Here is a 230,686-nt window from a genome sequence, read left to right as displayed (position 1 = left end):
CTATGTCGTTCGCCGCAACGCCGCCTGCCGAGCTGAACGATCCGCCGATATAGATATCGTTGCCATTTACAAGTATGGAAGCGACACCGGTGCCGCTTACGCCGCGGTCCGGGCTTGTCGTATCGAGCGCCGACCATGTGTTAGTGGTCAAGTTATATGCTGCTATGCCGTTGGCGACGACATGGCCGGCATTGCCAAACATGCCACCGACATAGAGCGTGTCTCCGTTCACCGCAGCTATATAAGCTAATCCACCGACTCCGGCAACGGTGAACGACGGATCCCAGTTTTTATCGTTGGGATCGGACGCGGCCTGTATGAATCGTGGTGCGCCATCCTTTCCTGTAACCATCGTGTATCCATGGGCATCGAAGCTCCCTTGTGTCGCAGAAGCTCTTATGCTTCCGTCGGGATTTAGAATGGATTGGATGGAACGGGAAGTCGGAGATCCCAAGGGTGGTGATTGTGCGGATGCTGCCGTCGCGAAAAGTAACAGTGTGAAAGCAGCAAATACAAAGTAGAAACGGTTCGAACAAACGCACCGTGTTTCGGTATGGTTGTTCATTTTGCCCTCCTTTTTGTTTTATTTACGTGCTTATTGAGTTTGCCCCTCTTTCTGCTCTACTGTCAAGTTCTCTCTTCGGCTCCAATTTGGTTGACCACCATGATAAATGCAAACGGCGAGCTTGCTCAACTCAGTTCGTCGTGAGTTTACTCACAAACTCTAATAAGTCGTCCGGTTGTCATTCAGTCCGGCGCGTCGGACACATTGTTTGAACCTGTGCTTGAGTGTACCTATCGGACTGGCATCGCCAACTCCCTTTTATCCAACCGCAGCGAGATTCCTAAATTTGAATTCACCAAAGAGGAAGCCGCCTGATCTGGATCGAACCAACCCTGTATTTTGAACACTGCAATTGGAAGAATTTACCTGTAGTCCTTCCGATCTTTCCAAAGCCATCTCGCACCATATGTCTAAATGAACATAAATCAATGAATTATGTCCGCGTTATCCTCACACTAAGGACTATTTATTCGTGGCATTGTTTTCGCAGTGAAAGGAATTGGAGAGCAAAGGTTCGCATTACATTACAAATGTTGGAAATGGAGGTGTCTCTACTGTGGAAACAATACTTGTAGTCGAAGACAACGAAGAAATTGCAGCACTTTTAAAGTTCAAGCTGACGCATTCGGGGTACCAGGTCGTTCAAGCGGAAAATGGGAAGGCGGGCCTGGAGGTGGCCAAACGCAGCCGGCCGGATTTGATAATACTCGATGTAATGATGCCTATTATGAACGGTCTGGAGATGATGAAAGCTTTAAAAAGTGACGAAGCTCTTAAAGCAATTCCGGTGATAATACTTACGGCACTGTCGAACGAGTCGGAAATAGTCGAAGGTCTCGATCTCGGTGCGGATGATTACATCACCAAGCCCTTCAGGGTACAGGAATTTGCTGCTCGAGTAGGCGCGGTACTCGCGAGATGCCAAATATCTAATCACTCACAGCCTTGAAAAGGCGTAACGAATAATCTCCCTCACCCCGGCTCATTCCCGGGCAGGCTCAATCCTCTCCCATCAAGGGAGAGGTACTATTTATACCCCATGGCACAAGTGTACTGAGGGGCCGGCTATCGGCTCGTGCGGCCATAGGCAAACGCAAGTATAGGAACGGGAGTCTGGTTATTCCTCCACGCTGCATTTCCGTTCTGCGTTTAGATCAAAACTTCTGTATTGTTTGGCCCAGCGCATCACGAATCGTCTGGGAAAGGTTGCTTGCATTGAGAGCTTGCAGCTGCGACTTGATACTGCTCTTGAGTTCTTTGCTGCTGTTTGCGGAGAATGCCCCGATAACATAAAGGCATAACCCCTGCGCAGATTCGGAGCTTGACTGTTGAAACGCCTGGATAACGTACTTGGTGCTCCTCGCATCCTGGAGATTATGGAGCAGCGTCGCCATGTAGTTGCTCTGCAGCTGGTCGCCCGTGCGAATCAAATCTGCCGCCTTTTCGTAGAATGGATCCGCGAAAATCTTGCGGTATAGTGGAGAAGCAGAGAACAAAGCTAACGAATCGAAATCCGACAGCGCGAGCGCGTAGAGTCCGGCATTCGAAACCCGTCCGCCGAGGAGAGCATTTCTTAGACTGTCCGCAACAATCTTCATTACGTCAGATCCGCCATTTGTCAACAGCTGCCGGATTTGAAGCTGCACACGAGCATATTTCGGTTCCGTCAATCTCTCAAGAAGAATTCCGACCGAATCAGGTCTGACTGAGCTCTGCTGTACGCGGCCATACCAAGCCGGGGGGAATAACAGATTTCCCGAAAACATATTCATAGACGAGAGCTGTGTACCTGATGTATCGAGGTAGTCGATTTTTACTTTCACAGTCGCCGGGATTTCGGTCAATGCCAGCTTAACCTCGTTCCCTGTACGGTGATTCAAGAGTGTCCGCGGAGTCGTTCTTATGGCCCCTTTTTCAAGAAAGCCATCCATGAGCGTGAAGGTACGCTGTTGATCCATATCCTGCCGGGGTACTTTCAGGATCCAGTGAAATTCACATTCGGTTGGTACCATGGGATTGGGAAAATCTTTAGTAACAAAAAGCGACTGACCGGATAATGAATACTGGCCTACGGTATCGACCACTACATTCCCGCCGGATCCTGTCAGAACACCCTCTATCTCGATATCCGCCGACCAAACCGAGTCCCAAATTTCCGGGGCGAATAGCTTAACCGATCCGACAAGGAAATACAGGACGAAGACCACGAAGACTCCTACCTGAACCGGTCGCGGCATCCTTATAAAATATTTGTCTATGAAATTGGCGATCCAATTGAATGGTGGCGGAAGCGAGCTCGCGGGCCCCGCGTCGCTCTGTGAGTCCGAATTTCTTTTCGTTCTCTCCGTGTCAGACATGATTCATCCTCCTTCTTTTTTTAAACCGCACCCATGCTATCCTCGAAATTATTGCGGCCGCACGGAAATGTACCATGTCTCGTCCGTAATATCAATAATTATTTAACAGGATATTTGTCGTCCTGCGGAGTTCCTCATCCCGAAGTGATCCCATCAGGACAACGACAGCCATGGTTCCGGTGCAGGCTCGAAACAGCACTTGATTCTCCAAAGAACCTCCTGTTGATTATTTGCTGAAAATATCTTAGCGTTTTAGACAGGATTCGTTTAATCAAAAAGGGAGAGCGTAAGAGTATGAAATTTCCGGCAGCAGCGATTTTGTTAAGCCTCATTCTGCCGGCAGCATCGCTGTGCCAGGATGTGGTGAAGACCGGCGACGAAGTGTTTGTTGAAGACGACCTTCCGACAATAGTAGGAAAGAAGGTCGGCATCATCACCAATCAGAGCGGCGTGCTGCAGGATGGAAGAGACATCATCGACGTGCTGGCATCGGTGGCCGACTCCGTCGTTGTCTTTTCTCCCGAACATGGGTTGAGCGGAAACGCATCTGCTGGTGCGCCGGTGAATAACGGAGTGAGAGCCGGCGTACGTGTGTATTCCCTGTATGGTGAGACGCTCAAGCCGACACCCGAAATGCTGAAAGGGATCGATCTCCTGCTCTACGACATCCAGGATGTCGGTGCAAGGTTCTATACATATATCAGCACTCTCGATCTGACTCTCGAAGCCGCGGCAGAGAACCATATCAGGTATATCGTGCTCGATAGGCCAGATATGATCCGGTCGGACCTCATCGATGGGCCTGTGCTGGAAGATTCGCTGCGATCATTCGTCGGCATACAACCGATCCCGAGCGTTTACGCCATGACGGCAGGCGAGCTTGCGTCAATGTTCAACGGCGAGCACATGTTGAAAAACGGCGTGCAGGCGGACCTGAGAGTCATCAGGATGCAGAATTATCGGAGGAGGATGTGGTACGATGAGACCGGACTGAAGTGGATCACGCCATCACCGAACTTACCTGACATGAATTCAATAGAGGTCTATCCGGGAGATGTGGTGATCGAGGGAACGAACCTTTCGGAAGGACGCGGCACAGATCATCCTTTTACATCCGTAGGTGCGCCTTTCATAAATTCCCAGACGCTTGCCGATCTCCTCAACGGTCAGGGTCTTGCGGGCGTCGAATTCGAGCCGACAGATTTCACACCGCAATCGCGTCCATCGGCTGCCAATCCGAAGTACAACCGGCTGCTGTGCCATGGCGTCGAAATAGACGTGACCGACAGAGACGTTCTGAGACCGGCAGAGATGGGAGTGACGCTTGTGTGGGCAATCAACAAATTGTATCCGGACGAGTTGAAGTTCAACGATGCGGATTTCGACAGGCTCTGTGGAACAAAAGATGTTCGGCTTGGTATCCTTGCGGGAAAAACACCGGAGGAGATCTTCGAGGGGTGGTCTAAAGGGCTGAAGAGGTTTCAGGATACAAGGGAAAAGTATTTGCTGTATTGAGCGGCAAAAAGTCCTATCCCAAAGGCACCGGTCTTTTAATGAAGTTTACGGCATCTTAATCCGATAGGCCGCTCGCGAAGGGGGACGCTTTCACAATGAGCGAAGTTGTCAGACTCCTCGTCACCGTGGATTCCATTTCGACAATCACGGAAGTGCGCTCCTATTTCACCAAAGAGACATCGTATTTTATTTTTTGACTCATCGGAATAGACATCCCGTTTTCTCCAGCCGTCGACATGGTAAAGTTTTGAGTCGATGCGCCGACACTTTTCATCACTTTTCCTCCGGCGCAGTCAAATAGAAAGCTGCCCGTGATCGTTCCGGTGCCCTCAGCCGAAACATAGTTTGCTTGAATAATGAGCGATCCGGTCATGGTATACTTTCCTGTAAACTCGATTCTTGCACACGAGACGCCGCCGACATCTTCCATCTCCGTCAATTTGTAATGTATCTTTCCTGCGATTACAATGCTTCCATCCTCGCCGGTTCCCGGGGCGCCGGTGGTGTCGGATTTATCCTCTGTCCATGTCGCACCTACGTCGGCGCTTGTGGACGGCAGCCGGAAGAAGAATCCCCCGATGTTATTCAAGCTTGCCGCCGACGATTTGGCAAATTGTGTGTCAGCCCACTCGCTGGAAAGCTCTTCGCCGTTGGGAAGGAGCCGTGTCCTGACGACCTTTCCAATGGTGATCGATGGGACCTTCTCTGTCTTTCCACCCGGCAGCGTAATCTTATTCTCCGCAGTATCGACAGTCACCGAAAAGACTAATACACTATCGGCCTTTGCGCTGGTCATGCTGAGAGTCTGAGATGAAACTAGTGTAACTTTGATCTTCTGGCCGTTCACGGTTTGGACAGTCTCCATGCTGCTGTGATATCTATAATGGACCGGAGTCGGACCGGTAGATTTGTACTCCAGCTTGTGTGCCCCACCGACCGCCATCAAGAATGCGGCCGAAAAAACAACTCCCACGAATTTCATTTTTCCTCCATTATTCGATTGTGTTTTATGGATTTACCGAGTCGAAGTCTTTTCCGCAATTCACGTTTCCAGTCCACCCGTCCGTGTCATCCCTTTGGATCTGAGCACCTTGAACCTTATCAAGATAGCAATCATTCCAAACATTGGCAAGTATGAAGGGATCTGCGCGAATTAAATGGAACTACACATGATATCAGATGTTTACATTCGTGAATGTGAAGATGAAAAACATAACGGTACGCACTGCAGATGAGGATTTATGTCCCGGATGTTGTGACGAGTCGAATATTATCCTTCGTGAGTTACGATACACATTTTGACTGAAACCTTCCTGAAAATTAAGTTTGAAAGAGATATGACACAAGATCTGTTGAGCAAAGTAGTATTAATAACCGGCTCTACTGCCGGCCTGGGTATGTTGACAGCGCAACATATAGCGTCCCGGGGAGCCACAGTTCTCCTGCACGGTCGAAACCGGCAGAAAGGAAAAGAAGTGTTGTCGGCAATCAAAGAGTCAACGGGGTCTAAGAAGCTCGAATATTACAATGCAGATTTATCATCTCTTGATGAAGTAAATGCCATGGCAGAAAGTGTCCTCGCAGAACACAAAGAACTCCATCTTCTCGTGAATAATGCCGGCATCGGCGGCGGACCCCGAGGTACCGGGAACAGGGAGCTGAGCCGTAACGGCTATGAGTTGAGATTTGCAGTGAACTATCTTTCGCATTTTCTTCTGACACACCGCCTGTTGCCGCTCATCAAGGCAAGCGCTCCTTCTCGAATCATCAACGTGTCTTCGATCGGACAGCATAATATAGATTTCGGCGACGTCATGCTCGCAAAAAGCTACGAGAGCTTTCGTGCCTACAGGCAGAGCAAGCTGGCACAAATAATGTTCACGATTGATCTGTCGGAGGAGCTTAAGGGAACGGGAGTCGTAGTGAATTGCCTGCATCCGGCGACTCTAATGAACACCAATATGGTTTACGAATTTTTCGGAAGCACAATGAGCTCGGTCGAAGACGGGGCCGAAGCGCTTGAATATGTCGCACTCTCGGAAGAAACCGGGAAAGTCACAGGTACATATTTCGACGGGAAAAGGAAATCCAGAGCGCTTGATCAGGCATACGATCCCGATGCGCGCAGGCAGCTCAAAGAGTTGAGCGAAAAGCTTTGCGGGATTTCGACCGAGACCGCTCGCTGACGCTGCCGTTGACGGCCTATCTCACGAATGCCGCAGCCACTCCGCCGTCGACATTCAGGACATTGCCTGTCGACTTGTCCAACAGTCCACATACGAAAGCGAAACAGGCATTAGCGATATCTTCCGGATTGATGATTTCGTTCAAGAGAGTTCTCTTCGCATAGAATGAGGGCAGCTCTTTCACCTTCACGCCATAAGCTTTAGCGCGTCCTTCGGCCCATGCCCCGCTCCAGATTTTGCTGTCCGTGATCACCGCGTCCGGATTCACGATGTTTACTCTAATCCTGTCTTTGCCAAGCTCGGCTGCGTTGAGCCGGCTGAGATGAAGTTGCGCTGCTTTGGCAGATCCGTATGCCGCGTTATTCGGTCCGCTGACAAGCGCGTTCTTGCTGACGATATTCAGGACGTCGCCGCCGAAGTTCTGCTTGCGCATGACTTCCACACCCTTTTGTGTCACAAGAAATTGCCCCTTCACCATCACGTCGTACTGGATGTCCCAATCCTTCTCCGTGTGCCCTTCCAATGGCTTTGAAATGGAAAGACCAGCACAGTTCACGACTATGTCTACTCCGCCAAACGCTAACGACGCCTCATCGAACAGTTCTTGTACGTCGGATGAATTAGTAACATCGACCGTATCGGCGATGAACACGTCTCTTCCATATTTCTTCGAGAACTCAGCCTTTGCACCTTCGAGTCTTTGTTTGTCGTTGTCGCAGATGATCACGCACGCGCTCTCTTTCACAAACTTCTCGGCGATCGCCTTTCCAATTCCGCCCGCGCTCCCGGTTATCAATGCTACCCTGCCGGATAATGGTTTAGGTTTCGGCCGTCGTGCAAGTTTAGCTTCCTCCAACAGCCAGTATTCGATGTTGAACGCTTCCTGTCTCTTGAGTGCGACGTAGTCTGAGATTGCCTCGGCACCTCTCATCACGTTAATCGCATTAACGTAGAACTCGGCTGCGACTCTTGCCGTCTGCTTGTCCTTTGCGAATGTGAACATACCGACGCCGGGCTGTAATATCACTACAGGATTAGGATCACGCATGGCAGGGCTGTCGGGATGCTTGCATTTGCCGTAATATTCCGAATACATTTTTCTGTAAGCCTCGAACTGAGGAGCAATCCTTTCTTTTGCCTCCCCGACATCCCTCATTGTCCGGTCGGTTTTCAATTTGAGGACCAGAGGTCTGATCTTCGTGCGCAGAAAATGGTCAGGGCAGCTCGTGCCCATCTCCGCCAGTCTATCGAGATTTTTCGAATTGACAAACTCAAGCACCGCTTCTTCATCCGTGAAGTGGCCGACCATCTTAGTCTGCGAAGAACAATAGCCTCTCAGAATCGGCGACAGCCATGCGGCACTCCTCAACCGCTCCTCTCTGGCAAGCGACTTAACTTTCACTCCACCGAACACTGAGCGTTGCTTGCGGACTTTTTCATTTATGTACTCGGCGCATTTTTCAATGACATCCAGAGTATTCACATAGCATGAATATGAAGTGTCGCCCCAGGTAAATAGGCCGTGCGAGGCGAGGATGAGCCCGCGGCTTCCGGAATGTTCATCTACAAATTTTTTGAGCTTCAGAGCCAAATCGAAGCCGGGACGCTGCCATTCTATCCAGCCTACCATGCCGCCGAACAAATCCGTGATAATCTTTTTCCCGTCCTTCGAGGCGGCGATCGCGATGGCTGCGTCGGGATGCATGTGATCGATGTGTTTGAAAGGAAGAAAACCATGGAGCGGCGTATCGATCGACGGGGCCTTCGAGTTGAGATCGAATATGCAATGGTTGAAGAGCTCAACCATTTCATCTTCATGTTTGATGCCCCGATAGATATTCTGCAAATTCCTGAGCCGATCGACATAGAGCGCAGCCAGGCCGCTCTTAGTCATGGTTCCAAGGTCTCCGCCCGATCCTTTCACCCACATGACTTCCACATCTTTTCCCATCAGCGGATCCTTGCCGACGGCTTTGCATGAGGTGTTTCCGCCGCCGTAGTTTGTGATCCTGAGGTCCGTCCCCAGGAGGTTTGAGCGGTAGACCAATAAGGCCACTTCGTCTCCGCTGAGCTCGGACGCTTTCGCTTCGCTCCATAAATAACTTACGTTTTTAAAACTGTTCTGATTTAGTGCCATGATGTTTACCTGTTATTCATTCAGAAACTGAACGGGATTCTTTCATACACCTCACCCCACTTCTCCGATTGTTGAGGAAAGTATTTCTTCAATGGGAACGATTTGCCGCCAATTTTCCTGCCTTCTTCAAGTGAATTGACCTTTCCGCTTGACATCGCCTGTACCAGTATATTCCCGAGCGCCGTCGCCTCGACGGGTCCAGCGACCACAGGAATATCGGTGGAATCCGCGGTGAATTGGTTTAACATCTCGTTTTGACATCCGCCGCCGACGATATGCAGTTTTTCAACAGGACGGCTCGTGATCTGTCTTATCTTTTTCAACGCCGATCTGTAGCTGAAAGCCAGACTCTCAAATATACATCGGACAATTTCGCCTTTTGTTTCAGGACACGGTTGATTTGTCTTCTTGCAGAAGTCAACGATCGCCACCTGCATGTTCGGAGGATTCAAGAACGAATTGTCGCTCGGATTCACAAGACACTTGAACTCCTTCGTATCACGCGCCATCGCTGCAAGTTCATCATAGCTATATTGGTCGCCTTTCTTCTCCCAGCTCCTTCTCACTTCCTGCAGCAGCCACAAGCCCATGATGTTTTGCAAAAAAGTTATTTTCCCTCCGACTCCGCCTTCGTTTGTGAAATTACTCGAGCGAGAGAGTTCGTTGATGATCGGCTGTTCCGCTTCGATGCCGATGAGCGACCAGGTGCCGGAGCTGAGATATGCCCAATGTCCTTCGATAGCCGGTACGGCCGCAATCGCACTCGCGGTATCATGGCTCCCGACCGCGACAACGTTGATTCTTCTTTTCATACCCGACTCTTTCATAATTGAGGGCAGCGGCGTGCCAATTACCGTTCCTGGCTGGACGACCTGAGCCATGATATCTATTGGCAAATCGAGTTTAGAAAAGATTTCTTTGTCCCATTCCTTCGAGCTCGCACTCAGCATCTGGGAAGTGGAGGCAATGGTGTATTCGGAAAATTTGTTCCCCGTCAGAAAATAATTCATCAGGTCCGGCATGAAGAGGAGTTTGTCGAATCCGTCGACCCTCCCGCCGGACTGCTGCTTCACACTATACAGCTGATAAAGTGAATTAATCTGCATGAGCTGGATGCCCGTTCTTGCGTAGATTTCTTCCCCCGAAATTCTCTCGAAAACTTTTTCCATCATTCCATTTGTTCGTGAATCCCTGTAAGTAAATGGAGAGTCGACTGCGCCATCTTCCCTTTTCACGAGTCCGAAATCCACTCCCCAGGTATCGATGCCTAGAGACTCGATGTCCTCGTGTCCTTTTTGCACCGCAAGCCGGAGCGACTTCTTAATTTCTTTGAACAAGGCGACGGCATCCCAATGGAGATGACCCGAAACAACTATGGGGATATTAGGAAACCTGTGGATTTCTTCGAGATGGATGTTTCGGTCATTCAAAACTCCGACGAAAGCTCTTCCGCTTTCAGCGCCGAGATCTACAGCGAGAAACTTCGAGACAGACATGGAGCTAGCCGGCTCTGTCCTTGTTTCCCCGCAAAGTACACATGGCAGACACGATTCCTTCAATGCTTTGCAGGAATATTCTTCGAATCAGTTTCATCAGCCTTTCCCGTAGAGCGGTCCGAAATTTTTGCACGCTCTGAAATCGGCACCTTCCAAGTCTTGCGTCCCGAAGCCACTCCACGCACTCGGCCTGTAAATTCTTTCGTGAGAAACGTTGTGCATGTTCACCGGGATACGAAGCATCGAGGCCAGCGTTATGAGCTTATGACCGATGTGTCCATAGCTTATCGCACCATGGTTGGCTCCCCAGTTTGCCATGACCGAGTAAACGTCGGTGAACGCCCCTTTCCCGGTCAGTATCGGAGCAAACCATGTCGTGGGCCAGGTCGGATTCGTTCTACGGTCGAGTTTTCTATGGACGGCGGCGGGGAGATCAATCGTGAATCCTTCGGCGATCTGAAGGACGGGGCCCAGTCCCTTTATAAGGTTTACTCGACTCATTGTAACGGGCATTTCGCCTTCGGTCAGAAACTGCGAAGAGAAGCCGCCTCCTCTGAAATATTCCCTGACAGCAGGACACCATTTCGTTGCCTCGAGACAAGCAACAACATCTTCTGAAGTGATCTCCCAGAAAGGTTTCATCACAGGTTTCCCTTTCAAGCGCTGTCTGCCGGTTGCATCGAGCGAAGTTGAGCCTGAGTTGATGAGATGCAGTATCCCGTTTGCTGCTCTCCCCTTCAATGATTTTCCCGTCACTCGTTTTACGGACGCAGGACTCCAGTAAGTCCGGACATCGGAGAATATCTGCGCAGTGTCGGCGAGAAGATGCCCGAAGAGCATAGCTGTACCGTTCAGGCTGTCGTTCTCAGTTGCCATCACGAACGGCTCGCGAATCCCGTTCCAATCGAACGATGAGTTCAGTATCGCTTCGAGAAAATCTCCGTTCGGGAAATGGTCGGTCCATTGACGTTGTCCCTGAAACCCGGCGACTATCGCGTTGTGACCCATCGACTCTTCCTTAAAGCCAAGCTGCGCAAGCTTCTCGTTGCCGACCATCAAATCCTTGGCTATGATGGCCATCTTTACCACAGTTTCCCATTCATTATCTTTTCTTTGGCGCGAAGCACGGTCCTTCTCCAGGTTGACATCTTCACCTTCTTTGCAGTATGACTTTGTCCACTCTAAAGCTTTTCTGTATTCATCCCGATCGAATATTCCTTCGTCAATTCTCCTTACGAGCTCGGACATATCCACCGATTCGTTTCTCATACCGAGATAGTCGGCAAAAAAATCAGGACTGACTACGGAACCCACGATGCCCATCGACGTTCCACCGATTGAGAGATATGACTTGCCTCTCATCTCAGCGACGGCGAGTCCGGATTTGGCGAATCGCATAAGCTTCTCTTTGACATCGTCCGGAATTCGAGAGTCCGACATGTCCTGAACGTCTTTGCCATAAATGCCAAATGTCGGCAATCCTTTTTGCGAATATCCCGCGAGGGCTGCAGCAAGATATACGGCCCCGGGCCGCTCGGTCCCGTTGAATCCCCAGACAGCCTTAGGAACCAATGGATCGGAATCCATCACCTCAGTTCCATAGCACCAGCACGGAGTTAGGGTAAGCGAAACTCCGACTCCCTCACGCGCGAACTTCTCGGCAGCTTCTGCCGCCTCGGCTGCACCTCCGATCGTCTGATCGGCAATCACGCACTCAACGGGCAATCCGTTCGAATGACGGAGACTCTCCGTCAAGAATTTTGCCGCATTCTTTGCCATTTGCATCGTCTGATTCTCAAGAGACTCGCGAACGCCTTTTCTTCTTCCGTCTATCACTGGACGAATACCTATTTTCGGCATGCTTCCCCGAAGGCGCTTTACGGGTATGTTCATTTTTATAATCTGTTTACTCATTAGATATTCCTCCTATACTTTGTCGTCCACGAGCTTCTGCATTTACTCCAGACTTAAATCTTTTCGTGCGCCGAATTTTTCCCGAAGCGGAATCAGCTTTTCGACCTGCTCAGGCGTAAGTGTATTCACATTTCCGAGGAGATGCGCGATGAATTGAATCTTCGCGAGGTGCTCCAAAGTCTCCATTTTATCGTAAGCATCCATGACGCTGTTGCCTACGGTAATCGCTCCGTGATTAGCTAAAAGAAAAGCATCATGGTCTTTTAATTTTTTATGAATCTGGTCGTAGAGATCGCTGTGACCCGGTGTGCCATAATCGACGATCGGAACAACTCCAAGTCTGATAATTACTTCCGGCAAAATCATCTTGTCGAGCGGAACTCCCGCAACTGCGAAGCCGGTCGCGTACGGCGGATGAGCATGACACACACTGTTGACGTCGCGTCTATCTCTGTAAATCTTTACGTGGAAGTCGCACTCCGATGATGGCTTCCTCTTCCCGGTGATCAGTTTACCTGTCATGTCGATTATGCTGAGGTCGCTCGTCTTCATAGAGCCTTTGCGCATCCTTGTTGGAGTTATCAGCACTCGATTCTTGTTGATGCGTGCGCTGATATTCCCGTCATTCGCGGCAATGTAGCCGCGTTCGTACAGTTTTATTCCGATCTCTGTGATTTCTTTTCTAAGCCGATCAACGTTCTCTTTCAAAATGTAATTCCTTTATTCATTTTATATTCTGAATTCAAGAATCCTTACAGATCACGGTAGCTGACTGCAAGGAGTCACTTTCAATTCTCTTGACCCGCACATTTCTCAAGTTTCTGTTCCTTTGTTCGTCCTGAAAGGCCAGTACTTGATAGCATAAATCAATCCCAGAACCAGCAGTAATGCCCCCCACCAGATATCCGAATGGAGGTCTGACAGCGCCACTTGATGTGCCAGCGGAACAAGCCAGTAATATATCCCTGATGCGACAATCAATATTCCGTAGACGGTCAACAGTGCTCCAATAAAAAACCAGATTTCTATTCGTCTTAGTTCTTTCATCGCATCCACCTCACCAGAAAATAATATTGACGCCAATAAGGACGCACAAAACGACAGCAGCCCAGAACTTCGGATGCCTGTACCATGGAGATGGACCCTCGTTTGGAATCTTCGTCATACCGTAGACGAGGTCCTTCAATTCTTCGTCAGACTTGGGTCTAGTGAACACGCTCACCAATACTGTCACTCCCATGCACACGAGAAGCGACCATAGAGCACTGTACATGTTGACGGCCATATCCTGTGCCAGCGGAGACAGAGCGATGTATTGCACATGCACCGGATTGAGTTGAGTAGGATCGAAGTGCCCCGGAAAGACGTGAACGTAAATAAACTCGCAGATTGAAGTCAGGATCCCTGCGAGGAATCCCCAGAATCCCGCGGCAGACGTAGCCCGTTTCCACAACATGCCGAGTATGACGACGCCAAATAGAGGAATTATAAAAAACATGACGAGTACTTGCAGATAAACCAGGATGTTGCTGAAAAGCTTTGCGGCGTACGCAGTAAGGATCGCGATGAACACCCCGATAATTGAAGACCAGCGTCCCATGCTGACGTAATGGGCATCAGTTGCATTTCTATTGATTAGCGGCCGGTAGACATCATAAGTCCATACTGTCGAAAACGCGCTCACGTTTCCTGCCATGCCGGACATAAATCCTGCTACCATCGCGGTGATCCCGAGACCGAGAAGACCCGGCCCGAGGTAACGCGCCATCATGAGCGGGAGTACTTCATTGTAGCTGTGACCGCCCGTCGTCTGGGCAACGCTTTCCGGCACCAAGACGATTCCCGATTTCTTTGTCAGAACGGCAAGTCCCAGTAATCCGGGAATTGTTACGATCAAGGGGACCATCATTTTCAAAGCAGCTCCGATGATTGTCCCGTTCTGTGCCGCTTTCAGGCTCTTCGCAGCCATGACGCGCTGCACTTGAAGAAAATCGGTACACCAGTATCCGAACGACACGGCGAGGCCTAATCCGAACACCATCCCTGTCCAATGCATTCCCATCGGATTGTTTGCCGCGGAACCGAGGTTTGCCCATAAGCTGGTGAAGTTTTCTCCGGGATGCTGCGCATTGATGGCCTCCATCATCTTGCTCCAGCCACCGGCTTCGATCAATCCAAGTATGGGAATCAGCAGCGTACCGAGCCAGATAAGAAAGAACTGCATGACTTCATTGAAAACGGCTGAGAGCAGCCCGCCCAATGCAACATAGACAGCAACGGTGATCGATGATACCCAGATGCAGACATCAAAGTTCCACCCCAGCAACATCTGCATGATCTTCGCCATCGCAAACATGTTGACACCACAGACGAGAACGGTCATGAAGGTGAAAGAGATTCCTGCAAGAGAGCGGCTTGCCTCTCCATAGCGCAGCTTCAAGTACCCCGGCACAGAATGAGTTCTTGATATGTAATAGAAGGGCATCATCACGATAGCAAGGAACAGAATCGCCGGAATTGCTCCGATCAGATATGCATGTGCGCCTAACATACCATACTGGTACGACATGGCGGACCAGCCCATAGTCTCGAGCGAACTGAGGTTCGCCGAAATAAAACTGAGACCGGCAACCCATGCGGTTATCTTACGGCCAGCCATGAAGAATTCTTCGCCCGTACTGGTGTATTTCCTCAGATAAAACCCGATTAGAAGCACGACCACGAAATAGAGGATGATGATAATCCAATCGACCGGCGCCATAGACAACAATCGCGGAGCGTTGCTGCCTAAAGTCCCCGCAAACGCTGATGTATTCAGAAAGGTTAACGCAAGAATACTAAGTACAAGTCGCTTCAAGTGTCGCATTCATCATCCTTTCCGGCAATTGAACATTTCATTTTGGGTTCGCGCGGAAGTCACTCATAATTCAGACGATTCGCAGAAATAAAAAAACAAACCTCTCTTTTCTTTCGATCTCATCGAACAAAAGCAGATCGTATGCAAGATTAATAACTGTCCATGCGCTAAACACTCGAGTAAGAAATTAAATTACCCTTCCTGAATTATCAAGTGTTAACGTTAACTTCGCAGGTTCTGCGTCCTCCGGCAGTAGCGACCTTCGTCTGACGGGAATTTGCTCTTTCCAATTTAACTCGTTGCCTACCGACTTCACAACCGGTCCAACTCTGCAGGCAATTCTTAATTCCATATGAAGCAATCTCCAAATTTGTACAAAAGACTCCCTTCGGAGTGACACATTGTGATCCCGTCAAAAGTAAATTGTATTTTCCTCGTCCGAAGCATATATTTTTGCCGATGCAAATCCGTGTTTTTCTATTTGTTCCATGTTACATCGACCAGTTCTTCCCAAACGTCGCCGAGAGCACTCTCAGGATTCTGAAACATCTTGGTTGCGAGGTAATTTTTCCCGAGGATCAGACATGCTGCGGTCAACCTGCATACAATTCCGGTTACTTCGAGGAAGCCCGGCTGATGGCGATGCACGAAGTGAACGCATTCCTGCGATTCAAATCCTCTATTGAAGGTAAGAACATTGAATTTGACGTCCAGCGTGACTACATCGTCGGTCCATCAGGATCCTGCGTTGCAATGATGCGCAACTTCTATCCGGCTTTGCTTTCTGACGACTCTCAGTTTGCGGACACAATAGGAAAGTTTACATCTAGAACATTCGAGTTCACCGAGTTCATAAACAGAGTCATCAAAGTGGACAACTTCAGGGGCCGTATGAACGCAGTAGTATCGTACCACGATTCATGTCACAGCCTGCGAGAGCTTGGGCTAAGAGAGGAAGCGCGAAATATTCTGAAGAGAATAGATGGACTGAAATTAGTCGAGCTCCCTTACAGCGACGTCTGCTGCGGATTCGGCGGGACGTTCGCAGTGAAGTTTCCCGAGATATCGACCGCTATGGCTGATGAGAAGCTGAAACACCTCGATTCGACGCGCGCCGATATCCTCGTATCGGGCGACATGAGCTGTCTGATGCACTTACAAGGTCGTGCCAAACGCATTGGGATGAGCCAGCGTTTCGCGCACATATCCGAGATAATGTCAGAAAGTATAAAATGAGCCGCACAGCACAAGAGAAGAAGAGGGCGGAATAATTGCCGATGGCGCTCGGGTCTAAACATTTCAAAGAATTGTACAAAAGAGAATTTGAGAATGATCAGCTTCGAGGTAATTTAAAGAAGGCAACTATTCAAGCGGTCGATAAACGTGAGGAGTCGTTCGCGGAGGTCGACTTTCCGTTCCTGCAAGATCAAGCGAAAAAGATTAAACAAGAATCCATCTCTCACCTGAACGAGTACTTGTCCCGGTTCGATGACATGGCACAGAGGAACGGATGCAAGTTGTTTTATGCTCAATCCCCGGACGAGGCAAAGGATTATGTACTTGAGGTTGCAAGAAAATTCGATGCAAAGACGATCGTCAAGTCAAAATCGATGGTGACGGAGGAAATCGAGCTGGTTCCATTTCTCGGAGAGCATGGCATCGATGCCGTGGAGACCGACCTCGGCGAATATATCGTGCAACTCGCCCACGAGAAGCCGTCTCACATAACGACACCTGCAATCCATAAGTCGCGAAGAGAAATTGCTGAGCTGTTCCATGAGAAGATCGGCTCGGAACTAAACAGTGATCCAAAATTTCTGACGGCCGAGGCACGAAAAGTTCTTCGTGAAAAATTCCTCGGCGCGGAAGTGGGGATTTCAGGTGCAAACTTTCTAATCGCGGAGACAGGCGACGTTGTCGTTGTTGAAAACGAAGGCAACGCACGCCTTTCAACATCTTCGGTGAAGGCGCATGTCGTCGTAACCGGCATTGAGAAGGTCATCCCGAAATTTTCCGATTTGAGAATCTTCATGAGAGTTCTCGGCCGTAGCAGCACGGGACAAAAGCTCACAAGCTACATATCGATCATCCGGGGACCAAGGACAAAAACAGAAAAAGACGGACCTGAAGAGGTTCACATCGTTCTATTAGATAATGGAAGAAGCGGTTTGCTGGGCACGGAATATCAGGATGTCCTCCATTGTATCAGGTGCGGTGCTTGTTTAAATGTCTGTCCGATATATCGCAATATCGGCGGCCATGCTTATGGCTCAGTTTATCCCGGCCCGATCGGCTCTCTCGTCACGCCGTTGTTCTATGGTTTGGAAACTGCTCGCGACCTTCCATTTGCATCTACGCTCTGCGGCAATTGCGCGGAAGTCTGCCCGGTCGGCATTGAGATACACCACCATCTTCTTTCGCTCCGGCACGAAATGATACTGGCAAAGAAGCCGTGGATGGAGAGACTGATTTTCAGGAATTTCAGGAAGGTGATGCTCAGACCGAGGCGCTATGAATTCATGGGAAAAGTCGTCCGCCTTTTTTCTATGGCGAACTTCCTTAAACCCTTCATGAAAAAGTGGACTGCATATCGGGAGATTCCGGAGCGTCCACCTTCATCTTTCAGAGAAATCTATAGAAATAATAAGTAGGCCATGAAAGATAGTCGGGAAAAGATTTTTGCCGCGATAAGACACGGACTCAGGGAGTCAAAAAAGTTTGTTGCAATAAGAAATGATCGGTCCCCTTTAAAGAGAATATTGAATGGTGGCTTCGCATCTCTTTTTGAAAAATTTAACTCAGAGTTGAAGAGCCTCGGCGGCGAAGCGGTAGTTTTCGACGATGAAAAGGACGCTTCGAAATTTATTTCAGGCCACGCCGGAGAACGTCTCTTTGTGTATGACGAGGCTCTATCGGGTCACGAACACCTTATCGATGAAGTGAGTGTACCGGTCAGTATGTCATCAAATTTCAATTTCGGCTACGATAAACGGGACGCTGCCGTGTTTGATTCGGCATTATCGTCATGCATTGCATGTATCGCGGAAACGGGAACGGTCGTCACCTCAAATAACATGAGACTTCCCGCTGCCCTTGCAACGAAATTGTTCGTCATTGCCGAATCACGTTCGTTGATTCCGTCTCTCGACGATTTGTTCAAGGATGAATACAAAGATTTCAAAGGGAGCAATTTGTTTTTAATCAGCGGACCGAGTCGAACTGCAGACATTGAGAAGGAACTCGTCACAGGCGTTCACGGCCCCAAAGAAGTGTACGTAATCTTCATTAACAAAAATGAGTGAAATAAAATGCGCGGACATCATAGAGAGCGACGGGGCGTTTTCCACTCTCACATTTTGGATAGTCACTACTGAGGTCTTAGTTTAGGCAGAGAAGTGAGCCATATCCATTCTGCAGATAATTAATTCGAATTCCGGAGACGCAGTTTTTACTTTTTGATACATCGAAGCGTCGCAAACACGAAAGAAAAATTCATGAGTAAACACATCATAGGATTAATTCTAATATTTGTTGCTGCCTCTTCGCCACCCACGGAGGCCCAGGATTTCTCAGGTGCGGCGAGCGTAGGCATCGAGTATTATGACGCCCCGTCCCTGTCTCAGTATTTTTCGGCTACGACGGGAAATCAAACCCCAGGCACATATACCACTTCCGTTCAATTGGAGGCCGCGGTCGAATATTTCGTTGCGACTGATTGGGCATTGGGAATTGAGTATGCTTATCTCACCAACCAATCCAACGGCAATGGCCTGCAGATCGGTTATTCCTACTCCCTTCCGACAATTACAGTAAGAAGAGTCGTGACCGGAGATAACTACTATCTCAGGTTCGGCGGCGGGATAGGCTACCATTTTTCATCTTTGGGCCAGGATGTTCTTGCTTATGGAAGCACAACAAACTATTCTTCGAGCGGACTCGGTCTTAAGTTTGATGCGGCGCTGGACTCAAAGTTAGGAGAAAATCTCTACGCGAGAGTTGATGCTGATGCGCGCGCCGAATTTACCGGGATTCTTAAGACGAAAGACGGAACCCCGCTAAGAATAGCTGTCACTTCAGCCGAGGTTAACTCAGATTTTTCCGGTGTTGGAATCGCGCTCGGTTTAGTATATTACTTTTGACTGAATACGAATTGTGAGGAGATATTGTGAATCACAGCATCACGAGCATAATATTGGGAATAATCGAAGGCATTACGGAATTCTTGCCGATCTCCAGCACCGGTCATCTGCTTATCGCAGAGAAACTGGGTTTAGGACATCGCTCGGATTTATTCAACGTCGTCATTCAAGCGGGAGCTATTCTCGCAATAACGATGGTATACTGGAAGCGGTTATGGTCGCTCGCAACGGGATTCTCCCGGCCGGAGAACCGCGATTATGCCTTCAAGCTTCTCGGCGCATTTGTGATTACAGGTATACTCGGTCTTATCGTCTCCAAGATGGGTTTCGAATTGCCAACCGCAATCACGCCGGTTGCGTGGGCCCTCCTGATCGGGGGAATATGGATCATCTTCGCAGAGTGGATCGCCGCCGGGAAGGCAGATACGGTCGCGATAACATGGAACGTCGCGGTCGCCGTGGGTGTGGGACAGATAGTTGCTGCAATTTTCCCCGGTGCTTCGCGCTCCGGAGTAACAATCTTTGCAGCGATGCTTCTCGGCACAAGCAATCGGGCCGCGGCGACGGAGTTCACATTTCTTGTCGGCATCCCTACTATGTACGCTGCAAGCGGCAAGTTTTTGTGGGATGCTTATAGACACGGCGGCGGAGAGAATTGGAGCGATCTCGGAATCGCATTTGTCGTCTCAACAATCACAGCCTTCCTCGTCGTGAGGTGGCTGTTACGTTACATTAAATCCCATCGCTTCACGATTTTCGCAGTCTATCGAATCGCTCTCGGGCTACTATTGCTTATGTTCTTTAGAGGACAGCCATGATGGAAGCGCTCACGCACGAGAGCTCCACAAAGAAAAAGTTTTTTGCTCGGACTTTTTTAATAATACATAAGACGCTGTGAGGCAGACATGAAATCGGTTTTCCTACCATTTCTTATTTCACTTCTCATTGTCGGTTGCAGCACGAAAGGACAAAATGTGATACTAGAAACGAACTACGGTATAATCGAAATAAAGCTTTACGATGACGACGCGCCGGTTCACAGCGAAAACTTTCGCAAGCTTGTCGTCCAGGGATTCTACGACAGCCTTCAATTCCATCGCATCGTTCCGGGTTTTGTGATCCAGGGTGGTGATCCAAACACGAGGACGCAGAACAAGCTTAAATACGGCGAGGGCGGACCCGGATACACTCTTCCTGCAGAGATTGGGAAACCACATTTAAGAAGCTCAGTTGGAATGGCACGCGAAGGAGATCAAGTGAACCCGCAGCGCAGATCCAGCGGAAGCCAGTTTTACATCTGCATACAAAATATCCCGCATTTGGACGGGCAATATACCGTGTTCGGAGAAGTCGTGAAAGGAATGAACGTCGTCGACGGCATCTCTGTTCAACCGCGCGACGGGCAAGATGTGCCATTAAAGCCGGTTTATATTCTGAAAGCCTATCTTGAAAAATAAGCTTCAAACAGCAAGTTACACGGTCCAAAGAAGCTCCAAATTTCCAAGACAAGACTTCAAAAGGGAAGGCAATGAATTCGAGCTCGAATACCGGAACCTGGAATCTGAAATTTGTTTCGACCTAAGTATTTGGAACTTTGGGCCTGTCTATGAGTGACTTCAAGAAATTTGCTGCTGCGGTAACAAGGAAAAAATTCGAGAAGATCTACTTCATCCATGGCGATGAAGATTATTTCGTCTCCAAGGCTTCCGACCTCCTGATCGAGAATGCCGTCGAACCGGGCGAGCGGTCTTTCAATCTGGATATCTTCGATGGAACAGAGACGACATCCGAAGCGATTCTTTCATCGATGCTCAGCTTCCCTTTTGTGGGAGCGCGCAGGCTTACGCTCATCAGAAGATTTGATAAGATGGATAAGAAATATCGTCTTGACGTGGCCGACCACATCCTGGATTTGCCCGATACGAATATTCTCTGTATCATCGCGGGCGAAATAAAACTATCGGAGGAACCGTACAAAAAACTTTCTGCCGTCGCCGAGACACTTACATTCAACAGACTTAAGGGCGCCGATCTTTCTGAATTCGTATCGGAGACAGCTGCATCTCTTGGCAAGGAGCTGAGCGCCGGAGCCGTCGAACTGCTGATAGATTTCACCGGAGATTCAGTCGGTGATTTGTCGGCAGAATTGGAGAAGCTCAACCTTTATGTCGGCGACAAAAAGAATGTTGACATAGATGATATCACTGCCGCAGTTGGAAAGTCGAGAACATTCAACTTCTTCGAGCTTCAGCGTGCGATCGGACAGCGTAATTCAAAACGAGCTCAGGAAATCGCTTCGAAGATGCTTGAGAACGGAGAGAAGCCCGTTTATATAAACTTCATGCTCTCGCGCTATTTCTTGAATCTTCTTCAAATGAAGCATCTCGCCGCCAAGGGAATAAATTCGAAGGATATCTCGACGGACGTTTTCGGGAAATGGAATCCATTTATTAACGAGTACACGTCGGCAGCAAAAATCTTTTCGATAAAGGAAATCAAAGATGCCCTGGCATCACTCCTCGATGTCGACATGAGACTGAAGACCGGCGGCTACAGCGATGTGGATGCCATGGTGGTAGTGATATCAGAAATAACAGGCAAAGCGGCATCTTCTAAAGTTTGAAGATTCAATTAGTGGTGGTTAGGTTCAAACAGAAAGTGCGTTTTTGGAGCAGAGATTCAACAGTCGTAAAAACAATCCGGATAAAAAAATGAAGAAAAATCGTTTTCTCTTTCTCGCTATCATCGGCCTGCTTGTCAGCAGCGTGCCGGCTCAAACCCCTTTTCCTTTACCGGAACGGGTCATCAATCTCGATTTCAATAAAGTAAAAGGACGTTTCAATACGATGTTTAAAGAATGCGTCGGTGCCGGCCGAGCTAATGAAGGATTAAGGGCCGACTGGCAGCAGCAATTGGCTTATGTGCACAACGAATGCGGCTTCAAATATATCCGCATGCACGGACTGTTGACCGACGATATGGGTGTCTATAAGGAAGATTCAAAAGGAAATCCCGGATATAATTTCCAGTACATCGACGCTCTCTATGATTATCTCCTGAGCATCGGGATGAAGCCTTTTGTAGAATTGAGCTTCATGCCGGCAGATCTCGCCAGTGGAAGTCAAACATGCTTCTGGTGGAAAGGAAATGTTACTCCTCCTAAGGATTATCAAAAATGGGCGGATCTCATCCGCAATCTCGTCCTTCACTTCACGGAACGTTATGGCACGGATGAAGTCAAGACATGGTACTTCGAAGTGTGGAACGAACCGAATCTAAACTATTTCTGGGCCGGAAGTCAAGAAGAATATTTCAAGCTGTATAAGTTTACCGCCGAAGCAATAAAGAGTATTAATAAAGAGTATCGGGTCGGAGGGCCCGCGACTGCCGGAGCTGCATGGGTACCCGATATGATTAACTTCTGCAGCACAAACGGCATTCCACTGGATTTTATCAGCACGCATTCATACGGAGTGAAGCAAGGGTATGTAGATGAATCCGGAAACACTGGCACGATACTGGATAAAAATCCATGGAGCGTCAGCGGAGATATTGTGAATTCACGCAAGCAGATTTCGAATTCTGCGATGCCCAATCTAGAGCTTCACTACACCGAATGGAACTCCTCCTATACTCCCGCCGACCCGATTCATGACAGTTATCATCAGGCGGCGTATGTGCTTGATAAAATCAAGCAGGTAGGAAACGCACCTAATTCGATGTCATACTGGACTTTCACGGATATATTTGAAGAAGCGGGACCGAGGTTAACACCATTTCATGGCGGCTTCGGATTGCTGAATTATCAGGCCATCAACAAACCTGCCTTCTACTCATTCGCTTTCTTGAACAAACTTGGCGAGATGGAATTGCAGAATGGAGACAGTTCCTCGTGGGCATGTAAAAGCTCGAACGGCAATATCCAGGTACTCTTCTGGGATTTCACGAACACACATCCCGGAGATTCAGTGAACAATCAGGCGTATTATGTCCGCGATCTGCCGGCGAAACTGAAAGGGAAAGTGCAGGTTAACATTTCAGGGATACCCGAAGGGAATTACCTCCTCGAGATATATAAAGTCGGTTATAAAGTGAACGATCCGTATTCTACTTATCTTGCGATGAACAGGCCAAAGCAGCTTACAAAGGAACAGGTCGAAATCATAAAAAAACTCAACGATGGTTCCGCCGTATCCAAAGAAATCATAAGGGTAAATTCTACCGGAACATTTTCAAAAGAATTAGAGATCCGTGAGAACGATGTCTACTTATTCAATCTCATTAAGTCATAAGTCGGGTTAAAGCAGGATCGGGAAAAGATCCATTGCACAGATGACATAATCTTACGGCGTCGTTCCATTTCTAAGAGAGTTTCGGGGCACGGGCTGATTCCGCAATACAAGCACGAAAAAGGCTCTCGTCTTTGAATATTGCCCGCCTTGATCCATGTTGCACTCACGTGAAACTACTTTCCTATTACCTTTTCATTTTTTTCCGCGTTCCTCTGAAGTATTGCCAGCGTCAGCCTGCTGACGCATGTTAATTGTGCCGACTCGTTTTCAATTTTTATTTCCCAGACCTGCGTCCTGCTTCCGATGTGAAGCGGTCGAGCCGTACCTGTGACATATCCGTGTCTGACGCTTCGTATATGGTTTGCATTGATTTCCAGGCCGACACAGAATTCCTTCTCATGATCCAGGGTTATCATCCCCGCGACACTGCCGAGCGTTTCTGCGAGCGCCGCCGATGCACCGCCATGCAGAATGCCGTATGTCTGGACTGTCCTGCTGTCGACAGGCATCTTCCCCTTTATGTAATCGCCTCCGATTTCTGTTATCTCGATTCCGATTCTCTCGGCCATGGTGCCTTTGCTGAGGCTATTTATGAACTCAGGTGTTATGTTTTTGAATAGATTCGCCATGCTTCTTTCTAGAATTTTAGTGGTCAGATCTTTTTCATTTACCGACATTGCCCCCGCTTATGAAAATTGCGAAGGACGCATGACCTTCTCCTGCGAAGAGAGGGATCGCTGTTCGTTCCCTTTTTAGTGAACGGTATGCTCCTCGGTGCTTGCGTGCACGAATGAAGTACATATCGATTTTATCTTTCGATCCATGACTTAAGTCCGATCGAAAACTTCGGAGCCGAAATAAGCCAGCCGTTGTCATAAGGTGCTGCGTCGAGAAATTTAGCGGCGCTCAGACCATCGGGAGAAACAATTCCTCTCGCAACCTTCCAGGTGCTGTCAGTTTCCAGAGTGTCGTCCCCGATTTGCCCAAAGATGTTGCAGCCGGCGGAACCGTTGCGATCATAGTTTATCGCCTGTACCATGATAGTATTCGCTCCGATATGCAGATAGCTCGAAATGTCGAACACTCTCACTCGTTCTTTCTCGACGTCCCATGTCAATGTCCTTCTCGCCCGCACCTCTCCGGCATTAACGCCGTTGATGAAGAGTTTGCAATATGTGTCGCCGATTAACTGAATCGTATCGATATCAGGAACTTTCGAAAGATCGATCGTCTTCACGAATGTCGCCGAATCGATCTTGAACAAACCATTCGAGTAAGGACGGCTGCCCGGATAATAAATGAATTTTGACGCCAGCACTTGATTGAACGTAGAATCGCCGGATAGAATTGCCCCGGCACCAGCGGTCAACTCCTTCATCTGATCGTCAAACCTCCATTCGATGAGTTGGAGCATTGGATGCCGGTTCGTTCTCAAATACAAAGCCGCATAATCTTTCTTCAACCTTGACAGCGATGCAAGAAGCGAATCGGTAATAGAGGATACTTTTTCCTTTTTGTCTCGGGGTGCCATGGTGCTGTCGGTGGCAATACTCTGAATCTCCGTGACGGCCGAGACTTTGTCTGCCCAGTACTTGTTGATCCTTGCAGCAAGCTCGTATAAATCCAGCATGTCTTTATTCGCCCCGACATTCTTTCTCGCATCCTTTATGAGCGACAACACCTCAGGCATGCAAGACTCAATGCTCGCCGCTCTCACCGGCGTGTTCCAGTCAAACTTATCAATAAACGGCGCTCGCCAGAACTCGTACCAGGATATTTGATTGCTCGTGGAGCTTAGGAGTTCATAAATTATCCGGGGCAGGTCCGATTCAGTTCTGAAGTACCGTCGGAAAAAACTGTTTTCAAAATTGGCGGGCGAGGAGGTTTCAGGATTCCAGGCACACTCCGCACTCCACGCATAACCGGGATAGTTCAGTTCACGAAGTTCGGCCGCACCGTTATCGTTCCAGGTTGAAACGATAACTCCCGCCGCACCGGCTTCGTATCCATCACGCGTGAAGTACTCGATGTTCGCGTAGCTATTATAAAAGTTGGGGAACGGTCCGGTGAAATTCCAAAGCGCGGGCGAAACAATGAAGCTGAAACCAGGATTTTTTAATTTCTCAATGCTCGGATAATCGAACGACGCCCCGTATTCCCAATCCACTATTGTGATGTCTCTGGGAATTTCCGAAAGGATGGCGGGGTTTTTCAAAACAATATCTCCGTACATCAGTACCTCTTTGCCCAGCGACTTCAGCACATCATAGATCTTCCTGTAATACTGCGCATGCGCCTGATCTATTCCGACGGAGTCTACCAAGCCCTTGCTGGCACCGAGTCCGACGTCAAAACTTTCGTCAGCCGCCATGTTGAAGTATTTGCTTGAGAACGCAGGAGCGATCTCCGACAACAAATTTTTCATAAACAAATATGTCGAATCGTTCGCGATGTTTACAGACATGGCCCCGGGAAATTCCGCATACTTCTCAAATTCCGGCTTTTGCAGGACATCCTCCATGTGTCCGAGAGTCTCAAAGATGGGTATCATCTCAACATGGTACAGCCTTGCGAACGAATCGAGTTGCGCGACCTCCTGTGCAGTGAGAGGCGCACGGCCTCTGCTGAATTCCGGATAAACTTTGAATTCAAAAACGTTCTCTATGTAAGGCATGTAGACGTTCATCTTGTACATTGCAAGAAAGCGGATGATCTTCTTGAAATTCGCTATGGTTGAAACCTGGCCGCGGCTGATATCGTCGCTTATTCCCCGCATCTTCATTGACGGGTAATCGGCGATCGTTATCTTCGGGAAGCTATACCCTTCCGTTTCTTTTTGCGCAAGTTGGAGAAGAGTCGCTACGGCGTAGAAGACTCCCGTCTTTTTATTCGCGAAGATCTGGATATGATTGTCGCCCGAAGAAAGAACATATCCATCTTCGGAATTTAGTACGCTGTCCCGGGCAGCGGCGGGAATACGGCGGTCCGTTCCATCAAGCATGGTTTTGGACTTGAGCTCGCCTGGGTTAATGAGATGAGCGTAGACAACAAGTGCGCGGTCTGTCTTCTCCTGGCGTAACAAATCATTGCCGAAATAATTCTTTAGTTCGATCAAAGATGCGCTGTCGCTCGCCGGACCATCGAAGGAAACCGAAATTTTTCCGAATTTAACGGCATTGCCACTCTCATCGACGAATTTCGGCGTGGGCAGGACGTGAACTTCGGCAGAAAGCATTTGCGGCAAGAGGGATATAAATAAAATGCCGGCAACGACAAAGTTTTTCATTCCTTATAATTCCATAAATGAGCTTTTGAAAGTAAGCCGGAACGGTTTTCAGAGTAATCGACTATTTCAAATCCAGTACTTCCCTTGCAATAACAAGGTGTTGAATTTCCGAGGTGCCTTCGTAAATTTCAGTTATCTTTGCATCGCGGAGATATCGCTCGACAGGAAAATCCTTGATGTATCCATAACCGCCATGGATTTGAATCGCCTCCAGGGCGCATTCGACAGCGACCTTGGACGCAGACAATTTCGCCATAGCGGCTTCCTTCGTAAAACTTTCCCCCCCATCTTTCTTCAAAGCCGCGTTCAAAACCAAAAGCTGGGCGGCTTCAATGTTCGTGTGCATGTCTGCAAGTTTAAACTGAATCGCCTGGAGCTCGTAAAGAAGTTTGTCGAAAACTTTTCTCTCCTTGACATATTTGACCGATGCATCGAGCGCCGCCATTGCGATACCGACTGCCTGCGCGGCAATGCCGATCCTGCCGCCGTCGAGGGTCATCATCGCAAACCTGAACCCGAAACCTTCTTCGCCGACCCGGTTCTCGACGGGAACTCTGCAGTCCTGGAATGTAATCTGCGCTGTGTCAGAGCTCCTTATTCCCAGCTTTCGTTCTTTCTTCGAAATACTTACTCCCGGAAATTTCTTTTCGACGATGAAGGTGCTGATGCCGTGGGCGCCTTTTGTTTTATCCGTCGCCGCCATTACCAAAAGTGTGTCCGCATTTACGCCATTTGTTATAAAATTCTTCGTACCGTTAAGCACATAGAAGTCTCCTTCGCGCCTCGCGGTCGTATGCTGGTTAGCAGCGTCGCTCCCCGCTTCAGGCTCCGAAAGACAGAAGGCTCCGAGGATTTTGCCGGACGCAAGCGGCGTAAGGTATTTCTTTTTCTGATTTTCGCTTCCGAACTTTTCCATTCCCCAGCAAACGAGGGAGTTGTTTACGCTCATTATCACTCCGGCAGAAGCATCCGCCCGGCTGATTTCTTCCAGCGCCAAAACATAGCCGACGGTGTCGAGACCAGCGCCGCCATGTTCAGTCGAGACCATCATACCCATGAAGCCAAGTTCACCCATCTTCTTTACTTGTTCAAACGGAAATTCCTCCTTCTCATCGCGCTCTGCCGCCCCGCCTGCCAGTTCCCTATCCGCAAAATCTCTGGCGGCTTCTTTGATTTGAAGCTGCTCCTCAGTCAGATCAAAATCAATCATTCAACTTGCCCGAAAGGAGATACGACACCGGTTAGTTTTGCGCTGGTTTCTGCTCGTAGGTATAAAACCCCTTTCCGCTCTTCCTCCCCAGATATCCGGCAGCTACCATTTTCTTCAGCAACGGACATGGTCTGTATTTTGGATCGCCCGTTCCGTGAAACAAAACGTTCATGATATCCAGACATACGTCTAATCCGATGAGGTCTGCGAGTGCCAGCGGCCCCATCGGGTGATTCATTCCGAGTTTCATTATTGTGTCGACCGCCTCCGCTGTGGCGACGCTTTCCATTACACAATAGATCCCCTCGTTTATCATCGGCATGAGAATACGGTTCGAAACGAAGCCCGGATAGTCATTAACCTCCACGGGTACCTTTTCTAATTTGTAGGAAAGATTTCTGGTTGTCTCGAAGGTCTCGTTTGATGTAGTTAGTCCCTTGATGATTTCGATAAGTTTCATGACGGGCACCGGATTAAAAAAATGCATGCCGATAACTTTGTCGGGTTTCAACGTTGCGGATGCAAGATCTGTGATCGAAATCGACGAGGTATTGCTCGCGAGGACAGTCTCCGGCTTGCAAACATCGCTGAGCGTATGAAACAAATCTTTTTTCACCTTGATGTTTTCCGTTGCCGCTTCAATTACAAAATCCATGTCGCGCGCACCGATTTCGAGGGAGGTCGACGGAGTAATCTTACTTAACGCTTCATCTTTCTGATTTACGGAAATCAGCCCTTTTGCAACCTGCCTATCCATATTGAGGCGTATGTAGTTCATCCCTCTTTCAACCGCATCACGTCTAACATCAATCAAGTTGACGTTGAATTTGCACAGTGCTAAAATATGGGCAATCCCGTTGCCCATTGTTCCCGCACCAACCACCCCTACGTTACATACTTCCATTCTTCACCTTTCAATTATGATTCCTGCCGCTTCTCCTCCTCCGATGCAGATCGCGGCAAGACCTTTGTGAGAGTCTTTTCTCCGCATCGCGTAAATAAGTGTCGTTAATATTCTCGTCCCGCTCGCGCCGATTGGGTGCCCAAGCGCTACCGCACCGCCATGAATATTTACCCTGTCAATATCCAGATCGAGCGTTTGTTTTGCCGCCAGCAAAACAACGGCAAAGGCTTCATTGATCTCAAATAAATCTATGTCTTCTTTTTTCAGACCGGATTTCTTCAGTAGTTTTTGGATGACGGAAACGGGCGCCGTAGTAAACTGCTCAGGCGCCTGTGCGTGCGAAGCCTGTGACACGATCCTTGCGAGCGGCTCGATCAGCAATTCGCGCGCAGTTTCCTCGGCCATAAGAACGACGGCCGCCGCACCGTCGTTGAGTTTGCTTGCGTTGGCAGCAGTCACGGTCCCGTCCTTCTCGAACGCCGGCTTCAGTTGTACCATCTTGTCGAATTTTACCCTGCGTGGTTCTTCATCCTCCTCGACGAAGCCACCGTCCTTTGTATCAACAGGCACGGGGACGATTTCGTTCTTGAAATATCCATTGTCCATCGCCTTCAATGCTCGGCGATAACTCAATGCGGCAAATTCGTCCTGCGCGCCGCGTGGAATGTTGCATTCACGCGCGCATAATTCTGCCGCGTTGCCCATATGAAAATTGTTGTAAACGTCCCACAATCCGTCCTTCACCATGGAATCAACTATCTTTCCGTCGCCCATTTTGTACCCCGTTCTCGCTTTTTCAAGCAAATAGGGTGCATTGGACATGCTCTCCATTCCGCCGGCTACAACGATGTCGGCTTCTCCGGCCATTATCGTCAACGCACCGAGCATCACGGATTTCAGCCCGGATCCGCAGACTTTGTTTATCGTGGTGCATGGAACAGAATTTGGAATTCCCGCAAAAATTGCCGCCTGTCTCGCAGGTGCTTGCCCGACCCCCGCAGCTAAGGCACAGCCCATGAAAACCTCATCCACTTGTTTTGGAGAAATTCCCGCACGGCTGACGGCATCTCTGATTACAATCGATCCTAACCGTGGTGCAGTAACCCCGCTCAAAGTCCCCTGAAACGATCCAATCGGAGTTCGACAGGCGCTGGCTATGACGACCTGTCTCATAGGGACCTCCCTTTTAGCTGTTCATTGCCTTTAAAAATTCTTTGTTGCTTTTTGTTCCGCGCATTTTGTCCAGCAAGAATTCCATTGCGTCGATGGGAGAATAATCGCTGAGTATCTTTCTCAGAACCCAAATCCTATTGAGTTCATCGGGTGAAAGAAGAAGCTCTTCATGCCTGGTCGAGCTCTTGTTGACATCAATAGCAGGAAACACCCTCTTGTCGGAGAGCTCACGAGTCAAAACCACCTCCATGTTACCTGTTCCCTTGAACTCTTCAAATATTACTTCATCCATTCTGCTTCCGGTTTCGATCAATGCCGTTCCGATAATGGTCAGGCTGCCACCCTCTTCGATATTTCTGGCGGCGCCGAAAAATCGTTTCGGTTTGATGAGCGCGTTCGAATCTATGCCGCCGGAAAGGATCTTTCCGCTGTGAGGGACAGTTGCGTTATAGGCCCTTGCCAGACGAGTAATGCTGTCCAACAGAATTACAACATCGTTCTTTGCTTCGACCAGTCTTCGCGCTTTCTCGAGAACCATTTCGGCTACCTGGGTATGACGCTGAGGTTCCTCGTCAAACGTGGAGCTTACGACCTCCGCGTTAACAGACCGTTCCATGTCGGTAACTTCTTCGGGACGTTCATCGATGAGGAGGACGATCAAGCGGACATCGGGGTGATTTCTCGTGATGCTGTTCGCGATTTTTTGCAGGAAGATGGTTTTCCCTGCCTTAGGCGGAGACACAATCATACCACGCTGTCCCGCCCCGATCGGTGCGAGAAGATCTATGATTCTCATCGAATATTCGCCCGGAGCACTCTCAAGGTGCAGCTTCTTGTTCGGATAAAGCGGCGTCAAGTTGTCGAACATGATTCGCTCGCGGACATACTCGGGATCGCGGAAGTTTACTCGTTCGACCCGAAGCAGCGCAAAGAATTTCTCACCTTCCTTCGGCGGGCGAATTTGTCCGCTCACCGTATCCCCGGTCATCAGGCCGAACTTTTTTATCTGCGAAGGCGAAACATAGATATCATCAGGCGAAGGAAGGTAGTTATATTTCGGAGATCGCAAGAATCCATATCCGTCGCCGTGAACGTCTAAGACGCCGGCGCTGACGGAGATACCGGGAAATTCCGGCGCCGCTTCACTCTTAGGCGCCTCTTTTGCCACGATGGTGCTTTGTTTCTCCATTATCTTGAAGATGACCTCTTCCTTTCTTAATCCGCTGTACCCAGGGATATCCAGATCCCTTGCTAGTTTCTGCAACTGAGCTACTTTCATTCCCTGCAACTCTGCAAGATCTACACTCATTGAAAACTACCTCCTAAAGGTTTTGTTACAAATTATCATTTGAAGAAATTTCCCGACAGACTAAAGCCACGATCCTACTCGTGATTTATCTCTTTTAAATCCATTGTTCGGCTGGAATTCCCCAATGGGGTCACTCTGACAAAAAGAACGGAATAAATAAATCCATTTCCAATATAAAACTCACGCCTGTCCCGACGTCAGGCACTGAATATTTAAGCTCGTCTTTTCAATCAACGGCAAGATTTCACCTCCCAAGTAATGGGAACCCGTCACTAATAGAAATCCATCATTATTGATTTGAGTTAAGGCGGCTCTTAATGCTTCCGAGGAATTATCAAAAATCTGCGATTGTAATTTAATATCTTCAGACAACTTCTTCAACTCTGAAACGGTTAAAGAACGCGAAGTCCGAAGCTGTGTTAAGATAACGCTCCCAAACCTTTGTTGCAACAAGCTCAGCATAGATTTTACGTCTTTGTCCTTCATTGCGGCAAACAGGAGTATCCCCTTCTTTCCGCCGAGAGGGCCGAGGCTGTCCATGAGCGAGCGAACTCCGTCGGGGTTGTGTGCTACATCAAGAATCACCAGAGGATCATTGCTGATGATCTCGAGCCTTCCTCTGTGACCCGTATTGTCAGATATAAACTCAAACCCTTCGTAGACCTTTTCCCTGTTTATGGTAATTCCGTGCTGCCTCATAACCTGGAGTGCCGTCAGTGCCGTCAGAGCATTTTGAACTTGATGCTCACCGCTCAACCCGATTTTCAGGCCGGGATAGTGGTTCCCCAAAACTTCAACATCAATAGTTGAGCTATGTAGATCCATGGTGGGATTTTCGTATTGAGCAACTTCATCAACGAAGAACAATTCGGAACTGTTTTTTCCTGCTATTGAATAAAACACTTCTTTAACTGAATCCGTTCCGACATTTACGATCGCAGGCCTGTCCTGTTTGATTATACCCGCCTTTTCACGGGCAATCTTTTCTAAGGTATCGCCCAGGATCTGTGTATGATCGAGACCAATATTTGTTATGATAGAAACCAAGGGATCGACGATATTAGTTGAGTCTAGTCTCCCGCCAAGTCCCGTTTCTATTACGGCGTAGTCGACGCGATTATCGGCAAAATACTTGAACATCATTGCGGTGGATGCTTCAAAAAAGGTCGCACGCGTGTTAATAATTTCCGGCTCAAAATACTCTACAAGTCCAGCAATGTCTGGATCAGAAATTTGCGTGCCGTCGATCCTGATCCGCTCAGAGAAATCGACAATATGCGGCGAGGTGTATAACCCGACTTTATATTTCATCGATGTCAAAACGCTTGCGATTGCCGCGCAGGTGCTTCCTTTGCCATTAGTTCCGGCCACGTGTACCACCTTAAGTCTCTTGTCAGGATCTCCGGCGAACTCCATCAGCCTCCTGATGTTTTGCAGGTCCATTTTCATACCGAACTTTTCAAGATCGAAAAGGAATTTTATGGTACCTTCTGTTGTCAAAATCGCTCCTTGGTATTTAACATCTATTCTGGTCATCGAGTTCAAGAAACATTTGACAGGAAACACTCGAACAATGGGAAGTATCCCAGGATAAATTTGATTCCGCACATCTTTGTCTGCTCGGTATTTCCAGGCACAAGGCTGTCGTCCCAATCCTAATAAAACCCACCGTTGGACTAAATGGCCCTCAAATGCGGGGCATCGCTTATGTTGACGCTCAAGCTCCCGACGAGTTCGGTGATCGTGGATATCTTCATGGCTGAAAGGTAAGATTCTATCTCGTTCAGAAATTCATCGGTGACGTCGGGTTTCGTGAACAAAACGGTTCCCACCTCGACCGCCGCCGCACCTGCCAGGAGATATTCGATCACATCCTGCCAAACGAAAATTCCGCCGCTTGCAATTATCGGAATCTTGACCGCGTTATAAACGTGAAACACTTTTGCCAGCGTCAACGGTTTTATAGCGGGACCGGAATAGCCGCCGGTGACGGTGTGAATTTTCGGTGCCCGTTTGTAAATGTCGATGGCCATTCCGACGTAAGTATTCGCAACCGTAACCGCGTCTGCTCCTTCGGCTTCAGATGCCTCTGCAAAGTCACTGATCCGGGTAACGTTCGGCGTAAGCTTGACAATCATGGTTCGCGGAAAAACTTTTCTGACTTGTTTTACTATTGACGCTAAAATCCTTCGGTCGGTTCCAAATTCGATTCCACCCTCCTTAACATTCGGACACGACAAATTCAGCTCAAGTCCCTTTATGTCATCAAAAACCGAAAGCTGCTCGGCAAGCGAAACGTAGTCTTCCACTCTCTTGGCGGCAATGTTTGCAATTATCACCGCACCCGACTTCCGCAGCCTCGGCAGCTTCTCCCCGATGAATTTTTCAATCCCGATGTTTGCAAGGCCGATAGAGTTTATCATACCCGATGGGACCTCGGTGATGCGCTGAGGTTCGTTACCGATCTTCGGTCTTAGAGTCAACGATTTTGTGACAACCGCCCCGAGCGTAGATATGTCAAAATATTGATTGAGCTCGTCGCCGTACCCACAGGTACCGGAAGCTGTCATCAATGGATTTTTCAGCTCCAGATTTCCTATCTTTACTTTAAGAGCAGGTTTCATCTAAAAATCATTCCAGCTCAATTTCCTTAGCATTGAAAACCGGTCCGTCTTTGCACGCGAGAAAATAACCCCGGCCGTCATAGATTTTTACAGGACATCCCTGGCAGAATCCCATTCCGCAAGCCATCGGTGTTTCAACAGAGATGTATACGGGGAGATCACCATCGAAATCACGCTGTAAAGCAGCAAGCATCGGTGTTGGCCCGCATCCAAAAATTTTGTCGGGTCTTTCTTCCTCGAAATGCTCCCTGAGGAGATTTATCACTGTACCATGATATCCTTTTGATCCATCGTCGGTCGCATGATGAATCTTATGATTCTTAAAAGCAACCAGATGACGTTTTGTCCTCGCACCATAGAAAACCGTCATTTTGGCGCCGGACCGCTTTGCCGACCTGCAGAGTATAGGGACTAGTGCAGCGCCGGACCCTCCGAGAACGACGTAGACTCTTTCTCCTTTTGATAACTTTGGGAAACCATTTCCCAAAGGACCGTTTATTGTCACTGCATCCCCCTTCCTGAGTTTGGAGAGTCGCCTCGTTCCCTTTCCGACAGCGGAATAAAATAGAGATAAGTTTTTCCCTTGAACATCACTGACGGAAAAGGCCCTTGCAAGAAGTGGATCGAAACAACCGGGAAAAGAGACCATCACAAATTGCCCCGCTTTTACTAATCGAGCAATTACAGGTGAATGAAACTTTGTAATGAAAACCTCCTCGGCAACCTCATGATTATTAACGACTGTTGCTGTTTCGATTGCACGGACTTCATGCTCCGGCCGGACAGGTCCGGTCAAGATCTGTTTAGACAAATTTGTCTTTCAAGCTCCCTTCATTTACCGATCTGTCTTCGACGCAATGCGACCGAATCCGTCACCGGTTTCGATGGACGAACCGCTTCGAGAGAATCAGGCTTTGGGAACTGACCCGCATCCATCGTGCGTCCCCTTTGATTTGTCGAGTCCTCCGAAGCGGTCTTCAAGTGTGGCCGGGTTAGAGCGCTTTCTTTTGCCGAATCACTCGCGATTGACTTGGAAACATTGGCGATGGAATCCTCAACATGTTTACGCGCCAGAGCACTGTCACGCTGTGCCTGCTCATATCCTGCAATTGTCGGATTCACATTAGCACTATAGTCGCTTACGGGATATTGGGTCGCAAGCTTTTTGTAATAAACGAATGCAGAATCCGAGACGTTGAGATCATTTTCGTAGATCCACCCAATCGCGTAAAGAATCTGCGGGGCGAGAGAAGACTTCTTTCCTTTCAACAATCCCTTCAAGACGGCGACGGCCGAATCATGAAAATTTCCATTTTCTAAATTCATGGCACGGTCGTAACCTGCTTGCGATGAGTCCTCAAAAACTGTCTGCTCCATTCCAAGAAGGGATCTCGCCGAAACCGTATATCCGGATTCCGGGAGTTCATTTATCAGCTTGATCAGGTAATTCTTAGCATTTGCGGTGTCACCCGATGAAAAATAGTATTCACCGAGCGTATACAATGCCGACGGATAAACTTTTGATTTTGAAAATTGCGAAACAATTGCCAGGTAATGGCTGATTGCTGAATCGGAAAACTGGAGCCTGAACAAGAAGAAACCTCCCAGGACCTGCTGAGCCAGAGCCGCATGTTCATACAAAGTATCTATCTCGTCCTGCGAATGCTTGATCGTCGAGTCGTTCCTTGATGCGGCACTCAACGCCCGCTGGTACATGCTGTCCGCAAGATGGAGTTTGTAGGCATCCACCGAATATTCCTGCAAAGTGGTGGACATTTGTCGTGACCTTTCGGAAATTACCGGGACTGCAACGTGAGATGCGGCTTTCTGGTAATACTTCAAAGCATTCTGGTAATCACCGACTTTGTAGAGATACATGTTTGCCAATCTAAATGCACTTCGGGTAGCGGCTTCACTTGCCGAATAAGCCGTATCGATTCTCTGAAACTCCGAGAACGCTGAGGAAACCTCTCCAGAATCGTAAAGGGCTTCCGTCCGTTGATATTCGATCAAAGGAAAGTATTGAAAATATTTGTCGTCGCTTCTGAGATATTTAAGGTCACTCAGAGAAGAGTAGAATTGTTTGTTGCGTCTTTCGGCGCGTGCCAGGAAGTACCTGGAATAAAACCGGAGTCTTATATCTCGCGCATCACCCCATGCGGCTTCATATTCGCGTCGCGCGTCTTTAAGATTTCCGAGACTCTCAAAGAGGTCCCCTGCTTTACAGGAATAGACCGCAGCTTCGTCGTTCTTCGAAAATGCGGCGGCGGTGTCCAGATATGCTGCCGCTGTTACCGTGTCCGTCTGCATCAAAAAATATTCGGCAAGATCGCCCGCAGTTCCGGCGGCGACATCGGAATTGTCTTGTTTTTCGGCTTGTACCAAGGCCTTCAGGAGGTCGTCATATCCATCTCGGTAATTTCGATTTTTCACTTCGATCTCGCCGTAGTACATCTGCGCCTCGCAAAACCTTCTGCTGTCCGGATACTTTGATTGTTCTTCTATGAATTTTCTGCCCGCTCGGATATTATCGGCCTCATAATAATAGCCTATTCCGATCATGAAGAGGCAGTCTTCGGTGTAGCCGGAGTTCGGATAAAACTGGAGCACCTTTGATGCCTTTTCGATTGCGATGTCAAAATCCTGTTTCGCATTCGAGCTGATGACAAATGGAGTTGTCTGCTGACCCGACAGTAGACTGATATTGTATTCTTTGAGAGAGCTTTTTACATCGAGCATGGCTTCGTCGAAGGCGTGTTCGCCGTTATAATAAGTGTTGAAATAGGCGGTGAAGTCCTGCCATTCGTCTTTTACGGGGGTCCACAGGAAACAGCCACTGTACGCTGTTGCACAGGCGGCAATAAGAAAAACAAGGAATTTAAATTTTGTTTGCACTGAGCTTACAGGGTAAAATAGTCTCTTGCCAAAGTCAAAATCAAGGCTGGTATTGCGGATACTGCTGTGTTTTTCCTCAATCAGTGAAAAACGTCGTCTGTTCTAGGATTGCGATTCTATCCACATTGAGTTAACTTACATTAAACCAACCACAAGAATAAGACGAATCATGTACTCTTTGTTTGATGGTCTAAAAGATGCTGAAGTCAAGGAACTATTAACATCAGCGAGCGAAGAAAAAATGGACGCCGGACTGACCGTCATCAAAGAAGGTGAAATCGTTCAATCGCTGTACGTACTGAAATCCGGCAGCGTTCAGGTAGCAAAACTCATCGATGAAAAAGAGGAAATGATTTGCGTACTCGGTAACGGCGACTTCTTCGGCGAAAGCTCAGTTGCCGATGGAAAGAATGAGCTTCGTGCGAGCGCTTCCGTGACCGCTGCAGAAAGTTCGGTTGTTCTCCAATTCAGTAAGAAAACTTTTCTATCGCTGATGCAAAGATTCCCAAGAATAACATGGAACATGGCCAGAGCGTTGTCCGACAGGCTTTCAGCATCCAACAACACTCTGAAAAAGCAAATAGAATCTCACCATCAAATCTCCAAAAAGGAAATCACGAAACTAAACGCTCTCATCGAAGCGACCCAGACTGTAAACTCGTCGCTCGAGCTTGATAAAGTGTTGCAGATGATACTCGATGAGGCAATTCGAATAACGGAAGCCGAGCGCGGCACGATATACCTCGTAGATGAAAATGCCAAGGAGATATGGTCGAAGATTTTGGTCGGCGGAGAACTAAGTGAAGTTCGCCAGCCGATCGGAAAAGGCATCTCGGGGTATGTCGCCGAAACCGGAGAATCCGTAAGCATCAAAGATGCTTATAACGATCTGCGATTCAACCCCGAATTTGACAGACGCACAGGGTTCAAGACAACAAACATGCTGTGCGTTCCTATGCGGAACAGGGATAACAAGATCATCGGCGTCTTCCAGCTTCTCAACAAGCGGGGCGAAGAATTTGACACCGACGATGAAAGATTTTTGAAGGCTTTTTCTATTCACGCCTCCATTGCAATTGAGAATTCACGTCTTGCCTCGGAAATGGTGAAAGCCGAACGTCTGTCAGCCGTCGGAAAAATGGCAGGTTCGGTAATCCACGATATAAAAAACCCGATGTCGGCGATTAAGCTCTACGCACAAGTCCTTAAGAAAAAAGCACATGACGAAGAGTCGGCAAATCTCGTGGACGAGATAACAACTCAGATAGACCGGCTCGTCAAGATGGCACAGGAGGTGCTCGATTTTTCGCGGGGCGTCTCTCAAATGAACATACAGCGCGTGAAGTTCAACGACTTTCTCAAGGGGGTACTATGGTTTTTGAAAAGTGATTTCGAATATAGAAAAATCAATCTGGTGAACGAAAGCTCTTATGCCGGCGACATCGAGATCGATCCCGATAAAATGACGCGCGTCATCTTGAATATTGCCGGCAATGCAGCTGACGCGATGCCCGACGGCGGAAGTTTCTCGGTGCGCTCTCGCTCAGATGCAGATTGCCTCGTAATCGAATTGCAGGACACGGGCAGCGGAATGCCGGAAGAAATTCGAAAGACAATATTTGAACCCTTCGTCACGTACGGAAAAAAGCACGGGACAGGACTGGGAATGGCGATCGTCAAAAAAATTATCGACGACCATCACGGAGAGATCAAGATAGAAAGTCGGATCGGCATTGGAACGAAGATGACCATCAGGCTTCCATTGATCCAGCCGAATTGAAGATGAGAGTAGAGATCGACGGAAAGATACTCGAGGCAATTCAGGGAGATATAACCGATTATGAAGGGGACGCGGTCGTGAATGCCGCCAACAACTATTTCTGGATGGGAGGCGGCGTCGCTGGGGCGATCAAACAGAAAGGTGGAGCTGTCATAGAGCAGGAAGCGATGCGACAGGGTCCGAAACCTGTCGGACGAGCGGTGATGACGGGTGCCGGTGCGTTGAATGCAAAATACGTGATTCATGCAGCGGTCATGGGACAGGATTTGCAGACCGACTCCTCCAAGATCGCATCTGCAACCAGGTCAGCATTAGAACTTGCCGAGTCGAACGGAATCATATCGTTAGCCTTTCCCGCCCTGGGAACAGGTGTCGGAGGTTTTCCGCTTTCCGAGGCCGCAAAAATAATGACTAAAGAAGCTGCTGTTTTTCTTATGAAGGCAAAACATCTGGAGGCGATCACTTTCGTTTTGTACGACCATGAAGCTTACGAAAGTTTCTCAAATGAAATTCAGGACCTGTCTCGAAGGGATCCAGGCAAAGAGAAGTGAATCGCTGCTCCGACCATATCGCGCACTACGAAGCCGATGCTGAACTTTTCGACTATTTTAACAACCTCGATGAAACAGGCCGTGCGTACGAAGTAATCTTCAGGAAGTTCATTAAAAGGCTCGCAGGAAAAACAAACAGCATACTAGACGTAGGAAGCGGGAGCGGATGGACAGGAGAGATTGCTCACGAACAAATTTTCTTCGTAGACCTTTCTCATAAGAATCTGCAGGTCTTGAGGCCAAATTCAAGCGGCGCAGTTTTGGCGGACGCCTGCCTCCTTCCGTTCAAAACGGGAAGCTTGAGTCTGGTGATAGCGTCCGAGATCATGGAACACCTCAACTCACCCGGATCCGCCGCAGAGGAAATATGGAGAGTCCTGGGAAAAGGAGGTAAGGCAATCGTATCCACCCCCTACAGAGAAAGGCTACGCTACACGCTTTGCATTCACTGCAACCAGGCTACGCCGGTCAATGCCCACCTTCACACGTTTGATAGAAAGACATTGCTTTCATTCTTCCCCGACGTTGAGAAAAGATCCTACCTTTTCGGAAGCAAACTTCTTGTGCTTCTGCGGGCACCCCGCTTGTTTTACAAGCTACCGCTCTGGATATGGAGATCAATCGACTACCCTCTGACAAAATTCCTCGATAAATCGGATCACATCGTCGTGGTCCTGGAAAAGTAGATTACTCCAGCAACAGTTTCGAGTACATTCGAGTCATCTCTTCCGCGTCCGCTTTTGCTTTTGGATAATAAATGGCGCCATACTTTTCCACCATCGGCCTTAGCGTGTTGTACGGATCTGCCGTACAAAAAACGGTGGGCGACCCCATGTTAGGCCCCGCTTTTCTCATGAGCTGCAGAATAGCGATCCCCGGCAAATGTCCCGGCTTTAGATCATCCATGAATTCGTTGTCAAGTATGATCAGGTCGTAAACATTTGTGCTAAGACATCTTCTCGTCTCAAGACTGTCCGCTGCCTCGTCGATTTTGAATTCCGACTTCAGAGCTTTCGCAACTTCATCCAAGATCAACTTTTGAACGTTGCGCTGCGAATCGTCATCATCGGCGATTAGGATCGAATACTTTGCCATTTTAGCCTAACACTTTCAATATAATTCCACCTGCTACCACATCTTCATCTTCGTAAAGTACTACACTTTGCCCGGGTGTCATTGCCCTCCGAGGATTTGTGAATTCAACTGTAATTTCGTCATTGTCAGTCTGTTTTGCAATGCAATCGGCTCCGTTATCTTTATATCTGATTTTCCCGTTATATATTTTCCCGTCGCTCAATGCCGGGTATTTCACAAAATTTATGTGATTGGCGACGAGTCTTCTTGCAAACAGTCTCTCGTCAATATCCACTTCGATTGTGTTGGTTTTCGCATCGATATTCCTGACGTACAATGCTTCACTGTGACTAATGCCGAGTCCCTTTCTCTGCCCGATCGTGTAAAAAGGATACCCATGATGTTTCCCGATCGGCTTCCCTTCGAAAAGAATTTCGCCGTTGGAGATACGGGTTTCTAATCCCGGAACCACTTCCTTCAGAAATCGCATGTAGTTGTTATCTGAGACGAAGCATATTTCATAGCTCTCGGGTTTGTTATAACTTGCCAATCCGTACTTCAATGCGAGTTCGCGAACCTGAGGTTTGGTGAGCCCGGCCAGCGGAAAAATTGTTTTGCTCAAGTTGTCCTGGCTAATTCCGTAGAGGGCATAGGATTGGTCTTTCGCAGCATCGCTGCCTTTCGATATGACGAATCTACGTGCGCCTTTATCAAATCGAACTTTTGCATAATGGCCGGTGCAAATGTAGTCGGCGCAGAGGCTGGTTGCTTTCTCGATAAGATACGCCCATTTGATTTTTTGATTGCAGACGACGCAAGGGTTCGGGGTTCTCCCGGAAAGATATTCTTCGACAAAGCCGTCGATAACTTCCTTTCTAAACCTCTCGCTGAAATCGAAAACATAATGAGGGAAACCAAATTTCTCCGCGATGCTCCTTGCCATATTGATTCCGTCAATCGAGCAGCAGGTGGAATCGCTGTTTCCTCCCACATCCTCATAGTTATACGTTTTGATCGTCACGCCTATGACGTCGTATCCTTGTTCCATCATGAGAACCGCGGCAAGTGAAGAGTCTACTCCTCCACTCATGGCTGCGATAACGCGGGGCTTGTTGACCTTGCTCTCCATAATAGAAATAATTTAAAGAAAATACTTGGGTTATGAAAGAGTGATTGATATCGCCGTCACATCGAATGACAGAAAAGGGGGTATATCCTGAAGCATTTCACAGTTACGAACTATGCTTGAGTATCTGTCTAAACGAGATAAACTCGTAAATCCCTATTCGTCAGGAAGACCCCAGACGGCACAGCCAAGAACTTCACGGTACTTCCACCCTGCTCTGATCACCGATCATGAAGCGCTGCACGCGCGGTTTGCCGTCAGCCCTGACGATCTCCACACCGTTTCCGAGAAGACTCCCCTCGATGCGCATGCCGGCATCCAAAATCTTGCACTCCTTCAGAACTATGCTATACTCCACTTCGCTGTTCTTTACCTGGGAGCGCGCTCCTACAGAGGTAAAAGGACCGATATAACTATTTTCAATAACGGCATTTTCGCCAATGATTACAGGTCCTCGAATTTTGCTCCCTGAAATCTTGCATCCTTTCTGCAAAATCACTCTTCCGGCGATGTCGCTGTGTGAGTCTACTTCTACGCCCGCTTCGATAGACGGCTCGCTGTTCTCAAGTACAAGTCTGTTGGCTTCGAGGAGATCGGCCGGCTTACCCGTGTCCTTCCACCATCCTGTTATCTCAGCGTACCCGACCTTGTAACCATGGTCGATTAAATATTGATGTGCATCCGATATTTCTAATTCCCCGCGCGCACTCGGCTTTATTTTATTCACGGCATCGAAAATGTGCCGATCATAAATATAAATTCCTGCCACGGCATAACTGCTCTTCGGACGCTTCGGCTTCTCTTCGACTCTCACGATCATTCTATTTTTTATCTGCGGAACTCCGAACCTTTCTGGGTCTTTGACTTTCGCAAGGGTGAGAAAGCAATTCGCCTTGCTCTTCTCAAATTCTTCAAGGTATCGCTTCACTCCGCCCACCACCATGTTGTCGCCGAGATAGAAAATGAAATTGTCGGTACCGATGAAGTCTCGAGAGATTTTCACGACGTGAGCAAGTCCAAGAGGTGCTTCCTGGGGAATGTAGGTTATCCTGGCTCCCCATTTCGAACCATCGCCGATGGCACGAGGGACCTCGCTGCTGTCCGCATTCGTGACGATCCCGATCTCGGTTATTCCTGCCGACAACGCCGCTTCTATGGCGTAATGCAGTATCGGTTTGTTCGCAATTGGAATGAGGTGTTTATTCTGTGTGTGAGTTATCGGTCGAAGCCGCGTTCCTCTTCCTCCACTTGCGATCAATGCTTTGAATTTCACTTTTTCCTCCTCTGAGAGAGCCCCGGCTACCGGGACAAAATATCTTTTATTTTTTTCAAGCGAGATTTCCTGTCATGCCCGTCTCTAAGAAGCGAGTCAATTCCGAGCAGCGACCATGACTTATAAAACTGCAACAGCGTTTTCTTGCTTTCAAGCGCCTTTATGTGATCCGAGATCACTTCGATATCCGCCCGCGCCAACGGACCTGTCAGAGACTTCATCCCTTCGTTTTCGGATAAATTACTGACCGTTGATGACAGCAGCGCTGTCATCAACGCCTTCGCGTCCCGGGGATGGATAAAACCGGATACGAGTTCTTCCGCGCTCCTAATGGCAACGACGGTCGAGTTGGAAGCAATCGCACTAGCAATATGGAGCAGCATTCTTTGTCTTTCGTTCTTTAGTATGATTAACTTTGAGTTTAACAACCCTGCAATCCGTCGTGCAACTGATTGAGCTTTCTTATCACCGAAAAAATCATAATAGATTTCACTTGCCGACCGCGGTTGATACCGATTTGCAAATGCCGCAATCGGGTGAAGCGCGCCGACCGATGCACCACGGCCCCTGAGCGGCTGAAGGAGCCCAACGCTTTTGACACCGCTCGTGTGGAGCACAACTTTTGATTTCCAGGAGATATTATTTACAGCCAAGAGTCCGTCAACCACATTCTCGATCTCATCGTCCTGTACGGCTATAAACAGAATTTCAAAATCGTCGGCCAGAGACGATGCACGTTCTACGATGTCTGCAGCAGGAAATACTGAGCTTAATTTCCTGCGTTGCGATTCACTCCTGTCTTTTGGGAGAATGTGCCTGCATTCCCACCCCTTTCCCTCAAGCGCCATTGCCAAACTGGACCCCACCCTTCCTGGTCCGACCAAGGAAAAAGGACGTAGCGGTCTTATCATGAGATAATCGCTGATAAGTATCCGACGACTGCCGACTTATCACCGGATGTATCGCCTGAATTGCAGTGGTTCAAAAGTGAAACTTTATTCAGCCCTAGATTCTTTGAAGCGTACAAGGAGGAGGCGATCGGTCCACCGCCGCACGCCTCACATCTGCGATTCTCGATATCGCTTAATAAAATTTCCGGGTCCAGGCTCATTATATCATTTATGCATACTTTATCCATGTCGTTAGCCGTATCATAGTCATAGTAGTGAGACAAATCGGAGCTAGCTACAATCAAGACGTCGGAGCCAGACGCAATATTGCCCAGCGCTCCGCCTACCACCCTGCAATATTCACGCTTCTGGTCGCCCATCACGATTGGAAGGAGTTCGAAATCTCCGAGGGTCGATTGAAGAAATGGCAACTGTACTTCTATGGCGTGCTCTGCTCCATGTCCAAGCGTAGATTTAACCGCAACATCGCCTGCAAGTCCCAGAAATTTTTCCCTGGTTTCACAATTTATTTTTATCTCACCCAGAGGGGTCGAATAAGCTTTACCAGAAAAGACAGATACGCCGTCAAAATATTCATGGTGACTTGGAGAAATAATAGCTACAGTGGCGAACTGATTTCTATGCAAAAGAGAATATGCATGCGCCGCTGTATATCCGCTATACAAATACCCCGCGTGTGGTGAAATGATTCCCGAAATTCTCTTAGGAACGTCGCCCGTAATGTTTTCCCTTGCCTCACCAAGTAATTTCTTAACCGTTTTTGCCAGGCTATCCTTCCCGACAGGATAGAATAACCCCGCAACGGCGGGCGGGCGTACTGACTCATTTTCGTTCTGCAAAATTATCCTCTGAAGGAATTCCCAATTCCTTTTCGCCGAAGATCTCGGCGGAAAAAATATACAGCCTCGCATCCGGACTCTTGTAATCTTCCGTGTCCAGTCCGGCTTTTACGCATGTATATTCCAAGAATTCTTCCCTGTTCCAATTGTTTTCGGTTGCCACCTGAGGTAACAGTAAGCCGCGGTGAATTCCCCTCTCGATGATAAGACCATGGCGTCCGATCTCAATTTCCTCTATGGTGCTGAGTTTTTTCAAAGGAGAGAGTATGGAAATTTCTATCCGTAAATCCTTCAATTCATCTTCTCGAACCGATTCGAATCGCGGGTCACACGTAGCGGCTCTCACCGCCATTTTCGATACGATCTGGTATAACGGGAACTCAGGCTCAATTAAGCCGATACAACCTCGCAGCTCGCCGTTCTTCTTAATCGTAACAAAAACGCCCGCTGCCCTTGCCAAATTCTGATCAGCTGGTTTGATCGGAGAATAGACTTTTCTTTTCACCGCCGCTTCTATGGAGCCGCGCGCGACACGAAGAAGATATGATTTCTCTTCGCTTGTCAGAGCATATCCCATCTCAGAACAGTTTGGATTTACTTCCATACTCCAGGGATCCTTGCTTTGCACTTTCTGCATGAACCGTCAATCAGATTATTCCTCAACACTCTGAATCCGCTTCGTTCCACGAGCAGCTCTCCACATCTGTGGCAGTTGGTATTTTCAAGGTTTTCAACCATGCCGGGCAAATTGCCGGCATATACAAAATATAGTCCCGTTTCTTTTCCAATTCTTGCGGCGTTCATCAGCATCTTTGCATCGGTGCTTTCCCTATCCAGCATCTTGTAGTCCTGATGAAACGCCGTGATGTGCCATGGAATCTCCGGAGAGACCGACGCAATAAATTTAGCTATGCCTTTCAATTCCTCTATGCCGTCATTGAATCCCGGCACCAACAGCGTCACGATTTCCACCCAGAGTCCTTTTTCTTTCAGAAGATGGATGGCATTTAGAACCACTTCCAATCTTCCGCCAAGCTGCCTGTACCTTTTATCGTCAAATCCTTTCAAGTCGACTTTATACAGATCTACATAAGGAGTTATGTAATCTATCACTTCCGGCGTCGCGTTGCCGTTGGATACGTATGCGCCGCGAATCCCGTAGGGCTTGGCCAGCTTGAAGATCTCTGCGGCCCATTCACTCGTGATGAGCGGCTCATTGTATGTTGAAACCAAGACCGGAGATTTATAGAGCAATGCGAGCTCGACTATTTTTTCAGGTTCGATTACTTCCGGCTGTGCGGCGGCGGACGGATCTCGGATCGCCTGGCTCGTAATCCAATTCTGACAATAAGAACAATGGTAATCACATCCCAGCATTCCGAAGCTTACCGCGCTTCTCCCGGGGAATGCATGGAAGAACGGTTTCTTCTCAATAGGGTCGAGCTGAATCCCGGCAGCATATCCCCGCGGCACAAAAAGTTTTCCGTCTTTATTAAACCGCACCTTGCAAATCCCGTCGCGTCCGGGTTTGATCTTGCACCGATGGCCGCACGCGTAACACAAAACCCAATCATTCTCAAGTTTGGTGTAAAGCTCACCCTCGGCGGTGTGGTCCTGCAAAACGCTTTTAAGAGTTAAAGTCTCAGCCATAGCTTTCTCTCAACGAGTTGTCCGTGCCCCTGGATCGAAAAATCCATGGGGAATTATCAACCGACTCACAGAAGTTTACGCTTTAAAATGGAGAAAGTCAACCTGTGGACATCGCTTATCTCGAGGAACTTCTGATTTACTTGATTAACTTCATTCCGTTTCCCAATTTCATTTGACGATTGAAAAGGAGGAGGATAGGTTATGAAACGATACGACTGGAGCAGATTTGTGTTAAGGATCCCGATCAATTCTGAGGTGCGAGAAATCTACGACTCGTGGACGACCCAAACCGATCTCGAACGGTGGTTTCTAAGAAGGGCGGCGTTTTCAAAGCCAGACAAATCACCGAGACCTCCCAATGATCACATCAAAAAAGGCGATACTTACGAATGGTTGTGGCATGGCTATGACGATGGAACTGTCGAAAGAGGAACAATTCTGGAGGCAGACGGTAAAGACTCTCTGAGGTTTGTGTTCGGCAAAGCTGGAATAGTCAGTGTAAAGATAAAAACTGAATCCGGATATACTCTTGTAGAACTTCAGCAGGAAGATATTCCTGCCGATGAAGAATCAAAAATAAGTTTTCATCTCGGCTGTACGAAAGGATGGGCATTTTATCTTGCAAATCTGAAATCCGTACTTGAAGGCGGCGTCGATTTGAGAAACAGGAATATAAATTTGAAAAACGTAATTTCTTCCTGAACTAAACTTATGCTTACATGGCATTTGACAAATTCGACAACCTGATAAGAAATTAATTGTGGCCCGCCCGATAAGGTATGTGCATACAAATTTAGTGGCAAGAGATTGGAAGTCGCTCGCCCAGTTTTACATAGATGTCTTTGGATGCACACTTAAACCCCCCGAACGAGATCTGAAGGGAAAATGGCTGGTCGACGCAACATCACTTCACGATGCCCGTATCCGAGGAATTCACCTCCAACTTCCCGGTTATGGAGAGGATGGACCCACTTCAGAAATTTTCCAATACTCCAGCATGACCAGGGGTGTGGCACACAAAATTAATCGGCCTGGTTTTGGCCACATAGCTTTCGCTGTCGGAAATGTTCAGCAAATGCTCGAAAAGGTTATCCGTAATGGAGGAGGTAAAGTCGGAGATCGAGTCTCTACAGAAATCAAAGGTGCAGGTAAAATAGAGTTCGTCTATGCCAGCGATCCGGAAGGAAATATCGTAGAGTTGCAGAAGTGGGAGTGAGTAAGGGAATGACTGGAGTTGGGACTGTGCCTTTATTCGAGAACTGACAGTGTGTGCTACCTTCTTCTTCGGATCTCTATGAGTTGACCGGCGTTCCCTGATGAAACCTCAGCCGCCACCCTTTCGGAGTTCTAATCCAAATTGAGCTCCTGTTCCCCATCTCCAGCTTATTTCCGATCACTTCAGTGATGTAAGTTACCAACACAACATCTTCAGTAATCGGATGGATTCTAAAATCTTTCAGCGGGAGCTTCGCATTGATTTTCTGTGCGGGCGCAGCGAGCGTATCCTCTCTCTTGTAGACGCGACCTGAACGCCCAAACTCGAAGAAGTCCGGCGACAATACACGTTCCATATAGTCCCTGTCGAATCGCGTTTCGGAGCGCCACATCGATTCTTCAAGTTCCTTGACCGCCTCAAAATCTTCTCTGCTGATCTGCATTCTTGCCTCTCTTGAAATCAGAGCACTTCTTAAGATGTCTTAATTCATTTTTCCGGATAAAGCACAACCTTCACATAATTATCCATGCTGAAATACTCCTTCGCCGCCGACTGAATGGCACCTTCCGTAAGCCCGTCGATAAGTTTAGGATAGTTCAGAATCACCTCTGGATCTTCGTTGTCAAGATAGCACCCGTACAATCTCGACATCCAATAACCGTTTTGTTTCAAATTTACTTCGAGGGAGCGGCGCTCCAACTCCTTTTCCTTCTGGATGTAAACCGAATCCGGTCCTTTGAGTTTCAGGCTGTCTATTTGAATCAGCACCTGCTTCACAAGCTCATCCACGCGGTCGGGACTGCATCCCCATGAAATCGTGATGCTGTATTCCGGTTTCGGGATGGAATGTGAATTGCCGTTTACTCTAACTCCGTAAGTCGCACCTTTATCTTCCCTCAGTACCTCGCGGAGCCTGATGTTGAGGATGCCCATCATAGCTTCAAAATCGTACCGGTTTTGTTGCGACCACACAAATGGTCCGGTGAATGTGAGATTGACCAGGCTCTTTGGCTCGACACCTTTTCGCACTTCCTTGGCTATGACACCTTTGGGTGGTTCCATCCCTATGTCCTTCCACTTTTCACCACGGTTCAAAGAGGGTAAAGAAGCAAGATACTGCTCAGCGAAGGGCTTTAAGCTGTCAACCTGGAACGATCCTACAAAGAAGAAAGTGGAACTGCTGAAGTCCGCAAACCGTGACTTGTAAATGGAGAGAGCTTCGTCCAACCTGACTTCATCCAGCAAGCCTGTCGTTATGGGACGTCCTCTAAAATGATAATTTGACATCGTCACTCGGATCGTGTCATTGAACACCGCCTGCGGGTTAGCACTCACATTCTGCAAAGACTCTTTCCATCGCGTCATGTAGGCCGAGAACGCAGCCGTGTCCCTTCTTGGTGAAGTCGAGTAGAGATATACAAGTTGGAACAATGTCTCAATATCTTTCGGCGATGAATTACCTCGGAGACCTTCGTAGATTTCAGAGATCATCGGGCTGACAGATACGACTTTGCCCGCCAGTTTCTTGTTGAGTGTAACGGCATCAAAATCTCCGATCCCGGCTTGAGCGATAATGCCGGTGGCGGCAATTGCTGAAAGGTAATCGCTGTCATCGACGAGCGACGAGCCGCCGGGAGCGTAAGAAGAGAAAAGAATCTCATCGTTCTTGAAATCGGTGGGCTTCAACACAACTCTTGCCCCATTTGAAAGTCTCCATTCAGTGATCCCAATCGAAGGTATCTTTTTCTCTGCGACAATTTTTCCAGGAACCGGCAGCTTTGCAATCAGCGGCTCGGAGCTCACACGATCAACGTACGGCTCGAGTTTCAAGGCTCCCGCCGCACTTACAACAGCCAGCACTTCATTCTCCGACGGAAGTCTGACACTGTCTTTCTCAGGTGCCGCGACGAGAATGGTTGAATTACCGGGCCTCATTCTTTCTGATGCAAGATCGTTTACTTCCTCTGCCGTAATACCAGGCAGTAATTGTTTGTACAGAGCGAGCTCTGCTGCGATTCCCGGAATCGGTTCATCATTTATGAAATTCCGCTGGTACTCGTTAACATACCGGCTCGATTCTGTTTTGTCGCGCTCATCGTATGCTTTCTGCATCCATCTCAAACTTTCATTCTTTTGACGCTCGAGCTCAGAAGAGGTGAAACCGTATTCCCTCACTCGATTGGCTTCAACCATGACAGCCTGAAGTCCCCTTACGATCGTCGTGTCCGCGACACCCGCACCCAAACTATAAGCTTGTCTGTCCGCGAGGAATCTCCCGTCGCCACCATAGGCATAGATGAAAGCCGGGTTCGGCTTAAGAACAATTTCACTGAGGCGCGCATTGAACATCCGATCATAGAGACCACTTATGATGTCATTGCGATAGTCGGATACGGTCCGGCTCCCGTGAGCATTTCGCAGAAACGTTACGCTAATTGAAGTCCGGGACAATTCTTTATCCGTGGCAATCGAGACCAGAGTATCCTTGTGATCTGGGATGGAATATTTTGCTCGCTCCCGCTCATTCGGCGGGTTCTTCAGGCTTGAGAAATGGTCTTTAATAAGTTGTTCGATCTCACCCTTGTTGAAATCTCCGACAGCGATCACTGCCATCAGATCCGGTCTATACCAGTCACGATAAAAACGTCGGATGGCATCGTGTGGACACGAGTCTATGATCCCTATCTTTCCGATCGGAATCCGCTCGGCATAACGGGACTTGTAGAATAAATACGGACACTGCTGTCTGAAGATGCGCTCATCGGCGCCTCTTCCGAGCCGCCATTCTTCCCTGACTACACCGCGCTCTTTTTCAATATCCGAATCATTGAATGTTACGGCATGAGCCCATTCTTCCAGTATCTGGAATCCGGTTTTCATGACAGCCGGCGAGTCCGTCGGCACCTGAAGGATGTACCATGTCTCGTCAAAGTCTGTGTAGGCGTTTACTTCTGGCCCAAACCTGATACCTGACTTTTCCAGGAAATTCGCCAGCTCGTGTTTCGGAAAACTCTTCGTGCCATGGAATGCCATGTGTTCCACGAAATGCGCGAGCCCTTGCTGGTCGTCGTCTTCAAGGACCGACCCGGCTTTCACGACAAGCCGCAGGTCGGCGCGTTTTTCAGGCTTCCTGTTTTCCTTGATGTAATAAGTCAGACCGTTATCCAGTTTGCCGATGGTGGCGCTTGAATCAGTCGCAAGTGACTGGTCTAGCTTGAATATTTGCTGGGCTTGAGTTTGCGTAACAACAACTGAGAGCAGAAATGACAACCCATATACGAAAGAACGAAGCATCTTCATGTGGATAGACTCCTTAAACTAACATCGATTGCGTGAAGCAAAACAAAGTGAACATCTTCTATTTAAGACTGGCATAAGTGAGACTGAAAGCATAAGCTTTATAGACCTGCCCTGAGCTTGTCACTGAGTAGTCATCCTCGGCCACCATTCCTACACCTATAGATAGATAATAATCTTCTACCGGTTTTGAACTATAAAATAGGCGATACATGTAACAATTATAAGTACCTAGCGGAACGCTCACCGAGGTGTCCGTCGATTGAACAGACACCGAATCCGAATAGCAATTCCAACTCTCGCCAGCACTCCCCGGATATTTGAGAAAAAGAGCCTGGGAACCGTTCGACATTATCCAAAATCCGTTAGATCTTTCCGTGTAGAAGAAATTCCCCGTGTCCCCTGAAAGGCGATACCACGTCTCGCCGGCGACGACGGTGTCTGATGTAATTGAAAGCGAAAGTGTTCCTCCCCCATTAACGATTCCTGCAGTATCATAGGATGCCACTTGATAATCCCAGAGGTCACCCGTTTTAAGCGGCCAAATTTGTTGATCGCTTGACGCACCAACCAGATTACTCTTCTTGCAGGATGAAAGCATGAATATTGCAGAGCCAAGCAACAAAAGAAATAAAACTAATTTCGTTTTGCCTCCTTTCAGTAATTGCTACAGAAAACTGTATTTAGAAAGTTAAGTCGTTCTTGAAGCACACTCAGAAATCATTTTCAGATTAATTTAGATCGATTGGTTAGAAGAAACAATTATCCTTTCTCAGGTATTTGAATTCCTCAAATGCTATCTTGTCTCCGATTCGTTATGAACGATTGACAATTAAAAGAAAATTCTACCATGTGCAAAAGAATTACCACAGCATCCATCTTCCTTATTGTCTCATCGACGATAATCGGATGTGCATCCTTAAATATCCCGATGCGGCGCAACGTTCTCAATTACCCCGTGAACCTCCGGGAGTTAGATTCAGGCTGGGTATGTATGAATATCGGGGACCTGAAATCGACCGGAGAAGAATTGTCCACTCCATCTTATCCTTTGTCCGGATGGATGCGTGCTACAGTGCCTGGAACTGTCCTGACGACACTATTGAACGACAGCTTGATCCCTGATCCATATTATGGGATGAACAATAAGAAGATACCAGACATCTACGACGCCGGGCGCAAATATTATACCTACTGGTTTGCAAACAATTTCCACGAGCAACCGCCTGTCGACAACCAACGGGTCTGGCTCCATTTCCGAGGCATCAATTACGGGTGTGACATCTACCTGAACGGCCATAGACTGAACAAGCAAACACATTACGGAATGTTCCTGCGACAGACTTATGACATCACCTCCTTCATCCCGCAGGACGGAGACAACCGGCTTGCCGTCTTGGTTTTTCCTCCCGATCCTGTCGGCAACCCAAATGGCGGACAGGGCGGCGATGGAACAATCGCACGAAATGTGTCGAGCCAGTACACTGCTGGCTGGGATTGGATCCAGCCCATCCACGACCGGAACACGGGAATCTGGGACAAGGTGATTATTGAAAGAACATTTTCAATTCGTCAGCAGAATCCGCATGTCGTCACTGTGGTTCCCGGCAAGAGATTTCCTGAAGCGCCACAAGCACCAGTGATCATCAAGGCAAGCGCGGAGATTTACAATCCGACAGATAAGGAGGTTCATGGTGCACTTGAATATATTCTCGATAGCGTTGTCGTAAAGAAGGAAGTGGTCCTTCAACCGGATACAACAACAATGGTGCAATTACCGGATTACACAATGAAGAATCCGAAGCTATGGTGGCCAAACGGCTACGGCAGGCAAGCTTTGTATAGATTCGATTTTCAATTCCTGAATGATGACAATCAAATACTTGACGAGAAGATTATTACGACAGGCATCCGTGAAATACAGACACAATGGAACGACCACACACGCAGCCGTCAGGTGCTTGTAAACGGACAGAAGATATTCATAAAAGGCGGCGACTGGATTACGTCGGATGCCATGCTCCGCTTCTCGCCCGAACGGTACGATGCCGAACTCCGCTTTCACCGAGACATGAATCTCAACCTGATCCGCGTGTGGGGTGGAGGTATTACTGAGCGGCCGGAGTTCTACGACGCGTGCGACAAATATGGAATACTCGTCTTTCAGGATTTCTGGATGTCAGGCGACTGCAACGGCAAGTGGACCGATCCGAAGAAAAAAGAAGATCAGTGGACCAGGCGTAATTATCCCGACGACCACCTGCTCTTCCTGGAATCCGTCGCCGACCAGGTCAAAATGATCCGCAACCATCCCTCTCTCGCTTTCTACTGTGGCGGGAACGAAATTGCTCCACCCGAAGATATCCTTGCTTCAATCCAAGATTCCCTGCTGCCAGAATTGGACACTACGCGTTATTTCTTCGAGTATTCAAATGTCGATAGCATGTCGTACAACTTTATCGGCCGCACGGGAGACGGACCATATTGGCTTGAGCCTGTGAGGTTCTTCTGGGAAAACCGTTTCTTCCCCTTCAACTCTGAAATTGGATCTGTAGGGATGGGAGATTACGAATCGCTGGAGCGTTTCATACCACAACAGGACATGACCCTTCCAGGCCCGGCCTGGAAAAACATGGATTCAGTGTGGGGGTACCACGAACCAGGTTGGTACGGCAGCTTCATCGATGCCTACGGAAAACCGATGGACGTCAAAGACTATGCCGACAAGGCGCAACTTGTCAACTACGACGAGTATCGTGGGTTGATCGAAGGTCACCTGGCGCACATGTGGGACTGGTATACCGGCGTCATCATCTGGAAAACTCAGAATCCATGGACGGCCCTGCGCGGTCAAATGTACGATCACTATCTCGATCCGAACGGAGGTCTATATGGTTTGCACCACGCAGGCGAACCTCTCCACGTCATGTATAACCCGATAGACGGAATGACGACGGTTGTGAACGAGACTTTTCGTCCGTACCACGATATCATGCTGCAGGCAACCGCATACGATATCGCGGGCAAAGATTCGCTCGTCATGCAAGTGCTCATCCAAATGAGTCCGACTTCCGTTCAGAGAATCGAGCCTGTCAAGAAGATATTGGACACCCTGTTTACAGCTCACGGAGGTTTCCTCTCATTGCGTTTGCTCGACACTGACCGCAAAATGTTAAGCGACAATTTTTACTGGCTTCCCGATTCCACAGGCAATTACACCGGATTGCAGCAAATGCCGAAGGCAAATGTGTCGGTGACGGCAAGAGTAATAAGCCCGCTGAAGATTGAAGTTACAATCTCCGATCCCGCAGGTGGACCCGTCGCATTTTTCAATCGTATCTCGCTGGTTCACTCCTCAACAAAAAAACGTATTCTGCCCGTGTTTTACAGCGACAATTATATCTCGATATTACCCGGCGAAGCAAAGACAATCTTCATCGATACGAAATCTGATGAGACAATGAATGGTGTCGTTTCAATCAAGGGTTGGAATGTCGAGCAGGGATATTACATCGTAAGTTCGAAATAATCCCCAGTCTCGACTTACTTCTGCTCGGTCTTCACAAAATCGTTCAGATTGTATCCTTGAGTTTTCAGAATTTCAAATGCCGCCCTCATGTCTTCCGGTGAAAGTACCGGGGTCCGACTTAACACCCAGCCGTATTTCCGCGAAGGAGTTCCAACAACAGCATAATTGTAATTGTCGTCGAGCCCGATGATCCAGTAATCTCCCCAGAATAACTGGATGCCGAGAATTCTGACGAAGCTCACTTCCAACTTTGCATTCGTCGTGGTGTCGACAACCCGCGCAATTCCCTTCGCCTCATCTGCGGAACCATCGTTTTTGGTACACCTGTTTATTACTTCGATCTTTCCGTCATCGCGGAGCGCGTAGCTCGCTGCCGTGTTGCAGGAACATTGCTTCTGAAAAGAGTTGGGTATTTTTGCTATTTCGTACCACGTCCCAATGTATCTTTTGAGGTCGACGTGCTTGACGGTCGTCACCTCTGCAGGTGGAGTTTGGCTATCGGCGCCGCTACTCGAAAGCATCAGCAATATTCCAGCAAAACAAATCGAAACAATTCCTTGAGTTTCCATGATTGCCCTTCTATCAAATTTCCGACTCTCACAGGAGTAGATTAGTCAACGTCATGGAACGATGCAAGGGCGTTCGCAACATGGTGGCGAAGTCACCACGTTTCCTATCATTGACCGACATCCCCATCCTCGCAGGCTTCACCTCCGTTCAAGCTACTTTAAATGTCGTTTCCCCTTGATATCTCATCGTACGAATACTATCTGACAGTTGTATTTCTCTTTTGCAGCATTTAGATTACGTGCAGTCATATGCAACTGTTTGAATCTCCAATCAAACTGAACGGAGGCTGTGTCATGAAGTTCTATTTCATTCTAAAATCTTCTAGGGCTCTCAAGTTATCATGCCTATTAATCGTTTTCCTTTTGCTCTCGGGCTGCACCAAAAATTCCAACCCCACAGGAGATCAAGGGAGTCTTTCCGATTCCTCGATAAAGCCGAAAGTCATATTTACACTTCCGGCCGATAAGAGCGTCGGCCCCTTCGACATTTACAATCCAGGGTCAGGATCGAGCAGACCTTCGTTCGTCTTGCAGTTTAACAAGCTTATGAGCACGTACTCGCTAAAAGTGGGAGCGATAACATGCAAAGGCTTTGACAGACCGGTCGTAGTAATACTTCACTTGACCTCTATCCCTGTCATATACGATAAGGCGCAATCTGCTAACCGTACAGGCACTACCGAAAGCGTGGACACACAGCATCGTTCGAACAAACCGGAAAGTTATGACGACGTACTGGAATTCGACATTTTCGACTCCTTAACCTATGAGACCGGCTACGGCGGCGTTCAAATGCGGTATGCTGTCGGCAAGACTTACACCGTTACTATCGATACCTCACTTGAAGACATCAACGGGAACCATCTTCAGACTTCTTATACATTCTCTTTTACGCCTGAACCTAATTTCCGCGTGATATATTCATTTCCGGCAGCAGGTCAGACGAACGTCAATATCCTAAACGGACAGTACATGGAAGTAATGTTCAACAGCCCACTCCAGGCGAGCGCTCTATCCCAGATCACTATCACGCCGACTTTGAAGGGCAAATGGAGCTTTTACAACGGCGACTCCACTGTTGCCTCTTTCTCCTCTATTGACGCAATGAAGTACAATACGGCATACTCCATAGCCATTCCAGCGGGAGTCGGTGACAATTACGGACATCAATTGGTAAGTAATTATTCATCAGGTTTCACGACTACGCCGTTTCAGGTGCAGTCCGTGAGCCCAACGGACGGCAGCACTAACGTATCTTCGACCACTGAGGTTTATTTCTCCATGACGGGCGGAATCGACACGAGCACGATTCGCTCTGCATTCACGATCAGCCCAAGTACGACGGGTACGCTGTATTACTCCGGCAATGGTCCTACAGATTTTTATTTCATGCCGGCCCCGGGTTTCGCCTTTAATACAAAATATACCCTGACGCTGTCGACCGCATTAAGAGCGACCGACGGAACGTATCTCTCCGCTCCTTTCAGTGCCTCATTCACGACGCAGGCATTTCAAGTGACATCAACTTCTCCGAGCGACGGGTCTATCAACGTCCCTTCTTCCCAGAATATCTATGTTTATTTAAACGGTCCAATCGATACGTCAACCGTTAGATCCGCGTTCAGCATCAGTCCGAACATAGCGGGGTATTTTACAGACTACTACGGCTCCGACTATTTTGAGTTCACTCCGTATAATGGATTTAGCATGGGGACGAACTACACCGTTTCCATCTCGACGGCATTGAAGGCATTAAATGCAACCCCGCTCCCATCGGATTACACATTTTCCTTTTCTACTCAGCCGTTCCAGATAACAAGCTGCAGCCCGTCAAATGGGACATCGGACTGGCCGCTGAATTATTCTCCAATATCCGTCTATTTTAATACCCTCATCGACACGGCGAGTGCACGAGCTGCTTTTAGCATAAATCCAAATACCTCAGGATATTTTAGTTTTTACAATTATTCCGGCTCACCTGAGTTTACATTCACCCCGAATAATGGGTTTAAGCTGGGCACCACTTACAGTGTGGTGATCTCGACTGCGATGAAATCTCTGGGCGGAGGTAATCTTTCTTCTCCTTACACTTTTTCATTCTCTACCGTCCCATTTCGTGTTTCGATTTCTCCTACAGACGGCAGCACCGGAGTAAGCAGGGGGACTTCCATCGAAGTTTACTGCGACGCCCAATATGATACATCAACCGTGCGCTCGGCTTTCAGTATCAGTCCAAGCGTCAGCGGCTCACTCCAGTTTTTCGGTAACTCCAACTATAGCCCATATTTCTCTTTTTACCCGACGAACTCTACCAGCTTCTCTGCCAATACGAAATACACGGTAACTATCTCGACAACGTTAAAGGCGTATGATGGAACACCCCTGCCTCAGACTTATACTTCAACCTTCACAACGGGGTCTTATTGAGTAAGGCGATCTCTTAAATTTCGACTACTTCGGTTCTCCGGAATTCGATCCGAGCTTCTTTAACGCCATGCCTGTAAGCCGGCATATCCTCCAGTCATCGAGGCAGACAGCCCCCATCTTTTCATAAAATTCTATCACCGGTTTATTCCAGTCGAGCACAGCCCATTCGAGTCTTCCACATTTTCTTTCGACGGCAACGCGCGAGAGATACGTTAACAATGCCTTGCCTACTCCCTTCTTGCGAAACTCCGGCAATACAAAAAGATCCTCCAAATAAATTCCGGGCTGTCCGAGAAATGTGGAGTAATTATGAAAGAAGAGCGCGAAGCCGGCAGGCTCATCCCCGTAACGTGCGATGACGACTTCAGCAAACTTCTTTGGTCCGAAGAGCGTCTCCCGCAATGCATCTTCAGTTGCGACGACCTGGCCGAGCAGACGCTCGTATTCAGCAAGTCCCTTTATGAAAGAAAGAATCAAAGGGACATCTCTTTCGGCAGCCGGCACGATGTTTATGGTCGGGTCGATCATAATCTTATTTTATTTGAAATATAAGCGATCTCGTCCGATTGTCATTAAGATGTAGATTTGTATTTTGAACTCCCGTTAGATATTATTTTGGATCATTAAAGGAAAAAAGACATGGCAAAAACGAGAGCCGATTGGTTTGAATATTTTATGGCAATAGCCGAGCAGGTGTCAACGCGCAGCACATGCGACCGCAGACATGTCGGCGCCGTCATCGTGCGCGACAAGGTAATACTTTCAACAGGATATAACGGGAGTCTCCGCGGCGCACCGCATTGCGATGACGTCGGACACGACATGGACAACGGGCATTGCGTTCGCACCGTCCATGCAGAAGCCAACGCCGTCGCGCAGGCGGCGAAAAACGGCGTGAATATCAACAACTCGGAGATCTACGTCACCGCGTCGCCCTGCCTGAACTGTTTCAAACTAATCGCGAACTCGGGTATCAACTCAATCTATTATAAAGAATTCTACCGCGACGAGAGGATAAAGAAATATGCGGAAGAAGCAGGCGTGGAACTGATTTACATGGGGACCGAAACACCCGCCGGAACATAACGGGACCAGCCTGCTTCAATGAGAGAAACGACGAAGAAATAGAAAACTTTATCCTGCGGCCGCCTCAAGGCGTGCAATCGCGGAAATTTTCTCCCTCATCAGCCTTCTCTCCGTTTCTGACCCGGTCAGCCTTTCTGCAATTTCAAATTCCTCACGGGCGTCCCCCTTCCTGTCCAGGCGACAATAGATTTCTCCCAACAGGCTGTGGTAAATGTGGTAAGTCTCAATTTTTTTCTTGTCCCGGATGTTCACTAACAACCTCAATGCTTCTGCGGCTCCATGAACCTGCATCGTCGCGACAGCTTTATTCAATTCCAGAACCGGCGACGACGAAACACGGCAGAGCCATTCGTACAGCTCTAGTATCCTTGCCCAGTTCGTCCTGTCAAAACTCTCCGCAGTGCAATGTTCGAACGCGATCGCGGCTTCGAGATGGTACTTGCTCACCGAATCTCCATACGCCGCTTTGTTCATAAATTCGTTCCCCGCCGCGATCAATTCAAAATCCCATTTGCTTCTGTCCTGGTCCGGCAGCAAGATTATTTCTCCCTCGGGTGTAAGGCGGCTGTCGTTGCGCGACGACTGGAAACACATCAATGCCATCAGCGCAAAAGTTTCCGGCTGTGACGTGAGAGGATTCTCGGTAAGCATCTTGCAAAGTAGTATCGCCTCTTCCATCAGGTCTTTCCGTATCAACTCTTCGGAGTCAGTCGAGTTATATCCTTCATTGAACAGGAGATAGATCGAGTTCAGCACTCCATCTATTCTGCTTTTCAGTTTATTCGGCAGAGGGACGGCAAATTCAATCTTGTGCGACCGGAAAAATTCTTTCGTCCGGTATAATCTTTTAGAAATCGTGTCCTCGGAAGTCAGGAATGCCCTGGCGATTTCGGCCGTGCTGAATCCGCAAAGCACTTTCAGAATAAGTGTGATCTGATTTTCCTCCGGGATTGCAGGATGGCAGCAAACAAACATCATGCGAAGCATATCGTCTTTCACAATCTCTTCCTGTCCCGCCTCGTCGATCATTCCCGGTAATAACGAGTCCGCATCAGGAAGACTGGATTCCTCCTCTGTCTCCAACCTGACCGAATGGTTGTTTCGTCTTAATACATCGATCGCTTTGTTTCGCGCGGCTTGATACAACCACGCGGATGGATTGTTCGGTATTCCATTTACCGGCCAGAGCTGAGTTGCCTGCAGAAGAGCATCTTGCACAACGTCTTCAACTATTTCGAGATTTTCTGTCCCGAAAGTCCGCGTCAGCACGGAAACCATCTTCCCCGATTCATGGCGGAAAAGGTGATCGACAAGCTTATCGACGTTGTTGTCTTCCATCGCCAGCCCCCTTTTAGTAAACCTTGATCTCTCTTACCTCGACACTGCCATCCTGGTCGAGGATAGGGCATCCTTTCGCGACCTCGAGAGCCTCGTCAATGTTTCGTGCTTTGACAGTGCAGAAACTCCCGACGACTTCTTTCCCTTCGGCAAATGGCCCATCGTGCACTTGCTTGCTCTTTCCTTTGACTACTTTTCCAGATTGGACCAAACGATTGCCTGGAGTAAGTCTTCCTTCCTTCAGAAGATTTTCAGTCCATGTCTGCCATTTCATCGCCTCTTTCTGAAATTCTTCACGCGAAGCGGTTTTGTAATCGAATCCATCTTTGAACCTGAAAAGGAACATGAAATCTTTCATGTCTAATTTGTCCTCTTACTAATTGTTTAATCCCTTTCGATCGAGAATTTGCCGCATATATTTTTCAACTTTGTAGAATGTTCAAGTGTTTGCCCCTCTTTGTTAAACATTTTTTTCTACTTTCCTTTAATGTGCCCATCACCTTACGCCTGTTCGAGGTGAACCATGTTACCGTCAGGGTCCTTGAAATTAAACCACTTTATGCCTGACCCTGGACCGTGCAAGTCGTCACCGATTTCGCTGACTTTGACTCCTTTGGCGCTGAGATCCTTGTGGGCCGCAGCAATGTCTGAAGTCGCGAACCACAGCGTCATCGCGCCGGGCTTCGCATTTCCGTGAAAGGTGGTTAGGGTTATGGCAACTCCGTCTTCGGGGAGAGCAAGGGATACCCACCAGTGGTCATCATCCTGGCGGTAGTCTGTCGTGACCTTCAAACCAAGTTTGTCCGCATAAAAGGCTTTTGCCTTCGGCATGTCGCTGACAGCCACGGCAAGCATCATGAGTTTATTGACTAATTGCATATATTGTTCTCCTTTACTGTCTTAATCGTTTATTCATTTTATCGCTCGCGCTTTTTGATCTGTTCACCGCCACGGCATCGAGAATGAGTCCCTTCAGCGCTTCCTCATCCACCGTGTCACCTTCGTGAAAGTCGATGGCACGGACCGTTTTGCTTTCCAGACGAGTATTGAAAAGCTTCTTCGGATCCTTCACCTGAGCACCTTTGGGAAATGTCAATCTCACGGCGTTCTTGAGCGTGTCTGCTACGCATATTATTCCGTCATGAGACCAAACAGGTATACCAGAAGGTTTGGATGGTTTTTTCCACTTCACCTCTTCTACGATGGCAGAGTCTGCCTTTTTGATCAAAGCCCGCAGCTGCGACAGCTTCTTCCCCCGCCAGTCACCCGGCTCTTTGATTATAGCATCTATCTGTTGAGATGCAGACTTCTCTTTCGTGGAAAGACTAGTACTTGTTTTCACATCGAGCCTACTGCTTTCTTCACGAGCGCGGCGATCTTTGCCTCTTCGGTAGCGGTCAACTTGATCATTGCAAAGGAGGTCGTCCACATATTGCCTTCGTCAAGTTTAGCATCGGGTAGAAAGCCGAACGTTGCATATCTCGCGTTAAACTTACTTGCAGCTTGAAAGAAGCAAATGACTTTTCCGTCCGCGTTGGCATAGGCGGGCATCCCATACCAGGTTTTCGCCGAAAGAACCGGCGCGCTTTCTTTGATGATTGCGTGGATGCGTTTTGCCAAGATATGATCCGACCCCTTCATCTCGGCGATCTTCTCAAGCACGGCTTTTTCCGCCTCTTCCTTGCTCGCAGCCGCCTTTCTTTCTTTGAGGGTCTCCTTCATGACCGCAATTTCTTCAGACGATAATCCCTCGTAGGCCTTGCCGCTTGCAATGGTGCGTTTGGCTGACTTTTGTGCTTTCTTTTCTGGGCTCATAGAAATCTCCTCATAATAACTCAAAGCTCTCAACGCCGAGATGGAGTTGTACTCCCGAAGTGATGCCGTTCAGGATTGGAACCCCTTCACGGCGCAGTTGTGATTCCTTGCGGACATTCGGACTTTCAAAATCAACCCACCGCCTTCTTCACGAGCGAGGCGATCCGAGCCTCGTCTTCGGAGATCAACTCGGGCAGAGCGTAGGCGACAGGCCACATTGAACCCTGGTCCAAGCTCGCTGAGTCGTTGAAGCCGAACATCGCGTACCTTTCTTTGAACTTCTGCCGGTCGCGGAAGTAGCAGATGATCTTTCCGTCCCCGTTGGTGTAAGCGGGCATTCCGTACCATGTTTTCGCAGATAGGCCGCTGGCTTTGATGATTGCATGGAGTCGCTTCGCCATGGTACGGTCGGGTTCCTTCATCTTTCCAATCGCCGTGAGTGCGGCGCTCTCCCCTTCCTCCCTATCCTTATTCGCGCGCGCTTCCGCTTTGAGCTCTTTGGCACGAGCCTTCATTGCGGCTCGTTCCTCGTCAGAAAATCCCTTGGACTTCTTTTTTGTTGACTTCAGCTTTTCATTACTGGGGGTCATGTAAATCTCCTCATATGATTTAATGTTTCAAATTACGTATATGCCCGCAAAGTGGCACCTACGCTCGTGCAAATCACTTCACGCCCAAAATCGATCCAATCGCTATGCTCATGAGCAGGCTTTGTGTCAGTTGGCCAGTGTTGCTCAATCGTGGCGGGTCGACGGCTGCGCCGGCATTCTACGCTGGCGCGAGAGGCAGAACCACGCCTTGGGCGACTCACCTCGCGTGTGGAAAGCGTCGGCGCGGAGTTCGACGATCTCCAGCACCGGCTCGATTGCCGCCACCACCTCAAGAGCACTGCGTCGGCGCGGGCCCACTTCGCGCGCCGGGCCTTCAGTGCTTCCGATGAGACTCAGCCACATTCCTTCCGGCTTAAGCAGACCGGCTACGTGCGCGGCGAAGCGAGTGCGATCTTCGGCTTCGTCGAAGGTGTGGAAGCAGCCGCGGTCGAAAACGAAATCAAACTGTCCCTGCGGCGGCGCGGCGAGAAAGTCCATGGTCTCGAACCGACATCCCATCGTCCTGCCCTGTTTGGCGCGTGCCTTATCCACGGCAAGCGGCGCCACGTCTATGCCGAGGACATCGAACCTGCGTCCTGCCAGCCACAGGGCGTTGGTCCCCGTTCCACATCCTACCTCGAGCGTTAGCCCGGGTCTGACACGCCCGGACTCTACAAACGACGTCAAGAGTGGATCCGGCTTGCCGGTGTCCCATGGCACAAAGTCTTGAGCGTAACTGTCGTTCCAATCGGGGTGGTGCGTATGCCGCGGGTTTCCTTTTCGTTGACGTAAGGAGACTGCGGTGCCGCCGGAGTAATCAATGCGTCGTGTCATTTTGTGCCATGTATGTTGCCGTTATCGAATCCATTTTTGTAATTTCCCTGACCTCGACGATGCCTCCAATCTCAAGTACTGGGCATCCATTAGCTATCTGAATTGCGCCTTCGTATGTATATGCTTTACAGATAAGATAACCACCGACAATTTCTTTGCCTTCCATGAACGGTCCATCCGTCACCGCCTTGTTCTTTCCTGCAACCTTTTTCCCACCTTGAGTCAGCGGTTGTGCAATTACAAAGTTTTCTTTCGACTCCAAATCCTTCATCCATTTTTTCCACTTTTCCATGTGACTTAAAAACTCCTTCGGAGACTGCTGAACGATTCTGTCGTATCCGCCTCTAAACAACAAAAGGTATTCTTTCATCTTTTCCTCACAATTCTCCTATCATGGCTGACTATCTCTTTCTATTGTTCCTGGACGCTTTCGCCCTCTTATTGAATTCGAGCGCGAGGCCTATCCAATAGTCGAAGTCTCTCTTACTTTTTATCGCATCTTCATCGACGTAAACGAATCCCCTATACTCACGCCCTTTCATAATGACGGGACTACATCCACTCCTTCTAAGCACTGACTCATAAACTGACGGATCTATACGGCACATTATCTTATTGTCGCCAGCGCTCACGCACATCTTGCCGTTAACCATGAAGGTGACTCCGCGAAACATTCTCTTCTCTTCAACTTTTCTCACGTGTGCCAGCGCTTCTCTAACACGCATAGTAAGCTCTTCATTACATGCCACGGTTACTCCCGTTAATCAGCCATGAACATTTTGAAATCCTCGGTATCGAAAAATATTGTTGAGGCGGCGATCTTGTCGCCGTCGATCTTCAAGATTTCAACAACGTCCTTGGTCGAAGTGTTCCCCTTTGGTGACATAAGATCGTACGCGACCACCACGCAAGCCTTGTCTCCATCAATGATCATCTCTTTCACATTTGAATCGGTGACGGCACGAAGAAACCTGCCGGTAATTTCCACGTAGCTCGATTTGTCCTTTGTCGTCTGCTTCCCCATGGTGAACAGCATATCATCGGAGATTACTGACTCCCACCCGTTTTTCTTCTTGACGCCGTCGTAATACCTCGTGACGGTTTTTCTGGTCGATGCCTTGCTCATCCTCCTAAGTCCTCCTTTAATTTCATTGTACTCATACTATTCATAGTGTTGCCTAATTCGCCTTTTGCCGTAGGAAATAGGACCCCAAGCGTACGGCTTCGCGGGCGAAGTGCCCATGAAATGAGCATGATGACGGCGATAAGAAGTATCGTGGTTGCCCAATGGCTTACGATCTTCGCTCTCATCTGTCCGCCTTTTTCTTTTTTGAGATGTCACAAAGCATGTCTGAATGTATGTTCAGGCCGATGTTGGTCAGGTTGTAGAGATGCTCGCTTGCGACGAGCCACATGATTTCGCAGATCTCTCGTTCCGAATAATATTTTGCCATACGAGCAAAGAGTTCCGGATCGGCATTCTTGTTCTTTGTCAGCTCGGTCACGTAATCCAGCGTAGCTCGCTCCGCGTCGGTGAAGAGCGAGCTCGTCTTGTATTCGTCCAGGGCGTCGAACTTCTCTATGTTCATCGATTTCTGAATCATGTAATATCGGCTGATGTCCATGCAGAAAAGGCAGACGTTGATTCTTGCCACTTGTTGGCGTATAAGCATAGCGGTCTCTTCAGGCAGGGCCAGCTTCTTGTCCAACTTCGATACCTTTCCATAGAACATCCCAAACGCAATAGGCAATCGGACGGAACCTACGCTGAGTGGTGTCATGACTTTACCAAATTGTTTCCGAGTGAAGTAATACACCATCTTCATGAGTATATTCTTAGGCTTCTCCACTGGAAGGAGAAACGGTTCATCCGCGCTAACGGTGTTTACTTTCTTTAGATAACTATTTGCTATTTGCGTATTCATAATGTCACCTCTGATATTTTGTTACTAACCTTGACTGGTTTGTCTAGTTAACCATTGTTTCTCTGACTTCGACGCTTCCGCCGAGATCAAAAATCGGACAGCCTCTCGCGAGCTCAACAGCATCATCAAGACTTTTGGCTTTAATCATCTGGTATCCGCCGATGACTTCTTTTCCTTCGGAATACGGACCGTCAATGGCTTCCTTTTTTGCGCTGGTGAGCACCCTGCCTCCGGGCGTCAGGCGCTGACCGGTGACAAGCCTTTTCTCCTTTTCGAGCCCGCCAAGCCATCTCTGCCATTTCATCATCTGATTTTGAAGTTGTTCAGGTGATACTGACTTGAGGTCAATTCCGCTTCTAAATAGCAACAAATAATCCTTCATCTTGTTTCCTCTTTTCTCTAATTCAATCTTAAACGCCTGCGGCTCCAATTACGAGTTTTTGTGGAAGGCGCTCCGTATATTTTCCGAACTCTACCATAACAACGAATGGACTCAGGAAATTTGGACGTGTAAATTCAAAAACTTTTTGCCTGCCGTACATAGAAATCTCATTGTCCAACACAATAAATAGTAGAGCTGCATAATTTCGGTTCAAATCTGGAGAAATTTAGAGAGATGAATATATAGAGGACGATTCTCCGCTGGAGACGTGAGTTATGTATGGAAATTGACAAGCTGACGGTGGGGAACCTTTAGAGAACATCGCCCCCATTCCCTCTCCCGTGAAGGAGAGGGACGCAGAGTGAGCTAGGTTTTCTTGCTTAATCCATTGAAGGCTTTGGATTCTTCCCCTTCATCATCATCTTCTTGTTCATCATGGTCGAATCCTTTTTCGAAGATTTCATCTTCATGTTCTTTGAAGACTTCTTCATCTTCATTCTCTTCATCGATGATTTCTTCATGCTCTTGTTCATCATCGAAGTATCCGATTTTGTCATTGCAGGTTTCATTTGCTTCATCTCCTGCGCGAGCGTTGTCCCGGTCATCATGACCAACACTGCCAGAATGAACGCGCCTATCTTTTTCATTTTGTATCTCCTCTTTTGTTTTTATTCGGTAAAATTCATTTCGTAGTATCCGGCACGAATATCAATGCGGCCGAGTTTATGCAGTAACGCTTTCCTGTCGGTGGTGGACCATCATCGAACACGTGACCGAGATGACTTCCACTCTTGTCTAACACTTCAATTCGCGGTTCTCCGGGAAGGCTGTAATCCCACCGAAGAACAACAGCGTCCGGTTTGATAGGTGCCCAGAAGCTCGGCCATCCCGTGCCGGAATTAAACTTCTGATTTGAGTTGAACACGGGTTCGCGCGTCGCACCACTGAGATAGATTCCTTTGCCAAACTCGTGATCCAGAGCTCCCGTGAAGGGAGCCTCCGTGCCGGCTTCTCTCAAAATGTAGTACTGCACAGGAGTAAGGATCTTCTTCCATTGCGAATCTGTCTTGAACTTCGTGCTGTCGAAGGATCCCGAAAGGATTCTTCCGTTACCCGAAACCGGACCTGACTCAGAGGTGTGTGGATGACGGTACAGCATTATTCCAAGTACTCCAAGAACCACAACCAGTGATGCAAACGGCAACTTCTTTTTCATATTTTCTCTCCTCATTTTCACCCAAATGTAAATGCGAATGCTTCGATTCCCGGCGTCTCGAACCGGAGATGGAGGACATGATGGCCCGCCTTTCCTCTAAGGTTTATCAAGTTGTAGAGTCTGTCGGCGTCTACCGTTACTTCTCCATCATTAGTATCTGCGCCGGCATTCGAATCGTCGACCGGTCTACCGTCCAATAACACCTTAACTCTCGCCATGGAACCTGCGTTTCCTGGACGAAGGACAAGAAATACCTTGTCGGCGAAGAAATCATAATCGAGCACCGCATCCTTTCCTGCGACCGCAAATTCTTTCTCGACGTTCCAGTTCCCTCCGAAGCTGAAAGAATCTCGGCGTAGATTATCTGCCAGCGTAAACTTCTTATCTACGGTACCGGTATTCCCACCATCATAGTAATACTCCATTCGTCCAGCGCCCAAATAGGTTTCCGGTGACTGGACGCCCGTCGGGGTTTGGTCTGGCAGATCGTCCGTAGTTTCTGAAATGGGTTGACCGTTCTCCTTCAAGAGCGTTCTTATCGCCATCTCCATTTCATCGTACTGACCTTCACCGAAATGTGTCCTCCTGATATTTCCAGAGGCATCGACAAGGTACTCGGCGGGCCAATATTCGTTGTTATAGTTGTTCCAGGTTGAGTAATCGTTATCCTGTGCGACGGGATAATGAATATTGTACATCTTTATCGCATCCTGGACGTTGTTCGTATTGTGCTCGAACTGGAACTCGGGCGTATGTACTCCGACAACGACGAACCCTCTGTCTTTATATTTATCGTACCATGATATCACGTGCGGAAGGGTGCGGATGCAGTTGATACAGGTGTATGTCCAGAAATCGACGAGGACTACTTTGCCCTTCAGGTCCTTTATCGATAATGGCGAATCTGTGTTCAGCCATCCTGTAATGCCGACAAAATCCGGGGCCGGAGTGTTTGCGTTGAAATAAGATGCGTTCTCGGTTGAGCGGACTGGTGCCGCCGAAGCAGGATCGTCGTTTGCCGATTTGTTCCCTTTCAGGAGGTCGAGCTGATCAGAAACCGTTTTGCTGCTCTCGAATTGGTTTAGGGCTGCGCCAATTTGTGGGAATTCATTCAAGAGTTTTGTTTCGATCAGCCTGTCGTAATTCGTATAAATTCCAACCGCAGTGAGAATCATCACTATACCGAACAGCTGTTGTATCCTGCCCGTGTAGCGAGAAAGAAAACGCGTCCGCGTAACCACTTGTCGTCCACCATAGGCAAAAATGAACAGAGGGATCCCCACGCCAGCGACATAAGCGAGAGTGACAAGTACAACGCTGATGGTTACCTTTCCCGTGGCCGCGAGCGCTGCAATTGCTGCTAGAATTGGCCCTGCGCACGGCGACCAAACAACCCCAAGTGACATCCCGGCGATGAAGCCCGCCACAAATCCGCTCCCCTGCCTCGACCCTTGTCCGAGCAATCCGCTGATCCTGCTGATGAGACCTTCCACAAACCTTGACAGCGCCGGGATTACCATCGACAATCCTAAAATTCCGATAATTATGATCGCGACAAATCGCAGGAAGTCCGGGTCGAAATGAAACGCTTTCACCAAATAGGAAATAGCAAGTGTGAAGAAAGCAAAGCTAAGCATAATGCCGAGCGTGATGCCAAGAGGCTTCCGATGCCCCTCACCTGCGATAGACGACGAAAGGACTATGGGTAGGATCGGCCAGATACACGGCGCAAGAATTGTCACGAGTCCGGCAAGAAACGCGAATCCAAGTAGTACAAGCATTTTGTATCCTCATCTTTATAATTCTGTATCATTGAACGAAATCATTGACTGCATAGGATTTGACGTAGAATAAAACAAAACCTTACACGAAATCGTTGCCGGAAAAACCAAAGATATTTTTCCGAAAAAGGCCGCGATTTTCATATCGAGAATTCACTTTGGCAGGCATCCTACCAACACTAATTCTCTTTGTTTTTTTGATATGACGATTTTAAATTATTTTCAACAAGGTGGCTCAATCTCAAGACAGCTTAGATTAGACATGCGGAAAACTAAATGATTATTCCCACCAGATTGGATTTCAAGTACGTCTTCGCGCCGGTAGCAAACGCCATCATCATCGGGATTACCATCACATTCTTCATTTTTGAAATTACGGGCGCTCTTCCCTATTCCGTATTCAACGAGATGGTGCTGCGGGATATGAACCCGATGGGACTGATCGGAAATCTCCTTCTGCATGCCAGCTGGCTTCACCTGATCGGAAACATGCTGGTCCTCTGGGTGTTTGGGAATGCAGTTAATTCCGTCGTGGGCAACAAATGGTATCCGGTGATCTATGTCGGACTCGGCATTGCCGCATCCATGGCACACCTTGCTCTCAGCGACGGAAGCGCCGTGGGTGCGAGCGGGGCGATTAATGGCATCGTAGGAATGTCGCTGGTACTTTTTCCGGGAGTTCCACTGAAAATTCTGCTCTTTGTTTGGCTAGCACCCATCAGATTGTCGCCGCGAAGTTTTTGGACAATCCTGATGTGGCTTGTCTTTGACTTCATCGGAGTTGCGGCGGGCGGCGACCACATAGCACATTGGGCACATCTCGGCGGATTCTTCGCAGGTGTGGGACTCGGTTTCCTGTTGTTGCGGTTCCAAAAAGTAGCCAGCTATGATTCTTCAATAGTGGATTTATGGAACAGACGGAAGAGAAAATTGAATTCACCTGTGAAATATGAGTTTGACAAGCGGAACGACTACAGAGAGAATCGGATTTCAGACAAGGACGACACTCAGCTGGATTATCTTGTGAAGGCATACGAAAAAGGAATTCCGTTAGATCCACAATCTCAACCCGATCGGGTCGACAATCCTGAGTCGGTCAAATCATACGAAAATAAAGGTACGATCCCAACCCGCGAGAATTCTTCTGCAGGTCCGGCACTAAATGTTCCCGTCGTTCCAAAACTGAGATTACTCCGCGCGCACAGAAATCAAAAGGACCTTTCTATTTATTTTGTAAACGAGGGTGATGAGATCAAAAATGTCGGAATAAGCTCGCCGCAGATCACATCGATCGAGTATTACCCGAAAGAGATGCTGAAGAAAAAAGATACTGGGTGGGCGGCCATGCGCTGTGACGCCGGCGACGTGCCTCATAATCCTTCAATTATACTGACCTACAGTGATAATGGGACATCCTCCAGCAAGGAATACTCCCTTGATGAAGAAAACAACAAGATGACGGAAGCAAACAAATAAAAAGCACATCGTCTACTCGTTTCGACGATTTAACCCTATGGCGTCAAGCTCTTCTTGAATCTTCCGTTTTTCTTCTTCCGTTAAGCTCTCCTCAGATACGAGTCTCCTTGCTTCCTTCGAAATAATTTTGGTTTGCTCAAGGAACCGTCGGCAAAACTCGCATATAATCAGGTGAACAAACAATTGGATCCTCTCGCTTAGAGTCAGTGCACGCTCCTCACGCTTGGAAATCAAATATGTCGCCTGTGTGCAGGGAATGATTTCCATAGTTGCCTTCAGGACTCGATCCAGTTCTTTTCGATACAGCGTCTCAGCATAAGTTTCGCTCTGTGCATGATCACCCAATAGTTAGACGCAGAAACAGATAATCTCTTACAAATCTCATCGGACTCAAGCTCCTCCAGATACTTCATCGAAAACACAGCGCGACACTGTACGGTGAGCCTCACCAGACAACGCTGCAGTATCTCATGAAATTCCTTCGATCCATAGTCGTCGTGACCGCTTCCGGTCCAGCTTATCGGTCTTGCCGACTCGTTCCATTCGCCTTCCTTGTCGAAGTAGTCACCGAGATTGAACGATTCATCCAGATCCTCAAACGAAACGATTTTATCCGTTGATGACCTACGATAATGGTCGATGATTTTATTCTTCAATATGGTGAAGAGCCAGGTTTTCTCGGCACTGTCGCCTCTGAACGAGGAGACGTTTTGAAGACCTGAAAGTAACGTATCCTGGACTAGGTCTCTAGCAGTCTCCCTGTCGTTCACCCTGACGATTGCATACCTAAACAAAGAATCGGAGAAATTCTCGACCCACCTCTGGGGCGCGGCTTTTTCCTTCCATGACATAGTCTATGATAAGATAATTCAGCGTTTATCGCAAGCGAATATCCGCCTGCACAATCCTCAGCTCACACCGCCGGCTTAATCTCGTAAGACATCGCCTTCAGCCACATGATCCGCTTGCTTATCGGAGGATGGCTGGCAAACAAATCTGCAGCACGTCCTTCCTTCGCATTCATTTTCCTTCCCAGCGGATCCACAATACAAAGGTGGGCGGCTCCGTGCTTGATCGATTCAGTCGGAGCTGAAGCATCCTCCAATTTCTGCAGGGCACTCGCCAGTGCAAGTGGATTTCGCGTCAGCTCTGCGCCCGACGCGTCCGCAAAATACTCACGCTTTCGTGAAACAGCCATGGCCATGATCTGACTGATGAGCGGCGCAAGGATTACACCGACAAGCCACAGTACGATCAAGATCAATGCAATTGCCCCGCCCGCACTCCCGCCGGAGCTGCGTGAACGGCGACGACCGCCTCCCCAAAACATTCCGCGTCTTGCCCAATCGGAAAGCAAAAGGATCGCACCTATCATTGCCGCAATCACGGTCATTAACCTGACATCATAATTCCGGATGTGACTCATCTCGTGAGCAATTACACCTTGAAGCTCGTCCCGATTTAATGTATCGAGAAGCCCCTGCGTGACTGCGATCGCGCTGTTCTGCGGATCTTTGCCGGTCGCGAATGCATTCGGATCAGAATCGGGCACAATGAAAACCTGTGGACGCGGCAGTCCCGCGGCAATACTCATTTCCTCCACTATATTCAGAAGTTGCTTCTGTGCGGGATTGTTCGGATCCGCGGGAACTGCATTAGTGGATCTCAACACAGCGCTTGAGCCCCCCTTAAGACTCCAAACGGCCGAGAACGATCCAAAACCGAGAGCGATGACAGTACCGATGGGAAGAAAAAACTCGCTGTCTATCGTTCCAAGGTAAAAAGCATCGAAGCCGAATCCGAGGAACCCGAGGAACAGTATGAAACAGACCATCAGAGCAAGCGTTACATGCTTGTTGTGCGCCTGTTGTTCGTAAATGTTTCTAAAGTCTTCCACGACAAATGTCAGAAGGCTCTTGGCTCAGGACTGTTTCCTCAACGACAGATCGACTTTCGGAGTCTCGCGTTCGGTTACTTCCTTGATCTCAAAAAGTTCCGCAGCTGTAAAATTAAAAATCGATGCGATGATACTTCCCGGGAAAACCTGCTCTGCTATGTTGAACTTCGTCGCAATATCGTTGTAGAATTGTCTGGCGAAAGAAATCTTGTTCTCCGTACTGGTCAGCTCCTCCTGAAGCTGCTTCACGTTCTCGTTGGCTTTCAAATTAGGATAGTTCTCTACGAGTGCAAACAATTTGTTCAGGGCGCCTGAAAGTATGTCCTCTTTTCCTGCCGAGTCGGCAATTCCCTTTGCGGAGGCGGCAGCATTACGCGCTTCGATTACTTTCTGGAGTGTATCCTGCTCGAATTCCATTTCTCCTTTGACCGACTGTACTAAATTAGGAATCAAGTCATGTCTTCGCTTCAACTGGACATCGATCTGCTTCCAGCCGTTGGTGACCTGGTTGCGGAGCGTAACGAGTCCGTTGTATTTCGCTATCGCCCACAAGGGGATGAGAATTATAATGGCAACGAGAATATAAACAACAAACATGTAAAGCCTCCTTTCACAAATATGTCGGCATAAAGTAAGAGTTGAAAAGTCGCGATGCAAGCTATTTGCAACGCGAATGTCTCCGTGTTATTTTTTTGCCCAATCATCCAAACGCTTCTTGAACTCGACATCTCCTATCTTTTGCTTTCCGAAATCTCCAGACTCCATCCTTTGTCTGAGCGCTTCATAAATGGTTATCGCACACGCAACCGAGACATTTAAGCTTTGCACCATTCCGAACATCGGTACTTGAAAGCGAATGTCAGCGGATGAAGCCGCTTCCTCTGATACTCCACGGTGCTCATTGCCGAAAACTAAAGCGATTTGTTTTCGCAAATCCAGTTCATAAAGAGAGATCGAGCCTGACCCGGAGCGTGCAAGCCTGGGTCCGATATCCACGACGCTCGCTGCTACAAGAAAGCCATTCCCTTTTAGGTAGCCATAGCAATCCTGGACCGACCTGAACTTCTGGTTTTCAACCCATTTGTGGGCGCTCGCCGAACTCTTTTTCCCGATCTTTGGAAATTTCTCTTCAGTATAGAGAAGATTTACACGTCTGATTCCGACGGCATCACATGTCCTCATGATCGCGCTCACATTATGCGGGTCATGGATGTTCTCAAGCACTATGGTCAGATCGGGTTGAGTATGTTTCAGCGCCATGGAAAGCCTGTCGATACGCCGCTGCGTCCTCACTCTTTGTATGCCTCCAACAATATAACTGCAGCCACCACCAGAACTCCCCCGGCAATCTGCATCCAATGGAGGCTCTCCCCTAGAAAGGCAAACGCCGTCCCGATTGCGATCACCGGCTCCAATGTAGAAACGATAATTGCGGTCGAAGGTCTGAGCCGTCTCAAACCTCTGAAATAAAAAATATAAGGAAGAAGTGCTGATACAAAAGAGAACGCAATCAACGTCATGGCCATGTTCACGCCGGGAATTCGTATTCCGGGATTGGCAAAGACATCCAGGACAATCCAGAACACGCTCGCGCTGATCACGGTGTAGGTCAACACAGTCCAAACTGAATAATGTTTGTTCGCAATTTTTGCATATATGTTGAAAAATGCAAAACAGAATGCCGACAGGATGCCGAAACAAATTCCGAGGACAGTTATTCTCACATCATGCCTTATTAGACCGAGCATGATGGCACAGCCGGTGAATGAGAGGATGATTGCCGCCGTTTTGATTCCGCTGATTTTCTCATGCTTGGTCACAACCGCATAAAGCGCTACCAGAACCGGAGCTGTATATTGCATCAGAATTGCAGCCGCAACGCTCGTCTCCTTTATCGCAGCATAATATGTGTAGTTAGAGCCTGCGACACCAATTATTCCAAGAAGTGCAAAGTCATTAAGATCTGCAGATTTCACTTTCAGCAATTGCGGGCGAGTACAAAGAAGAACAAAAGTAAGGACTATTGCCGCTATTATGACTCTCGATTCTACTACGAGAAGCGGCGAGATGTTTTGTTGAAACAAAGACTTCGCCACAGTTGCTGAAGAACCCCATAGCGAAGCGGCAGCAAAAATGTTTAGATAACCGCTGAAACGATTTTTGGGAGACGGATCGGTCAATTCTTAATCGAATATCATTTCGGGCTTTGTCCCCACTTCAAAACTTCAATCTTCACTTTCGTTGTGCCATCTTGTATCATCCCAATTTCCCTCGCCGCCCCTTCGGATAGATCGATGATTCTCGATTTGTCAAAGGGCCCCCGATCGTTGACTGTAACCGTGACATCCTTCCCATTGGTCAAATTAGTCACACGTAGAATTGTTCCAAAAGGGAATTCACGGTGAGCAGCAGTCAACCCATCTTTGTCAAAAATTTCTCCGCTTGCGGTCTTCTTCTTATCGAAACCATAAGAATAGAAAGATGCCACCCCTTCGACGGTCAGCAGCGCTTTCCCTGGCGCGATCGAAGTAGACGTGGATTTCGAAATGTTTTCGGTCGATGTACCGTTTTCTTTTCCAGTATTCGTAAAGCGTGCCGCCGCAGAGCAGCCGACAAAATATAGTACTGACATGAGCACGACACAGTTAACTGCCCTAGTCACAGCAGATCCTGCCTCCCTTGCTTTCTCAATATATCGACGACGTCCTTTACACTCTGCGACTTCCCTTTTTTACATATCAGAATCGAATCCTTAGTCTCCACGACAACTAAATCTTCCGCCTCGACGATCGTTACGACCTTATCATCAGCCCAGACAAGATTGTTTCTGCTTCGAACACTTACAACATTTCCTTTGAATGCATTACCGCTGCTGTCCACGTCGCTCAACCTGTAGATTTCATCCCATGATCCGACGTCGCTCCATGAGAAATTACTCGGGATCGTCAGAACGTTATCGGATTTTTCCATGACAGCATAGTCGATTGAGATTGATTTAACACGCGAATAAAAATCGTTTACAACGGCTGCAAAACTGGCTTGCCCATAACTCTCCTTCATCTGAGGGTCGAAATCAGAAAAATGTTCCAGGTTCTTTTTCAGCTCCTCTAGGATCACGTCGATACGCCAGATGAACATTCCGCTGTTCCATAGGTAGTCGCCGCTTTCAAGAAATTTTACCGCCGTGGCACTGTCAGGCTTTTCTTTGAATGCGATTACCCTGTGCCCCCCATGCACCGTAATGTCGCTGTTCTCTTCGTTTTTATTGAACTGAATATAACCATAACCGGTTTCAGGATATGTCGGCCTTATTCCTATCGTGACAAGTGCCCGATGTTTTTCAGCCAGACGAATCGCTTCCTTCATCTGGTTTATATAATTTTCTTCTTGAGAGATCAAATGATCGGAAGGAAGGACGACCATGACCGCATTATCGGTTATGGATGAAATCGCAGACGCGGCTGCAGCTATGCAGGGAGCGGTGCTGCGCCCGACCGGCTCTCCGATAATATTTCGTTTCGGAATCTCGGTAATTTGTTCCGCGGCCACCGAGCAATGAATTTGATTCGTGACCACAAAAATATTCTGCGGCGGCACGATCTTGGAAATTCTATCATATGCGCGCTGGTATAATGTTCGACTTCCGAAGATGTTTTGGAATTGTTTAGGCGTCGCTTCCCTGCTTTTCGGCCAAATTCGCGACCCAATGCCTCCGGCCATTATCAGTGCAAAGACTTTCATGTTCCTCTTCAGTCCATGTTTGATTCATTATGGTACAATCGTGGCACACGATTATTAATCATACACAATACCTCATAAGGAATAGTTCCCAATTTCGACGCAATATCCCATGCGGAAATTCCCAGACCGCAGTCCTTTCCTATCAAAGTTACTCCGTCTCCGACCTGTACTTTCGGATCGTTCTCCAAATCGACCATCAAGTGATCCATGGTGATGGTCCCGACTATCCGATACATCTTCCCATTTATGAGGACCGATGCTTTTCCCGACAATAGTCTCGTGAATCCGTCTCCGTAGCCTATCGGCACTACCGCGATGCGTGTCGGCCCCTTCGTGAAATATTTTCTTCCATAACTTACGCTCATTCCCCCCTTGAAAGTTTTTATCTGTACCACGTTTGACTTCAGGGACAGTGCGGGCTTTATGTCGATGGACTCGGAAGTTTCAAGAGACGGATAATAACCATATGTCATTATGCCGGGCCTGACCATATCAAAGTAGCTGCCCGGGATATCCATGATAGCGCCGCTATTGGCAATGTGGAAAATGCAATCCAGGCCGATATCTTTGGCCGCAGTAACGATATTCTTAAAGGCCGACAACTGATGCCGCGCGAATTCTTTGTTCGATTCGTCGGAAGTGGCAAAATGCGAATAAATGCCGGCGATGGAAAGCGAATCGAGATCGGCAATCGCTCTGATCGCTTCGACGGCAACTTCCGGGAAAAAACCGATCCGTCCCATTCCGGTATCGATCTTAATCTGCACTTTTGTTTTTTTTCCCGCCACCTTCGATACGGAATTCAATGCCCGAGCAGAGTCTACGGAAGTTATGGTCGCTTCCAGATCAAACCCGACATAATCCTCAAACGATTCATCAAACGGCGGTGAGAAAACCAGTATGGGTGCGCCGGTGTGCCGTCGCAGTTCAATGCCCTCTTCCGCCAGCGCGACGCCAAGGTAGCTTGCGCCCGACTCCAGTGCAGCTTTAGAAGCCTCGACAATCCCATGTCCGTAGGCGTTTGCTTTCATCACCCCAAGAACACGCACATTCCCAACTTTCCGGACAACCTGTTTTATGTTGTATCGAATCGCTGAAAGGTCGACTTCAGCCCGCGTGGCTCTCATTCAAAAATATAATGAGCCTGCTAAAATTTTTCAAAGGTAATCGGCCCTTGATTTGCCCGTTTCCTGTGGATATAATTTTAGTGTAATGGTACGAATGTTTCTCTAATTTAGTCTTTTGGGAGATGGGTTATGAAGACGTTTATGTTATATGCAGTGCTGATAATTGCCGTTCCATCATTAGAGTCTGAAGCCCAGGAGACTGGACCTGATTGGTCGGTCAACGTTCATGCTTCGCCACTCCTGTTTCAAGGACAGATAAAAATTAATGAAGGCAGCTGGGTTCATAATTATTCTTTTAACACTTTCATAGGCATCGACCTGACAAGAAAATTGGGTGAGCATTTCGATGCTTCAATTTCCTTTTCCTACACAAAAGCGACTGCAAGCATCGCCCAAGCGGTATTGTTTCAGTCTGTGGAATCGTCAATACCTATGAACTCTTTTCTCACTGAATCATACGGCTCATACTTGAAACTCAGTTTTTCACCAATTGACTCAGGGATCTTCCGGCCGTATGTTTCCGCCGGGTTCGGCGTGGCATACTTTAAGCATGAGGGTAAGAGTTATGACTATTCTCAATGGGCGACTTACCCCGTTCCACCTGATACAATTTACTCCGCCCAGCGGTTAGTGGTTCCGTTCATACCGGCGGAAGCAGGAATCATTTTCAATGCGTACCAGGTTGGAGATTTCAGGGTTGGGTTTGATGTGAGCGTTCTTGCGATGTACAGCTTGAGAAAGGAAGTGAACTTCGACCAAGCAGGTGCAATGACGCAGCCCATCTCAGCAGGAATTATTACAGGAATAACAGTGGGATGGTGAAGTTCAGCCTACTTCACTTCTTTCAGCGCCGACCTCACCAGTTCCTCGACTGAGTTGGCTGCTGACGAATCATTCTTCAGAGCTTCTCTGACAGCTTTCTCGCTTTGTATTCGCGAATAACCAAGCGCCAGCAAGGCGTCCACAGCTTCGGATCGAATTTCCTCTTTGCCTTCAAGTGCTTCATGTAATACGCCTACATCCAGCTTCAAAACTTTGTCACGAAGCTCAAGCACGACCCTCTCGGCCGTCTTCTTTCCAATTCCCGGGATTGACGTCAGCGCTTGCAGATTGGAGTTGGCAATGAACCCAAATATGTCGCCCACATTCGCGGAAGAGAGGAGACTCAGTGCGGTACGCGGACCGATACCGCTGACGCTTGTCAAGAGTTTGAACAACTTCCTCTCGTCCTCGGTGGCAAACCCATACAATTGGAGGTCGTCCTCCCGAACGACTAGAATTGTGTACAGTGAGACTTCGCTGCTTTCCCTGCCGACTCGTTCGTAGGTGGACAAAGGCACATTGACTTCATACGACAGTCCGTTTACCTCGACGACCAGCATTGTCGGATTCTTCGCCGCAAGACGCCCGGTTATTCGATAAATCACGCCAGTCTTTCTCCCAGACTTTCGTGAATGACGAGATGTTTATTTCTTACGACAAATTCCTTCCAGCTCTTATAATTCCTGGTTCCCCGGCCATGGTTTTGCGAGTGGCAAATAGCGGCGGCACATGCATCTGCCTCATCTTCTCCGATTCTTTCCTTATTATCGATGTGAAGGAGATTTCTCACCATGTATTTCACTTGCTTCTTAGAAGCATTGCCGTTTCCCGTGACGGCCTGTTTGATTTTCCGCGGAGAATATTCCACGACTTCCACTCTTTTCAGCGCCGCAGCCAACACCGCGGCGCTTCGTGCGTATCCAAGTTTATATGCGCTCTGCGCATTCTTTCCATAGAAACCCGCTTCGACAGCGACCGATTGAATCCCATACTTAACAAACAGTTCCCCAAGCTCCTCAAAGAGCCTTACAAGTTTATCCGTCATTAATTTCAGGTCCGTCAGCGTGATTGTTCCATATTCAAGAACCTCACTCCTGTTCTTTTCAGCATTCAGAACCGCATAACCTGTCTTGCGGGAACCGGGATCTATGCCGAGGATGACCACCTCTCCGCCTCAGGCGGATTGATTGAGCTGTGCCATGACGCTGTCGTCGATATCGAAGTTTGCGTAAACGTTTTGGACGTCGTCATGTTCTTCTAAAGCTTCCAACAATTTCAGAACCTGCTCGGCCTCCTTTCCCTCGACCCGGACAGTGTTCTGCGGCAGCATCTGCAGAGCAGCGTTGTTGATCGGAATCTTTTTATCCTCAATCGCCTTCTTAACCGCATCGAAAGCTTCCGAGGATGTCGTGACATCATAATAGTCTTCTTCAGACTTCATGTCATCGGCGCCGGCATCAAGAATAATTCCGAGAAGATCATCCTCCTTGACCCCGGATTTCGGGACTTCGATGCTTCCCTTCTTCTGGAACATCCACGCCACCGATCCGGCTTCTGCAAGTTTCCCGTTGTTGCGGTCCAGAATATGACGGAGTTCAGCCACAGTCCGATTCTTATTGTCGGTAACAAGCTCGATCATCAGCGCGACGCCGGCCGGTCCATATCCTTCATAAGTGATCTCTTCGTAGACAGTTCCTGGAAGCTCACCCGTACCGCGTTGTATCGCCCGCTTGATGTTATCGGCGGGCATATTCGAATCCTTGGCAGTCTGAACCGCGAGGCGCAAACGGGGATTGCTGTTTACGTCGCCGCCCCCGTTTCTTGCCGCAATTGTGATTTCCTTGATGATGCGGCTGAACAGCCGGCCGCGTGCGGCATCGGTGCCTGCTTTCTTGTGCTTAATTTTTGCCCACTTATTGTGACCAGACATAAATCAACCTCCAAAACTTTTCTCTGAATTCTTATAATCTTTTACATGCAATTGATAATATACACTGCCGGCGTAATGATTTTCATCTACCGAGTAGACCACATCCAATTTGCTGCCGGGTTTTACGGTAATCTCTCCATTTCTGAATTTTATGGCATCGAAAGTAACCCCGCCCGCCTTCAATTTCATCTTAAGATGAGAACTCCCCACAATTCGAGCGTCGGATAGATGTACGCCGAACGTTCTAAAAACCGGCTTCGTGTTGTGTGGCCCGAAGGGTTCGAACATCTTCAAAATCTCCACGAGGCTGTCGTTCAACTCCGTCAATTCGAGATCTGCGTCGATGGCTAGAACAGGAGTTTTCATCTCCTCGGTGATGGTTCTTGCGACCACCCGCTCAAACATTTCTTGAAACCTCTGCAAATTCCCGGGACCGAGTGCGAGACCTGCAGCAAACTTATGACCGCCAAATTGAAAAAGCAGATCTGAGCACTCACGTATTGCAGCAAAAATGTCATATCCGACTACGCTCCTCGCGCTGCCGCGAACAACTCCGTCAACAGTCGTAAGCATGATGGTCGGTTTATAAAACGCTTCAACAACTCTCGACGCTACGATCCCGAGAACTCCCGCGTGCCAGGAGTCCTTGTGAAGAACGAGGGAATTGCTCGACAACATCGTGGACGCCATATCTCTCGCTTCATTGAAGGTACGCTCGTCGAGCATTTTCCGGTGCAAATTTTCTTTCTCGAGAATTTGAGCAAACTTCTCAGCGACATCTTCATCGTCGGTCACCAGCAACTCCACCGCTCTTTTTGCATCCCCGAGTCTTCCGACGGCATTTATTCTCGGCGCGATGATGAACGAGACCTGACCCGTTGTCAATTTCGTATGATCGATATGCGAGCTTTGAAAGAGCGCTTTGATTCCCGCACGAGGACGGCGCGCGACGGCGTCGAATCCAGACCGGACGAATACTCTATTCTCTCCTGTCAAGGGGACGACATCGGCTGCCGCCGCAATTGCGACAAGGTCGATATACTCATCTGGAAGCTGGGGTTTGTCGAGCTTAGTGGAGACGCCTTTTGCAAATTTGTAGGCAACGCCGCATCCCGATAGAAATTTAAACGGATAGCCGCAGCCCGGTTTGATAGGATCAAGGACAGCAACCGCCTCGGGGCATAGTTCAACTTCATGGTGGTCGCAAACGATCGCTTCGATTCCCTTAGACAATGCCAGAGCAATTTCTCTGCTTGAAGAAACCCCGCAATCGACACTGATCAACAGGGTGAAACCGTTCTTTTCTGCAAACTCGATGCCCGTCGTACTGATGCCGTAACCTTCTTTCAGCCGATCAGGCAGATAATACTCTACGTCGGCTCCTAAATTCCTGAAAAACATGTAGAGCAATGCGGCACCCGTCGTTCCGTCAACATCGTAATCACCGTATATCAGAATTTTTTCATCTCGTTCTAATGCTTTAAACACACGCTTGACTGCTGCATCCATCCCGTCCATGAGAAACGGGTCATGTTGGTCCTGAAGACTCGAATAGAAAAAAGATTTTATCTTGTCGGGTGAATCGAACCCTCGCTGTACGAGAAGCCGCGCCACGACCTCTTTCACTTTCAGCTGTGCCGCAAGGCCGCTGATCAGCTCATGGTTTCCCTGCTCGGACAATTTCCACTTGTAAATCATTGTACCATGAGCCTTTCAGTAGTGCCGAAGTGCGACTTGCTTCCGAGATGATCTGTATTGCCAAAACAATTGGAGTGAGCCGATAAGCCGAATTCTGTCTTCCCTCCGCCGAGGCGGAAGGGAGGCAGCCATTTATCTAAGCGACCTACCCGAGAGTCTGACGAGGCTGGCCGCCTCGTGGCCCGAGAGCGCTCCTCCCTTACTTGGTCTTGCTCCGCAGGGGGTTTGCCGTGCACCACGATGTCACCATCGAGGACGGTAGGCTCTTGCCCTGCCTTTTCACCCTTGCTCCGATTCGACGAATCGAACCGGGGCGGTATATTTTCTGTGGCACTTTCCGTCGGGTCGCCCCGCCTCCGATGCACCTTCGCCTCGGGCGAAAAAGCACCGGAGCCTGCTGCCATGTGGAGTTCGGACTTTCCTCTCACGACTCCGCAAAAGCAGAGCCCTGAACGGCTGCCTGGCTCACTCCTTAACAAAGCTCGCTCCCTTCTTCGACAACTTATCCGCAGCTTTATTTAACTCCCTTGGAATATGTATTATTTTAAATTTCATCTTAGCGGCTTTTATCTTGTCATAAACCTGTTTCGCAAGAATTTTTATGGTCGAGTTCTTGATCTTATACAACCCGTTCACTTGGGAGACTACTAGAAGGCTGTCGGATCTCACTTCAAGTTCGTCGGCGCCAAGTTCCTCCGCAAGGTCTATGCTTTTCAGCAGCGCCATGTATTCCGCCCGATTGTTTGTCCCGCACCCGATATTTTCCCAGTGTTCTTTTACAACTTTCCCGTCTGCATTATACAGCACTATGCCGAGGCCGCTGGCTCCCGGATTGCCAAACGAGGCACCGTCGATGTTCGCGATCAGCTTCATAACTCACGGGCAGTTTCCTCAACAATTTCGTTGGGGACAAGAATTCTCCCGCAATGGTCGCAGGTAAATATTCTCTCCATCTGGCGCAGGTCAAGAAGTCTCTGCGGCGGAAGAACATTGTAGCATCCTCCGCATGCGTTCCTGCGCACCACCGGCACAATCGCCTTTCCTTTCGTAGCCTTCCTTATCATCTCATAACGGGCAAAGCTCTGGCGATCGATTTTCTGTACATGCTTTTCTCGCTCTTTAATATAACGCTTTTCTTCATCATGAGTCAGGGATACAAGCTCTTCAAGCTCAACTTTCTTCGAAGAATACGCTTCTTCCTCGCCTTCGTACTCCTTTTTTAGCTTTTCAACGTCCCGGCTCGACGTGGTTTCTTTCGACTGTATATCTTCAAGTTCTTTATGAAGCCCCTGAACCTTTTCCTTGGAATTGTCGATCTGTTTGCTCAGTGCATCGTACTCGCGGTTAGTTTTCACCTTAACGCGCATGTCGGTATATTTGTCAATCCTTTTTCTAAGTTCATCGAGCTCTTTTTCAATTTCTTTTTTTCTGACGACAGCCTTCCTTAAAAATTCATCGTTCTCCTTAATCTGCGTCTTCAAATCCGTGATCTTCTTCTCAAGTTCGTCCACTTCAGCCGGTAAATCTCCGCGCTCTTCTAATAATCCGTCTAATTTCAAATCGACTTGCTGAAGTTGAAACAACGCTTTCAGTTTATCCTTGACAGCCACTTTGATCTCCTGGATACTTTAAATTGTAATTGCATTTATTGTTTTGAACTCGCTTATCTCAATCGCCACTGAATCGGAAAACGTTTTTTTCAAGACCTTGAACATCACATCAGGTAAAAACCTTTCAGTGCCTTGATGCGTCGCGTCCGCCAAAACAGGACCATGACTTTGCGCTTCTCGAAAATCATGGTGCTTAACGTCTCCGGTAACAAAAATGTCCGCACCACAATGCACAGCTTCTTTATAAAATGAAACGCCTGAACCAACAGATACAGCGACCTTCTTTACATTTACATCCGGGGAATGGGACACTTTTATAAAGTCGGTTCCAATTATTTTCTTAACATGGGAAAGGAATCCCCTTAGGGGTACAGGTTCATCGAGTTCACCGATCGCCCCGAATCCATACTCCGCGGAATTATTCATAAGTGGATAGATGTCGTAGGCCGGCTCTTCATACGGATGCACCTTCAGCATTTCGTTCACCGCCGGCCCAACGAGAGATTTCTCCACAATCATCTCAAGCCGATGCTCATCGACCCGCTCAAACCTGCCTGTTTGTCCGACATACGGCAAGGCATCTGCTGTCGGGACAAAACTTCCTTTCCCCTCTGCTACGAATGAGCAATCATAATAATTCCCAATTCTCCCTGCGCCTGCTTTCGCCATTGCTTCCCTCACTTTGTCCGAATGAGATGCCGGCACAAATACGACAATCTTGAAAAGCATGCTCTTCATTGGCGATAGAAACTTGATCTTGTTCAAACCGAGTCGAGCCGCTAGGTCGAAATTCAAACCTTCTTTAATCACGTCGAGCGCCGAATGAATTGCAAACACGTTTATACTTTTGCGCGCAGCCTCAAAAAGTGGGTCAGGTTTCGAAACGGACGAAGTGAAAGAGCTTTTAGGCCGGAAAAGAGGAGTGTGATATGTCACCACCAAGTTAGAATGACTCTTCAACGCTTCATCAAGAACGCCGCAGTTCAATTCGTAAGCTAACGTCATCCTCTCACATTCATCATCATAATTTCCTACTATCAATCCGACATTGTCCTGATCTGACACCAATTCAATCGGAAGATCATCACCAATTCTCTTGACCAATTCGTGAAGCTTCATCGACAAAAAAGCTCCGTTAGAACTATTAGGGACAAAAAAAAAGTGTTCCTCTAACCGCTGGAACACTTTTCATAAACTCTGTGTGACCGGGAAACTTTGCTTTAAAAATTTTCTGATAAGCAACTTTTCTTTTCTATTTGGCATTTTAAAAATTACATCAAAAATATATCCATGCTTTACAAAAGAAGCAAGGTACGCAATACGGTGATCTACAAAGAACTCCTTCCGGGGCCACTCACAATTATAAGGGGCTGCTGATTTTGCTTTTCGACGTTTTTAAGCCTAAAATATGTCGCATGATCTCCCCGAACATTTTGCTCGGTGCGTATTCGATGGGATATTTTCCAATGGCGGACGACGACGGGAAAATATCATGGTACTCGCCCGACCCACGCACTATCATACCACTCGAGAATTTCAACATACCTCGGTCGACAAAGCAACTGATCAACAAGCAGATCTTCAAAATTGGCATCGACACAAATTTCGAATCGGTGATTAAAGGCTGCGCCAACCGGGAGGAAACATGGATCAGCGATGAAATAATTGAAAGCTACATGGAGCTGCACCGGCTCGGTTTCGCGCACAGCATTGAGAGTATCGATGGCAGCGAGATAGCGGGTGGACTTTACGGAGTCGCACTCGGGACGGCGTTCTTCGGCGAATCTATGTTCAGTCTGAAGAGCGGAGCTTCAAAGGTTGCGCTGGCCTTCCTAATCACGCATCTTTCGGAAAATGGTTTCAGTCTCCTCGACACTCAATACGCCACTCCTCATCTGGAAACGTTCGGCGCAATTGAAATCCCAAAGAAAAAATATATTCAAATGCTCCACAAGGCGGTCGCTAAAAAGACAAATTTCGGCCGCTGACTCTTTGGGCCGTCCGATTCTACTTCAGCCTTTCGGAAAAATAGAACTTATCTCCGTTTATGATTCCAACTGCGCTTCCTTTGAATTTCCATCCTTTGAATCCCGTGTTTCTGCTTTTCGATTTGAATTCTTCGGGGTTCACCACCCATTCACAATCCGGATCGATTATTGAAATATCCGCTTTGGCACCAAGTTCAAACGTGGGAACTTGCAGCCCGAGTATTTTCCGCGGATTTACCGACAGTAAATCGACAATCTGCCGCAAGGATAAAACTCTCTCATGATAAAGTCTCGTCATCACGGCTCCGACAGTCGTCTCAAGTCCGATCATTCCGAATGGAGCTGCGTCGAACTCCACTTCTTTTTCATGTATCGCATGAGGCGCATGATCGCTTGCGATCGCATCGATCGTTCCATCTTTCAATGCGGCGATCAGCGCCTCGTTGTCTTTCTTGGTCCGAAGCGGCGGATTTACCTTATAATCCGAATCGTATGTGGACAACAAGCTATCGTCCAAGAAAAGATGGTGAGGAGTGACATCGCAGGTCACGGACAGACCGCGCTTTTTTGCATCGGATATACAAGCTGTTGACTCTGCCGTCGATATATGGGTAGCGTGATATCTCCCGCTGAATGCTCCGAGCAACTTTATATCGCGGCTTAGAATCAATTCCTCGGAAACGCGATGCTGGGTCTTCAACCCGTATTTGATCGTTTCGGGACTCTCATTTGTGGAACCGGATTTCGTAAGATCATGATCTTCGCAATGCTGGATGATAGGTTTGTTCAACATTGAAGAGTATTCAAGTGCCAGTCTCATCAAATGTGAATTCGTTACCGCCGAACCATCATCACTGAACGCAATCGCACCTGCCTCAGCGAGGTCCTTCATTTCCGACAGACGTTCGCCTTTTCTTGCTTCCGTGATAGCGGCAATTTGATAGACCGTCACTAAGCCCGACTGCTGCGCACGGTCATGAACATATTTAACGACTTCCGCAGAATCCACAACCGGATCCGTGTTCGGCATCGCGGCTATTCCGGTGAAGCCTCCGTTCGCTGCTGCCGCTATTCCCGATGAAATGTCCTCTTTATATTCCTGTCCCGGTTCTCTCAGATGGGTATGCATGTCAAACAATCCCGGTACGACAAATTTGCCTCGCAGATTTATCTCGTGGTTCACAGGGTTTCCCCCAAGCGAACCTCCGATCTCCTGTATGAATCCATCGACAATGAATATGTCGAACATGCCGTCATGCTTGCCTGACGGATCGACGACCCTCGCATTTCTAAGGAAAATTTTCATGAGCTTCTGACTCCGGTTAAATATAAAACTGCCATTCTCACGGCCACTCCGTTTGTCACCTGATCGAGAATCAAGGATGCTTTTCCATCGGCAACGTCCGCATCGAGTTCAACCCCGCGGTTGATCGGGCCGGGGTGCATTACCACGACCGACTTTTTTGCCCTCTCCAATCTCGCGCGGTTAATCCCCCAGTATAGTCTGTACTCTCTGATGGAAGGAAAATCTCCGCCGGCTTCTCTTTCAAGCTGGATCCTCAAAACATTCAAGACGTCTGCCCAGGCTATTGCTTCATCGATATCATAGAAGGTCTTCACGCAAAATTGCTCCAGATAGTTCGGGATGAGCGTTTTGGGTCCGCACACCGCGACTTCCGCTCCCAATTTTGTCAAACCGAAAATATTTGACCGCGCCACTCTGCTGTGCTGGATGTCGCCTACGATGCAGACACGGAGCCCCTTCAAGTCTCCGAATTTTTCCAGCATGGTGAACATGTCAAGAAGCCCTTGAGTAGGATGTTCGTTGATTCCGTCTCCGGCATTGATGACCGGAGATTTCAATAGACGCGAGAGAAAGTGAGGGGCACCGGTCGATGAATGCCTGACTACAACCACGTCTGTTTTCATCGCTTCGATGTTCCTTGCGGTGTCCTTCAACGTTTCGCCTTTGGAGACGCTGCTGCCGCTTGCTGCGAAGTTAACGACATCTGCGCTCAACCTCCGTTCCGCAAGCTCAAATGAAATCCTCGTCCGTGTGGAACTTTCAAAAAACAAATTCACGACCGTTGTTCCCTGCAAAGTTGGAACCTTTTTTATCGGCCTCTCCAGTACCTCTCGAAAACTCCGGGCAGTATCGAGTATCTCCAATATCTCTTCCCGTGAGAGATCCCGCAGTCCCAGCAGGTTTTTAATTCCCTGTGCCATCTTCATCCTCCGTCAGTAGTATTTCGTCGGTTCCGTCGATTTCCGAAAGGTGGACCACTATAGACTCTTTGATCGCCGTGGGTTGATTTTTCCCGACATAATCCGCGCTGATCGGCAATTCCCTGTGACCGCGATCCACAAGAACGGCAAGCTGTATCGTGGTCGGCCTTCCGATATCGATTAGTGCATCGAGCGCGGACCGAATTGTTCTTCCTGTAAACAGAACATCGTCCACCAGAATGACGTTTTTGTCGGTTATGTCGAAGTGGACTTCCGTCCTTTTCAGCTCCGGAAGTTTCAACTTTTGCCGGACGTCATCCCGGTAGAGTGTAATGTCAAGCGTTCCAAGAGGCACCTTGACTTTCTCTATTTCCGAGATTTTGTCGGCAATTCTTTTGGCAAGAAAATCGCCGCGCGTCTTTATGCCGATGACGCACAAGTTTGCCGCTCCCTTGTTGTGTTCGATTATTTCGTGCGCGAGCCGCGTGATGGACCGGCCCATTTGCTGCACGTCCGCGATCTTAGATTTGACTCTCATGCGTACTCCTGATTGAGTTGAACAAACTACTGATGCAAAAGAGCCTTTATGGGTAAGGTTGTATCTGCTGACAGGTCCTTATCCACCTCGCCGGATGGAGTTAAAGGCTTTCTTAAGATAGTAATCGTGCCACGATTTTCCAAATTTTGTGCACCATGAATTTTCCCGGAGATTCTCGGCAAACTCTCCGCAAGTTTCTGAAAGACTCAAACTTACGGCACATGCATCCTCTCCGTCTCCTTGATTTTCCCCCCTATGAGGTTTATATTTTCAGCGATTTTTTTAACCAAGGAGCAATTGATGCTGAAGGCCGTGATTATGGCCGGGGGATTTGGTACGCGACTTCGTCCTCTTACTTGCAGAATTCCGAAACCTATGGTCCCGATCATGAACAGACCGATGATCGAGCATATCGTCCGTCTCCTCGTAAATCACGGCATCCGCGACATAGTGGTCCTTATTTTCTATTATCCCAACGTAATTAAGAATTTCCTGCAAGACGGCAGCCAGTACGGAGCTTCAATACAATATGTCAAGGCAGAGGCGGACTATGGCACGGCAGGAAGCGTACGCAACGCATATGAACTCATAAAGGGCTCCCGCGTTCTGGTCATAAGCGGCGACGTACTGACCGATTTTGATTTGACGAGAGCAATAGAGTTTCATGAGTCAAAGAGGTCCAAGGCGACGCTTGTTCTCACTCGCGTAAATGATCCCTTACAGTTCGGACTTGTGATTACCGATGAGAGCGGAAAGATCGTAAGATTTCTTGAGAAGCCAACCTGGGGCGAGGTATTCAGCGACACGGTTAACACAGGAATTTACGTCATCGAACCGGAAGTATTGGAAATGGTTCCATACCATGAAGACTATGATTTCAGCAAAGAACTCTTTCCGTCGATGCTCAAACAAAGGATGCCGCTATATGGATATGCCGCAGAAGGTTATTGGAGGGACATAGGAAACCTCAACGAATACATCGAAGCCCAATTGGATTGCCTTGAGCAAAAGGTCCACGTGAGCTGCGGCGGAAAAAGATTCGACTTCAACGGAGCGAGGGTGATTGCACCTGAAGAGTTTCAGCTCCCGCAGAGCCTTAACGTGCGCGGCACAGTGGTTATCGGCGACAACGTGACCATCGGCGAAGAAGTAGAGCTTGAGGACACCATCATCGGAAATAATTGTACGGTCGATTCATATTCAAATATCAGTCGCAGTATTCTCTGGGATAATGTATTGGTCGGTGCCCGATCCAAAATAGCGGGCGACGTAATAGCAAGCGGGACCATCATCGGCGAACAGGTTGAAATTGAAGAAAATGTTTTCATAAGCGACGACTGTATAATCGGGAAGAAAGCAAACATAAAACCCAACGTAAAACTTTGGCCGAAGAAAGTCGTCGACGCCGGTGCGACTCTCTCCCGGAGTTTAATCTGGGAGGATAAGTGGTTATCTGCGATTTTTACGGACGCGCGCGTGACCGGCACATCGAACATCGAGATGAATCCTGAGTTTGCTGCGAAACTCGGTGCGGCATTCGGTTCCCTTCTTGGCGGCGGGAAGTACGTCGTATGCAGCAGGGACTCTCACACCATCAGCAGAATGATCAATCGATCGCTGATTGTCGGGTTGATGTCGGCCGGCACAAACATCTACGATCTGAGGAGTACGCCGATACCGATTGTTCGTCACGAGCTTCGCAGCGGAAAGGCGGCTGGCGGCATCCACGTCAGGAAAAGCCCGTTCGATCCTGACCTGACAGACATAATTTTCCTTGATTCGGATGGGAGAGATTTGTCGACCAGCAAAGTGCGCGCGGTCGAAAGACTTTTTTTCGGAGAGGAATTCGCGAGAGCACCTCACGACGAGGTCGGCGACATTTTTTTTCCTGAAAGGACAAATGAAAGTTACCGCCAGGATTTCATCAGATCGCTGGATATTGATGCCATAAGATCCCAGAAGTTCAACATAGTCATCGACTACTCGCACGGAGTCGCTTCGACACTATTCCCGATGATAGTTGGCTCGCTGAGCACAAGAGTGGTGGCACTGAATGCCTATCTCGATCCTAAGCAGCTTACAAAAACTCCCAGGCAATTGGAAAATGATCTGAACCAATTGAGCGGGATCGTCAAGTCGCTCAATTACAATTTCGGATTCATGTTCGATGCGGGAGCGGAAAAAATTTTCGTGATTAACGAACTCGGCAAATTCGTGGATGAAGATAGACTTCTTTCCCTGGTCACTAAACTATTTGCGTTAGCCGAACCTCAGCTGAAGCGAATCGCCGTTCCCTTTTCCGCCTCGAGGGAAATCGATCTCGTCGCTGCCGAACACGGGCTTAACGTAACCAGAACAAAGGCAACCCACCAGGCGTTAATGAATGCCGCTTATGAAGGCACCTATGACTTTGTCGGCGGCACAAAAGGCGGCTTTATTTTTCCTCAATTCTTGTTCGCAAGCGACGCAATGTTTTCCGTTGCAAAAATTCTGGAGATGACGGCAAAGACAGGGATAACACTGTCCGAACTGGAACAGGTTGTCCCGCGGCTTCACATGGTGAAAAAAAATCTCGACTGCCCGTGGAGTGAAAAGGGAACCATAATGAGGAAGCTCATAGAATTCACGAAACATGAAAAACGTGAAACTGTCGACGGAATCAAAGTCCATTATGACGACGGCACGTGGGTTCATTTGCTCCCCGACAAGGAACGAGCCTTATTTCACATTAACGCCGAGTCGGAAAACAAGGAGATGGCACAGTCTGCAGTAGACCGTTTCGAGTCGAAAATTGTCGAATGGCTCTCTGACTGGGCTGGCGGCAAATCCGAACGAGCGAATAATTGAAGGCGAACAATGCACAACGAGTGACGGCGACTTTTTGCTTTTTGTCGAAGGCATCCCTCATGTAAATTATTCATTGTTCGCTCAATCAATATTGAAAGGAATAAATTTTACAGATGAAAATCAGCGATATACTTCAAGATGAGTTTGTATCTACAAAATTGCCTGGCAAATCGAAAGATGACGTGCTCAACGCATTGATAGACTTGCTCAGGAGCTCAAAGAAAATTAAGGATTTGGAAAAAGTCCGCGAGGCAATTTTTGAGCGCGAGAAAATCATGTCGACCGGGGTTGGAAAGGGTTTTGCAATTCCTCACGGAAAAACAGACGCAGTCACGGACATCGTTGCGGCTTTTGCCGTAACCGGCGAGCCGGTTGACTTTCAATCGCTCGATGGTGAACCCGTCAGGTTGTTATTTCTGTTGATTGGAAGAGACAACATGGTAGGCCCCCATATAAAACTCCTGAGCAGAATTTCACGGTTGATGAACAAAGATGAGTTCAGAAAAAAGTTGATAGCGGCAAAGACCCCTGCCGAAATAGTACAGTCTTTCAAAGAAGAAGAAATGAGCTACTTCGATATTTAACAGTGGACTGCGAAGAGTGATATGTTGAATGTGAAAATCTTATTCCCTCCATTATTCACCGTTCACTTTTCGTTATTCGCTCAAAAAGAGAATGACAAAAAAAAGACTTCCGCAGACAAACCGTAACAATCACCAGCCCGAGTACAGGCTTCTCATAGAAAATTTTAGCGATCCGACGACCAAGCGGTCCGGCACCGTTTTTCTTTTCAGAACGTCGGAAGAATTTCAGAATTTTGTCTATGAACTGGTGGTGGAAACCGAACGAAAAGACGACAAGATATTTTTCAAAATCGTCGGACTAAGGACTCCCCTCAAAGACTTTCCAGCGGCAGGCCCCGCGATATGCAGATGCGAAATTGAGAACCTCGAGCCGGGCGTGTATACACTTTTGGTCGATCGGCGCAGCAAGCAGATCAATCAGTTCAAAGTTTCTATACACAAAAAAATAAAAATTCTCAGGACGGCTCGTGAAGGGAGATTCATCGATGTAACAACCGACCGGAGCGAGTGGTCATCTCGATGAAAAGTTTATATGCTGAGTAAGATTTTGAGCGACACGGTGGCGCCGGTCTTATTCAAGATCGGTCCCTTTAACGTGTATAGTTTCGGCTTGATGATGGGAATCGGCTTTCTCGCAGCAAATTATGTCCTCGTGCAAGAATTTACCCGTAAGGGACTCAGCCCGAACTTTGCCAATGAGCTGACGATTATCGCCGTCATATTCGGTATAGCCGGATCCAAGCTGCTTTCGTTGATAGAAGACTGGGGAAGTTTCTTAGCCGATCCTATCGGGATGACTTTTTCTCCAGGCGGGCTGACATGGTATGGAGGTTTTATTCTCGCGGCATTGATTATTTCGTGGGACATCAGAAGGAAACACTACAAGTTCCTGTCGGTAGCGGACGCTTTCGGACCGGCGTTGATTCTCGGATATGGAGTAGCGAGGATCGGATGTCATTTGTCAGGCGACGGAGATTATGGCATGCCGACTCACCTTCCGTGGGGGGTGGATTATGCCAGAGGCATTCTGCCGCCGTCAGAGGCGTTTAGAGATTTCCCGAATATTGCCGCCAAGTTTCCCGGTGGAATTGTGCCGGATCATACTCTTCTTCATCCGACTCCGATTTACGAGTTTTTCGCATGTACGATAATATTTCTTTTTCTGTGGAAAATTCGAAAGACGATTAAACCCGACGGTAAAATCTTCATGCTTTATCTCATTCTTGCGGGACTCGAAAGGCTTCTCGTAGAGTTTATCAGACTGAATCCGCGGCTTCTCTTCGGCTTAAGTGAAGCGCAGCTGGTCTCCATTCCGTTGATTTTGATCGGAATGGGAGGATTTGTTTATTTGTCCCGCATATCCGGAGCAATAAAGAAGTGATGAAGGTACTTTTGTACAAAAAGGAAAACTGTAAGCTATGTGAAGATGCTGAGTCGGTTCTTGAAAAATTAAAGAAGGAGAAAAAATTTTTCCTTGAAAGAATTACGCTCGAACTAAATACGGATTTATTTGAAAGATTCGGCGAAAAGGTCCCGGTGGTCTTCATCAACGACAAGATGGTTTTTGAGTTTAAGCTTGACGAGGCAGCCTTTCTGAGAAAGCTTGCAGAGTTCGAGTAAGGATTCTTCCATGAGTGAAGAAAATATTATCGGCCGCAACGCCGTCGCTGAAGCTCTCAAAAGCGAGATGAACATTTCGAAAATCTATGTCCTCTATTCAGCGCATGGCGGAAGTCTGAACGAGATTTATGCCCTTGCAAAACGTCAATCCATTCCTATCGCCCGCGTCGATTCAAAGCAATTCGCTGAGCTTACTTCAAATTTATCTCGAGACCAATCCGCGCAGGGAATCGTCGCCACTGTAAGCAAAATAAAATACGAGACGCTCCAATCACTGATTGATGCAGCGTCTGATAAGGAGTATCCTTTTCTGCTTGTCCTTGACCGCGTGCAGGATCCGCAAAACTTTGGAGCGATTCTACGTTCAGCAGCGTTCTTTAACGTGGATGGAGTTATCATATCAAAAGATCAGCAAGCACCCCTGAACGAAACGGCAATTAAAGCCTCAGCCGGCAGCGCATTCCATCTTAAGATCGCCCGTGAAACGAACCTGCATCAAACAATCATGGAGCTGAAGAAATCGGGCTACTGGATTGCGACGAGCGCCGTTAAAGCTCCGCTTTCAATTATTGAAATGGATGCACGTGTTCCGCTCTCCGTTATAATCGGAAACGAAGGGAGCGGTGTCAGGAGGATTTTGCGCGACAAGTCAGATATAACCTTTTCTATTCCGCAATTGGGAAAAATAGATTCATTAAATGTATCGGCGGCAGCCGGAATCATCTGTTATGAAATTTCACGTCAAAAAGGGACGCTGTCCCGGAAGGATATGATAGGGACATGAAAAGATTATCCGTAAACATCGATCACGTCGCTACGCTGCGACAGGCTCGCGGCGAAAATCAGCCCGATCCGGTGACCGCGGCTCTCATCGCGGAGCTGGCGGGCGCCTCGGGAATTGTCAGCCATCTCCGTGAAGATCGCAGGCATATTCAAGACGATGATGTGTACCTTCTCCGTAAGACGCTGAAAACCAAGCTCGACCTTGAGATGGCCGCGACCGATGAAATCATAGACGTCGCTCTCGACGTCGTGCCTGATCTCGTGACCCTTGTTCCTGAACGCAGACAGGAATTAACAACTGAAGGCGGGCTTGACGCAGCAGCGGAAGTCTCAAGACTGAAGGATGTCACGAACAGATTTCACGAAAAAAATATTCTTGTCAGCCTCTTCGTGGACCCGGTCGAGACCCAAATTAAAGCGGCCCGAAAAGCCGGGGCCGATTTCGTCGAGCTCCACACGGGCGAATATGCAAACGCAAAAGGCAACAATATCATGGTACAGCTTGATCGTATCAAGAAGGGAGCAAAGTTCGCAAACAAATTAGGTCTAAAAGTAAACGCTGGTCATGGATTAAATTACAGCAATCTAAAATCTGTAGCCATGATTGGCGAAATAGAAGAATTTAGTATAGGCCACGCGCTTATCTCTCATGCCCTCTTTGTGGGAATGGAACGAGCCGTCAAGGAAATGATGGCGATTCTTTGCGAGTGTGACCGTTAAGAACCGCTGTAATACATTACGACAAATGAAGATTCTCATTTTGATCGACGATATTGCTGGGATTTGCATTTAGCATTCCTCGGGACAGTACTTTGATTACGATTTTCATCATTAGGAGGTTGAATATTGATAAAGAGTAAGTCAACACAGGCGATTCATGGCAGGAAGGACAAAACCTATCGTGGCGCTAACTATCCGATCTATCAGAGCACAACATTTGCCGTCGAGAAAAGCGATGACTACGACAAATACATCAGTGGTGACGAGGAAGAATTTTACATGTACACCCGCTACTCAAATCCGACGGTAAGAAACGTGGAAGAAAAAATTGCCGCGCTCGAAAACGCCGAAGATGCTATTCTCTTTTCCAGCGGCATGGCAGCCATCACGACGGTGATTCTCTCCTTCGTGGAAAACGGGAGCACGGTTGTTGCACAGCGCAGACTATACGGAATGGCATACAGATTTCTCCGGGACATCGCACCAAAATTCGGTATCCAAGTACAATTTGTCGACGAAAGCCAGCTTTACACATTCAGCGAAGACTTCCTCCAGGCAAGGATTGTATATTTTGAGACGCCGATAAATCCTACCACCGACTGCGTTTCGATCTCCAAGACCGTTAAGGCTGCAAGAAAAATCGGCGCCCTGACCATCATGGACAACACTTTCGCCTCTCCGATCAATCAGAATCCAATCGACTTTGGAGTCGACGTGGTCATACATAGTGCGACCAAATATATCGGAGGCCACAGCGACATCATGGCCGGCGCTGCGGCCTCGACAAAAGGGCGTGTGCGCGCGATTCGCGAGACCATGAAAGCGTTCGGCGGATGCATTAACCCGATCGATGCTTATATGCTTGACCGAAGTTTAAAGACGCTGAAAGTGCGGGTTGAACAGCAGAACAGAGGGGCGCAAAGACTCGCCGAGTTCTTTATGCGCCAAAAAAAGGTGAAAGCTGTGTTTTATCCCGGCCTCCCGGGATCGAAGAATTACAAGATTGCCAGACGCCAGATGAAAGGCTTCGGCGGAATGTTGTGCGTAGAGCTTGTGAATTTGGAATCGGCAAAGAAGTTCTGCGACAATCTTGAGATCGCACTCAACGCCACGAGCTTAGGAGGCACCGATACGCTCGTCAGCATTCCCGTCCTCACAAGCCATATAAAAATGAAACCTGAGGAATTGAATGCAGCCAAAGTGACGGAAGGTATGGTGAGAATATCTGTTGGCATTGAAGATGTCGACGATCTTATACAAGATTTTAAAAACGCGCTAGCGAGAATCTAGAAAGCGGCGAGGTTCAAAATGAAGTCTATTTCATCGGATTACGTTCGCGTCTATTACACATTTGTGCCGAGCGAGATCATTAACGCGAAAATGATACTGGACAAAGAAGGAATCGAATATATTACCAGCAACGAAAATTTTGCCGCTCTTTACCCGGGAGCCGATGGCATGGCTACTGTCGATTTCCTGGTGAAAGAGAAAGACGAAGAGCGAGCCAAGGAAGTACTACGAGATCTAATTCAAGGCAAGCGCTAACAGTTTGACACTCCGCGAATCATCTCACGTTCCTGATCAGGCCGAGATGAAGTCTCAAGGCCCGGGCATAATTTGCCGCATGTAATCCAAACCTCTCCGCAGATCCTGCAAACGCTTTCAATGCCGCGTCCGCTGCCTCAAAATATTTCCTGTTCTCAGTCACGACAAACAATCGATCAAAGAGAATCGCTGCGCACGAATTTCCCGATGGAGTTGGCGCATCTTCTATGGGTTTCTTCCGCAATTCCATATGGGAGTCATGGTCCTCCGCCTTAATCGGCCGATCAAGGAAGCCGCCGTTCTCACCGTCGTTGAACTCTTCGAGAAGCAGCTGCGCAATCTTTTCGGCAGCATAGAGGTGCACCTCGTTCCTTGCCGCCTCAAACAAGTCGAGAAGCGCATTCCCGAACAATACGTTATCATCAAGCAAGCCGCGATACAACACCGCGCCTCCGGAAAATGCATGTGCAACATTTCCGTGAACATCACACATATTATCCATGATAAATGCGGCGGCTTCCTCGGCTGCCTGAAAATATTTTCTTTCCTTCAAAGCGATTGAGGCTTCGACCAGCGAGCCTATTGCCAATCCGTTCCGGTCGGCAAAAATTGTCTTCTCAACAAAAGGCGGTTTTCTCCGATTGCGCGAGTCAAGCAGCTTTTGCCTGGCGCTTCCGATTAGATCGAGAATACGATCCTCTGATGCCTTGGAATTTTTCACTATATCTTTTTCCTCTAAGGTAATCCTCAGCACATTTCTTTCAGGAAACTCATGGATATCCCCCGGCATCTCCCGAATATCGAAATATAACTGTGCAACTTCATTCTCTTCTTTCGTGAGCACATCTTCTAATTCTCTCTTTGTCCATGTCCAGTATGTGCCGTCGTCGGATTCATCGACATCGGCATCCTGGTGTGCGTAAAAGGCGCCGTTCGGTGCTCTCATCCTCCCGGTTATCCAATCGGCAGTCTCACGAGCGACCCTTGCGTAAAACTTCCCTCGAACGGATCCTTCGACGTTTCCTGAAAGTTGAAGGCCGAGTAAATATGTTTCCAGCATGAGGGCACTGTCATACAACATTTTTTCGAAGTGCGGGACGTGCCAATATCTGTCGACGGAGTACCTATGAAATCCGCCGCCAAGCTGGTCATAGACGCCTCCACGGGCAATGCAATCCAGCGTCGCTTCGACGATCTCTTTCAGATTCGGATCGTTTCGACTTATAGCCTCCTCAGCGAGAAGCTGCAAAGCGGTGGGATTATAAAATTTCGGCGCGCCACCAAATCCGCCGAAACTTTTGTCAAATCTCGCGCGCGCATCGTCAATGATTTTTCCGATGATCCCTTCGTTCAATTCACCCCGCTGCGCCGAGTTAAGTTCATATTCCTTTAAATGATGGAACATTTCCTCCGCACTTCTTAATATGTCGGTTCGTCTTGTCGCGTACAATTCGGCAATCTGCGGCAGGAGTTTGAGCAAGCCCTGCCTTCCGTGCGTGTCGTCCTTCGGAAAATACGTGCCCCCATAAAATGCCTTTCCGTCAAAAGTAAGAAACCCCGTCAAAGGCCAGCCGCCCGCACCTGCCAACGCACCGATCGCAGTTTGGTAGCGTGAGTCCACATCAGGCATCTGATCACGGTCGACCTTTACAGGCACAAAGTGTTTATTGATGATTTCTGCGACCACCGGATCAGAATAAGATTCTCTATCCATGACGTGGCACCAATGGCACCACACTGCGCCGATGTCGAGAAGAATGGGTCGATCCAGCTGTTCCGCCAACTTGAATATCTCATCCGAATAGACCTGCCAGTGTACAGGCTGGCCTGATGCCTCACGGAGGTAAGGACTTTCGTTTTCACCAAGTCGATTCTTCAGCTCCATCGCTAATTCACAACAAAGTTAAGTGTCATAAAATCCCGCGACAAAGAATATCGTATAAACTAAGCCCGCTCTTTCTGCCCGCACGTCTTCAAGCGTTCGTGGCTCCTTGGCTTACCTTTTTCTTCTTGCGTTCAAAAAAATAATGATTCCAACCACAACGAACACGAATGAACCGATTAGAGTCTTTGCAAAAAATAGAACCGGACTCCCTCCTGCGTTCGGCGGAAATAGTGCCAGGACAATTGCGACTATGGTCGTCATCCCACCGACCCCCGACATGATGATTCTCAATTTAGTCTGCAGATTATTATTCTTCTTTCGCTCTCTCTGCAGACTTCTTATTGCCGCCAGAAAAATGTATACGTACGGAATGAAGTAAACTATGATGGTTGCGTCGACGAGTGCGAGATACGCCTGTTCGGTTGAGGCGCCGATGAAACTCATCAGCAGGAAGACGGTAGCGATAATCCCCTGGAAAATTATCGCGACATGCGGCGTTTTCCATTTCGGATGAACTCTCGCGAAACTCTTAGGAAGATAACTGTCTATCCCGGTGACAAACAAAATCCTTGCACTCCCCGCGAGCCACGCCCCTGCTCCGCCAATCCCGGCAAGTGTAATCAGCAGTGCGCTTAAGTTTGTCAAGTATCTCATCCCCGTTTTATGCTCCAGCTCCTGAATCGACTGGACCAGACCGGTGACGAGGTTAACGTCTTTCGACGAAAGTCCAACCAACAGCGAAATCGTTCCGACCAGGTAAACAAAAACGATTCCCGCGCCGGAAAGATATGTCGCCCTCGGAATGGTCTTTTCGGCATCAATTATTTCTCCCGACATGACGGCGGCCAGCTCAAGTCCGGCGAGCGCAAAACACATCGAAGACCAAAACGAAATTGTGCCGTAATCCAATTTTGTTGGCAAGACCGTGTGCAGAGAAAATTGCGTCTCAGATTTTCCGAAATATATAATCAGTCCCGCCAAAGCCGCGATTATGAAAATCGGAACGAATGTCCCGACTGCTCCGACATTCTGCACCCACTTTCCAATCTTTACACCAATTACGTTAAAACCGATCGCAATCCATAGTATAACCAAACTCGCGATCACGATGAACATACTGCTCGGAATCATGGCGGAAGTCGACGGGAGAATAAACGGAGCTATCGCAGCGACCGAGATCAAGAGCGATGGATAATAAACCAAATTATTTGCCCAGTAACACCAGCCAGCAACGAAACCGTGGAAATCTCCGAACTCGACTTTTGCCCATTCGTAGACTCCGCCTTCAACTGGATATTTCCTGCTGAGATGAATTACCACAATGCCTTGTGGAATGAAAAACAAAATTAGAGCGAGCACCCACAGGGAAATTGAACCTGTACCTGTCGCTGCGGCGAGCGAAATCCATCGAGTACCAACGATCGCGACGACATTAAATAGAACGATGTCTCTGACTTTCAGGGCCCGAAGAAGTTCAGTCATCGTATGTCCGTAGGCTTTCTGTCGAGCCTCGCTCGCTCGGCCATATAGGACACATACTGTTGAACAGCAGATCCAGCTTCCGGCGGAGTTGTGCAGGTCGGCTCCCCCGCCGATGTATCTCTGCATTTCAGGATTGTGAAATCATGATTCGCCGCGACAATCTCAAATTTCTTCAAGAGTCCCGCCGTATCGTTATAATCATGAATATAGTCCCACTCATCACCATATTTGTTAAATACTACGTATTTACAATTCTTCTTCCGACAAAAATCCGAAAGGGATTCTATCTTGGTTTCGCCGAATCCTTCGTATCCCACAAGATAATCGGAAAGAATTTTATAGTTCGCGACTTCATTGAAAATAAAATTCATCGGAGCAACACAAGTAGAATGCTGCGGCATCTCGGCAGCTATCGATCTATTCAGAGGGGGATAGTTTTCCTTTTCAAAGACCGATTCTACCTGCCAAAACAGGCCGGTCACAAAGAGAGCTAACAGGAGAAAAGCGTTCGCGGGAAAAATCCATTTTCTCTTTGCATCCATAGTGATCATGCTTCTCGCTATAAGGATTCCCCAGAACGGAATCAAGTACGTCGAATACTTCATTGTCTTATCCTCGACAAAAAGACCGAGGAAGAACATCAGCAAGAGAGTGTAAACCGTTAGACCTCTCATGCCATTGTCAAAAAGCTTTCTCCAGTTTGTGATTAGCTGAAAAAAGAACAAAGCGGAGGGAATAATGATCTGGGGCTTGCGAAACAAACGCTGGTGTTCTCTTGACATATTTATCAACGGCTTAAGAAGCGTAAACTCAGTTTTTGTGATGACCAGCGGGCTGTTTATTTGCACCTTGAAGATATCATAGTGCAGATAAATATCGAGGAGATACGGAAGAAACGCAGCCACGGCGAGGATGCCGAATAACAGCGATGCAGAGAACTTCTTCCGCAGCAGTAGAACAGCTAGTCCCGCTGCAACGAATATGATCCCGTTGAGATGTGCCAGCATCGCGAGCCCCGCGAAAAAACCCGCCAGACCTGCCCGCCAGTACTTTTCACGTCTGTGATATGCTGCCAACAAATAGAAACTGATGAAACCAAGCAAGGTCACCAGCATATCAGGTCGGCCAACCTTCGCTAAATAAACAAAATCGTGAACGGCAAATGCAATGCAAAGGCTGAGAAAAAGCTGAAGCCTTGCGGAGGGCAAGCCGGCCGAACCGCCTGCGGCCAGGTAATTTTGCTGATACTTGACCATGAAGACCACGAGGACGACGAGCGCAAGAATTGGTATCAAACGAAAAACCCATAGATCGAAATACAATATTTTGAATAGTGCAGCACCCAGATAGATAAAAAGTTTATGCTGTACCACTATGCGTACATCTTCCATGAGAAAACCGGAAAACAAGTTCGACGCAGAGTATCCCTTCTGGCTCATGAAATACGACTCTTCCGCAAACCATGCCTCATCGCCGTTTAATTTGAAAAAGGGGATACTGAGAATCAGCAGGGCAATCTCGATTATTGCCAGTAGAATGAGCAGCCTTGTTTTGTTTTGAAGCGCCTCTTTAAGCTTGCCGATCAATAGCCGGTCACCGAAATTTTATTGGTTGGGTACTTGTATGAGCACTAATCGTTGAACTGCATTTCGTAAAGCTTTTTGTAGATTCCACCCTTCTGACGAACAAGCTCCTGATGTTTCCCGCGTTGGACAATTTCTCCCCCTTCAACGACGATTATTCTGTCCGCGTTCTTGATCGTCGACAACCGATGCGCAATCACTATGGAAGTCCTGTTTTGCATCAGCCTCTCTATCGCCTCCTGTACGAGCATCTCGGACTCCGAGTCGAGAGCTGATGTTGCCTCATCGAAAATCATGAGCGGAGGATTCTTCAAAAGTGCCCGCGCAATTGAGATACGCTGGCGCTGTCCACCCGAGAGTTTTGTCCCTCGTTCACCGATGACGGTATCATAACCTTGAGGTAGCTGAGTGATGAAGTCGTGAGCGTTGGCAGCTCTAGCAGCTTGAATAATTTTTTCACTCGGACAATCCGTCAAGCCGTAAGCGATGTTATTTCTGACGGTGTCGTTGAAAAGAATCGTCTCCTGGGAAACGATCCCTATCAGGCTTCTCAGACTCTGTACGGTGACATTCCGCAAATCAGTTCCATCAATACGTATTACACCCTGCGTCGGGTCGTAAAACCGAGGTATCAGATCAATGATCGTCGTTTTGCCTCCGCCCGACGGACCGACTATTGCAAGAATTTCTCCCTTGTGAGCAGTGAAGCTGACATTCTTGAGAACATCCGCTCCGTCCGCTTTCCTGGAGCGGCCGATTCTCGACGACGAATACTTGAACCAAACGTCTTCAAACTTTATCTCCTTTTTGAATTCCTTGAGATTGACCGCATCCGGCGATTCCGGAATCTTGCCTGCTTCGTCCAGCAGCTCAAATATTCTTTTTCCCGCAGCCGAAGATTCATACACCCGCGTGCTCACCGTCGTCAATTCTTTTATCGACGGCATCATCTGAAAAATAGCGAACAGGAAAGTAATGAACTCGCTAGGCAAGAGAGTGTGAGACTGAATTACCTGCATACCGCCGTAATAAATAATCACTCCGGCGGTAAGAATAGACAGAAATTCCGTTATAGGCGTAGATAAGTTCCTTATATGCGTCATCTTCAGGATTGATTTGAAATAATTCTTTGTGTGATTTTCAAATCTGCCTATCTCGTATCGCTCCATCCCGAAGGAGTGTACCACCTTGATTCCGCTTATTGTTTCCTGCAGTAGCGAAGTCAGCTCCGCAATCAGCTTCTGGGAGAGATCACCCTCTTTATGGAGCCGCATCCCCAAACGGCTGATGATGATCAACATAAACGGCGCGACGAGGAATGATAGGATAGTGAGTTTCCAGCTGAGAAAGAGGGCGATGCAAAGATAAACGGCCACAAGGAGCGGTTCCCTTATCATAGTTACGAAGCTCGCGGAGATACCGCTGTTTATCGCAAATACATCGTTCGTAATTCTCGATATCAATGAGCCGGTCCGTTCGCTCGAAAAATATCCTATGGAAAGCTCCTGGATTTTTTTGTACAGGTCATTCCGTATATCCCGCATCGAGCCTTGTTCCACGAACGCCATGAAATACGCCTGAGCATATCCAAAAAAATTTCTCAGGAAAAACGCTGCAACGATGACGACACATATTTTCAGCAGTGCTTCCGATTTCGTCCCGCCGAAAATGAATCCATTCACAAAATTAATCACCGCAATGCGCACCCTGTCAAACGTGGATGCTGACGCCGGAATCGAGACGATCTGAGGAGACCCCTGGCTGAAGAGCGTGTTCAGCAGCGGAACGATAAGATATATGGAAACGCCGGAGAAAAGAGAATAAAATACAGTCGATACTACGGAGGCGCCAAGGAATCTCTTATAGGGACGCACATAACCTAAAAGCCTGAAATAGATTGTTAAGGGTTTATCTTTTTTTCCGATCATTCTGCATTTCCCATATTTTCATGTAAACCTGCGTCTTTGTCATAGCGTGAATTATTGAAACCATAAGTCCGCTGACGCCATCGGTGAACCCGCGCCGCATTATGAAATGCTGGATGAATGCCCATAAAGGTTTGAAAAATATTTTCGCACCTGTCATACGCACACGTCCCGCCTTCTCCTGCGCCTCAAGGGCTGAATACTCGTTTATTTTGTCCAATGTACCGCTTATCGTCGAATGCGTATAGTGAATCAACTCGCTTTTAAGATAGTCCTTCTTGCCGTCCACGGCGAAACCCTCATGCACATGCCGATCAGTAACGCTCGTCTTCGATTTCTTGAAAAGGCGAAGCTGGTAATCGGGCGACCAACCGCAGCTTCGAATCACCCTGCCAAGAAAGTAATTCCGTCGGGGAATATAAAATCCGTCCGCTTTTGAAAAATCCAAGCTCAGAATCTCCGAACAAAGTTCCGGCGAAACGCGCTCGTCTGCATCAATGCTCAAGACCCACTCGTTGGTTGCCTGTTGCAAAGAAAACCTTTTTTGTGAAGCATATCCTTCCCACTTCCTGATGAATATCTTGTCCGTAAATTGTCTCGCAATCTCAACTGTTCGATCGTTACTTTCTGAATTCACCACAACTATTTCGTCAGCCCACCGAAGGCTCTCCAGGCAATCGGCAATATTTTTCTCTTCCCTCCCGGCAATGACTATGGCGGAAACCTTCTGCATCACTTGATTACGAAGTTCACCAGCTTGTTTTTCACAACGACTGCTTTAATGACCTGCTTACCATCCAGATATTTTTTTACATTCGGTTCAGCAAGAGAAAGCTTTTTGATATCTTCATCGCTGGAATCGATCGGGATCTCGAGTTTTCCTCTAATTTTCCCGTTCACCTGAACCACCAGGGTCACATTTTCTTCGACGATAGCGGCCGGATCATAACCAACCCACCTCTCGGAAATGAAAATTGAATTTTTATTCCCGCGCATTTCGTTCAACTCTTCAGCCAGGTGCGGTGCAAACGGCGCAAGGAGAACGTTGAAATTCCCTAGCACAAAGTTCTTCACGGCATCCCTCACTGAATTACCATTGCTCAAGACAATTTGGGTGTAGTCGTTCATGAATTCCATCATGGCAGCGATCGCAGTATTGAACCTGAATTGCTCGATGTCCTCAGTTACTTTTTTTATCAGCTGGTTCACCTTTCGATAAGCCACGCGTTCGGCCTCGACCAAGTCATTGATTGACAAATTCATTATCTCTCCGGCCGATAATCCTCTGTCACCTTCAAAAAGATCATAGACCTTGTTCAAAAACCTGAAGACACCTGTGATTCCTCTATCGCTCCAGTCACCGCCCTCGTTATACGGTCCCATAAACATGAGAAACATGCGGAATGTATCGGAGCCATACTTTTGTACGAATTGATCAGGATTAACGACGTTTCCGCGCGACTTCGACATCTTGGCACCCTGGTTTGTGATTGTACCCTGATGCACAAGACTCTGAAACGGCTCGTCAAATCTCAGCCAGCCAGCGTCCTTCAATGCCTTCGCGATAAAGCGAGCGTACAGGAGATGCATCACGGCATGTTCTGCACCTCCGACATATTTGTCAACGGGCAGCCACTTCGCCGTTAACTCTTTATCGAACGGTGCCGACTCGAGACCGGGCGAGAGATAACGGAGAAAATACCACGATGAGTCGACGAACGTGTCCATGGTATCGACGTCGCGTTTCGCCGGCTTACCGCATTTCGGACAGTTAGTATTTACAAATTTTTCATTCCTTGCCAGGGGTGATTCGCCGCTGGGCCGGAACTCAACATCGTAAGGCAGCAGCACAGGCAAATCTTTTTCCGGCACCGGGACTTCCCCGCATGATCCACAATGGATAATTGGAATGGGCGCTCCCCAGTATCGTTGACGAGATACAAGCCAGTCGCGCAACCGGTAATTTATTTTTCTTTTGCCGCTCCCGGTTTGTTCCAGGTCGCCGGCAACTCCATCCCACACCTTGCTGCTCTCTAACCCAGAAAATTTTCCGCTGTCCACGCCGATTCCTTCTTCCACAAATGCGGCATTCAGAGGTTCGGGCAACTCTCCATTTTTCGGTTGCACGACTATACGAATCGGAAGTTTATATTTTGTGGCAAATTCGAAATCACGCTCGTCGTGTGCAGGCACGGCCATGACTGCACCGGTTCCATAAGTCGAGAGCACATAGTCTGCAATCCATATCGGAATCTTTTCACCGTTAATCGGGTTGACCGCCCAGGCTCCGGTCGGGACGCCGGTCTTCTCCTTTGTGGTCGAGGTGCGCTCTATTTCATTTTCGTGCGCAACAAAGTCGACATACTCATTTACTTTTACCCTGAATTCATCCTTCGTGATCTTCTGAACGAGAGGATGCTCCGGCGCGAGGACAACATAAGTGGCTCCGAAGAGTGTATCGGGCCGCGTTGTGAATACCTCTATTTTCGATCCCAGATTTTCTATCGTAAATACTATTTCAATTCCCTCACTTCGTCCGATCCAGTTCCTCTGCATGAGCTTCGTGCGCTCGGGCCAGTCAATTCTGTCCAACCCTTCGAGCAGCTTATCTGCATAAGCTGTAATCCTGAAAAACCACTGAGTCATGGATTTTCGAATCACAGGAGTGCCACATCTTTCACATGCTCCCTCGACGACCTGTTCGTTGGCAAGAACCGTCTGATCCTTCGGGCACCAGTTGACAGGTGCATTTGTCCGGTATGCGAGACCCATTCTGTATAATTGCAGGAAAACCCATTGGGTCCATCGGTAGTATTCCGGTTTTGAAGTATCGACTTCGTAATCGAAGTCGTACATTGCGCCCATGGTCTTGAGTTGTTCACGGATCACGGATATATTTTTCTGCGTGCTGTCCTGCGGATGCACTCCGGTCTTGATCGCATAGTTCTCGGCCGGGAGTCCGAATGCATCGTACCCCATCGGCTCGAACACGTTGAAACCGTTCAATCGCTTGAAACGTGCCCACGTATCCGTCGGGCCGAAATTGTACCAGTGTCCTATATGGAGTTTATCTGCGCTCGGATAGAGAAACATTACGAGGCAATAAAGTTTCCTCTTGATGTCGCCAAGGTTGACGCGATTTGTTTTTTTCTCTTCCCAGTGTTTCTGCCACTTTTTCTCAATTGATGCAAAATCGTATTTCATTTTATTTCGCTAGAGCTTTTGTCCCGCCCAAGAATTAGGTCTTCTCAGAATGCAGGATGCCGCTCGGAGATTCGAATCTTCGGCTATGCGGCGCGTTAAACATGATTTTTCTAAACGGCATATTGCTTTTGAAGCGCATTATGGAACGTATTTCTTTGGAAGTCTTACCTTTGGACATAAGTCTAACCAAACAATAAGTCCGCAGCGAGTCGAGCCTGATTTTTCGATCGTTTCCGAAATTCAACCTGCGTCCCATCGCAAAACGAACTCCACGCAAGGAAAGCCTTGCCTTAGAGGTTCCTCCACCGCGCAGGGCGCAGAAAAGCGGTTCGCCTGCCGCAGCCGATCCGCGTGCATTCAAGTAATCGTACAATGCTGCCGTATCCTGTTCGGGTAAAGTTAGTGTCAGATTTTTGGCATGTGTTCCTTTGAGCTTTACAGATAGTCTCGCCTTTCTCCCGTCTCTTTTCAGATCGCCGACGTTTGCATCGATCAGCTCGGAGATCGAAACGCCGGTATCAAGGATCGCAGACAAAAAGACAAAATCGCGCTTTCCCAAAACCGTGCTCCTGTCTATGCTAGATATCGCCGCTGAGACTTCCGTCAGATTTACTTCCGCCGTTTTGAACTCCGGCTTCGTTCCATGTATCTTCCAGGCCGGATTCTTTTTCAAGAGACCATGTTCGATCAAAAATTCGCAAAATCTTCTCGACGCGGTCAAATAAACATTCACTGTGTTGGTCGAAAGATTCCGCCCATTGAATAACCAGAGACGAAAACTATTGAAGTCGCTCGGCGTAAACTTAAATCCATTCGTCTTAGTGAAAGCTAAGAGTTGATCCAGTCCTTTCTTATAAACATGCCGCGTTGCCTGGCTCGCATGGCGCATCGTGGCATCAAATTGACGGATCAAAACTTCAAGCTGACTATGCGGAATTTTTTTTGCCGGGAACTTCTCTGTCCCAAAAGGATCTACTCGGACTGTCATTTTACATGAATTTAACGCAAGCGGGCGTCTTTTACAATGTAGCCGGCCGGATAAGATGGACAGTGTGAAGTCATGACCTATCAAACGTCAAATAAAATCCAAACATTATTGAATCAATAGCTCTTCTTAATTATTTTGAATTATACAATCAACGGCCGTTTGGAAACGAGATGATAGATTTTAGCAATCAAGTAGTGTTAGTAACCGGAGGATCAAGAGGAATCGGCGCGGCGACTGCAAAGTGGTTTGCGAAAGCGCGCGCAGATGTTGCCATTACATATCGTGGAAGAGACAAGCACGCGAGCGAAGTGATAAACGAAATAAAAATGCTCGGAAGAAAAGCAAACGCATATAGAGGCGACGTCGGCAAAAAAAAAGACGTAAAACAAATCGTGCAAGATGTATTGAATGACTTCGGCAAAATCAATGTTCTGGTGAACAACGCGGGAATTTGGACCTACGGTGAAATAGACAAGATGGATGAAAAAGTGTGGGACGAGACCATGGATGTCAATTTGAAAGGGACCTTTCTATTCTGCAGGTATGTCGTACCGATAATGAAGAAGCAGGGCGGCGGCGCGATCGTAAACGTTTCATCGACCGCAGGTCAGCGTGGAGAGGCGCTGCATTCTCATTATGCTGCCACGAAAGGAGCAGTGATTTCACTGACGAAAAGCCTATCCACGGAACTCGGTCCGTACAACATCCGGGTGAACAGTGTTGCGCCCGGATGGGTCGACACCGAGATGAGCGCCGAGGCATTAAACGATGAGAATTATAGAGAGGAAATACGCAGGGATATCCCTCTCGGAAGAATTCCGACGGGCGAAGATATCGCGGGACCAATCCTGTTTCTCGCTTCCGAACTTGCACGTCATATTACCGGAGAGATTCTTAACGTCAACGGCGGCTCAGTCTTAGTCGGTTAAAATGCGCGCTATTCGTATACACGAGCACGGCGGCGTTGACAAAGTGGTCGTCGATGAAATTGCCGCTCCGATACCCCAATCAAATGAAGTAATCGTTAAAATAGAGGCTGCTTCAATAAACCATCTGGATATATGGGTTCGGAATGGATTCCGCAACGTGACACTTCCCCTTCCCATGATTTTGGGATCAGATGGTGCCGGAACGATTGCAGAAGCCGGAGAGGAAGCGGACGACTTAAAGATCGGCGACAGAGTTTTGATTTCACCTTCTACTTCATGCGGCCGGTGCGAACAATGTTTGAGCGGAAAAGATAATCTTTGTGCCGAGTACAAAATCATTGGCGAACACTGCAACGGGACCGATGCTGAACTCGTAGCTGTGAAAAAAAACAACGTTTTCAGGCTGCCCAACAACGTTTCGTTCGAGGATGCCGCGGCTTCGGCACTGGTTTTCATAACGGCATATCAAATGCTCGTTGAGAAGGCGAAGATTCAACCGCTGGAGAGTGTCCTGGTTCTCGGAGCAAGCAGCGGAGTTGGAACCGCTGCAATCGAAATTGCCAGGATGTTCAATGCCCGAGTAATCGCCGTCGCAGGCTCCGATGAAAAACTTGAGAAAGCTCGAGCGCTCGGTGCGAACGAGGTGATCAATTATAACTCGGAAAGCATCTATCAGGGCGTCAGGAGAATCACCGACAAGCGCGGCGTCGACATTGTCTTCGAGCACGTTGGCAAGGCAACCTGGAACGACAGCGTGCTTTCGGCGAGACGAGGTGGAAGGATTGTTACCTGCGGTGCGACGACCGGGTTCAATGCCTTGACAGATCTCCGCTACGTTTTCTCCAGGCAATTGACGATTTACGGAAGCATGATGGGAAGCAAAAGCCTGCTGTTCACATTGCTTGAATTGCTCAGTGAGAAAAAGTTCAAGGCTGTCATTGATAGAACCGTGCACTTCACCGAAGTTCGGAAGGCGCACGAGATCATTGAGAGCCGCCGGCATTTTGGAAAGATCGTTCTAACCTTTTAAAATTAATTTGAAATCGTATTGAAATGTCATATTCTGGAGTAATAAATAAATATCTCAGCTACCTTCCTTTCTCGGAAGGAGTGAAACCTGTCACCCTCTTAGAAGGAAACACGCCGTTAATCGAGGCCGACAATCTCCGGAAAGATATCAAATCGCCGGCGAAAATTTTCCTCAAATTTGAAGGAATGAACCCTACCGGCTCCTTCAAGGATCGTGGAATGACTGTCGCGATTACGAAAGCCGTTCAAGATAGAGCGGAGGCGGTCATTTGTGCATCTACCGGAAACACGTCTGCATCCGCAGCCGCTTACGCCGCAAAGGCAGGACTCCGGGCGTTTGTGATTTTGCCGAAAGGAAAAATTGCCATCGGTAAGCTGGCACAGGCACTGATCTACGGTGCAAAGGTGATCGAGATCGACGGCAACTTCGACGACGCACTGAGAATAGTTCGAGAGATCGGAGAGAAGACAAAAGTGGTGATCGTCAACTCGATCAACCCGTTTCGCATAGAAGGACAGAAGACAGCATCATTTGAAATCATCGAGGTTCTCGGAAAAATCCCGACGCATCATTCGCTGCCGGTGGGCAACGCAGGCAATATAACGGCATACTGGAAAGGCTACAGAGAATGGTCGGAGAAGAACCGCACCAGTCTTCCGAAGATGCTCGGCTTCCAGGCAGAGGGTGCCGCGCCGATCGTTCATGGAAAAGTGGTTGAACATCCCGAAACGGTCGCTACAGCGATTCGTATCGGCAATCCGGCAAGCTGGAAGCAGGCGGTCCAGGCTCTGGACGAATCGAAAGGACAAATCAACATAGTGACCGACGCGGAAATTTTGTCGGCGCAGAGACTAATAGCATCCACCGAAGGAATCTTCTGCGAACCAGCCTCGGCTTCTTCAGTTGCCGGACTGAAACAACTTATCGGAAGGAATTATTTCACCGATAAAGATGTGGTCGTCTGTACTTTGACGGGAAATGGATTAAAAGATCCCGACACGGCGTCCAGAGACGTTCCACCTCCGCTTGCGGCGAAACCAATTCTATCCGAGGTGCTCAAACTCATCCAAAGTTAAGAATTTGAAGTTCGAAATTTAATATTTAACATTTTATTGACATGCTAGTTGTTCAGAAATTTGGCGGAACATCGGTAGGAACTATCGAACGAATTCGCAATGTTGCTAAACGAGTCGCTGAGACTAAATCACAGGGGAACGACGTGGTTGCGGTCGTCAGTGCCATGGCGGGCGAAACGAACCGGCTCATCGATCTCGCGAAGTCCGCAGTAACCGAACCCGACCCGCGCGAAATGGATGTCCTCGTATCCACTGGAGAACAGGTTTCTTCCGCCCTTCTTTCGATGACGTTAAACTCCATAGGCTGCAAAGCTCGTTCGCTTCAAAACCATCAGGTCAGGCTATTGACAGATTCGTCCTTTACAAAGGCGCACATAAAACGGATCGATGTCAAAAGACTGAGAAACGTCCTCAAGGAAGGCGCCATTGCCGTGGTCGCAGGCTTCCAAGGAGTTGATGAGCAGGGGGACATCACCACACTAGGCCGCGGTGGTTCGGATACGACCGCCGTTGCAATTGCCGCAGCTATGAAGCCAAACGTAAAAGACGGTCTTGTGTGCGAAATATATACAGACGTCGACGGAGTTTACACTGCCGACCCTAACATTGTCCCGGCTGCCACTAAGCTTAAGCGAATAAGCTTCGAGGAAATGTTCGAGCTTGCGAGCTCGGGATCAAAAGTTCTCCAGACAAGATCTGTCCTTTTCGGGATGAAATTTGATATTCCAATTCACGTAAGAAGCAGTTTTAATAACAGCGAGGGTACCATGGTTGTTAACGAAACGCTCGACATGGAGAGCGTTGTTGTCACAGGAATTTCACATGACAAAAATCAGGCGAAGATAACGGTGATCCATGTTTCCGATAAACCGGGAATTGCTCACAGCATCTTCGCGCCGCTCGCTGCAGCGGAGATCAACGTCGACATGATAATTCAAAGCGCAAGCTCTGAGGGATACACCGACATGAGCTTCACCGTTCCGCGAACCGATTACAAACAGGCAATACGAATTCTGAATGAGTTGGTGAAGCAGAATAAAGCGACGCGCGTTGTCGGGGATGACAGAATCGCCAAGGTTTCGTTAGTCGGCGTCGGGATGAGGACCCACTCGGGCGTTGCCGCAAAAATGTTCAAGACGCTCGCCGATGCAGGGATAAACATCCAAATGATTTCCACGAGCGAGATAAAAATATCGATTGTGGTAAATGAAAGTGACATGAAGAAAGCTGCCCAGGTCCTTCACAAAGGATTCGGATTGGAAAAGGACGCACATTAACAGAAGAAGAGGGCTTGAGAATTAAAGGAGCCGTTGTACACATTCACAGAATAGGAACGGCAATGCACATGGACAGAAACAGAGGGTAAGAGAGTTAGATGAAAAGTGAAACCGGAAATAACGCAGTGAGAATCCGAGTTGCGATATTCGGAGCTTCGGGATACGCAGGCTATGAGCTGTACAAGATTCTTAAGCGGCACAATCAAGCGGAAATAAAATACGTCACCGCGGAAACATCCGCCGGGAAAAGGCTGAGCGAGATATTCGCAACTGCCGACGACACGAAAATAGTCAGGAACGAGGATGTAGACCTCGGGCAAGTTGACGCCGTATTTCTTTCGCTTCCGCACGGCGCCGCAAAGAATGTCGTGGAAAAAATCGTCGATTCGTCGCGAAGAGTAAAAATAATTGATCTAAGCGCCGATTATAGATTCGACGACGCGGAAGAATACGCGAAATGGTACGGTCAAAAACATACAAGCCCGGATTTCCTGGACGATTTTGTCTATGGATTGACCGAAATCAACCGCGAGGCAATTTATAAGGCTCAATTCGTGGCGAACCCTGGCTGCTACCCGACTGCGACTATTCTCGGCGTCTATCCCCTCCTCAAAACTAAACTCGCTGATCTATCGGAACCGATTATTATTGACGCAAAATCCGGGGTCACAGGCGCGGGAAGAAAAGTAGAGGCACGCTATCTTTTCGCGGAAGTAAACGAGAACGTCTCACCTTATAACATCGGCTACGTTCACAGGCACACCGGCGAGATCGAGCAGGAGCTGAAGAAGGCAGCGAACACGAATGTGAAAATTATTTTTTCGCCGCACCTTGTGCCGATCACAAGAGGAATGTTGAATACAATCTATGTTAAGCTCAGCCAGGATATTCCCACGGAAGAATTGATCCACATTTTCAACAAAAACTACGAGGACGAGACTTTCATCAGGGTGCTGGCGGATAATTCCATAGCGACGTTTCAACACACGATCAACACAAATCTCTGTGTTATTTCTGTGAAGAAAGTCGAAAATTCCCCCTATGCAATTGTCGTTTCTTCGATCGATAACCTCGGCAAAGGAGCGGCCGGCCAGGCAGTGCAGAATTTCAATGTGATGTGCGGATTGACTGAATCGGAAGGTCTCATTTGAAAATCGTACTGAAGATCGGCGGAAATGAAATCGACGACCAGGGTTTCTTGAAGAAGGTGTCGACGCTTGTCGCAAAAATCCGGGGCGATCACCACAATGTGGTCCTGGTGCACGGCGGTGGAAAGGAAATCACGAAACTCCTTGCCAAGTTGAATATAGAAACCAAGTTCATCAAAGGATTCAGATATACGGATTCACAGAGCCTTGAAGCTGTGGAGATGGTGCTCTCCGGATTGATTAACAAGAGACTCGTCAAATCACTCCAGCAGATCGGAGTGAACGCCATCGGATTGAGCGGCGTTGACGGAAAAATTCTTGTTGCAAAGAGGACGGAACGCGACGGAGAAGACATGGGTTTTGTAGGAGAAGTGGAATCGGTCAATGCCTCTGCCATTGAAGAGTTAATGCAGAAATTTGCCGTCGTACTTTCGCCGATCAGCGCCGACAAGGACTCGATCATATCTCTGAACGTAAATGCAGATTACGCGGCGGCGGCGGTCGCTTCATCCATCAAGGCGGAGTTGGCATTGTTCCTGTCGAATGTCCCCGGAGTCTTGAAAGACGGCAAGGTGATTCCCGAATTGCGCGAGAAAGAATTCCAGAACCTGAAAGCTCTAAATGTGATAGCAGGCGGAATGGTTCCAAAGATCGAAGCAGCATTCTTCACTTTGGGAAACGGCTCAGGAAAAGCATTTATTACGAATGCTGAAGGAGCTTCAGACTTGGTTTCCGGAAGAACCGCCGGGACACGGATCGTGGCGTGAAAAGGTACAAGTTCATTCGCAGCGGCTTTCGTCCGGAATCTGAGCTGACTAATGACACGGATCCACGCCAGAAGCGTGAAGGAATGACAAGTGTCGGCGGTTATCTTCTCCTTCTTGCTTTGGCATTTTGTTTCGATTTGCTCTTCACCATGCCGCCATTTCTTCTTCATTTCGGAGTCGCTGCAGATTTGATTTACAAATTTTTCCAGCCGGTATGCCATCAGATGGATGCGCGAAGCTTCCACCTGTTCGGATACAAGCTTGCAGTTTGTTCGAGATGTGCATCGATCTATTACGGACTCACTTTCGGCATAGCAGTCTATCCTTTTTTCAGATCACTCCGCAACGTCTCAATGCCGGGTTTAATCTATATTGCAATTCCCATCGCGACGCTCGCCGCCGATTTCAGCGTTAATTTTCTCGGCATTACCCAAAACACCTTCTTGTCAAGATCCATCACCGGTGGACTTCTCGGAGTTTCTACTGCTTTCTTTTTTGTCCCTGTGTGGATATCACTTATGAGAGAATTTTCCCAAGGAAACCACATAAGAAAAAAATCTGCTCCGGCTCCATTCGGAGGAAGCCGTTCGGCAAGAAGAGAGTTTTTAATCAATGAAAAATAGCTCGACTTATTTTCGACCCGCGTTGTTTGCAGGACTTATCCTGGCCGTAATAAATTTCGTACCGGGATTAAATCTCGTCAACTGCTTTTGCTGTGCCGGGCTTTTGTTCGGAGGCGTGCTGGCTGTAGTATTTTTCAGAATGGACCTGCCCCAGGAGCAGCAGATGTTGAACATAGACGGATTCTACCTGGGACTCTGGACAGGAATTTTCGCCGCAGGATTCGAGACCGTTCTCGATATAACGATCGGTCCGTTCATCGCCGATGTCAAGTTCAGGATGCTGCAGAATCTGATGAAAAGATTGCTCGGTAACGTGCAAATACCGAGCGACATCATGGACCAGCTGAGCCAGGCGATCGCTGCAGCCAAGAGGCCGGCACTACTTGACACCTTACTAAGTTTCTTCTTGATCGTGATCGTTTACTCTATCTTCACAATCTTCGGTGCACTCCTCGCAAGTGCATGCATACAGAAAAGAAGAGCAAACCGACAATAGGCGGGTCATATCTTCCCGACTCCTTCCGATTGACTGACGAAGATCAAAAGGAATTCAACAGGTCGTGCTAATTCTCATGCTTAATTAGACACTGCCGTACTATCGCTGCGGGCATCATGTTTGTTTGCTCTGCCCCAAACAATCCACATCACCAGCGCGATAATAACGAGCAGAGGAAGTACCATCAAACTTCCTTCAGGACCTGTAGCCCCTCCGCTCCAGAGAATATTTCCCTGCGAATGCACTGAAAAGAGATGCCCTTGCACAACCCTGCCGCTGTCTGGCGTTCCCCAGAGATACGATTCTGCCCAATCCCACGAGGCATGAAAACCTATCGCCCACCAGAGATTTTTGAGATACCACAGGCTGATACAAAAAACCATACCGACAAGTGCGGCAGAAAATATTCCGGCCGGAGATTCCCCCGGGTTGGTAAGGTGAAGACAACCGAAAGCTGCAGAAAGAAGAAGTGCGCTCCACCAAAATCCAATGCCGCGCGTTAATGTGGCTTGTATATAACCGCGCAAAAAATATTCTTCATACAAACCCACGAGAAGGAACACAATAACCCAACCGAGTGCGAATTCTACAGCCTGCCAACCGTAAATGTTTTGCCCATCGAAGGAAAGGAAGCCGCAAAGTGTCATCACGCCAACCAAAACAGAAAGCGCTGTTATGCCGAAGACAAACCCGTAACAAAATCTTGCGAAGCGACGAGTGCCCTCTAATCCGTAAGAGATGAGCGGCTTACGTTCGATAAGTGCCATAACCACCGATGCAGCCAGCAAACCCAGAAGTGCTGCCAGCTCCCCGGCACCGCTTTGCAGCGGCATGGCATCCGTCAAGGACAAATTGTTCTTTTCGAAAAGATTCTTGGCCGGGAAAAAGAATGCGGCAGTGAATAATCCCAGAAGAACAACAAAGATGCCGATGCTCCAGCCGGCTCGTATGCCCCGCTTACCGACAAATATGCGCTGAAGTAATGATGGAAGTTCTTGCTGTACTGTAATGTCATCGTTCATGGAAATCCCTTTGTGAGTATAGAGAGATCAGGCTGAAATCTAATGTTGCTGCGTACCACGATATGTAACGATCGAGCGTCGTGATTCGCACAATTAGGTACTGCGTATGACGCAACTTTCGAGGTCTCGTACATTTTTCTTGTCTAGTTAGTCACTTCAAGTAAATGAACTTCCGCTCGAAGGTCGAGTCACAGAAGATCGCCTGCAAGAAATAAACTGCGGCCTTCGGCAGGTTGAGTTCAGGGTAAATTCTGATGTCAAACCAACCGGTGCCAAGCGGTCTGACTTCGGCATCGTAAACCACACTTTCGTTAATATCCGACACGATCAGTCGCAATGTGTCCGAATGTGGTAGATAGATTCTCCATAACGGATAACCATCGGATCTATTTGAGCCTATGAATGCGGCTGTAGTGTCAAAACCAGACGTTCGAGATCGAATTCCTACACCAGAATCTGATAGCGCGACAATGCTGATCTCGCCATGTGCCCCATTGGCAGCCGAAGCGGAGTTGCCCGACTGGCTTCGGCAAAATGAAGCCGCAAATAGTATGATCAACACAATAATGGCTTCAGGAACTCTGGAATTCATCGACCCTTACTTCGACTCACCGGAACCGCATGACGCATAACTGACACAAAACGGCGTCGCGTTTTTTGTCCCATTACTCCGAAGTATGCAGCATTGTCTTTATTCCCCTATCCACCACACCACGTCTTTCATTTCCTCGGGAAATATACTTTGTCATCACCGCATATTCAACTTTCACCGCTGCGGCATCGACGGTGAACTCTCCTGCGACATGTTATTAATCCCGCGGGCAAACTTCCAGGCTCCGCCTGCCTGCCGTTGCAGGATCGTCACACAGTGGCCTTTCATTTTAACCGAATCGCCTCCAGCAGCTGGAGTGAAAGTGAGAGAGTCGGTGCCCCAGGCAAATGCCCAGCTGCCGATCACCTGAATTTCCTCGTATCTTGATTCCTGTTCAATGTCGAACCCGGCAAACATGGTTCGATAGACTTCTTCAACTCCGTTCTTCCCTTTTATGGGCAGTGCCTTAGGTGCCAGGAAAACTACGTCGTCCGTCATGAGGCTCAAAAGCCTGTTTATATCTTTGGCTTTGATAGCGGTTTCCCATTCGTGAGTTAAGCTATTAATTTCTTGCACGTCGTCTTGTTCAGAAGAATGTGGTTGGACATTCGTCGTTTTTCTCATTAGTCCTCCGATTAAAAAGGAGTTCAGAATCTGTCATTGATTTGGACTCCATATTGTTGCGAGATCTAAAATGTGAACTCGAAACTATCAGTAACTTTTTCCCAGAACACGGGTCTATCGAACCCGCCGCTGTTCGGGATATTGATTAAACTGACACATACAACAAATGCGGCCTTGGTCGAGAAGAACTCGTATTCATCAGAGCTGAGCCGGGTGTAGTACGTTTGGTGGGAGTTTTTCGCGCTGCCCTTTGGAGCGACGACATGGGCGGTCGACGCCAGCACTACTTGTTTTACTTTCATCTGTGGAGCTGAAAGCGGAAGATCCAAAACTGCATCGACGAAAAAGACAGTGCATTCCTGTGGCTTTTCTCCTTTTGCAGTAAATGGCCCGCCGAAATTTTCGAACAAGGGATAGACGAAAGTAAATCCCTTCATTCCCGGACAAGAGAACTTCTCGTCTTTGTAATCCAAATTCAAACGGGTTGCCGATAACCTGATTCCTCCTGATTGAATTCTATAACTATCAATAAGCTTCTCATTCACTATTTCTTTCAATGCCTCATCCCCGTCCGTAAACCCCGACTCTTTGGCCAGGCTGTCAAATTCCGACAGCGTGATGACCCGGGAATTCGAAGGAGCCATATTCAGCTTCTTAAAAAGTCCGGCGGCTTTCTGCGTTTCACTCATAGATTTGTTTCTCTCATTCTCTTTTCGGCAAGAGTCTGTCATGACTGCACTGATCACGATCAACACGGTCAAAACAACGACGAAGAGTCGATCGAGTTGCTTCATATGGCGGATGGTGAGCTTTCGCCTTAACGAGCCAAAAAACCCACACTATTGAACAAGGTGATAACTGTCCAAATCATAATTCCAGTGCAATGAGTCGGGAATTGTGATAGCCCGTTGCCTCAAAAAGCCGATTCCCTGCGCGTACCATGAAGAGTCGATCTCGCGCTGGCTCTTTTCCATGACTACGACCGCATAGACCGGCAATCCGTTGAAATTGACCTGTCCGGATGATACGATAGAAAAACTATCCAGAGAATTTTCAGACAAGGCCCATTTGTTTCCCACCGTCAGAGGTTCCTTGAGCAGCGGGACTCTGGAATACAGGGCGTGTCCGGCCGAGCTATCCCCCGTGGGATAATAAATATAAGCCGTACCACCGTGCACGGAATAGTAAGCCGTAATGGGAAGATTCGGAGGGGGATTGTAGGTCTGCAGATCTTCGTTGTAGCCATAGAGTAAGGAACCGTCGGTATCATAAACAGTACTGATTATGCGCCTTTCGATGTAAGCGTATTCTCCTGGCATGTTCCTATCGTACGTCCAGGTATCGCCGATGTGCAGCGGGAAGTATAAGGAAATCTCGCTCGAAGTGGTCGGCGCCGATGGATTGCTGCAAGTTGAAAGCAGAATAGTTAACGGCGCAACAAGCAATAGTCTCTTGATTAGTCTCATGGCATTGACATTTCTCCTTTCAAAGATTTTTCCAGCGCGTCTCGCTTGAAGCTCCCAACAGCAATCCCTTCATATGATGTGCGCGCCATGATGCGATTTATAAGAGCCTGTCCCGATGCCGCCTTGCGGCATCTCGCATGTTCCTTTTCTAATAATAATGAGCGGGATACGTTCCTGATCAGGAAGCGTCATGATTGACGCCTTTAGGAGTTTGTCATCCGATGCAGAGCATATGACAGCAAGCATGATCTATTTGAGTGTGAAAGAAGTAAGCTCGCTATGATGTCTCTTGTACGATTGGCCTGTGCTCGTGGTCGCGTACCAGTCGCTCTCAATCCACCCGGTACCCGGACAATAATAATAGTCCACCACAAGACTAGATCTATAGAATAATAAATACTCATAACAAGTATAAGTACCCCTGGGAACTGTTATCGATGCGCTCGTCGACTGGACATAAACTGAATCGGCCCCGCTCCACCAAGCGTCTCCGGTATTAGCGGGATATTTAAATAGAAGTCCCTGGAATATTCCCGAGATCGAAACTTCCATTTCCCAAAGACCATCATCTCTGTTCGTGCAAGGATATGGCCCCCAATTCGAGACGAGATACCATGTCTCACCGGCAACTACCGTATCTCCGGTAACTGAATAAGTGTACGGAAAAGTCGCCGTAACATTCCCGGTGCTGTCGTACTGCGTAATGGTAAAAGTCCAGGAGTCCCCGACCTTGAGCGGCCAAATTTGGTCGCCCCCCGATGGGCCGGCTGGGTTGCTTTTCTTGCAAGATGAAAGAGTGAACAAAATCAAGCTAATTGATAAAACGAACGGAATCGATTTCATTTATCTCCTTTCAATGATTGTTACGTGCGCAGTTTCAGCCGACGTACTCCCGTTCAACCTCGCCGCGCGCTTCGTATGTTTTATGCTGTTTGCTGAAGCGCCTTCAGTTCGACTGACTTTGGGCTGACAAATTCTTAATACTTCTTTGAACTGAGAGAAGGACAAGAAAGATTGCTAAAAAAGCCATGGTCGAGACTGCAGATACGATGACGATCAAGCTTTCAGATTTGCCCGCGACCTTTTCTGCCAATGCCGTTTCGTACTGAGAATCAATCGACTTGACGAGTTCAAAACGGTCGTTCCTCTTCTGAAGGTAAAGTTCTGTAAAAGACTCTAATGGTTTCAGCCGTCCGTCCTGTGGGAACTCTCGCAATACTGAGCATAGTTGCGACAGTGCCTGGTTGGATTCTTCAACGTCGCTCAGTTGGTCGGTGAAGTCTTTCAATCTTTGAGTGAGTCCAATATCAGTTGTGACGTACTGGCTGAACGCATCTTTTGTATAATATCCTTTTGCATCCCAGGAGTATTCGGGCGGAGGCATTAATTGCTTGAGGGTATCGATATAACTATCCAATTTCAGTTCATCTGGGGTTTTCGAATTTTCAGCATTGGCATTTTCAGTTGAAGCAAGGTTCCCCGCATTGCCGTTGGATTCGAGGTTTTCTCTCACATCTTTCGCAGTGAGAATCACATCGCGCGGATCCGGAGCACGATTTACGGGTATGAGACTCCAGGCTAGATATATTGCTCCAATAAGCAATACCAGCATCGAGATCATAGCGAGCGACAGAAAGAAGAAGCGGGAGACGCGAAATAAGATTTTCTCTTCAAGTCTGTCCAGCGTAGTTTGTTTTTCCATGGATTACTCCTTTAGTTAGAAATGATTTTGTTACTAGATGACATTGGAACTAACTATTTCGAAACCGCATTGCGTTTTTTGTACCTTAGGTGGACAAATAACGAACAAAAAGTTCGTTATTCTGCCATCAATCTGAAGTACATCGAATTGCATTCAGTCCCCTTGTATACCACACGACGCATTTCATTCCGTTGAAAATATAATCTGTCGTCACGGCATAGTCAACATTAGCGGCAGTGTCTCAATTTGAACATCCAAATAGGCGAGATCTTGTCATGCCAGCAAAAGCTGGCATCCAGGTCAATGACTGGATTCCGGCATTCGCCGGAATGACAACCAGGATGAAACTGAGACACTATTACCTTAGCAGCTTATGCGAGTTTTGTGTCCCGTGAAGCGCGCTGGCACATGTTTTTACGTAAGCAAAAATCGTCACAAGGCAAATTGCGGCGGAGCGAAGCGGAGCCCGAGGCGCTCAGATCCTATTGCCGGATAATCTGCGGCTCCAGGTTCTCCATCAACTCTTTCGCGTCGTACGCATTCGGATCATCTGCCGGCTTTTCGCCTTTATACAGCTTGATTGTACCGGTATATTGAGGTTTCGTGAGTGTGGACCTCCCTGCCAGCACAAGTTCCGGATTGCTTTCACCTTCCGCGATGATAAAGTAATCATAGCCATCCCGCACGGTGATCTCGGCGCACCTGTAAAGGAAATAGTTCATTGCGGTAGTGGGCGAGGTAAAACCATTTCCCTTAAAAGAGACATTATACATGTCTCTCTGAATCTTGGATTCCCTGTAGCCAAAGGCGCTTCCGGACGCAGGCCCATACCGTGTGGCAGCACAACCGGCAAAGAAAAGAACACTAACAGAACAAAGCAGCAGGACTTTTACTTTCATTCAGTTTCCCTCCTTTGTGAAATATGGATAGTAAACCTGCTTCAACGGTGAACAACGTCCGCGGAAACAATGCAGCACGGGGCAACCATGATAATATGAAGTGGGCGCGGCTCCGAGTAAACTCCTTTATTCGGCATGTTATCCGTGAACGACATTGTTGCCGCCGTTAGTTGCAGATGCCCCTTCGGTCATTTGAGCAACAAAAGCTTCTTGGTATCATGGTACGCACCGGCTTGGAATCTGTAAAAATACACTCCGCTCGGTAATGCGCCAGCATCAAAGCTAGCCTGATATCGGCCAGGCATTTTTTCTCCGTTCACCAACAACTCAACTTGCCGACCGAGAACATCGTACACGATGAGCGTGACATGAGTAAGTTTTGGAGTATCATAGCTAATTATGGTCGAAGGATTAAACGGATTGGGATAATTTGCATAGAGAGCATACGATGTCGGGAGTTTATCCTTAGGATTCGATGTGGAGGAAATTATCGAAATGGTCTGGAGACCTGTTCTTTGATTATTTCCCTGGAATGTTCCCCAGATTGGTATCCCAGCGTTTGACACCCTATAGGCGCCTGATTGTGTTCCGCTGCCATCATAGATGGCGATAATACTTTTTGCGCCCGCTCCAGCATAGACCATCCCATCGTTGTACAGTATCGTCCCGATAGCCTGGAGGCTGTCTGGGGAATCATCAAAAGACCATAACGCATTCCCCAGGTTGTCCAGGCAATAAAGCTGTCCCGCATCGTTGTCAAAGTAAATCGTTCCAGCCGGAGAAATAGCAGCCGTGTATCGTATCGAGCCGCCAGTTTTGAACCGCCAAACTACACTCTTCGATGTTATGTTGACGGCATACAGCGTAGAATCAGTCGATCCGATGTAAAGAATTCCGTTTGCATCAATCACGGGCGCTGCAACAAGATGCCCTCCCAGATGCAGGTTCCAGCGTTGAGATGCCTGCTCGCCTCTTTTCATTGACACAGCATAAAGATTCCCCCCGGCAGTTCCAAAATAGAAATAGCCATATTGATCTATTGCAGGAGAGGTCGGTGAAGGATCCGTGAGAGACAGCATCCATGATGGAGCAGTTGGTGCATTGCTCGCCTCGAGATCGACCCCGTAGACCGTTCCATCGTTTGTCGGAAATACCAGTCTCCTGTCGCTGGAGATTACGGCGCAGTTAGAAATTGGAGAACTCGTAAAGAAGTTCCACACAACGTTGCCGGTCAATCGATCGACGCCAATGAAATTATTATTCGAGACACCGATATAAACTCTCTGCAGAGTCGAATCAACAGCGGGTGTCGCCGATGTATTCCCGCCTAACGGCAAAGCCGACCAAACGGAAGTGGCGTTCTTTGAGAATGCATAGAGGTTATTGTCCGAGGATGGGATATAAACGGTCGAATCATACGCAATGGAACAAGATGAGCCAATACTTCCGGCGACTTGCAGCTTGTACACAACATTTTCGTTGCTATCTAAACGGTAGACGGCATCACCTGATGCGCTTGCATATAACACATTACCACCCACCATACTCAGACCTGATGTGACTTGTCCGCCCAACGTTCTTACATAGGCTGCCCTGTTTACAAATGCTACAGACGAATCCATCGCATTCTGGTTGTCGATCACTACCAATGTAACCCTGGTTGTTCCGGGACCAAAATCGTAAGCAAGCGAGGGCCCCGTAGCAGTTCGTTGATTATTCACGAACCATAAAGTGGAATCGATTGTTCCATCAGAATCTACACTTCCTTGACTCGAAAATGTGAGATGAGCAAAAGCACTGCGCCCCGAGCTCAACAAGAGGACATTGCTGAGCCTGGCGGCATGTGGAGGTTGATTGAATGGAATGCTATTGACTTCTGAACTCGGAGGTCCCTCAACATAATGGCTGTTTTCAGACGTGATTCGGTAGAAATATCTTGTGCCATTGGTAAGCCCGGAATCAACGTAGCTGGTCGCAATCGTGCTGTCAACGAGCGTCGATGCAGGAGAGGAAGTGCCACGGTAGAGTTTATACTTGATCACTCCTGGACTTGAGCTCGCACTCCAGCTCAGTGTTATCTCGTTATCCCCCGGAGATATGTTTACAATTGAAGGAGCAAGAATCAACGTCTTGAATCGCCAGGTGGGAGACCATGGACTTCTGCTCCCCGAATCAATAACCATTACCCGCCAGAAGTAATCTGTGTCGCTTGCGACAAGACCCAGTTGTTTCGCGGCCCCAGTGATAGTTGAGTCATCAAACACGGGTGATGAAAAACTCGAATCCATTGCCACCTGAAGACGATATGTGGAGAAATAAGCGGGCGTCGACCATGATAGAGTAAGGCTTAGCGGTTGATTGATCGAGTTGTTCGCCGGTGACACAAGTCCCACGGGTAAAACATCATGCGTCGTGAAACGGCGGGACACCGACCAATCACTGGAACCGGCGAGATTGAGACTCTTCAGCCTCCAAAAATAGGATGTATTTTTGGAAAGAATGCCAACATGAACAGAATCCGCCTTGATAGTAGAATCATCATAGACAATCGTAGCGAATGTCGAATCCTGCGCCAGTTGTATGTGATAACTGAACGCGGCGGTATCTTCTGCCCATCTCAAAACGGGAGCAAGGGCTTGATTTACCGAACCGTCGGCCGGGAAACTCAGCACGGGAGCTGACAGTGGAGAGAAGTAAGAGAGAGGAAGTCGGTATACCGGGCCGAATGTTCCAGCAAAGAGGTTTGTTCCGTTTGAAGCCAATGAATATACGAGAGTATCTGTTAGTCCGCTTCTGACCGCGCTCCAGCTCGTACCATTGTCGGTAGAAAGAAATACTCCTCCTTCAGTTGCCGCGAAAATGCTCGATCCCACAACCTGAAGTGCGCGCATATCAAGATTTGTCAATCCGGTGCTCGCAGATGTCCAGCTTCCCCCATTGTCTGTCGAGCGATAAACTCCTTCGGTGTAAACCCCGGCAAGAATGTCCGTGCCGCACACAGCGACACTCGAGAGCTGTCCGAAACCGGGAAGACCGGAGCTGGCATCTCCCCATGTTGATCCATTGTCGGTCGAACGAATGACTTTACTCCCTCTCGTCCCGGCAAAAATGTTTGATCCGCTTAATGCGAAGGCATCGATGTCGTCGAGGTTTGAATCAATTTTGCTCCATGAGCTGCCGTTGTTGGTCGATCGGTAGACAGCGCTCCCAACGCTTGCGAGTACCATGGTGTCATTGATCGCAATAAGTGCCCCGACCTCCATCATACCGGTACTGTAAGACGTCCAGCTTGTACCATTATTGGTGGAAAGAAATATCCCATTATTAGCGGCGCCAGCAGTCCCGGCAATAATATTTGTCCCGTTTGAAATTACCGCCCCGACGTAGTTGCAGGTTAACCCGTTATTGACTGCAGTCCAGGTATTTCCGTTGTCGGAGGATAGGAACATTCCTTGCCCAAACGTTCCTGCAAAAATATTTGCACCGCTTAAAGCCACACAGTATATCGATGTGGACAGTGGCCCGGCAGTGCGGATCCACTGAGCAGGCAATGGCGTAATCCAAGTGAAAAACGCTAAAGTCGTTAATAAAATGATTCGTAGAGTATGTCTCATTTGTTTCTCCGTTGGTTAAGCCCAATCGGGCAATTGCAGCTAACGTCCGCGGCAAAGGAGTCGTGCTCTTGCCCGCCAAAAATAATTGCGTAGCATCTATCTTGCGGGCAAGAGCATGAAGCGAACTCCATGGTATATAATAAATGAGCGTCTTTTGGGGACATGTTATGCGCTGACGGGCGCCCATAAATTACGATGCGTGTTGAGAGTGCGCAGGTTTTCAAATGCTGAATCATTCTTCAAAAATTATACGAGTATACGAGAGACGGACTCTTGCGAATTGAGTCCCGATCCCAATTATTAACGCTTAGGATGCTAAGCCATCTAGGGTTGACTAATGTGTTTTCCACCATGATGCTATCGATTGGACATTGAACAAGCTTCCATGTCGAATCGGCGAGGATCGCAAATGGATCCCTTACGTGTAGGAAGTTGTCTTTAGGTACGTCCAGTGTTCTCCAATGACCTGGAATAATGTAAACGTAATCGTGCGAAATACCGCCTAACGTGAGCATCGTCAGTGTGTCAGCGGAATGCGGGCGAACCATCACGATCAACCTACGATTGCTTGTACAATGGAAGCTCGCAAGCGACAATAGCACGGCAAGACTCAGCAACTTGATGGTACTCAATCCCTTGGCCATATTAAATAGGGTTGAAGTATTTCCACGCGCCCGTTTGCGCATAACGTTCTGCGGGACAAAGTCGTGGCGCGCTCCTTCTTCATATGATGTGCGTGCCATGAAGCGAGAACGATATATCCAAATGACGAGCGTCTTTGTCTGGCGTGTTAGGCGCTGCGCAACCGCTTTCAGTATGTTCCTCATCGCTTACCTCGTTTGGGAACGGCAAAGACCGAGTTCTGCAGACTTTCTCCACCAAGAAGAACATGGCAGTCGTCCGTGGTCTCAGGCCAGTTTAGTGGCATGACTGACTTTAAGTATATTGGAATCGCCACCTCATCGCGCGGTGAAAGGGCACGGTAATTCGTTAATTCGGGCAGAGATCGAAAGAATGGTTTGTCCGTGACAAGGTAAGCGACCGGGAAGTATTTTAGTAGATGACAAAGGAAAAACCCTTTGACGCCCAGTGGCACGTAGGAGATGAATAAATCGCGGATGACGATGGAAGTTTCGTAAGGATAGAGCCAGTAATAAACAAAGACATCGTCGGGCAGCGGGCTCGATTCGTCAAGCACGGCCGGTGCAACATTCTTGTCGAAGGCAACTTGGTCGTGTTGAACTTTTACCGCGATGAGGTGGCCAAGAATTCCTCTTATGAGTGCGCCTGGCCTCGTGGGGTGGTTTAGAACAGGTGGCAGGGTCAGTGCCGTCCTAAGATATTTCCCAACGCTGATTGCGAACGAATTGATAACAGTATCGTACTTCGATCCCATGATCTCATTGCACTGCTTACAAATGGTGCGGTACTTAGCTCCATTTTGAGATTCGACGAACTTGTACCCCTCTGTTGCACCCGTGAGGAGTTGGAAGATACTGCGCATCTCGACAGGGGTAAGGTCGATACCCCCTCGCGGCGGGATGTGATCCCAGGTTAGGGGTGCTGCCTTTCCACAGATGTTGCAGTTCCCAGATCCCTGATTTCTGATTTTTATGTAGTGCATCTTTTCTCGATATCAACTGGCGGTTGCGTTGCGCATAACTATTCCAATAACGCATTGCATTTCTTGGGCGGCGGCTGCCCGAGTAACGAACAAAAGCTCCGTTATTCTGGCATCATTCTGGAGTATATCGAATTGCATTCAGTCCCCTTGTATACCACACGACGCGTTTCATTCTGCTGAAAATATAGTCTGTCGCCGCAGCATAGTCAACATTACCAGCTTGGGCGAGGTATAGCCATTTCCCTTAAAAGAGATACACGTCTCTCTGAATCTTGGATTCCCTGTAGCCAAAGGCGCTCCCAGACGCAGGCCCATACCGTGTGGCAGCACAACCAGCAAAGAAAAGAACACTAACAGAACAAAGCACCAAGACTTTTACTTTCATTCGGTTTTCCTCCCTTGTGAAGTATGGATAGTAAACCTGCTTCAATGGCGAATAACATCTTGACGCGAAGTCATATGCAAGCTATGCGTTTTCATCACCAATGATATCATCAAGCGCCTTATCCATATCTAGCCTTCTATTTCTTAACAACTGATATAATTCCGCAAATGATTCATTTGCCTCTCGAGTTTTCAATTCTTTTGTTGAGAAAGTACTGAAGATGTTTGTGAATCTGTCCCAATCTTGGATTTGAGCTAATTCTGATATCGGCATATCTGTTCTGTAAAAATGCAAGTAGTATTCTAGTCCGCTCTTGAGTATCGACCACTTGTATTTTTGATCATACAGAAAAAATAACTCACCCATAATGCCATCCGTTATTTGGGTAATTCTGTCCGATTTGAGAATCATCGAGTTCACAGCTTGAACTACTTTGTTCATACTTACCTCTTATAGATTTCTTCGAAACTTTTGATTTCAATATTACGCAGATTCTCCCTCAACTCGCTGATAACGCTCCGCTTTTTGGGCTCGTTTAATTCATCAGTATTATTATTGAGTCTAGTAATCTTTTTCAATATTTCTTTGCAATTTTGCAGTAAGATACCGTTACCACGTAGTTGACCCTCGACGTCGTTGAAAATATTGATTACTTCCTTCTTCTGCTCTTCGTCGTTCGCGTTCAGGTCATTTAGAAGTTCTAATTTATCTTTCAATTCTTGTTGGGTGATTTGAAAGGAAAAACTAACCAATAACCTGAATATTGATTTGATTGGTTTTTGTTTGAAAAGAAACAAATAAATAGCAATTCCAGAAGCCCCAATAGTAAATATGGACGTAATAATATTTAGTAACGTAATCAAATAATTCAGTACCTCCTCACAATAACTAGATCAAGCTCATTACGAACCCGACCGCTGAGTTCGCGCCCACCGCGCACAACTTTATCCCAACATGGGTCATTACTGATTCCTTTCACGCCAATCTTCTGAACTTTCACAAATTTGTTTGTCAAATGTTTCCGATATTCTACCCAATTTGATTATATAATCACGAACTGACTCCACTCTTCCAGCCATCATCCTGTCCCGCGCCATTTCATCTCGCCAAAAATCTAATTCCTCTCCACCATATAGTCAAGCTTTGCGTGCCCACTTCAGTTTCTCTTATCTTGAAACTTATTCGACGAGTTATTTGGAAGCCGACATTAATTAATGTCGGCGGGAGCGCCTAACTCTTCAAGTGCATTGCGGTAATAAACTCCGCCTTCACCACCTGAGTGAATATGGGCGCGGATGAACTGAATGATATTTGTGCGAACATTGGCGGCTTCGGGAAAGTCCTCATCGGTCCAGAATCGCTTCGACCGGTCGAAGTAGCCCAGGCGCGCGAGGAAAGAGGCCCCGAAACTCTCGCTTGTTTCTCGCGAGTCATCGCTGTCCTGAAGTTTGAATGACCCGTCCGGCTGCAGCGATTCGCTCAGGCACCAGCGGAGCATCTTCCGAATTTCGACTCGCATGGCTTCTCGTTGATCCGATGTAGCCTGGCTCCATCCCATACTGAATATCTGAACCACATCCATGTTGTTATGATTCAAGTAACCGCTTCCTTCAAGCCAGCCGAGAGGATACTTCTTATCTTTTATCGCCAGCGTGGTCGCAATGATCTTCTGCCAATCAGGTACGTTTCCCTTGAGATAACTGACGATGTGAAAGGTGATGCTCAGGTCATCGGTCTTTTTAATCCTCGCATCGTTTGGGGTGCGATACCATGCCCCCCAGTAACCGGTTTCCGGATTGCGCGCAGTGTTGAGCAGCCAATCCAACAGCGCTGCTTTGAGGCGCGGATCATAAGCGTAATTCCTCGGTCGATCGCGCAGGATCAGCCGCATCAGATCGGAAATTGTCTCGTTCAATTCCCGCCGATGGTCTACGCTCTCCGCCTTCAGATCCGAGATCAGCAAATGATTGAGATGCGAGGTTAATTTCTCGGGCGAATTGATCCGATCCAGAAAATGCACTGGATATTTCGGAACCAGGCCTTGATGGGCAAGGTCCATTATCTGGTCATAAGAAGCATCTAACTTGAAAAACCATTCCGTGTACCACTTTCCCCAGCTGCCGTCGATTTCAGATTGCTCATCCGTCGCCTGTGCATTGGCCGTATCCTGCATAACGTCTTCCAATGCCTCTATGCGTTCTCCCATGCGTCGATAGTCATGGGTCGCATCACAAATCCATTCGGTCTCGTAAAGAATCTCATGCGCAGGCCGGTAGGCCTTTCCCTGTTGTTCGAGTGCAAAGAGCCGTCTTTTCGCCCGGAGAAGTCGGCTTTCATAATAAGCCCATCGGATTGTGTTCCACTTCAGCATAACAACACCCGCCAAAAGCAAAACAACGATTACAGCCGCAATCTGCTTCTTATTGATCGTCACTTTATCCTGTTCCCATCGGAATGCTGCCTAACTTTGATTAGCCTGCCGCGAACCCGCATGACATTCATTCCGCTGAAAATATAAATTATCGCCGCAGCTTAGTCAACCTCAACGGCGCAAGCGAAACATGTCCCTTCTCAACGAATAATGCCTTTTCCCTTCAAGACAAAGAGTTTTCCGGACCCGGCGGAGAGTCTTGCTCAACCTCCAGACGCCTTTTCGCAGCCAACAATTGATTCGGCACGACCAGCGGGGAGTTCGGCGTAACCAGCGACCAACTTTTCGCAGTCAGCGAGCTACTTTTCGCAGCCAGCGGAGAACTTTGCACAACGAGCGGGCCGTTTTTCCCGACCAGCGGACAATTCTGCGCAGCCAGCGACCAACTTTTCGCTACCAGCGGGAGACTTTTCACAACCAGCGGGAGACTTTCCGCAGCCAGCGGAGGACTCGGCGCAATCAGCGGGCCATTTTTCCCGGCAAGCGGAAGCCTTTCCGCAATGCGCGGGCTCTATCCCCTGTTTTCTTTCACGAACTGCACTGCATAGTTCGCCAATCCCATCACGGTCAACTGTGGATTAACGCCGAGGCTCGTCGGAAATACGCTCGCGTCGGCTATGAACAGGTTATCGTATCCGAACACCTTGAACTCTGCATTCACAACTCCGGTCTCGGCACTGCTCGCAATGACGTTCCCGCCTTGCGGATGGCCCGTGCCCAGAGTGATCTCAGTCGGGTCTTTGATGTACTCGTGCATCTTGTTGGATTCTTTTGTCGATTTGAACTCGTAGTACTTGAAAGTATTCGGCATCACTGAGTCTGCGCCGGCAGCAAACATGATGTCGCCTGCCACTTCGAGTCCCTTCAACAGTTTCTGGAAATCGCCGGGAGTCGGTGTGTAATCGATCTCCCTGTGCGTAAGTCCGGCAACTCGCGCGCGTGCGTTCGATTCGGACCCGACCAGCACACCGACGCATGCGAGCTTGTCGTATCGTCTCATGTTGTTGTAATGATCCTCGAACCATCCGGGCATCGCAGTCGACTGGAACATCGGCGGGTTGTACCATGATTCCATGATAAAGCCCGTATCGGGAAGTATCTTCATGTAATGAGAAATCTGCAGGCCGTCGTAAGAATCTATTTTGGTCGGAAACGCAGCAGTTAGCTGGGAGCCGGTATTGAACGCCAGTCTCATCCCTGCGTTCTTTATTCCGAGTTTCGATTTCAGGAGGAGGATGCTCGAGGAGATTGCTCCCGCCGCGACGACGAAGGTTTTCCCGTAGACTTTCAATTTTCTCCCGTCATTAAACTGACCCTCCACGTAGGAGATTTTGTTCCCGCTTCTCTGCAATTTGATCGCTTCACAGCCCGCTATGATCTCCAGGCTCTCTTTCCCGAATTTCTTCTGTATATCGGGAAGAACGGTGACGAGCATCGAGAGTTTCTTATTATAATTACAGCCGATATTGCAGTAGCCGCACCCGTAGCATCCCGAAATATTCGCGTTGACGGAATCGGTGACGTCCGGTGCGAGATTGTATCCAAGTTTCATGCATCCTTTTTTGAACAAGTAACCGCCGGGATTGAGTCTCACCTTGTCTTCATCCATGTGGTTTGCATGGATTATTTTCCAGGCGGTGTCCATAGAATCCATGACGCCTTGTTTGTCAAGGCCGGTGTTCAGCCCTTTCGGGTCGACCCATCTGTCAAGTACCGGCTCCGGAATCTTGAAACACACGGCGTTATTGACGACCGTCGAACCGCCGACGCAGCTTCCCTGGAACACTGTGAACCTGAAGTCTCTCGCGGCCTGGATCGCGCCGTCCTGGAAGAGTCGCGAGACCATGTCCATCTCGTTTTCGGTAAATGTCTCGGGCCGTTCGTGGTTCCCCCTTTCTATCATAACCACTTTCCTGCCGCTTTCAACGACACCTTTCGCGAGGATCGAAGCGCCTGCACCGGAGCCGATGATGACAACGTCGCCGCTTATGGAATCTTTCTGAAAATCCTTCTCGGTTTTCACATACAAAGGCGGATCGGGCTGTCTCGGCGACTTGCTCACCCTCTCGTCATGGTCCTTACGTTCCGAGAACGGCACGTAACCTACGGAGGCGAATGTCCGTTTGTCATTATAGTATCCGATATAACACATTTGTTTCGCGATCCTGATCATTCCCTGCGCAAGCGTTCTCCACCATCCAGGTATCAAGCGCTTTTCGACGTCCCAGTAAAATCGTTTTTTCAAAAACTCGTGTCTGCTTCCCGGAGCGATATAAGGAAGCGGCGGGAGAAGCGACAGGATCGGGTAGAAATATAGTCCGCTGATCACCAGCGCCATCGTCCACTTCGATTTCGCCTCGAAGCTGCTGAAATAAGAATCCACATTATGCGCCACGTCCTCGCTCGAGATCACCTCGTGCTCGCCGTAAATGACAACTTCTGCGAGTGCAGCGAGCGTTCTGAACTGAAGAGGAGAAAAATATTTCAGATTATATCTTGCCTTTTGCGACGAAGAAAGGAAGAGGGATCCGATGACGGCGTTCAACACGCTGAAGACGGTTATTGACCACATGACCGTGGAAAATGACGGAGCGACCGCCCAAAGGTAAATCTGTCCCTCCGCCGCGTGCCAGATAAGATTGCAGATTCCAATGACTGAAAGAATAATAGACTCCCAGATGTTAATCCTGACGAGAAAAATGTAGCGTCGTATGTCCGCGATTGCGTACCAGCACATCAGAGCATCGACCAGGGTGAGAACTGCAAATCCCGTTAATATTAGGATGGCCTCCGGCACGTTGATGTCGAATTTTCCCGGAACGCTCATCGTAATGAACACGAGCGCGAGCAAATAAATCACCAGCAGCGTCTTGAGGTACGATATCAACCTCTTCTCTTGTATAGTCAGCATTTCAACTTTCCTTCCAAAATGTTGGATGATTTCTGCCTACCATGGCAGGTACTTTATTTTCTCCCTGTTTCCGAGCTGGAAGTAGCAATAGAATATGTTCAGGAATGGAAAGACGCGGAGGTACGCTTTGCACAGGAGCAGAGTGTTGTCCCCCGGGTTGGGTGTTACGACGAAGTCCCTTATCACCTTGAAGAAACTGAAGTACCATTTGTGCATGTGCGGGATGTCGTAATCAAAATACCCGAGGTTCATATACCGCTGGTTCAGTTTTGCCGGCGGCTCGTTCTTCACATAAGAAGTGCGGAAGTAGCCGAGCTGTTCGGGCTTGCCGTCCGCGCCGATGTGCTGGTTCCAGGGACCGGTGTATCCTGTACCATCCTGTATCACTATCTCGTTATACCCGAGGTTCTGTCCGTCTTTCTTCATGAAACCCTTCTTGAATTTTTTTCCAGAAAGGTTGCCGATCCATTCGTGGTTCCAGCCGCAATAAATATAGCCGTTCAGTTCTTCCAGATCCGGCGGCTGTCCTGTTATAAGAATATTTTCGAGCTCCGCCGGAGTTGCCTGCGCCAGGCTATCGTAGGTCCAGATTTTTGAAGACACCGTCTCCTCCTTTTGTTGATTGTGAAATTATCTGAACGATGTAAAATTAAATTTCGATATCACTTTTTGAAGTGGTTGCATTATTTAAGATGTGATTGCCGGATGCACTCAGAATCCAACTGTGTAAGTGACTCCTCTCGGAAGGAAGACACCATAGAGAAACCTGACCCTGAAATGTGACTCGTCGCGACGCTCTCCTATTTTCACTACATGTCTATTGATGCCGCTGCACTCAACATTCTTCTATTCCTGGATCGGAAATGAATTGACCATTCCACCATGGCGTGAAATTTATCACTACCAAACAACAGGCGGTATGTGTACAAAGTTCCCATATCAATCGCGCGGTAAACACCATCCGTATTACTCAGAGAACATTTGTCGGTGCAGCTATCCGAGGAGCCCCTGTTTCATCAGCAGGTCTCGGAGATCACCTTCGATCCCGACCATCTTGGCGTTGCGGGAAATGCTTGTCTTCAGCGATTCTCTTAATGCTTCGTCGGGAAGCTCTGAGATGTGGTAGGTAAGCATTTTTGCCATCCGCAGATATTTGTCCTTCTGGCGCCAGATAAAACCAATGATAATGAGAGCTATCGCTCCGATGAGAATTATCACCCACGTTGCATTTCGTTCGACGAAACTCAGGTTCGCTCTCATTTCCGGGTACACTTCGTACGTAAGGCGCGCCTGAAGATCGTTCATTGCCGTGTCGATGATTGCTTTCACCAGCGAGTTCGACTTTGTGCCGAGCAGTGAGTCTCTCAGGCTGCCTCCTGCCTCGCCGACGGAATTGTCAAATTTGTTTAGAATCTCGGAAATATAGTTCTGCAGGTTTTTGTCGAGGACAGAATTTCTCAACTCCACCAGATCTTCTCTGGTCACCCTGCCAAGAAGCGTCTCCCGCAGGGCTGCAACTCTCTGATCTGTTTGTACTCCTAACAGAGAATCTCTCAGTATCCGCAGCTGTGCGTTTGTGCTGTCAATGATATTGCTCAATAACGAATCGATCACTTGTGTGGTTCTGGGATCTCCAAGGCTGGTCCTTGCACCCTTCACAAGATTATAGCCTATCGAGTCGGCGTATGTGTTCACAGGTTTCATCGCACCACTGCCCAAATCCTCGCCGGCTCCGCTGAAGAATGAACCACAGCCGGCTGCGATGAACACAGCCGAAACGGCACAGAATAGTTTGAGCATCTTAATCATGGCTTTACTTTCTATTTGCTTTCTATCAGCAGTTGAGGTTCGACCCGTCCGGCTTCGTCGTCCCATCTTTGAAGAACTCCGCCCGCAGGGACTAGCCGGTTATCGTTATTTCTTATGAGGTGCAAAAAAGTAAATGTCTTGTCCTCCCGGACAGAAGCGGTGGAGTTTTCGATTACTGGAATCCACGTCCCGGTATTATAGAACAAGCACTTCTCATCGATAAGGCATGAACCTGGATTGTGGGTGTGTCCCATGGTCATGATCCTGTACGAGGTCCCCGAGAATCTCATGCGGGCGAACTTTTCAAGTGTCGATGGCTCGCTTATTTGAAACCAGCCGACCAGCCGGGAAAGCACATACGACAGAAAGAGTAAACCGACATTCTCAGCCTGGTCGACAATCATCTTGGCTATTCCTTGCAGACTTCCGATGGATGAAATATCCTGTTGCAGCCGAGTGAAGAGCGTTGGTTCAATGTTAAAAGCAACGAGAAAGGGAGCCAACAGCATAAGCACGACCAGAAGCACCGAGCGGTAAGTGAACCAAACATAGCGCCAGTTGGTGAACAATATCCTGATGAGAAGCGGTATATGCTGGAACAGGACTTTCATTGCAAGCGGAAAATTCTCTCTCATGAGTATCGGCAGAACATTCCCTGCCGGCCGCACTTTGTCCAGGAAAGGAAAATATAATTCTACGCGGTTGATGAGGTACCTATTGAAAAATGAACCGAAGGGAATGTTGATCTCGTTCGGAGTCTTCTCGAGCACGGGACTGCCCAGCACCGTGGTGAACTTGTCGTAGCGGTGTCCGTGCTCGACGTAAAATTCGTTATCGATCAGAATCGAGTCGTCTACGAAGGTGACATTTGGCAGAACTATATCGGCCAGTATCTTGAAAATATTCTGATTTTTTCCGCGCCGGGCAATATCTTCCGCAAGCATGAGTCGTATGTAATTCCGTGTCATCGGCCAGTAGATTTCGACGTCATGGTTTCCCTTCACAATAATCATTTTGTGTCCCGCTTCCATCCACTTTGCCAGCTCATCGAAAAAGACGGGGTGTCCAAGTCTGATTGATCGAAGCTTATACACCGTCTTGAAAGCTTCTGTCCCGAGACCATATTTTTTTTCTCGTCTCGAAATGCTGAGCTCCAGTTCCTCTATGCTCTTCATGACCCCAAGCTTCATCAGTTCCGACTGCCAGTCGGCAAAAGTCACATCTGTTTTCATCGGCATTGTTTGGCTTCCCGGCGAGTCACCCTTGACAAAACGTTTGATCATGTTGCTGAATCGCAACTTTCTGATCTTTCCCGGGTATTCGGTTACACGGAGAAAATCGAAAATATCTCCGTTGATTATCAGCACGGCCCCATTTCCTTTCGCGGCCTCATGCGCCTGATCGAGAAATCTGCCAAACGAATCGTCCGCAAAGAAATTTTCCGTTCCACGATATACGCCTTCCGAATTTCTTCCGGCAGCTATGTGAAGATCGCTGACGACGAAGATGTCTCTCGCACCGGCGTTGTATTCTACAGGAGGAGTTCGCAATGGAAAAGACTGCTTGAAAATGGATGTATTTGACTCACGGTAAGTATCCGGGTTGACCACATATTTCGGAGCGAGGCCCGCATCCTCACATGTAGCAAGGAGAGATGAAATGTCGTCGTGGTTCATGTCCATGATCCTAAGATTTGTTCTGGTCTTATCTTCCAAATAAGGGTTGATTCTCAATTCCCGGAACGAGCAAAAAGAAGACTTGTTGTCTATTCGTTGTCAGGAGGAACCGTTTGTGCGAGCCGCCGAATACATCAACGACTAATCGGACTCATGTGATATGAGATGATTCGCCAGCGACTTGACACCAAAGGAAGTAACAAACGTGCATTCTGATAAGTTCTCATGGAGGTTTGTGGGCCATAGGGATAGAGATAAGAATTTCAGCAGGGATTACGACACACTTCCACTTCTTGCGAAATACAAGTGGCACTCAAACGAAGTCTAATCTAGAGGAAAATCGTCCGGCACTTCGATCTCAAGTCTCAATAGCGCCGTGCTCAATGTCTTTCCCTGAGCGTCGTTTCTGAGCGACACTGTGCCGCCGCCACCAAGGGCCTCGTGCAGCAGAAAATTCAACGCATGCAGGTTCGGCAGTTCAAAACGATCCACTTCCCCCTTACAGATTCCTGCGAAATGTCTTCTAACGACTTCGGCGGTCACTTTTTCCTTGAGAATCGGGTAGTATTCCGGCCTGCGTGCTATTAGACCGATGTTCGAAGCATCGCCTTTGTCGCCGCTTCGGGCGTGAGCCAGCTTCAGCAATTGAACCCTTTTCATAAATACCGAATTTTAAATCCTAAATCTTCATTCGACAATTCAAAATTGGAATCTTACAACTCAACGACTTCCACCACAGGATTCACCAGAGATTTTTTTATCAGCGACGGCCAGTACGCAATAACTTCCTGCGGCTTCGGACGACCGCTCCCGAAACCTGTGACTGTCGGCGGACCTGTCAGCACAAGCGGGACAAGCTGTCTTCCAAACGCATCGACGGCGTCTTCATCCTTGCTCCTGACTGCGACTCGCAAGACTATTTCATTGATATCAACCGGTCTCGGACTCAGCGGGCCATGGCACGAATCGTACCCCAGGAATTCGGTATTGAACTCATCATAGTCGAATCCCAAATCTTTCAGCCGCTGCCTTATGATCTTGTCAGCGAGCTGCGCCTTTTCCAATGCTTCGGGCCAGCCGTAAGTTAATGTTCCGACAGCGTAATAACCATCCAGGTACGACATCGAAACCTTGTAGAAATCCGTTGGCGCCTTACCTTTAATGCCAAACACTTTTACTCGGTTTTGTCCTGCCTGTTCCAGATTGATCGTCGTAAAATCCGCCACAACTTCCGGTGTGATATACTCTTTCGGGTCGCCGATCTCATAAATCAGTTGTTCCTTGACAGTGTCAACGGACACCATGCCGCCTGTAGCATCATGCTTCGTAATGTAAAAAGTCCCATCCGGAGAAGCTTCAGCAATAGGAAATCCAATGTTTGCAAGATCCGGAACCCTTTTCCAATCTTTCAAGAAATTTCCGCCCGAAGATTGGCCTCCGCATTCCAGAATATGGCCGGCGACGATTCCCGCCGCAAGCTTATCATAAGCGGTTTCGTTCCACCCGAACTCGTAGATCATCGGCGCAAGCGACAGGCCGGTATCGGTGGTCCTGCCGGTCAGAACAATCTGCGCTCCTTCCTTCAATGCCTGTGCGATGGGAAATGCACCGAAGTAAACATTGGCGCTTCGCAGATGTTCGCGAACACTTCGCAGAGTCTCGCCCGTATCCATATTTTTCAAGTCTGTCCCGGAGTTCAGCAGGTCGTCGATTCGGTCATATATATCATCTCCGTGGACGATGCCTATCTTCAACCCTTTTGCGCCGCATTTCTTCGCAATTTCATAAATAGCATCACGACACGATCGCGGATTCACCCCTCCACCGTTTGTTATGATTTTTATATTTTTCTCAATGACTATCGGGAGTATTTGCTCCATGGTCGTGAGCAGATCCTTTGCGTATCCGAGCTTTGGATCGCGCGACTTTTGTTTCTGCAAAATGGACATGGTTACCTCGGCAAGGTAGTCCATTACGAGATAATCGATCGGACCTTTGCTGACCTGCCAATAAGGCGCCTGCGGGAGGTCACCCCAATAACCCTGCCCCGAAGCGATCCTGATGTGTTCCTTCATGGAAGTGGAATCTCCGATTGAGCTTAGCCAACTTTGCGATGGACTTGGAATGTTTCGACCAATGCCGCGGCAAAGCGGCCACAAAAGTTTTACTGAGCCGCTTTTAGTTTTCTTACTGCGCCCGGAATATCTTCTGATTTGAAGACTGATGTACCCGCGATCAGTACGTTTGCCCCCGCCCTCACGAGCTGCGAAGCATTCTCCGGAGCAACTCCACCGTCGACTTCGATATAAACTTCCTTCCCCTTCGGCACAAGAGCCTTGACTTCCGATAATCTTCGATATGAACTCTCTATAAACCTCTGCCCTCCAAACCCCGGATTCACCGACATCACAAGGATCTGATCGGCATCGCTGATGATCTCCTTCAGGACATCAATTGGCGTCGAAGGGTTGATTGCAACTCCCGCTTTTGCTCCAAGCTTCTTTATCCTGTTGATGATGTTGTTTAAGTGAACGACAGCTTCATAGTGGACGACGAGCCGGTCAGCCCCGGCCTTTACGAAATCCTCCAGAAAGAAATCAGGATTCTCAATCATCAAGTGCACATCGAGGGTTTTGTCCGTAAGCTGGTTTACGGTCGAAACGATCATCGGTCCGAAAGTCAAATTTGGAACGAAGTGGCCGTCCATTACATCAATGTGAATCCAGTCCGCCCCGCCTTTTTCAGCAAGACGAATCTGCTCTCCGAGTTTCGTGAAATCGGCGGCGAGAATCGAGGGTGCAACTTTTGTCGAGTTCGTTCCCAATGTCAATTCTCCTTGACTTGTTTCTGGCTTGCAATGGATGAGACGAACAAATCAATATGAGTTCCTCTGGCCGCGGGTTCGTTCGAGCGGGGATACTGTTCAAGCACAGTGTTAGGTACCAACTTCGTGCTCGGCTGAAAAGTAATCTTCCCGAGGATGAAACCGGAATTAGAAATAATTTTCTGAGCTTCCGACAACGGCCTTCCCACCAAATCCGGTATGGCAACTTGGCCGGCTACCGGAGGCCCGCTTGAAACTATTATTGCCACCATTGTGCCGGAAACGGCCATGGTGTTCGGCGGAATCGACTGCGACATTACTACATTTTGAGGAAACGCGCTTGACGAATCAGAAGTCACGCTTCCCAATCTAAACCCGGCCCTCTCGAGCATGAATTGTGCCTCGCGCTGTGTATGCCCCTGCAAATCAGGGATTGAAGACCTCTCCACTCCGCCGCTCAACACCAGGTAGACGCGCCTCCCGTGTTTTACTACGGAGCCCGCCTCCGGATTCTGTGATAATACTGTATTTGGGGGAAGCTTGCTCTCCTTTGTTCCGCCAAGCTGGAATTGCAGCCCCAGAGTATCGAGCGCATGTCTCGCTTCCACCTCATTCAAACCGGCAACATCCGGAACCGTTACGGTTCCTCCATCGTTGACGTACCATGGCATTATGTACCAGTTCATCAATGAAAACAGCGCCATAAAAATGACAAGAAAAATGTAGAACTTCTTGGCAAGGTTCGACCATAATATTCTCAGCAAAAAACGAGCTCGACTGTTCATCTTTGTGATATGAATCTATCTTATCTGGAAATGATTTTCAAGAATATCGTCAAGAACAATTTTCTCGGATGGTCTGTGCGTTTCTAAAACGATGTTGTCACATTCACTCTGTGCAGCCCGCCGATTTTTCCCCACGAAGAATACGCATAATCAAAACCGTACCCCATGATATTCAATCCGACGCCGAAAGAAAGTCCCTCGATGCCTGAAGTAAGTCCGATCTTCATTTGCTGATGCTCAAGATTATTGTAGCCGATCCGCGCGTGGAAATTTTCAGAGAGCAAAAACTCGCCTCCGATGACGAACGAGCGAAGTTTGTCCGTCGCACTCAGGTTCGGATCGCCGAGATGTTGGAAAGCCAAATTCAAAACGAGGGGTAAATGCTCAAGCTGTTTTGACACACCTAGCCGCATGTCAAAAGGCAATGTCTCCTGCGTACTCCGATATTTTGTGACTTGGGTGCCGACGTTGACGATTGAAAAGCCAATCCCAAAAAGATTCTCAGGGAAATCATAATACAGGCCTGCATCAAACGCCGCTGCCGAAGAAGAATACGATGCTATCGAAGAATAGATACCCCTTATGTTAAATCCGTAGCTGAAATTGTTCGCGAGATAATTTGAATAATTCAATGTCAAGGCGACATCGCCGGCACTGAAGTTTCCGAATGCGTTGTCGTCGTTGTCCAGGTAAGTAAAGCTGCCGTAATTGATGTAGCTGATGCCGACTCCGAAATATCCCTCGTCTTGAAGCTGGAACGTCGAGAAAAGATATCCCGCATTGATATCGAGGACATGTTTAAGAAAACCGAAGGTTACTGCTCGGTCTTTTGCTCCGACAGAAACCGCGGGATTATAATAGAATCCGGTTGGATCATCCGTTCGCGACATCGCGCTTCCCGCCAGAGACGCTTCTCGGGCACTGACATCGATGTTAAGAAAATCGTAGGCCGACTGAGAGAAAGCGGAACTTGCCATTAATAAAACAACCGAAAACAACAAAATTTTCATTGCATAAATGTAGCCGCGGTTGTCGTATTTTTCAAGACCACCTTTATTGATTATATTTTGTGCGCAACCCATGAAAGAATCTGATATCGACAGATCAAAAATAAAAAGAATACTTATCATTAAGCCACGGGCGATAGGCGATGTGCTTCTTTCCACTGCCGTACTGCCAAACCTGAGATGGGAATTCCCCGCGGCTCATATCGACTTTCTGGTCGAGAGCTTTGCTGCATCCGTCTTGAACGGTAATCCATTCATAGACCAGGTTGTTTCCTTCAACGCGCAAACGCAATCTTCGGTGTCAATAATTTTGCGGGTCAGAAAAAATAATTACGATCTGATCATAGATCTTTTCGCAAACCCCCGCACGGCAATAATCACCTTGTGCAGCGGTGCGAAGTTCAGGATTGGCTACCCTTTCAAGTGGAGGAGGTTTGCTTATAATATTCTCGTGCCTTCAAGGAGCGGCGAGCACCATAATGTCGAGTTCAATTTGGACGCGCTTCGGCAAATCGGAATCCCGATCCAACAGTCCCAGCCTTTATTTTATCTTGATGAAACATCAAAGCTTTTTGGGAATAAATTTCTTGAAGAGCATGACCTTCATCATGGAACCTTCGTCACGATAAATATCGGCGGCGGCTGGGAAATCAAAAGGTGGAAGGCTGACCAATTCATCGACCTTTGCCTCATGATCCATGACAGACTGAATCTTGATGTGGTTATACTCTACGGACCGTCGGAGAAGGTTGAGGCAGAGGACATTTCCTCGTCCTCAAATTCCATCCTTGCCCCGGAGACTTCGCTTCACGAGATGGGGGCTATAATGGACGAATCGCTCCTTTTAATCACGAACGATTCCGGCCCGATGCACATAGCTGCAGCTTTAGATATTCCGACGCTTGCGATTTTCGGGCCCACCAACCCGCGCTCGCAGGGACCTTACGGAAACATTTCCGAAATCGCAAGGAATGAAAAGCTCGACTGTCTCGAATGCAACTTAACAAAATGCCCGATAGGAAACCCGTGCATGAAAGAGCTTGATGCCGAAATCGTCTATGAGAAATTAACATGCCTGATTTCAAAAATTAGGCGCGGTAAGCCGGCGGAAAGCACGCCCCGGTTTTCTAAGGAGAGGAAACTAGATGAAAGTATTTGAATTCAATATCCCCGATTGCAGGAGGTTTACAGGTTACAAGCCATGCTTTCCGTACAAGAATTGTTACGACGAATGCGCGAATCCCGATAAACCGTTCGGGACAAAAATCCTGATCGTCAATCTGGATGCGATGGGCGATGTGCTGATGACAACAGCGCAGCTCGCGCCGATAAAAAGAAAATATCCGGACAGCTACATTGGCTGGATCACTCTGAAGTCGGCCGCTCCTCTTCTTCACGAGAATCCATATATCGATGATGTATTCGTCTGGGACGCGGAGAATTGGCTCATACTGGAGCAGATGAGATTCGACCTCGTATTTAATGCCGATAAGTCGCGGAAGTCAGCGGCCCTGACGATGAGACTGGACGCGAAAAAGAAATTGGGATTCGGATTAAATGAGAACGGGCAAATCATACCGCTCAACAAAGAAGCGAGCTACAACTATCTGTTAGGAGTAGACGATTATGAAAAATTCAGAGTCAACCAGCAAACGGGTCAGGATATTCTCGCTGAGACGTTTCGGCTTCCTTACGCCCGCGACGAATACGTTCTGAAGTTGACTGATGAAGAAACGGAACTGACATCATGGTACAAACGGTCAAAAGGTATACATGAACACGACGTCGTAGTCGGTTTCAATACTGGCTGTTCGGACCTTTATCCGAACAAGAAGATGACCATCGCACAGCATCTGCAGTTGATAGAAATGTTCTCCGAAGATGGGGGGATCAAAATGCTGCTCCTCGGCGGGCGCGAGGATACGGAACGCAACAGGCAAATTTATTCCATGGCGACCGAACGCAATCCCGAGCTGAAGACGCGCTTGTTCAATACGCCGACGACGGAAGGGCTTCGCAAGGGAATCGTCTATGAAAATGCCTCAGACGTGGTCATCACCGGCGACAGTTACGGGATGCATCTGGCGATTGCACTTAGAAAACATGTCCTGGTGTGGTTTGGATTGAGCTGCTGGACTGAAATCGATCTCTACGATCGCGGCGAAAAGTTTATTCCTCAGGGGCTCTTCTGCTCACCCTGTTGGAAAAAGGTCTGTCCTTATGACCTGGAGTGCATCAAGATGATCGATCTGGAGAAGATCCACTCAGCCGCGATTCACTATGCGGAAAAAATCAGAGATGAAAAAGGCGGACGTAAAGCAGAGAAAGTCCGAGCCAACTAATCCTCCCGCAAAGGTATTAAGCCTTTTGCAGTGTCAGAACATTTTCAATATGGTGTGTCTGGGGAAACATGTCGACAGGCTGTGACCTTACCGGTTTATATCCCTTTGAGACAATTTCTTTTGCATCTCTCGCCTGCGTTGCCGGGTTGCAACTGACGTAGATAATTTTCTTCGCACCGAGCAGATGAATATTCGCCGCTATTTTCGGATGCAGTCCGCTTCGCGGCGGGTCCAAAACAATTATCCCGGGCATCGGAAGAGATTGCCTCGAGAAGTTTTCTAGAATATCTCTTCCTTTGAAGAGATCGAGCAGGTCTGTTTGAATAAACTTGACGTTTCTGACTCCGTTTAAGTCTGCATTTTCGTTCGCATCTCTCACCGCTGATTCAACGAGCTCAAATCCACAGATTTCTTCCGCAAGCGCAGATAAATACAAGGATATGCTTCCCGTCCCACTGTAAAGATCGAAGATTATTCTCATATTCTCATTCAAATTCGTTTTGACAACTTTGTAGAGTTCCTCAGCCTGACGGGTATTTGTCTGAAAAAATGAAAGCGGAGAAATTCTGAAAGAATAATTCCCAATCTTGTCGGTGATGTAACCGCTTCCGAAATGCGTCTTCCATATTCTCCCCGAAGCAATCTGCGCGCGAGTCGAATTGACAATCGAAGCAAACGTCGAGACGAACCGCAACTCGTCGTGCAGTCTCGAAGCAAGTCCGTCAATGATACCATTTTCCTCCAACACGGTCAGGCTAACCATCAATTCTTCTGTTGCAAATGATTTTCTTACGGTCAAAAACCTGAGCAACCCGGAATGTTTCTCGGAATTATAAATCGTTAGACCGAGTTCACGTCTCAGTTTAGAATCCGGCGCGATCGCGTCGCGGAACCAGTTTATCACATCATTGACATTTTTGTCCGCAAGGTGGCAATGTTCGACATCTATCGTCTTATCATACCTTCCCGGCGAATGAAAACCGAGAGCGACCTCGCCCGTATCATGCTCCAGTATCCTGAACGGATTATCGGAGAACGTAAGCTCGAGCTTGTTACGGTATTCATATACTTCGCCCGCACCGATAGTTTTCGCCACTTCAATTTCAAGGCCGCCGATTCTTTCGAACACATCGATCACTTGCTGACGCTTAAATCGGATTTGTTCTTCATAATCAAGATTTTGCCATTTGCAGCCGCCGCAGATTCCGAAGTAACGACACCGTGGTACGGCGCGGAATGAGGAAGGCTTTACTATTTCAACCACCTTTGCTTCTGCATAATCTCGCTTGCGCTTGAAGACCTTTGCTTTCACAATGTCGCCGGGAACGCCGCCGGAAACAAATATGACATAGCCATCTATTTTTGCTATCGCTTTTCCTTCAAGCGCGATAGAATCGATTTTCAGCTCAACGACTTCGTCAATCGCAATCATTCCGCAATTATTCCCATTATATCCATGACGTTGGTATCGGTAGGACCTGTCATAATCAGGCCGCCATATTTTGCGAAGAATGAATATGAATCGTTTTCCGAGATGTATTTCTCGACTACCGCCGGTCCATTTTCAACTCTCTTCAGCACATCAACTGAAGCATATGCACCGGCGGCATCGCTGTTTCCATCCTTGCCATCCGTACCGAAGGAAAAAACAATTAAATTGCCCAACGTCTCAAGTTTGATTGGAAGTTTAGCGAGTTTATATAAGGCTTCGAGAACAAGTTGCTGGTTTCTTCCTCCTGTTCCCGAGCCGGTGATCTTTACGGTTGTCTCACCTCCGAGAAGTATAAGTGTAGGATCCCTCTTACCTTCGAGCCCGATCGAACGCGCGATTGAAACCAGCAGATCGGCAGCGCTCTGCGTGTTCAAATCAAGGAAGCGAGTCAAGACGAGCGCACTAAAGCCCTCCTTGATTCCGGCATTTTGCGCAGCGCTCATTGCATCGACGTTGGATGCGATTATTTTCACATAATTGTTTTTAAGATTAACCTTCGAATACGATTTGCCAGTCTCCAACAAAATTTGCGGGATCGATTTAGGTACTCTATCCATCAGGCCGCTTCCTTCAAGAAAAGCGAATGCGTCGATTGGAGTAGTCGGATCCTCGATGCTCAGTCCGCTCGCGATGCTCGGCAGATCATCTCCGATTACATCTGAAATTATCAAGGACATTTTTTCAGACTCCGGCGAAAGTGCCGCCAGTTTTCCGCCCCCCACTTGGGAAAGGTGCCGTCTCACCAAATTTATTTTATCAATAGGAAACCCGTTATCGAAAAGGAGTTTCAGTGTCTCATTTACTTCACTTAAACTCACCCCGCTTACGGGAAGAAATGCCGCCGCGCTTCCGCCGCCGGATATCAAGAAAATCAGCAGGTCTTTTTCGGCGCACGAGGAAACGGAGCTGATGATTTCTCCCGCGGCATCTACACTTTCCCTGTCTGGAAACGGATGTCCCGTCTTGAAGAATCGAAATCCTTTCACTTCGAAATGTTTCTCGACCGGTGATGCAATTATTCCGGTGGCATTATTCCCAAGTTTCTTCTCGATCTCATACGTCATGGCTTCGGCGGATTTTCCTATTGCAATGCACTTTATGTTTTTGTACCTATCCAGATCGAGCTCTTTACCAAATGCGTCAAGTCTATTGCCGTATAGGTAAAAGCCCCGCTCAAACAGAGTCGAAGGCTTCACTGCCTCAATTGAACCGTCTACAATCTCTTGCAGCAATCGGCCGACGGTAGAGTTTTCGAAAACATGCAGCCCTCCATATTTATCGGTGATCACATGCCTGTCGACCCGGGAATTAAGTTATTAACCGGTGAGGTTCGATCTGCTGCAGCCACTGGCGATCTTTCGCGGCTCATGGGAATAATACTTTCTCAGGTGCTCGATATTTTCAAAAGACCCACACGATTTGAATACTCCTCGCATTCCGCTGCAGGATCACCCGATGCAGAAAAAATGTAAAGAGGATATAGCCTGTTGTATATCTTCATTGCGAGCGCGAGAAGACTCTTTGAATAAATTGTGCGGTCTGACTTTCCTAATTCTTTCCCGAAGATAAGGTAATCTATACCTCTGAATTTTATGTGGTCGCGTTTCGGGTTGAATTTTTCCGCAATGGGTTCCGTACCGCTTCGCAGCTCGTAAGCGGAAAACTCGACGCCTATCTTAAACTTCCTGCAAATCTCGAGAAAAGCGGAAACGTGAGCGGAAATATTCTCCTCAAAGAGTCTGCGGCTGTCTTTCTTTTCATTGTTCACAAAGGATCCAATCTCAATACCGTTTCTATCAAGATAAAGAAACAACTCTGAATCCCATTTCCCTTTCCCGAACCGTATCAAGAAAAAGTCTTTATAAGGTTTCTTGGCAAATCTCATGTCCCTGTTTAAGCGGACAAGTGTCCTGTTGAATTTCGGCTCAGTATCAAATGTGGGGTTGATGAACTTGATGAAGGGCCCAATTGAAGTCACGAAGGCACGTGCCGGGTTCATCAAATATTTTTCGTACTCTTCTCTGTGTTTGTTGAACCACGTTACGGAATTATGCGTGTATAATTCGCCCAGGAATTCAAATGTCTCCTTAAAAAAGCCTTTGAATTCGCCTCCATTAGTTTGGGAAGAATCCGTTTCTGCCCCGACACGTTTCCTTTTGGCGTGTGATTTTTGATGCGAAATCTTTTTCCGTGTCTTTGATTTCATTTCTTCCATTACTTCAGCTTGTCTGCCAAATATTCTGCAATCCGTGCCGAAGCAATTCGTTCCTGCTGCATCGAGTCCCTGTCTCGAATCGTCACCGTCTGGTCCTGCAGAGTTTGGGAATCCACCGTCACACAAAACGGGGTTCCAGTCTCATCCTGGCGCCGGTATCGCCGACCAACTGCGCCGCTGTCGTCATAAAATACCCGGAACTGCGGGCGCAAATCCTTTTCGATCTTCCGCGCAATTTCCGGCATGTCCTCGCGATTCACCAGAGGAAAGACAGCCGCTTTGATCGGAGCGAGTTTCGGATGAAGTTTGAGGACGACTCGAGTCTCTGTTCCGCCCTCCGCTGTCGGTGCCTCCTCCTCATGGTACGAACCGACGAGAAATGCCATGAAAGATCTGCTCGCACCAGCCGATGTTTCAATATCAAATGGGGTATATTTGTCCTTCGTCTCTTCATCGAAATACTTCATAGACTTTCCGGAATATTCTTCGTGCCGCGATAGATCGTAATTGGTCCTGTTATGAATTCCTTCAATCTCGCCCCATCCGAACGGGAAAAGAAATTCTATGTCATAGGCGTCCTTAGCATAGTGTGCCAGCTTGTCCTTTGGATGCTGGTGCCATTGCAGCTGCTCTTTCTTCATGCCGAGATCAATGTACCATTGCATTCGCTCTGCGCGCCAGTATTCGAACCACTTATCATCCGTTCCCGGCTTGACGAAAAACTGCATCTCCATCTGCTCGAACTCGCGCGTCCGAAAAAGAAAATTCTTGGTATTTATTTCATTGCGAAATGCTTTCCCGATCTGCGCGATGCCGAACGGAAGCTTCTGCCGCGATGCGGTCAACACGTTCTGAAAGTTCACGAAGATGCCCTGTGCAGTTTCAGGACGCAGGTAAACTACCGACGACGAATCCTCGACAGGCCCGACAAAAGTTTTAAACATGAGATTGAACTTGCGGGCTTCAGTGAATGTCCCTTTATTTCCGCAATTAGGACACGGGAGCATCACCGCGATTTCAGCTGCCTCCTGGTCGGTGGAAACCGCTTCTGCAAACTCCGCTTCTATTACGTCATCTTTCTGTTGCCCTGCAAATTTCTGCGGAACAAGCTCGCGCAATACTTCCTTCTTTTTCTTGATCGACAAGTCATCAAAAAGAACATCGACACGATATCTCGCTTTGCACTGTTTGCAATCGACCATCGGATCGGTAAAATTCTCGACGTGTCCTGAAGCTTCCCACACACGCGGATGCATAAGGATGGATGCATCAATGCCTTCGATATTTTCACGGTAGGTCATGTTCTTCCACCATTGCTGCTTCACATTGTTCAGCATTTCCACGCCAAGGGGACCGTAATCCCAGCAGCCGTTCAGGCCGCCGTATATTTCACTCGATTGAAAAACAAATCCTCTCCTTTTTGCAAGTGATACTATCTTGTCAAGAGTCAACTCAGTTTTCGACGCCTGTGTCATTTCAGTTCGCTTTTTTGATTCAATATATCAAACAGCGGGAAATAAAGGAATATTACGCGGCGGATTAGTTAAACCAATGACTTACCCGCATCACGCTGGAATTCTACCCCCTCACAAAAAATCTTTCCTTTCCATCTTGACTTTGAAAGGTAAAATTTTGCATTTTATGTCGCAGTCGGGAAACGGCTAAGAGTATTAACAAGTGTAGGGTGATACCCGAGATTGCACCAAAAACGTTTCTTTCTCGAAGAAACCTTTGGGATCTTCGAGATCGAACGATAATTAAACATGGAAGGCCAAGTGGAAAATCAAATGGAACCAGAGGAGAAAACTGTAGCTCAGAATAAGCGTGCGCGTCACGAGTATCAGATTCTGGAGACTACCGAAGTGGGAATCGTTCTAAAGGGAAGCGAAGTAAAATCTGTGAGACAAGGAAAGGTCGATATCAGCGATTGTTTCGCCTCCATCAAGGACGGGGAAATTTGGCTTCACAACATGCATGTCGCAGCATACCAGAATGCCGGTCCTTTCAATCATAATCCCAAGAGATCGAGAAAACTTCTCTTACACAAGAGAGAGATCAAAAAGATTTTCGGCAAGACAAAACAGAAGGGTCTTTCGCTTGTTCCTATCCGGCTTTATTGGAAGCACGGCTTAGCTAAACTGGAACTTGCTCTCGCTAAAGGGAAAAGATCTTTCGATAAACGTGATGCGATCAAGAAACGCGATCAGGAGCGCGAGTTGCGCCAGCACGGTAACGACGCTCAAGCATGACCATGCCGGAAAATTTCCTATTCTCGACAGGATCCATTCGGACAATTCGACAGGAGAAAAATAGCTAAGGTTGTTTCCTTCACTCAACGAACAACTTGATCTGATTAGGCGGGGCACCGCAGAAATCATTCCGGAAGAAGAACTTGCGAGTAAGATTGAGAAATCAATCAAGGGCAAGGTTCCTCTCAATGTAAAGCTGGGCTGTGACCCGAGCCGGCCCGACCTTCACCTCGGACACTCAGTCGTGCTCCGAAAGCTCAGACAATTTCAAGATCTTGGACACACCGCAATACTGATCGTCGGTGATTTTACCGGGATGATCGGCGACCCGTCGGGAAGAAACAAATCCAGACCATCGATGACTCTCGAAGAGACGCGGCAAAACGGAGAGTCATACTTCAAGCAGGCATCGAAAATTCTTTCGACGAAAGATCTAAAGATAGTCTATAACTCCGACTGGCTTGGAAACATGAATTTCGAGGACGTTATTAAGCTTGCAAGCAAATATACCGTTGCACGAATGCTGGAGCGGGATGATTTCGAAAAACGGTACGGCAGCGGAGAGCCGATAAGCGTCCATGAGTTCCTTTACCCTCTTGCCCAAGCTATGGATTCGGTGGCGATCAAAGCTGACATCGAGCTTGGCGGCACGGACCAGAAATTTAACCTTCTCGTCGGAAGGGACATTCAGCGCGAGTATCAATTGGAACCGCAGGTGATTTTGACCATGCCGCTTTTAATCGGAACCGACGGCGTCGAGAAAATGTCCAAGTCGTTGGGGAACTACATCGCGATAACCGATCCGCCTGACGAAATGTACGGCAAGACTCTCTCAATTCCTGATACCCTGATCTACGATTATTTTGTTCTCACGACTGACGTGCCGGAGCCAGAGCTTAAGACAATCAAGAACCAACTTGAATCCCAATCGGTAAACCCGCGAGACTTAAAGAGAAGGCTGGCTCGAGAGATCGTGACGCTTTACCATGATCAGGAAGCAGCAGAGCAAGCGGAAAAGAACTTCGACAAGATTTTTGTAAGGAAGGAAACACCTGAAGAAATCGAGGAGGTCACATTAGGCCGTGGCGAATTGGTAATCTTCCAGCTCCTAGTCGAAATAGGTGCTGCAAAATCGAACGGTGATGCCCGTCGTTTAGTTAACCAGGGCGGTGTAACAATTGACGGCACGAAGGTCGCTGATCCGAATGCCCGATTGAGAGTTGATACACCATTTATCCTGAAAGTTGGAAAAAGAAAGTTTTACAAAATAAAAAGGTAATTTCAAACATAGGTAGAGCTGATTTATCAACAACTTAGAGTAGAAACGTTTAACCAATAAAAGGAGATGTGAAATTGTATGTCCCGACCAGAATTTTTTTCACCAAAGGGGTAGGCCGCCATCGCGACTATCTTCAGTCTTTCGAGCTGGCGCTGCGCGACGCGAAAATCGAGAAATGCAACTTGGTCACCGTATCGAGTATTTTTCCTGCGGGATGCAAACGCATTCCGATTGACGATGGACTGAAGCTTCTTCAGCCCGGACAGATCACATTTTGCGTGCTGGCCAGAAATTCCACAAACGAGCCCAACAGATTGGTCGCCGCATCAATCGGGGTAGCGACCCCGAACGATTCGTCCCAATACGGCTATCTTTCCGAGCACCATCCGTTCGGGGAGACCGATGAAAAAGCGGGCGAATATGCCGAAGACCTCGCAGCCACGATGCTTGCGACAACTCTGGGCATCGAATTCGATTCCAACGCAGCATGGGATGAACGGGAGCAGCAATACAAGATGAGCGGGAAAATAGTTAAGACTTTCAACGTGACACAATCGGCCGAAGGAGATAAACGCGGGATTTGGACGACGGTGATCGCAGCGGGAATACTTTTGCCGTAGTGAGTCGAACCCATGATTCAGATCATGGGTTCCGCGTTTTCGTTCCTTTACCTTTGAAAAAAGTGTAGCAGAAAACTCCATCGTCTTTCGTGGTGCGATAGAGGTCGTTAATCCCCTGTTCCCATCTGCCTTCCCCTATCAACGAATTACTTATTGCCTCTTCTTTAACACCCTCAATCATGGCAGTAAACGTGTTTCTAATGAAGCCATCGACTAACCGCGGCTTACTTGAATCCACATAAACCAATCGGGGCGTGACCGTGCAATGAGCGAAGCCTGCTTTACGCAACAGCGGATAAAGTTCTCTGCCAATAAGGGCATTACCTCCATGCTTCGACTGCAACTTTACCTGGCAGTCTATGGCTTCCTGAGCAGCGTCGCTCCGAGGATAGTAATACGCGGACCCGTGGTCGCCTTCTACAACCATGATCGTTCCGTCTTTCCGTAATACATTCTTTAAGTTAAGCAACGCCCCCAATGGATTAGATAAGTGCTCCAGAACGAAGCAGACAAATATGTGGTCGAACGATTCCGGGCCAAACTGTAAGTCGAAAATATCACCTACCTGGAACGTCACATTATTAATCCCAAGCTTGCAGATCGAGTTTCTTGCCTTTTCAAGCGACGTTTCCGAAATGTCAACCGAGGTAAATTCACAGGCAGGATTTTTTTTCGCTATTATTTTAGTTTGAGATCCGACTCCACAGCCTACCTCCAACACTTTTGATCCTTCCGAAAAGATAGAATCATGATGCAACAATTCATCGAGCGTGTCTGCTTGATCATGTAACCTTCTCGACTCCCTGTCGGAGTATCCATGAACATATTTACTCATCTTCTGATATCCGTTGAATACTTATTAAAGGTCGTTCACTCCGATGCCTCTATAGGAAAGAAGAACTGAAAAAACTATTGAACCGCGGATCAACATGCTATCCGATTGCGAGATCGAGACGATCCAGAGATCCGATACCGTACCCCTTATGGTTACGGCATTTCGTTTTTCTCAGCCCGCTGCCGTCAGCGCTTCGGCGCCGGAAACGACCTCGAGCAATTCTTTGGTGATGGACGCCTGCCGTGCTTTATTATATTGGAGCGTCAGCGTTGCGATCAATTCACCGGCGTTTTCGCTCGCGTTGTCCATCGCTGCCATGCGCGCCCCTTCACTCGCGGCGTTACTTTCCAGCAGCACTCTCCAAATCTGATATTCAAGATGACGAGGGATCAAAGACTCGAGAATGGACGAGCTGTCGGGTTCGTAAATGTACTCTTGCAGGTGATGTGACAATCCTTCGGCCGACAAAGTTTCTCTCGGAATCGGAAGGAACTGTTCTATTAACAATCGCTGCTGGATTATGTTCTTGAATTCGTTATACACGATCTCGACCCGGTCATAGTCGCGGCTTAAATATCCTTTGATGATTTCCGATGCAATGTCCTTTGCGATATGGAACTGGAGATCATGGTACACACCGGAGTAATTCCCGATTACTTCATATTTCCGCCTCGAAAAGAAATCATACCCTTTTCTTCCTACGGCAAACAACTTCACTCCGCCGGACAAATTCTGGTACCGTGTTGCTATGAGGTCGTTCGTTGATTTGATAATGTTCGAGTTGAAGGCCCCGCAGAATCCCCGATCGGCAGTAACGACGACGATGGCAGCCCTTTTCAGATCTCTCTCTTTCACAAGCGGATGTTCACTAAGGTCCGCGTTGGCTGCAAGATGCTTCATGAGCTCGCTGATCTTCCGTGAGTACGGGCGTGCAGCAATGACGGCAGCCTGTGCACGGCGAAGCTTCGCCGCAGCGACCATCTTCATCGCCTTTGTGATTTTTTCAGTGCTCGTTACGCCAGATATGCGCCGTCTTATTTCGCGGAGCGTCGGCAATTCCTGTTCCTTTCGTGAGTCTTACGCTTCCAGACCTTAGTAACAAGATGAAAGCTATTTCTTGAATAGCACAACAAAGTCTCTCGTTATTTCATGAAGCCTTTTATCGGTTTCAAGATCTATGTCCTTCGTATCTGCGATCCTGTCAAGAATGTTCCGATGCTTCAACTCCATCATCTCAAGAAACTCCTTCTCAAATCTATCAATGCTTTCGACCGGGAGTTCATCCAGATAGCCGTTGGTTCCGGTGAAGATGAGCACCACCTGTTTCTCAACCGGCATCGGCACATACTGCTTCTGTTTGAGCAACTCAACCAAACGCTGGCCTCTCCGAATCTGCGCCTGTGTTACCTTGTCAAGGTCGGATCCGAATTTTATGAATGCTTCCAGCGCGCGAAATTGCGCGAGATCCAATCTCAGTCTTCCTGCGACCTTACGCATCGCTTTGATCTGCGCGTTTCCGCCGACCCGCGAGACAGAAATTCCGACGTTGATCGCCGGACGTACGCCGGAGTTGAAAAGACTCGGCTCGAGATAAATTTGTCCGTCGGTGATCGAGATTACGTTTGTCGGAATATAAGCGGATACGTCGTTCGCCTGCGTCTCGATGATGGGAAGTGCCGTCAGACTTCCGCCGCCGAGCTCGTCGCTGAGTTTCGACGCGCGCTCGAGAAGCCTGCTATGCAGATAAAAAACATCTCCGGGATAGGCTTCGCGTCCCGGCGGCCTGCGAAGAAGCAGAGAGACTTGACGATATGCCCACGCATGTTTTGACAGATCGTCGTAAATAACCAGCGAGTCGCGACCGCTGTCCCGGAAAAATTCTCCGAGTGTACATCCCGAATAAGGTGCAATGAACTGCATCGGCGAAGGCGTGCTTGCGGCCGCAGAGACGACGGTCGTATACTCCATGGCTCCTTGCTCTTCAAGCTGCGCTACGACCTGTGCCACGGTAGACGCTTTTTGTCCTATGGCGACGTATATGCAATAAACGGGTTTGATGCCTCTTTTCTGGGCGGTGTCCGTATGAGTGTACTTTTGGTTGATAATTGTATCAACGGCAATTGCCGTTTTACCCGTCTGCCTGTCGCCTATAATGAGCTCGCGCTGTCCCCGTCCGATCGGGATCATCGAGTCAATCGCCTTGAGTCCTGTATTCAGGGGCTGCTTCACCGGCATCCTTGCGATGACTCCGAGCGCTTTCCTTTCAACAGGAAGAGACTCTTTAGTCTCGATCGCACCTTTCCCGTCAATCGGCTGGCCCAGCGGATTAATGACGCGCCCCGACATCGCTTCCCCGACGGGCATCGACATCACTTTTCCTGTTCGACGAACCTGATCTCCTTCTTTCACCAGAGTATCGTTGCCGAACAACATGCAGCCGACATTGTCCTCTTCAAGATTTAGTGCCATTCCGAAGACGCCGTTGGGAAATTCGATCAGCTCGCTTGCCATAACTTTCTGCAAGCCGTAGACGCGCGCTATTCCATCGCCTACCTGCAAAACGGTCCCGACATCGTAGATGTCGACTTCGCGCTCGTAACCGGAAATTTGCTTTCGCAATATCGCAGTTATTTCATCAGGTCTTACTTGTGCCATTTTCTTAGATTCTCAATTTCAAATTTTACTTTTCAAGACAAAAATCTATTGTTGATAATCGACAATAGATTGCTTTTCACTTTGCACTTCAAACTAACCGCCGGCAAGCTGCTGCCTTAAGATTTCCAGCTGTCGACGAACACTCCCGTCGTACACAGTGTCGCCGATCTGTGCCATGAACCCGCCGATCAGGTCTTTCTCAATCGAAAAAGAAATACGAACCTTCTTGCCGGTCATCTGCTCTAATTTGGACTGTACTTTAGCTTCCTCGGCCCTATTAAATTCATAAGGAGCTTTCAGATCGGCATTTTCGATGCCAACAAGGATGTCGTGCAGGACGCCGTACTCGACGGCAATAAAGTAAGTCAAGACCTCCCGGCCTTTATCAATAAGGAGGAAAAGAAACCGCGCAGTCAGATCGTCGACTCGTCCTTTAAAAAGCGCCTCTACCGATTTCCGCTTCTTTTGCCGATCAATTATCGGACTTTGAAAAAAAAGCCTGAGATCGTTCGATGACTCTACCCAATCCCGGATCAATTGCATGTCGGCGGCAACCTTTTCAGTTATCTTCATCTCCGACGCAAGTCCGAGTAAAGCTCCGGCGTATCTTTTTGCTGCTCTGGTTTCCTTCATTGCTTCTTAATTTTTGCCCAGGGAGTTGATAAAATTCTCGACCAACTTTTTCTGCTTCACCTCGTCGATAGTTTCATCAAGAATTTTTTCCGCGGCTTTGACCGCAAGTTCGGCAACCAGTCCGTGAAGCTGAGTCATCGCAAGCTGCTTGTCGCGCTCGATTTCATCGCGTGCTCTTTCAAGGAGTTTGTCTCCCTCTGCTCTCGCCTTCGATGCCAACTCAGATCTAATTTTTTCACCAAGTTCGCGAGCCTCCCGAAGCACCTGCTGGGCCATCTCCTCGGCTTTTGCAAGGTTCTTCTTATTCTCTTCCAGGATTCGCTCGGCTTCCCTCTTTGCTTCTTCGGCTCTTTCCAGAGATTGACGGATCGATTCTTCGCGGGTCTCAAGATTATTGAGAATGGGTTTCCATGCATACGACCGCAAGACTACTAGAAGTACGCCGAAGGTCAACGCGGTCCAGATTATCAATCCAGTATTTAGTTCAAGCATGTCGCTCCTATTTGCTGTTCGCTATCGTGTAGCCGCCCGGCAGTCCGTTTAGCGATCGGCTATTCACTTTAAAGCAAGTATAATGGTTATGACCTCAGCGAAGAGGGTGACACCCTCGATAAGGGCGGCTGCAATAATCATGGAAGTTCTGATATCGCCGAGCGCGTCGGGTTGACGTCCGCTCGCTTCCATCGCAGAAGACGCAAGCTTTCCAATCCCAAGTCCTCCGCCAATCACGGCTAGTCCGGCGCCAATTCCCGCCGCAAGATGTGTTAATCCTAAATCCGGCATTTTATTCTCCTAATTTTAAATTTTGGATGATGAATTTTTAATTTTTAACGTTGACTTCTTAATGTTGATGAATCGCCAACCCGACGAAAAGTGCGGTCAGCATCGTAAAAATATAAGCCTGTATGAGTCCGACAAGTATTTCCAGCAAACTTATGAAGACGGCAAAAGCGATCGAGATAGGTGCGATAAATATCGAGTGGAAGATAAAAATTAATCCTATCAACGAGAAAATCACAATGTGGCCGGCGGACATATTCGCAAAAAGACGAACGCAGAGAGCGAACGGCTTCGTGAAGAGTCCCAGAATTTCTACGATAACCATAACAGGGATGACAAACAGGGGAATATGAGGAGGCATCAATCCTCTAAAGTAGCCGACGAACCCGTGATCGACAATCCCTGAAATTTGAATCACGAAGAATGCTATTATTGCGAGAGCGGCAGTCACATTTATGTTTCCTGTCGGAGTCGAGGTGTACGGAATCAATCCTACAAAATTCGAAAAGAGAACGAAAAAGAATAAGGTTAGAAAATATGGAAGGAGTCTTTTGCCTTTTTCACCGATCGCACCCAGCACGATATCGTCTCTCACAAATACTACTACCACCTCAAGAGCGTTCGCCAGTCCATGAGGTACCAATGGCTTCTTGCCGGCACGATCCTTTCGATAGCTTCTCATCGCCGCTTGCACAAAAATCAGCAGGAGGAGCACTGCAAACCAGATCATCACAATATGCTTTGTCAAAGAAAAATCTATCGTCATGCCGCCGATGTGCACCGGCGGAAACTGGGGAAGATGAATCTCGCCGAACGGCTTGAACTCCAGAATGTGAGAATCTGCAACGTGCTCGATTATCCAGGTTCCATTTGAAGCGCTGGAGGAACTTGCCGCAGCCGACATAACTGTATCGGGGGCAGTACTGCCTGCGTTTGCTGCAATCAGATTTGAAGCACCCACAAATCCAGGGTCAAAAATCACGTTCGCGTCCCATTTTTGATTTCAACTCTCCTATTCAGAAAAACTACTTCGAATATCGTCATGGCGAAGTAAAAGATTAATAAGCCGGTGACTAAGCCGACTATGTGAATCTTGAAAACCTTTATAAGCATTATGAAGATTCCAAGGAGAACCAACAGTCGTATTCCCATTCCGATGAAAACTCCCTTTAAGAATGCAAGGCTGCTTTTGTCAATGAATTTCTCTATAGTCAAAAATCCGAAGACGCCGTTCAATAGCCCGATCGATGCGCCCAGAAAATACGCAAGCTCGAAAGCTCCGCTCGCAAATTTCCAGGTGAGTAAAAACGAAATGACTCCCATCGCAATCAAGCAGGCGAACAATATCCTGAGCATTCTCTTGCGCATCGACTGAATCTGTGGCTTGTCGATCTTCGGTAAGGAAGATTCAACCTTTCCGTTTGGTATCACTCTTGCTTAGTTTTTGAACTTCTCTTATGAAATTGAAGAATCCGCCGATCAGTCCTGCTGCAGCACCTGTTAAGAGCAGCCAGGGATACGTATTAAAATGCTTGTCAAGGAAAAAACCGATAAGCAACATACCTGCAACAGACGCAGCCAGCTCCGTGCCGAGTCCCATGAAAGGTGCAAGCTGTCTGTAAGCTTCACCCAGACTTTCTCCGAGCGTTTGCTTTTTCTTCATCCAAGATCCCGTCTGCGGGACCGCATTCACAAATCATCTGAACAGTTCGCTCTTCTGGTCAGGTCTTCGATCACCACTCATCTCGCATTTTCCATCAAACATCGCACCTTCATCGATGACCAACTTGGAAGCTCTTATATCGCCCTTTATCCTTGCTTTGCTTTCGAACACTAATTTATTCTTCGCATTAATATTGCCGGTAACTTTTCCGCCGACTGTCACGGTTTGTGCGTCCACGTTGCCCGATATTTCACCGTTGGCGCCGATGACCAAATCACCTGTCAACGAAATATCGCCGGTTACCTGTCCATCTATTCGAAGGCTTCCTGAACTCGTAATCTTTCCTTCAAAGCGAGTTCCCTGTGCCACTATGTTAATTTGGGTTTCTTCTTTTGCCATGTCAGTTCTTCGTTAGTAAATAATTCTCTGGGTTGAGGTTTTTACCATTCTGCCAGAGTTCAAAGTGAAGGTGCGGTCCGGTGCTCGTAACTCCGGTGGAACCGATAAGCGCGATGGCTTCACCTCTCGTCACTTTCGTGCCGACATTCACCAGTATTCGTTCACAATGTTTGTAAACCGTGATGTAGTCGTTTGCATGCGCGATTATCAAAGTATTTCCTCCGCTCAAAGTCCAATCAGCAAACAAAACTTCCCCGGCGGCGGGCGCGACTATTGATTCTCCTTCCGGTGCAGAAATATCAAGACCGTAATGTTGAATGGAATAATCCACGCTTCGAGTAACGAAACCTTGCGCCGGCATCAGTAACGGGAACAGTGAACTTCCTTCATTTGATTGAGCAGTACCCGGGGAAACCGGCATACTTTGTAGTGAGGCGCCCTCATTGTTCATCCCTTTAGTCTCAACTGACTCTGGTCGCGCCTCGATCTGATTCTCCGATGTTGCGGCCTCATGCCGTGGAGACAGCTGCGTGTTTATTGTATCTGCAAAAATTCCGGTATCGCCCAGCGCGCCTCGCAATTTAAAATTATACGACGCCAGGTAAGCTAATTGCTGCTGAACACCTTCTACCTTACCTTCCAGTGAACGTATTCTTTCGAGCTGCTCCGCTCGCGTACTGAAATATTCCGGGAGTATCAGCTTGCCGAGAGGCGTTTCAATCATGATGAAAACGCTCAAAGCACCGATAATAACAAATCCAAAAAGAACCAGCAGCACTAATTGAAGTCGAGATGCCTTGAATGTCTTCGATGGCTTCTCAGCATCCGATAATATAACAAACGTCAGCTTAGCTGACGCTGTCTTTTCATGGGATGATTTACGCTGCATTTCAACAGGGAATAATATAGAAACAGGCTGTAAGAATGTCAATGGAAGTAAATTGACAAAAGCGCAGTGATTTTCCGCCTTTGACTTTTGAGCCTTGAATTGATAAAATGAGCTATGGAGCAGTCATGACAATCTGTGGAAGCAAGATGGATCGAACCGCAGCCTTCGCACAGAATGAAGATACGAATAGGGAGCTTTCAAAGAAAATCCAAAAACAAATCGAGCAGGCGAAAAAAGGTGGCGGTGAGGAAGCGGCAAGAAAACAAAAGGAACGCGGCAAGATGCTTTCACGCGAGCGCATATCGCATCTGATAGATCATGGCACACCTTTCAGAGAAATTGGGACACTTGCTGCACACGGGCTCTATGATGAGTATGGTGGAGCCCCATCCGCCGGCATTGTGACCGGAATCGGGAAAATTCATGGACGATACGCTGTCGTCGTCGCAAATGACTCAACTGTGAAAGCGGGTGCCTACTTTCCTCTCACGATCAAAAAGAATCTCAGGGCACAGGAAATAGCCATTCGAAATAGAATCCCGATAATTTACTTAGTCGACTCCGCTGGAGTATTTCTGCCGATGCAGTCGGAGATCTTTCCTGACAAAGATGATTTTGGAAGAATTTTTTACAACAACGCGATCTTGAGCTCGATGGGAATTCCGCAATTGGCAGCAATCATGGGACCGTGTGTCGCCGGCGGCGCTTATCTCCCTATCATGAGCGATGAGTCGATAATAGTGGAAGGGACGGGAAGCGTGTTCCTCGCAGGGCCTCACCTCGTCAAAGCTGCGATCGGCGAAGAGACCGACATTGAAAGATTAGGCGGAGCTGAAACTCATTCCTCCATCTCGGGCATAACGGACTACAAGGTGAAATCAGATCTTGAGGCATTGAAACTAATTCGTGACTTAATTTCCCATCGTGGTCTGCAAGAGAAAGCCGGCTTCGAACGATCGGAACCGCACCCGCCGAAATTCGACCCGAAAGAAATCAGCGGAATTATTCCTGTCGAAAGATCGAAACCGTACGACATGTATGAAATCATCTCTCGAATTGTCGACAAGAGCGAGATTGACGAATACAAGGCAACTTACGGCAAGTCGCTTATTTGCGCCTATGCGCGAGTAGACGGCTGGTCGGTCGGAATTGTTGCAAACCAGCGTACGGCGGTAAGATCAAGAAAGGCGGACAATTCAAGTGAGATGCAGATCGGAGGAGTGATATATTCCGACGCGGCGAACAAAGCCGCGAGATTCATCATGAATTGTAACCAAAAGAGGATACCTATCGTATTTTTCCAGGATGTCACAGGTTTCATGGTCGGAACACGGGCCGAAAGAAGCGGAATCATAAAAGACGGAGCCAAGATGGTTAACGCTGTCTCAAATTCCACCGTACCGAAATTTACGTTCATAATCGGAAACAGCTTCGGCGCCGGAAACTATGCGATGTGCGGGAAAGCCTATGAACCTCGCCTGATTTTTTGCTGGCCGTCGGCGAAGATCGCCGTCATGGGCGGCGAACAGTCCAGCCAGACTCTGATGAGCATTCGTCTTCAGCAATTGAAGCGATACGGCAAAACGGTTTCCGACGATGAACAAGCAAGACTTCTCGACGAAGTAAAGAAACGTTACGAAAATGAGATGGAACCGACTTATGCTGCCGCAAGATTATGGGTCGACGACATAATAGATCCTCTGGAAACTCGTGATGCAATTTCACTTGGTATAGAAATGGCAAACAACAACCCAGAACTCGAAAAGTTTAACGTCGGTGTCGTTCAAACTTGATACGATCTCTTTTTAACTTTCTTCTCTCAATTCTTTTGACACTGCTTTTTTCAGGAAGTGTTTACGCTCAATTCGATGCTCTGAAAAAAATATTCGAGCCGGGTGTACTCCAGATAACAGACAGCCTCCGAAGCTACATAAGAGGAGACGATTTTCCCGAGGTGAACCCAGAAAGAAACGAGGAGCTCAAACATATCGACTTGCTTTTCGAAAAAGGCATGGAACTATCCGAAAATGGAGTTGGCGACGCACTCCTTGCGATCTCGTTTGCTGTTTTGAACCGCACATTTATCAAGCCGACATTTCCCTTAATAGGCACCATCCGACTTCCACTTCCAGCCGAAGATTCGGTCAACGCAGCGTCGCGAATAACAAAATTGCCCCGATACTTTTTTTCAGACTCGCCGCGGGACAAATGGGGTGACAGCGCGAAGCTAGTGCACTTTTTCGGTTCGGCATATTTAACCTATGAAACCGGGACAAAAAAATTGCCAGATGCAATCGGAATTTGGGTTGAGGAAGGTGAATCGACTTTCAAGCTGGATTCTGTCGGGCAGCAAAGAGATGTTTTTATAAACAGATTGGGTCAGCAGTTCGGAGACGCGCTGAGTCAAGGCAGACAAGTTCTACCTTCCGACTTCCTGAGAGCGGAGTATATCAGGAAATAAGTCTCTTGATCAACTCCAGGTCTTCGTGTGTGGTCAGTTTCGGATTCAAATGCCGGGGCTCAACCGCCAACGCTTTAACGCCAATTTTCTCCATCAGCGTGATCTCGTCCGTGGCTTCAGAGATATTCCTGACCGTCTTATAAGCCTTCGACAGCAATTTCGACAACATGACCTGCGGCGTTTGTGCGCCATAAATGCTCGAGCGGTCGATAGTTCTTTCGCAGAAATTCTTTTCGTCAACTACCTTCAGAGTATCTTTTATTTTTGCCGCAAGAAATGCTGCTCCATATTTCCATCCCGCGTCGATGACGGAGTCAAGGTCGGATTTCGACAGAAGCGGTCTCGCGGCATCATGGATGCACACAAGATCTTTCTCAGTTATGTGAGTTCGAAGCTGCTCATATGCATTGCGAACCGAAATCGCCCTCTTATCTCCTCCTTCGACAATCACGGTGAGATTCTCCATCTTCAATGCTTGGACAACATCTTCAAATCTGCGAAAAGCAGTTTTCGGGACCGCAATGCAGATTTTTTTGACGTCCGTCAGTTCTCGGAAGAGACCTAGGATGCGCGCGAGGAGCACGCTACCGTTGACATCTACAAGAGGCTTGACGAGACCTCCGAGACGACTCCCGGCACCCGCAGCCGGGATGATCACTCCAATCCCGCGGAAGTCTGTCCTGCTCCTCGCGGGACTACCAATGACTTTCTTTCCCATTTACAGAATCAACATTGCATCGCCATAACTGTAGAACCGGTAGCCGTCTTTTATCGCTTTCTTGTAGGCACGCATCATCAAATCATGACCGGTGAACGCGCTCACAAGCATGATCAGCGTAGTCTCGGGTAAATGAAAATTAGTTATCAGATGGTCAACTACCTTGAAATCAAAAGGAGGATAGATGAATTTATCCGTCCAGCCTCTGCCAGCCTTGACATGATTGTCGGTGGTGACATTTGACTCGAGGACCCGCACGACCGAGGTCCCGACTGCGTATACTCTCTTTCTGGAATCGATTGATTGGTTAATCGCCTTTGCGGTCTCAGGCGGGATTTCGAAGAACTCCGAGTCCATTCGATGCTTGGTCAAATCTTCGACGTCCACTGTTCGAAACGTTCCTATCCCGATGTGGAGAGTGACCGGCAGAATTTTCACGCCCCTCTTTTCCAGTTTTGAAAAAAGGCGCGTCGTGAAATGAAGTCCCGCGGTGGGAGCGGCCACAGCGCCGACCACCCGTGCGTAGATAGTCTGATAGTCTTCCTTATCTTTATCGGTCGGTTCTCTCTTGATGTAATGCGGCAGCGGCATCTGCCCGATCCTGTCGAGTATCTTGTAGATGTCTCCCTTGTAATTGAATTTGATAGTCCTGCCGCGACTGGTAGTATTGTCGATCACCTCCGCATACATTTTCTCTTCATCGAAGTAGATCTTGTTTCCTATTCGGACCTTCCTTGCAGGTTCGACAACGACATCCCAGATTCCTTCCTCATGATTCAACTCCCTAAGGAGAAGTACTTCTATCTTTGCGTTAGTCTTTTCCTTTCTTCCCATCAGGCGCGCAGGAAAAACCTTCGTTTCATTTACGACAACAGAGTCTCCTTTCTCAAGATAATCTGCAATCTCATGAAAGTTCTTGTCCTCAATCTGTTGGGTCTTCCTATCGACGACCATCATTTTCGCATGGTCGCGCGGATGAGCAGGAGATTTTGCAATCAAGTTGCGAGGAATCGGATACTTAAAATCAGAAAGTTTCATAAAGTCATAATCCCTTTGTTTGGTTTTCCCTTCTCGATGTTTTTGGAAAAATTTCCGACCGCCTCATTGGAGAAGCGGCCGGAAATGGGACTACGTTTTACCTTCTTGCCTTTTTCGTTCTTTTGGATGACGGCTTCTTGGTCGTCTGCCTTGCTCCGCGAGCCTTCAGAGGAGGTTTCGCCGGATATGTAAGCGCAGCACGGGCAGCGGCCAGTCTCGCAATCGGCACTCTGAATGGCGAGCAGCTGACATAATTCAGTCCAATCATGTGACAGAACTCGACCGAAGACGGCTCGCCGCCATGTTCGCCGCAAATACCGAGCTTAAGACCCGGCTTGACAGATCGGCCCTTTTCCTTCGCGATCTTCATCAACTGACCGACACCATCACGATCCAATACTTCAAACGGATCCTTGGCGTAGATTTCCATTTGCGTGTATGGAATCAGGAAGCGGCCCGCATCGTCACGGCTGACACCAAGTGTTGTTTGAGTCAAGTCATTTGTGCCAAAGCTGAAGAACTCCGCCGTCTTTGCAACCTCATCGGCAGTGAGTGCACCCCGCGGAATTTCTATCATGGTTCCGACAAGATACTCGAACTTCACGCCTTTTTCCTTCATCACCTCTTCGGCTGCTTGCCGTACAATCTTTGCCTGGCCGTCAAGTTCCTTCACATTGCCGACGAGCGGGATCATAACTTCCGGCTCGACCTTTATTCCCTTTTTCTGGACGTTGGCTGCCGCTTCGAAGATAGCGCGGCTCTGCATCTCAGTTATTTCAGGATAGATGATGCCCAGCCGGCATCCTCGGAATCCCAGCATCGGGTTGAACTCGTGAAGATCTTCCACGCGCTGGTGGACTTTCTCATAGCTGATTCCCATTTGCTGGGCTAGTGCACGCTGTGCCTTTTCCTCATGCGGCAGGAATTCGTGGAGCGGCGGATCCAGGGTCCTGATCGTTACCGGCATGCCTTTCATGGCTTCAAAAATTCCTTCGAAGTCGGCTCGCTGGAGAGGGAGCAATTTTGCAAGTGCCTTCTTGCGCGCGTCCAGAGTATCAGCGAGAATCATCTCACGCATCGGCCCGATCTTACCCTCACCGAAAAACATATGTTCAGTCCGGCAGAGACCGATTCCTTCTGCGCCGAATGCCACTGCGTTTGACGCTTGATCGGGCTGGTCGGCGTTCGTACGAATTTTCAGGGTTCTGTATTTGTCCGCCCACTTCATGATTTTCTCAAACTGCTGGAATATCGGGGCATCCTTGGGATCCAGAGTTCTGTCGATGATAACCTGCAAGACTTCCGACGGCTTTGTTGCAACCTTTCCTTGAATGACCTCGCCGGTTGTCCCATCGATTGAAATCCAATCGCCCTCTTTAACAACTTTTCCATTAACGTGCATTGTATGAGTCGAGTAATCAATCTCAAGAGCCGAGCATCCTACGACGCAGACTTTTCCCATCTGGCGTGCCACAAGCGCGGCGTGCGAGGTCATGCCGCCCCTCGCAGTCAGGATGCCGTTCGCAGCATCCATTCCTCTGATATCTTCAGGAGAAGTCTCGATGCGGGTTAGAATAACCTGCTCGCCCCGTTTGTGCCACTCTTCAGCGTCAGGTGCGTTGAAAACAATTCGTCCGGTTGCAGCTCCGGGTCCTGCATTCAGTCCTTTCGCGAGAAGCCGGCTGTCATTCACCGCAGCACTTTTTTCCTTCAAATCAAATACCGGTCTAAGAAGCTGATTCAACTGATCAGGCTCGATTCTGCCGAGAGCTTCCTTTTCGGTTATCAGTTTCTCATCGACCATGTCCACAGCTATCTTGATTGCCGCAAATGCTGTTCGCTTACCGACGCGGCACTGCAGCATATAGAGTTTACCCTCTTGAATAGTGAACTCGATATCATTCATATCTCGATAATGTTTCTCGAGCGTCTTGCGAATTTTTTCGAGCTGGTTGTATACCTTCGGGTTCTCATCAGCAAGTTTCGAGATGGGAATGGGAGTGCGAATCCCCGCGACGACGTCTTCGCCCTGGGCGTTCATCAGATATTCACCGTAAAAAACATTTGCACCCGTCGCCGCATCGCGGGTGAACGCGACGCCGGTACCTGAGGTCTCGCCCATGTTGCCAAACACCATGGCAACTACGTTGACGGCTGTTCCCCATGATTCAGGAATGTCGTACATTTTCCTATATGCGATCGCGCGATCGTTGTTCCATGATCCAAACACGGCACCGATCGCTCCCCACAGCTGCTCTATCGGGTTTTCCGGAAAGTCGTGGCCGGTCTTTTCTTTGATGGCATTCTTGAATTTGATCACCAGGTCCTTCAAATCGTTGGCGTTTAATTCCGTATCATGGTGCACGCCCTTTTCTTTTTTCTTCCGCTCGATGATCGCTTCGAACGGATCTATTTCATCTTTGTGAATCGGCTTCAACCCGAGAACCACGTCACCGTACATTTGAACGAAACGCCTGTAGGAATCATACGCAAACCGCGGATTGTTGGTCTTCTTTGCAAGCCCTTCTACAACTGTATCATTTATTCCGAGATTAAGAATTGTATCCATCATTCCCGGCATCGAAGCCCTCGCACCGGACCTGACGGAAACCAGAAGCGGATTATTTTTTTCGCCGAATTTTGCGCCCACCGATGATTCAAGGCGCTTGACAGCCTTGTCGACCTCAGCTTTTAATGACTTAGGATAATTCCTCTTGTTGGCATAATAGTATGTGCAAACCTCAGTGGTGATTGTGAATCCCGGAGGAACCGGCAAACCTATGTTTGTCATCTCCGCAAGATTCGCCCCCTTTCCACCGAGAAGGTTTTTCATTTCAGCCCTTCCCTCGGCTTTTCCGCTGCCGAAGAAATACACGTATTTCGTTTTACTCATCTTATGACCTCCATTAAATGTTATTTTCTAAGATATTTTTCTCTTGATCATTGCTGTATAGAAATGCTCTTTTGCCCGAAGACCTTCTTCGGGACGGCATCTTTTAGATAATAATCGAACAGAGCGAGCACACCCCGCGAAAAAGGGCTGTCGGCCTTCAACCGCTCAGGATGCCATTGAACGGCGACAATACTCCGTCCATCACTGCTTTCAATCGCTTCGACTGTTCCGTCATCGGCACGCGCGACGACTTTCAATCCGCTGCCGATCCTGTCTGCAGCTTGATGGTGCGAACTATTTACTATTCCATCCTCCTGCTTTATGTAATTTTTCAACTTCGATTCACTAATCAGAATAACCTTGTGAAACCTGTCTTCATCATCTGAAATTGCCCGGTGATTTCTTCCGTGAAATTTTTCCAGATCGATTATCAGCGTACCGCCAAAATAGACATTTAATACCTGCAGGCCGCGGCAGATCCCAACGATCGGGATATCCCTTTTCAAAGCCGCATCGATCATCTTATATTCGATGCCATCTCTTTCCGAATCAACTTTCACCGTTTCATCGGGCCATTCACCGTAAAGTTCAGGTGCGACATCGACGCCGCCCGTCAAGACGAGGCCGTCACAATTTTCAAGCTCATCTGAATTGTGTTTCGACAGCACGATAATTTCCGAATCGGGAAGAAGTCGCAAGAAGTTTTCGTAATTAACATCTTTTTCTCCGCAATCAGACATTCCTACCTTTCGGATCCTGTCACTCATTACTTTCACCAAAGGTTTTTACGAGCGCTGCTTCTATATGATCTTCGCCGAAACAGACCATGGCTTTCTCGTTCAGGGCAAAAATCTGTTTCACTTCCTCCTTCTCGCACAACTCTTCATCGAGAAAAATCCGCATCGCGTCTTTCGCCGTCGTCACCGCTATCAAGTCTTCATTGCCGCCGAATATTTCATCGATATCATATTCGTCGAACCAGTGATGATCTCGAAAAGTTCTTTTTGACACAGCTCCTGGCTTCAAGCTTTCGATTCCTGAAAAGAACTGTCCGGGCATTGCGATTGCACAAAAGGCCGCAACTTCTCTGCCGGCGATCATCTCAAGGGGATATCTCTGTCCGGCATGATCCGTGAAATAACACGGCAAAAAACTTACTCCGGCCATCGGAATACTCGAGTAATTCCTTAGGAAATCCCCCCCGGGGATGCTCCACTCACCGTGTGACGTAAGGACAACCAGATCGGCCCGGCGTATCCTCCTTTTAGAATCGCGTAAGCGGCCCGATGGCAAATAATAATCCTTTAGGTCTTCCAGGGAGCCTCTGAGCAGGACAAAATCCAAGTCGCGGTGCAGCCCTCTATTTTGAAATCCGTCATCCAAGACGAAAACATCCACGTCAAATTTTTCAAGGACATCGAGCCCGGCATGATAACGATCCTTCCGGACAGCGACGGGAATGTCCGGAAAATTCTGGGAGATCAATGCAGGCTCATCTCCAACCATTCGAACGTCCGGCTCAATCCCTTTTTGCGGACATGAAATAATCAAATCATCTGTCACACGCTTGTACCCCCGCGACAGAACAGCCGGTTTTTTGCCGAGCGATAAAATCTTTTCTACCAAATACATCACAAATGGCGTCTTGCCCGAACCGCCGACGGAGATGTTCCCGACGGAAATGACCGGCTTCGGTAATTTCTTAATCCTAAGAAAACGATTATCATAGCCATAATTTCTTGCCGCAACAACACCGCCAAATAACGTGCTGAACGGCAACAATAAATCTCTTATTCCCCGTGCCATCAAATCATCTTCAATATCAATTCGGCTGCCCTGTCGCATGCTCCCTCACCGCCAATAATGTTTTTCAGTTCTGCATACTTGCGCCTGATCTCATCCACAGCTTGATTGTCTGTCAAGATCTCTTTGACGAATGCCGCCGCCATTGGGGGTTTGAAGCCGTATTGAACTAATTCATGGACAATTTCTTGCTGTGCCACGATATTTACCAGCGAGATGGATTTTAACCGGACGAGCAATCTTCCTATGAAATATGTAGCGAAGCTTGTTTTGTACACGACCACGATTGGCAAATTATGCAGAGCTGCCTCAAGTGTTGCCGTGCCGCTTGTCACCATTCCTGCATCTGCTGAACTCATCAGCAATTCTACCTCAAGGCACAAATGAGCATTGAATCCAGATTGTTCCACGATTTTGTGGTATGTTTCATCTTCGACACCAGGAGCACATCCGATTATCGTCTCAAGCTCGATGCCATCATCTGCTAATTCCATCTTCAGGACTTTAACTGATTCAAGCATCGTCGGCAAAATCCGCTTTATCTCCTGCATCCGACTTCCCGGCAGCAGCGCAAGAAATTTCCTCCTTTTATTTACTGCCGAAAGAGCACTTGAGTACTTTTCTCGGAAATTCTCGACCTCGCCGGCGCGCGGAATTTTCATCTCGTCGACGAGGGGGTGGCCGATAAAGTGAGCGGTCACATTTTCCTTCTTATACATTTCTTCTTCAAACTTGAAGATGGTGAGCATTAAATCTACAGTCCGTCGAATTTTCTTTATGCGGCCTTTTCCCCATGCCCATATTTGCGGGCTTATGAAATAAACCACCTTCAACCCTTTTCTCTTTGCAAGTTCTGCAAAGCGTAAATTGAAACCGGGATAATCGACGAGAATCACCGCCGAAGGTTTTTCCTCTGCAATCACGCGGGATAAATCGCGTCTGACTTTCCTGAAGAACGGGAGCTTTGATATGATTTCGCCAAACCCCATCACCGACATTTCTTTCACATGATAGAGCAGTTCAACTCCGGCAGCCTTCATCCTGTCTCCTCCGATTCCAATCACTCGCAGGTCTCTTTCTCTTTTCATTCTCTCGACCACTCGAGCGGCGTGCTTATCGCCGGAAATTTCACCAGCAATAATCATACAAGTCTTGCTCATGCACCACCCCTGGATATTACGCGAAATACGATCAGGAGAATTGTCAATGAAGTCAGCGCAATTAAGGACGAGCGTTCCGAGCGAACGGCCCTCGGAAAATTAGGTCGCGGATTCGGCCTGCCGGGAACAACATCATCATTAATTCGAAATGTCTTTAATTTCGGAACAAAACGACGCACATTTGCGCAATAGATTTTCCAATCGGAAAACGTCTTCGATAAATATTCTTCCTCGATGCTTACAATGGCCCGGTATTGGAGAATAAAATAAAAGAGAGCGATCAATTGCAGCCATGGTACAAGGGCATTCGACATGATTCCAACACCTAGGTATATCAGGATATTTCCGATGTACAGCGGATTCCTTACGTGAGCGTAAGGGCCGCTTGTAACAAGCTGTGTCCCGCCCGCCTTTCCTGTAGTGCGTGTCTCGCTTCCCGCATATAATACTCCCCAGAAACGTATCGCTTCTCCTAAGAGCGAAATGACGAAACCAACAGCGAGCGACATGACCGTCGGCGAAGCAAACCATATCATGGCTATCAAAAAAGGGATAGGCGTATAGCTCCTGTAGGTGAACAAATAGTTTTTCCAATTTCTATTTATTAATGCCGTCATTCTGCCAGATAAGCCTCTCTGCGTTTCAGTTCCGCGCGATGGCGCTTTCTGAACTTTCCATCATTGAAAGTCTTGTTCATTTTTCTCATCACATCTTCAAAAGTCTCGAACGGGAAATACGTGATGTTGCTTTCCTCGCAATATTTCAACAGCTCGTCCTTCGCGAAAATCACATCGGCGTATTGAACGGCACACCGGTCCGAAAATCCGTTTCCTATGTAGATTACGACGTCATCAATCCCGGTCCTCGTCAGAATTTGATGACCCTTGCAATTACCGCACTTGCTGCAGTCCGACTGATAAGGGAACTCAACACGGATTCCGTTTGAATTGAAACGAACAATATTTGAATAAAACGGGACACCCGATATCCCGTTCAAGTCGAAAATTCTTTTGATGTAAAAATCGAGTCCATCGCTTAGAACGGAAATTTCCATCGAGCTCGATCTGCAGTATGCGATAAAATCTTTGAATGTTGGATCGATCTGGAAAGTTTCGACATACCTTAAAGCATCTTCCTCGTCCACCGCAACATATTCAGCCTCTTTCAGCGTCAGGTCTCGTCCGGACATTTTGCCTGCCTTCCACATCTCAACCGCTTTCAGCGACTCCGTTTCGTTTCCGAATTTTCTAAAAAATTGGTTCCCGACATCCTGCGTCGTGATGGTTCCGTCAAAGTCGACGAATACCTTAGGTCGTAAACTGGTCATTCCTTTGCCACCCAATCGTCTACAAATCTAACCGCGACGACTTTTGAAACTCCCTGCTCCTCCATCGTCACTCCGTACAAAGTGTCGGCGGCTTCCATGGTACGCTTGTTATGAGTAATTACAATGAACTGCGTATCTCCGGAAAATCTCTTGATCATTCTTACAAAGTTGTCGGTATTGTTATCGTCCAACGGACCATCGACTTCATCTAGAATGCAAAACGGGCTTGGCTTAACGAGATAGATGGAGAAAAGCAATGCAATAGCGGTTAAAGTTTTTTCTCCAGCGGAAAGCAAGTCGATCGACTGCGGTTTCTTTCCAGCGGGCTTCGCCATTATCTCTATCTTTGCTTCAAGCGGATCCACATTCTCCTCCAACCGGAGCTCAGCTTCTCCACCGTCGAACAGACTTTGAAATGTTACTTTAAAATTTTCCGAAATTTGGTCGAAAGTATCCTTGAACTTCTGGTGCGCTGTACGGTTTATCTCCTCGACGGTTTCTTTCAAAGTCTTCTCAGCTTCCAGCAAATCCCCACGCTGAGCGGTGAGAAAATCCAGCCTCTGCTTCTCTTCAGTGTATTCCGAAAAAGCGACGAGGTTGACTGGTCCGAACGATTCGATTCTTCCTTTGAGGTAGTTTATGCGCTCATGAGCGGCTCCCGCATCAAAGCCTGCAGAAAGATTCATGGATTCCGCCGTCTGCTGTGAAACATCCAAATTGTATTCTTCTTTCGCGCGCTCCAGAATCGCATCCGCATGGGCATCAAGTTCGCCAATCTTCAGAGTTACCTGATGGACAGCCTCAATTGCCGTCTCGTGATTCGCGCGAGCATCCCGTAACTCTTTCTCTTCAACTTCACTCTCGTCTTTCTTCGAAGACAGCTTCACCATCAAACCATTCGTCTGAGCATCCAGGGCGTCGATTTCAGAGCGCAAGTTTACCCGCCGATCTTCGTGTTCACTTAATTTCTTGCCTGCTTGTTCGATTGCAAGCTTTGCTGTCTCGATGTCCTCGTCCGCTCTCGAAATTCCTTCGAGATTTGTGGCGACCTGCTGGCGTGAGGTTTCTATCTCCCGTTTAAGAAAGTTCAGCTTGTTGACGCACTCGATGTGCTGTGCCTGGACTTCCCTCAAGATATCGTTTTTCTGCCTGTAGGCATCCTCAATCGTCTTAACCGCCTCCAGAGTTTTCTGATAATCATCTTCGGACGAACTTTTGCGCAGGCTCACTTCACTCAAAGCGGCTTCGACCTTAGCAAGCTCTGCGTCCGCATCGGAAATCTCAGTTCCCAATTTCATAACTCTGGCATGCATGTCGACAATTTGGGTTTCGACGTTTTGAAGGCTTCGCTCGCTTTCGACATTAGATTGCTCAACACGCGCCAATTGCAGCTCAAGATTCCTTAGAGTATCGTTCCCGGTTTTGATCGGAATTCCATCAATTTGCGATTGAAGTGCGGCAATCTCTCTTTCGACGCCGGACAATTCGCCGGATAATTTTTGACTTTCACTCTTGAGTTCTTCGAGTTGTTTTAATTTTCCGACCCTGCCGCCTTCGGTCTTACGCGTGCTTCCGCCCCTGATTATACCTTTTGAAGAAAAAACATCTCCCGAAAAATTTACGCACGTAACTGAGCCATCTTCCTGCAGAATTTTCTCGGCCTCGGAAAAATTTTCGACGACCGCAACATTTTCAAAAAAATATTTCCCAATCTGAATGTTCTCAGTAGAAGTCGATACATGATCCATCAGCCGTCTCTGTGCGGCCGGGTTCGGCCGCGGCGCCGGAGAGACTATTTTATCGCGACAAATAAAAGTTACTTTTCCAAGGTCACGCTTTCTAAGTGCATCCACTGCGCTCAGCGCGGCATGCTCGTCGGGAGCTACAAGAAAATTCGATGCCTCACCGAGAATCGATTCCGCGGCAATTCGATAATCCGGCTCCACGTAAAAAATGTCGCTTAGAATTTCAAACTTAGGGAGACCGGCAACCTCGCCGCGCGCAAGCGCCTTCGCGCCATCCGGAACGCCTTCCAAATGTTCGACGAGACCGTTCAAGAAATCCGCTCTTGCGTCATTTGCCTGCTGTCGGTCCCGAAGTTTCTGCGCTCTTTGCTTTTCTCGCTCCACTTCGCTGAACAACTCCTCACGATGTCTTTCGAAATCAGTGAGGTTTTTTTTCTCACTCTCTATTCCATCGATGATTTTTTGTTTTTCCGCACGCGAGCCTTCGACCCTCGATGATAACTCGTCTTTCTCGGTCTCAAGCTGATTCATCCTGATCGCGAGCTCCTCGTTGTGCGACTGGAGTCTCTCAAGCCGGGCATGGCATCGCTCCCGCTCGTTCTGCTTGACCGCAAGGCCATTCAATATCTGTATCAGATCATCATGGCTCGCATTTGATTTCTCTCTTGCGGAGAAGAGCTGTTGTTCGGAATTTCTAAAGTCCTCCTGTTCGGTCGCCAGAGAAACAGAAAGCTCCTTCTCTTCCTCGATCGATTCATCAAGGCTCAATTCGAGCTCATTCATCTGCGACAAAAGCGACTCGTTCTTTGCAGCGAGATCAATTTTCCGCTTATCGAGTGAAGAAACATTTTCGTTGAGTCCGCGTTTTCGTTCGCTCAATACTGCGACTTCCTCATCGACTGCGTGAAGATCGGTCTGCTTGGTCGCCCGCTGCTGGCGCAAAATTGACAGGCTCTTTTCGCAATCATCGATTTCGGAACGAATCAGCTTTAAGATCTCCTCTTGATGTGAAAGTGCATCGAGCGAGTTTGCCTTTTCGGTTTCGCTCACGGACAAACTTTCTCTAAGCGGCGCAATTTTAGACAAAACCGAGCTGTACTCGGCGAACAAATATTGCCGCTCGAGGAGATTCAATTCGTCCATAAACTGCTTGTAGTGCTCCGCCTTTTTCGCCTGCCGCTCAAGGGAATTCACTTTCTTCTCAATCTCGGCGATCAGATCGTTCACCCTCAATAGGTCCCTCCGGACGTCGTCAAGCTTACCGAGAGCGGCTTTCCTTCTTGCCTTGTACTTTGTCACACCTGAGGCTTCTTCGAACATTTTTCTTCGCTCGTCCGCATTTTCGCGCAAAATATCCTCGACCATCTTAAGTTCAATCACGGAATATGCCGTTGGAGCCATGCCCGAATCCATAAGCATATCCTGGATGTCTTTCAGGCGACACTGATTGCGGTTGACAAAGTACTCTCCCTCGCCGGAGCGAAACACCCGGCGCGTTATGCTTACCTCGGAATAATCTACCGGAAGCAGTCCCTTGTCATTTTTCAAAGTGATTGTTACCTCTGCCATTCCAAGAGCTTTCCGGTTCTCAGAGCCGTTAAAGATCACGTTCTCCATGGAATCGCTTCGAAGCATACTGGTACGCTGCTCGCCGAGCACCCAACGTATTGAATCGAGTACGTTGGTTTTGCCGCACCCGTTCGGTCCGACGACGGATGTTATCCCGCCGTTGAACGTAAGCTCCGTCTTTGTCGCGAACGATTTGAAGCCGAATAATTCTAACTTGGAGAGAAACATTTGATTATTCTATCCTCTTTTTACGTTCACGTGCACCACCGCTCATTCTATATAAACTTGTTCTGAGATAAGAAATTATAGAAAAATTTCGTGTAGGAGAGAACGCCGTCTGTTCCGTTATAGTAAACAGTCAACAGTACGATCACTATTATCAAAAATACCGAGCCGATGATGCCGACCCGCAGAGTCGGAAGATCATATATCACGCCGATGCCATGGAATAATCTGAGAAGACTCCACAAGAATAGGAGGACAAGAACGATCCAGGCTCCCCAGACGAATCTTGAATCGCCGAGCAGTCTAAAAAGGATCATGTCAACCAGAATTAAAACCGCCATCGGAAGTGTCGACCACGTTGCGACCGTAAATGCGCTTACCAGCTGGAGCCGTATTTTTGCGATGAGGGAAAAGAGTTTAATGACCAGAGTGATAAATGAAATTACGACCATACAAAAGGCGGTGAACGCGAGAATAAATTCCGCGGGATGCCAGACTAAGTAATCAATTTTTATTTTTAGAAAATCGCTCGGTATCAGAATCCCAAGAAGGCGATCGAAAACGTAGTTGTCACGATATGCATAAAAGAGAGACGATAGATAAATTGCAATTCCTGCCGCGACCAGCAGCAGCACCGTGAAAGTCTGGAAAGCAGAGATCATCCTTTGGTCGCGTATGTCCGCAAAAAAATTATACGGCCTGAATATTGCCCGTGCAGCGCTTTCGCGGAACCACCTTCGACTGTAATGAAGATACGTCACCATCACAAGAAGCAGCGTCGACAATATCACGTAAATTATCGGCGGCGAATCCGCATAATTTCCTATCGGCAAAATAGGAAGAGTCTCGTCACTGAAGAGCGAACGGACGGCCATAAATGCAGGGCGCTTTTCCCGCCAATAGCTTACCAGACCGAAGGTATATAAATACGGGTGTCCGTTTTGCATGAGATGCGGCGTCGCACCCTCCCAATCGGCAAAACTATTTATCGAAACGCCGGCGACATTCGCTTCCTCCGCTGCTCCGTAAGCATCCACCAGGTATCTTGCCTGATGTTCAAGAGAAAGAGGGTCGGAGTAACCGTCATGGTTGCTCATTTGGCATTGAGTTCCTACGGAAGAAATCCAAAACACGGTGCTCGGGTACTGCTGCGAAAGATTTGTCAAAAAATCTTTGAGCTTCCTGGCTGAGTTGAACTGCGTTAAGTCCAAGCCCACAAAGTCCGCATCAGTAGCAATCCCGTCAACCGGACCGGCCAGAGGCGTGTAGTAGACCAGTCTATCCGCATCGTCATGAACAATCGAAGTCATCGATGAAATAAGATCTACCGTCGCCTTCGATGTTGGATCGAGGTTGCTTCCTGCCGACACCGCGACAACGCACGGGTGAGAACACGTTAAGGATATCAATTCCCTGAGATAGTTCTGCAATGCTCTTTTGTACTGGCTGTCCTCTATAACTGAAGGCGGCGCATCGGTAAGGGGCGTCTCTTCAAAAACCATCAAGCCGAACCGGTCGCAAAGGTCGAGCAATTCCGGTGAAGGCGGATAGTTAACCACTCTGATCGCATTAGCACCGAGAGTCTTAATAACAGCGATGTCCTTTTCTATCTGGACGTCGTCGACTGCGGCTTCTGCTTTAGGATAGTCGACAACGTAATTAACGCCCTTTATGAAAATCGGGTCTGAATTCAGAAAGAATTTTCCGTTAGAAAGCTGAAAGGATCTGAAACCGATATTCTCTGAATACTCATCTATCAGATCCGAGCCTTTGCTCGACTTGTTTAAATAAAAAACTGCCTCATATAAATTGGGACTTGCAGGCGACCAGAGGTTAACGTCTTGAACCTGCATCGAGAAATGCAGTTTAGTATTATGATTCTGAGCAAGACTAAAGGAATTATCGGCAGATTTTGCGACCACTTTCCCCGTCGATTTGTCTATTATCTCTGCGTGACCCCGTAACGACAGCGAGGTCGATGTCGAATCCAACCCGTACCTTGTGTAATCCGACGCATAGACAACAACATCACTTTCTAAAGTTGCGACGCTGTTATTCGGATTCATGGAAATCTTTATTGAAGGTCTATCCATATAGATCGGAGGCTTCACCTCAAGATAGACATCCCTGAACAAACCGCCGTAACATTTCGGCTGGAAGGCAAGCTGTTTCAATGGAATAGAGGAAACGGGGTTCAACTCATTGTTACAAATTATTTGAATTAAATTCTCATCACCTGATTGGAGAAGCCTGTCCGGTATCTTCACTTCGAATTGCGAGTATGCCCCGTTATGAAGAACGACGTATTCATTATTCACTCTTACCTCGGTTGTCGTCCCTCCTGTCCCAAGAGTCAGCGTAAAAACATTCTTAGATACCACCTCATCGGGAATAAAAATGCGTTTTTCAAAAATCACATTCTTGTCGTCGAACGTTCCAGGGATATTCACAAGTTTCCAAGTCTTGCCGTTATCAGCGGAAGCCTGCCACTCGCCGTCGAGAAGGATTTTTCCCCTCGTCGGTGTAAGCTGAACGTATGTTAGCCCATTTTGTCTCAGATCATCCTGAGGACTAACTTCTTGGGCAAACACAGAGGAGAAAAGTAAGAAAAATAACGGAATCGTTAGCTTTCTAATGTGCGGATGGAGCATTTATTGAGATTTAACTCCCATTGTCCATAAATTTAACAAATTTTGGAGGGGAATGCAATGAGACGGATAATGGATTCTTACCTATTTTGAATTTTTAAACCAGCTAAGCGATCTTCTGGCGGCAACTTCGCCGGCATGAATCATCTCGTCTAACTTGTCGAAGTTTGCCCAATTAGTATTTCCCACTTTCGGGCTTATCACATGATCGGCGATATCAAGACAGGTCTGATCCAGCAAGTGACTCGTTATCTCATTCGCTCTCAGTGCAACATCAAACGCCGTTCGGAGCTCAAAATCTCTTCTCATTGTCATTGAAACATCGACCGCAATTACTTTTCCGCTGAATGTGTCACGCGCCGCCTTTACCGGCACTATCCCGGTGACACTGCCATCGGTCAGAACGTAGTTGCCTAATCTCAGTGTTTCAACTATACCCGGTATGAGCGAACTCGCAATTACAGCAGGCCGAATCTTGCCGCTTCTAAACACTACTTGCCGTCCTGATACCAAGTCAGATGCGATGCTGATAAACGGGATTCTCATGGCACTGAATTGGATATCGGGCAGGAGATAATCGAGGGTATCCTTCAAAATATTTTGGGAGAAGAGTGCTTTCTTCGAGGCGGCCTTAAGATAAATAAAGCCACGGCCCAATTTATTGACGATTCTACTCGGCCTCTGAACAGTGTCCGGATTCTCGGACAGGAGAAAAAATGTTTTGCTGAATTTTTGATGAAATTGGCTCTGCAAGAATTTTTTGAAAATCTCTTCGACTTCAACAGCGTTGCCGTAGTAAGCGTACATCGCACCGATGATTGCACCCATGCTTATGCCGGCGATTCCCCCGATGTTGATTCCTTCAGCCTGAAGAACTTTTAATACGCCGATGTGAGCCAATCCCCGGGCACCGCCGCCGCCAAGGGCGAGGACATATTCGGAATTCTTTTTCCTGACTGAAAGCAATTAATGCACCACTTTGTTGCGCTAGTTCACCCGCTCGACCACAAAGCGCGTCAGGTTCAGAAGGGCATCTTTCGCGGCAGAACCGGGGATATCCTCAAGTTCCATCTTCGCTTTCTGAACAAACTCCGTAGCCTTCCCTCTCGCGCGATCTATGCCGCCATGACGCTCCGTAAACTCAATCACCTCATCAATCCTCGAACCCCGTTTCCCATTTTTAAGAAGCCTCAGCGTCTTTCGGCCCTCTCGCTCTGGTGCGTTTCCGAGAGCATAAATAAACGGAAGGGTGACTTTCCTTTCGCGAATGTCACTGCCTATCGGTTTCCCAAGGGTCGCCCTTTTCCCTTCGTAATCCAGAACATCATCCTGGATTTGAAATGCCATCCCGAGATACTCGCCGAAATTTTTGAAATGATTTATAACCCGTTTGTCATCTGTTGCACTCGCTGCACCCATCTCGCAGCAGCTCGAAATCAGCGACGCAGTTTTATCGGAGATAATCCTGAAATAAGTGCTGTCATCCATATCAAGCTGTCTCGATTTCTGGATTTGAAGAAGTTCTCCTTCGCTCATCCGTTTAACCGCAGCGGAGCTGATCTGCAAAAACTCGTATTCATTATGAACCAGCGAAAGCAAAAGTCCGCGGGAAAGAAGATAATCTCCCATGAGGACGGCAATCTTGTTCTTCCATGTTGCATTGATCGAGGCAAGACCGCGTCTCACGTCCGCGTTGTCGACGACATCATCATGGATCAGTGTGGCCGTGTGAAGAAGTTCCACGAGTGTAGCGGCCCGATAAGTGCTCTCGCTGATCTTCCCGCTTGCCTTTGCAGACAACAGAACCAGGATGGGACGAATCTGCTTTCCTTTCTGGTGCAGCAAATATCTTGCGATGGTATCCACGATACCGACCGATGAGCGGATTGCCGACTTAAACTCCTTGTTGAAGAGTTTTATCTCTTCTCTAATCGGAAAGATGATTTCCTTTATGTCCAAAAATTCACCCGTAAAAATTAAGCGGAGGCTTCTTCTTTTTTCCGTTTGTTTGCGCGGGTCACCTGTACGACTATTATGGATACTTCATAAAGCAGGTAAAGAGGAATCGACATCATGATCCAGCTTGCAATATCCGGAGGAGTGATCAAAGCGGCCACGAGCAGGATTACGATAACGGCATGTTTTCTATATTTGCGGAGAAACTCCGGGCTCAGAATTCCAAGCCTCGCCAGAAAATACGACAGCATCGGAAGCTCAAACACTATGCCGCTTGCTAAAATTATTCCGACGAGAAACCCGAAGTACGATTGCACATCAATAATGTTCTCGATGTACGGCGACCCGAACACCGCAAAGAACCCGAGTGCATTCGGTATTAAAACGTAATACGCGAATGCCCCTCCTATAAGGAAAAAGGAGGTCGAGAAAAAAACAATCCACCCTATATACTTACGTTCATTAGGATACAGCGCAGGCTCTATGAATTTCCATAAATGATAAAGAGTGTTCGGAATACTCAGAACCAATCCGGCAACAAAAATAATCTCCATGTACAAGACCATCTGCCCATACGGTTTAAGGTTCTGTATCTTTAGGGGAGGTTTGCTGTGAAGCGCGGGCGCTAGAAGAAACTTATTTACGATGAAGTCTGCGAAGATGGCACAGATGGCCGTACCTATCACTATGCCTACAAGAGACCAGATGAGTCGCTTCCGAAGTTCTTCGAGGTGACCCCAGAAGGACATCTCTCCCGCGGTGTCGTTGCCGGATAAATTATCTTCAACTTTTTCACTCATCAGCCAATAGAGGAATGCTCCCGTACAAGATCATACAGGGGAAATTTGCTGCATAATTCCGCGACGTCCTCTTTGACCTCACGGTAAATCTTCTCACTCCCGATATTCATTACGACCCTGTCTATCAAATCTGCTATAGCAGCCATCTCTTTTTCTTTGAACCCCCGCGTAGTCACGGCGGGTGTTCCGATTCTTATTCCACTCGTAATCAACGGCGACTTGTCATCAAAGGGGACTGCGTTCTTATTTACAGTGATTCCGGCCCGATCGAGAGACTCCTGCGCATCTTTCCCGGTGACATTTTTATTTCGAAGATCGATCAACATCAAATGGTTGTCCGTCCCGCCGGAAATTATTTCGAATCCCTTTTGCGTAAGATACGAAGCGAGAGCGCTCGCGTTTGAAATGACCTGTTTTGAGTAAGTAATGAATTCCGGTTGAAGCGCTTCACGGAATGCAACCGCTTTCGCGGCAATGATGTGCATGAGAGGTCCGCCCTGAATCCCAGGTATCACCATCGAGTCGACAAGCTCCGACATCATCTTTCGGCGGCCGCTCTTCGGTGCAACGACTCCAAAGGGATTTTCAAAGTCTTTCCCCATTAGAATCAGCCCGCCCCTCGGACCGCGCAGCGTCTTATGGGTCGTCGAAGTTACGACGTGGCAATATGGCAAGGGATCATTCAAAAGTTTTGAAGCAATCAAGCCGGCCGGATGCGCAATGTCTGCGAAGAGAAATGCGTCTATCTTGTCGGCGATCTCACGGAACTTTTCATAGTCTATGTTGCGAGAATACGCGCTGGCCCCGACCGTTATCAATTTCGGTTTTTCTTTCACGGCGATACGTTCCACTTCATCGTAGTCTATATATCCTGTTTCCTTCTTGACACCGTAAGCGACGAAATTGTACAGCTGGCCTGAGAAATTTACCGGGGAGCCGTGGGTAAGATGGCCGCCGTGGGATAGGTTCATCCCGAGGACTTTATCTCCAGGCTTTATAAATGAAAAATAAACCGCCATGTTCGCCTGAGAGCCGGAATGCGGCTGGACATTGGCGTAATCCGCACCGAACAATTTTTTCACGCGCTCGCGCGCGAGATTCTCCGCTGTATCGACAAATTCACATCCTCCGTAATATCGCTTGCCGGGATAACCTTCGGCATACTTGTTCGTCATTACGGAACCGGCCGCAGCGAGGACGGCTTTACTTACAAAATTTTCAGACGCTATAAGCTCAAGCGTATTATTTTGCCGGGCTATTTCATTTGCAATCGCCTGAAAAACTTGCTCGTCAGATTTTTTAAGAATCTCTATGAAATCCATGATATCCTTTTATGAATTTGAAAATTCGCTAACATCCGGTGAGAGTGTGAATCTTGTTGACACGCCGCTCATGCCTCCCACCGTCAAACGGCGTCGACAGCCAGAGTCGTACCATCTTCTCAGTTGTGTCCCAATCGGTGAGCCTCTCACCGATGCTCAGCACGTTTGCATTGTTGTGCCTTCGAGACAGTTCCGCCATTTCGAGGTTCGCGCAGAGAGCAGATCGAACGTTCTCAACCTTGTTCGCAACGATGTCTACTCCAATCCCGCTTCCACAAACAAGTATTCCTTTCTCGCATTCTCCGGCTCCAACGGCTTTGGCGGCTACATAGGCATAGTCCGGGTAGTCGCTCGGCTTATCGTTATATGCGCCAAAATCCTTGTACTCAACATGCAACTGGTCAAGGATCTTTTTCAGTTTCTCTTTGTATTCAAATCCGGCGTGATCGGAAGCTAGTGCTATCAAATTCAGTCTCCTTCAGGACGGGCAAACCATCCTTCGCCCATCGTGATTGAAAAATACAGCCGGAAGATTTGTTCTCTCAATAGAAAATCGCTTGATAATCCACGCAAGCCGTATTGAGCAGAAATAGATGCTGTTGAAGAGAAACTCAGCGGAACCTCAACGCCGGCAGTCAAGAAAAATTCATCCATTTGCTTATCCTGTCCGGATTTAGTTCGCACAACAAATTGAGTCTTTTGATAATAAAGCCCCGCACGCAGGATTCTCTTATCGAAAAGCGAACTGAACTCCCGTCCTTGAAGAATCTCCACACCCCCTCCAATAAAAAGGGCGTCTTTTAACGAGCCAGCCGGAGTATACGTGTCATAATATTTTGAAAATGACTGCGTCCTGATATCAAGCATTGCCCTAACACGGTTGCTGAATGATTTTGAAATTCCGATTCCAAATTCGGGGGGTATATACCCTCTTGCACCCTGCGAAAACGGAGAATAAAGAGTATCCTCATAAAGATTTTCCAGGACAGAGGTTCCCCTGAGATTATAAGCGAATTTATAAAATCCTCCGAGAGAAACGCCTTTCAAGAAATCCGTCTGTACCAGCTTATCGAGGCTGTCCAGGACAATTCCTATCGTTCCGCTTGAACCTTGCATGTATGAGCTGTAGTCGGAGTACGTATTTGTATATGATGAATTGTTGAAATCCACGGTGGTCGTATTTTCTATCCTGCCAAATGCATACTGGAACATCCCACCTAGATTTACATCGTGGAACGGTGAGAAGCTCATCCCCACAAAGCCTTCGCCCAATCCGCCGGAACCTGAAGACTTGTAAGCGTATGAGGGGACAGTGGGAACATAATTAGAGTCAAACGAACTGTTGATCGAAAAATTGTAGGATGTAAGCGGAGTAAAACCGGCCGCTACGGTCATGCCAAGGTTTGCATCGATCGGCAGAGCAAAAATTCCTCCGCCGAAATTTCCGTTCGCATAGTACGAAGACAAAGAAGTTGAATCATCCCTGGAAGTCAGACCGGAAAAGTCATAAGACACTGTGAATTGCACGTTCTGTAATCCGGACCATGTTGCAGGATTGTAGCAACTTAGGAACCCGTTTCCGGTCAGTGCGATGCCTGAATTGCCCATTCCTGCAGACCAGCTGCTTCCGAAACTCGTGAACGCGCCGATCCCTTTTGCCGCAAGCGGTGTTCCATCCTGCGCACAAACGTTCGAGGTGCAGAACAGCAACACAAGAAGGGCGGCCCTGATAATGGACCGCTGGAATAGTAATAAAATTGATTTTCGTTTCATTTTTTCCTTACCGCCGGTGCATAGATTATAGAAAGTCTCGGCTTCAAAGAATCAGGGGCATTCTCGTTATAGATGAAGCGTGAATCGATACTGTTATAATCGTCATATCGAGTAATCATGAATCCATAACCATAGTTTCCTTGGTTGCTAAGCATCTGCTGAACTATCAATGCTACGGGAAATGTGTACTTATTCCTGACAACACTGTCACGCGTGCTGACTGCAGCGCCGGCGAGACTAAGAGCGTGCGTAGACGGGTCTGTCTGATAATATGCCCAGAGAGAGTCCGACGACTGACCGGAATAAAGAGTATCTGAAGAATTAGTATATAACGTAAGCTGTGCGAAGTTCACGACGGAGTAATTCGGAATACGGCTCAGATCGAAAACGATGTTTCCGTGAAGCCCTGTACCACTTTGCACTGCGAATGTCTGTGAGGGAGAAGAAATCGAAGTGTTCGCCACGTAGGTCGAAGCGCTTGTGGTGGAAGTGACGGTATCAGATACTCCGTTGATAACGCAGTAGATTTCAATCGTAGGCTCATATCCGGTACCGGAGTATGCGGATGAATACACTGATACTACGCCCGATGTGTTGGCTGGTTTTATTATGAAACCATCATTGGTAAAATTACTATCTTGAGTCGCTTTCACCCAGCGCCTTACCAGACCCGTGTCGATTTGAATCACGACATCCGAATCATTAACAAACGATGCCGACGTAAGAACTATGTTTGCGCTTTCAATCTTCCCTTCACTCTGCAAAAGTGCAACGCTGTCCCAGGTAAATGTGGCAGAGTTCCATGACGTATCGAATGCATAGCCTTCAAACTGTAAATTGTGGACATCATAAGCGTTCACATTAGATCCGTTCGCCTGTAAAACATAAGCGGTGCGCCGCAATATTACCTGCGCCGACATGATAGTGGTCGCATTGTAGATAGAATCAGGCAGAACAAAATTCAACAGCATATCCGCTTCTGACCATGGAACCTTACCCAGGCATAGCACAGTGTCAAAGAGACCGGAGCCGTTGGCCAACCCCTGGTTAACTTCCGACGTGGTCACTTTTGCTCTCAGCGAATCTGAATCATAAAAATGCGGAGTCACCGTGGTGTCGCTAGTAACAAGCCACGATCCTGTTTGGTTAAACCTGTTTGTGCAACCAGCTATCCACAATGCGAAGGCACATGCTACTAGAGAAAATTCAATTATTCTTTTCAATTTTTTTCTTGACAAAATTAGTGACAAAATCGTAAAGGCTTTCAGCAAGATAATCTATTTTGATTCGGTCGTCAATGCACCGCTGGCAATCTGTTTTGCCGTAGCCGGTCATGACGAGTGAGGTTATTGCTGCTGCATTATCACCGTATTTTACGTTGCTCCATTTATCCCCTACCACAAAAGATGAAGACAAATCGAGGTCAACTTGCCCGGTCGTCACAAGACCGCGGGCAACTCCGGACTGGTTTGAGATTACTACGACTTTCAATCCGAGATTATTAGCTGAAGAAATTGCTTCGGGTGAATTTTGTATGAATTCGACTTGATCAGAACCGGTGAGGCGATCCTTGTCGATATTAATCTTTCCGTCGCGATCGATAAAGATTGCTCGCGTCACTTCTCTAAGATTTTATTGTAAAGCTCTGTGTAGAGTTTTGCAGAATTTTCCCACGAGAAATCCTCGACCATGGCGTTTCGCATGAGCTTTTGCCAATTCTTTCCGTCACTGAACACCCCAATCGCTCTTGCAACCGCCTTGACCATCTCGCTTGCTTTGTACTTGTCAAAGAAGAAGCCGGTTCCGGTTCCCTTCTGCAGATTCACTTCGCTGACCGTATCGGCAAGTCCTCCAGTCCTTCTTACAACCGGAATTGTGCCGTATTTCAAGCTGTACAGCTGGTTCAATCCGCACGGTTCGAATCTGCTGGGCATAAGAAATATATCGGCAGCTCCCTCGATCAGATGCGACATCTCGTCATCGTATTTGAGCTCGAGGGCGAATTTTTCAGGATATTTTTTTACCAGCGATTCTAATTTGGAATGATATTCCTTCTCGCCCGCTCCCAGAAGGACAAAGTGCAAATTCATTTTCATAAGTTCAGGGAACCCCTCGATCAAAAGATCGATCCCTTTCTGTTCGACGAGACGCGTCACCATTCCGATGAGCGGTGCTTTAGGGTCAAATTTCATGTTAAAACGCTTCAATAGATATTTCTTGTTTTCGACCTTTGCGTCGAGAGTTTTAACACTGTACTTGAACGGGATGTATTTGTCGGTATCAGGATTCCAGATGGCATAGTCGATCCCATTCACAATCCCGGTGAAGACTTTTTTCCTTTTCTTCAGGATTCCTTCCATTCCGCAGCCGTACTCCTGCCCGTCAGAAATCTCCTCACTGTATGTTTCACTCACGGTCGTAATATAATCCGAATAAACGATACCTGCTTTCATAAAACTGAGCTGTCCGTAAAACTCCGCTCCCTCGGCGGTGAACACGTCCGCGGGCAAGCCTGTTTTTTGGAATGTCTCTTTGGGAAAGTTGCCCTGATAAGCGACGTTATGAATCGTGAATAGAGTTCTGATCTTTTTGAAAAACGGATCTTTGCCATAGACCTTTTTCAAGTATGCAGGCACAAGTCCGCTTTGCCAGTCATTGCAATGAATTATGTCCGGTGCCCATCCCAGCCGCTTCAATATTTCAAAAACGCTCCGCGAATAAAAAATAAATCTTTCATCGTTATCGTGGTAATCCTTCTTCGCTCTCGGATCCTGATAGATTCCCGGCCTGCCGTAAAAGTCCGAGTTGTCGATAAAATAAATTTGGACTTTTATTCGTTCTCCGACCAGAAACGACGACTTGACGTCCAACTTCGCAATTTTTTTCCCTATCGGTATATCGATATTCTTTAACCGGATTATTTCATGAATGCGGAATTTCCTTTCGTTGACAAATCCATATCGTGGAATCGCGAGCCTGATGTCGTTTCCGATTTCTTTCAAAGCCTGCGGAAGCGCACTGGCAACATCGGCGAGTCCTCCGGTTTTTGCAAAAGGAAATACCTCCGAGGAAAGGAATAAAACATTGAGGGGTCTTGTCATTTCATTTCACGATTTGTTTGTTAAAAGTACCAAAAAAAATGCTGATAATCAACGAACCGTGGTGCCGGCGGGAATTTTCCAAGTGTCCGCGACATCCGAGCAATGTCGACGTCATGATACTTTTTTAACATCTTGTTTCCAGATTGAGCTTGGTTTAGGGCTTTTCTCCTTATTATATTCATCATACCATGATTCTCGACGTATCTTCAGGATTTCCGTACTATATCTCACTGGTCGGTACCGCAGATTATAAGCAGCTTTTCCTCTCACAGGAAAATCTCAAGCTCTTATCTTCTGTCACTCCGGCTCAGGCAGAACACAGATATGCTCCGGGAAAATGGAGCATAAAGCAGATCGTGGGACACATGACAGATCATGAAAGGATCATGACGTACCGGACTCTGAGAATCTCCAGAAGAGATACGACTCCGCTGCCTGGTTATGATCAGGAATTATTTGTCAATAACAGCAGGTTCAACGAGTTGAATTACATAGATGTTTTGGAAGATTTTCAGAACGTAAGACAAGCTACAATCAGCCTCATGAATTCATTCTCGCCTGAACAACTCCAGTTAAGAGGAACGGTGTGGAAATCTGAACTAACAGTCGAGGAAGCTCTGAAAGCTACGATCGGCCATGAAATCCACCATATTGGTGTTATCAAAGAAAGGTATTTGAAATAAGCAAGTCTTTATCCCCCGGGGGTGATGCTCTTTTTCTTGAACACGGGATGACATGGAAGAATCTTCATTTCCCTTCCGCCTTTTTAATCTCCTCCGTTCAGTCCATAAGCAGTATGATTTCTTTATCGATGAAGCATTTGAAACCTTGTCTAATTGCGCCGGAATTTGAATGCGCGTTCCATCCTGGCCGCGCTTTCGCGAGGACAAATCTTGAATCACTGAACACAGTAAAATATATTTGTTTAAATTTATTCGGATTCTAAAATGAAATTGGAATTTATCGGCGCCGCTCAGACCGTCACCGGTTCTATGCACCTTCTCGAATTAAACGGGAAAAAAATCCTGCTCGAATGCGGCCTTTATCAGGGAAAGCGGGCGGAAAGCATAAGGATCAACAAGAACTTTGACCTTTTCCATCCCGCACAAATTGATGCGGTCATTCTTTCTCACGCTCATATCGATCACAGCGGAAATCTTCCCAACTTAGTTAAACAAGGGTTTTCCGGACCTATCTATGCAACTCCGGCAACCCGCGACCTCGCTGGAATCATGCTCGCCGACAGTGCTAAAATTCAGGAACAGGACACAGAATTTCTAAATAAGAAACTTGCAGAAAGACGCGAACCGCCTGTCGAACCGCTTTATACAACGGAAGACGCCCTCTCCGTAATGCCTCTTTTTGTTTCCGTATCATACCACAGGGAAACCGCCGTGACCGACGGCGTGAAGCTCACATTTCTCGATGCCGGCCATATTCTCGGGAGCGGAATGGTGCAACTTCGAATCGGCAGTAACGGCGACGGAAAAACATTTTTATTCACAGGAGATCTCGGACGCCATGGTCTGCCGATTCTTAAGGACCCCGAGGTCGTGCGCGATGCTGACGTCCTAGCAATGGAAAGCACTTATGGCGGCAAACTCCACGACCCTATCGAAGGAATGGAAGGCAAGCTCGCCGAGGTTATACTGCGGACCGTAAAGCGCAGTGGGAAAGTCATCATACCAGCTTTCAGCGTGGAACGAACTCAAGAAATAACCTATACGCTTCATCGCTTGTTCGAAAACAAAACGCTTCCTCGAATCCCTGTTTTCGTCGACAGCCCGCTCTCGGTCAATGCAACGGAAGTTTTCCGATTGCATCCCGAATGTTTCAATAAAGACATTTTCAAAATGGTGATAAACCATGAAGATCCGTTCGGCTTCGAGTACATAAACTACATTCGTACGGTCGAAGACTCGAAAAAACTGAATGACATCAACGAACCGATTGTCATTATTTCGGCGTCGGGAATGTGCGAAAGCGGTAGGATACTTCATCATCTGGCAAACAATGTCGGCAATCCGAACAACACGATCATGATTGTAGGCTACCAGGCGGAAAATACGTTGGGAAGAAGGATTATCGAACATCAACCCGTGTTGAAAATTTTCGGAGAAGAACATCAATTAAAAGCGGAAGTGGTCGAAATGCATTCTTTCTCCGCTCATGCGGATCACAACGACCTTATGAACTTCGCTAAAAATTTTGACAACAGAAAGCTTCAGAATATTTTTCTGGTGCATGGAGAAGTCGAGGGGCAAAACGCCCTCTCACAATCTCTGATTCAGGCGGGTTACAAAAATATCTGTGCTCCGAAGAGGGGCGATTCGCTCGAGCTTTTCGAATAATGAATGCTATCGTCAAGGCGAAGTATGTTGTTTTTCTCTTTGTCTTTGTCTCCATTTTCTCCGGATGCCAAAAACTTTCTTCAATCCCGACGGCAAACGACAACTTCATAGTTGTCCCACCGACTGATTTATTGGTTGTAGGGGCAGAAGATGCATCCATACTGATCTATTGGCAGCCAGTTTCCGCCGTGGGCTTTTCCTATTACAACATCTACTTCGGGACGAATACCAAAAGACTTCATTTCATATTAGAGACGTCAAACAACTATTTCTTCATCGACAGTCTAAGCTACGACTCAACTTATTATTTTCAAGTAACCGCGGTTTATCTCAACGACAGTGAAAGCACCCCCAGCAACGTTGTTTCAGCAAAACCGATCAACGTTTATCCGCCTAACATGCCGACCGGTCTGAACGTCCAAGGGCATAATGACAACTCCGGGAAATACGTGACCGTGATCTGGTCGGCAAATACTGAAGGCGACCTCGGAGGATATGAAATCTACAGGGATACTTCTGCGGACTTTCAGCCGGACACGTTATCATTTTCCAACCTCGCGGCGATAGCGAATACAAACGCGTTTCGCGACACTTTGAACCTCGATGTTGACAAAAACTATTTTTACAGGATAGTTGCATTCGACTTTGCTCACTGGAGAAGTCTGCCTTCGTCAGCTGCGGGCGATCAAATATTGGCACGGCCCCTGCTTATTTCACCCGAAGACGAGTCCGCTATCAATGCTCAAAACGATCTGGTCTTCACATTCACCAACGTTACAGGCGCCAGCGGGTATATTCTTTATATCTCAACATCTCTCAGTGGAGGCGACATTTATACCACTGCACTAGCCCCCGATCAAAATTCTTTTACATTACCGGGTTCATCGTTAACTCCTAATGAATTATATTTTTGGCATGTCGGCGCGACAACGGTTGATCAAAATACCCCGAATTCCGTAAGCAACATCTACAGCTTTTCTTTGACTCAATGATAGAATTCAAAACGGTAAGTAAGAAATACGGATTCAGTGTTGCAGTCGATTCAATTTCATTTCGTATCGACGACGGCACCGCATGCGGTTACATCGGACCAAACGGCGCCGGGAAGACAACGACGGCCAGGATCATAGTCGGGCTCGAGAAGCCCGACCGCGGCGAAATCAAGGTGGCTTGGAAATCAGGACCACCCATCTCTGCTCTAGGAACTCATGATCCGCACCATGTAATCAGGAACCACAAATCGGGTATCGGCTACGTCCCGGAATCGGCAAAGCTTTACGAATCAATGACCCCGGCCGAGACGATCACCATGGCATCCCTCTTACGAAAGTTCGACAAGAAAGAAGCCATTAAGAGACTTGAAGTATTGTCACAAATACTCTCGTTCCGGGAATATCTTAAGAAACCCATTCAGGGCCTTTCAAAAGGCACCAAACAAAAAATCGTCATCAGCCTTGCTCTCATGTTCAATCCGAAAGTCCTGGTTCTCGACGAACCAACTGACGGATTGGACGTTCAAGCTGTGGTTGCATTAAAGCGGCTGATCAAATCGTTCACCTCACACGGCGGCACAGTGTTCTACAGCTCGCACCTGCTCGACATAGTAGAGAGTGTCTGCGACAAAGTTTATTTCATAGACAAAGGACAAATTGTCGGGGAATACTCGAGCAACGATTTCATTGGCAAGCGCGGCTACCTGGAAGACGTTTTCATGGAACATGTCGACTCACAAAATCATCTCGTAGATGCTTTCTTCGAGAATAACATTTAGCTTTCTTATCCCGGCCTTGTTTATTTTAAGCTCAAAAGGGATGGCGCAATTTCAGGGTGCTGTTGCCGACAGCGACGTTGCGTTGACGGCGTTCGATCAGAATCTAAATACATCAGACTGGTATGGAATCGCTTCGGCGAACCATGATACGAAATTCGGAAGTATCGGGATAAATGAAAATTTTCATTCCGTCTTGATAAAAGGCTCCGAAAATTTGATCAGGGATGAACAAAACTTCGGCGCAGGATTGAAACGGGAAATATTTCAGGACATTTACGGCATAGGCACAATCCAATCTAATTTCGTCAGTGATAACCGGCAGATAGGATTGAATTCCGTCGGTGCGTCATCAGTATTGGGTGGACTTACTTACTCAATATTTTCCGACACGCTTCTCGGAGAACTGGGCAACAAGTGGGACCGGCAGGCAGGTGTTGACAACAGCGGGCTGAGTTATATATTCCACGGTGCGACAGTTTTCTCGCCGCTAAAAGATAGCAGACTCTTTCCGTCAATTTCTATTCAAGGTGAACAGATCTTCCCGCGAAGAAATTACGACAGGGCTGCAGGCGTCAACTATTCCCAGTTTTTTTCACAAGGGTCATCGATAAATTTCAACGGGCTATACAGTTCTCAATTGAGAGATTTTTATTTTTCTGATTCCGCCTTACAGCCGATTTATGGAGTCACCAACAATATCCAGGACAGATCGGAAAATCAGAGCTTATTCTCCGCCGGTATCGTTGTGCCGGTTCTCTTTTTTCAACTGACCACCCATGGAAGCGTCGGCCAAAGACAAATCGACTTTACTAGCCGCTACAAACTAAACAACAACTCAACGAATCCTGCACTTAACTTGTATGATACCGGAATAAAGGTATTAGATTTCGATTTGAGCGGTCAATTAACGACAGAGGTGGATGACGATACACTATCTGCCACCATGGCACATTCCGAGAGAAATGAAACCCACACAGTGATCAATTATGATACACTCAATTCTTTCACCCAGCAGCAAATCCAGCAGCAATCTCAACTGAATAATATCGGGACAAGGAACACACTCGCGGGAGAAATTCACTTGCATTTTGGAAACACCTCACTGGGCATGACGGGATTAGCCTCCATCCTGCATTATGATACTCCTAGCATCCTGAATTACGACGACCGTGATGAACTTACCAATACGCTTGCGTTGATCCTCAGCCGCGACTTCAATCCCTTTTTTCAGGCGGCACTGGGATTGGAAGCGGACCTGATCCACATCGTCTACATTGAGTCGCAGCGAAGCGCGAACAATAACAGGAATTTTATTTATCGACTCTTCCCTACGATCACTTTTTCAAATTCGCAAATCCGTTCCTACAACAAGTTTGAAGTCCTCGCAAACTACACGGTATACGACTATGAAGCCTTTTCTCAGGTACATTCCTATTCGTTTCGTCAAGCTTCATTCCGGGATTCGACAGCGCTGGATTTGACTTCCAAACTAACAGTTCTCTTCTTCGGCGATTTAAAACTTTACACGAGAGGCGAACTCTATTGGTCAAGTTTTTCGGAATATCCTCTGAACTATTTCGTCGATCGAACTATCTGGATATCGCTTTTTTATAACTCCGAACTTTATCGCTGCGGCATCGGATATAAATATCTAGCGTTGACCCAATACAATTATACCACGGCAGCGTCTAGAAGCTTCGCCTCGCAGCAGACTAATTCAGGTCCGACAACCTACCTATCATTAAACATGTCCCATCTTCAATTGATACTGTCAGGCTGGTACCAGGTTTTTTGGCAATCATTGCAAAGTCCGGTTGTGTATCCTAATTTCGAGTTGAGCGCAAGATACGTTCTATGACACGTGTACTACATGAACATATAGTCGTCAGCAGCAGACACTCGGCCGTCAAATTCGCTGAACATAAACTGAAGTCTGTCCTCGACAGGATTAATATAACCGCCTCACAGGAACATAACCTCTTGGTCGCGGCAAGCGAAGCTGTCAGCAATGCTGTGGTACATGGAAATAAAAATGATCCCAAAAAGAAGGTGCTGCTAGATGTAAATTACGATGAGCGCGAAATAACTGTGGAGGTTCAGGACGAGGGGCGGGGATTCAATCCAACAAACGTTCCTGACCCGCTATTACCCGAAAATTTGATGAAGCCAAGCGGGCGGGGGATCCATATCATGAAGTCACTCATGGACAAAGTGAAGTTTGAATTCACTCCGAAAGGGACAAGGACAATTATGAAACTGAAATTAGGAAAAACAAAATAAAAGAAGTTATGACAGGTTGATGGTTTTCCTTGCCGATGCCTGCCGGTCTTGTTCAGTCGAATTTTACCTTTAACATGTTTACCTTGACATCGTCAGCGGATTTCTCAAGCTCCATCTTCTCGGAAGCGGTCAGTTTTATTTCGATAACCTGTTCCATTCCGTTCCTTCCGAGTTTGACCGGAACTCCGATAACCACGTCGCTCATACCGTACTCGCCTTTCAGATAAACGGAGGCCGGTAAGATTCTCTTCTTGTCTTTAACAATAGCCTCAACCATCTGTACTACTGATGCCGAAGGAGCATAATACGCACTTCCAGTCTTAAGCAGAGAGACTATCTCTGCACCTCCATCTCGCGTTCGTTTGACAAGCTTTTCAATCTTATCCGCAGTCATAAGTTCACTCAGAGGAATTCCGGCAACCGAAGTGTACCGCACGAGCGGAACCATGGAGTCGCCATGACCTCCGAGGACGAATGCCTGCACATCTTCAACTGACACGCTCAATTCCGAAGCTATGAACGTTCTAAATCTTGCCGTGTCCAGCACACCCGCCATGCCGATCACACGAGTTCTATCGAAGCCGCTGACTTTTAAGGCTACATAAGCCATCACGTCCAAAGGGTTCGAGACGACAATGATTATGCTTTTGGGAGAACGCCCTGCAACTTGTCCGGTTACGGATTTCAAAATACCGGCGTTAGTGGCGAGAAGATCATCGCGACTCATGCCTGGTTTTCTGGCGATCCCTGCAGTTATCACGACTATGTCGCTGTTGGCGGTTTCGTCATAGGAATTTGCCCCAACAACTTTGACATCGCTTCCAAGTACGGGCGAAGACTCAAGCATATCGAGTCCTTTTCCCTGCGGTAATCCCTCCACCACATCGACTAAGACGACTTCATTTGCAAGCTCACGGTCAACCAATCGCTGTGCGACCGTAGCCCCCACATTGCCCGCCCCCACAACCGTAATTTTCATTGCGAGTTCCTTTCGATTTTACGATGAGAACCTTGTCGAAGTGGAGCCTTCACAAGATCGACGTTTCAGTTCTTGTGCGCGATCTCAGGAATAACGCTAACCATCTTGCGGACTCTTCTATAAGTCTCAAACTTTACAACTCCGTCGCTCAAAGCAAAAAGGCTATCGTCTTTTCCTACTCCGACATTTTCACCGGGAAGGATTTTGGTACCGCGCTGGCGCACGATGATGCTTCCCGCGGTAATTTTCTCTCCGCCGAACGTTTTTACTCCCAGTCGCTGGGCATTGCTGTTGCGGCCGTTCCGAGAACTGCCGCCGCCTTTTTTATGTGCCATGATAAAACTCCTATCTTAGATCCCTTCAACGAGATTGTGTTATGCTGTCTATATGGATGGTCGTATATTCCTGCCGATGACCTTTTTTAACTTTGAAATTCTTTCGGCGCTTCTTACGGAAGACTATGATTTTGTCGTCTCTGTCATGGTCGATTATCGTTGCCTCGACAAGCGCGCCCTTCACGTACGAGCTGCCGACTGATTTTGCCTTCTCACCTTCGACGAGGAGCACCTTATCAAATTTTATTTTGTCTCCGACCTTTGCATCAAGCCTCGGGACTTTCACGGTCACGTCTTCGGCAATCTTGAATTGTTTTCCTGCTATTTCAACAACAGCTAACATTTTACCTCCAAAAAATTAGACGGTAATTTAGGTCAAAAATCCGCCAAATTCAATCACGAAAAATTCCTCAACGGCAGCTTTGGAAATGAAGCAATTAATCAATTATATTTTCAACGGTTATTTGAAATCCATCTGCCGATTTTGCGGCAATGTTCCGGCAAATCCAGGATGGAGGCAAGGGTTTGCCTATCTTATGCTGATTGTTCTTTGAACTTTGATTTTCTTCTTCAACATGGAGAGGTGGCCGAGTGGCTGAAGGCAACGGTTTGCTAAACCGTCATACTGGGTAAACTGGTATCGAGGGTTCGAATCCCTCCCTCTCCGCAGGTAAGAATCAAAGGAAGAAAATCTCACTGATATATCTTCCTCTGACTTCTGAATAATATTAGCTCCAATGAGCCTTCCTCACTTTTCCGATAAGTTTAAATATTCTGCAGTACTCAAAGCTGAGGACACGATATCTCCGCGCGGAAGAAACGGAAAGCACGAGTTGAGAGGCCGGTCGCAGCGGTGGAGGCGCTTACCGTTTGAGATCTGCTGTTGTTATTACAGCCTACAATCGTCCTGAAGCCTTAAGCCGCCCTCTACGGCCGATATCATCGGGAGTCTATCCCGACAATGTTACTCTCATTATCTCTATTGACTTCGGAGGGACGCGGAGACCTGAAGTGCTGGAGATTGCAGATGCCTTCGAATGGAAATACGGCGACAAGCAAATCATAAGACATAAAACGCACCTTGGACTGCAAAAACAGGTTTTTTTTGCAGGCTCACTCGCAAGCGAATACGGTTCAATCATTCGACTCGAAGACGAATATTGGATTTCACTGATGTTGTACGAATATGCATCCAACGCGCTTGAATTTTACAGAGACGATCCCCGCATCGCAGCAATAGCACTTTATAATGTGTGGTTCAATGGAATCGCCCGTGAAATATTCAATCCATATCTTGATGCAGGAGATATTTATTTTATGCGATCGCCATGGCCTCACAGACAGGCATTTCTTTCTTCACAATGAGAACCGTATATGTCCTGGTATGAACACCGTAATCATCACGTTTCTCTCGAAGACCCGCTGCATGAAAGATGGGCTGCGCTTGATGAGGAGGATTGGTTCCAGCCTGCCGCAAAGTATCTTGTCTAGACAAACAAGTTCTATGTTTTTCCGAGAGAATCCTTCTGTACAAATTTTGGAGATGCCGGTATGCATCTCAAAAAGTCAAGCCGATACTTTCAGGTTCCTGCTTGCTCCATCTCAAATTTGCTTACTACCCACATTCCAGCCGCGACCGCATTCACCGTTGAGAACACAACGTCGGAAAACCAATGTGCATCGTAATATATCCGGGATAACGAAGTCACAATCGCGAGAATAACCCACATCGATTTCCATACGATATTTTCCGACAATCTCATAATGACAATCGCCAGCGAAAACACAACTGCTACATCGCCTGAAGGAAACGAAAGATGTGCGTTGGGAGTCGTCACTAAAGGCGTAAATGTCAAATGCCCATGACCGGCGGCAGGTCTCCATCTTCCAACGAGCGATTTGAGAGAGATTGTAATCGCACCCAAATAGAGGTACGATTGCAGTAACATCAACCCCGTCAGCCTTGGTTTTTCCATTTTGAAGATCAATCCTCCGAAATAAAACCCGATGAACAGGTACAGCGTAGGCCAGCCCGTACCGAACCAATGGACGAATTTACAGACGGCATCTTCGACGGGTCCATGAAGATTGAAAGAAAGATACCGGACCGGTTCGTCGAAGAATGCAGATATAATCGTGACGGAGATGATGCACGCTAGCACGACCCATTGCTTCAGTTCCCAACTGAGCGGGAGAGCATAGTACCTGCCCCAATCGACAAATAGGCTTCTTAAGTCGGTTCTGATTTTGTTTTTGGAGTTCACTAATTTCTTCGAGCGATGACTTAGACTTGCTATTGTGCACCATTATATCACAGTGGCGCGATTATTTCCAGCTAATAAAAAAGATCGGCGTTTGTTGCCGATCTTTTAACAAAATCGAAAATGAAACCGCTGCACTTATAGCTTATACTTGTCAGTACCTCACGACTTTAATTGATGAAACCCCCGCTTCGACATTAACAAATATCTTCTTCTTCGAATTATCAAAGTTGGAAGTCTTATAAACCCCGTCGCCTGTCTGTGCAAAGTCCTCGAAGGATTTACTCGACAGCTTTGCATCGTCTCTTACCTGGCAGCCAGAGCCTTTAGGAACATAAATCGTCACCTTCGACGCTCCGGTGCTCATATGGACATTCGCGGTGTCAGACTTTTCTCCCAGCTTAATTTTCAGCGAAGAGGCACCCGCTTTGATATCCGCGGAACTTACTTCGAACTGACTTAGGTCAAAATCAATTGAGCACGCGCCAACGTCTATATCCAGTTTCCAATCCACTTTGGGATTCAATTTCATTTCGACTTTATTTTTCCCGCCGCCGAATTCACCAAATCTCCAATGGTCACTATTGTCGTTCTCAAAATTGAGATTCAACCTCTCTGTCGAGCCGTTTTTCTCCGCGTTGAGCGAATATGTCCCTATGTTAGATTCAGCATTCGCTTCAAACAATTTGTCAGTTGAATCATTCAGATAAAACGATCCCGCACCGGAATCCAACAGAAGGGATGCATGCTTGATATCTTTCTCAAGATTTTGATTGAGCTCTTGATAATGAACTGATCTGTGATGGAACATCTCGTGAAAGTTTCCCCAGCCAATTGAAGCCGCAGAGAAAATCCATGCCAGGACCAGAATCGCAGTGACAGCGTACAGCACCGCTTTCAATTTTGAATTAGAAACGAGCACCGATATTCCGGCGAATACCAGGAGAATAGGCCAAAGTCGAAAAATGAAGTGCCAGTCAAGACTCAACACATCAAAGTTCGATAAGAATAGGGCTGCCCCCAACAATATTATGAGCAGCCCTGCGAAAATTCTACTGACCTTCATGGCTCCCCCCACGCTCTTCGGCGCGCTTGATTGAATTCAAAATCAACCCGATGCCGATCGCAACCAGGATGAGCGGCCATGTGTCCGAAAAGCTGAAATGCGGCAGGTAATTATCTGCAAGAAAAAGTCCGCCGATGACTATCAATATCAATCCGCCCATCACGCCTCCATTACGCTTGTGCCGTCTGTATTCGTAATTCGAATACTGTTTTTCTCCGCTTGATCCTTCCGCCATGTTAGTTGCTCCTTCCGATGTTGGTGTGTTTGTTTCAAACATAAGTCTCTCCTTTGGCACGACAATCCAAAGGATGATGTACGCCAGTAATCCCGACGCACCGGCGAGAGTCGCCACGACAAAAATAACTCTGATAAAAACTGGGTCGATGTCAAAGTATTCGCCCAGCCCGCCAGCCACTCCGGCAATAACCCGATTCTTCCTTGAACGATAAAGTCTGCGTTCCATTTTATAACTCCTTTCAAAAAAATGCTACGGGAATAGACGCAGAAAGTTACCGGCAAAACTCTTTCACCTGAATCGTTCGATCGATACAAATAAAAAATCCCGATTGACGTCATGCCAATCGGGACTTCACCGAAGTTGCTACTTCGTGAAAAGTTCGCTTCAGACCTTTCTTACTTTGGCTGCCTGCAAACCTTTTGGGCCTTGCTCGACTTCAAATTCGACCTTGTCGCCCTCTTTCAAAGTCTTATAGCCTTCGCCAATGATAGCTTTGAAATGAACGAACACGTCTTCTCCGCCGTCGCGAGAGATGAAGCCGTATCCCTTGGTTGCGTTGAACCACTTCACGGTTCCCTGCTCCATTGCTGGATCCTTTCAATAAGTTTCTAAAATGTGTACCCGAGCCGTCGCGCCAGATGTTCTTGGCTTATACAGTATTGTCCCGATTCCGATCGGGATCCCGACTAAAGTCAGGACTGATGATGCCGAAAAATTTCCGGCATTCATCTCTGCATGAAATGCTACGCCTCGTGTAATATCCTTTGAATGGAGCTAACACACTTGAATGCCAAAGCACCTCGGCGTGTAAACACACGGGGGATTACATCTGCAGCTACAACAACCTATAAAAGCACGATTCGCTAATTACTGAATCTCGAATCGCCACTGCCGCTCATCAGTTCAACCTCATTACCAGGATGCCTCCCATGGCGGCATTTAAATCGTATGCGGCATGACGCATAGAGCGCCATTTGGCGCAAACAACGGTGTACTGTTATTTGCGGATATATGATAGCGTTTTGAGATGTCAAAAGCAAATGGTTGGACTACAAATTTTTGGAGGGTTTATGATACGTCAAAACCCCCTTTTTTCCACCGCTCATATCGTCATGGACCTCTCTTGCTATCCCGAGTACCCCGGTGATCTCCCCATTGTCATAAATTGTCGCGACATTGTACTCGGCGGACCCGACTTCCCCGGACTTTTTCATAAATCTAAATTCGTAGCGAGAAGGTGCGGGGCGTCCCTTCATCCGATCCGAATAAAACTTGTCGATAAGCTTTCGATCTTCGGGGTATACCAGAAAATCAAACTCCTTGCCTATTACTTCTTCCTGCTCATACCCGCTTGCATCTGCGAATCTGCTGTTGACATAAACGATACGTCTATCTCCTCCGATGAGAATGATAGGATCGTTGACATTTTGAACAACGTGCCGATATAAACTCTCGCTTCGGGAGACTCTGTCATATAGCTGGGAATTGTGTAGAGCGATCGCAAACTGTGAGGCAAAAATCTCCAATGAACTCAGATCGGACTCCTCAAACTCCTCACTTCTCCATCTTGTCAAAGCAATCATCCCGAGAAGTTCCGAACCATGAAGGATGGGTACAGCTAATAAGTGCTCCAGTTTGGGTCTGTCGCCCGCATATAATGATAAAGGATTCTTATGAGAATTGTTCTCCAATATAGATTTTTTTTCTGCAGCCGCAATACCGATCAAACCTTTGCCAAGGGGAATCTCCGCGGGAAATGATTTTGCAGATTTCCCCTTCTTTACAACTGCCCGCTCGACCCGAAGGAGTTCTTCTCCCTTTACAAAAAGAAACAGCCGGACCAAATCGGAAGGGATCAAACCGTCCAACTTTCTATAAATGAATTCAAACAAATCGGCAGGCTCAAGATTCTCGTGAAGCTGCACGCTAATTTCATGGATTGCCTTCAACTTTTCATTTTGAATTATCCGGGAATTTACGCTCTCATTATACTCGAACAACAATGAACTCACATGGACAATTGCATCGAATGCCTCAAGCTCCTCGTTCGTAAAATTCTTTCTGGCGTTGCCAACCACTATTCCACCCAGCAACTCATCTTTGCTATAGAACGGGGCGTTGTAAATTGATTCGACCCTCGCAAACTTCTGGATCAGTCGAGCAGCCTGAGCTGGCACCGTCGTCCCAAATACATCTGCAAAATCATAACCTACCCATGGTTTCCTCGCGGCCGTGTACTGATCCACTATGCAATGCGGGGGATCAAACGGAAAAGTAAATGACTCGGATGAAATGTCGAAGAACTTTTTTACAAATCTGAGGAGCCTTCCTTGAGGATACATTCCATATACCGCAAAACCATTCCTGTGCTTTATGAACCGCTGGAGACTCGCCGCTTTCATGTCCAACCTCTTGACGATTTGCTGCGCGAGCTCCTGCATAACTGATCTGAGATCATTCGTTTCCACCATTTTGCGGACGAGGGACGATAGTATCTCAATTTGAAATGACTTCAGAGTTGATTGGCGGCGTGAATATGTAGCCTCCCTCAATATTCCCTGGGTCTTGATTCTATCCATGAGAATAGCAGGAAGCATTTTAAAAGAAACTCCGGTCAGCGGAATGTACGCGTCCGCTCCGATCCGAGCATTCTCGCGAAATATATGATCCGAGAAGTCCCTCGATATCAACACAATCGGGAGAAAGGGATCGATCTCTTTTACTGTCCTGATTATGACCGACACATCGCCCACCCCAAGATCGTAATCTATTACAAGGACATCAACCTTCCCATCGATCAGTTTCTTTGTGAGCCCGTCGGAATTTGAAAGAGCTTCAACAGAAATCTTTGTCGATTTCAGGGCGCGTACCAGCTTGTCGCGCAGCTCGGTCGAATCTTCCAGCAAGAGGACACGCTCCTCCTCAAAAGAGATATCTTGCATTTCAGCCTGTTTGGTAAATGAAGATAACATTCCCGAAAAATTTTTCAAACAGGAAAAGCCCCCAACGAACAGGCAGGTCGAGCGTGCTGCCCGACCTGCGCCTGTGTAAACTACCCTAGATATGCTCTCAGAGCTTTGCTGCGAGTAGCATGACGAAGGCGCCGAATCGCCTTTTCTTTAATCTGCCTCACACGTTCACGGGTAAGATTGAATTTTTCTCCAATCTCCTCCAGTGTAAGTGGATGTTCTCGCTCAATTCCGAAGTACAATCTGATGACCTCGGCTTCCCTGTCGGTCAGAGACTTGAGAGCACGTTCAACTTCAACCCTTAACGATTCCTTCATCAAGATGTGGTCAGGTGGCAGCTGGTTGTCATCAGCCATCACGTCTAACAGCTTGTTATCTTCACCCTGGACAAACGGCTGATCTACGGAAAGATGGCGGCCGGAGATCTGCAGAGTCTTGTCAACTTCATAAAGGCTCATGTCGAGCTGTTCCGCGATTTCGGAAGGGCTTGGCTCGCGCTCAAATTCCTGTTCAAGCTCACTGAACTTCTTGCCGATCTTGTTCAAAGCGCCGACGCGGTTCAGCGGCAGACGAACGATCCTGGATTGTTCCGCGAGAGCCTGGAGAATAGACTGACGAATCCACCATACCGCATAGGAAATAAATTTAAACCCGCGCGTCGGGTCGAAACGCTTCGCTGCCTTGATTAGCCCTAGGTTGCCTTCATTAATCAAATCTCCTAGAGAAAGGCCCTGGTTTTGATATTGTTTTGCGACGCTAACCACGAACCTCAAATTAGCCTTGATCAACTTCTCCAGTGCTCTTTGGTCGTTTTCGCGAACTTTGATTGCCAGTTCAATTTCCTCCTCAGGAGTCAAAAGGTCGACCTTCCCAATTTCTTGGAGATACTTGTCGATCGTCTGGTTTTCCCGGGACGGATATTGTTTACCGACCTTAATCATCTATTTTCCTCGTTCGTTTTTGTAATCTCGCAGGATTTTCACCGTAAACCCAGCAAATTTTCCTATCTATGGTATTAACAAAAAATTGGACAGCTTTATTCCCTGAATAATCCACAAGCAGTAGATTACTTCGCACACGGATACCGCAAGACTTTGAAACATCCGCGATGAGCCAGGAACTATGAACTGTGGGTATTTAGGCGTAAATTTCTTTTTCGTTGCACTTACAGACTCTGACAAACCGCTGGTTGTACTTGTAGCTTGCCTTTTGAGTTTTTTCCGCAGAGATCACGAGGACATTTTGCATCAACTCGCCGCATTTCGGACACTCGGATCCTTTTTTCCCTGCTATTGCTTTCGCTGCTTTTTCCGCAAAACTTGTTGTCTTTGCCATTCCATTTTCTCCAAACTATTTGCAAACAATTATAATATCTTGACGACATTCCCGCCGCTCGTGTGAGCGCGCTGAAGAACTTTTTGAGCTGTGATCAAGAACTCAGATGGATCATTTTTCCCGTCGATGTTCAAAACAGCAACACTGATGGTTGCCATATAGTTTCGACTCCCAATTTGATAAACTTTCGTGGCCAGATTTTTTCTAAATTTCTCTCCCCAGGCAAGCGCTTCATGCTGGGAAAAACCCTCGAGTATCACGCCGAACGAATGTGCCGAAACCTTCCCGATTGCATCGTAAGGTTTCAACCATCCTCTTACAATTTCCGCGACATCCGAGAGAATATAATCGACCCCCTCATTGGAAAACCTGTTGCGGATATCGTCAACTCTATCCAACCCTATCAAGACCAGTACACTTTTTATTCCAAGATCCGCGATCCTGCCGATCTCCTCCTCAAGCCTTTCGAGGAAAAATTTCTTATTCAACGTTCGTGTGACTTTGTCGAACACGATGAAGTTATCGATAAGCTGGTTAGCGGAATTGACCTCTGCAGCGAGGGCTCCGAGATTTACGAGTTGTTTTATCCCATCAACCTCAAGCGACGAAAATTTTGCTGGGCCCAGGCTTTCGACAGTCACCAAGCCGAAACATTCGTGCAAACCGGAGATTGGTATGGCTACAAACGATCCTTTTCCCGAAGGTTCGCTTTGAGTAAACCGGTGTTCCTCAACCTTCGAAAGATCTTCCATGTGAAGCGGCCTGTTTTCTCTGATTGCCTTTCCTGCAAGAGTTTCATTCAATCCGATTTTACACCCTTCCTCTACGTATTCGGCGCCAGAACGTTTCATAACGCGGGAGACAGTCCATGAATACAAATCGCTCTGAGAAACCAGCGTCACGAATTCAGCATCCACGGTGTCGGATACTGCCGTAACAATTGTCGTGAGAATCGACTCAAGATCGCTCTTCGACATCAATTCGTTCGCGAGCCACTTGAGAGAACCAAACGCAGTCTTTGTCACGGCCAAGTCGTATTTGTCCGTCAGTGCGCGCAAGACTGCTGAAAACAGCCGAGTGAAGTTTCCAAGCAACGGTACTGTCTCCCGCCCGAACCCTTCGTCGGCTAAACTGTCTGCCGCCAGGATAGCAATCACATCTTCATGATAAAAGATCGGAACGCCGATAAGACTTTTCACTCCTGCCGGCGATTCATAATAAGGTACGACGTCGATTTCGGAGGCCGGGTTTATCTCTGAAATTATTTCCGGTTTTCCACTCAGTGCAATCCTGCTTATGACATCGTTGCCGATCGGAAACCGCAATTCTTTTGTGAACGTGCTCGAGTTCGTTATCTTGTCCGCAACCGCCAAGATTTTTCTTTCCTTGATGACCCAGAAGAGAACCGTTGTGTTTGCAAACAAAACTTCTTGCACCAGTTCGAGGAGCTTGTGCAAGATCGAATGAAATTCAGCGCGAGGTTCGGCTGGAGCGTGCTCATCCGGCTTGAAATAAAAAGTGTCGATGATGCTGAACCGTGGCCCTTCTTTTTTCGGAACGAATGTCCTCTGTGACTCAGGAGACTGCCGAATCGATACTTTCTCCGCCTGACTGACTTGAGGCTCGTCATATTCGGCGTAGTACTGGGAGCTCAGGTCGTCAAACACATATCGCTTTACCGGCTTCTTTGGTTGTTCGTTCATTTGAGGATTTAGGAAAGGCGGCGCTTACATCTAATCATTTTGCGTAGAATATAATAGAATTAAGTAAATATTACTAACACGTCATGAGATAAAATTTTCTCGGAAAAATGAGAGGAGTCCTCTGCAATTGTTTGAATCACAATAGGTTAAACTTTAAATTCCCTGGTGCAAATTGAGTCCACAAGTCCAGGTACGGGCCAATCGATAGGATGTGTTGAATCCACTTCCCCTTCCCGCATTTCACGGATTGTTGAGGATGCACGACAGATTCAAAAAGAGTGGATGCAATTGCCTCACGGTCGTCGCGTTCAAATAATCAGAGAATTTGGTCGGATATTTTTTACACGAAAACGGGAGATCGCAGATCTGATTTCTCGAGAGAATGGCAAGCCGGTTGTGGAAGCGTACGCATCTGAAATCATACCCACTCTTGACATGATAAATTATTACTCAAAAAAATCTCGTCGAATACTGCGGCATCGTAATGTCAAGATCACTCTTCCTCTACTAAGGACCAAGAAAGCCTGGGTTGCTAAGGAACCGTACGGAGTCGTCGGGATAATATCGCCATGGAATTACCCGGTTCTACTTCCCTTGGGACAAATAGTTCCAGCTCTTCTTGCGGGCAACACCGTAGTTTTCAAACCTTCCGAGTTCACACCAATTGTCGGAGAAAGGATCTCTGAACTCCTCCAGGAAGCGGGGGTTCCCGAAAACGTATTCAACATCATCCAGGGCGGAAGCGAAGTTGGCTCTTCGTTGGTTTCTTCAGGTGTGGACAAACTTTTCTTTACAGGAAGCACCCCGACGGGGAGAAGGGTGTCAGAGCTTGCAGCACGGGATTTGACTCCCGTTTCGTTAGAACTCGGAGGCAAGGACGCGATGATAGTTCTCGATGATGCACACATTGAATCTGCGGCAAGCGGAGCTATATGGGGCGCGTTCATGAATGCGGGTCAGACTTGTGTCTCCATCGAACGATGCTTTGTACATGAAAAAATCTATGACCAATTCGTCGAATTGACGAGACAAAAGACGAAGGAACTCAGGTTAGGATCTGGAATTGAAACAGATCTCGGAGCGATGATCCATCGGGCGCAATTCGACGTTGTAAAGCGGCATGTCGAAGATGCCGTTCAACGAGGCGCAAGAATAGTTGCAGGCGGAATTTTTTCAGACAATCCAGCTCACTTCATCCAGCCTACTATCCTGACGGATGTGCCGGTGAATTCAACCATAATGAATGAAGAGACCTTCGGGCCGGTTCTTCCAATCCTTAAATTCGGTTCGGATGAGGAAGCCGTCAGTCTTGCAAACGGCTCGCGGTTCGGATTATCCGTCAGTGTGTGGACCGGCAGCAGGAAGCGCGGCTTAGCGATCGCAAAAAAGCTTCATGCGGGCGCGGCAATCGTGAATGATGCGATCAGTTATTACGGGATGAGTGACGGCATTGTAGGCGGCGTAAAACAAAGCGGCAACGGCCGCGTTCACGGAAGAGAAGGACTTCTCGAGATGGTTTACACGAAGTATTATGAAATTGAACGCGCCCCACGCCTAAAGAAGTTATGGTGGTACAGTTACAGCACAGATATGTCCAGTTTTTTTGAATCCGCTACGGACTTCCTTTTTGCGGCAAATTTTCTTTACAAGATGAATGCATTACTCAAACTTTTACCGAAATACTTAAGGATAAAAAAGATATGAAACTATACGCACTCGCCTTCGGTGCTCATCCCGATGATGTCGAAATGAGCTGTGGAGGAACGTTGTCTATGTTGAACAGAAACGGAAAACCGTTCGGCATCATCGACCTGACCCGCGGTGAAATGGGGACGCGGGGCAATGCGGCAATAAGAGCAAACGAGGCAAAAGAAGCCGCAAAAATCCTCGGTGCAGACACAAGGATAAATCTTGGAATCCCAGACTCGGATATTGAACTCTCAAGAAAAAACCTCTTGAAGATCATCGAATTGTTAAGAAGGCACCAACCGGAGATTGTTTTCGCGCCGTTCAAAGAGGAACGCCATCCTGACCATGTACACACCCATCAGCTTGTAAGCGAAGCCGTCTTTTATTCCGGCCTCGTGAAATTGAGAACTGGAAAACTTTCTCCCCACAGACCCAGGCGAGCCTTTTACTACATGCAGCATCGAGCCTTTCGACCGATGATTTATGTCGATATTTCAAACGATTACGAAACCAAGGTGGCAGCGATCAAGGCGCATAAGTCACAATTTTTCAACCCTTCAAGCAAAGACCCTGAAACGGCACTTTCCACACCGGAGTTTCTCGAGTACCTTTTTGGTCGGATGAGATATCATGGCCGGCAGGCGGGCGTCAGGTACGCGGAACCCTTCTGGACAACGGAGCCGTTGACCGTGTCCAATTTTGATTGCCTGGTGTAGAAATATTTTTTTGGGAATATTATCGAGTTCCATCACAAATCCTTTCCGCTATATCCGTTCGGAGGACATCGCGCCGGGATTCAGCAAATGAATTGCTAAATCCCGGCTTTGATAAAAACTCGGCCGCTGATTAACTTTATTCGGAACGATGACCATTTTCGGTATGATGGATAAATCCATTCATAAGTTTTTTTTGCTCTTCCCACTCGTGGCAGCTGTGTTTGTCCCGATTGGTTTCGTTTGGACCCAGCCGCTTACCCAGAAGGAAAATTTCCATGTAGCTTCCTGGGTGCTTGCCTCCTCCAAAGACAGTGTGACCGTCTCCTTTGGTTATGCAATCCCATACAATAGACTTATTTTTACCAGGACAAATTATACTCCTGAAGGCTCGGCGGGACTCGAAAGATTTGAAGCTGACTTGTCATTTTCAATCGATGCGACTGATTCCGCAACGGCAGTAAATCATCATAAGCTGAGCGAACGCACTGTCGCGGCGAAGGATTTTGCGACCACTCAGGATTCAAAACGTCTGGCTGAAAATATCATCACAATGACACTGCCGAAATCAGTATATAGAGTATCGGCTGAGGTCAGGGACGACAATCAACAAATGACTTATATTGCTCACACGGAGACAAGAAATCTCAATGTGACGAATCCTTTAAATATATTGTCGATAACTTTCGCGGATTCGTTGGATAGGAACGCTTTCTACCCGAATTTCACGGATAATACGGCAGTTTTCCCTCGCCCAATCACCTTTGCCGTTATTATGTCCGATACCACGGCGCAAGTTATACACTTGAGCCTCGAGACAGTTTTAGGAACCGATATAATATCAGATTCCTTATCACCGCGGAAAGGTAGACTGATCCCAGTAGACTCAGACGGAACGTTTTCGCTACGAGTAGATGCAGATCGGGGTCACTCGTTGTACTCAGGAAAATTCGAGATCGATTCCCTCGTAGAAGGAAGTTACTGCCTCGAAGCGAACCTGAACGGAAAGACGGATAAGACATATTTCAATTACTCGTGGGTTGACAAACCATTCACACTAAAGGACCCCAAGACTGCTATTTCACTGCTGAAATACATTGTGTCCGATTCTGTATTTTCATACTTAAATTCGGGAAACGATAAAGAAAAGAAAGAAAAATTCGATCAATACTGGAAGTCCCACAGTCCGACCCCCAAGGCCGCATATAACGAGCTCGAGGCGGAGTTTTACGAGAGAGCCGACTATGCATTTGAACATTTTAGAACAGTATCGATAGATGATGGAACGGCGACAGACCGCGGGAAAGCATATATATTATTTGGCAAACCGACAAATGTTGAACGAGAATTTCGCAGAGATGGGACGTATGAGATATGGTACTACCCTAATCACGGGAAAAGTCTAGTGTTCAAAGAATTGAATCCTGGTAATTTTATTCTTTACCAGACTAAAAATTTATGAGCGTCGTAGCAATAACCGTCGGAGATTATAACGGGATTGGACCCGAAGTCGCCCTGAAAGCTGCCGCAAGCAGAACGATCCGAGCAAACTGCACGCCGCTGCTCATCGGACCATTCAAGGCGTTTGAATTTTATGCGAACAAATTTTCTCTGCGGCGAAAAATTCTGAAAGTCGATTCCCTTGTCGATGCAATAGGAAGAAGCGAGATAACAATCTGGGATACCTGCCCCGGCTTCGGCGACAAGATTAAACCAGGGAAACTCACGAAGGAAAGCGGAGCATGGGCGGGAAAGGCGATTGAAAAAGGGGTAGAGCTCTGCACGCTGCATCAGGCCGATGCTATCGTTACTGCTCCGGTATCCAAGGAAGCGCTTAGACTCGCCGGCTATAGTTATCCCGGACAGACTGAGATGGTAACGGTCCTCTCCAAATCGAAACGTTCCATCATGGTGATGGCATCCGGATTCGCGAGAATTGCTCTCGCCACCATCCACGTTCCAGTCTCAGAAATCTCTCACACACTGTCAGAAGAAATCATACGTGAAAGACTGGACATATTCAACGAGTCGATCAAACAAGACTTCGGGATTAAGGCACCCAGAATTGCTGTTCTGGGCTTGAATCCTCACGCCGGTGAAAACGGCCTGATCGGAAAGGAAGAGAATGAAATTATTATACCCGCAATCGAAGAAGCACGATCTGCGAAGATCAACGCCGTTGGACCTTTCCCGGCCGATGCATTCTTCGGAACTTACCGGGAAGGACAGTACGATGGAATATTGGCGATGTATCATGATCAAGGACTGATCCCGCTTAAGATGAAATCATTCAGCACGGGTGTAAATTTCACGGCCGGGATTAACATAGTCAGGACTTCCCCGGACCACGGAACAGCATTCGACATCGCGGGAAAAGGAATTGCTAACCCGTCCAGCACGATAGAAGCAATCAAACTCGCATTGGAAATTTCAAAAAATAGAAAATCAGCAAAGGATTAATCGCAACAATTAGCAAGATTTTGTTATCCAGTCTGCGGAGCCAGGACCTTTTCGACCTCGATGCCGAGACAGTGCCGCCTTACACAGAGTCTGCAATAGTTTACGACCACATGATGAAGGATGTCGATTATAGAAGGTGGGCCAAGTATTTGATGCAGCTGGCGGAATTGACGGGCGTTAATACGAGTCGTTCGAACTTGAACGGCAAATCACTCTGCGAACTTGGCACCGGGACGGGCAATCTCGCACTTCATTTATTAAAATACGGCTTTGAGATAACAGGCGTCGACATTTCTGCAAAGATGCTCGATGTGGCGCGCAATAAACTGACGCGGCAAACCAGGCAAAGATTGAATTTCATCAACCATGACATGGTTACACACACGTCGGAAAATCAATACGATATAATCATATGTGTATACGACAGCATTAACTATATTGGAGAACGAAAAGACCTCGAAATGTTTTTCAAAAATGCTTATTTTAATCTGCGTCCGGAAGGAATTTTTATTTTCGATGCGAGTCTTGAACCAAATTCGACAATTGACCCCGAATTGTTCACTCAACGCGGAAGGATTAAGAATGTGTTTTACCAGAGGGAATCTGCCTACGACCCAAAGACAAACACCCATACGACGCGTATAAGAACCAAAAGGGGCGCGAAAGTTTTTGAGGAAATTCACAAAGAGTACGTATACGATATTGAAACACTCAGACAGGCCGCAAAGAATGCCGGGTTCAATGAGAGATTTGCCGCCGGCGATTTCACACTTCTCCGGGTGAATGGAAATTCAGAAAGAGTTCATTTCATTTTAGCAAAATGACTTCATGATCAATTGCAGAGATGTCTCCTTCGCCTATGACGAACACCTCATTTTCTCGGATGTAAATCTTTCCGTCGAAAAAGGCGAGTTTGTTTACATCGTGGGCGAGACCGGATGCGGCAAGACAACATTGATGCGTTTGCTCTACATGGATCTTTCGCCTGCTTCAGGGATTATCACGGTGGACGCGTTCACTTCAAAGACTATCAAGAGGAGAAAACTTCACCTTCTCAGACGCCGGCTCGGCGTGATTTTTCAGGACTATAAACTTCTCGAAGATAGATCGGTATTCGATAATGTCACATTTGTCTTACACGCCGTCGGTTACCCTGCCCATGACATTAAAATGCAGGCGACGAAAGCTCTGAATCAAGTCGGGCTGATGCACAGGAAAAATTCACCGATCAGCGAACTTTCAGGCGGAGAACAGCAGAGACTCTCGATAGCTCGTGCAATTGTGAAGGATCCCATCGCAGTTCTGGCCGATGAGCCTACGGGGAATCTCGACCCGGTTACCACGGCGGATATTTTAGCTCTCTTGAGAAAAATCAACCTCGGAGGGACGACAATACTCTTGTCGACACATAATTATGAAGTCATAAGAAAATTTCCGGCAAGGACGATCGTAATCAGGAACTATAAATGCGAGGAGCTGGGGACTCTTTCACTTCACGGATTTCCGCTCCAAACCCCCGGGACGTAACGGCACTCCGAGAATCTTCGTTGAGCCGCTTACGCTACTGCAAGCTCGACCCTTTTTACTTCCCTTACCTTCAGCAGCACGGCTCTTTCAACACCGGCACGCAACGTCATAGGCCGCAATGGACATATAGCGCATGACCCCGAGAATTTTACTCGCAAAATCCCGTCGAGTTCCAAATTCACAAACTCAACACTTCCATTGTCGATTGCTAAAAATCCGTTCGCCTCGTTCAAAACACTCTTGATCCGCTCCACTAAGTCCGACTGGTAACCCATCTTCTAACTACAGCTCTATTTCCACTTTTTGCTTTTCTCCCGAGGAGAAATTAGTTATGCTGACCTGCGCGGCAAGTTGTCTCGCGACCGATTGTATCATGCTTGCCTGCTCGGACTCCGGTTCCATCAGTATGATCGGTCTGCCCGTGTCTCCACCGATTCGGATTGGAGTGTAAAGCGGGATTTCTCCGAGAAACGGAACTCCGAAGTTTGCGGCCGTCCTTTTTCCGCCGCCGTTACTGAAGATCTCTTCCCTGTGACCGCAATGGGAACAGATGTAATAACTCATATTCTCAATTACTCCAAGGATCGGCACATTTACCTTTTGAAACATTCGCACGCCCCGCCGCACGTCGGCAAGAGAAACATCCTGCGGCGTCGTCACTATAACCGCACCGGTCAGCGGTATCGTTTGCACAAGTGTCAGCTGAACGTCGCCGGTTCCCGGAGGCAAATCGAAGATCATATAATCCAGGTCTTGCCAGATCACATCGGTAAGAAATTGTTTCACTGCACCGCTTGCCATGGGACCGCGCCAGATCATAGGTGTTTCTGTATCGACCAGGAATCCTATCGACATCAACTTAATCCCGAATTTCTCGACCGGATAAATCTTAAAATGCTTTTCGTCAATTCGTTCGGTTTCCGGTTTATCAGTCACCCCGAGCATCAACGGGAGAGAAGGACCGTAGACGTCCGCGTCAACAATTCCGACTTTCGCTCCGTCTTTGGCTAACGCAACCGCTAGGTTCACCGCAACAGTCGATTTCCCAACTCCTCCTTTTCCACTTGCGACAGCGATCGTGTTCTTCACTTCTGGAAGTATCTGTTCCCTGATCTGATTTGCATGGGTAACAACCTGGCTTGTCATAGACACATTCACTTCCCCTTTGAATCCCAATTTTCTTATCTCATTGACTGTCTGCGACTTCAATTCATCGCGCACCGGACACGCCGGGGTTGTTAACTGAATTTCTATGTCAATTTGTTTTTCCGTAATGTCAACTTTTTTTACAAACCCCAACGAAACTATATCCCTGTGAAGATCCGGGTCTTTTATGTTCTTGAGTACCGATAATATTTCATTTTGAGTCATTAAACTTTCCTCTGTATCATGTAAAAGTTAGCTATCGGTACCGTTCTTTTCAATCCCACGAATCTCGCCGATAAGCTGTACCACTATACTTTTATTATATTCCTTGCAATTACCGTCTTTTGAACTTCACTCGTCCCTTCTCCGATCGTCAGGAGCTTGACATCCCGATAGAACTTCTCGACCGGAAAGTCCTTTATGAGACCGTAACCTCCGTGGATCTGAATGGCATCATCAGTCGCTTTGACCGCAACTTCGCTCGCATAGTACTTTGCTGTTGCAGAGGCAAGGCTGATGCTCTTGCCTTTGTCCTTTAGAAAAGCGGCTTTATACGTCAGCAATCTTGCTGCCTCGATCTTCGTCGCCATCTCGGAGATTTTCCATTGGATTGCCTGGAACTCGCCGATCGGTCTCCCGAACTGAACCCGCTCCCTGGCATATTTCACACTTGCGTCAAATGCTCCCTGAGCAACGCCGACAGCTAGAGCGGCAATGCCGATTCGTCCCGCATCCAGCACTTTCAATGCCTGTTTCAACCCCTCTCCTTCGAGACCTATGAGATTTTCTTTAGGAATTGCAGCATCATGGAACACCATTGTCGAGGTGTCACTGGCCCGCATTCCGAGCTTATTCTCTTTTTTCCCAGAATAGAAACCCTTTGTCCCTTTCTCTACAACAAAGGCGCTGATCCCCTTCTTACCTCCCGATGGATCCGTCAGAGCCATTACCACCGCGATGTCGCCGACCGTTCCGTGGGTCGTAAATTGCTTTGTGCCATTAAGCACGAAGTAGTCGCCGTCCCTGCGGGCTGTCATTCGCAGCGAACCGGAATCGCTTCCGCTTGTAGGTTCAGTTAATCCCCATGCACCTATTTTTAGACCAGAGGTTAAATCCGGTAAATATTTTCTTTTGAGTTCTTCACACCCAAAATTGTAAATATGACTCGTGCAGAGTCCGTTATGCGCCGCTACGGACAAGGCAACGGAAGGATCGACTCTCGCGATCTCTTCAATGACGGTGCAATAGCCGAGGTAGCTGAGTCCGGCTCCGCCGTATTCTTCGGGGAAAGTCACCCCCATGAAGCCAAGATCGCCAAGCTTTTTGATAATCCCAAGAGGGAATTCCTGCGTCTCATCGTACTTCATCACCACAGGCTTTATTTCCGTTTCGGCGAATTCCCGTGCCAGTTGACGCACCTGTTGGTTTTCAGGCGCGAGTTTGAAATCCATACTCGATTCCTCCGTCTGCTGATACCCCGTCCCGATTTTGTCAAGACAAGGCGGCTTCTCTTGTTAGAGAGTTTTCCTCAATATTATTTGCGCGAGTTGGAAGGGCGACATTTTGCGTGAAGTGACGAGGTCTAACTTCTCATCCAGCTCCGAAAGACGTTCGCTCGTCCAACATCGGTCATGAAGATCCTGGTCTACCATCTCAATGATCGATTTCCGCACTCTCCCTTTTCGCTTTGCGCTAAGGCGACCCGTTCTTCGGAGATAATCACTGTGCTTCTCGATTCCCTTTGTGATTTCGTCGATGCCTTTGTTCTCATACGCAATAGCCTTAACAACAAACGGCTGCCATCCGTTCTCAAATTTATTTTGACTAGACGAAATTTGAAGGATGGTGGTAATGGCACTGACCGACTGATCGGTACCCGGTCTATCCGCTTTATTTATTACGAAAAAGTCAGCAATCTCCATCAAGCCGGCCTTCATCGCCTGAATGGAATCGCCCGATTCAGGGGTGAGGATAACCACCGTGGTATCCGCTGCCTCCACGATGTCAAGCTCCGACTGTCCCACGCCGACGGTTTCTAGGAATACATAATCATATCCCGCCGCGTCGAGAACATCCGCGGCTTGCTGCGAGGTCCTGCTCAGTCCGCCAAGGCTGCCACGCGTTGCCATGCTCCTTATGAAAATTCCGTCACGCGAGCTTAGCTCCATCATTCTGATACGATCTCCCAGCAAAGCTCCCCCGGTGTAAGGACTTGTCGGATCGACGGCGATTATTCCGACTTTTTTCCCTTTGTCATTAATTATTTTCGCGAGCTTGCTTACGATCGTGCTTTTCCCCGCACCGGGAGGTCCGGTAACCCCAACTCTATAGGCATGCCCAAATCTATCATGTGCTTTCTCCAATAGTTCTAACGCTGAGTCTTCTTGGTCCTCTACAATAGAAATCGCACGAGCAACGGTCCGTTTATCTGAAGAAAATAATTTCTGCAAAAAAACATCGTCGATCATCAGTCCGGATAACCGTCTGGAAAGTTTTTGTGCCATGACCATGATGTCGCGACGATGTCTTCGAGCTTGGTGTATTTCGGATTCCAACCGAGCCCGCGGATTGCCTTTTCAGCAGATGCGACCAATCGGGGCGGATCACCTTCCCTTCGCGGTTTCTCGACGGTCGGAATCTTTCTGCCGGTGACCTTCTCGCATGTCTGGATGACTTGGCGCACGGAGTAGCCGTCCCCATTCCCGAGATTATAGAAACCCTGTTTCCCCGGTTCAAGTCCGAGCATGTGGGCTTGTGCAAGATCGATGATATGTATGTAATCTCGAATGCAGGTTCCATCGGGAGTCGGATAGTCGGTACCAAAGATTTCACAATGCGGTCCCTTGCCGAGAACGACATTTAGCACATTCGGTATAAGGTGAGTCTCATACCTATGGTGTTCCCCGTATTTTTCGGTCGCACCCGCGGCGTTAAAATATCTGAACGCCACAAACTCCAACCCGTAGACTCCACTGTACCATTTTAGGATTTTCTCAAACATTAATTTCGATTCGCCGTACGGGTTTATCGGATGCTGCGGCAGATCTTCAGTCATCGGTACTCGATCCGGTGGCCCATAGGTGGCGCAAGTTGAACTGAAAACAAATTTTTTCACCCCGCATTCCACTGCTGCATCTAACAGTTTGATACCGTTGACCACGTTATTGTGAAAATATTTCTTTGGATTCGCCATCGATTCGCTTACAAGGGCACTCGCAGCAAAGTGCATGATGGCATCCGGCCGACATGATTTGACAGCGTTGAGCACGTCGCCCGGCTCCTCAGGCTTGCCGAGAATAAAATCTGCCCGTGAATCGACAGCTGACCTGTGACCTTCGGATAAATTATCGTAAACAGTGACCTGATGTCGAGCATTCAGTATCTCCTCCGTGCAAATAGACCCGATGTATCCGGCGCCGCCCGTAACAAGAATCTTCATTTGTTGATCTTCTCTCTTTTTTCAAATTCTATTGCGTTCCGCCCGATATCATGCCTGAAGTACATTCCATCAAAATGAATTTCTCTCACACGAGCATAAGCTAGTTGCGCAGCGACGGACACTTTACCTCCCTTGTCTGTTGCCGTAACTCCGAGCACTCTTCCTCCGTTAGTCGCATATTTTCCGCCGGCTAAAGTTGTACCGGAATGAAAAACCCTGATACCCGCATGATGTTTTTCCAGACCCGATATTGATTTCCCTTTTTCATATTCGTCAGGATATCCCTTTGATGCTGCTATGACACACACAGACGCCGCCCCGTTGGTTTTAAGTCGATAAGATCGCATCCTTTTGGTGGAAGCAAAATACAACAGATCGAGAAAAGACGAGTCAATCAGCTGAAGGACCGTCTGGGTTTCAGGATCCCCAAACCTGGCGTTGAATTCAACCACTTTCGGACCATCCTTTGTCAACATCAAGCCGCAATACAGGCACCCGGAGTAAGGAAAACCCTCTTCTGATGTGCCTCGAATTACCTTCTCAATTATGTCCTCCCTTACTTTTCGCATCGTGGTTTCATCCAGAAAGGGAGTGGGAGCAATTGATCCCATGCCGCCGGTATTTTTTCCGGTATCGCCATCTCCGATTCGCTTGTGATCCTGTGCGGGGGGAAGCACCACATAATCTGTACCGTCGGTGACTGCAAACACGGAAGCCTCGACGCCAAACATAAATTCTTCAACGACGATTCTTTCACCAGCTTCGCCGAAAATCTTCTTCACGAAGAATTTTTCGACCTCTTCCTTCGCCTGTTTGAGGGAATCCACTATAGAAACGCCTTTGCCCGCTGCCAGGCCGTCAGCCTTCAATACCAGCGGATATTTGCTTTTAGAAAGATACGTCGAAAGTGGTTCTCCGTCTCTTGACGAAAACGTCTTGGACATCGCGGTAGGAATTTTCCATCTCTTCATAAATTCCTTTGCGAACACTTTACTTGTCTCAAGTCGTGCAGCAAGTCGCCGCGGGCCGAAAATGACTTTCTTCCGATCCTGAAAGGCGTCAACCATTCCGGTTGCAAGCGGCTGTTCGGAACCTACAACGGTGAGATCAATTTTGTTATCACGTGCAAATTTGAACAATCCGGCAACATCGTTTGGTTTCAACTCAACTATCTCTGCTTGCTCAGCTATCCCGGCATTTCCCGGAGCACAATAAACTTGCACGTCCTTGTCACGCACTATTGCATCCACGATTGCGTGCTCACGGCCTCCGCTTCCCACGACAAGAACTTTCATTTTTCAACTCCTACTTTAACATAAGATCCCCTGTAATCGAGCTGAAATGCCAACTCGCGCGCAAGCTCTCCCGACAATCTTACTCGATCAAAATTTTGCGCAAACTCGATGGAAATCTCAGGTAGCGCCCTTTTCTCCCACAATTCATAGTACTCCAGAATGGCCTTTTTAATTCCAGGAACATCATCAGGATCCAGTGCCTTTCCTGCGCCGGATTCGAGTATCGTGGCTTTTGCAATGCCATCTGGGACAAGTCCAAGTACTGGTTTCCTGCTTCCGACGTACTCATAAAGTTTTCCGGTTGATATCTGATCTTCACCCTTCCCGTTGCCGATCGTCATCCATAACACATCGCTGGTAATCAAATACCTGACCGTGGATTTATGATCTAAGTATCCGAAAACCTTGACAACGTCAGCCAGCCCGAGCGATTCAACCATTGTAAGATTCTCTTTCCTGAATTTCCCGATGAAAACAGCTTCAATCTTGCTTTTCAATTTCGGATTTTCCTTCACAACTTCCGATAATGCCCGAAGGAAATATTTCGGCGTTCGATTGCGATAAAATGTGCCGGCATACGTGAATCTCATTCGCTTGGAGACCGGCAGCTTGAGCGGGTTATCGACGTGAAAATCTTCCGGATCGTAACCTTGCGGGATTATAGCGATGTCATTATAGTTGAGAAACCGATAACGACGAAGCATCAGCTCTTTTATTCTGCGATTGATCGTAATTATTCGATTTGAAGTCTTCAACACCTTCTTTTCGAGTATCTGGTGCATCAATTTGTGCAACGGGGTGAGGTAGAAATGTAAAGGATTATCAACCCATGAATCCCTGAAATCTACGACAAGAGGTACACTGAATTCCTTTGACAGCGCTGCACCGATAAGATGGCAGGTATAAGGAGGCGCTGTCGAGAAGATGACGTTAAACTCTTCCTGTTGAAGAAGTTTTCTTCCGGCCTTAATCGCTTCATGCTTCCATCCGATTTTGTTGTCCGGAAGGAAGATTGCCTGACTTATCGCGCTGAAAAAATTTCTGAGCTTCTCGTGCGGCATCTTAACCGGTTTCCCACTCTCGAAAAGTCGAGTTGGATCGAGCGAATTTGTCCTGACGGTTCTGACATTACTTTCGGTAAGTTCGCGCAGCATACCGTAGTCTAAAGCGTAATACGCCGTCGGCGTGATAGTCAAAACGGTGGGCTCCCAGCCGTAATTCGGCAAATACTTGACAAACTTGAGTGTTCTCTGAACGCCGCTCAATCCCATCGGCGGGAAATAATAGGCCACAACCAGTACCTTATTTGCCATTCATTTGAAATCCTTTCGTATCGCTATGGCATCCACGAGCCATGAGCTAAATAGTAGTCCCTATCTTTTGAAAAATGTGAAAGTTGTTCGAGTCCGTCTTTCGTCACGAGGAAATCGTCCTCGATTCTTACTCCTCCTAATTTCGGGATATAAATGCCGGGTTCGATCGTGATGACGTTCCCTACCTCGAGCACATCTTCACTGATCTTGGATATTCTCGGCAACTCATGAACCCGCAGTCCAATGCCATGGCCTAGACCATGGCCGAAATATTTGCCGTAACCTTTCTTTTCAATGTAATCTCTGGCAGCTTTGTCAACCTTCCGGGCTGCAGTGCCTGGATGTGCAGCATCAATCCCTTTCCTTTGGGCATCATAAACCACTTGAAAAATCTTTTCCAGCTTCGCATTGATCCGCGAACCTGTTTGAAATGTCCTCGTGATATCGGATGAATATCCATCATAGACGCATCCAAAATCAATCGTGACAAACTCGTTGTCTTCAATCCCTCTATCGGACGCAACACCATGAGGCAACGCGCCTCGCGGTCCTCCGGCCACAATTGTATCAAACGACTCTTTCGATGCGCCGAGGATCTTCTGGTTGAATTCGAGAGTCGCGGACAAATCTTTTTCCCTCTTTCCCAGCCAGTTTTCTTGAACTAGAAGGTCAAGTGCGGTTCCGCTAACCGAGCAGGCATTCTTAATCCTTTCGACCTCCGGTTCAGATTTGACTGAAGCAAGTTTCTCGACAACGCCGCTTGTTTTTACAAGTCTGCAGTTTTGCAACACCTCGCTCAGTTTCGAATGTGCATCAATCGAGAGAGTATCTTCTATTCCTACAGAGAATTGTTTCCGCGCCCGCGTCCTGAAAAAATTTCTGCCAAGGTAATCGAAAAGCTTCCCGCTGAAAATTTCTATCTTACAGCTGATTACTTCCTCTTTCGCCTGGCCTTTGTAGCGAAAATCCGTCAGGAAATAGGCGGCGTCGGAGAAAACAAGACAAAACCCGGCTGTGCCGCTGAACGTCGTGAGATACCTGACATTCGAAATGTCGGCAAGAAAGAAGGCGTCCAGGCGATTCTTGCGGATGTACGTTTGGAGACTCTTTATCGAAGCCAATGATTGCTTCTGGAGATTCGAACTGAGGACCGAGCTATCCGAGTATGTCATACGCGGTAGTTAGGAGCCTCTTGAACTATATCGACATCATGAGGATGACTCTCTGTGAGTCCGGCAGAAGTTATCCTCACAAACCTTCCATTTTTTTTCAACTCTTGAATGTTCTTGCACCCTACGTAGCCCATTGCCGCTCGCAGTCCCCCCACCATCTGATAAACCGTGTCGCTGAGTGGACCTCGATATGGAACCCGTCCTTCGATTCCTTCGGGAACAAGCTTTTTTATGTCGTCCTCAACATCCTGAAAATATCTATCGCTGCTCCCGGCCTTCATCGCTTGAAGCGAACCCATGCCGCGATAAGTTTTGTAAGCTCTCCCTTCGTACAGAACTTTCTCACCGGGGCTTTCTTCCACGCCTGCAAACAAATTTCCGATCATCACGGAGTCCGCACCGGCCGCGATTGCTTTCGCAATATCGCCCGTCTGTTTAATTCCACCATCGGCGATTATCGGTACGTCATATTTGGCAGCAGCGGCGGCGCATTCCATTACACCAGTTATTTGCGGAATCCCGATGCCTGCCACGACGCGGGTCGTGCAAATGCTGCCCGGTCCAATTCCCACTTTCACCGCATCGACACCTGCCTTAATCAATTCGACCGTGCCATCACGCGTCCCGACATTCCCGGCAACTAACTGCAATTGCGGAAATTTCTTTTTCAATTCCCTCACCATGTTTATGACACCGCGGGAGTGTCCATGAGCCGTATCGACAATGACGACGTCCGCCCCGGCTTTAGCTAAAGCTTCAACACGCTCCACCGTTTCCGATTTCACTCCGACGGCTGCTCCGACGCGCAGTCTGCCCCGTCCATCTTTACAGGCATTCGGGAAGCTCTTTTTCTTTTGAATGTCTTTGTAAGTTATCATGCCACGCAGCCTGCCTGACGAATCTACAACAGGAAGCTTTTCCACTTTATGCTTCTGGAGAATTTTCTCGGCATCCTCCAGTGTAGTGCCGACCCTCGCGGTAACAAGATGGTCTTTCGTCATGTACTCGCTGATTTTCCGGTCATGGTCATCGACGAATCGCAAATCTCTATTTGTAAGAATGCCGACGAGTCGCTCTCCATTCACGATAGGAATACCGGAAATATGATATTGATTCATCAAGGCAACGGCTTCACGGATTGGTCGATCGGGTTCCAGCTTGATCGGATCATCGATCATTCCGCTTTCCGAGCGCTTTACAAGAGAAACCTCCTTTGCCTGCTGCTCGATGGAAAAATTCTTGTGAATGATCCCGATGCCGCCTTCACGCGCAAGCGCAATGGCGAGTTCTCCTTCTGTGACGGTATCCATAGCAGCGCTGACAAGAGGAATATTAAGCCAGACTTTTTTCGTCAAGCGCGTCCGCACATCCGTTTCACGCGGCAGGACGGTGGAATAATTCGGAATTAAGAGGACATCGTCAAACGTCAATGCATCGCCGGTAATCTTTCTTCCAATTTTCATTTAGATTTTCTCCATCAAGTGAAGGCTTGATTTCCTGTAATATCATTTCCGATAATTAATGTATGAATATCGTGGGTACCTTCGTAAGTATAGACGCTCTCAAGGTTTGCCATGTGGCGCATGATCGGATATTCATCCAGGATCCCGTTTGCACCGAGAATGGTTCTTGCAACACGAGCGATCTCCAGCGCAAAATGGACATTGTTCCGCTTGGCCATGGAAATCTGTGAAGGCTTTGCTTTCCCCTGGTCTTTTAACCTTCCGAGCTGATAATTTAAAAGCTGAGCTTTGGTTATTTCCGTCAGCATGAATACCAGCTTCTCTTGAGTCATCTGAAATGCAGAGATAGGTTTGCCAAATTGAATTCTCGATTTCGCATAGTTCAAAGCCGTCTCGTAACACGCCGCTGCTGCACCGGTTGCTCCCCAAGCGATTCCGTAGCGAGCCTGATCGAGGCACATCAACGGGGATTTCAATCCGTCCGATTCCGGCAGAAGATTTTTGCCGGGTATTTCGCAATCTTGAAAAACGAGTTCACTTGTGATCGACGCCCGGAGAGAATGCTTACCTCTCATTTCAGGCGCAGAGAATCCCGCCGTGCCTTTCTCGACCAGAAAACCTCTAATCTTGCCGTCGAGTTTCGCCCACACGACGGCAACGTCGGAAATTGTCCCGTTCGTAATCCACATCTTTGCCCCGTTTAAGATATATCCGTCACCCTTTTTCTCTGCATGAGTAATCATAGCCCCCGGATCCGAGCCGTGATCGGGTTCCGACAAACCAAAGCAGCCGACCGCCTCCCCTTTTGCCAGCCGCGGCAGCCAATATTCCTTTTGCGCATCGGAGCCGAACGCAAAAATCGGGTACATGACAAGGCTGCTTTGCACGGACACAAAACTCCGGATGCTCGAATCGCAGTGTTCGAGTTCCTGCATGATTAGTCCATATGAGATATTGTTGAGTTCTGCGCAGCCGTACTTCGTGGGAAGAGTTGAGCCGAGGAATCCGAGTTCGCCCATCTTCTTGACGAGATGAACCGGAAATGTTCCTTCTCGATAATGCATTTCGATAATCGGAGTTATTTCCTGAGACACGAAGTCTCGCACGGCGTCTCTGATCAGCTTCTCTTCCGTGGATAGAAGATCTTCGGTTTTGAAATAGTCGACGCCGCCGAACATCACGATCTCAACATAGTGGGTAGGAGCATTTCGTTAATTACTAAAAATCCGCATTAAGCGGACTGAACTAGACAAAATATTAACCAAGAAATCAAAGAAAATCAAGGAGACGGCCGAGCGCCGCCTTCAAGATATTTTCGAACATGAAATTTGAAATTCAATTCCGAATTCTTTAGCTTCTAAATGCAAGAAGTTTGAATTTCGTTTCTGATTTAATGACGGAGGAGCACCATGACAGAAGAATTGAACGATGAGCTTCAAGAGATGTACGAAGACCCACGGCGGCGTGCGAAGGTGCTATCAAATGAGGTTCTCAGATTGCCGATAAAAGCATTGAAGCTTCAGGAAGCAATAGCTGTTCCCCCTTCGACTCCAGTTCAAAAAGTCGTTGAGGAGATGCAGAGACACAAGATAGGCTGCGTGCTTTTGGCAGAATCAAACAAACTCACGGGTATTTTTACCGAGAGGGATTTATTATATAAAGTGGCCGGCAAATTGAATGACCTCAAAAGCATCGCGGTCTCCGACTTTTCGACGGAGGATCCGGAAAGTCTGCAGATGGATGATTCGATCGGGCATGCGTTGAATCTGATGCACATCGACGGATACAGGCACATTCCTATTGTAAATGAGAGAAGTGAACCGATTGGAGTCATTTCAATTAAGGATGCAGTCGCATTCCTCTCTGAATATTTTCCGGAAGATGTCCTTAATATACCGACAAGACGTCTGCGAACCACGACCGAGCGCGAGGGCGCGTAAGAATTAAAGATTTGATATCGAAGACTCACGATGTGTGCCCGCGATACAGGATCGTAAATCATCGATTGTAGATCGCCGGCGATGTCATCTCAGTGACCTTCTGAACCTGTTCACACTCAACGAAAGAACGACGCTGCCGATGATGAGTAGTGCAATGGTTTGCGGGATAAGGTCACCGAAGCTATCTCCCTTCAAAAATATTCCGCGCACAATTTCAAGCGCGTATCTCATCGGGATTAAATAAGTCAGGTACTGAAAAAACTTCGGCATATTCTCTATGGGAAATATGAATCCGGAGAGTATCAGCATCGGAAACAATAATAAGAATTGAGCCGTCATCGTTGCTTGCTGCTGAGTTTTTGAGATTGAGGAGACAAATATTCCAAGACCAAGACCTACGATAACAAACAGAATACTCAACGAAAGCAGGGCAGGGAGGCTTCCTGTCAACGGTATCTTGAAAAAGAAAACAGCAACGATGAGAACCAGAGATACCTGGATAAACCCTGTCGCCGTGAACGGGATCATCTTCCCGAGAATAAATTCCAGATCGCTCAGCGGCGTAACAACTATCTGCTCGATCGTGCCGGCTTCTTTTTCCTTTACTATCGCCATGGCGCTGATAACAGTCATAACCAGCATCAATACCATTACAAGGACACCCGGCACCATGAAATACACGCTCTTCAAATCTTGATTATACCAGGATCTTGTCTGTGCACTCACCTGCGGCAGATCGTCGGGATTTTTTATAACATTGAGCTTTTCTGCACGTTGTACCAGTATGCTCCGCGCATAGCTCAAGGCAATGTTGCTTGCGTAGCTCAAACCTATTCCACCGGTGTTCGAATCCGATCCATCGGCAGCCACTGCAAGCTGCGGATTCCTTCCAGCTAATAAGTCGCGGCCAAAGTTAACAGGGACTATAAGAGCGATTCCCGCCCTGCCGCTCTGGAAGTAGCTGTCTATGTCGTTAATATCCTGTGTATTGCCGACCAGGTTGAAATATCCGGAACCGGAATAATGCTCGATTAACTCTCTGCTTTGTTTACTGTTATCCAGGTCGCAGACGACCATAGGTATATTCTTTATATCCAGCGAAGCAGCATATCCGAGAAGAACCAGCTGAAGGATCGGGGCCGCGAAAAGCATTCCGACCATTCTGCGGTCTCTTTTCATTTGAAGAAATTCTTTTCTTACAACGTGAAACACTCTTTTCATGTCAGATACCTTTCGTCGCCATACGTCTCGATGCAGTTATGAGCACGATGACAAGAATGAGAACCATAGGTAAGATCTGGTCCCAAATACTCAGGATACCCGCACCTTTCAGCAGTATCGCCCTCAACGAAGCGATGAAGTATCGCCCGGGAAAAATATAAGTTATGCATCGCAGCCAGAAGGGCATACTACTGATCGGGAAAATAAATCCCGACAGGATCATGTTCGGCAAAAATCCAAGTGCCCCGGCAGCCAAATAGGCTTGCGCCTGGTTTACCGTAACCGTCGATATAAGAATTCCTATTCCGAGACTAGCAATCAAGAATAGAATGGTCACGAATCCAAGCAGAAAAATACTCCCTCTTATCGGTATCCCGAAAAGGATGACACCGACTGTGATCACTGCGACCGTCGCCAATAAAGACAAAATAAAATATAGGAACGTTTTCCCGAGTATTACTTCCAACGATCTCACGGGCGCAAGAAGAATGTGTTCCATGGTGCCGCGTTCCTTTTCACGCACGATTGAAATTGCGGGGACCAGCATCGTCAGCACCATCAAGATAAAAGCCACGAGACCCGGCACGAGGTACTTCATACTTTGCAATTCCGGATTATAGTAGACTCTCGGCCGAAAATCTATCGCTCCCGGTGAAATTGAAAAGCCTTTTTGATTCATATAATTCACCGTCAAATCCTGGGAATAGTTCTGAACTATTCCATCGACGTAGCCCAAAATGATGGTAGCGTTGTTTGAATTTGTTCCATCGACCACAATTTGTATTTCCGTGCTCCGACCGAGCAAGATGTCTTTCGCATAGTCCCGGGGAATGACCATAACGGCCGCAGCCTTCCCGTCCTGGATGTATTTATCAATCGCAGGTTCTTCCGGCACATTTCCCGCGAAATCGAAATATTCCGTGCTGAAAAACTTCTGAGCCAATTCCCGACTTTCTTTCGAATGCGATTCATCAAGCAGGCCCAGCCTCACGTGCTTTACGTCGAAATTGAGTGCGTATCCATACAGCAGGAGCATCATCACAGGCGTAAAAATAATTGCTGCGAGGGTCAACCTGTCGCGTTTAAGCTGGCGGAACTCTTTTGTGTAAATTGTCAGTATATTTTCAAACATAAAATTGAATAATACACAACTCTATTTTATGCCGCTGCGTCTTTATCACTTCACCCCGGCTTTGTTCGCATTTATGAAAATGTCTTCAAGTGTCGGGGCGGCCTTCGCGATCGTGTATTTTTCGATCTGGTTTTTCTTCAAGAGTCGTTCGATGGCACCGATTGGATCGTTCCCCTCGGCGTAGACATGAACGCTCCCTCCGAAAACTGCTGCCTCCGAAATCCATGGCTCCGGTTCAAGCAAATTAAAAACCCGCAGCGCCTGCAGAGTTTCAATTTCAAACAAAGGTAAATTGGAAAACTGCTTCCTAATCGTTTCCGGCGATCCCTGCACTACGATTTTTCCGAGATGCATCATAATAATGCTTTCACAGAACTCCGCTTCTTCAAGATGATGAGTGGTAACGACAATAGTCGCTCCCTCTTGAGAGAGCCTGCCGATCAATTGCCAGAATTTGTCCCGAATTACCGGATCGACACCGCTTGTCGGTTCATCTAAAAAGACGACTTTCGGCTCGTGCAATACCGCACATCCCAGCGCAAGCCTCTGTCTCCATCCGAGCGGGAGATCCTTCGTCAAAATGTCTTCTCTCCCTTTCAAATCAGCGACCTCCACGACCCAATCCAGCCTTTTTTTCAGTTCGTTGTTGCGGAGTCCGTAGACGCCGCCGTAAAATTCTATATTCTCTCTTACCGTCAGATCATGGTACAGCGAAAATCTCTGCGACATATAGCCGATGCTTTGCCGGACCTGCTCGGGATGGTGCGCTACGTCATAACCCGCAACCATGGCTTCACCGGACGTCGGTTTAGTAAGTCCACACAGCATCTTTATGGTCGTAGTCTTTCCGGCTCCGTTCGCGCCAATGAAGCCGACGATTTTCCCTTCTTCGACCTCGAACGAAATCGCATCCACCGCGGTAAAGCTTCCGAATGTTTTCGTAAGATTCGTAGATTTTATCGCTAATGACATTTCTAGTTCAGCCTCAGAAGATTTTGGCTTATAATTGACCGATTGCTTTTTCCAAGCTCACCCGCGCGATTTCCAAACCGGTGAGTGCTTGAGTGTAATTCAACTTCGCCTGCAGCAACGCAATCTCCGCATCCATCAAATCGGTATTCGTTACCAGACCGACTTTGAATTTCTGGTCGGATATCCTATAACTCTCTTCCGCATCATTTACCGCGGTTTGTGCCACAGCGATTTTATCCTTCGCCTGTTTGAAGTTGAGATAGCTTTGAGTTACATCGAGATATACCGCATCGGCGGCCTGCTTCTGCGCCCATTCTGCCTGCTCTCTCTGAGCTCTGGCCTCATCGACTTTTGATTCAGTCTGTCCCCAATTCCAGATAGGGAGGCTGACTTGAACACTGGCATCCCAAGTATCCTTGAACGCGTCTATCGGCGGCTGAATCCTCTGATTCGGACGCTGATAATAATAATCGCCGACCAATGCTATTTGTGGAAGATATCCTCCCCAGGCGGCCGCAACGGCAGCGTCGGCTGCTTCTTCCTTCAACTTCAGAGATTGAAGCTCATTTCGGTTTTCTAGAGCCGCCTGCAGAAGTGCACTTATATCCTGCATGGTCGTGTCGCCTGTCTGAGGAACGGATGTGATTTTGTACTCGGTGTTCAACGGCACTCCGAGGACGTTGTTCAATGCCACCGCTGCCAATCTCAGGTTGTTCTGTGCATCAAGTAGCATCAACTGGGCGTTCGAAACCTGCACCTTCGCGCTCAGCACATCGCTCTGAGTCAGCATCCCCTGGTTCAACATGTCCTGTGCCTGTTGATAATGCAAATTTGTCCTGTCCAAATTTTCTTGCATGAACTGCTGTGCTTCGAAAGCCTGAAAAAGATTCCAGTATGCTGTCGCGATCTGTACTCTCAAATTCGACTTATCTGCTTTTGAGTCGAAGGCTGTCGCCTCGGCGGTTCTCTCGGCGGCCTTCGCAGAGTTCTCAAGCTGGAGTCCCGTGAAAAGAGGCTGCTGAAGCTGCAGTTGTAAGTTGTAATAATTATAAACGTTTGAGTAAAGAGGGTATGATACGTTCGAGTTCGGAAAAGGAACCGGATTAGGGCCGAGAACTCCAGCAGGTATTGTGCCAAAAGCCCCTTGAGGTATTGTAAGATCGAATGGCTGGATAGTGGACAGTCTAGTGTATCCACCTTTGAAAGACAGATTGGCCCAGCGATTTGCATTGACCTCACTGGATTTCTCCTGGGCATAATCAACATTGAGCTCGGATATCTTGAGGGACTTGGAATTTTCCAATCCAATTTGAATTGCGTCCTGCAAAGTCAGCGGTTCCTGGGCGTACGCGGCTGATGGCTGATAGCCGATGGACAATATCAAACAACCGACAATTATCAAAAATATTTTTTCCACTTTTATTTCCTCCGTTTCTTCAGTATTCAGTTTTCGGTACATGGCGTTCAGTTAACGAATGGCCACTGAAAACTATTCTTTTATCATACTAGTAAAAATATCGTCGAGCGATGCGCCGATTTGTTTCATCTCCGCGTTCGGATCGACTACTTTCCGCACTTCATCTAAGACAGATCCTATGTTACTTTCCGAAGAATGATCCGCTACAAAATCTATCCTGTCGCCAAGTATTGTGACGTTATCGACAAAACCAAATTTTGAAACCACGTCGTATGCCTTGCTTAAATTTTCCGAATGTATTTCAAAGACCATCAGCGATGTTTCCGAAGTCAATGCCGTCACGGTATCATATCTCAGAAGTCTGCCCTGGTTAAACAACGCAACCCTGTTGCAGCGCTCCGCTTCGTTGAGATACGGCGTGGAGATCAATATCGTCATTGAATCTTTCAAGAACGCCGCAAGTATCAACCAGAGCTCCCTTCGCGATACGGGGTCGACCCCGGTCGTCGGTTCATCCAAAATTAGAATCTTCGGCTGATGAATAACCGCGCAACAAACTCCGAGTTTCTGCCGCATTCCGCCGGAAAGCTGATCGGCCAAACGGACTTTAAAGTTGTTCAGACGAGCAAACTCGAGAAGTTTTTCTCCCCGCTCCTGCCAATCTTTGACATGGTGGATTTTTCCAAAGAACTCGATATTCTCCCATACAGTCAAATCGCCGTAAGCCTGACTCACCTGCGACAGATAGCCGATTTCTTCTTTCAACTCCTGGCGATTTTCTTTAAAAGTTTTGTCGTCGATCACCATGCTTCCGTTGCTCGGCGTCAAAGCCCCTGCAAGCATCCGCATGAACGTCGTTTTGCCTGCGCCGTCGGGCCCGATAATTCCGACAAGTTCTCCGCGATTTATCGCCAGCGAGGCATTGTCAACTGCGACGAGGTCTCCATATTTTTTCGTGAGATTTTGTATCTGAATAAACATTTTTAGCTACCGGTGATCAGTCGATGAGTTCTGTCCGATACGGGTCGTTATTTCGTATAAATAGCTGCATCGGCAGGTAAACCCGCCTTCAAATAATTTTCAGGATTCGCTATTCCGATCTTTACAGCAAAAACCAATTTGATCCGATCTTCTTTCGTCTCCACGTTCTTCGGAGTAAACTCTGCAGTCGGGGAAATATAAATCACTTTTCCATCGAAGGGATGATTCGGCAGACCGTCCAGAAGCACTTTCGCATCGTCGCCAAGTCTAACTCTTGCGAGGTCAACTTCGCTTACGTAAACGGTCATCTTCATCGTCTGCAAATCCGATATGGTATAGATCGGTGTCCCGATGTTCGCATAGTCTCCAATCTCGACAAGTTTCTCCAGAACTGTGCCATCGTAAGGCGACGTAACATACGAGCGCTGAAATGAAATTTGAGCACTGTTAAGCATGGCCTGCGCCTGCTGAACTTGAGCTGCAGCGGAACGAATTTCTTCAGGCCTGGCGAAATGCTGCACCTTTTCAAGATTTTGCTGAGCGGATGTCATCTGTGCGGAGGCCACATCATATTGCGTTTGAGCCGCATCCATCTGTGATTGCGAGACGCTGTGATCCCTGAAAAGTTTCTGCGTCCTGTCGAGCGCGAGTTTTGCCAGATTGAAATTTGCTTCGGCCTGTTTCACCGACTCTTCGGCTACTCGCAAGTCCTCGCTTCGTGCACCTTTCACCAGTAAATCATACTGCTGCCTTGCCATTTCATAAGCAGCCTGCGCCTGATTGACTTGCTGTTGAAATGTGCGATGGTCGATCTCAGCGAGCGTGTCCCCCTTTTTCATGATTGCGCCTTCTTCATAATTCATTTTGAGAATTCGACCCGGCACTTGAGCAGCAATTGAGCTTTCGGTAGCTTCAATGGTTCCCGTCGCGTCGACCCGGTTCTTACTTGAATTGGAGCCACAACCAATGAATGAAGCCGTAACGGCACACGCTACCATGGCGACCATCATATCAACAACTTCATGCTTCCCACGCTCTAAACTCTGCCAATTTACACGGTTCATTTTCTGACCAAAACTCCTTCCATAAAAATCTTCATCAATTGTTTTGGAATTACTTCTTCAGTGACCGGATGCTTTTGAAGAAAATCCGAGTTGAAAACTTCTTTGGCGGCTCCTAAGTAAGCAACGGTAAATAGGTCGACATTCAAGTCTTTCCTGACAGTGCCTTCTCTTTGACCTTCCCTCAATATCTTAGGGACGACTTCAGTGATAAAATATTTTAAAATCGTCTGGATTTTCCTGGCGACCGACGGCACGGTGTGTACGACGCCGGAAATCAACCTTTGCCAATCCGGATCGACGATCCTGGGAAACATTTCAGCGACCTGTTTGATTCGCTCGTCGACGGAACCATCCGCGGAAAGAAGCGACTTAAGGGCTTCCTGGCCGCGTTTGATTCGCTGTTCAACTATCTCCTCAAGGATTGCCTCTTTGCTTTCAAAATGCTTATAGACAGTCTTCTTGCTTATTCCGAGCTCGGCAGCGATTTCGTCCATCGTGACTTTTCTAAAGCCATGCTGACTGAACTTGCGGTAAGCCAAGTCGACTATCTCTTGTTTTATTTCGCTCTCGTCCGTAACCATGGAAACTAATTTAGTGTATTGAGTTTCCAATGTCAAGGATGAAATTCGGAGATCATTGACCACCTATCACAGATTATTCGGATGGCTTGCCCTCAGCTATTTCCACGTCGCCAATGCGAGAGAATTGAGGTGAGTAAGGAGTCTTACCTTAGCGGAACATCTGAAGAAAACTCTTTGCTATTATCTCCAGATCCAGCCAGAACGATTGGTTCTTCGCGTAGTAGACATAGAGCTTCTCGACCTCTTCATCTGAAAGGAATTGCCCGCGGTTTAACTGAACTACGCCTGTTATACCAACCTTTCCGAAAATCTTTTCGTTTCCCTGTGGATAATATTCCGAACACCCCACGACGGACAGTTCTCCCTTTATTACACCGGGAAGTTTTTCAAACACTCTCCGTATCGAGTTCGACCGCTTGACTAATGCGACCGGACATAACAAGATCATGCCTGCGACAGCGAACAAAACGTCAAATACTCTCTTAAGAACTTTATTCCTTGTCCGGTTGATATTGTAGTCAATATCGAGAAGCGGGACATCCGCTAAACCGTCAACATAAGTCTTTCCGACAATGACATCTATGGTATCCGGAACAAGTTTCAAACTCACGCCGGACTTATTCACATTTGATATTGTCTGGAGCATTTGTGAGTAAGATATTTTTCCCGATGCAAAGATCACTTCATCTATCTTTCTTTCCCAAATAATCTGCGGCAACTCGGACAAAGCTCCTACGATTCTGATTCCTAAGATTCGTGTCTCCAGCAGCGGCAGTTCCGATACGATGCCCACTATTTCATAACCCATCGATATCTTGGCGCGGATTTTCCTTATCAGTTCCACGGCGCGTTCGTCTGTGCCGACAACAAGAGTTCTCCTCCCGAATACCGGGTGCCTTTTCGGACCCACTGAAGTCTTCAGTTGATAGAGCAGGCGCCAACCGGGTATGATTACCGCCATGATGAAACATGCAACCAGGACTATCAATCTTGAGAAAGCAAATTCCTTGAAGAAATATGTCAGCGACGAAAACAGCAGGAAAGTCAGGAGCGTGCTCAGGAAAGAAAGCCTGACGGAAAACTTATTTTCTCCGTAGATTCCAAATCCCGCGCCGAATAAAATGAAGGCGACTGCGGGGCCAAAATAAACAAACGGGCGGCCGTATCCCGGTATCTCAAAGATGCGGTGTGCCTTAAAAAATTCCCCGACAAAAACGGCAACTACACCGGTGCAGAAATCAGCCAGCATGGGAGATATTTTCACAACAAAATTCATGAACGTCCGAGTTTGTCGGTTAATAATAATCGCACCATTCAACAGCCGCGAAAGTAACGTTCCAGTACCATATCGTTTTTCGACAAATACATTCATCGCCCGGTAAAACTCGTAAGTCTGATTAATGCTGCTGCGTCTCGTGCTTTCGCCTTTGAAATGTATCGCCGTCGTTTGGGGGGTATAGTAGACTTTATACCCTGCTTGCTTGATTTTGTAACAGAGATCGATGTCTTCACCGTACATGAAATAGGCCTCGTCGAATCCCCCTACCTCCAGGAAAACCCGTCTTGGAATGAACATGAAGCTTCCACCGATCGCGTCCACCTCGTGAACCTTTTCGGGATCCAAATACGTGAGATTATATTTTCCGAAAGTCTTTGTGCGAGGAAAAAGGATGCTCAGGCCGGAAATTCTTGTGAATGCAACCCATGGTGTCGGAAATCCTCTCCTGCATGATTTCTGTAAAGTGCCGTCGGCGTTCAATACCTTGCAGCTCGCCGCGCCGGCTTCCGGATGTGCAGCCATGAAATCAATCATTTCTTTCACTGTGTCTTCCTGAACTACAGCGTCCGGATTTATTATCAAAAGATATTCCCCCTTGGCGATTTTAGCGCCCTGATTATTCGCCTTACCGAATCCGACGTTGGTCCGATTTTCTATTATCTTCGCCTCGGGAAAATCTCTTTTCACAAACTCGACCGTGTCATCATCAGAAGAGTTGTCAACCACTATAATCTCCGAATCCAAGCCGACAAGTGAGTGCCGCAAAGATGCGAGTAAGTTTTCGAGAAATTCTCTGACATTATAACTTACAATTATTACCGAGACCTTGGTCATCGACTCTTGCGCCGCTTCAAAAATTTCAGAACTCTTCCCAGACCGAGTATCAAAACAATCTTCATCGCTTCGAAGACTATCTTCTTGGACATCTTGCTTGTGCCTTCACGTCTCTCGGTGAAGACAATCGGTATTTCCATAATTTTGAAGCCTTCCCTATAAGCCCGGACATTCATCTCTACCTGGAATGCATAGCCATTTGAACGAATAGAACCTAAATTCACCGACTTAAGGACATCAATCTTGAAGGCTTTGAAACCGGCAGTCATGTCGTGGACCGGCACTCCCGTCACGACGCGCGCAAAAATATTGCCGCCGTAACTCAACAGGAGTCGTTTCATTGGCCAATTAAGCACGGAGGCTCCGAATGCGTAGCGAGAACCGACGACAACATCTGCGTGATTCATCAATGCTTCATGGAACCTGGGGATATCAGCGGGATCATGGGAAAGATCGGCATCCATCTCCATGACATAGTCATAGCCATTTATGATAGCATAACGGAAGCCGGCAACGTAAGCGGTTCCCAATCCGGATTTACTCGTACGACTCAAAAGATACACTCGGCTATCCCGCTTTGAAATGTCTTCGACTATCCTTGAAGTTCCATCCGGTGAATTGTCATCGATCACCAGGATTGAAACCTCAGGGCTCGAATCCAAAGTTTGAGCGATAACCCTGTCAATATTCTCCGCTTCGTTATAGGTCGGAATAATTACAAGTGTCTTACCTGGAGATTTTATCTGCATGCTGGTTAATGATTCTATACAATATTAAAGTTTAAGTGACATAGTTCAAAATTTATCTCTCGTTATGCGTGCCCCTTTCCTGAAATCATGTGAAAGATTGTGTTAATGGCGATTTTAAAATCCATCCTGAGGGACATGTTTTCAATATAAAACAGGTCAAATTGCAGTTTGATTTTCACATCATCAACACTCTGGTCGTACGAATGTTTTATCTGTGCCCATCCAGTTATGCCGGGCCTTACTTTCAATCTTCGCCTGTACAACGGGATCTGTGCAGAAAGCTGGTCCACAAAAAATGGCCTCTCTGGCCGCGGACCAACCAAACTCATGTTCCCTTTCAGGACATTAAAGAATTGAGGAATCTCATCGATATGAGCTCTTCTGAGAATTCTTCCGACATGTGTTATCCTAGGATCATTTCTGTCGGCCCAAGTAGGACCGGTATGCTTCTCAGCATTTTCATACATTGAGCGAAACTTATAGAGCGTAAAGCTGCGACCTTCCTGACCTACTCTATCCTGCTTATATATAACCGTCCCTTTGGATTCCAATCGTATTGCCAACGCTACCAAAACCCAAAGCGGAGATCCGAGTGCCAAAACGAGAAACGAGAAAAGGACATCTATCGTTCTCTTAGTGGCTTCTTCCCATGGCTGCATGAGCTGAGGCATGATTTCAATAAACGGGAACCCATACAACTGACCGACTTTCACTTGGCCAGAGACCGCATCGTGCAAGTCAGGAACTATTTTGATCGAGATATTCTCACCGTTTACCTCGGACATTATTCTGTAGAGCTGTTCCCTCTCGCTTTCTTCGAGAGCAACGATGACCTCCTGAATATTTGAATTACGGATTGCGATCGTCAGATTATCCAGGGTGCTAATGATAGGAGCCGGGAGACCATCAGGCACGAATTCACCTGTGGAAACAAATCCAACCGGCTTATAACCGAGCGCCTTATATCTCATGGACAAATTGTAAACATCTAAAGCTCTTCTGCCGGCCCCGACTATCAGTGCATTATGGAGACCGTATCCTCTAATTATTAGATTGCGCTGAAAAGTCCTCAGCAGTACTCGTCCGATGCCGGCGCAAAACACAACCAACGTCCAGTAGGCAACCACCATAAGTCGAAAGTGAGCAACCTGACCGGTCGTGATGTCATCAAAGAAAATTGCAAAGAAAAGAAGAAGGACTGCAAATGAAGATGCCTTCACAACCGTCAAGAACTCATCCAGCCGGGAGTGCAATCGAGAATACCTATAAAGTCCCCAGAACCAAAATACAAACATTGTAAGAAGCGAAAGCGTTATTATCGGGCCCCAAAAATCCGGAATCGTAATCACACGGAAGATACCGCTGCGAACACGGATATAGTAATAAAAGCCATTGGCGATGGTTAAAGTAAGGAAGT

General features: G+C 47.7%; 222 protein-coding genes, 1 tRNA gene and 1 other RNA gene (1 of these 224 cut by a window edge). 61 read left to right on the top strand and 163 right to left on the bottom strand.

From position 1 onward, the window contains the following. Positions 1–565, bottom strand: the start of a protein-coding gene (locus VLX91_17065) for a T9SS type A sorting domain-containing protein (protein HUI31923.1). It extends 2,069 nt beyond the left edge of the window; the window shows 565 of its 2,634 coding nt (coding positions 1–565); the start codon lies at positions 563–565; its stop codon lies off the left edge, out of view. Positions 566–1,121: 556 nt separating this feature from the next. On the opposite strand from VLX91_17065, the gene VLX91_17060 reads away from it, so the two are divergent. Continuing rightward, complete coding sequence (locus tag VLX91_17060) at positions 1,122–1,514, top strand: response regulator (GenBank protein ID HUI31922.1); 393 nt, start codon at positions 1,122–1,124, stop codon at positions 1,512–1,514. A gap of 205 nt (positions 1,515–1,719) precedes the next feature. Here the strand turns inward: VLX91_17060 and VLX91_17055 are convergent, their stop codons facing one another. Continuing rightward, positions 1,720–2,922, bottom strand: a complete 1,203-nt coding sequence (locus VLX91_17055) for a hypothetical protein (protein HUI31921.1) — start codon at positions 2,920–2,922, stop codon at positions 1,720–1,722. Between the two features lie 294 nt (positions 2,923–3,216). Here VLX91_17055 and VLX91_17050 point away from each other — a divergent pair, with 294 nt between their 5' ends. Further along, positions 3,217–4,437: a DUF1343 domain-containing protein gene (locus tag VLX91_17050; GenBank protein ID HUI31920.1), complete on the top strand. Its 1,221-nt coding sequence runs from the start codon at positions 3,217–3,219 to the stop codon at positions 4,435–4,437. A 160-nt stretch (positions 4,438–4,597) separates the two neighbouring features. On the opposite strand, the gene VLX91_17045 is transcribed toward VLX91_17050, so the two are convergent. After that, positions 4,598–5,419 carry a hypothetical protein gene (locus tag VLX91_17045; GenBank protein HUI31919.1) on the bottom strand — a complete coding sequence of 274 codons (822 nt, stop codon included), beginning with the start codon at positions 5,417–5,419 and terminating at the stop codon, positions 4,598–4,600. Between the two features lie 355 nt (positions 5,420–5,774). On the opposite strand from VLX91_17045, the gene VLX91_17040 reads away from it, so the two are divergent. After that, on the top strand, positions 5,775–6,623 hold the full coding sequence (locus VLX91_17040) for an SDR family NAD(P)-dependent oxidoreductase (GenBank protein ID HUI31918.1): 849 nt from the start codon (positions 5,775–5,777) through the stop codon (positions 6,621–6,623). A 16-nt stretch (positions 6,624–6,639) separates the two neighbouring features. Here VLX91_17040 and VLX91_17035 read toward each other — a convergent pair whose 3' ends face one another. From VLX91_17035 to VLX91_17010, 6 genes are all read right to left on the bottom strand, one after another. Next, positions 6,640–8,760 carry a bifunctional aldolase/short-chain dehydrogenase gene (locus VLX91_17035; protein HUI31917.1) on the bottom strand — a complete coding sequence of 707 codons (2,121 nt, stop codon included), beginning with the start codon at positions 8,758–8,760 and terminating at the stop codon, positions 6,640–6,642. A gap of 20 nt (positions 8,761–8,780) precedes the next feature. Continuing rightward, positions 8,781–10,256 (bottom strand): rhamnulokinase family protein, encoded by a 1,476-nt coding sequence (locus tag VLX91_17030; GenBank protein HUI31916.1) that lies wholly within the window; start codon positions 10,254–10,256, stop codon positions 8,781–8,783. Between the two features lie 96 nt (positions 10,257–10,352). After that, complete coding sequence (locus VLX91_17025) at positions 10,353–12,170, bottom strand: L-fucose isomerase (protein HUI31915.1); 1,818 nt, start codon at positions 12,168–12,170, stop codon at positions 10,353–10,355. Positions 12,171–12,212: 42 nt separating this feature from the next. After that, entirely contained in the window at positions 12,213–12,878 is a 666-nt protein-coding gene (locus VLX91_17020; GenBank protein ID HUI31914.1) for a class II aldolase/adducin family protein, read from the bottom strand. Positions 12,879–12,983: 105 nt separating this feature from the next. After that, positions 12,984–13,217, bottom strand: a complete 234-nt coding sequence (locus VLX91_17015; GenBank protein ID HUI31913.1) for a hypothetical protein — start codon at positions 13,215–13,217, stop codon at positions 12,984–12,986. Positions 13,218–13,227: 10 nt separating this feature from the next. Next, positions 13,228–15,036 (bottom strand): sodium:solute symporter family protein, encoded by a 1,809-nt coding sequence (locus VLX91_17010; GenBank protein ID HUI31912.1) that lies wholly within the window; start codon positions 15,034–15,036, stop codon positions 13,228–13,230. A gap of 450 nt (positions 15,037–15,486) precedes the next feature. On the opposite strand from VLX91_17010, the gene VLX91_17005 reads away from it, so the two are divergent. The 8 genes from VLX91_17005 to VLX91_16970 all read left to right on the top strand — a co-directional run bounded on the left by VLX91_17005 (position 15,487) and on the right by VLX91_16970 (position 23,458). Further along, positions 15,487–16,263, top strand: a complete 777-nt coding sequence (locus VLX91_17005; protein ID HUI31911.1) for a (Fe-S)-binding protein — start codon at positions 15,487–15,489, stop codon at positions 16,261–16,263. 41 nt (positions 16,264–16,304) lie between these two features. After that, positions 16,305–17,678: a LutB/LldF family L-lactate oxidation iron-sulfur protein gene (locus tag VLX91_17000; protein ID HUI31910.1), complete on the top strand. Its 1,374-nt coding sequence runs from the start codon at positions 16,305–16,307 to the stop codon at positions 17,676–17,678. Between the two features lie 3 nt (positions 17,679–17,681). Next, the gene (locus tag VLX91_16995) at positions 17,682–18,329 is read left to right on the top strand and encodes an LUD domain-containing protein (GenBank protein ID HUI31909.1); all 648 of its coding nucleotides are present in this window, start codon (positions 17,682–17,684) and stop codon (positions 18,327–18,329) included. 192 nt (positions 18,330–18,521) lie between these two features. Then, positions 18,522–19,166, top strand: a complete 645-nt coding sequence (locus VLX91_16990) for a hypothetical protein (GenBank protein HUI31908.1) — start codon at positions 18,522–18,524, stop codon at positions 19,164–19,166. A gap of 26 nt (positions 19,167–19,192) precedes the next feature. Beyond that, the gene (locus VLX91_16985; GenBank protein ID HUI31907.1) at positions 19,193–19,984 is read left to right on the top strand and encodes an undecaprenyl-diphosphate phosphatase; all 792 of its coding nucleotides are present in this window, start codon (positions 19,193–19,195) and stop codon (positions 19,982–19,984) included. 87 nt (positions 19,985–20,071) lie between these two features. Then, positions 20,072–20,623 (top strand): peptidylprolyl isomerase, encoded by a 552-nt coding sequence (locus VLX91_16980; protein ID HUI31906.1) that lies wholly within the window; start codon positions 20,072–20,074, stop codon positions 20,621–20,623. 149 nt (positions 20,624–20,772) lie between these two features. Next, a complete protein-coding gene (gene holA / locus VLX91_16975) occupies positions 20,773–21,789 on the top strand; it encodes a DNA polymerase III subunit delta (protein ID HUI31905.1) in 1,017 nt (338 codons plus the stop codon). Between the two features lie 88 nt (positions 21,790–21,877). Next, the gene (locus tag VLX91_16970; GenBank protein HUI31904.1) at positions 21,878–23,458 is read left to right on the top strand and encodes a hypothetical protein; all 1,581 of its coding nucleotides are present in this window, start codon (positions 21,878–21,880) and stop codon (positions 23,456–23,458) included. A gap of 173 nt (positions 23,459–23,631) precedes the next feature. Here VLX91_16970 and VLX91_16965 read toward each other — a convergent pair whose 3' ends face one another. The 10 genes from VLX91_16965 to VLX91_16920 all read right to left on the bottom strand — a co-directional run bounded on the left by VLX91_16965 (position 23,632) and on the right by VLX91_16920 (position 36,859). Beyond that, positions 23,632–24,087: a hotdog fold thioesterase gene (locus tag VLX91_16965; protein ID HUI31903.1), complete on the bottom strand. Its 456-nt coding sequence runs from the start codon at positions 24,085–24,087 to the stop codon at positions 23,632–23,634. 179 nt (positions 24,088–24,266) lie between these two features. Further along, complete coding sequence (locus VLX91_16960) at positions 24,267–26,744, bottom strand: family 20 glycosylhydrolase (protein ID HUI31902.1); 2,478 nt, start codon at positions 26,742–26,744, stop codon at positions 24,267–24,269. A gap of 61 nt (positions 26,745–26,805) precedes the next feature. Then, the gene (locus VLX91_16955) at positions 26,806–27,954 is read right to left on the bottom strand and encodes an acyl-CoA dehydrogenase (GenBank protein ID HUI31901.1); all 1,149 of its coding nucleotides are present in this window, start codon (positions 27,952–27,954) and stop codon (positions 26,806–26,808) included. A 31-nt stretch (positions 27,955–27,985) separates the two neighbouring features. Next, positions 27,986–28,858 carry a 3-hydroxybutyryl-CoA dehydrogenase gene (locus tag VLX91_16950; GenBank protein HUI31900.1) on the bottom strand — a complete coding sequence of 291 codons (873 nt, stop codon included), beginning with the start codon at positions 28,856–28,858 and terminating at the stop codon, positions 27,986–27,988. A 3-nt stretch (positions 28,859–28,861) separates the two neighbouring features. Then, complete coding sequence (locus tag VLX91_16945; protein HUI31899.1) at positions 28,862–30,031, bottom strand: thiolase family protein; 1,170 nt, start codon at positions 30,029–30,031, stop codon at positions 28,862–28,864. 13 nt (positions 30,032–30,044) lie between these two features. Next, positions 30,045–31,340, bottom strand: a complete 1,296-nt coding sequence (gene rho / locus VLX91_16940) for a transcription termination factor Rho (protein HUI31898.1) — start codon at positions 31,338–31,340, stop codon at positions 30,045–30,047. 180 nt (positions 31,341–31,520) lie between these two features. Continuing rightward, the gene (locus VLX91_16935) at positions 31,521–32,840 is read right to left on the bottom strand and encodes a folylpolyglutamate synthase/dihydrofolate synthase family protein (GenBank protein HUI31897.1); all 1,320 of its coding nucleotides are present in this window, start codon (positions 32,838–32,840) and stop codon (positions 31,521–31,523) included. 176 nt (positions 32,841–33,016) lie between these two features. Further along, the gene (locus VLX91_16930) at positions 33,017–33,964 is read right to left on the bottom strand and encodes a dihydroorotate dehydrogenase (GenBank protein ID HUI31896.1); all 948 of its coding nucleotides are present in this window, start codon (positions 33,962–33,964) and stop codon (positions 33,017–33,019) included. Between the two features lie 7 nt (positions 33,965–33,971). Then, positions 33,972–34,775, bottom strand: coding sequence for a dihydroorotate dehydrogenase electron transfer subunit (locus VLX91_16925; protein ID HUI31895.1), 804 nt, complete (start codon positions 34,773–34,775; stop codon positions 33,972–33,974). Positions 34,776–34,795: 20 nt separating this feature from the next. Then, positions 34,796–36,859, bottom strand: coding sequence for a tetratricopeptide repeat protein (locus tag VLX91_16920; protein HUI31894.1), 2,064 nt, complete (start codon positions 36,857–36,859; stop codon positions 34,796–34,798). 169 nt (positions 36,860–37,028) lie between these two features. Between VLX91_16920 and VLX91_16915 the strand changes: the two genes are divergently transcribed. From VLX91_16915 to VLX91_16905, 3 genes are read left to right on the top strand one after another with little or no spacing between them, the layout of a single operon-like run. Then, positions 37,029–38,639, top strand: coding sequence for an ATP-binding protein (locus tag VLX91_16915; protein HUI31893.1), 1,611 nt, complete (start codon positions 37,029–37,031; stop codon positions 38,637–38,639). A gap of 2 nt (positions 38,640–38,641) precedes the next feature. Continuing rightward, on the top strand, positions 38,642–39,190 hold the full coding sequence (locus VLX91_16910) for a macro domain-containing protein (protein HUI31892.1): 549 nt from the start codon (positions 38,642–38,644) through the stop codon (positions 39,188–39,190). Then, entirely contained in the window at positions 39,187–39,876 is a 690-nt protein-coding gene (locus tag VLX91_16905; protein ID HUI31891.1) for a class I SAM-dependent methyltransferase, read from the top strand. Before VLX91_16910 ends, VLX91_16905 begins: the two co-directional genes overlap by 4 nt. Position 39,877: 1 nt before the next feature. Here VLX91_16905 and VLX91_16900 read toward each other — a convergent pair whose 3' ends face one another. From VLX91_16900 to amrS, 7 genes are all read right to left on the bottom strand, one after another. Then, positions 39,878–40,285: a hypothetical protein gene (locus tag VLX91_16900; protein ID HUI31890.1), complete on the bottom strand. Its 408-nt coding sequence runs from the start codon at positions 40,283–40,285 to the stop codon at positions 39,878–39,880. Between the two features lies 1 nt (position 40,286). Next, positions 40,287–41,393: a tRNA 2-thiouridine(34) synthase MnmA gene (gene mnmA, locus VLX91_16895; GenBank protein HUI31889.1), complete on the bottom strand. Its 1,107-nt coding sequence runs from the start codon at positions 41,391–41,393 to the stop codon at positions 40,287–40,289. A gap of 193 nt (positions 41,394–41,586) precedes the next feature. Then, entirely contained in the window at positions 41,587–42,663 is a 1,077-nt protein-coding gene (locus tag VLX91_16890; GenBank protein ID HUI31888.1) for a glucose-1-phosphate thymidylyltransferase, read from the bottom strand. A gap of 26 nt (positions 42,664–42,689) precedes the next feature. After that, complete coding sequence (locus VLX91_16885; protein ID HUI31887.1) at positions 42,690–43,574, bottom strand: DUF2520 domain-containing protein; 885 nt, start codon at positions 43,572–43,574, stop codon at positions 42,690–42,692. Next, entirely contained in the window at positions 43,571–44,413 is an 843-nt protein-coding gene (amrB, locus tag VLX91_16880) for an AmmeMemoRadiSam system protein B (protein HUI31886.1), read from the bottom strand. Before amrB ends, VLX91_16885 begins: the two co-directional genes overlap by 4 nt. Then, positions 44,397–45,017, bottom strand: a complete 621-nt coding sequence (gene amrA / locus VLX91_16875; protein HUI31885.1) for an AmmeMemoRadiSam system protein A — start codon at positions 45,015–45,017, stop codon at positions 44,397–44,399. Before amrA ends, amrB begins: the two co-directional genes overlap by 17 nt. Next, positions 45,008–46,063, bottom strand: a complete 1,056-nt coding sequence (amrS, locus tag VLX91_16870; GenBank protein ID HUI31884.1) for an AmmeMemoRadiSam system radical SAM enzyme — start codon at positions 46,061–46,063, stop codon at positions 45,008–45,010. The genes amrA and amrS overlap by 10 nt, the downstream gene beginning before the upstream one ends. Positions 46,064–46,264: 201 nt before the next feature. Here amrS and VLX91_16865 point away from each other — a divergent pair, with 201 nt between their 5' ends. Further along, complete coding sequence (locus VLX91_16865) at positions 46,265–46,765, top strand: SRPBCC domain-containing protein (protein ID HUI31883.1); 501 nt, start codon at positions 46,265–46,267, stop codon at positions 46,763–46,765. Between the two features lie 58 nt (positions 46,766–46,823). Continuing rightward, positions 46,824–47,279: a VOC family protein gene (locus tag VLX91_16860; protein HUI31882.1), complete on the top strand. Its 456-nt coding sequence runs from the start codon at positions 46,824–46,826 to the stop codon at positions 47,277–47,279. A gap of 76 nt (positions 47,280–47,355) precedes the next feature. On the opposite strand, the gene VLX91_16855 is transcribed toward VLX91_16860, so the two are convergent. From VLX91_16855 to VLX91_16845, 3 genes are read right to left on the bottom strand one after another with little or no spacing between them, the layout of a single operon-like run. Continuing rightward, positions 47,356–47,721 (bottom strand): DUF4440 domain-containing protein, encoded by a 366-nt coding sequence (locus VLX91_16855; GenBank protein HUI31881.1) that lies wholly within the window; start codon positions 47,719–47,721, stop codon positions 47,356–47,358. A 44-nt stretch (positions 47,722–47,765) separates the two neighbouring features. Continuing rightward, positions 47,766–50,579: an insulinase family protein gene (locus tag VLX91_16850; GenBank protein ID HUI31880.1), complete on the bottom strand. Its 2,814-nt coding sequence runs from the start codon at positions 50,577–50,579 to the stop codon at positions 47,766–47,768. A 58-nt stretch (positions 50,580–50,637) separates the two neighbouring features. After that, positions 50,638–51,084, bottom strand: coding sequence for a hypothetical protein (locus tag VLX91_16845; GenBank protein ID HUI31879.1), 447 nt, complete (start codon positions 51,082–51,084; stop codon positions 50,638–50,640). A 342-nt stretch (positions 51,085–51,426) separates the two neighbouring features. Here VLX91_16845 and VLX91_16840 point away from each other — a divergent pair, with 342 nt between their 5' ends. Then, positions 51,427–54,105 (top strand): glycoside hydrolase family 2 TIM barrel-domain containing protein, encoded by a 2,679-nt coding sequence (locus VLX91_16840; GenBank protein HUI31878.1) that lies wholly within the window; start codon positions 51,427–51,429, stop codon positions 54,103–54,105. A 14-nt stretch (positions 54,106–54,119) separates the two neighbouring features. Here VLX91_16840 and VLX91_16835 read toward each other — a convergent pair whose 3' ends face one another. Then, a complete protein-coding gene (locus tag VLX91_16835; protein HUI31877.1) occupies positions 54,120–54,674 on the bottom strand; it encodes a lipocalin family protein in 555 nt (184 codons plus the stop codon). A 294-nt stretch (positions 54,675–54,968) separates the two neighbouring features. Between VLX91_16835 and VLX91_16830 the strand changes: the two genes are divergently transcribed. After that, positions 54,969–57,101: an Ig-like domain-containing protein gene (locus VLX91_16830; protein HUI31876.1), complete on the top strand. Its 2,133-nt coding sequence runs from the start codon at positions 54,969–54,971 to the stop codon at positions 57,099–57,101. A gap of 24 nt (positions 57,102–57,125) precedes the next feature. Here VLX91_16830 and VLX91_16825 read toward each other — a convergent pair whose 3' ends face one another. Beyond that, entirely contained in the window at positions 57,126–57,629 is a 504-nt protein-coding gene (locus tag VLX91_16825) for a GNAT family N-acetyltransferase (protein HUI31875.1), read from the bottom strand. Positions 57,630–57,740: 111 nt separating this feature from the next. Between VLX91_16825 and VLX91_16820 the strand changes: the two genes are divergently transcribed. Continuing rightward, positions 57,741–58,187, top strand: coding sequence for a cytidine/deoxycytidylate deaminase family protein (locus VLX91_16820; protein HUI31874.1), 447 nt, complete (start codon positions 57,741–57,743; stop codon positions 58,185–58,187). Positions 58,188–58,235: 48 nt separating this feature from the next. Here VLX91_16820 and VLX91_16815 read toward each other — a convergent pair whose 3' ends face one another. From VLX91_16815 to VLX91_16740, 16 genes are all read right to left on the bottom strand, one after another. Next, positions 58,236–59,525, bottom strand: a complete 1,290-nt coding sequence (locus tag VLX91_16815; protein HUI31873.1) for a sigma-70 family RNA polymerase sigma factor — start codon at positions 59,523–59,525, stop codon at positions 58,236–58,238. Positions 59,526–59,538: 13 nt separating this feature from the next. Continuing rightward, a complete protein-coding gene (locus tag VLX91_16810) occupies positions 59,539–59,883 on the bottom strand; it encodes a YciI family protein (GenBank protein HUI31872.1) in 345 nt (114 codons plus the stop codon). A gap of 143 nt (positions 59,884–60,026) precedes the next feature. After that, positions 60,027–60,404: a glyoxalase superfamily protein gene (locus tag VLX91_16805; protein ID HUI31871.1), complete on the bottom strand. Its 378-nt coding sequence runs from the start codon at positions 60,402–60,404 to the stop codon at positions 60,027–60,029. Positions 60,405–60,417: 13 nt separating this feature from the next. Next, entirely contained in the window at positions 60,418–60,867 is a 450-nt protein-coding gene (locus tag VLX91_16800; GenBank protein HUI31870.1) for a DUF1801 domain-containing protein, read from the bottom strand. Continuing rightward, a complete protein-coding gene (locus VLX91_16795; GenBank protein HUI31869.1) occupies positions 60,864–61,340 on the bottom strand; it encodes a hypothetical protein in 477 nt (158 codons plus the stop codon). The genes VLX91_16800 and VLX91_16795 overlap by 4 nt, the downstream gene beginning before the upstream one ends. 131 nt (positions 61,341–61,471) lie before the next feature. Then, complete coding sequence (locus VLX91_16790; GenBank protein ID HUI31868.1) at positions 61,472–61,930, bottom strand: hypothetical protein; 459 nt, start codon at positions 61,928–61,930, stop codon at positions 61,472–61,474. A gap of 144 nt (positions 61,931–62,074) precedes the next feature. Then, the gene (locus VLX91_16785; protein ID HUI31867.1) at positions 62,075–62,764 is read right to left on the bottom strand and encodes a class I SAM-dependent methyltransferase; all 690 of its coding nucleotides are present in this window, start codon (positions 62,762–62,764) and stop codon (positions 62,075–62,077) included. Beyond that, positions 62,748–63,134, bottom strand: a complete 387-nt coding sequence (locus VLX91_16780) for a YciI family protein (GenBank protein HUI31866.1) — start codon at positions 63,132–63,134, stop codon at positions 62,748–62,750. Before VLX91_16780 ends, VLX91_16785 begins: the two co-directional genes overlap by 17 nt. Positions 63,135–63,165: 31 nt before the next feature. Beyond that, entirely contained in the window at positions 63,166–63,513 is a 348-nt protein-coding gene (locus VLX91_16775) for a TfoX/Sxy family protein (GenBank protein HUI31865.1), read from the bottom strand. An 11-nt stretch (positions 63,514–63,524) separates the two neighbouring features. Then, positions 63,525–63,890: a hypothetical protein gene (locus VLX91_16770; GenBank protein ID HUI31864.1), complete on the bottom strand. Its 366-nt coding sequence runs from the start codon at positions 63,888–63,890 to the stop codon at positions 63,525–63,527. Then, positions 63,887–64,075 (bottom strand): hypothetical protein, encoded by a 189-nt coding sequence (locus VLX91_16765; protein HUI31863.1) that lies wholly within the window; start codon positions 64,073–64,075, stop codon positions 63,887–63,889. Before VLX91_16765 ends, VLX91_16770 begins: the two co-directional genes overlap by 4 nt. Further along, positions 64,072–64,689, bottom strand: a complete 618-nt coding sequence (locus VLX91_16760) for a hypothetical protein (GenBank protein ID HUI31862.1) — start codon at positions 64,687–64,689, stop codon at positions 64,072–64,074. The genes VLX91_16765 and VLX91_16760 overlap by 4 nt, the downstream gene beginning before the upstream one ends. Positions 64,690–64,732: 43 nt before the next feature. Further along, positions 64,733–65,071 (bottom strand): YciI family protein, encoded by a 339-nt coding sequence (locus VLX91_16755; protein ID HUI31861.1) that lies wholly within the window; start codon positions 65,069–65,071, stop codon positions 64,733–64,735. A gap of 380 nt (positions 65,072–65,451) precedes the next feature. After that, entirely contained in the window at positions 65,452–65,718 is a 267-nt protein-coding gene (locus VLX91_16750) for a hypothetical protein (protein ID HUI31860.1), read from the bottom strand. A 35-nt stretch (positions 65,719–65,753) separates the two neighbouring features. Next, positions 65,754–66,287, bottom strand: a complete 534-nt coding sequence (gene msrB / locus VLX91_16745) for a peptide-methionine (R)-S-oxide reductase MsrB (GenBank protein HUI31859.1) — start codon at positions 66,285–66,287, stop codon at positions 65,754–65,756. A gap of 17 nt (positions 66,288–66,304) precedes the next feature. Then, positions 66,305–68,068 carry a cytochrome c biogenesis protein DipZ gene (locus tag VLX91_16740; protein ID HUI31858.1) on the bottom strand — a complete coding sequence of 588 codons (1,764 nt, stop codon included), beginning with the start codon at positions 68,066–68,068 and terminating at the stop codon, positions 66,305–66,307. A gap of 276 nt (positions 68,069–68,344) precedes the next feature. On the opposite strand from VLX91_16740, the gene VLX91_16735 reads away from it, so the two are divergent. Further along, entirely contained in the window at positions 68,345–69,544 is a 1,200-nt protein-coding gene (locus VLX91_16735) for a rhomboid family intramembrane serine protease (GenBank protein HUI31857.1), read from the top strand. Between the two features lie 275 nt (positions 69,545–69,819). On the opposite strand, the gene VLX91_16730 is transcribed toward VLX91_16735, so the two are convergent. From VLX91_16730 to alr, 8 genes are all read right to left on the bottom strand, one after another. Then, a complete protein-coding gene (locus tag VLX91_16730; GenBank protein HUI31856.1) occupies positions 69,820–70,395 on the bottom strand; it encodes a sigma-70 family RNA polymerase sigma factor in 576 nt (191 codons plus the stop codon). A 62-nt stretch (positions 70,396–70,457) separates the two neighbouring features. Then, a complete protein-coding gene (locus tag VLX91_16725) occupies positions 70,458–71,441 on the bottom strand; it encodes a M48 family metallopeptidase (protein ID HUI31855.1) in 984 nt (327 codons plus the stop codon). 24 nt (positions 71,442–71,465) lie between these two features. After that, the gene (locus tag VLX91_16720) at positions 71,466–72,038 is read right to left on the bottom strand and encodes a LemA family protein (protein ID HUI31854.1); all 573 of its coding nucleotides are present in this window, start codon (positions 72,036–72,038) and stop codon (positions 71,466–71,468) included. A gap of 87 nt (positions 72,039–72,125) precedes the next feature. After that, on the bottom strand, positions 72,126–72,734 hold the full coding sequence (locus VLX91_16715; GenBank protein HUI31853.1) for an RNA methyltransferase: 609 nt from the start codon (positions 72,732–72,734) through the stop codon (positions 72,126–72,128). Next, positions 72,731–73,621, bottom strand: coding sequence for a DMT family transporter (locus VLX91_16710; protein HUI31852.1), 891 nt, complete (start codon positions 73,619–73,621; stop codon positions 72,731–72,733). Before VLX91_16710 ends, VLX91_16715 begins: the two co-directional genes overlap by 4 nt. A 14-nt stretch (positions 73,622–73,635) precedes the next feature. Next, the gene (locus tag VLX91_16705) at positions 73,636–74,073 is read right to left on the bottom strand and encodes a septal ring lytic transglycosylase RlpA family protein (GenBank protein HUI31851.1); all 438 of its coding nucleotides are present in this window, start codon (positions 74,071–74,073) and stop codon (positions 73,636–73,638) included. Positions 74,074–74,099: 26 nt separating this feature from the next. After that, positions 74,100–75,182, bottom strand: coding sequence for a mannose-1-phosphate guanylyltransferase (locus VLX91_16700; GenBank protein ID HUI31850.1), 1,083 nt, complete (start codon positions 75,180–75,182; stop codon positions 74,100–74,102). An 8-nt stretch (positions 75,183–75,190) separates the two neighbouring features. Further along, positions 75,191–76,309: an alanine racemase gene (alr, locus tag VLX91_16695; GenBank protein ID HUI31849.1), complete on the bottom strand. Its 1,119-nt coding sequence runs from the start codon at positions 76,307–76,309 to the stop codon at positions 75,191–75,193. A gap of 129 nt (positions 76,310–76,438) precedes the next feature. On the opposite strand from alr, the gene VLX91_16690 reads away from it, so the two are divergent. Further along, positions 76,439–77,131, top strand: coding sequence for a hypothetical protein (locus tag VLX91_16690; protein ID HUI31848.1), 693 nt, complete (start codon positions 76,439–76,441; stop codon positions 77,129–77,131). An 8-nt stretch (positions 77,132–77,139) separates the two neighbouring features. Here VLX91_16690 and ruvA read toward each other — a convergent pair whose 3' ends face one another. The 8 genes from ruvA to VLX91_16650 form a co-directional block, all read right to left on the bottom strand. Next, positions 77,140–77,736 carry a Holliday junction branch migration protein RuvA gene (gene ruvA, locus VLX91_16685; protein ID HUI31847.1) on the bottom strand — a complete coding sequence of 199 codons (597 nt, stop codon included), beginning with the start codon at positions 77,734–77,736 and terminating at the stop codon, positions 77,140–77,142. Continuing rightward, a complete protein-coding gene (ruvC, locus tag VLX91_16680; protein HUI31846.1) occupies positions 77,733–78,296 on the bottom strand; it encodes a crossover junction endodeoxyribonuclease RuvC in 564 nt (187 codons plus the stop codon). The genes ruvA and ruvC overlap by 4 nt, the downstream gene beginning before the upstream one ends. Before the next feature lie 9 nt (positions 78,297–78,305). After that, the gene (locus tag VLX91_16675) at positions 78,306–79,061 is read right to left on the bottom strand and encodes a YebC/PmpR family DNA-binding transcriptional regulator (GenBank protein HUI31845.1); all 756 of its coding nucleotides are present in this window, start codon (positions 79,059–79,061) and stop codon (positions 78,306–78,308) included. Positions 79,062–79,064: 3 nt separating this feature from the next. Then, the gene (gene recJ, locus VLX91_16670) at positions 79,065–80,759 is read right to left on the bottom strand and encodes a single-stranded-DNA-specific exonuclease RecJ (GenBank protein HUI31844.1); all 1,695 of its coding nucleotides are present in this window, start codon (positions 80,757–80,759) and stop codon (positions 79,065–79,067) included. Between the two features lie 67 nt (positions 80,760–80,826). Continuing rightward, an RNA gene (rnpB, locus tag VLX91_16665) (RNase P RNA component class A) lies at positions 80,827–81,231 on the bottom strand. Then, complete coding sequence (locus tag VLX91_16660) at positions 81,225–81,632, bottom strand: ribonuclease HI family protein (GenBank protein ID HUI31843.1); 408 nt, start codon at positions 81,630–81,632, stop codon at positions 81,225–81,227. The genes rnpB and VLX91_16660 overlap by 7 nt, the downstream gene beginning before the upstream one ends. Then, the gene (locus VLX91_16655; protein ID HUI31842.1) at positions 81,629–82,369 is read right to left on the bottom strand and encodes a C4-type zinc ribbon domain-containing protein; all 741 of its coding nucleotides are present in this window, start codon (positions 82,367–82,369) and stop codon (positions 81,629–81,631) included. Before VLX91_16655 ends, VLX91_16660 begins: the two co-directional genes overlap by 4 nt. A gap of 18 nt (positions 82,370–82,387) precedes the next feature. Continuing rightward, positions 82,388–83,488 (bottom strand): Nif3-like dinuclear metal center hexameric protein, encoded by a 1,101-nt coding sequence (locus tag VLX91_16650; protein ID HUI31841.1) that lies wholly within the window; start codon positions 83,486–83,488, stop codon positions 82,388–82,390. A gap of 296 nt (positions 83,489–83,784) precedes the next feature. On the opposite strand from VLX91_16650, the gene aat reads away from it, so the two are divergent. Beyond that, positions 83,785–84,357, top strand: coding sequence for a leucyl/phenylalanyl-tRNA--protein transferase (gene aat / locus VLX91_16645; GenBank protein ID HUI31840.1), 573 nt, complete (start codon positions 83,785–83,787; stop codon positions 84,355–84,357). Between the two features lie 19 nt (positions 84,358–84,376). On the opposite strand, the gene VLX91_16640 is transcribed toward aat, so the two are convergent. Genes VLX91_16640 through pyrR form a run of 3 tightly spaced genes read right to left on the bottom strand, consistent with a single transcriptional unit; the run spans position 84,377 to position 87,121 of the window. Next, positions 84,377–85,663: a dihydroorotase gene (locus VLX91_16640; protein ID HUI31839.1), complete on the bottom strand. Its 1,287-nt coding sequence runs from the start codon at positions 85,661–85,663 to the stop codon at positions 84,377–84,379. Continuing rightward, complete coding sequence (locus tag VLX91_16635) at positions 85,660–86,583, bottom strand: aspartate carbamoyltransferase catalytic subunit (protein HUI31838.1); 924 nt, start codon at positions 86,581–86,583, stop codon at positions 85,660–85,662. The genes VLX91_16640 and VLX91_16635 overlap by 4 nt, the downstream gene beginning before the upstream one ends. Then, positions 86,567–87,121, bottom strand: coding sequence for a bifunctional pyr operon transcriptional regulator/uracil phosphoribosyltransferase PyrR (pyrR, locus tag VLX91_16630; GenBank protein HUI31837.1), 555 nt, complete (start codon positions 87,119–87,121; stop codon positions 86,567–86,569). Before pyrR ends, VLX91_16635 begins: the two co-directional genes overlap by 17 nt. Positions 87,122–87,421: 300 nt before the next feature. Here pyrR and VLX91_16625 point away from each other — a divergent pair, with 300 nt between their 5' ends. The 9 genes from VLX91_16625 (at position 87,422) to VLX91_16585 (ending at position 95,220) form a co-directional block, all read left to right on the top strand. After that, a complete protein-coding gene (locus VLX91_16625) occupies positions 87,422–89,968 on the top strand; it encodes a sugar phosphate nucleotidyltransferase (protein HUI31836.1) in 2,547 nt (848 codons plus the stop codon). 113 nt (positions 89,969–90,081) lie between these two features. Then, on the top strand, positions 90,082–90,552 hold the full coding sequence (locus VLX91_16620; GenBank protein ID HUI31835.1) for a PTS sugar transporter subunit IIA: 471 nt from the start codon (positions 90,082–90,084) through the stop codon (positions 90,550–90,552). A gap of 91 nt (positions 90,553–90,643) precedes the next feature. Continuing rightward, on the top strand, positions 90,644–91,075 hold the full coding sequence (locus tag VLX91_16615; protein HUI31834.1) for a hypothetical protein: 432 nt from the start codon (positions 90,644–90,646) through the stop codon (positions 91,073–91,075). A gap of 9 nt (positions 91,076–91,084) precedes the next feature. Next, on the top strand, positions 91,085–91,933 hold the full coding sequence (locus tag VLX91_16610) for a prolipoprotein diacylglyceryl transferase (protein HUI31833.1): 849 nt from the start codon (positions 91,085–91,087) through the stop codon (positions 91,931–91,933). Then, the gene (locus VLX91_16605; protein HUI31832.1) at positions 91,933–92,172 is read left to right on the top strand and encodes a glutaredoxin family protein; all 240 of its coding nucleotides are present in this window, start codon (positions 91,933–91,935) and stop codon (positions 92,170–92,172) included. Before VLX91_16610 ends, VLX91_16605 begins: the two co-directional genes overlap by 1 nt. A 10-nt stretch (positions 92,173–92,182) precedes the next feature. Beyond that, entirely contained in the window at positions 92,183–92,956 is a 774-nt protein-coding gene (gene rlmB, locus VLX91_16600; GenBank protein ID HUI31831.1) for a 23S rRNA (guanosine(2251)-2'-O)-methyltransferase RlmB, read from the top strand. Further along, positions 92,953–93,675, top strand: a complete 723-nt coding sequence (locus VLX91_16595; GenBank protein HUI31830.1) for a pyridoxine 5'-phosphate synthase — start codon at positions 92,953–92,955, stop codon at positions 93,673–93,675. Before rlmB ends, VLX91_16595 begins: the two co-directional genes overlap by 4 nt. A 126-nt stretch (positions 93,676–93,801) precedes the next feature. Beyond that, entirely contained in the window at positions 93,802–94,965 is a 1,164-nt protein-coding gene (locus tag VLX91_16590) for an aminotransferase class I/II-fold pyridoxal phosphate-dependent enzyme (protein HUI31829.1), read from the top strand. 18 nt (positions 94,966–94,983) lie between these two features. After that, positions 94,984–95,220 carry a DUF2007 domain-containing protein gene (locus VLX91_16585; GenBank protein HUI31828.1) on the top strand — a complete coding sequence of 79 codons (237 nt, stop codon included), beginning with the start codon at positions 94,984–94,986 and terminating at the stop codon, positions 95,218–95,220. Positions 95,221–95,239: 19 nt separating this feature from the next. Here the strand turns inward: VLX91_16585 and VLX91_16580 are convergent, their stop codons facing one another. The 7 genes from VLX91_16580 to VLX91_16550 all read right to left on the bottom strand — a co-directional run bounded on the left by VLX91_16580 (position 95,240) and on the right by VLX91_16550 (position 106,287). After that, the gene (locus VLX91_16580; protein ID HUI31827.1) at positions 95,240–97,105 is read right to left on the bottom strand and encodes a thioredoxin domain-containing protein; all 1,866 of its coding nucleotides are present in this window, start codon (positions 97,103–97,105) and stop codon (positions 95,240–95,242) included. Positions 97,106–97,216: 111 nt separating this feature from the next. Beyond that, positions 97,217–98,587 carry an APC family permease gene (locus VLX91_16575; GenBank protein ID HUI31826.1) on the bottom strand — a complete coding sequence of 457 codons (1,371 nt, stop codon included), beginning with the start codon at positions 98,585–98,587 and terminating at the stop codon, positions 97,217–97,219. Next, positions 98,584–100,173 carry a hypothetical protein gene (locus tag VLX91_16570; GenBank protein ID HUI31825.1) on the bottom strand — a complete coding sequence of 530 codons (1,590 nt, stop codon included), beginning with the start codon at positions 100,171–100,173 and terminating at the stop codon, positions 98,584–98,586. The genes VLX91_16575 and VLX91_16570 overlap by 4 nt, the downstream gene beginning before the upstream one ends. A gap of 44 nt (positions 100,174–100,217) precedes the next feature. Then, positions 100,218–102,098, bottom strand: a complete 1,881-nt coding sequence (locus VLX91_16565; GenBank protein ID HUI31824.1) for an ABC transporter ATP-binding protein — start codon at positions 102,096–102,098, stop codon at positions 100,218–100,220. Then, positions 102,079–102,828 (bottom strand): glycosyltransferase family 2 protein, encoded by a 750-nt coding sequence (locus tag VLX91_16560; protein HUI31823.1) that lies wholly within the window; start codon positions 102,826–102,828, stop codon positions 102,079–102,081. The genes VLX91_16565 and VLX91_16560 overlap by 20 nt, the downstream gene beginning before the upstream one ends. Then, positions 102,828–105,299 carry a leucine--tRNA ligase gene (gene leuS / locus VLX91_16555; protein ID HUI31822.1) on the bottom strand — a complete coding sequence of 824 codons (2,472 nt, stop codon included), beginning with the start codon at positions 105,297–105,299 and terminating at the stop codon, positions 102,828–102,830. Before leuS ends, VLX91_16560 begins: the two co-directional genes overlap by 1 nt. Before the next feature lie 34 nt (positions 105,300–105,333). Continuing rightward, positions 105,334–106,287 (bottom strand): phage integrase N-terminal SAM-like domain-containing protein, encoded by a 954-nt coding sequence (locus VLX91_16550; GenBank protein HUI31821.1) that lies wholly within the window; start codon positions 106,285–106,287, stop codon positions 105,334–105,336. A 170-nt stretch (positions 106,288–106,457) separates the two neighbouring features. On the opposite strand from VLX91_16550, the gene VLX91_16545 reads away from it, so the two are divergent. The 8 genes from VLX91_16545 to VLX91_16510 all read left to right on the top strand — a co-directional run bounded on the left by VLX91_16545 (position 106,458) and on the right by VLX91_16510 (position 113,633). Next, positions 106,458–107,216: an SDR family NAD(P)-dependent oxidoreductase gene (locus VLX91_16545; protein ID HUI31820.1), complete on the top strand. Its 759-nt coding sequence runs from the start codon at positions 106,458–106,460 to the stop codon at positions 107,214–107,216. 1 nt (position 107,217) lies between these two features. Next, positions 107,218–108,246, top strand: a complete 1,029-nt coding sequence (locus VLX91_16540; GenBank protein ID HUI31819.1) for a zinc-binding dehydrogenase — start codon at positions 107,218–107,220, stop codon at positions 108,244–108,246. Positions 108,247–108,269: 23 nt separating this feature from the next. Next, positions 108,270–109,322 (top strand): threonine synthase, encoded by a 1,053-nt coding sequence (thrC, locus tag VLX91_16535; GenBank protein ID HUI31818.1) that lies wholly within the window; start codon positions 108,270–108,272, stop codon positions 109,320–109,322. 41 nt (positions 109,323–109,363) lie between these two features. Beyond that, positions 109,364–110,599 carry an aspartate kinase gene (locus VLX91_16530; protein ID HUI31817.1) on the top strand — a complete coding sequence of 412 codons (1,236 nt, stop codon included), beginning with the start codon at positions 109,364–109,366 and terminating at the stop codon, positions 110,597–110,599. Between the two features lie 98 nt (positions 110,600–110,697). Further along, on the top strand, positions 110,698–111,750 hold the full coding sequence (gene argC, locus VLX91_16525) for an N-acetyl-gamma-glutamyl-phosphate reductase (protein HUI31816.1): 1,053 nt from the start codon (positions 110,698–110,700) through the stop codon (positions 111,748–111,750). Further along, positions 111,747–112,514, top strand: coding sequence for an acetylglutamate kinase (gene argB, locus VLX91_16520; protein ID HUI31815.1), 768 nt, complete (start codon positions 111,747–111,749; stop codon positions 112,512–112,514). Before argC ends, argB begins: the two co-directional genes overlap by 4 nt. After that, positions 112,511–113,137, top strand: coding sequence for a DUF2085 domain-containing protein (locus tag VLX91_16515; protein HUI31814.1), 627 nt, complete (start codon positions 112,511–112,513; stop codon positions 113,135–113,137). The genes argB and VLX91_16515 overlap by 4 nt, the downstream gene beginning before the upstream one ends. Next, positions 113,127–113,633 carry a hypothetical protein gene (locus tag VLX91_16510; protein HUI31813.1) on the top strand — a complete coding sequence of 169 codons (507 nt, stop codon included), beginning with the start codon at positions 113,127–113,129 and terminating at the stop codon, positions 113,631–113,633. Before VLX91_16515 ends, VLX91_16510 begins: the two co-directional genes overlap by 11 nt. An 80-nt stretch (positions 113,634–113,713) precedes the next feature. On the opposite strand, the gene VLX91_16505 is transcribed toward VLX91_16510, so the two are convergent. From VLX91_16505 to porQ, 25 genes are all read right to left on the bottom strand, one after another. Next, positions 113,714–114,655 (bottom strand): CPBP family intramembrane glutamic endopeptidase, encoded by a 942-nt coding sequence (locus tag VLX91_16505; GenBank protein HUI31812.1) that lies wholly within the window; start codon positions 114,653–114,655, stop codon positions 113,714–113,716. A 151-nt stretch (positions 114,656–114,806) separates the two neighbouring features. Further along, entirely contained in the window at positions 114,807–115,247 is a 441-nt protein-coding gene (locus VLX91_16500; GenBank protein HUI31811.1) for a hypothetical protein, read from the bottom strand. A 174-nt stretch (positions 115,248–115,421) separates the two neighbouring features. Next, the gene (locus VLX91_16495) at positions 115,422–115,871 is read right to left on the bottom strand and encodes an SgcJ/EcaC family oxidoreductase (GenBank protein ID HUI31810.1); all 450 of its coding nucleotides are present in this window, start codon (positions 115,869–115,871) and stop codon (positions 115,422–115,424) included. A 65-nt stretch (positions 115,872–115,936) separates the two neighbouring features. Beyond that, positions 115,937–116,665, bottom strand: coding sequence for a hypothetical protein (locus tag VLX91_16490; protein ID HUI31809.1), 729 nt, complete (start codon positions 116,663–116,665; stop codon positions 115,937–115,939). Positions 116,666–116,710: 45 nt separating this feature from the next. Further along, positions 116,711–117,337, bottom strand: coding sequence for a hypothetical protein (locus tag VLX91_16485; GenBank protein HUI31808.1), 627 nt, complete (start codon positions 117,335–117,337; stop codon positions 116,711–116,713). Positions 117,338–117,406: 69 nt separating this feature from the next. After that, a complete protein-coding gene (locus VLX91_16480; protein HUI31807.1) occupies positions 117,407–117,529 on the bottom strand; it encodes a hypothetical protein in 123 nt (40 codons plus the stop codon). Between the two features lie 57 nt (positions 117,530–117,586). Beyond that, positions 117,587–118,180, bottom strand: a complete 594-nt coding sequence (locus VLX91_16475) for a hypothetical protein (protein HUI31806.1) — start codon at positions 118,178–118,180, stop codon at positions 117,587–117,589. Positions 118,181–118,283: 103 nt separating this feature from the next. Then, complete coding sequence (locus tag VLX91_16470) at positions 118,284–119,039, bottom strand: hypothetical protein (protein ID HUI31805.1); 756 nt, start codon at positions 119,037–119,039, stop codon at positions 118,284–118,286. Between the two features lie 482 nt (positions 119,040–119,521). Beyond that, a complete protein-coding gene (locus tag VLX91_16465; GenBank protein ID HUI31804.1) occupies positions 119,522–119,938 on the bottom strand; it encodes a hypothetical protein in 417 nt (138 codons plus the stop codon). Between the two features lie 188 nt (positions 119,939–120,126). Then, entirely contained in the window at positions 120,127–123,552 is a 3,426-nt protein-coding gene (locus tag VLX91_16460) for a PQQ-binding-like beta-propeller repeat protein (GenBank protein ID HUI31803.1), read from the bottom strand. Between the two features lie 239 nt (positions 123,553–123,791). Next, positions 123,792–124,379, bottom strand: a complete 588-nt coding sequence (locus VLX91_16455; protein HUI31802.1) for a hypothetical protein — start codon at positions 124,377–124,379, stop codon at positions 123,792–123,794. Beyond that, positions 124,376–125,056: a hypothetical protein gene (locus tag VLX91_16450; protein ID HUI31801.1), complete on the bottom strand. Its 681-nt coding sequence runs from the start codon at positions 125,054–125,056 to the stop codon at positions 124,376–124,378. The genes VLX91_16455 and VLX91_16450 overlap by 4 nt, the downstream gene beginning before the upstream one ends. Positions 125,057–125,642: 586 nt before the next feature. Then, positions 125,643–126,002 (bottom strand): hypothetical protein, encoded by a 360-nt coding sequence (locus VLX91_16445; GenBank protein ID HUI31800.1) that lies wholly within the window; start codon positions 126,000–126,002, stop codon positions 125,643–125,645. A 2-nt stretch (positions 126,003–126,004) separates the two neighbouring features. Further along, positions 126,005–126,277 (bottom strand): hypothetical protein, encoded by a 273-nt coding sequence (locus VLX91_16440; protein ID HUI31799.1) that lies wholly within the window; start codon positions 126,275–126,277, stop codon positions 126,005–126,007. A gap of 491 nt (positions 126,278–126,768) precedes the next feature. Further along, the gene (locus tag VLX91_16435; GenBank protein ID HUI31798.1) at positions 126,769–127,995 is read right to left on the bottom strand and encodes a hypothetical protein; all 1,227 of its coding nucleotides are present in this window, start codon (positions 127,993–127,995) and stop codon (positions 126,769–126,771) included. A 160-nt stretch (positions 127,996–128,155) separates the two neighbouring features. Next, positions 128,156–128,407, bottom strand: coding sequence for a hypothetical protein (locus VLX91_16430; GenBank protein HUI31797.1), 252 nt, complete (start codon positions 128,405–128,407; stop codon positions 128,156–128,158). Positions 128,408–128,503: 96 nt separating this feature from the next. Then, positions 128,504–130,903 (bottom strand): GMC family oxidoreductase, encoded by a 2,400-nt coding sequence (locus VLX91_16425; GenBank protein ID HUI31796.1) that lies wholly within the window; start codon positions 130,901–130,903, stop codon positions 128,504–128,506. A gap of 36 nt (positions 130,904–130,939) precedes the next feature. After that, positions 130,940–131,506 (bottom strand): hypothetical protein, encoded by a 567-nt coding sequence (locus tag VLX91_16420; protein HUI31795.1) that lies wholly within the window; start codon positions 131,504–131,506, stop codon positions 130,940–130,942. Positions 131,507–131,896: 390 nt separating this feature from the next. Continuing rightward, a complete protein-coding gene (locus VLX91_16415) occupies positions 131,897–132,712 on the bottom strand; it encodes a hypothetical protein (GenBank protein HUI31794.1) in 816 nt (271 codons plus the stop codon). Between the two features lie 11 nt (positions 132,713–132,723). After that, positions 132,724–134,388, bottom strand: coding sequence for a hypothetical protein (locus VLX91_16410; protein ID HUI31793.1), 1,665 nt, complete (start codon positions 134,386–134,388; stop codon positions 132,724–132,726). A gap of 324 nt (positions 134,389–134,712) precedes the next feature. Then, positions 134,713–135,048 carry a hypothetical protein gene (locus tag VLX91_16405; protein ID HUI31792.1) on the bottom strand — a complete coding sequence of 112 codons (336 nt, stop codon included), beginning with the start codon at positions 135,046–135,048 and terminating at the stop codon, positions 134,713–134,715. Positions 135,049–135,101: 53 nt separating this feature from the next. Next, on the bottom strand, positions 135,102–136,463 hold the full coding sequence (locus VLX91_16400; protein HUI31791.1) for an acyclic terpene utilization AtuA family protein: 1,362 nt from the start codon (positions 136,461–136,463) through the stop codon (positions 135,102–135,104). An 89-nt stretch (positions 136,464–136,552) separates the two neighbouring features. After that, positions 136,553–137,212 (bottom strand): ribulose-phosphate 3-epimerase, encoded by a 660-nt coding sequence (gene rpe, locus VLX91_16395; GenBank protein ID HUI31790.1) that lies wholly within the window; start codon positions 137,210–137,212, stop codon positions 136,553–136,555. 2 nt (positions 137,213–137,214) lie between these two features. Then, complete coding sequence (locus tag VLX91_16390) at positions 137,215–137,997, bottom strand: PASTA domain-containing protein (protein ID HUI31789.1); 783 nt, start codon at positions 137,995–137,997, stop codon at positions 137,215–137,217. Positions 137,998–138,080: 83 nt separating this feature from the next. Further along, a complete protein-coding gene (gene porQ / locus VLX91_16385; protein HUI31788.1) occupies positions 138,081–139,079 on the bottom strand; it encodes a type IX secretion system protein PorQ in 999 nt (332 codons plus the stop codon). Here porQ and VLX91_16380 point away from each other — a divergent pair. Both VLX91_16380 and VLX91_16375 read left to right on the top strand, forming a co-directional pair. Next, positions 139,078–140,163 carry a glycosyltransferase family 9 protein gene (locus tag VLX91_16380; GenBank protein ID HUI31787.1) on the top strand — a complete coding sequence of 362 codons (1,086 nt, stop codon included), beginning with the start codon at positions 139,078–139,080 and terminating at the stop codon, positions 140,161–140,163. The genes porQ and VLX91_16380 overlap by 2 nt on opposite strands. Beyond that, positions 140,150–141,346 carry a glycosyltransferase family 9 protein gene (locus VLX91_16375; GenBank protein HUI31786.1) on the top strand — a complete coding sequence of 399 codons (1,197 nt, stop codon included), beginning with the start codon at positions 140,150–140,152 and terminating at the stop codon, positions 141,344–141,346. The genes VLX91_16380 and VLX91_16375 overlap by 14 nt, the downstream gene beginning before the upstream one ends. Positions 141,347–141,362: 16 nt before the next feature. Here VLX91_16375 and rlmD read toward each other — a convergent pair whose 3' ends face one another. The 4 genes from rlmD to VLX91_16355 all read right to left on the bottom strand — a co-directional run bounded on the left by rlmD (position 141,363) and on the right by VLX91_16355 (position 146,528). Beyond that, positions 141,363–142,778, bottom strand: a complete 1,416-nt coding sequence (gene rlmD / locus VLX91_16370) for a 23S rRNA (uracil(1939)-C(5))-methyltransferase RlmD (protein HUI31785.1) — start codon at positions 142,776–142,778, stop codon at positions 141,363–141,365. Then, positions 142,775–144,070: a DUF4147 domain-containing protein gene (locus tag VLX91_16365; protein ID HUI31784.1), complete on the bottom strand. Its 1,296-nt coding sequence runs from the start codon at positions 144,068–144,070 to the stop codon at positions 142,775–142,777. The genes rlmD and VLX91_16365 overlap by 4 nt, the downstream gene beginning before the upstream one ends. A gap of 152 nt (positions 144,071–144,222) precedes the next feature. Next, entirely contained in the window at positions 144,223–145,044 is an 822-nt protein-coding gene (locus tag VLX91_16360; protein HUI31783.1) for a DUF2461 family protein, read from the bottom strand. 8 nt (positions 145,045–145,052) lie between these two features. Continuing rightward, positions 145,053–146,528: a glycine--tRNA ligase gene (locus VLX91_16355; protein HUI31782.1), complete on the bottom strand. Its 1,476-nt coding sequence runs from the start codon at positions 146,526–146,528 to the stop codon at positions 145,053–145,055. 312 nt (positions 146,529–146,840) lie between these two features. Between VLX91_16355 and smpB the strand changes: the two genes are divergently transcribed. The 3 genes from smpB (at position 146,841) to VLX91_16340 (ending at position 149,201) form a co-directional block, all read left to right on the top strand. Then, positions 146,841–147,302: an SsrA-binding protein SmpB gene (smpB, locus tag VLX91_16350; GenBank protein ID HUI31781.1), complete on the top strand. Its 462-nt coding sequence runs from the start codon at positions 146,841–146,843 to the stop codon at positions 147,300–147,302. A gap of 70 nt (positions 147,303–147,372) precedes the next feature. After that, positions 147,373–148,581 (top strand): tyrosine--tRNA ligase, encoded by a 1,209-nt coding sequence (gene tyrS / locus VLX91_16345; protein ID HUI31780.1) that lies wholly within the window; start codon positions 147,373–147,375, stop codon positions 148,579–148,581. 68 nt (positions 148,582–148,649) lie between these two features. Then, positions 148,650–149,201: an arginine decarboxylase, pyruvoyl-dependent gene (locus tag VLX91_16340; protein HUI31779.1), complete on the top strand. Its 552-nt coding sequence runs from the start codon at positions 148,650–148,652 to the stop codon at positions 149,199–149,201. 22 nt (positions 149,202–149,223) lie between these two features. Here the strand turns inward: VLX91_16340 and VLX91_16335 are convergent, their stop codons facing one another. The 11 genes from VLX91_16335 to VLX91_16285 all read right to left on the bottom strand — a co-directional run bounded on the left by VLX91_16335 (position 149,224) and on the right by VLX91_16285 (position 157,055). Then, complete coding sequence (locus VLX91_16335) at positions 149,224–150,036, bottom strand: class I SAM-dependent methyltransferase (protein ID HUI31778.1); 813 nt, start codon at positions 150,034–150,036, stop codon at positions 149,224–149,226. A gap of 171 nt (positions 150,037–150,207) precedes the next feature. Further along, positions 150,208–151,092, bottom strand: a complete 885-nt coding sequence (gene atpG, locus VLX91_16330) for an ATP synthase F1 subunit gamma (protein HUI31777.1) — start codon at positions 151,090–151,092, stop codon at positions 150,208–150,210. Between the two features lie 54 nt (positions 151,093–151,146). Beyond that, the gene (gene atpA / locus VLX91_16325; protein ID HUI31776.1) at positions 151,147–152,691 is read right to left on the bottom strand and encodes a F0F1 ATP synthase subunit alpha; all 1,545 of its coding nucleotides are present in this window, start codon (positions 152,689–152,691) and stop codon (positions 151,147–151,149) included. 93 nt (positions 152,692–152,784) lie between these two features. Beyond that, on the bottom strand, positions 152,785–153,324 hold the full coding sequence (gene atpH / locus VLX91_16320) for an ATP synthase F1 subunit delta (protein ID HUI31775.1): 540 nt from the start codon (positions 153,322–153,324) through the stop codon (positions 152,785–152,787). 6 nt (positions 153,325–153,330) lie between these two features. Further along, complete coding sequence (gene atpF / locus VLX91_16315; protein ID HUI31774.1) at positions 153,331–153,816, bottom strand: F0F1 ATP synthase subunit B; 486 nt, start codon at positions 153,814–153,816, stop codon at positions 153,331–153,333. Positions 153,817–153,879: 63 nt separating this feature from the next. After that, a complete protein-coding gene (gene atpE, locus VLX91_16310; protein ID HUI31773.1) occupies positions 153,880–154,107 on the bottom strand; it encodes an ATP synthase F0 subunit C in 228 nt (75 codons plus the stop codon). Positions 154,108–154,165: 58 nt separating this feature from the next. Next, a complete protein-coding gene (atpB, locus tag VLX91_16305; protein HUI31772.1) occupies positions 154,166–155,086 on the bottom strand; it encodes a F0F1 ATP synthase subunit A in 921 nt (306 codons plus the stop codon). Beyond that, positions 155,083–155,535 (bottom strand): ATP synthase subunit I, encoded by a 453-nt coding sequence (locus VLX91_16300; protein HUI31771.1) that lies wholly within the window; start codon positions 155,533–155,535, stop codon positions 155,083–155,085. The genes atpB and VLX91_16300 overlap by 4 nt, the downstream gene beginning before the upstream one ends. Then, positions 155,513–155,767: an AtpZ/AtpI family protein gene (locus VLX91_16295; protein ID HUI31770.1), complete on the bottom strand. Its 255-nt coding sequence runs from the start codon at positions 155,765–155,767 to the stop codon at positions 155,513–155,515. The genes VLX91_16300 and VLX91_16295 overlap by 23 nt, the downstream gene beginning before the upstream one ends. Positions 155,768–155,800: 33 nt before the next feature. Then, the gene (locus VLX91_16290) at positions 155,801–156,166 is read right to left on the bottom strand and encodes a polymer-forming cytoskeletal protein (protein HUI31769.1); all 366 of its coding nucleotides are present in this window, start codon (positions 156,164–156,166) and stop codon (positions 155,801–155,803) included. 1 nt (position 156,167) lies between these two features. Further along, positions 156,168–157,055, bottom strand: a complete 888-nt coding sequence (locus tag VLX91_16285; GenBank protein ID HUI31768.1) for a M23 family metallopeptidase — start codon at positions 157,053–157,055, stop codon at positions 156,168–156,170. Between the two features lie 107 nt (positions 157,056–157,162). Here VLX91_16285 and VLX91_16280 point away from each other — a divergent pair, with 107 nt between their 5' ends. Both VLX91_16280 and VLX91_16275 read left to right on the top strand, forming a co-directional pair. Next, on the top strand, positions 157,163–158,848 hold the full coding sequence (locus tag VLX91_16280) for a carboxyl transferase domain-containing protein (GenBank protein ID HUI31767.1): 1,686 nt from the start codon (positions 157,163–157,165) through the stop codon (positions 158,846–158,848). Between the two features lie 35 nt (positions 158,849–158,883). Beyond that, the gene (locus VLX91_16275; GenBank protein HUI31766.1) at positions 158,884–159,516 is read left to right on the top strand and encodes a hypothetical protein; all 633 of its coding nucleotides are present in this window, start codon (positions 158,884–158,886) and stop codon (positions 159,514–159,516) included. Here VLX91_16275 and VLX91_16270 read toward each other — a convergent pair. The 19 genes from VLX91_16270 to glgA all read right to left on the bottom strand — a co-directional run bounded on the left by VLX91_16270 (position 159,506) and on the right by glgA (position 183,594). Next, positions 159,506–160,234, bottom strand: a complete 729-nt coding sequence (locus VLX91_16270; protein HUI31765.1) for a 2-C-methyl-D-erythritol 4-phosphate cytidylyltransferase — start codon at positions 160,232–160,234, stop codon at positions 159,506–159,508. The genes VLX91_16275 and VLX91_16270 overlap by 11 nt on opposite strands. Continuing rightward, positions 160,235–161,272 (bottom strand): tRNA preQ1(34) S-adenosylmethionine ribosyltransferase-isomerase QueA, encoded by a 1,038-nt coding sequence (gene queA, locus VLX91_16265; GenBank protein ID HUI31764.1) that lies wholly within the window; start codon positions 161,270–161,272, stop codon positions 160,235–160,237. It lies immediately after the preceding gene. 97 nt (positions 161,273–161,369) lie between these two features. Continuing rightward, complete coding sequence (gene ppdK, locus VLX91_16260; protein HUI31763.1) at positions 161,370–164,165, bottom strand: pyruvate, phosphate dikinase; 2,796 nt, start codon at positions 164,163–164,165, stop codon at positions 161,370–161,372. A 47-nt stretch (positions 164,166–164,212) separates the two neighbouring features. Next, positions 164,213–164,932, bottom strand: coding sequence for a gamma-glutamyl-gamma-aminobutyrate hydrolase family protein (locus tag VLX91_16255; GenBank protein HUI31762.1), 720 nt, complete (start codon positions 164,930–164,932; stop codon positions 164,213–164,215). Beyond that, positions 164,925–166,010, bottom strand: coding sequence for a tetraacyldisaccharide 4'-kinase (lpxK, locus tag VLX91_16250; protein HUI31761.1), 1,086 nt, complete (start codon positions 166,008–166,010; stop codon positions 164,925–164,927). Before lpxK ends, VLX91_16255 begins: the two co-directional genes overlap by 8 nt. Beyond that, the gene (lpxB, locus tag VLX91_16245; GenBank protein HUI31760.1) at positions 165,971–167,128 is read right to left on the bottom strand and encodes a lipid-A-disaccharide synthase; all 1,158 of its coding nucleotides are present in this window, start codon (positions 167,126–167,128) and stop codon (positions 165,971–165,973) included. Before lpxB ends, lpxK begins: the two co-directional genes overlap by 40 nt. Beyond that, complete coding sequence (locus VLX91_16240; protein ID HUI31759.1) at positions 167,125–167,745, bottom strand: isoprenylcysteine carboxylmethyltransferase family protein; 621 nt, start codon at positions 167,743–167,745, stop codon at positions 167,125–167,127. Before VLX91_16240 ends, lpxB begins: the two co-directional genes overlap by 4 nt. Continuing rightward, entirely contained in the window at positions 167,742–168,455 is a 714-nt protein-coding gene (locus VLX91_16235) for an MtnX-like HAD-IB family phosphatase (protein HUI31758.1), read from the bottom strand. The genes VLX91_16240 and VLX91_16235 overlap by 4 nt, the downstream gene beginning before the upstream one ends. Next, on the bottom strand, positions 168,452–171,997 hold the full coding sequence (smc, locus tag VLX91_16230; GenBank protein ID HUI31757.1) for a chromosome segregation protein SMC: 3,546 nt from the start codon (positions 171,995–171,997) through the stop codon (positions 168,452–168,454). The genes VLX91_16235 and smc overlap by 4 nt, the downstream gene beginning before the upstream one ends. Positions 171,998–172,044: 47 nt before the next feature. Further along, positions 172,045–174,585, bottom strand: coding sequence for a glycoside hydrolase family 2 TIM barrel-domain containing protein (locus tag VLX91_16225; protein HUI31756.1), 2,541 nt, complete (start codon positions 174,583–174,585; stop codon positions 172,045–172,047). 141 nt (positions 174,586–174,726) lie between these two features. Beyond that, positions 174,727–175,608, bottom strand: a complete 882-nt coding sequence (locus tag VLX91_16220; GenBank protein HUI31755.1) for a patatin-like phospholipase family protein — start codon at positions 175,606–175,608, stop codon at positions 174,727–174,729. 21 nt (positions 175,609–175,629) lie between these two features. Beyond that, positions 175,630–176,601: a polyprenyl synthetase family protein gene (locus VLX91_16215; protein HUI31754.1), complete on the bottom strand. Its 972-nt coding sequence runs from the start codon at positions 176,599–176,601 to the stop codon at positions 175,630–175,632. A gap of 17 nt (positions 176,602–176,618) precedes the next feature. Beyond that, a complete protein-coding gene (gene tatC / locus VLX91_16210) occupies positions 176,619–177,398 on the bottom strand; it encodes a twin-arginine translocase subunit TatC (protein HUI31753.1) in 780 nt (259 codons plus the stop codon). After that, positions 177,398–178,720, bottom strand: a complete 1,323-nt coding sequence (gene glyA / locus VLX91_16205) for a serine hydroxymethyltransferase (protein HUI31752.1) — start codon at positions 178,718–178,720, stop codon at positions 177,398–177,400. Before glyA ends, tatC begins: the two co-directional genes overlap by 1 nt. A gap of 28 nt (positions 178,721–178,748) precedes the next feature. After that, positions 178,749–179,186, bottom strand: coding sequence for a ribose 5-phosphate isomerase B (gene rpiB / locus VLX91_16200; protein ID HUI31751.1), 438 nt, complete (start codon positions 179,184–179,186; stop codon positions 178,749–178,751). 2 nt (positions 179,187–179,188) lie between these two features. Further along, positions 179,189–180,493, bottom strand: coding sequence for a hypothetical protein (locus tag VLX91_16195; protein HUI31750.1), 1,305 nt, complete (start codon positions 180,491–180,493; stop codon positions 179,189–179,191). After that, positions 180,490–181,716 carry a DNRLRE domain-containing protein gene (locus VLX91_16190; GenBank protein HUI31749.1) on the bottom strand — a complete coding sequence of 409 codons (1,227 nt, stop codon included), beginning with the start codon at positions 181,714–181,716 and terminating at the stop codon, positions 180,490–180,492. Before VLX91_16190 ends, VLX91_16195 begins: the two co-directional genes overlap by 4 nt. After that, the gene (locus VLX91_16185) at positions 181,700–182,113 is read right to left on the bottom strand and encodes a hypothetical protein (protein HUI31748.1); all 414 of its coding nucleotides are present in this window, start codon (positions 182,111–182,113) and stop codon (positions 181,700–181,702) included. Before VLX91_16185 ends, VLX91_16190 begins: the two co-directional genes overlap by 17 nt. Then, complete coding sequence (gene glgA / locus VLX91_16180; protein ID HUI31747.1) at positions 182,110–183,594, bottom strand: glycogen synthase GlgA; 1,485 nt, start codon at positions 183,592–183,594, stop codon at positions 182,110–182,112. The genes VLX91_16185 and glgA overlap by 4 nt, the downstream gene beginning before the upstream one ends. 188 nt (positions 183,595–183,782) lie before the next feature. Between glgA and VLX91_16175 the strand changes: the two genes are divergently transcribed. The 6 genes from VLX91_16175 to VLX91_16150 all read left to right on the top strand — a co-directional run bounded on the left by VLX91_16175 (position 183,783) and on the right by VLX91_16150 (position 189,996). After that, the gene (locus tag VLX91_16175; protein ID HUI31746.1) at positions 183,783–184,277 is read left to right on the top strand and encodes a DinB family protein; all 495 of its coding nucleotides are present in this window, start codon (positions 183,783–183,785) and stop codon (positions 184,275–184,277) included. 264 nt (positions 184,278–184,541) lie between these two features. After that, complete coding sequence (locus tag VLX91_16170; protein ID HUI31745.1) at positions 184,542–185,945, top strand: MBL fold metallo-hydrolase; 1,404 nt, start codon at positions 184,542–184,544, stop codon at positions 185,943–185,945. After that, positions 185,945–186,937: a hypothetical protein gene (locus VLX91_16165; GenBank protein HUI31744.1), complete on the top strand. Its 993-nt coding sequence runs from the start codon at positions 185,945–185,947 to the stop codon at positions 186,935–186,937. The genes VLX91_16170 and VLX91_16165 overlap by 1 nt, the downstream gene beginning before the upstream one ends. Further along, positions 186,934–187,716, top strand: coding sequence for an ABC transporter ATP-binding protein (locus tag VLX91_16160; protein ID HUI31743.1), 783 nt, complete (start codon positions 186,934–186,936; stop codon positions 187,714–187,716). Before VLX91_16165 ends, VLX91_16160 begins: the two co-directional genes overlap by 4 nt. Before the next feature lie 40 nt (positions 187,717–187,756). Next, on the top strand, positions 187,757–189,574 hold the full coding sequence (locus VLX91_16155; GenBank protein ID HUI31742.1) for a hypothetical protein: 1,818 nt from the start codon (positions 187,757–187,759) through the stop codon (positions 189,572–189,574). Then, complete coding sequence (locus VLX91_16150; GenBank protein ID HUI31741.1) at positions 189,571–189,996, top strand: ATP-binding protein; 426 nt, start codon at positions 189,571–189,573, stop codon at positions 189,994–189,996. Before VLX91_16155 ends, VLX91_16150 begins: the two co-directional genes overlap by 4 nt. A gap of 52 nt (positions 189,997–190,048) precedes the next feature. Here VLX91_16150 and mdh read toward each other — a convergent pair whose 3' ends face one another. The 3 genes from mdh to rplU form a co-directional block, all read right to left on the bottom strand. Continuing rightward, complete coding sequence (mdh, locus tag VLX91_16145; GenBank protein HUI31740.1) at positions 190,049–190,975, bottom strand: malate dehydrogenase; 927 nt, start codon at positions 190,973–190,975, stop codon at positions 190,049–190,051. Positions 190,976–191,040: 65 nt separating this feature from the next. Beyond that, a complete protein-coding gene (rpmA, locus tag VLX91_16140; protein ID HUI31739.1) occupies positions 191,041–191,310 on the bottom strand; it encodes a 50S ribosomal protein L27 in 270 nt (89 codons plus the stop codon). Positions 191,311–191,335: 25 nt separating this feature from the next. Beyond that, positions 191,336–191,653 carry a 50S ribosomal protein L21 gene (gene rplU / locus VLX91_16135; GenBank protein ID HUI31738.1) on the bottom strand — a complete coding sequence of 106 codons (318 nt, stop codon included), beginning with the start codon at positions 191,651–191,653 and terminating at the stop codon, positions 191,336–191,338. A 234-nt stretch (positions 191,654–191,887) separates the two neighbouring features. Here rplU and VLX91_16130 point away from each other — a divergent pair. Together VLX91_16130 and VLX91_16125 are read left to right on the top strand one after the other, a co-directional pair. Then, a tRNA-Ser gene (locus tag VLX91_16130) sits at positions 191,888–191,977 on the top strand. 203 nt (positions 191,978–192,180) lie between these two features. Beyond that, positions 192,181–192,675 carry a hypothetical protein gene (locus VLX91_16125; GenBank protein ID HUI31737.1) on the top strand — a complete coding sequence of 165 codons (495 nt, stop codon included), beginning with the start codon at positions 192,181–192,183 and terminating at the stop codon, positions 192,673–192,675. A 215-nt stretch (positions 192,676–192,890) separates the two neighbouring features. Here VLX91_16125 and VLX91_16120 read toward each other — a convergent pair whose 3' ends face one another. From VLX91_16120 to VLX91_16085, 8 genes are all read right to left on the bottom strand, one after another. Continuing rightward, the gene (locus tag VLX91_16120) at positions 192,891–193,574 is read right to left on the bottom strand and encodes a phosphatase PAP2 family protein (GenBank protein ID HUI31736.1); all 684 of its coding nucleotides are present in this window, start codon (positions 193,572–193,574) and stop codon (positions 192,891–192,893) included. 151 nt (positions 193,575–193,725) lie between these two features. Beyond that, a complete protein-coding gene (locus tag VLX91_16115) occupies positions 193,726–194,637 on the bottom strand; it encodes a DUF5668 domain-containing protein (GenBank protein HUI31735.1) in 912 nt (303 codons plus the stop codon). After that, positions 194,624–195,100 carry a PspC domain-containing protein gene (locus VLX91_16110; protein HUI31734.1) on the bottom strand — a complete coding sequence of 159 codons (477 nt, stop codon included), beginning with the start codon at positions 195,098–195,100 and terminating at the stop codon, positions 194,624–194,626. Before VLX91_16110 ends, VLX91_16115 begins: the two co-directional genes overlap by 14 nt. Before the next feature lie 159 nt (positions 195,101–195,259). Continuing rightward, positions 195,260–195,460 (bottom strand): cold-shock protein, encoded by a 201-nt coding sequence (locus VLX91_16105; GenBank protein ID HUI31733.1) that lies wholly within the window; start codon positions 195,458–195,460, stop codon positions 195,260–195,262. Between the two features lie 464 nt (positions 195,461–195,924). Then, positions 195,925–197,847 (bottom strand): PAS domain S-box protein, encoded by a 1,923-nt coding sequence (locus VLX91_16100; protein HUI31732.1) that lies wholly within the window; start codon positions 197,845–197,847, stop codon positions 195,925–195,927. A gap of 80 nt (positions 197,848–197,927) precedes the next feature. Then, positions 197,928–198,785, bottom strand: a complete 858-nt coding sequence (locus tag VLX91_16095; GenBank protein ID HUI31731.1) for a sigma-70 family RNA polymerase sigma factor — start codon at positions 198,783–198,785, stop codon at positions 197,928–197,930. A gap of 196 nt (positions 198,786–198,981) precedes the next feature. Beyond that, positions 198,982–199,179: a hypothetical protein gene (locus VLX91_16090; protein ID HUI31730.1), complete on the bottom strand. Its 198-nt coding sequence runs from the start codon at positions 199,177–199,179 to the stop codon at positions 198,982–198,984. Positions 199,180–199,208: 29 nt separating this feature from the next. Beyond that, the gene (locus tag VLX91_16085) at positions 199,209–200,882 is read right to left on the bottom strand and encodes a GAF domain-containing protein (protein ID HUI31729.1); all 1,674 of its coding nucleotides are present in this window, start codon (positions 200,880–200,882) and stop codon (positions 199,209–199,211) included. Between the two features lie 165 nt (positions 200,883–201,047). On the opposite strand from VLX91_16085, the gene VLX91_16080 reads away from it, so the two are divergent. The 6 genes from VLX91_16080 to VLX91_16055 all read left to right on the top strand — a co-directional run bounded on the left by VLX91_16080 (position 201,048) and on the right by VLX91_16055 (position 207,271). After that, positions 201,048–202,586, top strand: a complete 1,539-nt coding sequence (locus VLX91_16080) for an aldehyde dehydrogenase family protein (protein HUI31728.1) — start codon at positions 201,048–201,050, stop codon at positions 202,584–202,586. Next, positions 202,583–203,287, top strand: coding sequence for a bacillithiol biosynthesis deacetylase BshB1 (gene bshB1, locus VLX91_16075; GenBank protein HUI31727.1), 705 nt, complete (start codon positions 202,583–202,585; stop codon positions 203,285–203,287). The genes VLX91_16080 and bshB1 overlap by 4 nt, the downstream gene beginning before the upstream one ends. Before the next feature lie 148 nt (positions 203,288–203,435). Continuing rightward, a complete protein-coding gene (locus VLX91_16070) occupies positions 203,436–204,746 on the top strand; it encodes a GWxTD domain-containing protein (GenBank protein HUI31726.1) in 1,311 nt (436 codons plus the stop codon). After that, entirely contained in the window at positions 204,743–205,744 is a 1,002-nt protein-coding gene (pdxA, locus tag VLX91_16065) for a 4-hydroxythreonine-4-phosphate dehydrogenase PdxA (GenBank protein ID HUI31725.1), read from the top strand. The genes VLX91_16070 and pdxA overlap by 4 nt, the downstream gene beginning before the upstream one ends. Positions 205,745–205,764: 20 nt before the next feature. Beyond that, a complete protein-coding gene (locus VLX91_16060; GenBank protein HUI31724.1) occupies positions 205,765–206,568 on the top strand; it encodes a class I SAM-dependent methyltransferase in 804 nt (267 codons plus the stop codon). Between the two features lie 4 nt (positions 206,569–206,572). Beyond that, a complete protein-coding gene (locus VLX91_16055; GenBank protein ID HUI31723.1) occupies positions 206,573–207,271 on the top strand; it encodes an ATP-binding cassette domain-containing protein in 699 nt (232 codons plus the stop codon). 29 nt (positions 207,272–207,300) lie between these two features. On the opposite strand, the gene VLX91_16050 is transcribed toward VLX91_16055, so the two are convergent. The 10 genes from VLX91_16050 to VLX91_16005 form a co-directional block, all read right to left on the bottom strand. After that, positions 207,301–207,546 carry a NifU family protein gene (locus tag VLX91_16050; protein ID HUI31722.1) on the bottom strand — a complete coding sequence of 82 codons (246 nt, stop codon included), beginning with the start codon at positions 207,544–207,546 and terminating at the stop codon, positions 207,301–207,303. A 7-nt stretch (positions 207,547–207,553) separates the two neighbouring features. Beyond that, a complete protein-coding gene (apbC, locus tag VLX91_16045; protein ID HUI31721.1) occupies positions 207,554–208,642 on the bottom strand; it encodes an iron-sulfur cluster carrier protein ApbC in 1,089 nt (362 codons plus the stop codon). An 83-nt stretch (positions 208,643–208,725) separates the two neighbouring features. Beyond that, on the bottom strand, positions 208,726–209,868 hold the full coding sequence (locus VLX91_16040) for an acyl-CoA dehydrogenase family protein (protein ID HUI31720.1): 1,143 nt from the start codon (positions 209,866–209,868) through the stop codon (positions 208,726–208,728). 63 nt (positions 209,869–209,931) lie between these two features. Further along, positions 209,932–210,921 carry a methylmalonyl Co-A mutase-associated GTPase MeaB gene (gene meaB / locus VLX91_16035; protein HUI31719.1) on the bottom strand — a complete coding sequence of 330 codons (990 nt, stop codon included), beginning with the start codon at positions 210,919–210,921 and terminating at the stop codon, positions 209,932–209,934. Beyond that, the gene (galE, locus tag VLX91_16030; protein HUI31718.1) at positions 210,885–211,856 is read right to left on the bottom strand and encodes a UDP-glucose 4-epimerase GalE; all 972 of its coding nucleotides are present in this window, start codon (positions 211,854–211,856) and stop codon (positions 210,885–210,887) included. The genes meaB and galE overlap by 37 nt, the downstream gene beginning before the upstream one ends. Next, positions 211,853–213,151: a phosphoribosylamine--glycine ligase gene (purD, locus tag VLX91_16025; GenBank protein HUI31717.1), complete on the bottom strand. Its 1,299-nt coding sequence runs from the start codon at positions 213,149–213,151 to the stop codon at positions 211,853–211,855. Before purD ends, galE begins: the two co-directional genes overlap by 4 nt. After that, complete coding sequence (locus VLX91_16020) at positions 213,148–214,464, bottom strand: glycosyltransferase family 4 protein (GenBank protein HUI31716.1); 1,317 nt, start codon at positions 214,462–214,464, stop codon at positions 213,148–213,150. Before VLX91_16020 ends, purD begins: the two co-directional genes overlap by 4 nt. A 23-nt stretch (positions 214,465–214,487) precedes the next feature. Beyond that, entirely contained in the window at positions 214,488–215,585 is a 1,098-nt protein-coding gene (locus VLX91_16015) for an aminopeptidase P family protein (GenBank protein HUI31715.1), read from the bottom strand. Between the two features lie 47 nt (positions 215,586–215,632). Beyond that, entirely contained in the window at positions 215,633–217,099 is a 1,467-nt protein-coding gene (guaB, locus tag VLX91_16010) for an IMP dehydrogenase (protein ID HUI31714.1), read from the bottom strand. 14 nt (positions 217,100–217,113) lie between these two features. Continuing rightward, positions 217,114–218,277, bottom strand: a complete 1,164-nt coding sequence (locus tag VLX91_16005) for an acyl-CoA dehydrogenase family protein (protein HUI31713.1) — start codon at positions 218,275–218,277, stop codon at positions 217,114–217,116. Positions 218,278–218,508: 231 nt separating this feature from the next. Between VLX91_16005 and VLX91_16000 the strand changes: the two genes are divergently transcribed. Then, entirely contained in the window at positions 218,509–219,039 is a 531-nt protein-coding gene (locus tag VLX91_16000) for a CBS domain-containing protein (GenBank protein HUI31712.1), read from the top strand. An 84-nt stretch (positions 219,040–219,123) separates the two neighbouring features. Here VLX91_16000 and VLX91_15995 read toward each other — a convergent pair whose 3' ends face one another. The 10 genes from VLX91_15995 to VLX91_15950 all read right to left on the bottom strand — a co-directional run. Continuing rightward, entirely contained in the window at positions 219,124–220,260 is a 1,137-nt protein-coding gene (locus tag VLX91_15995) for an ABC transporter permease (GenBank protein HUI31711.1), read from the bottom strand. A gap of 1 nt (position 220,261) precedes the next feature. Further along, the gene (locus VLX91_15990; GenBank protein HUI31710.1) at positions 220,262–221,392 is read right to left on the bottom strand and encodes an ABC transporter permease; all 1,131 of its coding nucleotides are present in this window, start codon (positions 221,390–221,392) and stop codon (positions 220,262–220,264) included. A 45-nt stretch (positions 221,393–221,437) separates the two neighbouring features. After that, a complete protein-coding gene (locus VLX91_15985; GenBank protein HUI31709.1) occupies positions 221,438–222,364 on the bottom strand; it encodes an ABC transporter ATP-binding protein in 927 nt (308 codons plus the stop codon). 28 nt (positions 222,365–222,392) lie between these two features. Continuing rightward, positions 222,393–223,781 (bottom strand): TolC family protein, encoded by a 1,389-nt coding sequence (locus VLX91_15980; GenBank protein ID HUI31708.1) that lies wholly within the window; start codon positions 223,779–223,781, stop codon positions 222,393–222,395. Between the two features lie 72 nt (positions 223,782–223,853). Next, on the bottom strand, positions 223,854–224,762 hold the full coding sequence (locus tag VLX91_15975) for an ABC transporter ATP-binding protein (protein HUI31707.1): 909 nt from the start codon (positions 224,760–224,762) through the stop codon (positions 223,854–223,856). Positions 224,763–224,809: 47 nt separating this feature from the next. After that, on the bottom strand, positions 224,810–225,826 hold the full coding sequence (locus VLX91_15970) for an efflux RND transporter periplasmic adaptor subunit (GenBank protein ID HUI31706.1): 1,017 nt from the start codon (positions 225,824–225,826) through the stop codon (positions 224,810–224,812). Continuing rightward, entirely contained in the window at positions 225,823–226,437 is a 615-nt protein-coding gene (locus VLX91_15965; GenBank protein ID HUI31705.1) for a TetR/AcrR family transcriptional regulator, read from the bottom strand. Before VLX91_15965 ends, VLX91_15970 begins: the two co-directional genes overlap by 4 nt. A 118-nt stretch (positions 226,438–226,555) precedes the next feature. Continuing rightward, a complete protein-coding gene (locus VLX91_15960) occupies positions 226,556–228,520 on the bottom strand; it encodes a glycosyltransferase (GenBank protein ID HUI31704.1) in 1,965 nt (654 codons plus the stop codon). Continuing rightward, positions 228,517–229,269, bottom strand: a complete 753-nt coding sequence (locus tag VLX91_15955; protein HUI31703.1) for a polyprenol monophosphomannose synthase — start codon at positions 229,267–229,269, stop codon at positions 228,517–228,519. The genes VLX91_15960 and VLX91_15955 overlap by 4 nt, the downstream gene beginning before the upstream one ends. Positions 229,270–229,331: 62 nt before the next feature. Beyond that, positions 229,332–230,686 (bottom strand): sugar transferase (locus VLX91_15950; GenBank protein HUI31702.1); only part of this gene is annotated, 1,355 nt, incomplete at its 5' end.

This window comes from Candidatus Acidiferrales bacterium (assembly GCA_035515795.1).
In the GTDB taxonomy this organism is placed as follows: Bacteria; Bacteroidota; Ignavibacteria; order Kryptoniales; family JAKASW01; genus JAKASW01.
This window is presented reverse-complemented; position numbering and strand designations above follow the sequence as displayed.

What these genes read in the sequence shown, in the direction of transcription:
- VLX91_17015 (HUI31913.1), bottom strand. Translation starts at nt 13,217, where the DNA reads ATGAAAGAACTAAGACGAATAGAAATCTGGTTTTTTATTGGAGCACTG.
- VLX91_16705 (HUI31851.1), bottom strand. Translation starts at nt 74,073, where the DNA reads ATGTCAGTACTATATTTTGTCGGCTGCTCTGCGGCGGCACGCTTTACG.
- VLX91_16020 (HUI31716.1), bottom strand. Translation starts at nt 214,464, where the DNA reads ATGGCAAATAAGGTACTGGTTGTGGCCTATTATTTCCCGCCGATGGGA.
- VLX91_16805 (HUI31871.1), bottom strand. Translation starts at nt 60,404, where the DNA reads ATGCAATTAGTCAATAAACTCATGATGCTTGCCGTGGCTGTCAGCGAC.
- pdxA (HUI31725.1), top strand. Translation starts at nt 204,743, where the DNA reads ATGAGCGTCGTAGCAATAACCGTCGGAGATTATAACGGGATTGGACCC.
- VLX91_16930 (HUI31896.1), bottom strand. Translation starts at nt 33,964, where the DNA reads ATGAAACCTGCTCTTAAAGTAAAGATAGGAAATCTGGAGCTGAAAAAT.
- VLX91_17045 (HUI31919.1), bottom strand. Translation starts at nt 5,419, where the DNA reads ATGAAATTCGTGGGAGTTGTTTTTTCGGCCGCATTCTTGATGGCGGTC.
- VLX91_16470 (HUI31805.1), bottom strand. Translation starts at nt 119,039, where the DNA reads ATGGAAAAACAAACTACGCTGGACAGACTTGAAGAGAAAATCTTATTT.
- recJ (HUI31844.1), bottom strand. Translation starts at nt 80,759, where the DNA reads ATGATTTACAAGTGGAAATTGTCCGAGCAGGGAAACCATGAGCTGATC.
- VLX91_16155 (HUI31742.1), top strand. Translation starts at nt 187,757, where the DNA reads ATGGCGCAATTTCAGGGTGCTGTTGCCGACAGCGACGTTGCGTTGACG.
- VLX91_16605 (HUI31832.1), top strand. Translation starts at nt 91,933, where the DNA reads ATGAAGGTACTTTTGTACAAAAAGGAAAACTGTAAGCTATGTGAAGAT.
- VLX91_16865 (HUI31883.1), top strand. Translation starts at nt 46,265, where the DNA reads ATGAAACGATACGACTGGAGCAGATTTGTGTTAAGGATCCCGATCAAT.
- VLX91_16455 (HUI31802.1), bottom strand. Translation starts at nt 124,379, where the DNA reads ATGAGGAACATACTGAAAGCGGTTGCGCAGCGCCTAACACGCCAGACA.
- VLX91_15960 (HUI31704.1), bottom strand. Translation starts at nt 228,520, where the DNA reads ATGACCAAGGTCTCGGTAATAATTGTAAGTTATAATGTCAGAGAATTT.
- VLX91_16000 (HUI31712.1), top strand. Translation starts at nt 218,509, where the DNA reads ATGACAGAAGAATTGAACGATGAGCTTCAAGAGATGTACGAAGACCCA.
- pyrR (HUI31837.1), bottom strand. Translation starts at nt 87,121, where the DNA reads ATGAGAGTCAAATCTAAGATCGCGGACGTGCAGCAAATGGGCCGGTCC.
- VLX91_16915 (HUI31893.1), top strand. Translation starts at nt 37,029, where the DNA reads ATGTACTCTTTGTTTGATGGTCTAAAAGATGCTGAAGTCAAGGAACTA.
- queA (HUI31764.1), bottom strand. Translation starts at nt 161,272, where the DNA reads ATGAAACTTTCTGATTTTAAGTATCCGATTCCTCGCAACTTGATTGCA.
- VLX91_16050 (HUI31722.1), bottom strand. Translation starts at nt 207,546, where the DNA reads ATGGGTTACCAGTCGGACTTAGTGGAGCGGATCAAGAGTGTTTTGAAC.
- VLX91_16640 (HUI31839.1), bottom strand. Translation starts at nt 85,663, where the DNA reads ATGAAAATTTTCCTTAGAAATGCGAGGGTCGTCGATCCGTCAGGCAAG.
- VLX91_16110 (HUI31734.1), bottom strand. Translation starts at nt 195,100, where the DNA reads ATGGAACGCAGACTTTATCGTTCAAGGAAGAATCGGGTTATTGCCGGA.
- VLX91_16070 (HUI31726.1), top strand. Translation starts at nt 203,436, where the DNA reads ATGACCATTTTCGGTATGATGGATAAATCCATTCATAAGTTTTTTTTG.
- lpxB (HUI31760.1), bottom strand. Translation starts at nt 167,128, where the DNA reads ATGAGCAAGACTTGTATGATTATTGCTGGTGAAATTTCCGGCGATAAG.
- atpA (HUI31776.1), bottom strand. Translation starts at nt 152,691, where the DNA reads ATGGCACAAGTAAGACCTGATGAAATAACTGCGATATTGCGAAAGCAA.
- VLX91_16240 (HUI31759.1), bottom strand. Translation starts at nt 167,745, where the DNA reads ATGACGGCATTAATAAATAGAAATTGGAAAAACTATTTGTTCACCTAC.
- VLX91_16400 (HUI31791.1), bottom strand. Translation starts at nt 136,463, where the DNA reads ATGAAGGAACACATCAGGATCGCTTCGGGGCAGGGTTATTGGGGTGAC.
- VLX91_16425 (HUI31796.1), bottom strand. Translation starts at nt 130,903, where the DNA reads ATGCTGACTATACAAGAGAAGAGGTTGATATCGTACCTCAAGACGCTG.
- amrA (HUI31885.1), bottom strand. Translation starts at nt 45,017, where the DNA reads ATGGAAGTAAATCCAAACTGTTCTGAGATGGGATATGCTCTGACAAGC.
- mdh (HUI31740.1), bottom strand. Translation starts at nt 190,975, where the DNA reads ATGAAAATTACGGTTGTGGGGGCGGGCAATGTGGGGGCTACGGTCGCA.
- VLX91_16285 (HUI31768.1), bottom strand. Translation starts at nt 157,055, where the DNA reads ATGCAGCGTAAATCATCCCATGAAAAGACAGCGTCAGCTAAGCTGACG.
- rpmA (HUI31739.1), bottom strand. Translation starts at nt 191,310, where the DNA reads ATGGCACATAAAAAAGGCGGCGGCAGTTCTCGGAACGGCCGCAACAGC.
- VLX91_16405 (HUI31792.1), bottom strand. Translation starts at nt 135,048, where the DNA reads ATGAAAAGGGTTCAATTGCTGAAGCTGGCTCACGCCCGAAGCGGCGAC.
- VLX91_16735 (HUI31857.1), top strand. Translation starts at nt 68,345, where the DNA reads ATGATTATTCCCACCAGATTGGATTTCAAGTACGTCTTCGCGCCGGTA.
- VLX91_16235 (HUI31758.1), bottom strand. Translation starts at nt 168,455, where the DNA reads ATGACCAGTTTACGACCTAAGGTATTCGTCGACTTTGACGGAACCATC.
- VLX91_16280 (HUI31767.1), top strand. Translation starts at nt 157,163, where the DNA reads ATGAGCTATGGAGCAGTCATGACAATCTGTGGAAGCAAGATGGATCGA.
- VLX91_16980 (HUI31906.1), top strand. Translation starts at nt 20,072, where the DNA reads ATGAAATCGGTTTTCCTACCATTTCTTATTTCACTTCTCATTGTCGGT.
- VLX91_16740 (HUI31858.1), bottom strand. Translation starts at nt 68,068, where the DNA reads ATGCTTGTACTACTTGGATTCGCGTTTCTTGCCGGACTCGTGACAATT.
- VLX91_16970 (HUI31904.1), top strand. Translation starts at nt 21,878, where the DNA reads ATGAAGAAAAATCGTTTTCTCTTTCTCGCTATCATCGGCCTGCTTGTC.
- ppdK (HUI31763.1), bottom strand. Translation starts at nt 164,165, where the DNA reads ATGAGTAAAACGAAATACGTGTATTTCTTCGGCAGCGGAAAAGCCGAG.
- VLX91_16885 (HUI31887.1), bottom strand. Translation starts at nt 43,574, where the DNA reads ATGATAAGACCGCTACGTCCTTTTTCCTTGGTCGGACCAGGAAGGGTG.
- VLX91_16780 (HUI31866.1), bottom strand. Translation starts at nt 63,134, where the DNA reads ATGAAAGAATACCTTTTGTTGTTTAGAGGCGGATACGACAGAATCGTT.
- VLX91_16055 (HUI31723.1), top strand. Translation starts at nt 206,573, where the DNA reads ATGATCAATTGCAGAGATGTCTCCTTCGCCTATGACGAACACCTCATT.
- leuS (HUI31822.1), bottom strand. Translation starts at nt 105,299, where the DNA reads ATGAAATACGATTTTGCATCAATTGAGAAAAAGTGGCAGAAACACTGG.
- VLX91_16635 (HUI31838.1), bottom strand. Translation starts at nt 86,583, where the DNA reads ATGGCACAGGGAATTAAAAACCTGCTGGGACTGCGGGATCTCTCACGG.
- lpxK (HUI31761.1), bottom strand. Translation starts at nt 166,010, where the DNA reads ATGCGACAGGGCAGCCGAATTGATATTGAAGATGATTTGATGGCACGG.
- VLX91_15975 (HUI31707.1), bottom strand. Translation starts at nt 224,762, where the DNA reads ATGTTTATTCAGATACAAAATCTCACGAAAAAATATGGAGACCTCGTC.
- VLX91_16595 (HUI31830.1), top strand. Translation starts at nt 92,953, where the DNA reads ATGAAAAGATTATCCGTAAACATCGATCACGTCGCTACGCTGCGACAG.
- VLX91_17010 (HUI31912.1), bottom strand. Translation starts at nt 15,036, where the DNA reads ATGCGACACTTGAAGCGACTTGTACTTAGTATTCTTGCGTTAACCTTT.
- amrS (HUI31884.1), bottom strand. Translation starts at nt 46,063, where the DNA reads ATGGCTGAGACTTTAACTCTTAAAAGCGTTTTGCAGGACCACACCGCC.
- VLX91_16730 (HUI31856.1), bottom strand. Translation starts at nt 70,395, where the DNA reads ATGTCATGGAAGGAAAAAGCCGCGCCCCAGAGGTGGGTCGAGAATTTC.
- VLX91_16510 (HUI31813.1), top strand. Translation starts at nt 113,127, where the DNA reads ATGAAAAATAGCTCGACTTATTTTCGACCCGCGTTGTTTGCAGGACTT.
- VLX91_16965 (HUI31903.1), bottom strand. Translation starts at nt 24,087, where the DNA reads ATGGCGAATCTATTCAAAAACATAACACCTGAGTTCATAAATAGCCTC.
- VLX91_16415 (HUI31794.1), bottom strand. Translation starts at nt 132,712, where the DNA reads ATGATTAAGATGCTCAAACTATTCTGTGCCGTTTCGGCTGTGTTCATC.
- VLX91_16700 (HUI31850.1), bottom strand. Translation starts at nt 75,182, where the DNA reads ATGAAAGTCTTTGCACTGATAATGGCCGGAGGCATTGGGTCGCGAATT.
- VLX91_16900 (HUI31890.1), bottom strand. Translation starts at nt 40,285, where the DNA reads ATGGCAAAGTATTCGATCCTAATCGCCGATGATGACGATTCGCAGCGC.
- VLX91_16910 (HUI31892.1), top strand. Translation starts at nt 38,642, where the DNA reads ATGAGAGTAGAGATCGACGGAAAGATACTCGAGGCAATTCAGGGAGAT.
- VLX91_17055 (HUI31921.1), bottom strand. Translation starts at nt 2,922, where the DNA reads ATGTCTGACACGGAGAGAACGAAAAGAAATTCGGACTCACAGAGCGAC.
- VLX91_16115 (HUI31735.1), bottom strand. Translation starts at nt 194,637, where the DNA reads ATGAAGGTCAGTAGAATTTTCGCAGGGCTGCTCATAATATTGTTGGGG.
- VLX91_17030 (HUI31916.1), bottom strand. Translation starts at nt 10,256, where the DNA reads ATGTCTGTCTCGAAGTTTCTCGCTGTAGATCTCGGCGCTGAAAGCGGA.
- VLX91_16485 (HUI31808.1), bottom strand. Translation starts at nt 117,337, where the DNA reads ATGAGACTAATCAAGAGACTATTGCTTGTTGCGCCGTTAACTATTCTG.
- VLX91_16625 (HUI31836.1), top strand. Translation starts at nt 87,422, where the DNA reads ATGCTGAAGGCCGTGATTATGGCCGGGGGATTTGGTACGCGACTTCGT.
- VLX91_16195 (HUI31750.1), bottom strand. Translation starts at nt 180,493, where the DNA reads ATGAAACGAAAATCAATTTTATTACTATTCCAGCGGTCCATTATCAGG.
- VLX91_16565 (HUI31824.1), bottom strand. Translation starts at nt 102,098, where the DNA reads ATGATCGGAAAAAAAGATAAACCCTTAACAATCTATTTCAGGCTTTTA.
- VLX91_16170 (HUI31745.1), top strand. Translation starts at nt 184,542, where the DNA reads ATGAAATTGGAATTTATCGGCGCCGCTCAGACCGTCACCGGTTCTATG.
- VLX91_17040 (HUI31918.1), top strand. Translation starts at nt 5,775, where the DNA reads ATGACACAAGATCTGTTGAGCAAAGTAGTATTAATAACCGGCTCTACT.
- VLX91_15990 (HUI31710.1), bottom strand. Translation starts at nt 221,392, where the DNA reads ATGTTTGAAAATATACTGACAATTTACACAAAAGAGTTCCGCCAGCTT.
- VLX91_16530 (HUI31817.1), top strand. Translation starts at nt 109,364, where the DNA reads ATGCTAGTTGTTCAGAAATTTGGCGGAACATCGGTAGGAACTATCGAA.
- VLX91_16810 (HUI31872.1), bottom strand. Translation starts at nt 59,883, where the DNA reads ATGAAAGATTTCATGTTCCTTTTCAGGTTCAAAGATGGATTCGATTAC.
- VLX91_16380 (HUI31787.1), top strand. Translation starts at nt 139,078, where the DNA reads ATGAAAGAATCTGATATCGACAGATCAAAAATAAAAAGAATACTTATC.
- VLX91_16390 (HUI31789.1), bottom strand. Translation starts at nt 137,997, where the DNA reads ATGAACAGTCGAGCTCGTTTTTTGCTGAGAATATTATGGTCGAACCTT.
- VLX91_16005 (HUI31713.1), bottom strand. Translation starts at nt 218,277, where the DNA reads ATGTTCGGCGGCGTCGACTATTTCAAAACCGAAGATCTTCTATCCACG.
- rlmD (HUI31785.1), bottom strand. Translation starts at nt 142,778, where the DNA reads ATGATTGCGATTGACGAAGTCGTTGAGCTGAAAATCGATTCTATCGCG.
- VLX91_17050 (HUI31920.1), top strand. Translation starts at nt 3,217, where the DNA reads ATGAAATTTCCGGCAGCAGCGATTTTGTTAAGCCTCATTCTGCCGGCA.
- VLX91_17000 (HUI31910.1), top strand. Translation starts at nt 16,305, where the DNA reads ATGGCGCTCGGGTCTAAACATTTCAAAGAATTGTACAAAAGAGAATTT.
- thrC (HUI31818.1), top strand. Translation starts at nt 108,270, where the DNA reads ATGTCATATTCTGGAGTAATAAATAAATATCTCAGCTACCTTCCTTTC.
- VLX91_16720 (HUI31854.1), bottom strand. Translation starts at nt 72,038, where the DNA reads ATGTTTGTTGTTTATATTCTCGTTGCCATTATAATTCTCATCCCCTTG.
- VLX91_17025 (HUI31915.1), bottom strand. Translation starts at nt 12,170, where the DNA reads ATGAGTAAACAGATTATAAAAATGAACATACCCGTAAAGCGCCTTCGG.
- VLX91_16255 (HUI31762.1), bottom strand. Translation starts at nt 164,932, where the DNA reads ATGAGTGACAGGATCCGAAAGGTAGGAATGTCTGATTGCGGAGAAAAA.
- VLX91_16790 (HUI31868.1), bottom strand. Translation starts at nt 61,930, where the DNA reads ATGACCCCCAGTAATGAAAAGCTGAAGTCAACAAAAAAGAAGTCCAAG.
- VLX91_15985 (HUI31709.1), bottom strand. Translation starts at nt 222,364, where the DNA reads ATGTCATTAGCGATAAAATCTACGAATCTTACGAAAACATTCGGAAGC.
- VLX91_16085 (HUI31729.1), bottom strand. Translation starts at nt 200,882, where the DNA reads ATGAACGAACAACCAAAGAAGCCGGTAAAGCGATATGTGTTTGACGAC.
- guaB (HUI31714.1), bottom strand. Translation starts at nt 217,099, where the DNA reads ATGAAAATTGGAAGAAAGATTACCGGCGATGCATTGACGTTTGACGAT.
- VLX91_16355 (HUI31782.1), bottom strand. Translation starts at nt 146,528, where the DNA reads ATGACACAGGCGTCGAAAACTGAGTTGACTCTTGACAAGATAGTATCA.
- VLX91_16675 (HUI31845.1), bottom strand. Translation starts at nt 79,061, where the DNA reads ATGTCTGGTCACAATAAGTGGGCAAAAATTAAGCACAAGAAAGCAGGC.
- apbC (HUI31721.1), bottom strand. Translation starts at nt 208,642, where the DNA reads ATGACTCAAAATGAAATATTATCGGTACTCAAGAACATAAAAGACCCG.
- VLX91_16955 (HUI31901.1), bottom strand. Translation starts at nt 27,954, where the DNA reads ATGATTGATTTTGATCTGACTGAGGAGCAGCTTCAAATCAAAGAAGCC.
- alr (HUI31849.1), bottom strand. Translation starts at nt 76,309, where the DNA reads ATGAGAGCCACGCGGGCTGAAGTCGACCTTTCAGCGATTCGATACAAC.
- VLX91_16755 (HUI31861.1), bottom strand. Translation starts at nt 65,071, where the DNA reads ATGAAGGATTATTTGTTGCTATTTAGAAGCGGAATTGACCTCAAGTCA.
- atpH (HUI31775.1), bottom strand. Translation starts at nt 153,324, where the DNA reads ATGAAGGAAACCAGAGCAGCAAAAAGATACGCCGGAGCTTTACTCGGA.
- VLX91_16545 (HUI31820.1), top strand. Translation starts at nt 106,458, where the DNA reads ATGATAGATTTTAGCAATCAAGTAGTGTTAGTAACCGGAGGATCAAGA.
- VLX91_16825 (HUI31875.1), bottom strand. Translation starts at nt 57,629, where the DNA reads ATGATCGACCCGACCATAAACATCGTGCCGGCTGCCGAAAGAGATGTC.
- VLX91_16560 (HUI31823.1), bottom strand. Translation starts at nt 102,828, where the DNA reads ATGCAGAAGGTTTCCGCCATAGTCATTGCCGGGAGGGAAGAGAAAAAT.
- VLX91_16615 (HUI31834.1), top strand. Translation starts at nt 90,644, where the DNA reads ATGACAAAAAAAAGACTTCCGCAGACAAACCGTAACAATCACCAGCCC.
- VLX91_16840 (HUI31878.1), top strand. Translation starts at nt 51,427, where the DNA reads ATGTGCAAAAGAATTACCACAGCATCCATCTTCCTTATTGTCTCATCG.
- VLX91_16410 (HUI31793.1), bottom strand. Translation starts at nt 134,388, where the DNA reads ATGAACCACGACGACATTTCATCTCTCCTTGCTACATGTGAGGATGCG.
- VLX91_16950 (HUI31900.1), bottom strand. Translation starts at nt 28,858, where the DNA reads ATGGAAGTATGTAACGTAGGGGTGGTTGGTGCGGGAACAATGGGCAAC.
- VLX91_16760 (HUI31862.1), bottom strand. Translation starts at nt 64,689, where the DNA reads ATGAATACGCAAATAGCAAATAGTTATCTAAAGAAAGTAAACACCGTT.
- VLX91_16270 (HUI31765.1), bottom strand. Translation starts at nt 160,234, where the DNA reads ATGGGAAAGAAAGTCATTGGTAGTCCCGCGAGGAGCAGGACAGACTTC.
- VLX91_16375 (HUI31786.1), top strand. Translation starts at nt 140,150, where the DNA reads ATGAAAGTATTTGAATTCAATATCCCCGATTGCAGGAGGTTTACAGGT.
- VLX91_16820 (HUI31874.1), top strand. Translation starts at nt 57,741, where the DNA reads ATGGCAAAAACGAGAGCCGATTGGTTTGAATATTTTATGGCAATAGCC.
- VLX91_15995 (HUI31711.1), bottom strand. Translation starts at nt 220,260, where the DNA reads ATGAAAAGAGTGTTTCACGTTGTAAGAAAAGAATTTCTTCAAATGAAA.
- VLX91_16690 (HUI31848.1), top strand. Translation starts at nt 76,439, where the DNA reads ATGAAGACGTTTATGTTATATGCAGTGCTGATAATTGCCGTTCCATCA.
- atpE (HUI31773.1), bottom strand. Translation starts at nt 154,107, where the DNA reads ATGCCGGATTTAGGATTAACACATCTTGCGGCGGGAATTGGCGCCGGA.
- rlmB (HUI31831.1), top strand. Translation starts at nt 92,183, where the DNA reads ATGAGTGAAGAAAATATTATCGGCCGCAACGCCGTCGCTGAAGCTCTC.
- VLX91_16465 (HUI31804.1), bottom strand. Translation starts at nt 119,938, where the DNA reads ATGAAAGTAAAAGTCCTGCTGCTTTGTTCTGTTAGTGTTCTTTTCTTT.
- rho (HUI31898.1), bottom strand. Translation starts at nt 31,340, where the DNA reads ATGAGTGTAGATCTTGCAGAGTTGCAGGGAATGAAAGTAGCTCAGTTG.
- VLX91_16610 (HUI31833.1), top strand. Translation starts at nt 91,085, where the DNA reads ATGCTGAGTAAGATTTTGAGCGACACGGTGGCGCCGGTCTTATTCAAG.
- VLX91_16785 (HUI31867.1), bottom strand. Translation starts at nt 62,764, where the DNA reads ATGACACGACGCATTGATTACTCCGGCGGCACCGCAGTCTCCTTACGT.
- VLX91_16580 (HUI31827.1), bottom strand. Translation starts at nt 97,105, where the DNA reads ATGGAGCTGAAGAATCGACTTGGTGAAAACGAAAGTCCTTACCTCCGT.
- VLX91_16750 (HUI31860.1), bottom strand. Translation starts at nt 65,718, where the DNA reads ATGAAAAAGATAGGCGCGTTCATTCTGGCAGTGTTGGTCATGATGACC.
- VLX91_16960 (HUI31902.1), bottom strand. Translation starts at nt 26,744, where the DNA reads ATGAAAAACTTTGTCGTTGCCGGCATTTTATTTATATCCCTCTTGCCG.
- porQ (HUI31788.1), bottom strand. Translation starts at nt 139,079, where the DNA reads ATGGGTTGCGCACAAAATATAATCAATAAAGGTGGTCTTGAAAAATAC.
- VLX91_16550 (HUI31821.1), bottom strand. Translation starts at nt 106,287, where the DNA reads ATGACAGTCCGAGTAGATCCTTTTGGGACAGAGAAGTTCCCGGCAAAA.
- mnmA (HUI31889.1), bottom strand. Translation starts at nt 41,393, where the DNA reads ATGGAGAGCAAGGTCAACAAGCCCCGCGTTATCGCAGCCATGAGTGGA.
- VLX91_17035 (HUI31917.1), bottom strand. Translation starts at nt 8,760, where the DNA reads ATGGCACTAAATCAGAACAGTTTTAAAAACGTAAGTTATTTATGGAGC.
- VLX91_16090 (HUI31730.1), bottom strand. Translation starts at nt 199,179, where the DNA reads ATGGCAAAGACAACAAGTTTTGCGGAAAAAGCAGCGAAAGCAATAGCA.
- VLX91_16445 (HUI31800.1), bottom strand. Translation starts at nt 126,002, where the DNA reads ATGAACAAAGTAGTTCAAGCTGTGAACTCGATGATTCTCAAATCGGAC.
- VLX91_16770 (HUI31864.1), bottom strand. Translation starts at nt 63,890, where the DNA reads ATGAGCAAGGCATCGACCAGAAAAACCGTCACGAGGTATTACGACGGC.
- aat (HUI31840.1), top strand. Translation starts at nt 83,785, where the DNA reads ATGATCTCCCCGAACATTTTGCTCGGTGCGTATTCGATGGGATATTTT.
- VLX91_16095 (HUI31731.1), bottom strand. Translation starts at nt 198,785, where the DNA reads ATGATTAAGGTCGGTAAACAATATCCGTCCCGGGAAAACCAGACGATC.
- holA (HUI31905.1), top strand. Translation starts at nt 20,773, where the DNA reads ATGAGTGACTTCAAGAAATTTGCTGCTGCGGTAACAAGGAAAAAATTC.
- VLX91_16620 (HUI31835.1), top strand. Translation starts at nt 90,082, where the DNA reads ATGAAAATCAGCGATATACTTCAAGATGAGTTTGTATCTACAAAATTG.
- VLX91_16295 (HUI31770.1), bottom strand. Translation starts at nt 155,767, where the DNA reads ATGAAGAAAAAGCAAACGCTCGGAGAAAGTCTGGGTGAAGCTTACAGA.
- rplU (HUI31738.1), bottom strand. Translation starts at nt 191,653, where the DNA reads ATGTTAGCTGTTGTTGAAATAGCAGGAAAACAATTCAAGATTGCCGAA.
- VLX91_16160 (HUI31743.1), top strand. Translation starts at nt 186,934, where the DNA reads ATGATAGAATTCAAAACGGTAAGTAAGAAATACGGATTCAGTGTTGCA.
- VLX91_16105 (HUI31733.1), bottom strand. Translation starts at nt 195,460, where the DNA reads ATGGAGCAGGGAACCGTGAAGTGGTTCAACGCAACCAAGGGATACGGC.
- glyA (HUI31752.1), bottom strand. Translation starts at nt 178,720, where the DNA reads ATGGATTTCATAGAGATTCTTAAAAAATCTGACGAGCAAGTTTTTCAG.
- VLX91_16335 (HUI31778.1), bottom strand. Translation starts at nt 150,036, where the DNA reads ATGAGTAAATATGTTCATGGATACTCCGACAGGGAGTCGAGAAGGTTA.
- VLX91_16765 (HUI31863.1), bottom strand. Translation starts at nt 64,075, where the DNA reads ATGAGAGCGAAGATCGTAAGCCATTGGGCAACCACGATACTTCTTATC.
- msrB (HUI31859.1), bottom strand. Translation starts at nt 66,287, where the DNA reads ATGAAAAAGAAGTTGCCGTTTGCATCACTGGTTGTGGTTCTTGGAGTA.
- VLX91_16795 (HUI31869.1), bottom strand. Translation starts at nt 61,340, where the DNA reads ATGAGCCCAGAAAAGAAAGCACAAAAGTCAGCCAAACGCACCATTGCA.
- VLX91_16945 (HUI31899.1), bottom strand. Translation starts at nt 30,031, where the DNA reads ATGAGACAGGTCGTCATAGCCAGCGCCTGTCGAACTCCGATTGGATCG.
- VLX91_16660 (HUI31843.1), bottom strand. Translation starts at nt 81,632, where the DNA reads ATGAAGCTGATCGCGAACATCGACGGTGCCTCGTTTGGCAATCCGGGA.
- VLX91_16495 (HUI31810.1), bottom strand. Translation starts at nt 115,871, where the DNA reads ATGAGAAAAACGACGAATGTCCAACCACATTCTTCTGAACAAGACGAC.
- VLX91_16360 (HUI31783.1), bottom strand. Translation starts at nt 145,044, where the DNA reads ATGAAATCAAAGACACGGAAAAAGATTTCGCATCAAAAATCACACGCC.
- VLX91_16830 (HUI31876.1), top strand. Translation starts at nt 54,969, where the DNA reads ATGAAGTTCTATTTCATTCTAAAATCTTCTAGGGCTCTCAAGTTATCA.
- VLX91_16990 (HUI31908.1), top strand. Translation starts at nt 18,522, where the DNA reads ATGAGTAAACACATCATAGGATTAATTCTAATATTTGTTGCTGCCTCT.
- galE (HUI31718.1), bottom strand. Translation starts at nt 211,856, where the DNA reads ATGAAGATTCTTGTTACGGGCGGCGCCGGATACATCGGGTCTATTTGC.
- VLX91_16575 (HUI31826.1), bottom strand. Translation starts at nt 98,587, where the DNA reads ATGACTGAACTTCTTCGGGCCCTGAAAGTCAGAGACATCGTTCTATTT.
- meaB (HUI31719.1), bottom strand. Translation starts at nt 210,921, where the DNA reads ATGGCACAAAAACTTTCCAGACGGTTATCCGGACTGATGATCGACGAT.
- VLX91_16540 (HUI31819.1), top strand. Translation starts at nt 107,218, where the DNA reads ATGCGCGCTATTCGTATACACGAGCACGGCGGCGTTGACAAAGTGGTC.
- VLX91_16650 (HUI31841.1), bottom strand. Translation starts at nt 83,488, where the DNA reads ATGAAGCTTCACGAATTGGTCAAGAGAATTGGTGATGATCTTCCGATT.
- VLX91_16835 (HUI31877.1), bottom strand. Translation starts at nt 54,674, where the DNA reads ATGGAAACTCAAGGAATTGTTTCGATTTGTTTTGCTGGAATATTGCTG.
- bshB1 (HUI31727.1), top strand. Translation starts at nt 202,583, where the DNA reads ATGAAACTATACGCACTCGCCTTCGGTGCTCATCCCGATGATGTCGAA.
- VLX91_16850 (HUI31880.1), bottom strand. Translation starts at nt 50,579, where the DNA reads ATGAAGATGCTTCGTTCTTTCGTATATGGGTTGTCATTTCTGCTCTCA.
- VLX91_17005 (HUI31911.1), top strand. Translation starts at nt 15,487, where the DNA reads ATGCAAATCCGTGTTTTTCTATTTGTTCCATGTTACATCGACCAGTTC.
- VLX91_16995 (HUI31909.1), top strand. Translation starts at nt 17,682, where the DNA reads ATGAAAGATAGTCGGGAAAAGATTTTTGCCGCGATAAGACACGGACTC.
- VLX91_16815 (HUI31873.1), bottom strand. Translation starts at nt 59,525, where the DNA reads ATGGAAGACAACAACGTCGATAAGCTTGTCGATCACCTTTTCCGCCAT.
- VLX91_16490 (HUI31809.1), bottom strand. Translation starts at nt 116,665, where the DNA reads ATGAAGCAACTCGATCGACTCTTCGTCGTTGTTTTGACCGTGTTGATC.
- glgA (HUI31747.1), bottom strand. Translation starts at nt 183,594, where the DNA reads ATGACAAGACCCCTCAATGTTTTATTCCTTTCCTCGGAGGTATTTCCT.
- VLX91_16480 (HUI31807.1), bottom strand. Translation starts at nt 117,529, where the DNA reads ATGACGCTTCCTGATCAGGAACGTATCCCGCTCATTATTATTAGAAAA.
- VLX91_16100 (HUI31732.1), bottom strand. Translation starts at nt 197,847, where the DNA reads ATGTTATCTTCATTTACCAAACAGGCTGAAATGCAAGATATCTCTTTT.
- VLX91_15970 (HUI31706.1), bottom strand. Translation starts at nt 225,826, where the DNA reads ATGAACCGTGTAAATTGGCAGAGTTTAGAGCGTGGGAAGCATGAAGTT.
- tatC (HUI31753.1), bottom strand. Translation starts at nt 177,398, where the DNA reads ATGAGTGAAAAAGTTGAAGATAATTTATCCGGCAACGACACCGCGGGA.
- VLX91_16165 (HUI31744.1), top strand. Translation starts at nt 185,945, where the DNA reads ATGAATGCTATCGTCAAGGCGAAGTATGTTGTTTTTCTCTTTGTCTTT.
- atpF (HUI31774.1), bottom strand. Translation starts at nt 153,816, where the DNA reads ATGCTTGAACTAAATACTGGATTGATAATCTGGACCGCGTTGACCTTC.
- VLX91_16855 (HUI31881.1), bottom strand. Translation starts at nt 47,721, where the DNA reads ATGCAGATCAGCAGAGAAGATTTTGAGGCGGTCAAGGAACTTGAAGAA.
- VLX91_16290 (HUI31769.1), bottom strand. Translation starts at nt 156,166, where the DNA reads ATGGCAAAAGAAGAAACCCAAATTAACATAGTGGCACAGGGAACTCGC.
- VLX91_16585 (HUI31828.1), top strand. Translation starts at nt 94,984, where the DNA reads ATGAAGTCTATTTCATCGGATTACGTTCGCGTCTATTACACATTTGTG.
- VLX91_16040 (HUI31720.1), bottom strand. Translation starts at nt 209,868, where the DNA reads ATGGATTTCAAACTCGCGCCTGAAAACCAACAGGTGCGTCAACTGGCA.
- smc (HUI31757.1), bottom strand. Translation starts at nt 171,997, where the DNA reads ATGTTTCTCTCCAAGTTAGAATTATTCGGCTTCAAATCGTTCGCGACA.
- VLX91_16150 (HUI31741.1), top strand. Translation starts at nt 189,571, where the DNA reads ATGACACGTGTACTACATGAACATATAGTCGTCAGCAGCAGACACTCG.
- VLX91_16505 (HUI31812.1), bottom strand. Translation starts at nt 114,655, where the DNA reads ATGAACGATGACATTACAGTACAGCAAGAACTTCCATCATTACTTCAG.
- VLX91_16450 (HUI31801.1), bottom strand. Translation starts at nt 125,056, where the DNA reads ATGCGCAGTATCTTCCAACTCCTCACGGGTGCAACAGAGGGGTACAAG.
- VLX91_16175 (HUI31746.1), top strand. Translation starts at nt 183,783, where the DNA reads ATGATTCTCGACGTATCTTCAGGATTTCCGTACTATATCTCACTGGTC.
- argC (HUI31816.1), top strand. Translation starts at nt 110,698, where the DNA reads ATGAAAAGTGAAACCGGAAATAACGCAGTGAGAATCCGAGTTGCGATA.
- VLX91_16500 (HUI31811.1), bottom strand. Translation starts at nt 115,247, where the DNA reads ATGAATTCCAGAGTTCCTGAAGCCATTATTGTGTTGATCATACTATTT.
- smpB (HUI31781.1), top strand. Translation starts at nt 146,841, where the DNA reads ATGGAACCAGAGGAGAAAACTGTAGCTCAGAATAAGCGTGCGCGTCAC.
- purD (HUI31717.1), bottom strand. Translation starts at nt 213,151, where the DNA reads ATGAAAGTTCTTGTCGTGGGAAGCGGAGGCCGTGAGCACGCAATCGTG.
- VLX91_16475 (HUI31806.1), bottom strand. Translation starts at nt 118,180, where the DNA reads ATGAAATCGATTCCGTTCGTTTTATCAATTAGCTTGATTTTGTTCACT.
- VLX91_15955 (HUI31703.1), bottom strand. Translation starts at nt 229,269, where the DNA reads ATGCAGATAAAATCTCCAGGTAAGACACTTGTAATTATTCCGACCTAT.
- VLX91_16460 (HUI31803.1), bottom strand. Translation starts at nt 123,552, where the DNA reads ATGAGACATACTCTACGAATCATTTTATTAACGACTTTAGCGTTTTTC.